Genomic DNA, 230686 nt, shown 5'->3' with positions numbered 1-230686 from the left:
AAGATAATTAATACTGCTAGTGGTTCCGATAAGATTGGGGCAACCAATGCGACTACTACAGGGTATTATTTGCGTAAGTTCCAGCAAGAGTCTTGGAATAAGTCGGGTAACTTCAGTATCAATGCGCCTGCTATCTGGCGTCTGCCTGAGTTTATCTATATTTATGCAGAGGCTTGCAATGAGTTGGGAGAAGATATAGATGAGGCTTATAAACAGGTGAATATAGTTCGTGAACGTTCATTCATGAAACCGATGCCGCCGGAAGTGAAGACTAATCAGCGTTTGATGCGTGAATATATTCAGCGTGAACGCCGTGTGGAACTCTTTTATGAGGGAAAACGGCCTTGGACCTGTCGTTTGTATTTGGAACCGACCAGTAAGGAGGAACTGGCAAAAGAAAGTCTTTGGAAGTCCAGCGCAAGTGATAATTCAAAACGCACACAGAAGTATTGGGCTGCCAATAACGGTGCATTGCCTCGTTGCCAGCGAATGATTAACGGTATGCGTCCGGTGCAAGATGAGAATGGTGCAATTTCTGTTGGCGGTGTGAAATACAGGATGGAACGTTTCTGTGTGGAAGAACGTGTTTTCTCTATTCAGCATTATTTATTCCCTATTCGTCAGAGTGAATTACAGAAGACACCGTCTATTGAGCAAAATCCCGGATGGTAAACGATAGGAATGTATAACTTAAAAAAGAAAATCAGATGAAACGAATCTATACATATATGTGTCTGTTGCTTTTGTCCGTATGCTCGTTTGCCGTTGCAGGATGTGACGACGATGATGATAACGGTGTTGCTAAAGACTTGATAGAGGTGATAGTAAATAAACCGGTGGTACGTATCGGTCAGAATGAAGAAGTCAAGGTGAATATAGTGGTGGGAAATGGAGACTATACAGTGAGAAGCTTTAACAGTGCGATTGCGACTGCTGCGGTTTCTGGCGAACAGATTATAATAAAAAGTGGTTCGCAGAACGGAGCAACTACTGTGGAGGTGATGGATGGTGAAGGAGTGACTACTGATATTTCTGTCAATGTAGGTGTATTTGAGTTGGAGGTGAATGAATCTCAAGTTACGTTGGAGGTTGGGGATAAAAAGCAATTGATTGTCAGTATGGGAAATTTTTCCAGTAATGATGAACTCTCCTGTCCTGTGGAAGATGAAACTATTGTTAGCATAGTGAATACCGATGTATTCCGTCCTTTCTATACCTTGACAGGGTTGAAGAGTGGGCATACAACGGTGACTTTCACAGATCATAAAGGGAAGCAGGCAATAGTTCAGGTGACTGTGAATCCTATTTCTATTGATGTTTCCAACCTGACCCCAAGAGTCGGAGTGAATAATAAAGTAATGATTACCGTAGAAAAAGGAAATGGTGGTTATACTCTGACTGCTGAGGATGAGACGATTGTAGATATACAGCAATTGGATGACACTCATTTCAATTTAGTAGGTAAGAAAGCAGGGGTTACTACAATACTAGTCAAAGATGCGGCAGAACAGGAGTTGAGCTTGACTGTAACGGTTGTACAGGCAGATAAAGTGGCATACTTGGGCAGTGGTAACTACTTTAAAGTACCATTTGAATATAATGGTGTGGTAGATGAATCATTAAAGAACTTGAATGCGATAACATTTGAAGCTCGTTTTAATATCGAGTCTTTGAATGGAGATGGGGATGCGCAAATTAATACAATAATGGGGATAGAGAAAATTTTCCTATTGCGTGTAGATATCCATAAAGGTGTTAAAAATGAAGAACGCTTCCTTCAGTTATCAGCAGATGATAAAGGCGGTATCCGTTATGAAGGTTCAACGAAGATAGAAACCAATCAATGGTATGATGTTGCTGTAGTATTGGACGGCAGCAAGAGTGGTAGCGAGCGAATTGCATTGTATGTGAACGGTGTCAAGGAAACTCTCCAACTTTCGAATGGTGAACCGAATAATTTGAAAGATATCAATCTTACTTCTAACTTCTTTATTGGTCAATCTGATGGTAAACGTCGGTTGAATGGTTCTATCAGCTATGCCCGCATTTGGACAGCAGCTTTGTCCGGTGAACAAGTTGCCGGGCAGAGTGGCAAAATCCTGAGTGAAAATAAAGAGGGATTGGTTGCCAACTGGTTGTTCAATAATGGAAACGGTAATACGAAAACGTTTGTTTCTCTTGCAGAAAAGAGTTTTGAAGCGGAAGCTGCCAAAGTTGTTTCGACTTGGAAACCGGATCCTATATTAGAAGAGACTTCTCCGACAGAATGATAGTGAAAAGATAGGATAATAAAAAAGCCATCCCCGGAATAGACGAAGTAGGGATGGCTTTTTTTTGTTGTAGTGTGCTTACTATTCTTCGGCAGACTATGTCCTGCTTGCTGTTGGAAAGGTTATTCCTTGACAGGCTCAGCCGGTTTGTCTTTGGTTGCAGTATCTGCGACTGCTACATCATTGACAAATGCGGTTGATGCACTCAGTTCTGCTTTGGCAGGTTCGTTTTTCTTGGTTACAGTATCTTTTGCTACTGTGTCATTAACGATAACTGCTGCATTAACTTCTGTCTGGGCTGTCACAGCTTTCTCAGAGTTCTGGGCCTTGATAAGGAATGAACCACCACAAACAAACATAAACATTGCTACTACTAATACTAATTTTTTCATAATCGTTTGTTTTAAGACTGTTAGATATATGTTTTCAATTCTCTCTCTTGTGTTAAGGAATTGGTTGTTGCTTTAAACACTGTCCTCTAATAAAGATCAAAGGGTGTGCCAAAAGAAAAGATATATTCGTAAATATTTGATAATTAGATGTGTAATAGCCGATTGATGACTGCTTCTGTGTGGAATTTACTGAGGATTGTGTGGAAAATGTGGCGGAGAGTGTAGAACTATTCCACACTCTCCGCTTTAAAATTTTCTTCTTGTGTGATTGACAAGAATTGTGGTTACTATAAATCTATATTATATAGCTTCAGCTTATTATATAAAGTCTTCCGGTCGATATCCAACAATTGCGCAGCTTTGCTTTTGTTGTTTCCTGTTTGACGCAATGCTTCCAGAATATGCTCTTTTTCAGTCTCCTCGTTGCGAAGGGCCATATTTGTAGTATTAAATGAGGGAGCCTCCAATAACTCTGTCCCGAGTTCTGCCAATGTGATAAAACTGCCTTGCGCCAATAACGTCGCTCTTTTAACGATGTTCTTCATCTGCCGCAGATTACCCGGCCAATGATAACTTTGTAAAGCCTGCGAAGCTTTCGGATCAAAACCGATCAGATGTTTATCCAGCTCTTTGTTTGCCTGATCGAGGAAGAAGTTGGCAAAAAGCAAAATATCCTCTTTCCGCTCTTTCAAGTCAGGCATTCGTAGGGTAAATTCGTTGATACGATGATAGAGGTCCTCACGGAATGTCCCCTTTTCGATGGCTTGCTCTAGATTCTCGTTCGTTGCGGATATCAAACGAATATCTACCGAAATTTCCTGTGTAGAGCCGACCGGACGTATCTTTCTCTCTTGCAAAGCACGGAGCAATTGTATCTGTACTTCATAACTGAGATTTCCGATTTCATCTAAAAAGATAGTACCGCCGTTGGCTGCGACGAAAGCGCCTGTCTTGTCCGTCAACGCTCCTGTAAAGGAACCTTTCACATGACCGAAAAATTCGGAAGCTGCCAATTCTTTGGGGATGGAACCGCAATCTACGGCAATGAACGGTTTATTGTTCCGCTTGCTGAGTTGGTGGATGCGGTGTGCTACATATTCCTTTCCCGTTCCGCTCGAACCATTGATAAGAACGGACATATTAGTCGGAGCTACCAGACCTACATAATTATAAAGTTGTTTGGCGGCGTCACTCTCTCCTTCCAGATAAGAGTGCTGCCCTTCGTCTGTAGCTTTTGAAGTAGCTTGCGATGAGGAAACTTGTGATGGAGAATCTTGTAAAGCTTCAGATATCTTCTTCAGTAATTCTTCCGGATTCACGGGTTTGGCAATATAATCCCGTGCCCCGAGTTTCATTGCCAGTACGGCGGACTGGATATCCGCATAACCAGTCATAATAATCAGAGGAATGGCTTTTCCCTGTTCATTCATCCATTTCAGTAAATCGATGCCTTCATGATCGGGCAACCGCAGATCTGATAATATCAAATCTACAGTTTGGCTTTCGATATGCTTCCGGGCACGTGCAATGGTACTTACTGATGATACTTCAAATCCTTTTTTGCCTAGCCAGGTTTTGAGCATCATTCCAAAAGTTATATCATCTTCAACGATCAATATGGATCTCATCATGTCAGGTTTTGATTCTTTTAAGTCACAAAGGTAAGAGGATTTAGGCGAAAGTGGTATATTTGCAAACTTAAATTAAATAAAAGCGTTATGAAAAAGATTGTATTGATATTATTAACCATATCGTTTTGCGGACTTACCGCCTGCAAGACCGGAACTAAAAAAGGAGAAGACATGGATAAAGAAACATTGGTAAAGATTGAGACAACTGCGGGAGACATCAAAGTGAAGTTGTATAATGAGACTCCCAAGCATCGTGATAATTTTATTAAATTGGTGAAAGACGGAATGTATGAAGGTACACTGTTTCACCGCGTTATCAAAGATTTTATGATTCAGGCGGGTGACCCGGATTCGAAGAATGCTCCGAAGGGCAAGATGTTGGGTGCCGGTGATGTAGGTTACACCATTCCGGCTGAATTTGTATATCCGAAATTCTTCCATAAGAAAGGCGCTCTCTCGGCAGCCCGTCAAGGAGATAATGTGAACCCGAAGAAAGAGTCTTCCGGCTGTCAGTTCTATATCGTGACAGGAAAAGTTTATAATGATTCTACGTTGTTAAGTATGGAGAGCCAGATGAATGAGAATAAGATTAATGTTATTTTCAATACATTGGCGCAGAAGCACATGAAAGAAATTTATAAGATGCGGAAAGCAAACGATGAAAACGGGCTTTATGACTTGCAGGAAAAACTGTTTGCAGAAGCACAGGAGATGGCTGCCAAGCAACCGGAATTTCATTTCACTCCGGAGCAGATTGAAGCATATACTACGGTAGGTGGTACCCCGCATCTGGATGGTGAGTATACCGTATTCGGCGAAGTAGTGGAAGGGATGGATGTAGTAGACAAAATCCAGCAGGTAAAAACCGACCGTAGCGACCGTCCCGAAGAAGATGTGAAGATAATAAAAGCGACCATACTTGACTAAATGATATGAAAATCAACAGGCATATTCTTGACAATGGGTTGCGTCTGGTGCATTCGCAGGATGAAAGTACGCAGATGGTAGCTCTTAATATATTATATAAGGTGGGAGCTCGTGATGAGCATCCCGAACATACCGGTTTCGCGCATTTGTTTGAACATTTGATGTTCGGCGGATCGGTCAACATCCCCGATTATGATATGCCGCTCCAATTGGCGGGTGGGGAGAATAATGCCTGGACGAATAATGATATTACCAACTATTACCTCACTGTTCCCCGCCAGAATGTGGAAACCGGCTTTTGGCTGGAATCAGACCGTATGTTGAGTCTTGATTTCAGCGAACGGAGTCTGGAAGTGCAGCGAGGGGTGGTAATGGAGGAATTTAAGCAACGTTGCCTGAATCAGCCTTATGGAGATGTAGGACATCTCCTGAGGCCATTGGCTTACCGGTCGCACCCTTACCAATGGCCTACCATCGGTAAGGAACTGTCACATATCGCCAATGCAACGTTGGAAGAGGTGAAAGCATTCTTTTTCCGATTTTATGCTCCGAATAATGCGATACTGGCTGTCACCGGCAACATCTCTTTCGAGGAGGCGGTGACACTGACGGAGAAATGGTTCGGTCCTATTCCCCGTCGGGAGGTTCCTCAACGGAACTTACCGCAGGAACCGGAACAGACGGAAGAACGACGATTAACGGTAGAGCGGAATGTTCCTCTTGATGCGTTGTTCATGGGGTATCATATGTGTGACCATCATCACCCTGATTACTATGCCTTTGATATCCTTTCGGATATATTAAGCAACGGGCGTTCCAGTCGCCTGAACCAGCGTCTCGTACAAGAAAGGCAGTTATTCTCAAGTATTGACGCTTATATATCCGGCAGTGTAGATGCGGGTTTGTTCCATATTGCCGGAAAGCCGTCGGCAGGCGTGGCACTGGAACAGGCGGAAGCTGCCGTTCGCGAAGAATTGGATCGCCTGCAACAGGAACTTGTCAGTGAACAGGAGTTGGAAAAAGTAAAGAACAAATTTGAGTCTACTCAAATATTCGGTAATATCAATTATTTGAATGTGGCGACTAACCTTGCCTGGTTCGAATTGCTCGGACGGGCGGAAGGCATGGAACGGGAGGTGGAACGTTATCGCTCTGTCACTGCGGAACAGTTGCAGGCTGTAGCCCAATCGGCTTTCCGGCGGGAGAACGGGGTTATACTCTATTATAAAAGTAAATGAGAAATATTTATAGAACATACAGAGAGCATTACAAGGCGTTATTCTATCTTGGACTTCCTATTGTCATCGGACAGATAGGAGTGATCATACTTGGATTCGCAGATACGTTGATGATTGGTCACCATAGCACGATAGAGTTGGGTGCGGCTTCTTTCGTGAATAATGTGTTTAATCTGGCTATTATTTTCAGTACGGGATTCTCGTACGGGTTGACACCTATCGTGGGAGGGCTGTATGGAACCCACCAATTTGCCCCTGCCGGACAGGCGTTGCGCAATAGTTTGCTGGCCAATCTGATGGTTGCGTTTCTGCTGACTATATGTATGACGCTGTTATTCCTGAATATAGAGCGTCTTGGTCAACCGGAGGAATTGATTCCTCTGATTAAACCTTATTATCTGGTTTTACTTGCTTCTTTGGTGTTTGTTATGCTTTTCAATGGCTTCAAGCAATTTACGGATGGAATTACAGATACTAAAACAGCCATGTGGATCTTGCTTGGCGGAAATGTATTGAACATCATCGGAAACTATATTCTGATTTATGGAAAGCTCGGCTTTCCTGAATTGGGATTGTTGGGAGCAGGTATCAGTACTCTGTTTTCACGTATAGTGATGGTCGTTGTCTTTGTAATCATTTTTATGCGTAGTCCGCGCTTCATTCGTTATAAGGTCGGCTTTTTCCGTTTGGGATGGTCGCGTGCTGTTTTTAGCCGTTTGAACGGATTAGGATGGCCGGTTGCCTTTCAGATGGGAATGGAGACGGCTTCCTTCAGTCTGAGTGCCATCATGATTGGCTGGTTGGGAACGATTGCGTTGGCTTCCCATCAAGTCATGTTGGCAATTTCACAATTTACTTTTATGATGTACTACGGGATGGGAGCTGCCGTTGCTGTCCGGGTCAGTAACTTCAATGGTCAGGATGATATGGTGAATGTGCGTCGTTCCGCCTATGCCGGTTTCCATCTGATGATGGCATTGGGTGTCGTGTTGTCTTTCATTGTTTTTCTTTGTCGGAATTATCTGGGAGGTTGGTTTACCGACAGTTCTGAAGTTGCCGCTATGGTTACTTCGTTAATATTTCCTTTCCTTGTCTACCAGTTTGGCGACGGCTTGCAGATCACTTTTGCCAACGCCTTGCGTGGAATTGCGGACGTCAAGCTGATGATGGTCATCGCTTTTATCGCTTATTTCATTATCTCGTTGCCCGTAGGCTATTTTTGCGGTTTCGTGATGGGATGGGGTGTTGTAGGCGTATGGATGGCGTTCCCTTTTGGACTGACAAGTGCAGGGTTGATGCTTTGGTGGCGTTTCCACTACATGACGAAACAGCCTGCCCTCCGGCAATAACTTGTAATTCGTTGTTCCTATGGCTTCCTACCGTTCTACAAAACTCAAAATAACCATTGGTTACACTTTGCTACTGGCTATTCTTCTTTTCTCGTTGGTGTTTGTGCATCGTGAGATGGAAGCATTATCGGCTGCGGACAACCAGCAGAATTTGCGTACGGATAGCTTGTTGGCCCTTCTCCATGAGAAAGACCGGAATACAATTCAAATGTTACGAGTGTTGAGCGAAGCGAACGATAGCCTTCTTTCTGCATCGGAGATTGAGGAAATTATTTCCGAACAGGATTCCGTCATTACCCACCAACGAGTACAACATCGTGTCATAACCAAACGCGATTCTCTGCTGACTGCTCCGAAGAAGAAAGGTTTCTTCAAGAGGTTAGCGGAAGTATTTGTCCCTTCTAAACAGGATAGTGCCGTACTTGTCAACACTTCTTTGGAAGTAGCTACGGATACGATTCTGGAACCTGCCACTTCTAAGGATTCCTTACAGCAAAAGATCCGTATGGCTACGGAGGAAAAACGTATGCAACGGAAAAAGACCATCCGGCGTACCAGTACGAAGTATCAGCGGATGAATACGCAGTTGACTGCAAGAATGGATAGCTTGATAAAGGGGTATGAGGAAGAAATGACCCAGCGTGCACTCCTGGATGCGGAGCAGCAACAAGCAGTAAGGATGCGTTCGGCACGCACTATTTCGGGAATCGCTATTGGTGCGGTGTTTCTGTCTGCCTTTTTCTTGATATTGATCATACGCGATATATCTCGGAGCAACCGCTATCGTCGACAACTGGAGGAAGCCAACAAGCGGGCGGAGGATTTGCTTGTCGCCCGTGAAAAGTTAATGCTTGCCATTACTCATGACTTTAAAGCACCGTTGGGCTCTATTATGGGGTATACCGAACTGCTATCCCGGTTGACTCGAGATGAACGGCAGCGTTTCTATCTTGAAAATATGAAGAGTTCTTCGGAACATCTCTTGAAGTTAGTCAGTGACCTGCTCGATTTTCATCGGCTCGACCTTAATAAAGCGGAGGTGAATCGCGTCACCTTTAATCCTTCGCAGCTATTTGATGAAATTTATATTAGTTTTGAGCCTTTGACTGCCGCTAAAGGATTGACTTTACAAAGTAATGTCGCTTCCGATTTGAATGGGAGATTTATTAGTGACCCTTTGCGTCTCCGTCAGATTGTGAACAACCTTTTATCCAATGCCGTTAAGTTCACTCAAAAAGGTAAGATAACATTGACGGCTACATACGACTCTTCAAAGTTGACAATAGCCATTGCAGATACCGGAAAAGGGATGGCTCCGTCAGACCGCGAACGCATCTTTCAGGAGTTTACCCGTTTGTCCGGTGCACAAGGTGAAGAGGGGTTCGGGCTCGGATTGTCCATCGTGAAGAAACTGGTAACTTTACTCGAAGGAGAAATTGATGTGCAAAGCACGCCGGGAGAAGGAAGTTGCTTTACGGTGACTCTTCCTCTTTATCCGGTGGGGAAATCGGTAGCGGAGGGTGAACTCTCGGAAAGTGATAAAGGGGAATCTATCCAAGAGCCAGCTACCATTCTTCCGATGAAGGTGATCCGTGTTCTTTTGATTGATGACGATAAAATCCAACTCAGCTTGACGGCAGCTATGCTGAAACAGCACGGCATTGATGCTGTTTGTTGCGAGCAATTGGAGGAACTTATAGAACAACTGCGCACTTCTGTTTTTGATGTATTACTGACCGATATACAAATGCCGGCCATCAATGGTTTTGATTTGGTGAAACTACTTCGCGCTTCCAATATTCCGCAGGCAAAAACGATCCCCGTGATTGCTGTTACTGCCCGTAGTGAGATGGATAAGGCTGCGTTGAACGAACATGGATTTGCCGGATGTCTGCATAAACCATTTACGGTAAAGGAATTGTTGCAGACGATCAATGAAGGACAATTGGCTGCGGATGAGGCGCATATCACAGAAGATATGGGAAGTGGATTGATGAATTTCTCCGCATTGACAGCCTATTCGGAGGACGACCCGGAGGCGGCGTGTTCCATTATTGAGACTTTCATCGAAGAGACTGGGAAAAATGTTGACCGGATGCAACAAGCCTTAGACAATGAAGATACGGACGGGATAGCTGCTATGGCTCATAAACTTCTTCCGCTTTTCACACTGATTGGCGCATCCGAAACAATTGCTCCTTTAAAATATTTGGAAAGTTGTCGTGGAGAGATGTTCGTTGACGAGATAAAGCAAACAACGCTTACAGTGCTGGCAATGGTTCCGCATATAATTAGTGAGGCAAAAGAGTATCTTTCTTATCGTTATCCAAACCTTTTCTCAAAATAAATTGTTTACTTTGTGTCTTCAATTTACACTGACACGCTTTGCATGAAACGAAAATGGATACGATGGGTAAGCTGGATATTGCTTACTCCAATAATACTCTTTGTAATACTGATGGTATTACTTTATATTCCTCCCGTACAAAATCTTTTACGCCGGGAAGTAACCGCATACGCTTCTGAAGCAACCGGTATGCAGATTCAGGTGGAACGGATTGACCTTCGTTTTCCGCTCAATCTGTTAGTTCGTGGTGTAGAAGTCATTCAACAGCCGGATACTTTGTTGTCTTTAGAGAGCTTGAATGTGCGGGTGCAGGCGTGGCCACTTATCAAAGGAAAAGTAGAAGTCGATGAAGTTACACTAAATCAGGTTGCAGTCAATTCCGCAGGTCTGATAGAGGGAATGAAGATAAAAGGTGTCTTGGGGCGTTTCTTTCTGCAGAGTCATGGGGTGGATTTATCCAATGAAATAGCGATTATTAATCAGGTCGATTTATCAGACACCCATGTCCAATTGGTAATGAACGACACCACGACCGCTCCTAAAGACACGACCGCTTCCGCTCCTGTTAATTGGAAAGTAGACCTTCATCAGTTGAATTTGGAAAATGTGTCATTCAGTATGCAGCTTCCGGCTGATTCCATGCGTATGGCAGCCCACATCGGCGAAGCGTCTGTAAATGATGCGCAAGCAGATCTGAAGAATCAGTTTTATAGCTTGAAACAATTCCTGTTGTCGGGAGGCTCTGCCAATTATGATACCGGAGCTGCTAAACCGGTCGAAGGCTTCGATGCTTCTCATATTGCGGTCCGTGATATCCGGATCGGTTTGGACTCCTTATTATATAAAGGTAGGGATATGAATGCCGTGCTCCGTGAATTTTCAATGAATGAACGTTCGGGACTGAGCATTACCTCGTTGGCGGGCAGGGCTTATTCTAATGATTCAATTATCAGTGTTCCGGGCTTAAAGCTGCAGACTCCTCATTCTGAAATCGATTTGTCTGCCCATACGTATTGGGAACTTGTCAACATCCCTACTACGGGACGTTTGTCCGCCAATCTCAACGCATACATCGGTAAAGAGGATGTTATGCTGTTTACGGGTGGGCTGCCGGATAGTTTCAAAGAAGCCTATCCTTTCCGTCCTCTTGTTATTCGTGCGGGTACGGACGGTAATCTGAAAGAGATGCAGATTTCGCGCTTTACGGTAGATTTGCCGGGAGCATTTTCTTTAGAGGGCGGTGGGCTTCTTGAAAATCTGGCGGACAGTATCACGCGCTCGGGAACGGTCGGGTTGAAGATGACCACCCAGAATCTGAACTTCCTGACTGCTTTGTCCGGTGAGGCTCCCAATGGGACTATTGTAATTCCCGATAGTATGGATCTGGTTACGAAGATTGATATAAACGGTCCTGCATATAAGGCCAATTTGAAACTGAGAGAAGGACAGGGTACTATGGATATGGACGCGGCATTGAATATGCTCACTGAGGTCTACAAGGCAGATTTGAAAATAAACAACCTTCAACTGCATAATTTCCTACCGAAAGATTCAATTTATGAACTTTCACTTTCGGCTGATGCTGAAGGGCGAGGACTGGATGTGATGTCCTATCGTTCTTTTGCCAAATTGAATCTGTCGTTAGATCAGCTTCATTATGCCCAATATCATCTCTCGAATGTTGATTTGACTGGAGCTTTGAAAGGGGCATTGGTAACAGCCCGTCTGACCAGTGACAATGCTTTGCTGAAGATGACGACTGAGGCCGAATATAACTTGGCACACAGTTATCCCGATGGAAAAGTGACAATGGATGTCACTCAATTGGATTTGCATGAGTTGGGATTAATGCCGCAGCCGATGAAGCATCCGCTTGCTTTTAACTTTTCTGCGGAAGCCCGCCAGAATCGGGTGTTTACCCATTTGGTGTCCGGAGATATGAAACTCAACTTGAGTGCACGCTCCGGAGTGGAACCGTTGATTCGGCAGTCTACTCATTTTGTGGATGTGCTGATGAGACAAATTGATGAAAAAGCATTGGATCATGCCGAATTGCGTGAAGCTTTGCCGACTGCTATACTCTCTTTCTCTGCAGGAAAAGAGAATCCGTTAGCCTATTTCCTGGCTACCCAGAACATATCCTATCAGGATGCATCCATGAAGTTCGGAACCGCTCCGGACTGGGGTATTAATGGTAAGGCAGCCATTCATACATTGAAGGTCGATACTTTGCAACTGGATACCATATTCTTTACTGTCAAGCAAGATACTACCTCCATGAAGCTGCGTGCCGGAGTGATTAACGGACCGAAGAATCCGCAGTTCTCTTTCTCGACTGCTATTACGGGAGAAATTCGTGACCGGGATGCGGAGTTGCTGGTCGATTATAAAAACGAAAAAGGAGAAACAGGCGTACTGTTGGGTGTCAATGCCCGTCCTTTATTTGAAGGACACGGAAAAGGCAACGGTATTGCTTTTACCTTAATCCCGGAAAACCCGATTATCGCTTTCCAGAAATTCCATTTCAATGAGAAGCATAACTGGATCTATCTGCATAAGAATATGCGTGTATATGCCAATGTGGATATGTGGGATGATGAAGGGATGGGTTTCCGTATTCATTCCGTTCCGGGAGATACCGTGTCTTTACAGAATATCGATGTTGAAATCCGGAGAATCCGTTTGGCGGAGCTTAGCAGTGTACTTCCCTATTTCCCGGAGATAACCGGACTGTTCTCTGCGGAAGCTCATTATGTACAGACGGAAAAGGACCTTCAACTGTCTGCGGAGTTGTCTATCGATGAGTTGACATACGAACGGCAACGTATTGGAGATGTTACGCTAGGGGCTACATGGCTACCGGGCGAGCAGGGAAAGCAGTATCTGAATGCGTACTTGAATCACGACCAAGTGGAAGTATTGCTGGCGGATGGTAAGTTGATACCTACCGGGACGGGGAAAGACAGCTTGGAGGTGAATACGGAACTGGAGCATTTCCCGCTTCGGGTAGCTAATGTGTTTGTTCCCGATCAGATGGTCACTTTATCGGGCGATTTGGATGGTAATCTGAAAATAACGGGCAGCACCGAACAACCTCTGATTAACGGAGAACTGTCATTGGATAGTGTAGCTGTTCTTTCCCGACAGTATGGTGCTCGTTTTATGTTCGATAATCGTCCGGTGCAGATAAATAATAACCGTCTGTTATTTGATAAATTTGCAATTTACACTACATCGAAAAATCCGTTTACGATTGATGGCTATGTAGATTTCCGCGATATGAGTCGTCCGATGGCAAATCTGAATATGCTTGCGCAGAATTATACGCTTCTGGATGCTAAGCGTACCCGTGAAAGTTTGGTTTATGGAAAGGTATTTGCCGATTTCCGTGCAACAGTAAAGGGACCTTTGGATGGATTGAATATGCGGGGAAACATCAGTCTGCTGGGTAATACCGATGTTTCGTATATACTGACAGACTCACCGTTGACAGTACAGGATCGTCTGGGTAGTTTGGTCACTTTTACTTCGTTTAGCGATACTACTACCGTTGTCCGTCAGGAAGTGCCGACAGTTTCTTTAGGTGGTCTGGACATGGTTATGATGGTACATATTGATCCTTCCGTCCGTTTGAAAGTAGATTTGGATGCGAGCAATGACAATCGTATCGAACTGGAAGGGGGAGGTGACCTTTCCATGAAATATACTCCGCAGGGTGACTTGACCCTGACAGGACGTTATACCTTGAGCGGTGGTTTGATGAAATATGCTTTGCCGGTGATTGCAGCCAAAGAGTTTGCCATAGATAACGGCAGTTACGTAGAATGGACAGGCAATCCGATGGACCCGATGTTGAACTTTAAGGCGACCGACCGTATACGCGCTTCCGTATCCGAAGGAGAGAATGGTGGAACACGTACGGTTAATTTCGATGTTTCCATTGTAATCAAGAACCGGTTGGATAATCTTTCGTTTGCATTTGATGTGTCGGCTCCCGAAGACGCGACCATACAAAATGAACTTACGGCTATGGGAGCGGAAGAACGCGGCAAACAGGCACTTTATATCATGGTGATGAAAACCTATCTCGGTACCGGACCGATTGGCGGTGGAGGTGGTGGAGTAGGCAAGCTGAATATGGGGTCTGCCTTGAACTCCGTATTGAGTAGTCAGATTAACTCGTTGATGGGCAATTTGAAGAATGCAAGTGTCTCGGTGGGTATCGAAGATCATGATCTTTCAGATACCGGTGGTAAGCGTACGGATTACAGCTTCCGTTACTCGCAACGTCTCTTCAATAACCGGTTCCAGATCGTTATTGGCGGTAAGGTCTCTACGGGTGAGAATGCGACGAATAATGCCGAGTCATTCATCGACAATATCTCTTTGGAATACCGTCTGGATAGGACAGGAACCCGCTATGTCCGTCTGTTCTACGATAAGAACTATGAGAGCGTGCTCGAAGGCGAGATTACGGAGACCGGAGTCGGTCTGGTACTTCGCAAGAAACTGGATAAACTCAGTGAACTGTTCATCTTTAAGAAAAAGAAGTAAGAATGAAAGGAATATATAGTAACATATTAGTAGGCTGTCTGATTGGTATCATGTTGTTTTCGGGGTGTTCGGTGACGAAGCATTTGCCCGAAGGCGAAATACTCTATACAGGGAATAAAACGGTTATTCAGAATAAATCGAACACTTCGGTAGGTCAGACGGCATTGACCGAGATAGAAGCGGCGCTTGACAAGGCTCCGAGTACGAAGATTCTGTTTCTGCCCATTCCTTTTAAAATGTGGATGTACAATGATTTTGTGAAGTACAAGAAAGGATTCGGGAAATGGATGTTCAACCGTTTTGCAGCCAATCCTCCTGTTTTTATTTCTACTGTCAATCCGGAGGTGCGCATCAAAGTCGCCACCAATCTGTTGCATGATTATGGCTATTTCAATGGAAAAGTAACTTACGAAACATTGGCGGATAAGAAGGATAGCTTGAAAGCCGGTATTCTTTACACGGTGGATATGAAGAATCCCTATTTCATAGATACGGTGTATTATGAGCGTTTCACTCCGCAGACATTGCGGATTATGGAGCGGGGACGCAGGTATTCCTATATAAGTCCCGGTGAACAATTCAATGTTGTGGACCTGGATGACGAGCGTACACGTATCAGTACGTTGTTGCGTAATCGGGGATACTTCTATTTCCGTCCCGACTATATGACTTATCAGGCGGATACCACCTTAGTGCCCGGTGGGCATATCAGCCTCCGGCTGATTCCCGTACCCGGTTTGCCTGCTGCCGCGCAACGTCCTTATTATGTAGGCAATGGTTCTGTTTACCTGTTTGGAAAGAATGGAGAAGCTCCGAATGACAGCATGATGTATAAGAACCTGAATATTCACTATTATAAGAAGTTGCAGGTTCGTCCTAATATGCTTTATCGTTGGTTGAATTATCAACAGTTTGTACGTAATGCACAGATGCGTGCTTCCAATCGTACTAGGCTTTACAGTCAATACAGGCAAGAGCAGGTTCAGGAAAAGTTAAGCCAGTTGGGTATATTCAGCTATTTGGATATACAATATGCTCCTAAGGACACGACAGCAGTTTGTGATACGCTGAATGTGAGTGTACAAGCCACTTTTGCCAAGCCACTGGATGCCGAGTTGGAGTTGAACGTAGTAACTAAGAGCAACGATCAGACCGGTCCTGGTGCTGCTTTTGGTGTTACCCGTAACAACGTTTTCGGTGGTGGAGAAAGCTGGAATGTAAAGCTTAAAGGCTCTTATGAGTGGCAGACTGGAGGTGGAGAGAAAAGTTCTTTGATGAACAGTTGGGAGATGGGACTTTCCACATCACTGACTTTTCCCAGAGTTGTGTTCCCACGTTGGGGCAAAATGGAATTTGACTTTCCGGCAACCACAACTTTCCGGTTGTATATCGATCAGTTGAACCGTGCGAGATATTATAAATTGTTGTCATTCGGTGGAAATGCGACATATGATTTCCAGCCGACACGTACAAGCCGTCATAGTATCACTCCTTTCAAATTGACATTCAACGTCCTGCAACATCAGTCGGAAGAGTTTAAGGAGATCGCTCAGGAGAATCCGGCATTGTATATCAGTTTGAAAGACCAGTTTATTCCTGCTATGGAATACACGTATACGTATGACAATGCTTCGACGCGGAGAATAAAGAATCCTATCTGGTGGCAATCTACAGTGACTTCTGCCGGAAATCTGACCTCAGTGATCTATCGTGCTTTCGGTCAGCCTTTTAATAAAGAAGATAAACGATTGCTGAATGTTCCTTTTGCACAATTCGTGAAGTTAAATACGGAATTCCGTCATTTATGGAATATTGATAAGAATAACAGAATTGCGTCCCGTGTGGCATTGGGAGCACTCTTCTCTTATGGAAATGCCACGATAGCTCCTTATAGCGAACAGTTTTATGTCGGAGGTGCTAACAGTATCCGTGCTTTTACGGTGCGTAGTATAGGCCCCGGTGGATATCATCCGGCGGAAAGTCGTTATTCTTACCTCGATCAGACAGGTACGTTCCGCTTTGAGGCAAATGTGGAATATCGTTTCCGTATTTATAAAAGTATTTGGGGAGCCACTTTCCTGGATGCGGGAAATGTCTGGCTGATGCGTAAAGATGAGGCTCGTCCGAATTCACAACTCGAACTGAAGACTTTCCCGAAACAGATTGCTTTGGGTACAGGTGTCGGTTTCCGTTATGATATGGATATTCTTGTGTTCCGTCTCGATTTCGGTGTACCTTTGCATCTGCCTTACGATACGGATAGAAGTGGGTATTACAATGTTACCGGAGCCTTTATGAAAAATTTGGGAATACATTTTGCTATCGGTTATCCCTTCTAATGAATGATTTTTGTACGATTTTGGTAAATAATGATTGATATTTGTCCTGTCGGATTCAACTATTTTTGTACTTTTGCAACGAAATCTGATGCCGTTGACATCACTAACCTTTTAATATTACACAATTTATGAAACCAACTTTATTCTTATTGGCAGCCGGTATGGGCAGCCGCTATGGAGGCTTGAAACAATTGGACGGTCTGGGTCCTAATGGCGAAACTATTATGGATTATTCAATCTATGACGCTATCAATGCCGGATTCGGCAAGCTTGTATTTGTAATCCGCAAAGACTTTGAACAGGATTTCCGTGAGAAAATTATTTCCAAATATGAAGGCCATATTCCTTGCGAACTTGTATTCCAAGCATTGGATGCTCTTCCCGAAGGTTTTACTTGTCCGGCAGACCGTACAAAACCCTGGGGTACTAACCATGCGGTAATGATGGGTGCCGATGTGATTAAAGAACCGTTTGCTGTAATTAACTGTGATGACTTCTATGGTCGCGATTCTTTCCAGGTGATGGGTAAATATTTGGCTGCTCTTCCCGAAGGTTCGAAGAATGTTTATTCAATGGTAGGCTTCCGCGTAGGAAATACCTTGAGTGAAAGCGGTACGGTATCTCGTGGAATCTGTAGCACAGATGCGAAAGGATTGCTGACTTCTGTTGTAGAACGTACGAAGATTCAACGCTTGGACGGTGAAGTGAAATATATCGATGATAATGGTGAATGGACTGCTACCCCCGACACAACTCCGGTAAGTATGAATTTCTGGGGCTTCACTCCAGATTACTTCGCTTACAGCGAGGAGTTCTTTAAAACTTTCCTGAGCGATCCGAAGAACATGGAAAATCTGAAGAGCGAATTCTTTATTCCATTAATGGTGGATAAATTGATTAATGACGGAACCGCTACTGTTGAAGTGTTGGATACTACCAGCAAATGGTTCGGTGTTACTTATCCGGAAGATCGCCAGAGCGTAGTAGACAAGATTCAGGCATTGGTAGATGCCGGTGAATATCCTGCTAAATTGTTCTAAAGAGGGACTTAGATTAAGATAGGAAGCAGTCATTCGTTCGGAATGGCTGCTTTTTTGTTTTTGATAACGGATGATACTGACATTTATACAATAATTATTCATTATCTTTGCAGTCCAAAATCTTATAAATCAGAGACAGAAGTGATTTCAGTAGAAAGATTATCAGTAGAATTTAATGCGACACCCCTTTTTGAGGATGTCAGTTATGTTATCAATAAGAAAGACCGCATTGCGTTAGTCGGCAAGAATGGTGCGGGCAAATCGACCATGTTGAAGATATTGGCAGGTTTACAATCGCCGACACATGGAGTTGTAGCTACTCCGAAAGATGTAACTATCGGATATTTGCCTCAGGTCATGATTCTTTCCGACAACCGGACGGTGATGGGAGAAGCGGAACAGGCATTCGAACATATTTTTGAACTTCAGGCGAAGTTGGAACGAATGAATCAGGAGCTGGCTGAACGGACAGACTATGATTCGGAAGAATACCATCAGTTGATAGACCGTTTCACGCATGAGAACGACCGCTTCCTGATGATGGGGGGCACGAACTATCAGGCGGAAATCGAACGGACACTTCTCGGACTGGGATTCAGCCGTGAGGATTTTGATCGTCCTACTTCAGAGTTTTCCGGTGGTTGGCGTATGCGTATCGAATTGGCAAAATTGTTGTTGCGCCGTCCGGATGTGCTGCTGCTCGACGAGCCGACCAATCATCTTGATATCGAAAGTATCCAATGGCTGGAAAATTTTCTGGCAACTCGTGCCAATGCTGTCGTACTAGTCAGCCACGACCGCGCTTTCTTGAACAACGTAACCACACGTACTATCGAAATTACCTGTGGGCAGATTTATGATTACAAAGTGAAGTATGACGAATTTGTTGTCTTGCGTAAGGAACGTCGCGAACAGCAGCTCCGCGCTTACGAGAATCAACAGAAACAGATACAGGATACGGAAGATTTCATTGAACGCTTCCGTTATAAAGCAACTAAAGCCGTGCAGGTACAAAGCCGCATCAAGCAATTGGAAAAGATAGAGCGTATCGAAGTGGATGAAGAAGACAACTCCTCGCTTCGCTTGAAATTTCCTCCTGCCAGCCGTAGCGGAAACTATCCGGTGATTTGCGAAGACGTGCGCAAAGCGTATGGTAATCATGTTGTTTTTCATGATGTAAACCTCACTATCAATCGGGGAGAGAAAGTAGCTTTTGTCGGTAAGAACGGTGAAGGTAAATCTACATTGGTGAAATGTATAATGGGTGAGATTGACTTTGACGGCAAACTGACCATCGGTCATAATGTTCAGATTGGTTATTTTGCACAGAATCAGGCACAGATGTTGGATGAGAATCTGACGGTGTTTGATACCATAGACCGGGTAGCAACGGGAGATATCCGTTTGAAGATACGGGATATTTTGGGTGCCTTCATGTTTGGCGGCGAAGCTTCGGACAAGAAAGTCAAAGTCCTTTCCGGTGGAGAACGTACCCGATTGGCAATGATCAAACTTCTTCTTGAACCTGTAAACTTCCTGATTCTTGACGAACCGACCAATCACTTGGATATGCGTTCAAAGGATGTGTTGAAAGAAGCGATCCGTGAATTTGACGGCACAGTCATTCTTGTCAGTCACGACCGTGATTTTTTGGACGGACTTGCGACTAAAGTATATGAGTTCGGTGGAGGAGTGGTGAAAGAGCATCTCGGAGGTATTTATGAATTTCTGCAAAAGAAAAAGATAGATAGCCTGAATGAACTTCAAAAAGGTGTCGGATTGTCTGTTTCTCCTACGGCAACAGCCAAAGGAAATGGGGAACAGGAAGCCGTGCAACCTTCGGAGAACAAACTTTCTTATGAGGCACAGAAAGAGTTGAATAAGAAGATTAAGAAACTCGAACGTCAGGTAGCGGACTGTGAAGCCTCGATAGAAGAGACGGAAGCCGCGATTGCCATTGTTGAAGAGAAGATGGCGACTCCGGAAGGGGCTTCGGATATGCAGCTATATGAACGCCATCAGAAACTGAAACAACAGTTGGACACAATCGTTGAAGAGTGGGAACGGGTGTCGATGGAACTGGAAGAAGTGAAAGGCTAGGGCCTTCCTTCGCATAACATGATAATTCTATAATATATTATATTAAGTATGAAAGTAACCAAGTATTTACCAATTCTTGCGGTATGCCTTATGACAACAGGATGTAACAGTAAGAAAGAGGCCGTACTGACGTCCGGTATCGACCTTGCTAATCTGGATACCACGGCTGTGCCGGGTACAAGTTTTTATCAATATGCGTGTGGCGGTTGGGTGAAAGATCACCCGTTGACTGACGAATATTCCCGTTTCGGAACATTCGATATGTTGCGTGAGAACAGCCGTGAACAATTGAAATCCCTGATTGCCGAACTGGCCGCAAAGACGGACAATGCTCCGGGAAGCGCCGCTCAGAAAGTTGGCGACCTTTACAATATCGCAATGGACAGTGTGAAGTTGAACCAGGAGGGAGTAGCTCCGATTAAAGACGAATTGGCCGCTATCGATGCGCTGAAAGACAAGAACGAAATCTACGCATACATTGCCGAAAGTCAGAAGAAAGGTATACGGCCTTACTTTACGATGTTTGTCGGTGCGGATGATATGAATAGTTCGATGAATATAGTACAGACCTATCAGGGTGGTATCGGAATGGGACAACGCGATTATTATCTGGAAGAAGACGAACAGACTACCAACATCCGTAACAAATATCAGGAACACATCGCCAAGATGTTCCGGTTGGCAGGTTATGATGAGGCTACTGCACAGAAAGCGGTAAAAGCTGTAATGAACATTGAAACCCGTCTGGCTAAAGCGGCCCGTTCACAAGTGGGATTGCGTGATCCTCATGCCAATTATAATAAGATGGACATGGCAACGTTGAAAAAGAACATCCCGACTTTCGACTGGGATACTTATTTCGCTGTTTCAGGTTTGAAAGACCTGAAGGAAGTGAACATAGGTCAGCCTGCCGCTATGAAAGAAGTTGCCGATGTGATTAACACTGTATCATTGGACGATCAGAAATTGTACTTGCAATGGAGCTTGATAGATGCTGCCGCTTCATATCTTAGCGATGACTTTGAAGCTCAGAACTTCGATTTTTATAGTAGGACGATGTCCGGTAAGAAAGAAATGCAGCCTCGTTGGAAGCGTTCGGTAAGTACGGTAGACGCTGTTCTCGGTGAAGTGGTAGGACAGATGTATGTAGAAAAATACTTTCCGGCTGCTGCAAAAGAGCGTATGGTTACCTTAGTGAAGAATCTGCAAACTTCTTTGGGCGAACGTATCAAGGCGCTGGAATGGATGAGCGAACCGACTAAGGTGAAAGCATTGGAGAAACTGGATGCTTTTCATGTAAAGATCGGTTATCCGGACAAGTGGAAAGATTATTCGGCTTTGGAGATTAAGAATGATTCTTATTGGGCGAATATCGAGCGTGCCAGTCAATGGGATTACAATGAAATGATTGCCAAAGCCGGTCAGCCGGTAGATAAGGATGAATGGTTGATGACACCGCAGACTGTTAATGCTTATTACAATCCTACTACCAATGAGATCTGCTTCCCTGCAGCTATCCTGCAGCCGCCATTTTTCGATATGAACGCCGATGATGCAATGAATTACGGTGCTATCGGAGTCGTTATCGGGCATGAGATGACACATGGATTCGACGATCAGGGACGTCAATATGACAAAGATGGAAACCTGAAAGAGTGGTGGACGGAAGAGGATGCTGAAAAGTTCAAGGAACGTGCCCAAGTAATGGTGAACTTCTTTGACAGTATTGAAGTAGCTCCCGGTGTGCATGCCAACGGTCAGTTGACTTTGGGTGAAAATATTGCCGATCATGGCGGTCTGCAAGTTTCTTTCCAGGCTTTCAAGAACGCGACAGCTAATGCACCGCTTGAAATAGTAGACGGATTTACTCCCGAACAACGTTTCTTCCTTGCTTATGCTAATGTATGGGCAGGAAATATCCGTCCGGAAGAAATTCTCCGATTGACAAAACTCGATCCTCACTCATTAGGCAAGTGGCGTGTAGACGGTGCACTTCCTCATATTGGAAACTGGTACGAAGCATTCAATATTACTGAGCAGGATCCTATGTTCGTGGCTAAAGACAAACGGGTATCCATTTGGTAATAGTTTTTGAACAAAAATATACTTTGCGAAGAAGCGTTGATTTTCTGTTTGGGAGAGTCAACGCTTTTTTTTATTAATTCACACCTTATTTATTACGTACGATAAACAATATTTCGTAACTTTGCACACCAAATACTTAATAAGCAATTCAATGTCAGAGTCTAAAAGAATAAAAACTGCATTGGTATCTGTATACCACAAAGAAGGTTTGGATGAAATTATTACCAAACTTCATGAAGAAGGAGTAGAGTTCTTGTCAACAGGAGGAACTCGTCAGTTTATTGAATCATTGGGATATCCTTGTAAGGCAGTGGAAGATTTGACCACTTACCCTTCTATTCTCGGTGGTCGGGTAAAGACGTTACATCCGAAAATATTCGGAGGTATTCTTTGTCGTCGCGGGCTGGAGCAAGATCTGCAACAGATTGAAAAGTATGAAATCCCTGAAATAGATTTAGTCATTGTTGACCTGTATCCGTTTGAAGCTACCGTAGCTTCCGGTGCATCCGAAGCAGATATTATTGAGAAAATCGATATAGGCGGAATCTCTCTGATTCGTGCCGCAGCCAAGAACTACAACGACGTAATTATCGTTGCTTCTCAGGCACAATACAAACCGTTGCTGGATATGTTGATGGAGCACGGCGCTACTTCCTCACTCGAAGAACGCCGTTGGATGGCAAAAGAAGCGTTTGCCGTTTCTTCTCACTACGATTCAGCGATCTTCAATTATTTTGATGCAGGCGAAGGTTCTGCTTTCCGTTGCTCTGTCAATAGCCAAAAACAACTTCGTTATGGTGAGAACCCGCATCAGAAGGGCTATTTCTACGGAAATCTGGAAGCGATGTTCGACCAGATTCACGGAAAGGAAATCTCTTATAATAATCTTCTCGATATCAACGCTGCCGTTGATTTGATTGATGAATTTGACGACCTCACTTTCGCTATTCTGAAACATAATAACGCTTGCGGTCTGGCTTCACGGTCTACTGTGCTGGAGGCATGGAAAGATGCATTGGCCGGTGATCCTGTTTCCGCTTTCGGAGGCGTGTTGATTACAAATGGGGTTGTTGACAAAGAAGCAGCCGAAGAAATCAACAAGATTTTCTTTGAAGTGATTATCGCACCGGATTATGATGTGGACGCACTTGAAATCCTTGGACAGAAAAAGAACCGCATCATCCTCGTTCGCAAGGAAGCCAAATTGCCGAAGAAGCAATTCCGCGCTTTGCTGAATGGCGTATTGGTGCAGGATAAAGATACTAATATTGAAACGGTAGCCGACCTCAAAACCGTAACAGACAAAGCTCCTACTCCGGAAGAGGTGGAAGATATGTTGTTTGCCAACAAGATTGTGAAGAACAGTAAGTCAAACGCCATTGTATTGGCAAAAGGCAAGCAGCTTCTCGCAAGCGGTGTCGGACAGACCTCGCGTGTAGATGCATTGAAACAAGCAATTGAAAAAGCTAAGTCATTCGGATTCGGCTTGAATGGCGCGGTGATGGCTTCGGATGCCTTCTTCCCTTTCCCCGATTGTGTGGAAATTGCGGATAAGGAAGGTGTTACGGCAGTAATCCAACCGGGCGGCTCGGTAAAAGATGATTTGTCTTTTGCTTATTGCAATGAGCATGGCATGGCGATGGTGACTACCGGTATCCGTCATTTTAAACACTAAAAATAATAATTAAGAATGGGATTGTTCTCTTTTACACAAGAAATAGCGATGGACTTGGGTACAGCCAATACCATCATCATCACGAACGGGAAAATCGTGGTGGATGAGCCTTCGGTTGTGGCTTTGGACCGTCGTACGGATAAGATGATTGCCGTGGGGGAAAAGGCGAAGTTGATGCACGAAAAGACCCACGAAAACATACGCACTATCCGTCCGTTGAGAGATGGTGTGATTGCCGACTTCTACGCTTGCGAGCAGATGATGCGCGGTTTGATTAAGCGGGTGAATACACGCAATCACTTATTCTCACCCTCTCTTCGTATGGTGATCGGTGTTCCTTCGGGAAGTACGGAAGTTGAACTCCGTGCCGTTCGTGACTCTGCCGAACATGCCGGCGGACGGGATGTCTATCTGATCTTCGAACCGATGGCTGCGGCTATTGGTATCGGCATTGACGTAGAGGCTCCGGAAGGGAATATGATTGTGGACATAGGTGGTGGTTCTACGGAAATTGCCGTTATCTCTTTGGGAGGTATTGTTTCCAACAACTCCATCCGTGTGGCGGGTGATGATTTGACGGAAGACATCCGTGAATACATGAGCCGTCAGCATAACGTGAAAGTCAGCGAACGTATGGCGGAACGTATCAAGATAAATGTGGGTGCTGCTTTAACCGAATTGGGTGAAGGAGCTCCGGAAGATTATATCGTTCACGGTCCTAACCGTATCACGGCTCTTCCGATGGAGGTACCTGTATGCTATCAGGAAGTGGCTCACTGTCTGGAAAAATCAATCTCGAAAATAGAAACAGCTATCTTGAGTGCGTTGGAAAGTACACCTCCTGAACTTTATGCTGATATTGTGCACAACGGTATCTATCTTTCCGGTGGTGGCGCATTGCTTCGTGGGTTGGATAAGCGACTGACTGATAAGATCAATATTCCTTTCCACATTGCGGAAGATCCTTTGCACGCTGTAGCTAAAGGCACGGGAGTTGCATTAAAGAATGTAGATCGTTTCTCTTTCTTAATGAGATAACTCAGGGATGCGGAATTTAATAAACTTCCTTCTGAAATACAATTACTGGTTCCTCTTTATCTTATTAGAGGTAGCCAGTTTTGTTTTGTTATTTCGGTTCAACCGTTATCAGCAGAGTGCTTTTTTCACTTCTGCCAATACGGTTGTGGGGGCGGTTTATGATGTGTCGGGAGGCATTTCCTCTTACTTTCATTTGAAATCGGTCAATGAGGATTTGCTGGACCGGAATATGTTGCTCGAACAGCAAATCTCCAATTTGGAGAAAGCGTTGAAAGAACGCCAGGTGGACTCTATTACCATTAACAGTGTCCGGAAGATGCCTCAAAGTGACTATCAGCTATTCAAGGCTCATGTGATAAAAAACAGTCTGACACTGCCCGATAACTATATCACGCTCGACAAAGGTTCTTCCTCCGGCATTCGCTCTGAGATGGGAGTGATAGACGGTAACGGAATTGTAGGTATCGTGTATGAAACTTCTCCATCTTATTCGGTGGTGATTTCTGTACTGAACAGCAAGTCCAATATAAGTTGCAAGATTATAGGCAGTGATTATTTCGGCTATCTGAAATGGGAACATGGAGATTCGCGTTACGCTTATCTGAAAGACCTGCCCCGTCATGCGGAATTCAATTTGGGCGATACCGTAGTGACCAGCGGATTCTCGACTGTATTCCCGGAAGGCATTATGGTAGGTACGGTGGATGATATGTCCGACTCTAATGACGGGTTGTCCTACCTGCTGAAAATCAAGCTGGCTACCGATTTCGGAAAGCTCGGCGATGTCCGTGTGATAGCCCGGAATGGGCAGGAAGAGCAGAAAAAACTTGAAAATAAGGTAACGAAAGAATGATTATCACCTATATACATAGAATCGGATGGTTTATCGGCTTGGTGCTTCTTCAAGTGCTTATCCTGAATAATGTCCATATAGCAGGTTATGCTACTCCTTTTCTTTATATTTATTTTATCCTAAAGTTTGACTCCGGCACTTCGCGGAATGAGTTGATGTTGTGGGCTTTCTTTTTCGGACTGACTATCGACGTATTTGCTGATACTCCGGGAATGAATGCGGCTGCGACGGTGCTGCTTGCTTTTCTCCGTCCTTCTTTACTGCGACTGTTCACACCTCGCGATAATCTGGATAGCTTCATCCCGTCTTTCAAGACGATAGGGATTACTCCTTTTCTTAAATATACGACTGCAAGTGTTTTTGTACATAGTCTGGCGTTACTCTCCATTGAGTTCTTCTCGTTTTCCAGCATTTGGCTGTTGCTGCTGCGGGTGTTACTTTGCACCATTCTGACTGTAACCTGTATTGTAGCTGTTGAAGGCATAAGGAAGTAAAAAATGGCAAAAGATTATAGATTAGAGAAACGTAAATTTGTTATCGGAGGCATTGCCCTGTCTATTGTCTTGATTTATCTGGTACGGCTTTTCGTATTGCAGATCACAACAGATGACTATAAGAAGAATGCTGACAGTAATGCTTTTCTGAATAAAATCCAATATCCTTCGCGTGGAGCGATTTACGACCGGACCGGGAAACTGTTGGTATTCAATCAGCCTGCATACGACATTTCGATTGTTCCGAAGGAAGTCGAGAATCTCGATACGCTCGACTTGTGCCAGTCGTTGAATATCACCCGTGCCCAATTCTTGAAGATTATGAGCGATATGAAAGACCGTCGCCGTAATCCGGGATATTCCCGTTACACGAATCAAGTGTTTATGTCGCAGTTGTCGGCGGAGGAATGCGGTGTCTTTCAGGAAAAGCTATTTAAGTTTCGTGGCTTTTATATCCAACGTCGTACGATCCGCCAATATTCTTACAATGCGGCTGCCCATGCGCTGGGCGACATCGGAGAGGTATCTGCCAAAGAGATGGAAGCGGATGAAGACGGATACTACATTCGTGGAGATTATGTCGGGAAGTTAGGCGTAGAGAAATCGTATGAGAAGTACCTGCGTGGAGAAAAAGGTATTGAGATTCTGCTTCGTGATGCGCATGGCCGTATCCAGGGGCACTATATGGATGGGGCCTACGACCGTCCCTCTGTTCCCGGCAAGAACCTGACATTGAGTCTGGATATTGATTTGCAGATTTTGGGCGAACGCTTGTTGAAGAACAAGATCGGAAGTATTGTAGCTATCGAGCCGGAGACCGGTGAGATCCTTTGCCTGGTATCTTCCCCGAATTATGATCCGCATTTGATGATCGGTCGTCAGCGTGGTAAGAATCATCTGATGTTGCAACGCGACAAGATGAAACCATTGTTGAACCGTGCTTTGATGGGAGTCTACCCTCCGGGCTCTACTTTCAAGACAGCACAAGGGTTGACTTTCTTACAAGAAGGTATTATAACAGAGCAAAGTCCGACTTTTCCCTGTTCGCGCGGATTCCATTACGGCAGGCTGACGGTAGGTTGCCATAGTCATGGAGCGCCGCTTCCGCTGATACCCGCCATTGCTACATCGTGCAACTCTTATTTCTGTTGGGGGTTGTTCCGTATGTTCGGTGACCGTAAGTATGGCTCACCGCAAAATGCTATTACCGTATGGAAAGATCACATGGTTTCGCAAGGGTTCGGTTACAAACTGGGGGTCGACTTGCCGGGAGAAAAACGGGGGTTGATTCCGAATGCACAGTTCTATGACAAGGCTTATCGCGGGCATTGGAACGGATTGACGGTGATCAGTATTTCTATCGGTCAGGGAGAAATCTTGTCTACCCCTCTTCAGATAGCCAATCTGGGAGCGACGATTGCCAATAGAGGATATTTTGTCACGCCTCATATCGTGAAAGAAATTCAGGATAACCGGATAGACAGTCTTTATCGCACTCCTCGTTATACCACGATTGAAAAAAGACATTATGAATCGGTGGTGGAAGGTATGCGTGCCGCCGCTACCGGAGGAACTTGCCGTATGCTGTCAATGATGGTCCCGGAATTGGAAGCCTGCGGAAAGACAGGTACGGCACAGAATCGCGGACATGACCATTCGGTGTTTATGGGCTTTGCGCCAATGAACAAGCCGAAAATAGCCATTGCCGTCTATGTGGAAAATGGAGGATGGGGAGCCACATACGGAGTGCCGGTCGGTGCTTTGATGATGGAACAATATATGAAAGGCAAGTTGTCGCCGGAAAATGAGATAAGAGCGGAAGAAATTAGTAACAGAGTGATATTGTATGGTAACGAGGAGCGATAGTTTATGGAAATCTTTGGACTGGGTGACGATTTGTATCTACCTGCTCCTGATTATTGGCGGATGGTTCAGCGTGTGCGGAGCCAGCTATGACTATGGCGAGCGTGATTTTCTCGACTTCTCGACTCGTGCCGGTAAGCAGTTCGTTTGGATTATCTGTTCTTTCGGGCTAGGATTTGTGTTGCTGATGTTGGAAGACCGGATGTACGATATGTTCGCGTACATTATATATATAGGGATGATTCTTCTGTTGATTGTCACGATTTTTATTGCTCCGGATACAAAAGGTTCCCGTTCCTGGTTGGTGATGGGGCCGGTCAGCCTGCAACCCGCCGAGTTCGCTAAGTTTGCTACAGCTTTGGCATTGGCCAAATATATGAATGCCTACTCATTCAGTATCAAGAAAGAAAAGTGTGCTTTAGCTTTGGGATTGATTATTCTTCTGCCGATGTTATTGATTATCGGGCAGAGGGAAACAGGGTCCGCATTGGTATATCTCGCCTTTTTCTTGGTGCTTTATCGGGAAGGAATGCCGGGAGTGGTACTTTTTGCAGGTGTCTGTGCGGTAATCTACTTTGTGGTCGGTATTCGTTTTGACGAGGTCTTTATTGCAGATACCCCTACACCGTTGGGAGAGTTTATTGTATTATTGCTGATTTTATTGTTTGCCGGTGGCATGGTGTGGGTATATCGTAAGAAGTGGGTGGCTGCCCGCAATATTATCGGTGGAAGTCTGGGGATATTGTTGATTGCCTATTTGATCTCGGAATATTGGGTACACTTTAGTCTGGTCTGGGTGCAGTGGGGACTGTGTGCTGTTGCAATAGGCTATTTGATTTATTTAGCATTAAGTGAGCGTCAGCGTGCTTACTTTCTAATTGCTTTATTTACCATCGGCTCTATCGGATTTTTATATTCCAGCAATTATGTATTCGATAGCGTATTGGAGCCTCATCAACAAGTCCGTATCAAAGTAGTATTGGGCTTGGAAGAAGATTTGACCGGTGCGGGATACAACGTCAACCAATCCAAGATTGCCATCGGTTCCGGTGGATTGACAGGGAAAGGTTTCCTGAATGGTACGCAGACCAAACTGAAATATGTTCCCGAACAGGATACTGATTTCATCTTCTGTACGGTGGGAGAGGAGCAAGGTTTTGTCGGTTCGGCAGCCGTCTTGATAGCTTTCCTGATCTTGATTTTCCGCTTGATTTTCTTGTCGGAGCGTCAACCCTCCACCTTCGGTCGGGTTTATGGCTATTCAGTCCTCAGCATTTTCCTGTTTCACCTATTTATTAATATAGGCATGGTGCTGGGACTTACTCCGGTCATCGGTATCCCATTACCTTTCTTTAGCTACGGAGGTTCTTCCTTATGGGGCTTTACGATACTGTTGTTCATTTTCCTACGCATTGATGCGGGACGGAGTAGAAGACTCTAACAAATTGTTTATCTTTCGAATAACACTTGTATCTTGATAAAAATGTATTTTAGCTACACTTTTATCAGTCAATGATTTCCTTTTTGGTATAATATTTTGGTATTTTGTTGCTTTCTATGCTAAAAAGTCTTATTTTTGAATCGAAATAAGGGAAATACTATGATAGCACAAGGAAATAGCAACAAAAATAATGTTAAAAACTTGCGTATGTGTAATGTTTGTATAACACACACACACACACACACACACACACACACACACAAGTGAACATCTATTAGCTAAATATTCTTTGAAAACATATAAAGGAGGCATTGTTTCTGACTCGTAAGAGTTGGGAATAATGCCTCTTGTTGTTTGCTGTATCTGTCTAGTATCAAAAGCTGTGTTTTTTTAATTGATCACTTAAACTTATTGAAATATGAAAACGGGAAATTTACTTGCAATGTTGCTTATCGGATGTCTGACTGTGAGCTGTATGAGTTACGAAAAGAGGGTGAAGGAATGCGACTTCGTAGGAGAATTTAAAGATGGGAATGCCTTGTGCCAACAAGACGACAAATACTTCTTTATTGATGAAAGCGGGAAACAGAAATCCAAGAAGTATGATAAAGCTGAAGAGTTTGTCAACGGTTACGCCATTGCTTATAACGAAAACGAGAATGGAAATTATCAATATTTCGTGCTTGACAAGAATTGCCGTGAAAATTGTCTTAATGTATATGGTTGCCTGTGCTCCGTAAACCGTTTGGGAAACTTATGGGTGAAGGCTGCAAACAGCAGAGACTCCTGGATGCTGGTGAATGTGAGTATGGGGATCGGCTATTCCGGTCTCACACTGATGATAGGTTATCCGGATTGCGTTACCGACAATGGAACTACCGTCATTAGCCGCCTCCACAAAGAGGGTGTAGGCTCGTCTTATTACGAGTATGCCATCTACGACGGGGAAGGAAAGGAGATAGTGCCTTTCGGCAAATATTCGTTCATTGGGAACTTCTCTTCGGGCATAGCCCAATATTCCACCACCGGGCGTTTCGGCTATGCCGGTTCGGAACATCTGTTTTCTCAAGGCTATGATGAGAGCAAAGGTAAATGCAGATCCTTGTACAGAAGTCTCATGGGCTATATTAATGAAAAGGGAGAAATACTCTGTTCCGAACGCTTCAATTCGGCAAGCCCCTTTAATGAGGCGGGATATGCAAGGGTAAGCATAGGAAATTATGACCACAACAGCCGCCACTATATCCTTAACCGAAACATGGAAGACTGTTCGGGGAATGTTGTGGCGAGAGCGTCTTTTCTCGATGACGGGGTATGGATATCCGGAAAGAGCCGGAATGGTGAATGTTTGCTGACGAACAATACCGGAAAAACCGTATCGCTTGGCTCAGGATTCGATGTGGCCAGTTTAGGGAAGTACATCATGACTCGCAAAGACCTGCAATACAAACTTTACAAGATGAACGAGTCGGCGGATAAACCGGAACTCATTGGAACGTTCAACAGGAGCAAGAAGGGTGACATTGTTGTATTCTCTCTCACAACCTCTACCATTCGCTTTTTCCAGCCGATAAGGCGAAGCGTCGGAATGAGGGAAAGTCCTTACGATGAATACGATTTGGATGGCGGATACGTTCAATCCGGATGGAATGTATTGTATAACGGTACTGTGCTTGGCGATCCCGAGATAAAATTACCTTACTTTAATTTCGAATAAGATGAGATCTGTATTCCATTATTCACGTTTACTTCTCCTTTTTGTTATTGGGGAAGTGTTTATTTTTAGTAGTTGCCATATAGACGAGAATTATCTAAAAGGGAAAGAGTCTTTTCATCAATGCAACTATGTAGATGCGTTCAAGTACCTGCAGAAAGGAGGGACAGAAGCCTATGAGATGTTGGGAGTACTCCATTATCTTGGACTTGGCGGTGCGGAACGGGATTTTGAAAAAGCTGCAATATATCTGGAATATGCCAAGAATGAGCCGGAAGCGTGGTATTACCGTGCGGAACTCACATTGGTCAATATGCTGCAAGAAAGAATGGAAGAGGTCATCGGATCGGTAAACTCGGGAGATATGTATATTACATCCTATTACAGGCAAGTGGCTTCCGCTTTGGAGTATTACCGGAAGGCGAAAGAGCTGGGATACGATGGGGACAATATTGAACAAAAAATTAAGATTTTAGGCAAAGTGACTTTGGCGGGAGAAAATATGCCTAAAAGACAGTCTTTGCAAGGATATCGATATCATAATGGACAAACTTTCTATGGAATGAAGGAATCTGTGACCGGTAAGGAAGGATGGGGAATCCTCGTTGATCTGAACAATGAAACGGTTACTGTGGGACGCTGGAAAGAAAATCATTTAGTAGGGAAGTATATTATCATTTCGAGTAATACCAAGCGTAACCCCAATTGGGGAAGCGTAATTTTGTATGAATAATCTTTATAATAACTAATTGAAATGAAACAGATTTTTATGATCAACCTCATTGCTATAGCAATGTGTTTATTCTCTTGTAGTAATAGTAAGAAACAGGCGAACGCTGATCCTTCTGTCGTGCAGGCGGAGGTGGAAGCCAATGCGGGAGTGAAACCGTTTATCCTCACAGAGGATGGTGTGGGAAGTTTGCGGATGAAGCACCCTTTCAAAAATATGTCTGATACTGATGAAGGACTATATAATAAGGTAGAGAAAGGGACTTTTTATTATGAACCTGCCGCTATGAAGCTTCAAACTTATACCTTATATTGTGATGATGTGGAAGTCGCTAATTTTATGTTGGAAAAGCAATTGTCTCCTATAGAAGAACTGACCGTCACTTCTCCATACGTCTCTTTGGAGAACGGTGTTAAGGTGGGAATGTCTTTACGGGAAGCGGTGACGAAAAAAGGAATGGAAGCGATGATAATGTATGATGAGATGTTCGACCAAGGAATAATATACATCGCTTATGGGAAAAATCTGCGCATCAATGTGGTGAACGAAGAACTGGATGACTTGACGGAGCAAACCAAAAGGAAAGCTCTTGACATGACCGCGAATGGCGATTTGGCAAAAACATCCGAATTGGAAAGCGAATCGATTCAGCTGACTCCGGAAGACTTTAAGCCGGAGGCAAAAGTCACTTGCTTTTATATCGATCGTCGGTTTGAAAAGTAAACAGTCGGTTATATTTTGTGATAAATAGATAACAAGAAAATAATTATGAGCATGAAAACACTGTTTTATCTGTCGCTTATTTGTGTGGTGACTTTATTTTCTGCGTGTGGAAGTAATACCCAACGACCTCAACGCAGCTTTTTCCCTATTCCTTGTATGAGTAAGACCGGTTTTTATTATGTAGATGAGAATGGGGAGAAAATGGATGCACTTTCCGGAGAACTTGCAGCTATAGGCTGGAAGCCAAATTTAAATTATAGTTTAGGTTCGGGGTTCTTTAAAGATGGTTTGCTGAAGGTACGTGATGTCTATTTTCTCGATCGGAATGGCACATTGGTGCTTAATGTTGAGGAAGTTTTCGCAAAGCTTTTTGGTGAAAAAGCAAAATATGCTAAATGTTCTGACTTTTCCGAAGGAATAGCTTTTGTTCAAGGAGGAAGTCTTGAAGACAGAACACGTGCCACGGCCATTAACAAGAAGGGTGAAGTCTTGTTTGAATTGGCTGGCAGACCATTGACTGCTTTTTATGAAGGAGTAGCCTATTTTATGGCGGCCGATGGCAATATTGGTGTATTTAATTCAAAAGGAGAAATTTTGGTAGAGCCCCGTGAGGATATAGCGAGAGCGGTTACGGAATACGTCAAGACTCCGCCACTTCGAGGAGAGGCAAGTGTGAAGAATGAAGAAGGACTTATTGGTGCTATTAACTTTAAAGGAGAGCTGGTGGTCGATTATATTTCCAAAGATCTTCCCCTCGAGTTTGACCAAAATGATTGTGCAGTATTTTATAAAGATAGTAGGTACGGTTTGGTGGATGGTAAGGGGAAAATTCTGATAGAGCCAATATATACTCGTTTGGAGAATGACGGCAATTGGTATTATTTTAAAACGGAAGATAAGAAAATAGGTTGGTGTGATAAGAATGGAAAAGAAAAAATAGCGGCGGTCAATCGTGATATAGAGTTTAAATATGGCAGAACGAAGGCTGGTCCTTATCCTTTTTATGGCTCTGATTATTCTATAGCTTTTTCCACTTTCGATTTAGATGGAGAGCGTGTTTATAAATCTCACGCATTGACAAAGGAAGGGCTGGAAGATGCGCTACATCTATATCTTAATGGGCAAATTTACGGATATTTGTTAGTAACTCCTTTTGTTAACGGTATAGCTGTGGGGCTTGATGTGAAGGAACGTACTTGCGCATTGATTGGTGAGAAAGGTATTGATGACATTCTTCATCCTGAATTAAACGATAATTACTTTGCTTGTGTTTGGGAACCGAATGATTTGGAAGCGATTGGTGATTACATCGTTCATCCGTGGGCATATTGGAAAGGTGCATATTAAAAATAGTAAACTGTTAAAAGTAGAATATATGAAACACTTGTTGTATTGTATGTTTAAGAGGAAGGCTATCTTATTTGTACTAATTGCGTTAGGTATGACAGCTTGTACCAAATACATTCCTGTTGCAGAACAGGATAATGGGATGGAGTTCGTAGTGAAAGGGAAGAAGTGGGGACTGTGTCGTCAGATGGAGGCGCGTTATGATATCATTCCCGCTATCTACGATACGATGTATTGGCATAAAGAGCTGTTTGGGTATATCGGTGAATTGAATGGCAAAAAAACTTTCTATCGTCGGGACATATATTATAAACCGGATGAGCCTGATAAAAAGTGTTCTTTTCTCTTTTATGAAAAGGACAACCGTTCCATTCTAAAGGAAAAATTGAAGCAAAATAAATTATACTGGGATAGGGAGGTAGACATTGTTGGCGCAGGAACAATTTATACCATTAGAGCTGGTAAGGACAGCCTTTATATTTATTGCGATGGTATGATTTATTCTACCTACGCATGGGGAATAGGTAATGGGTACACTGTAGAATCTCCTGAACTATACGGTCCCTTTGAAGATTATTATATCACCCATCGTGGCTTTCTATTTAAGCAGGACAGACTGTGGGGGATGAAAAGCAGTGAGAACGAAGAGATTTTGCCGGCCAATTATAAGAAGTTGTTTGAGTTCAGACTACGAGGAGTGGGTAATTACAGTGCTAATCAGCGGATAAGTTGGCTTTATCTCGCTCAAACCGTATCGGGTGAATGGAAAACTTTTGGGAAGGATGGCGCAGAGGTGAAAGACGGACAGTCTTTACTCTCGCCCAAATGGCTGGATATTCCTATTCGTGATTTTCAATATAGATGGCGGCAGTTTAATGGCTGGCGGAGGGGAGACACCAATGTGAGTTTACGTGTAGGAAACAAGGAAATAGGAGTGTTGGAGGGCGAATATTATATTGGCGGGTAAATAGGACACAGGGACACAATAATAATTAAGGAACTATGAAACAAAGTGCGCCTAAATGCTTGGATATTCCTGTTCGTAATTTGAGAGAGAAGTGGATGGTATAATAGTTGGCGAGTTGGTGATACTAATGTGAGTTTGCATATAGGGAGCAAGGAAGTGGGAGTTGTTGAGGCTGAGATTTGTATTTGTAGATAAACTGAATAAGGACACAATGTTTCCAAGAACTTGATACGTGCCAAAGAGTGGCATGAGAAAGCGCAAACTGCTACACAACAAGAAACGAGCAAATAATTATTAACTTATAAATTGAAATGATATGAGAACAATTAGGCAACGATTAAGAGAAAGGAAACTGTATAAAGGTTTAAACTTTACTCTTCTGATTCTTTTTCTCTTTGTGTTGTTACAGGCAGGGTGTAAGCCAAAGAAAAACACAGGAGATAAGCAAGAAACCGCTGTTCCGGTAATGCGTTACATTAAGGCTATCCAGTCTCCCGATCTGACCATTGATTTTACTTACGATGAACAACAGTGTATACTTTCAGCTACGGAGAAGCGGCAGACTGGAAATGCGGATGTCTATACCTATATTTATAAGGAGAATTCCATTCAAATAAATTGGAATGGGAAACAGAAAGCTATGATTACGTCTGAACCCGGAGCACCGGTAAATGTAGAGGTGCAGGAAGGAAATATGAAAGTCAAAGAAACATACGGGATTGATGGGAACTGGCGGATTTTGCAATCATCAACTGGCGTTGTCCGTGATATCTGTGACTTTACATGGAAAGATGGTAATTTGGATAAGGTAAAAGGTGGATACTCTGAATGTACTTATCAATATGGAGAAAAGGAAAATAAGCCTGTTAATATTGATATTGTAAATTGTCTTACTAATATTTATACTCCTTATCCATGGTATTATTGCGCCTTTGCATGGGGGCAGTCGAAGCAATTGCCTGTCTCAATATCTAATTATACCGGTGAGGCGAAATATAATTATGAGTTTGATGACGATGGATATATTGTGAAAGTAAAAGAAAAAATGGCTATTGAGATGGAGTATGGAACTGATGTAAGTGGGAGCGAGTATATTATTGTTTATTGTGATTGAAAAAGAAATAGAATATGAGAAAGTCTGAATTAAGTTGGTGGCTTCTATTATTTTTGCTTTGTTAGCTTTGTGGTTTGCGTTTTAATAAGGAAATATGAATTATGTGTAATAACAATCATAATTAAAGAACTATGAAAACAAAGATTTTGATTTATTGCGCAACGGTTTATGTTGCGGTTTTTTTCTCCGCTTGCGGAGGCAGTTCAAATAGCCCGTTGGCAGATATAGATTTGATACCTATGGGAAACGCCTATTATACATTGGACGGCGAGTTGGCTTTTGCGGGAGAATTCAGGGATGCCGATTTCTTCTCTGACGGACTAGCAAAAGTGTTGATGGGGATGCGCGAAGGGTATGCCTTTATCAACAAGAAAGGTGAAAAAGTTTTTGATGTCGGTGAATGTTTTAATATAACGGGCTTCTGGAACGGAGTGGCTTGGAAAATGACACAAAAAGGATATATAGCTATTGATACTTCGGGTAAGGAACTGTTTACTACTTTGGCGACACCTATCACTTTGTTCAATGCTGACGGAAAGGCGCTTGTCGAAGGGGGGACAGAGGATGGGAAAACCAGATACGGTGTGATTGACCGAAAGGGGAATATCTCTTTGTTTCAAGGGGACTTCTGTATTTATGGAGAGAAAAACTCACGCGTGATTCATTCCGATCGCATTGTTGTGAATTGTAATCCGGGAGGCCAGCCTGCGGTAATAGATATGCAGGGCAATATCATCGTTGAGCCTGAGACGTATTCGGAGATTGGACCTTTCGACTTGAATGGTTGCGCAATAGTGCGCAAAGACGGTATGTACGGTATTATAGACAGGGACGGCAAGGAATTGTTTATGGATACCGAAGGCAAGTATTCATGGATAACTTGCGATGGAGATTGGTATGCTTATTGTCTAAAAGGGCGTGATGGCGGTTTCGCTTGGGGTGATAAAAAAGGAAACGTCAAGCTGGGACCCTTGGAGGATAACTTGAGCTTTAGGTGGGGTAAATACGCTTTTTATGGTAGCAAACGGTATGATAGAAGCGGGGATAGTGAATCCACCGCCAAACAGATTGAAACACCGTTGATAGGAGGGAAGGTGGTTGTAGCCTATTCAAACGATGAGGGATATTTCCTGTGCGATGAAAAAGGGAATAGGCTGAATTATGATGTTTCAGTGGAAGGACTTATGAATAGTGGGGTAGACGATTTGATTCGCTCCGTTTCACGTGGTAATGGTGATGCGATAGCTTTGGGATTCCCTTATGTGAGCACATTTTGGTCGTTGGGAGAATAACGTTTACGGCGAAGGTGGGGTGAAGAAACAGGCGAATAGTCGTCCCTTCTATATGAATTTGGAATATTAATTATTGCATTGTTTTGGATAGTCAAAAGAAAAAGAGTATTTTTGTACTGACAAAATGGTCGTAATATGCGACCAAATTTTCATAACCATCCTAAGAGTGCGCTATTATGATAATAGATAGAAACGAATATGTTGAACAGTTACTCACAAAATGTTGGAACGGAAAGGTAAAGATTGTGACCGGTATAAGACGTTCGGGTAAGTCGTTCCTACTCTCAACTCTCTTTAAGAACCGATTAATAGAGAAAGGAGTTCAGGAGAGGGATTTCGTGGAGGTGGCTCTTGACAGAAAGACAGACATCAAGTATCGTAATCCGAACCTCCTGTACGACTATATCATAGAGTCTACAAGGGATACAGACAGAAAATTTTATGTATTGATTGATGAGATACAGTTGTCGTATAAGGTAAAAAATGAGAATGTGGACGAATCATTGGTACCTGAAGAGGACAGAGAGTTGCTTTACACCACTTTTTATGACATTTTGAATGATCTGATGGCGCGCCCGAACCTTGATGTGTATGTGACGGGATCGAACTCTAAGATGCTGTCGAAGGATATCGTGACAAATTTTCGTGACCGTGGTTCTGAAATAAAAGTTTACCCACTATCATTTGCAGAATACCTATCGGTAGCCCAGATGGAAAAAGCTGATGCACTGGAGGAATACCTGATGTACGGTGGTATGCCTTTGACGATTCTTGAACCAGACGAAAAGGAGAAGCGCAAGTACTTGCAAGGGCTTTTCTCAAATGTCTATATTAAGGACATTGTGGAACGATATAATCTGAAGGATGATAACATATTGAGTGCTTTGGTTGATGCTCTCTCATCGTCAGTAGGCTCACTGACGAATCCGAACAAACTGGCCAATACGGCTGGAACGCTGATGGGGAAATCACCTTCGCACAATACCGTCAAAAACTATCTGGACTATGTGGAGGATGCATTTCTCTTCCAGAGTGCGAAACGATGGGATGTGAAGGGACGCAAGTATTTTGACAAGATTCAGAAGTACTATGCCATGGACTTGGGACTGAGAAATGCCAGATTAAATTTCCGTCAGCAGGAGCGTTCGCATCTAATGGAGAACATGATTTATAATGATTTGATCCGTAGAGGATATTCTGTTGATGTGGGCATTGTAGAACTGACGCGCGTAATAGACGGCAAGCGTAAATTGTCTCAATATGAGATTGATTTTGTGGTCAATGTAGGTAATAGTAAAGTGTATATCCAGTCGGCATTGAATGTGGACACGCCTGAGAAGAAGGCACAGGAGACCTTTTCTTTGAGAAATACTGGCGACTTCTTTCGCAAGATTGTTGTGCTGGACGGTAGCCGCAAGCTTTGGACGGACGAGGACGGTGTAATGTATGTGGGGGTGATTCCGTTCTTGTTAGAGGATGTTTTGGCAGAGGTGATTGGGTAAATAAAGACCAATATTAATATTTAAGTTTTATTGTTTCATGATGGTGGTGTGGATAAGTTACTTCGTACTGCTTCACGAGGGTATCCCCTTCACCCGCAACGCCCAGCTTATGTATTTTATAGTCTTTGTTCTTTAATTATAAAAATCTTTCCTTTCTCGGTGAGTTGCCAATAACCTGCTTTGTTGGACCCTTGACGGGTTATGTATCCATAAGCTTTTAAATTCTGCAATGATCGTTTCGCTGTAGCACTTGATGATGACAAGGCTTCAGCAAGAGTATTGTAGGTTAATTTTGTATTCGTTGATAATATATGTAATACATTTATGTCAACTGATGATAATTTTATTGGGTCATTTATTGGGTCATTTATTGGGTCATTTATTGGGTCATTCGCTCTACTATGTGATTTCTCATTTCTCATTTGTCATTGTAGGGTAATTTCTTTTGAACGTAATTAGCATACCACCCTCTGATTGCTTAAAGACGGGTTCTTCTATTCCTATCGCTTTAAAAGCGTTACATATTTTGCTAATACCACGTCCCACGTTTCTATAAACCCGGCTTTGTAGAATACGGAAGCTAATAAAATGTTACGAGGATGTGAGGAGTGCTTTCCTTTAAGTGCATCTATTGTAAGTTCGTCGGGTAGTTTACCCTCGTTCCATAGCTCAATGTGGTCATTGAATATCCACATCTGTATGTGAACACCTGCATACCGTTTGTGTACAATGCTATTGTAGAGCATTTCTCGTAAAGCATCTTCTGGAATTTCCAATGGTTCAAGCCGTTGCATACCTTCATAGTGAATGGGGGATATGAGGTACTTGGAACGTAATAAAGTGACGACTTTATCAGCCATCTGAATAATATTTCCGTTTACTACGTCTTGGAAAATAAGATCTGATTCATCTATCCCGAAGCGTCCGATACGGAATTCCACACCGGGAAAGAAGCGAAGAGGGTCTTTTCCGAATAATAGTATCGCAGCATTGGTGAGCACTCCATTGTTATCAATCAGTTTTAGATTTTCCAATACAGTTCGGGTATCTTCATCTTTAAGCTCGGGGTTAATACGATGCGCTTCAATGGCTTTTCGAAGAAAATAATCTATAGCTTTTCGATCAATATCATTGAGTGTTGCCCTATCTTCTAATAGTTCATCCCAAGAACGTCCCATTTTCTTTAATATGAATTGTTGAAGTGCAACGCCTTTCAATTCTTGTTTCGTGGAACCACTACGGTAGTGATATGCCCCATGGTAAGCAATGGGCATATTACTTGGTTCCACTACAATCTCGATATATTCTTTACCTTCTTTTGATTGTAATAAGTTGACGTCGGCCACGATACCTAAATAGTTGACAATTTTGTTAGGTATGTCTTCCAACAATCTTTTGGAGTCGGGGAGGCCAATTACCTGTTGCTTATCATTTATACCTATATAAATACAGCCACCTTGTGCATTGGCAAAACCGCATATCCATTTCAGATACTCGTCATGCCAAGACTCTTTATATTCAATATTCTGACTTTCGCTCATAACGATATCTTTTATATTCTTAGATTTTGATAAATATTTAAGTTTTATTTTCTGCTTACCGTGATATCCGTATCCCCACATCATTTATCCCCTGCAATATGTCGTCTTTCATACCGGATACTACCTTAAAAGTATAGTTTCCTGGATGTAGCGGGCGAACCGAGCGTATGAAAGTCTCCGACTGATAGACACTGCCCCAGCCTTTGCCGAACCATCTTCCTGTAGAGTCGGTTAGGTGAATAGCGATGGTATCGGTGCGCCACACAGTGGAATCCTGTAGATTCTGACTGATAAATAAATGAAGGTCCTGATAAGGATAATCCGTACGGTTACGGACTTCCGCAAATAGTCTCAGAGTCGGAGGGAGGCTGTCTGTGATAGGAATAAAAAAGGAGAGTGTATCACTCTTTCCCCACCCGTTGTCGGGAAGGGATTGATAAGAGTGATACACGGTATTCTCGTTGCATGCCGCCGTTAGGCAAGCAGTGAAAAGGCAAAATAAACTATTCCTGAACAGGCTTTTCATTATTGGTTTGCGGTTTCGGTTTCTCTTTATTCGGCTCTTTGACCGGTCTTTCTGGCTTTTCCGGCCTTTCTTGAGCTTGTGGTCTTTCTTGATTCATCCCTCTTTCCGGTCGTCTGTTTTCATTATTCCGTCCCTGATTCTGTCCTCTGTTCCGATTATTATTATTTCTCGGTCGGTTCTCTCTTTCTCCCCTGTTAGCGTTTTCAGCCGATTGAGGGCGGTTGTCGTTATTAGCTCCTTTTTTCTTCTTCTTATTATTCCGGTTCGCATTATTGCCACCCTCTTTATTGCGGTTACGGTCAAAGCGGGTAACGCTTTCCTGCTCCAGCAAATCAATCGGTTTCTTCAGTTCCGGCTTTCTTTCTTCTTCGAACAGGCTGTCCGGTTTCATACCTTTTCTATTCATCGAAATCACTTCAAAAGCGCGCTTCCCGCTGATGGTAACCAGATTTGCCGGGAAATTCTTGTCTGTGGAATAAGAGATCTGATTGCTCAAGATATCCGCTTTGAAGAAATAGAAAGTACCATCCTTCGTTTCCAGTTCTATCTCTTTGGACGGAAGACGTTTTTGAGCTTCCACATAGCAATCTACTTCATAGTTCAGGCAACATTTCAGCTTGGCGCATTGTCCGGCAAGCTTTTGTGGGTTCAGGGAAATATCCTGATAACGTGCGGCACTCGTAGATACGGAAACAAAGCTGGTCATCCACGTCGCACAGCAAAGCTCACGTCCGCAAGGCCCGATGCCTCCGATACGTCCCGCTTCCTGACGGGCGCCGATCTGTTTCATCTCGATACGTACGCGGAATGCTTCAGCCAATACCTTGATCAATTGTCGGAAGTCCACGCGCTCATCGGCAATGTAATAGAAGATAGCCTTATTGCCATCCCCCTGGTACTCTACATCTCCGATTTTCATGTTCAGATTGAGACTTAACGCAATCTGGCGTGCACGGATCATAGTGCCATGTTCCTTGCTTTTCGCCTCGTTGAACTTCTCCATATCCACCGGTTTGGCTTTCCGGTAGATGCGTTTGATTTCCGTGTCCGCCTTGAAGTTCGCTTTCTTCATTTGCAGGGGAACCAGTCTGCCGGTCAGCGTCACCACACCTATATCATGTCCCGGAGCAGCTTCAACAGCCACCACATCGCCCTTTTCAAGTTTGATTTTGTTACTGTTGCGATAATATCCCTTCCGGGTGTTCTTAAATTGTACCTCAACCATGTCACTCTCTTCCGCATTGCCCGGTATATCCGCCAGCCAATCGTAGGTGTTCAGTTGTTTATCTTGTCGGGAGCATCCTTTGCAGCAAAGACCGCCGCTCCCATTATGAAGTTTATATTCCATAGTGTTTATATATTAATTATTGCTTCAACAGTACAATCATCTTCAGCGAGAAGTCGAAGAATACCATTTTAGCGTTTACATTCTGTTCAATATGTATTTGCGCTTCGCTTAGCTCGTCCATGATTCCCATTACATTACGTTCGTTGACAAACGGGGCGAAGCGGGTTGCAAAGTTCTGTTCACTGATCGTCATATAGGTAAGATCACGTTGGTGCAGGTTAAAGATGAAGTTTTCCCGAATCATGCGTTGGCAATATTCCAGAAAATTCTTTTGGCGTTCGCGTCCCATGCCTGCCACCTGTTCGCTCCACATTTTCATTTCCCTGATTTTCCGTTGATAGGACAACCGCATCAGGCTGACGAATAAATCGAAGAACAGTTGATTCTCTTCGTTCAGATGAATCGTTTCGAGTGCCTTGATAAAATTTCCATTTGCCAGATGGGCGATGGAAAGGCTGTCGGCAGGTTGAATGCTGTACTTCGTTTGTAGCACCCGGTCAATGCTTGCCTCGTCAATTTTCCGCACGTTCATGCGTTGCGTGCGGCTTTGGATGGTGGGCAGAATCATGTCCGGCATTTCCGATACCAGCAGGAAAATAGTTCTTTCGGGCGGCTCTTCAAGCAGTTTCAACAGTTTGTTGGCACACACCGGATGCAATTTTTCCGGTAGCCACACGATTGTAATCTTGAATCCTCCCTCACTGGATTTCAGACTGAGTTTTTTCAGAATTTCATCACTCTCGTTGGCGAATATCTGTGCTTGCTTATTCTCCGCTCCAATATTGTTCAACCAATGATTCAAGTTGAAGTAAGGGGAGGTGAGCAGTTGTTCTCTCCATTGCGGAAGAAAATCGGCACAGACTGATACTTTGGGACTTTTCGCCTTGTTCACGATCGGAAATACAAAATGCACATCCGGATGTACCAGCTTGTTAAACTTCACGCAGGACGGACATACACCGCAGGCATCCGTTTCACTCCGGTTGGAGCAACTGATATAGCGTGCGTATGCAATGGTCAATGGTATTTTTCCCACCCCTTCCGGACCGCAAATGAGCTGGGCGTGTGGGATGCGTCCTTCATTCACCTCCTGAATGAGCCGTTGCTTGACTTCTTCCTGTCCGATTACGTCTCTGAAAAACATATCAATAAATGATTTTGGCTACTTCCTTGATACTGTCCACCGCTCCGATGGAGTAGAAATGGATGCTTGGTACTCCGTGAGACATCAATTCCTTGCATTGGGTTACACACCATTCGATACCCACTTGTTCGGCTTCCGCATCCGTTTTGCATTTCAAAGCCTCTTTCACGAGTTCTTCCGGCAAATCCACCTTGAATGTCTTGGGAATCATGCTCAGTTGGGATAGTTTCTTGAACGGCTTGATTCCCGGAATGATTGGAACATTGATACCTGCCGCTTTGGCTTGTTCTACAAACTCAAAATATTTTTTGTTATCGTAGAATAATTGTGTTACGGCATATTCTGCGCCCGCTTCCACTTTTTTCTTTAGCCAATAAAGGTCGGATTCAATATTGGGAGCCTCTTCATGTTTCTCCGGATAGCATGCCACACCATAAGAAAAGGGGCTGTTGGTCACTTTCATTTCCGAACCGTCCACAAAGATACCCTTATTGAAATTGTTGATTTGTTCCTGCAACTCGATTGCGTGATGATATCCGTCGCCTTCGGGGGTGAAAACAGATTCGTGTTTTGCCTTGTCCCCACGTAGCACTAACAAATCAGTGATGTTCAAAAATTGCAGGTCGAGCAGTACATATTCTGTCTCTTCGCGTGTGAAGCCACTGCATAGGATATGCGGAACGACTGTGATATTATATTTATTTTGGATGGCGGCAGCCACAGCAACAGTGCCCGGACGTCTTCTCAAGCGGTTTCGTTGGAATAGCCCGTTGCCGAGATCTTTGTAAACGTATTCGCTGCGATGGGTCGTGATATTAATATACTTCGGATCGAATTCCCGAAGTGTATCGACTGTCTGATATAGCTTTTCTATTCCGGTTCCTTTCAGTGGCGGCAGGATTTCGAAAGAAAAAGCCGTTTTTTTGTTGTTATGTATTAAATCAATTACTTTCATTCTTTTCCCTAATGTTCGTTATCTACTTGGATGAAACGTGCATATTGGGACAAAAATACGAAAAAAGAAAGATTTCTTCTTGATTTACGCTAAAATAGTTTTGTTTTTATCGTACTAATATGCATAAAAGAGGGATTACCCCGTGTAGGATACGCCCTCTCTTACCTAATCATTGTTATTTTAGAATTTACTTATCAAGAAATGATTTCTTCATTCTGGCGATGTCAGTCAGATAATCTTGTAAATCTTGTTCATGTTCCTCCTCTTCGGCAAGAATATGTTTTGCGATGTCGCAGGTAGTGAAATCTTTCCCATTGGTAAAGTCGGCAATCTCCTGATAACGAAGGATTGCACAGCGTTCGGAAGCAACGTTGTCTTTTAGTAAACTAATGGAATCAAACTCTTGTGGAGCATCATATTTGCATCTCGCCAGTTCAAACCATTTCTTAGGATCGAGCACCGGAACACCTTCTAGTTCGATGATGCGGTTGGCAAGCAATTGTGCGTGTCTACGCTCTTCTTCAGCATGTTCCTCAAACTCGCTCTGCACATCGGCACGCATAGCTCCTTCTACTACTAATGCACCTACCCAATATTGGTAGTATGCCAACCATTCTTCAGCCAATGCTGCGTTCAACTGTGAAATCAAACTTTCCACATCTAATTTCCCTTGTAGGATTTTTACACTTTCTCTAGCCATAATTTAATGTTTAGGTTAATATGTTTAAGCTGACTATGTAACAGCCTGAACTTATTTTTGTTTTAGAGGTCTGCCGGTTTTAACAGAAAGAGTGTTTTTGTGGGAATTCTAATGTTCTACGCTAAACTAAATTTTTACTCAATGCACAAAATTCTCGTTTAGCGTATCGCATTTATAACCGGCAATTGGTTTTCGCCAGCTATTTTGGGGAGTATTCCTCGATAAATAATACATTGTATTCTCCTCCTTATGAATTTGAATAGACAAATCATCTGCCATCCTACACCAGTCGCACCTTATGTTGTTGAATACTAGTATATTAATAGTGTGTAGGATAGTGGTGTAGGATGGTTGCAGATGTGGTGTATCTTACACCTTTCCCTCGCTCATCCTTATGCCTTGCTTTACTTATCCTTACACACTTTCTTTGCCATCCTACTTTTCGCCAATTGTCTCCTGCGTATGAAACTTTAGTTTCCCCCGCTTGAAACTTTTGTTTCTCCTGCTTGAAACTTTGGTTTCATCTGCCTGAAACTTTAGTTTCCCCTGCTTGAACCTTTAGTTTCATTTGCTTGAACTTCTAGTTTCCTGTGGTGAAACAACATTTTCTGTTACTTGAAACTGTCTGTTCTACCGCTCTCTTTCGGCTCTTGATACTTGCTTTTCAGTCATTACTACCTGTCTTCTCAGTCATTAATAGCCTATGTGTTGAGTATTGACATCCTATACGTAGGTTGTTAATATCCCATATATGAGTTATTAATATCCTATATATTGCTTATTTATATCCTGTATTTAGGTCGTTAATGTATTGAGTATCTATTGTTTATGCTTTTTACCCATCATCTTCCGTCGGGTGATAGGCGGGTGATAGGTGACAGATGCGGTGATAGGTTGCGGACAACCTGTCACCATGCCTTAAACCCCGATGAACAGGGACGCTTATGATTAGAGGTGATAGGTGATAGAGGAAAGTGCGAAAAACTTCTGTGTGTATCCGTCCTGCCCGCTTCCTTCTTTTTCTCCTTGCGCGCACACATACGTACGCATGAATACAATAATGTATCCTTTCCCTCGCTTCCATTGTCCTTTTCTCCCGCTGTTGAAAAAATATGTTCTACAACATCGTTATGATTCAGCAAGTTAGCACATATCTTTAAAAAAACTTCAAAAAAACAGTGGAATATATTTGGAGTATATCCGAAAAGCGAGTACTTTTGCACCCGCTTTCCAGGAGAGGAGAGCCTTGCGGAATTGACATGATGACAAAGCGTAGGACCGCCTAACTATAAGAACAAAAAAACTCCTGAAAAGTTTGGATCATAATAAATAAAGTTCTTATCTTTGCAGTCCGATTCGCAAAGAGACGCGGTTTAGCGTTTTTCGTTTTCGTCCCTTCTTTCCCTTTCGCCAAGAGAGCCTGAGAAACGAACCGAAAAAGAAAAAACGAAAAAAACTTCCGAAAAGTTTGGCAGTTAAAATAAAACCCCTTACCTTTGCACCCGCTTTTGAAAACGAAGCGCAAGTTCTTTGAAATATTGATAAACAATACAAGTAGTACAAGTTAAAATAGAACCGTCAATGCTTATATAATATAGGTATAGGTAATAGAGTCAATAAATTGTACGGCATCCTGAACAGAGCAAAACGCTATCCTATGGGATAGATGAAAATACTTTTACAATGAAGAGTTTGATCCTGGCTCAGGATGAACGCTAGCTACAGGCTTAACACATGCAAGTCGAGGGGCAGCATTTCAGTTTGCTTGCAAACTGGAGATGGCGACCGGCGCACGGGTGAGTAACACGTATCCAACCTGCCGATAACTCCGGGATAGCCTTTCGAAAGAAAGATTAATACCGGATGGCATATGATTATCGCATGATAATCATATTAAAGAATTTCGGTTATCGATGGGGATGCGTTCCATTAGTTTGTTGGCGGGGTAACGGCCCACCAAGACTTCGATGGATAGGGGTTCTGAGAGGAAGGTCCCCCACATTGGAACTGAGACACGGTCCAAACTCCTACGGGAGGCAGCAGTGAGGAATATTGGTCAATGGACGGGAGTCTGAACCAGCCAAGTAGCGTGAAGGATGACTGCCCTATGGGTTGTAAACTTCTTTTATACGGGAATAAAGTTATCCACGTGTGGATTTTTGTATGTACCGTATGAATAAGGATCGGCTAACTCCGTGCCAGCAGCCGCGGTAATACGGAGGATCCGAGCGTTATCCGGATTTATTGGGTTTAAAGGGAGCGTAGGTGGACAGTTAAGTCAGTTGTGAAAGTTTGCGGCTCAACCGTAAAATTGCAGTTGATACTGGCTGTCTTGAGTACAGTAGAGGTGGGCGGAATTCGTGGTGTAGCGGTGAAATGCTTAGATATCACGAAGAACTCCGATTGCGAAGGCAGCTCACTGGACTGCAACTGACACTGATGCTCGAAAGTGTGGGTATCAAACAGGATTAGATACCCTGGTAGTCCACACAGTAAACGATGAATACTCGCTGTTTGCGATACACGGTAAGCGGCCAAGCGAAAGCGTTAAGTATTCCACCTGGGGAGTACGCCGGCAACGGTGAAACTCAAAGGAATTGACGGGGGCCCGCACAAGCGGAGGAACATGTGGTTTAATTCGATGATACGCGAGGAACCTTACCCGGGCTTAAATTGCATTTGAATAATCAAGAAATTGGTTAGTCGTAAGACAAATGTGAAGGTGCTGCATGGTTGTCGTCAGCTCGTGCCGTGAGGTGTCGGCTTAAGTGCCATAACGAGCGCAACCCTTATCTTCAGTTACTAACAGGTCATGCTGAGGACTCTGGAGAGACTGCCGTCGTAAGATGTGAGGAAGGTGGGGATGACGTCAAATCAGCACGGCCCTTACGTCCGGGGCTACACACGTGTTACAATGGGGGGTACAGAAGGCAGCTACACGGCGACGTGATGCCAATCCCAAAAACCTCTCTCAGTTCGGATCGAAGTCTGCAACCCGACTTCGTGAAGCTGGATTCGCTAGTAATCGCGCATCAGCCATGGCGCGGTGAATACGTTCCCGGGCCTTGTACACACCGCCCGTCAAGCCATGAAAGCCGGGGGTACCTGAAGTACGTAACCGCGAGGAGCGTCCTAGGGTAAAACTGGTAATTGGGGCTAAGTCGTAACAAGGTAGCCGTACCGGAAGGTGCGGCTGGAACACCTCCTTTCTGGAGCGATGCCGTAATAAGTTGAGAGTTGAGAGTTGAGAGCCAGGAGTTTACTCCCATTATCTGGACTTGCTTTCTCACTGAAAAAAATGATGACTTTAAAGGTTCTGTTTTTGTACTACTGGTACTTGTTTATTTATAGATATAGATCAACCATCTATAGCAATTATAGATAGAGATAAACAAGAGAAAAAAGAAGCCGAGTCTAACTCAACAGGTAGACAAGGTTGAACTAGTCCTATAGCTCAGTTGGTTAGAGCGCTACACTGATAATGTAGAGGTCGGCAGTTCAACTCTGCCTGGGACTACCAAGTTCAAGAACGACAGTAATTCTTGATAACCTCTTGGGGGATTAGCTCAGCTGGCTAGAGCATCTGCCTTGCACGCAGAGGGTCAACGGTTCGAATCCGTTATTCTCCACGATCTCTGAAAAAGAGAAACGATCTTTGACATGATGTACAAAAAGTAAAATTTTAGTAAGAGCTAAAAGTATATATCGAACCGTACGTTTCCGGTATGCGGACTAGCAATAGTTCAATATACCGGGAAGTCAGTTTGAAAGAAAGTAAGCAAGGGCGCATGGCGGATGCCTTGGCTCTCGGAGGCGATGAAGGACGTGATAAGCTGCGATAAGCTTCGGGTAGGTGCAAATAACCCTTGATCCGAAGATTTCCGAATGGGACAACCCGTCATTCTGAAGGAATGACATCTTGCATAGCAAGAGGCTAACACAGGGAACTGAAACATCTTAGTACCTGTAGGAAAAGAAAATAATAATGATTCCCCAAGTAGTGGCGAGCGAACGGGGATTAGCCCAAACCAATGTTGTTACGGCAATATTGGGGTTGTAGGACCACGACATCGCAAGAACTTTAGTGAGAAGAACCCTTTGGAAAATGGGACCATAGACGGTGATAGTCCGGTATTCGAAGCTAAACGAAGCGTAGTGGTATCCTGAGTAGCGCGGGACACGAGGAATCTTGCGTGAATCTGCCGGGACCATCCGGTAAGGCTAAATACTCCCGAGAGACCGATAGCGAACCAGTACTGTGAAGGAAAGGTGAAAAGCACTTCGAACAGAAGAGTGAAATAGTCCCTGAAACCATGCGCCTACAAGCGGTCGGAGCTGCGTAAGCAGTGACGGCGTGCCTTTTGCATAATGAACCTACGAGTTACTTTTTCCGGCAAGGTTAAGCATTTTAAAATGTGTAGCCGAAGCGAAAGCGAGTCTGAACAGGGCGCCCAGTCGGAAGGAGTAGACGCGAAACCAAGTGATCTACCCTTGGTCAGGTTGAAGGTTAGGTAACACTAACTGGAGGACCGAACCGATAAGCGTTGAAAAGCTTCCGGATGAACTGAGGGTGGGGGTGAAAGGCTAATCAAACTTGGAGATAGCTCGTACTCCCCGAAATGCATTTAGGTGCAGCCTTGGGAATTACTACTGTGAGGTAGAGCGACTGATAAGATGCGAGGGCTTCACCGCCTATCAAGTCTTGATAAACTCCGAATGCGCAGTAGTTCGATCCCAGGAGTGAGGGCATGGGTGCTAAGGTCCATGTCCTAAAGGAGAAGAATCCAGACCATCAGCTAAGGTCCCCAAATAATTGCTAAGTTGAACTAACGAAGTCAGATTGCTAAGACAGCTAGGATGTTGGCTTGGAAGCAGCCATTCATTTAAAGAGTGCGTAACAGCTCACTAGTCGAGGAGTTTGGCGTGGATAATAATCGGGCATCAAGCAATTTACCGAAGCTATGGGATCCGTACGGATCGGTAGGGGAGCATTCCACTCTGCGTCGAAGGTGAAGCGTGAGCTTTGCTGGAGCGTGTGGAAAAGCAAATGTAGGTATAAGTAACGATAAAGGGGGTGAGAAACCCCCTCGCCGAAAGACTAAGGTTTCCTGATCAACGCTAATCGGATCAGGGTTAGTCGGGTCCTAAGGCTCAGCCGAACGGTGAGGCCGATGGCAGAACAGGTTAATATTCCTGTACTACCTTAAAGAGTGACGTGGAGACGGAGGAGTGACAGCGCCGCGGACTGACGGAATAGTCCGTTGAAGGGTGTAGATGTTGATTATCCCAGGCAAATCCGGGATAAGAGTCGAACCTGATAGTATACCAAATTCCTCGGAATAAGGTAATAGTGCGTGTAAACATACTCCCAAGAAAATCCGCTAAACTTAATCTTTAAGGTACCCGTACCGTAAACGGACACACGTAGTCGGGTTGAATATACTAAGGCGCTTGAGTGATTCACGGTTAAGGAACTAGGCAAATTGACCCTGTAACTTCGGGATAAAGGGTCCCAACGAGAGTTGGGCGCAGAGAATAGGTCCAGGCAACTGTTTAACAAAAACACAGGGCTGTGCCAAATTGAAAGATTACGTATACAGCCTGACACCTGCCCGGTGCTGGAAGGTTAAGAGGAGATGTCATCGCAAGAGAAGCATTGAATTGAAGCCCCAGTAAACGGCGGCCGTAACTATAACGGTCCTAAGGTAGCGAAATTCCTTGTCGGGTAAGTTCCGACCTGCACGAATGGTGTAATGATCTGGACACTGTCTCAACCGTGAGCTCAGTGAAATTGTAGTATCGGTGAAGATGCCGATTACCCGCGATGGGACGAAAAGACCCCGTGAACCTTTACTATAGCTTAACATTGAATTTGGGTAATTGATGTGTAGGATAGGCCGGAGACTTTGAAGCAGGTACGCCAGTATTTGTGGAGTCGCTGTTGAAATACGGCCCTTTGATTATTTGAGTTCTAACTCGCTGATGCGAGGACACTGTTTGGTGGGTAGTTTGACTGGGGTGGTCGCCTCCAAAAGTGTAACGGAGGCTTCTAAAGGTGCCCTCAGGACGATTGGTAACCGTCCGTAGAGTGTAATGGCATAAGGGCGCTTGACTGGGAGACAGACAAGTCGATCAGGTAGGAAACTAGAGCATAGTGATCCGGTGTTTCCGTATGGAAGGGACATCGCTCAAAGGATAAAAGGTACTCCGGGGATAACAGGCTGATCCCTCCCAAGAGCTCATATCGACGGAGGGGTTTGGCACCTCGATGTCGGCTCGTCACATCCTGGGGCTGGAGAAGGTCCCAAGGGTTGGGCTGTTCGCCCATTAAAGTGGCACGCGAGCTGGGTTCAGAACGTCGTGAGACAGTTCGGTCTCTATCTATCGTGGGCGTATGAAATTTGCGTGGCTCTGACACTAGTACGAGAGGACCGTGTTGGACTGACCGCTGGTTTACCAGTTGTGCCGCCAGGTGCATTGCTGGGTATCTAAGTCGGGATTGGATAAGTGCTGAAAGCATCTAAGTACGAAGCCAGCCACAAGATTAGATTTCTTAGGGTCGTCAAAGACGATGACGTTGATAGGATGCAGGTGTAAAGGTGGTAACATCAAAGCCGAGCATTACTAATTGCCCGTTCACTTTCTTTCGAACATGTACCGGTTGGGTATATACGTTTAGCTTTCTAGACACTAGGATTTTACTTTTCATCATGTCATAACCTTATTCAGGTGGTTATAGCACGAGGGTTCCACCTCTTCCCATTCCGAACAGAGAAGTTAAGCCTCGTCACGCCGATGGTACTGCGTAACAGTGGGAGAGTAGGTAGCCGCCGTTTTTAAGAAGCCCCTTGATTCATTTTGAATCAAGGGGCTTCTGTGTTTTATCGCTTCTGAATCAGGGCGTTCTCTAAGGCCGGATAAAAGATAACCTCTTCTCTTCTTCTGCAAATAAGATAGCTGTATTTACTAATGCCAGATGTGAATATGCCTGCGGGAAGTTGCCCAACTGTTCTTTGGTTTCGAAATCAATATCTTCACTAAACAATCCGAGATGATTGGAGTATTTCAGAACTTCGTCAAACAGGCAGCGTGCTTCTTCTTTATGGCCGGTTACAAACAATGCCCGTATAAGCCAGAATGTACAAATCGTAAAAGCAGAAGTAGGCAACCCGAAATCGTCTTTGCTGTTATAGCGATACATAAGTCCTTTATGGAAAAGGGCTTTCTTGACAGCTTCCACTGTTTTATGATAGCGTATATCATCTGCTTCTATAAATCCATAGGGTTCCATCAATAGTAATGAAGAATCCATTGCTTGATTATTATATGTCTGTGTGAAGCTTTGAAGTTCCTTATTCCAGCCATATTTCATCACGTCTTTCTTTATTTTTTCGGCTTCCAGTTGCCAACGTTCGCTATAATTATATTTGTTAAGCATTTGAGCGATTTTAGCTCCGCGATCTAAAGCTACCCAACACATCACTTTGGAAGAAACAAAGTGTTGTCCTTCTCCCCGGATCTCCCAGATTCCCTTATCGGGCTTTCTCCAGTTTTCTACTACTTTTGCTAAAATGGTCTTTACCATTTCCCACATGTCTTCAATTTCATCCAGTGTGCCGGGCATGAGGCGATAATATTGGTAAATCAGGTCCATCAGGTAACCAAAAGAGTCGTTTTGTTTCTGATGGTATGCATCATTTCCTATTCGTACAGGTTTGGAGTTCTTATAACCGGATAGATGGTCGAGTATCACTTCGGTTAGTTGGTGCTCGCCCCGGATGCCATACATAATTTGATAGTCATGTTTGGAAACGAATGTGGATTGGATAAATTTCATAAAGCGTTTGGCTGCACCGGTATGTCCGATTTGAAACATGGTTTCGATGGACATGGAAGCATCCCGAAGCCAGCAAAAGCGGTAATCCCAGTTGCGCACTTCTCCCACAGCTTCCGGTAGGCTTGTAGTTAGTGCTGCCAGCACAGCTCCGTTGTGGTAGGACATTAGTTTCAGAACCAATAAACTCCGTTCGATTACGTCATTATATAGAGTGTATTTCTTGCTTCTGTCTGTCCAGTTCAGCCAATATACCAGCGTACGACAGTATTCTATTTTCTCCCTTTCTATGTCGATTGGGATCACTTTCTCGTTATAGGAGAGCAGGAGAAATTCGTCTTTCTCAAGAATGATTTCTTTTTTCTCTTTGATGTCCTGAAGAGACAGGGAAGCATATAAATATTGTCTGTCCTTGTTGTCGAAGGAGCAGTAGGATTCGATATACTGTGGAGTGATATTAAGGATCACTTGTCCCTGTGCATAGTTTGGAGCCGGGTGGTAGTTGATCTTGAAACGCGGTTTTCCTTTTATCCAATGTATGTAGCGGTATAATTCGGCAGGTAAATAATGCCCTGTTTCGTCTTGGGAACGATAGCAGGGCATATAGTCGAGCACTACAAATTCTCCTTCATCGGAGGAGAATTGAGTAGAAAGAATATTGGTGTGGGGGACATAACTTTGTGTGATGCAATAGTCTCCGGAAACTTCGAATCCGAAAGCTCCTCCTTTCTCCCGGTCGAGCAGACTGGCAAAAATAGAAGGAGAATCGAAATCGGGAAAACAGAGCCATTCGATATTTCCGTTCTGCGAAATGAGAGCTGCGGTTCGGCAGTTACCTATCACTCCATAATTTAAATTATTCATATTGATTGCTTTTTATTGAGTTTTTAATAGATCTTTGAGAAAGTCGAAAGCGAAAGTCAGGCGATTCTTAATACTTCCTTCTTTTGTGGCAGTTTTTTGTTTGCCTAGTAAAGACCGTAAGAAAGGAAGTACGTCAGATTGGGCAGACAGGTGATAGTTGGCGGCTTCGGATACGCTACCTATTTTAATGGTGATGGCGCTCATCGGTAATGCCTGAAACATATCTTCATCTGTAGTGTCGTCTCCCATCGCTATAACAAAATCATAACGTCTGTTGGCTAGCAGACGCCCCACCTCCGAACCTTTATTGCAATCCGGTGATTTGATTTCGATCACTTTATTTCCTTGCAGAATTTGTAGTTTCTGCCGGGTACAGAGCGAAATCAGCGTGTTGACGAGTTGTTGGGCTCTTAATGTGCCGAGCCATGCGTCGCTTTCACGATAATGCCAGGCCAGGGCAGTTTCCTTCACTTCCAGATGGGAACGGGGAGTACGGTCTACAAACATTTGAAGGATAGAGAGAATACCTGCTCCCCATTCTATCTTCTTTATGTTTTTATGCCAGACTCCGTTTTCTTTATAGAAAGCCCCATGTTCGGCAGCCATAGAAATAGGAAGGATACCAAGCCATTTTTCTAATGTAAAGTGATCCCGCCCGCTATTGATAACAATATGATTGGCGGGATCGCTAGCCAGTTGTTGTAGAATAGAAATGAGTTCCGGTGTAGGTTGTGCATCCTCGGGACGTGGTTTGAGAGCCGTCAGTGTACCATCATAGTCCAGCAGAATCAGGCGTTGTTTGGCATGGTTATACTTGAGTTTGATTTGTGCAATGCTAGCGGCTACGATACGTTTTTTTCGTAACATATCGTTTTTCATACATGTCGCGTTCAGTTCATTGACAAAGTCGGCTGCCCATTTGTTGACTGTCTGTACGGACAGAATGCTTTGCATACGTTTCAGGCGTTGTTTTTGTTCCTCTTCGGGCATTTCAAGTGCCTGGCAAATAGCATTTTCTATTTGTTCCGTATCGTTCGGGTTGATTTGGATAGCGTCCGTCAATTCTACGGCGGCACCTGCCATTTCGCTAAGGATAAGTACACCGGGATTGTCGCATTTGGTAGCTACGTATTCTTTGGCTACCAGATTCATTCCGTCCCGAAGTGGAGTGACGAGGGCTATGTCGGCCACATAGTACATGGCAGTCAGTTCTTCCAGTGAAAAGCCATGATAGAAATAACATACGGGAGTCCAGTTCATTGTGGAGTAACGTCCGTTGATAGAGCCGATTTCTTCGTCAATTTTTGTTTTTAGTTCCGCATAGCTGCCTACATGGTCGCGTGAAGGGACAATGACCATTGCCAATGTAACTTTACCGTGATATTCGGCATGATGTTCGAGGAAGGTGGCAAAGCCACGAAGACGGTGCAATATGCCTTTGCTGTAATCCAGTCTGTCTACTGACAGGATCAGTTTATGCTCGCCGAAAAGTTTCCGGGTTCGTTCAATGGCCTGATGTACTTCTTTATTTTCTGAAGCCTGATGATAGGATTCATAGTTGATTCCCATCGGCAATGCTTCTACTCTGACCATCCGGTTGTTGATCTGTACTTCATCCAGTTTGAAGTCGAGATGCAGCACACGCTCTACGGCACTGATGAAGTGACGCATATAGTCATGAGTATGGAAAGCAATGAAGTCTGCTCCCAGCAAACCCTTCAGAATCTCGGCACGCTCCGGAAGAATACGGAAGAGTTCGTAAGAAGGGAACGGGATATGATGGAAATAACCGATACTTAGTTCCGGATATATTTTCCTCAACATTCCGGGAAGTAGCATCAGTTGATAATCCTGTATCCATACCTTATCGCCGGGACGTATCAGCCGGCAAATCTCCTCACAGAAGAGTCGGTTGACTTGTTGATAGGATTGCCAGAAACAGTTCTTATATAAGGTATAAGCATAAAAGTAATGACACAAAGGCCAGATAGTACTGTTACTGTATCCTTCGTAATAGTTTTCAATTTGCTTTTCCGACAAGAAGACCGGATGAAAATTCATTTCCTGTAGTTTCTCGTTAATCTCTTGCTGGTCCTTCTCTTCATTTGTACATATTCCGGGCCAACCTATCCAGTGCTTCTCATAAGAAGTCTGGAGAGAATCCAAACCTGTTGCCAGTCCGCCTTCGCTACGCGAAAATACGAATGTGCCGTTTGTGTCGGCTACTTTGACAGGTAATCTGTTTGCAATAATATAAAGTTTCATATCTATTTCTTCGCAAAGCATGTACCAATTGACTTATGTTGATGCTTAACCGTTTATTATCAACAGATTATAAAGATGTAGTATCCTCCTTTTGTCTTTTCAAAATGGAATCCTTTTTTTCAAAATGGAAGGGTGTGTCGGATGGTAAGAAAGTAACTACCTGTCTGTATCTGTTTGAATGTTAGCTTATTATGTATTCTTTGTTTTTTGTGGCACGCATTTGGCATGAAGAATGGCAAGTAAAAATTTATAGTAATCATTTAAAAGGTAAAAACATGGGAATAACACTATCATTTATTTTCTGCCTGTTGAGCGGTTTCGCTTGTTTCTGGCTGTTCTGGAAATGTGTAGACTGGTTTGAGAATATTTAAAGAAAAAAGGAGAATTGATTATGTACACAGCATTATTCGTATTAGGTATTGCAATCTTCGGTTATTTGATGTATGTGCTCATCAAACCCGAGAAGTTTTAAAGTAACACACACAGTTTAAGGTAAAAAGTATATGAATACAGAAATTTTAGGCGTGGTTGTTCAGATAGCCTTGATGGTGATTCTGGCTTATCCACTGGGAAAATACATTGCCAAGGTCTACAGAGGAGAAAAGACCTGGTCTGATTTTATGGCTCCTATCGAAAGAGTCATTTATAAAGTTTGTGGAATCGACCCCAATGAAGAAATGAACTGGAAACAATTCCTGAAAGCATTGTTGATTTTAAATGCTTTCTGGTTTTTCTGGGGAATGGTACTCTTGGTTTCACAAGGATGGTTGCCTTTAAACCCGGACGGCAACGGACCGCAGACTCCGGATCAGGCATTCAATACTTGTATTAGTTTTATGGTGAACTGTAACTTACAGCACTATAGCGGTGAAAGCGGATTGACTTATTTTACTCAATTGTTCGTCATCATGCTTTTCCAGTTTATTACCGCAGCAACAGGTATGGCTGCTATGGCAGGTATTATGAAGAGTATTGCTGCAAAAACAACCAAAACGATTGGTAACTTCTGGCAATTTCTGGTAATAAGTTGTACGCGTATCTTATTACCTCTTTCTCTGATTGTAGGTTTTATCCTGATTCTTCAGGGAACTCCGATGGGATTTGACGGTAAGATGAAAGTCACTACTCTTGAAGGTCAGGAACAGATGGTTTCTCAAGGTCCTACGGCCGCAATTGTTCCTATTAAACAGTTGGGTACGAATGGCGGTGGATATTTTGGCGTGAACTCCTCTCATCCATTGGAAAATCCGACTTATCTTTCTAACATGGTAGAATGTTGGTCTATTTTGATTATCCCGATGGCGATGGTATTTGCACTGGGTTTCTATACCCGCAGAAAGAAGTTGGCTTACAGTATATTCGGAGTAATGCTTTTCGCTTTTCTGGTCGGTGTGTGCATTAATGTCAGTCAGGAAATGGGGGGTAATCCGCGCATCGATGAGCTGGGAATTGCACAGGACAATGGTGCGATGGAAGGTAAGGAAGTGCGTTTGGGAGCCGGAGCAACCGCATTGTGGAGTATTGTAACGACCGTAACTTCCAATGGTTCTGTGAATGGTATGCATGATTCTACCATGCCTCTGTCCGGTATGATGGAAATGCTGAATATGCAGATTAATACCTGGTTTGGCGGTGTAGGTGTAGGGTGGATGAACTACTATACATTCATTATCATTGCAGTGTTTATCAGCGGTTTGATGGTGGGACGTACTCCGGAATTCCTCGGTAAGAAAGTAGAAGCCCGCGAAATGAAAATCGCTACGATTGTAGCTCTGCTTCATCCATTTGTAATCTTGGTGTTTACGGCAATCTCAAGTTATATTTATGTACACCATCCAGATTTTGTGGAAAGTGAAGGTGGATGGTTGAACAACTTAGGATTCCACGGTTTGAGTGAACAGCTTTACGAGTACACCTCTTGTGCCGCCAATAACGGTTCCGGTTTCGAGGGTTTGGGTGATAATACTTATTTCTGGAACTGGACATGTGGTATCGTTCTGATTCTGAGTCGCTTCCTTCCTATTATCGGACAGGTTGCCATTGCCGGGCTACTGGCGCAGAAGAAATTCATACCGGAAAGTGCCGGTACGTTGAAGACGGATACATTGACTTTTGGAGTAATGACATTTGTAGTTATCTTCATTATTGCCGCTCTGTCATTCTTCCCGGTACATGCATTGAGCACGATTGCTGAACATTTAAGTTTGTAATACTGAATTAGAGAAGATATGAAAGATAATAAATCAGCTTCTTTGTTTCCAAAGGAGCAAGTTATAGAAAGTTTGAAACAATCATTCGTGAAACTGAACCCACGAATGATGATAAAGAATCCGATTATGTTTACGGTAGAGGTGGCTACGGTAGTCATGCTGCTTGTGACGCTCTACTCCATTGTTAATTCTTCACAGGGTTCGTTTGCTTACAACATTGCCGTGTTTATCATTCTGTTTATCACTTTGCTGTTTGCCAATTTTGCCGAAGCTATTGCAGAGGCACGTGGTAAAGCACAGGCCGACAGTTTGCGTAAGACTCGTGAAGAGACACCGGCAAAGAAAGTGGAAGGCAATAAAATCGTTACTGTCAGTTCTTCACAGTTGAAGAAAGGGGATGTGTTTGTCTGCGAGGCAGGAGATGTGATTCCTTCCGACGGTGAGATTATTGAAGGGTTGGCTTCTATTGATGAAAGTGCCATTACCGGTGAGTCTGCTCCGGTCATTCGTGAGGCAGGTGGCGACAAGAGTTCGGTAACAGGAGGTACGAAAGTACTGTCCGATCATATAAAGGTGATGGTGACTACCCAACCGGGAGAAAGTTTTCTTGATAAGATGATCGCATTGGTGGAAGGTGCTTCCCGCCAGAAAACCCCGAATGAGATTGCATTGACTATTTTGCTGGCAGGTTTTACGCTTGTTTTCGTCATTGTGTGTGTGACTTTGAAACCGTTTGCCGATTATAGTAATACGGTCATCACTATTGCTTCGCTTATTTCTTTGTTTGTGTGTCTGATCCCGACAACTATCGGTGGACTTCTCTCTGCCATCGGTATTGCCGGCATGGACCGTGCACTTCGTGCCAACGTGATTACTAAATCCGGTAAAGCGGTTGAAACTGCGGGCGATATTGATACATTACTGCTGGATAAAACGGGTACTATCACCATTGGTAATCGTAAAGCAACTCATTTCCATACAGCTCCGGGTGTCGATCTGCATGATTTTGTGGAAACTTGTCTGTTGTCTTCCTTATCCGATGAAACGCCGGAAGGTAAGTCTATCGTAGAATTGGGACGTGAGTCGGGCATTCGTATGCGTAATCTGAATACAACAGGAGCACGTATGATTAAGTTTACGGCTGAAACCAAATGTTCGGGAGTAGACCTGGCAGATGGAACGCAGATTCGTAAAGGTGCTTTTGATGCCATCCGTAAGATGGTGGAAGGTGACGGGAATGAATTTCCGAAAGAAGTGGAAGAGATTATTTCTTCTATCTCAAGCAATGGTGGTACACCGCTGGTAGTATGTGTAAACAGAAAGGTGACTGGTGTTATTGAACTGCAGGATATTATCAAACCGGGTATTCAGGAACGTTTCGAACGTCTGCGTAAGATGGGAGTGAAGACGGTAATGGTGACAGGTGATAACCCGTTAACTGCAAAATATATTGCTGAAAAAGCCGGTGTGGATGATTTTATCGCCGAAGCGAAACCGGAAGATAAGATGGAATATATCAAGAAGGAACAGCAGGCTGGTAAATTGGTTGCAATGATGGGAGACGGAACGAACGATGCTCCTGCTCTGGCACAGGCCAATGTGGGCGTAGCCATGAATAGCGGTACACAGGCAGCGAAAGAAGCTGGTAATATGGTCGATTTGGATAACGACCCGACGAAGTTGATCGAGATTGTGGAAATCGGTAAACAATTACTGATGACACGTGGTACGCTGACTACTTTCTCTATCGCCAATGACGTAGCGAAGTATTTTGCTATCGTTCCGGCCTTGTTTATGATCGCCATTCCCGAACTGGCTGCTCTGAATATCATGCATCTGCATAGTCCTGAAAGTGCTATTCTTTCGGCAGTCATTTTTAATGCGATTATTATTCCGATTCTGATTCCGTTGGCTTTGCGTGGTGTGCAATACAAGCCGATAGGTGCGAGTGCTTTGCTTCGCCGTAATCTGCTGATCTATGGTGTGGGTGGTGTGATTGCTCCTTTCGTGGGAATCAAATTGATAGATTTAGTAGTAGGTTTATTCTTTTAATTAAAAAACAATAGCAATGAAAACTTTATTGAAGTCATTAAAAATAACACTTGCTTTTTGTGTCTTTTTCTCCGTGTTCTATATCCTTATCCTGTGGGTGTTCGCACAGGTAGCGGGTCCTAATAAAGGAAATGCCGAAGTAGCTACGCTGGATGGGAAAGTAGTGGGAGCGGCTAATGTAGGTCAGATGTTTACAAAAGATATTTATTTCTGGGGACGTCCATCTTCTGCCGGAGACGGATATGATGCTACGAGTTCCGCAGGTAGTAATAAAGGGCCCACGAATCAAGAATATCTGGATGAAGTGAAAGCGCGTATTGATACTTTCCTTGTACATCATCCTTATTTGAATCGGGCGGATGTGCCTGCCGAAATGGTTACAGCCAGTGCTTCGGGACTGGATCCTAATATCACTCCTCAATGTGCGTATGTGCAAGTGAAAAGAGTGGCACAGGCACGTGGATTGAGAGAGGAACAGGTGAGAGCAATTGTTGATAAAAGCATAGAAAAACCTCTTTTGGGGTTGTTGGGAACAGAAAAGGTGAATGTATTGAAATTGAATATCGCTTTAGAGGAAAGCAATAAGTAGATGAAGATTGACAAAATAGAATAAGATAAGAAGTATGAAAAGTTTTTTTAGTAAAAAGAGTTTTTTAGGAACAATGGCTGTAGCAGCCGTTTGTATGTTGGGAACAGTTAATGCACAAGCACAAGAGTTTACTATACAAGGTGATTTGGTAAGTTCGTATGTATGGCGTGGTATTTATCAGGGGGGAGCTGCTTCCTTTCAGCCGACTTTGGGATTTAGCGTAGGTAATTTCTCGCTTACTGCATGGGGCTCAACCAGTTTGAGTGAGAGTAATAAAGAAATTGACCTGACCGCAGCTTATAAGTTCGGTGAAGCAGGACCGACGCTTTCTGTAGCCACTCTTTGGTGGGACGGACAAGCTGATGTGGCCAATGGAGAACTTACCAATAATTATTTTCATTTTAAAAGTGGAGACACCGGACATCATTTTGAAGCAGGGTTAGCTTATACGCTTCCTATTGAAAAGTTCCCGTTATCTATCGCATGGTATACCATGTTTGCCGGTGCTGACAGAAAAACGACTGATGAGGGGGAAGAAAAGCAGGCATACTCTTCTTACGTAGAACTGAATTATCCGTTCAGTGTGAAAGGAGTTGATCTGAATGCTACTTGTGGAGTGGTTCCTTATAAGACTCCGCAGTATAATGTGAATGGGTTTGCAGTGACGAACCTAGCTTTGAAAGCAACGAAAGCAATAAATTTTAATGATAAGTTTTCATTGCCTATATTTGTACAGGCTATATGGAATCCACGTTTGGAGGACGCCCATTTAGTATTTGGCGTAACTTTAAGGCCATAAAATAAACTCATGAATTTTTGTGAAACCCGTGGTGATCGTGATGATTACTACGGGTTAGGATGTTTAAAATAACAGATTGACGTAATGGATGATAGAGAACATAGTGTACAGTATTTTTTGGATCTGATAAAGAAGTCCCACCGGGGCAAATTCAAGGTCTATATCGGTATGATAGCCGGTGTGGGAAAGTCATATCGTATGCTTCAGGAGGCACATGAACTGCTGGAGAACGGTGTGAACGTGCAAATCGGCTATATCGAAACTCATGGACGCGCCGGGACGGAAGCATTGTTGCAAGGGCTCCCTGTCATTCCGCGTCGTAAAATCTTCTATAAGGGGAAAGAATTGGAGGAAATGGATCTGGATACGATTATCCGTGTCCATCCGGAAATTGTAATTGTGGATGAACTGGCTCATACCAATGTAGAAGGTAGCTTGAACGAGAAACGTTGGCAGGATGTGATAACTTTGCTGGATGAGGGAATCAATGTGATTTCGGCAATCAATATTCAGCACATTGAAAGCGTGAATGAAGAAGTGCAGGAGATTACGGGTATTGAAGTGAAAGAACGGGTGCCCGACAGTGTTCTTCAGGAAGCGGATGAGGTGGTGAATATTGACTTGACGGCAGAGGAGCTGATTGCACGTTTGAAAGCGGGTAAGATATATCGTCCGGAAAAGATTCAGACGGCATTGGATAATTTCTTTCGGACAGAGAATATTCTTCAGTTACGTGAGTTGGCTTTGAAGGAAGTAGCGTTGCGGGTAGAAAAAAAGGTGGAGAATGAGGTGGTGATGGGAGTAGCCGTCGGACTCCGGCATGAAAAGTTTATGGCTTGTATCAGTAGTCATGAGAAAACACCCCGGCGGATTATCAGAAAGGCGGCAAAGTTGGCAACCCGGTATAATACCACTTTTATAGCCCTGTATGTTCAGACTCCGAAAGAGAGTATGGATAGAATTGATCTAGCCAGTCAACGGTATCTGTTGAACCATTTTAAGCTCGTGGCGGAACTTGGGGGAGAGGTGGTGCAGGTGCAGTCGAAGGATATTTTGGGGAGCATCGTCAAGGTTTGTAAAGAGAAACAGATATCGACTGTTTGCATGGGAACTCCTAATTTAAGGTTGCCATACGCTATTTGTTCTATACTGGGATATAGAAAGTTTTTAAATAATTTGTCACAAGCTAATGTAGATTTGATTATACTTGCATAATATTAATCGTATGAACGTTATGAATATTAAAACGAAACTGATTCTCGGTATCGGAATGCTGGCCGGAATGATTATTTTGCTGGTAACACTTTCAGTTGTGAATCTTCAAATTCTGACAGCGACAGAACCTGATAGTCCTGCTGCTATGCCCGGATTGGAACGTGCTTTGTTATGGATTTCCGTAACGGGAGGAATCTGTATCTTGACCGGACTGATATTACTTTATTGGTTGCCCCGTACTATCAGCAAGCCTATTAAAGAGCTGAAAGAGGGAATTCTTGAAATAGCCAATCATAATTATGAGAAGCGTCTGGATATGAGTGGAAACGAGGAATTCAGGGAAGTGGCGGATAGTTTTAACCGGATGGCGGAACGGTTGACGGAATATCGTGCCAGTACTTTGTCGGATATTCTTTCTGCAAAAAAGTTCATAGAAGCGATTGTGAATAGTATAGATGATCCGGTGATCGGCTTGAATATGGAGCGTGAAATTCTGTTTATCAATGAGGAAGCGCTGAATATTCTGAACCTGAAACGTGAATCCGTGATTCGTAAATCGGCAGAAGAGCTTGCTTTGAAAAACGATCTTCTCCGCCGGTTGGTTCGCGAATTGGTGACACCGAGTGAGCAGAAGGAACCTCTGAAGATTTATGCTGATAATAAAGAGAGCTATTTTAAAGCGTCTTATGTTTCAATCATCAATACAGAAGCCGGGAAAGGAGAACCTCATAAATTGGGGGATGTGATATTGCTGAAAAATATTACGGAATTTAAAGAATTGGATTCTGCCAAGACTACATTTATCTCGACAATTTCTCATGAACTGAAGACTCCGATTGCGGCTATTATGATGAGCTTGCAACTGCTGGAAGATAAGCGGGTAGGTGAGTTGAACGATGAACAGGAGCAACTGTCGAAGAGCATCAAGGAGAATAGTGAGCGTTTGTTAAGTATTACGGGAGAGTTGCTTAACATGACACAAGTGGAAGCCGGAAAACTTCAGATGATGCCGAAAATAACGAAACCGATTGAATTGATAGAATATGCAATTAAGGCAAATCAGGTGCAGGCGGATAAATTCAATATTCAGATAGAAGTGGAATATCCGGAAGAGAAAATCGGCAAACTATTTGTAGATAGTGAGAAGATCGCTTGGGTACTGACTAATTTATTGAGCAATGCAATCCGTTATTCGAAAGAAAACGGTCATGTTGTGATCGGAGCCAGGCAAGAGGATAATATGATCGAACTATATGTTCAGGATTTTGGTAAAGGTATCGACCCGCGTTATCATAAAAGTATTTTCGACCGCTACTTCCGTGTTCCCGGAACGAAAGTGCAGGGTAGCGGACTCGGATTGTCTATTTCCCGTGATTTTGTGGAAGCGCACGGTGGTACGCTGACCGTAGAGAGTGAATTGGGAAAAGGTAGTCGGTTTGTGATACGGCTGAAAGCATAAAAATAAATGTCTTTTTGGCGAATCAATATATTGTAGCGTCTTTTAAAATATTTATATTTGCAGGTGAATTGAAACTAAGGTCAAACTATTGGCTATATAAAAACTTAAAAGAACCAGAATCAGATGAAACAGGACATGATTGTTATCCTTGACTTGGGTAGTCATGAGAATACGGTATTGGCTCGCGCCATCCGTGCATTAGGAGTTTATAGTGAGATTTATCCTCACGACATCACCGTAGAAGAACTGAAAGCATTGCCCAACGTAAAGGGTATTATTATCAATGGCGGACCGAATAATGTGATTGATGGCGTTGCCATTGACGTAAATCCGGCTATTTATACAATGGGACTTCCTGTTATGGCTGCCGGTCACGATAAAGCGACTTGCACTGTGAAATTGCCGGAATTTACAGATGATATTGAGGCTATTAAGGAGGCTGTAAAGTCTTTCGTATTTGATACCTGCAAAGCGGAAGCTAACTGGAACATGACAAATTTTGTGAACGACCAGATAGAGCTGATTAAGCGTCAGGTTGGTGATAAAAAGGTATTGTTGGCTTTGTCGGGTGGTGTTGACAGCTCTGTGGTTGCTGCTTTGCTTCTGAAAGCAATTGGTGATAACTTGGTGTGCGTGCATGTCAATCATGGTTTGATGCGTAAAGGGGAATCTGAGGATGTGGTTGAAGTTTTCAGCAATCAGTTAAAGGCAAATCTTATTTATGTGGATGCTACAGACCGTTTCCTGAATAAATTAGCAGGAGTGGCGGACCCTGAACAAAAACGCAAAATCATCGGTGGTGAATTTATTCGTGTGTTCGAGGAAGAAGCACGTAAGTTGGACGGTATCGATTTCTTGGGGCAGGGTACTATTTATCCGGATATTGTGGAAAGTGGAACGAAGACTGCCAAAATGGTGAAGTCGCACCATAATGTAGGTGGTTTGCCGGAGGACCTCAAGTTTGAATTGGTAGAACCGTTGCGTCAATTGTTCAAGGATGAAGTTCGTGCTTGTGGACTGGAGTTGGGCTTACCGTACGAAATGGTTTATCGCCAGCCTTTCCCGGGACCAGGTTTGGGAGTGCGTTGTTTGGGAGCTATTACACGTGACCGTCTGGAGGCTGTGCGTGAATCTGACGCTATCCTGCGTGAAGAATTCCGAATTGCAGGATTGGACAAGAAAGTATGGCAATACTTTACAGTAGTTCCTGATTTCAAATCCGTGGGTGTGCGTGATAATGCTCGCTCTTTTGATTGGCCGGTAATTATTCGTGCAGTCAATACGGTAGATGCTATGACAGCTACTATCGAACCGATAGATTGGCCTATTCTGATGAAAATTACAGACCGAATTCTGAAAGAAGTGAAGAATGTAAATCGTGTCTGCTATGATATGTCACCGAAACCCAATTCAACTATAGAATGGGAATAAGAAAATAGAGACTAAAATTCACTCAGCCCCGAATGTCGGTATATCCAATTTTCGGGGCTGATTTTGTAATACATATATAAAAGAAAAAGGCACCCAAGAGTGGAAGCCTCTCAAATGCCTTATTCTTATCAAGTAGCGGGACCCGGGATTGAACCGGGGACCTCATGATTATGAATCATGCGCTCTAACCAGCTGAGCTATCCCGCCATCATTTCTCGATTGCGGGTGCAAAGATAGATGTTTTTTTATAATCTCCAAAACAAATCGGTAATTTTTTTGTTCTTTCCTTCAAGAAAGGTTTTGCTTTCCCCTATAAACAGGGAGTTTCAGGACTGGAAATGAAAGAATAATTAAATAAAGTGCTTGATTTATGCCGCTTATTTAGAAAAAAGTATTTATCTTGGCACACGTAAAAACAATTCGAAATTGCTATGAAAAAGGAAAAGATTCATTTGGAGTATTTGTTGAATGCAACATCAAAAAATATTCTTTGGGGAGCTATTAGTACACCTACCGGTTTGGAGGACTGGTTCGCCGATAAAGTTGTTTCAGATGATAGAATAGTAGAATTCCATTGGGGAAAAACAGAACAGAGAGAAGCTGAGATTATAGCAATCCGCGCTTTCTCTTTCATTCGTTTTCGTTGGTTGGATGATGAAAACGAGCGTGATTACTTTGAAATCAAGATGACATATAATGAATTGACAAGTGACTATGTCTTAGAAATAACTGATTTCGCAGAGCCGGATGAAGTGGATGATATGAAAGAATTATGGGAGTCACAGGTTGCCAAATTAAGAAGAACTTGTGGTTTTTAGTTAACTTTCAACTAAAAATTTTCGGTGCTCCTTTTTTTGTGCTAATTTTGCATCCTAATTGCACGAACCTATTAAGATGCTACGCATAAAGAAATTAGATATATTCATTGTAAAGAGCTTTTTTATGCTCTTTATAGGTACATTCTTCATCTGTCTGTTCATTTTCATGATGCAGTTCTTGTGGAGATATGTAGACGAATTGGTTGGAAAGGGGTTAGAAATGAGTGTAATGGCTCAGTTCTTCTTCTATTCTGCATTAACATTAGTGCCAGTATCGTTGCCGTTGGCAGTGTTACTGGCTTCTTTGATTACTTTTGGTAATTTTGGCGAGCGTTACGAATTGCTTGCAATGAAAGCTGCCGGTATTTCTTTGCTCAAAATTATGCGTCCCCTTGTTTTCTTTGTTTGTGGACTTGTCGGCGTTTCATTCTATTTTCAAAATGTAGTAGGACCCATTGCCCAAGCTAAGTTGGGAACTCTGATTCTTTCTATGAAACAGAAATCTCCGGAATTGGATATTCCGGAAGGCGTTTTCTATTCCGAAATCCCTGATTATAATTTAAAGATAGCCAAGAAAGACCGTAAAACGGGTATGCTGTATGATGTCTTGATCTATAATTTGAAAGACGGATTTGAGAATGCCCATATTATTTATGCGGATTCCGGGCGTCTGGAGATGACAGCGGATAAACAACATCTTTGGTTACATTTGTATAGTGGAGACTTGTTTGAGAATCTGAAAGCGCAAAGCATGAAGTCTCAAAATGTGCCTTATCGTCGTGAATCATTCAGAGAGAAACATACGATTATTGAGTTTAACTCTGATTTCAATATGGTTGACGGCGATATTATGGGTAAGCAGTCGAGTGCTAAAGACATGGCGCAGTTGCAAAGCTCTATTGATTCGATGAAAGTAGTAGGTGACAGTATAGGAAGGCAATATTACCGGGAAATAGCTGAGGGAAATTTTCGCGCGTCTTATGGATTGACAAAAGAAGACACTGTCAAGATGGAGAAAGCGGATGTGTATGCATATAATGTGGACAGTCTTTATAATGTTGCTCCTTTGACGCAAAAGCAGAAAGTTATTTCCGCTGCTCTTAGCCGTGCGGAAAATATGGCAAGCGACCTTACTTTCAAGAGTTATACGATGGAGAGTAATGACTATAGCATTCGGAAACATAAGACGGAATGGCATAAGAAGATTACAATTTCCCTTTCCTGCTTGTTGTTTTTCTTTATCGGTGCTCCTTTAGGAGGTATTATTCGTAAAGGTGGTTTGGGAATGCCGGTAATTGTGTCGGTACTGGTGTTTATTATCTATTATATCATTGATAACACCGGATATAAAATGGCCCGTGACGGTAAGTGGATTGTATGGATGGGTATGTGGACGAGTAGTGCTGTCCTTGCTCCGTTGGGTATCTTCCTTACTTACAAATCGAATAAAGATTCTGTGGTGCTTAATGCCGATGCGTACATTAATTGGTTTAAGAAGGTGGCCGGAATACGTAGTGTACGGCATATATTCAAGAAAGAAGTTATTATAAATGATCCTGACTATGAACGTATCCCGGGCGATTTGGATCAGCTTACAGAGGATTGTAAAGCTTACATTGCTCAAAATCAGTTGACGAAAGCACCGAACTATTTCAAACTGTGGATGTCGGGTGAAAAGGACGATGAGGTGGTGGCTATCAATGATAAACTGGAAGCGTTGGTGGAGGAAATGTCAAATACGAAATCAGCTTCTTTGATAGGTTTGTTAAACAATTATCCGATGATTCCCGTTTCTGCTCATGTGCGCCCGTTCCATATATATTGGCTGAATCTGGCAGCCGGAGTGATTTTCCCCATCGGGCTGTTTTTCTATTTCCGTATCTGGGCATTCCGTATTCGTCTGGCTAAGGATATGGAACGGATTATAAAGAACAACGAACAAGTTCAATTCATCATACAGAAAATTAATAAATAATTGTTATGGAAGAGATTAAAATGGATAAAATAGAGGATGCAATTGCCGATTTTAAAGAAGGCAAGTTTGTCATAGTAGTGGATGATGAAGACCGCGAAAATGAGGGAGATTTGATTATTGCTGCTGAAAAAATAACTCCTGAGAAAGTTAATTTCATGTTGAAACACGCACGTGGGGTGCTTTGTGCACCTATTACGGTGTCTCGTTGCAAGGAATTGGATTTACCGCATCAAGTAAGTGATAACACTTCTGTGTTGGGAACTCCTTTTACAATTACGATAGATAAACTGGACGGTTGTTCGACCGGAGTCTCTGCCGCTGACCGTGCTGCCACTATTCAGGCGTTGGCTGATCCGTCTTCTACACCGGCTACGTTCGGGCGTCCCGGTCATATCAACCCGTTGTACGCACAAGAAAAAGGAGTGTTGCGCCGTGCCGGACATACAGAGGCGACTATCGATATGGCACGTCTGGCCGGTCTTTATCCGGCGGGTGCTTTGATGGAAATCATGAGTGAGGATGGTACGATGGCACGCTTGCCCGAACTCCGTAAAATGGCAGATGAATATGATCTGAAACTGATTTCTATTCATGACTTGATTGCTTATCGTTTGAAACAGGAATCCATTGTAGAGCGTGGGGTGGAAGTGAATATGCCTACTGAACATGGAATGTTTCGTCTGATTCCTTTCCGTCAAAAGTCAAATGGATTGGAGCATGTCGCTTTGTTTAAAGGTACGTGGAATGAAGACGAACCTATTTTGGTACGTGTACATTCTTCTTGTGCCACCGGTGATATTTTTGGTTCCAGGCGTTGTGATTGCGGAGAACAGTTGCATAAGGCTATGGAAATGATTGAAGCGGCAGGAAAAGGTGTAGTCGTTTATCTGAATCAGGAAGGACGTGGAATCGGCTTGATGGAAAAGATGAAAGCATATAAACTTCAGGAAGACGGTTTGGATACGGTAGATGCGAATGTATGTTTGGGACATCTTGCCGACGAGCGTGATTATGGGGTAGGAGCGCAGATTCTTCGTGAGTTGGGAGTACACAAAATGAAGCTTTTGACAAATAATCCGGTGAAACGTGTTGGCTTGGAAGCATACGGCTTGGAGATTGTAGAAAATGTACCTGTTGAAACTGTTCCCAATCCATATAATGAACGATATCTAAGAACGAAAAAGGAAAGAATGGGGCATACTTTACATTTTAATAAGTAAATTGCCTGTTTGTTTTCATATGTCGAATATTATCGCTTATTTTGCAACGATTTTCACTCAACAACAATAAAATAGATACAAAATGAATCAATTATCAGATCGTTTGAACAGCTTGTCGCCGTCGGCGACACTTGCTATGTCGCAGAAGAGCAACGAGCTCAAGGCACAAGGCGTTGATGTTATTAATTTAAGTGTAGGAGAACCGGACTTCAATACTCCCGACCACATCAAAGAAGCTGCGAAAAAAGCCATAGATGATAACTTTTCCCGTTATTCTCCGGTACCGGGTTATCCGGCTTTGCGCAATGCTATTGTTGAGAAGCTGAAAAAAGAAAATGGCCTTGAATATACAGCCGCTCAGATTTCTTGTGCAAATGGTGCGAAACAATCTGTTTGTAATACAATTCTTGTATTAGTAAATCCGGGTGATGAAGTAATTGTGCCTGCTCCTTACTGGGTGAGCTATCCGGAAATGGTGAAAATGGCGGAAGGTACTCCTGTCATCGTTTCGGCAGGTATCGAACAAGATTTCAAGATTACTCCAGAACAATTGGAAGCTGCTATCACTCCGAAAACAAAAGCATTGATTCTTTGTTCTCCGTCCAATCCGACAGGCTCTGTATATAGCAAGGAAGAATTGGCCGGTTTGGCAGCTGTATTGGCTAAACATCCGCAAGTCATTGTTATTGCTGACGAAATCTACGAACATATTAATTATATCGGTGCACATCAGAGTATTGCCCAGTTCCCGGAAATGAAGGAACGTACGGTGATTGTAAACGGTGTGTCTAAGGCATATGCTATGACCGGATGGAGAATCGGATTTATTGCCGGGCCGGAATGGATTGTAAAAGCCTGCAATAAGTTGCAAGGTCAGTACACTTCAGGTCCTTGCTCTGTTTCTCAAAAAGCTGCCGAAGCTGCATATACAGGAACACAAGAACCGGTGAAAGAAATGCAGAAAGCATTCGAGCGTCGCCGTGATTTGATTGTGAAGTTGGCGAAAGATGTTCCGGGATTTGAAGTGAATGTTCCGCAAGGCGCTTTCTACTTGTTCCCGAAATGTAGCTATTTCTTTGGAAAGAGCAAAGGGGACCGTAAGATTGAAAACTCGGATGATTTGGCAATGTATCTGCTTGAAGAAGCACACGTGGCTTGTGTAGGCGGTACTTCATTCGGCGCTCCCGAATGTATCCGCATGAGTTATGCGACAAGTGATGAAAATATTACGGAGGCTATCCGCCGAATCAAGGAAGCGTTGGCTAAATTGAAATAAGAGTTCACCACAGAGGACGCAGAGGACACAGAGTAAAATAGTTTGGGAGATGTGTTGCAACTCTCCTTTTAGTGGAATCCCCCTTGCTACAAATCATTTGTGGCAAGGGGGATTTTTAATTTATAAGGATGGCGGACACATCATTCCTTTCATTTTTTCTTCTCTGTGTCCTCTGCGTCCTCTGTGGTGAAAAAAAGGCTGCCTTCAAGAGAAAGCAGCCTATACTTTTTGTTGTAGATTGTATTATTCAGCTGGGTGGATAGCTTCAGACGGGCAAACATCTGCACAAGTTCCACAGTCAGTACATACATCCGGGTTGATAGAATAGATATCACCTTCAGAGATAGCTTCTACCGGACACTCGTCAATACAAGTTCCGCAAGCAATACAATCGTCACTAATTACGTAAGCCATTTTTCTAAGATTTAAATTATTAGTACTAATTTTATTCCGCAAAAGTAAAGCTTTTATTGATTAGTTGTTATGCTTCTATGATTAAATTGACTTAATTTGTACGTCTTCTAAATAAGCAACCTCCCTATAATCTGCTATATTTTTCGTATTTTTGCACTCAAATTACTAATATATAGCGATTATGCCTTTAAATTTACCCGATAAACTACCTGCGATAGAGCTATTGAAGGAAGAAAATATTTTTGTAATTGATACTTCCCGTGCTACGCAGCAGGACATTCGTCCGCTACGGATTGTCATTTTGAACCTGATGCCGTTGAAGATTACGACGGAGACGGACTTGGTGCGTTTACTTTCAAATACTCCGCTTCAGGTGGAGATCTCGTTTATGAAGATCAAATGTCATACCTCCAAGAATACACCGATAGAACACATGAAGGCGTTCTATACGGATTTCGACCAGATGCGTCATGAGAAGTATGATGGTATGATTATTACGGGAGCACCTGTGGAACAGATGGATTTCGAGGAAGTGACTTATTGGGATGAGATTACGGAAATTTTTGATTGGGCACGTACGCATGTGACTTCTACTTTGTATATATGTTGGGCGGCGCAGGCCGGGCTCTATCATCATTATGGAATTCCTAAATATCCGTTGGAAAAGAAGATGTTCGGTATCTTCGAACATCGGGTATTGGAACCTTACCATTCTATTTTTCGTGGCTTTGATGATTGTTTTTATGTACCGCACAGCCGTCATACAGAGGTACGTAGGGAGGATATCTTGAAGGTGCCGGAACTGACATTGCTTTCCGAGTCGAAAGATGCGGGAGTGTATATGGTAATGGCACGTGGCGGACGTGAATTCTTTGTAACCGGACATTCGGAATATTCTCCGTTGACATTGGATACGGAATATCGTCGTGACTTGGGTAAAGGCTTGCCGATAGAAATACCTCGTAATTATTATGTAGATGATGATCCTGATAAGGGACCGTTGGTGCGTTGGCGTGCTCATGCAAACCTTTTGTTCTCCAATTGGTTAAACTACTTTGTTTATCAGGAAACACCTTATAATGTTAATGACATCAAATGATAAAGCAGCGTAAAATAGAACTTCTCGCTCCGGCGAAGAACCTGGAATGTGGTATTGAGGCCATTAATCACGGTGCGGATGCGGTATATATCGGTGCTCCCAAGTTCGGTGCCCGTGCGGCGGCTGTAAATTCTTTGGAGGATATTGCGGCACTGGTACAATATGCCCATTTGTATAATGCGCGTATTTATGTCACGGTCAACACTATCCTGAAAGAAGAAGAGCTGAAAGAGACGGAGGAGATGATTCATGCCCTGTATCGGATTGGAGTGGACGCACTGATTGTTCAGGATATGGGAATCACGAAACTGAATCTCCCCCCGATACCTCTCCATGCCAGTACGCAGATGGACAACCGTACTCCGGAAAAGGTGCGATTTCTTTGGGAGGCAGGTTTCCGACAAGTCGTTTTGGCGCGCGAATTATCATTGCGTGAAATAAAAAATATTCATACCACTTGTCCGGAGACTCCTTTGGAGGTATTTGTACACGGAGCGCTTTGCGTTAGCTATAGCGGGCAATGCTATGTCAGTCAGTCCTGTTTCGGACGTAGCGCAAATAGGGGTGAATGTGCACAATTCTGTCGTTTACCTTTTAGCCTTGTAGATTCCGATGGGAAAGTCATTGTGAAGGACAAGCATTTGCTTTCTCTGAAAGATATGAATCAGAGCGACGAGCTGGAGCAGTTGTTGGATGCCGGAGCTTCTTCGTTGAAGATAGAAGGCCGGTTGAAAGATGTATCATACGTGAAGAACGTGACAGCGGCCTATCGTCAGAAATTGGATGCGATTTTTGCTCGTCGTCCGGAATATGTCCGGGCTTCTTCGGGAATGTGCAGATTCGAATTTAAGCCACAATTGGATAAGAGTTTCAGTCGTGGTTTTACACATTATTTCCTGCACGGTCGTGATAAGGAAATTTTTTCCTTTGATACCCCTAAGTCGCTGGGTGAGGAGATGGGAACAATGAAGGAGGCTCGCGGTAATTATCTGACAGTTGCCGGATTGAAGTCATTTAACAATGGCGATGGAGTTTGCTATCTCGACGAACAAGGACGTTTGCAGGGGTTCCGTATTAATCGTGTAGATGGTAATAAACTGTATCCACAGGAAATGCCCCGTATCAAGCCCCGTACTGTGTTGTACCGTAATTTTGACCAAGAGTTTGAGCGTGTACTTTCACGGAAGTCCGCTGAAAGGAAGATAAAAGTGAGTATCTTGCTTACTGATAACGAATTTGGCTTTTCGTTACGATTGACCGATGAAGATGATAACAGTGTCACACTGGCTTTTCCCCATGAAAAGGAATTGGCACGTACACCGCAGACGGAAAATCTGAAAACGCAACTTGCTAAATTAGGAAATACACCTTTCGAAGCAAAAGTGATAGAAGTTGAATTTGCTGATAATTGGTTTCTCCCGGTTTCGGTCTTAGCCGATTACCGTCGTCAGGCAGTTGAAAAATTAATAGCTGCCCGCCGGATAAACTACCGCCAGGAATTGTCAGTATGGAAACAAACGAATCATGCTTTTCCGCAAACAACATTGACGTATTTGGGAAATGTTATGAACACTCATGCAGTTTCTTTCTATGAGGAACATGGGGTACAGCGTATTGCTATGGCGTACGAAAAAGAAGCGGTGGAGAATGCGGTACTGATGTTCTGCAAACACTGTCTACGTTACAGTATAGGATGGTGTCCTATTCACCAACGGGTTCGTTCACCTTTCAAAGAACCCTATTATCTGATGTCCAATGATGGTAAACGTTTCCGTTTGGAGTTCGACTGCAAAAATTGTCAAATGAAAGTAAAGGCGGCGCAATGAAGACTATTTTTTACCACAGAGGACGCGGAGGACACAGAGGATATAGTGAAGGTAATATCTTCACTCATGCTTCTGACGCCGATCGTTTGAATGTTAGGCAGAAAAAGTGTAGAAAGTTTTTCTCTTTCCTCTTTTTATCCTCTGCGTCCTCTGTGGTAAAAAATGTGATGAACCTGCTATTATGTTTATTTTTGCTATCTTCCTGTTATTATAAGGCTCCGCTACTGGATTCGGAGGAGTTGTCAGAGAAAACAAAAGATTCATTGACCTATCTTTATGAACGTCACTACACGTGGGATACGAATCTGGAAGTAGTGGATGATTCCATAGCTCTGGAACGTCTTCCGATAAAGGACACTTTTATTCAATTGAATAAAGGAGATAAGGTAGTCGTCGCAGAGTTTGCGATTCATCCGGCCGATAGTGTGGATAGCGTTTGGGTTAAATTGGCGCATACGCAGGATGAACAGGGTTGGATACGTGAGGTGGATTTGAAGAGGTCGTTTGTTCCGACCGACAGTATTTCACAGGCCATTCATCTTTTCAGTGACACGCACGCTTCTTATTTTGTTGTTATTTTTGCCCTGTTTGTAGGCGTTTATTTGCTTCGTGCTTTCCGGAAGAAGCAGTTGCAGATGGTTTATTTTAATGATATAGACAGCATTTATCCATTATTTCTCTGCCTGCTGATGGCGTTCAGTGCAACGATTTATGAGTCTATGCAGGTCTTTGTGCCGGAAACGTGGGAACATTTTTATTTCAATCCGACTTTATCTCCATTCAAAGTACCTTTCATACTCTCTGTTTTCCTGTTTAGTATCTGGTTGTTTCTGATAGTCGCTTTGGCGGTGTTGGATGATTTGTTTCGACAATTGACTCCCGCTGCAGCTATCTTTTATCTGCTGGGACTGATGTCCTGCTGTATTTTCTGTTATTTCTTTTTTATCTTGATGACACATATCTATATCGGTTATTTATTCCTGATCTTTTTTATACTGGTCTTTACGAAGAAGGTTTATCGGAACATCGGGTATAAGTATCGCTGCGGACATTGCGGGGAGAAACTGAAAGAGAAAGGTATATGTCCTTATTGCGGGGCAATTAACGAGTGATGATTGGCGGTTATCATTAAGCAGTAGGTAAACTAATGTCAAAGCATTGATAAAGTTCCGTTAAAGTGCTGGTATAGTTGCGGGAAGGTACCGATACCTTTACCTTTCCACGGTCGTGGTAACTTCTTCCCACAGCCGTGGTGAGATCTCTCCACGGCCATGAAGAGAAGCTACCACGGCTGTGGAGAGTTAAGAATAACGTAAGTCTAATAGAACAATACTGATTGGGTAAATAAAGTATAACGGCTTTATAATGCAAACTTTATAGGGACATACGTCCTTTTATCCCGTATTCCATGCTGTTGATCTACAAAGAGACAGGCTGACAATAAAAGTCCGGAACTTTTATTGTCAGCCTGTTTGGGGTTATTGTCAGCGTTTATTGTCAGCCGTTAATCAGTTGAAAATCATTGTTCTATGTGGGTAAAAACTTTAGCTGACAATAAAAAGACTAAATAATATCCTAATGAGTAAAAATGATTAGAAGCGGCAGCGAAGATCTATCCCAAATTGCATTGGACGTCCTTTCTGCATGAAACCTTTGTTCATTGTTTCGAAATAGAAGGCGGCATAGTCTTTATTCAAGAAGTTGCGTGCCCAAAAACTAATCATTGCATCACCGATTTCAAGATTCGTTCTCCAGTTGAGCGTGCCGTAGAAGGATTGGCTGACGTCGTTCAGTTCAGTCCAGTAGATACGTCCGGCAGCGTTATAGTTCGCCTGGAATACAACCCGGTCGAAGATAGAACGTGGGCGGCAGGTGATGGCATATTCTCCACCGATATTTAATGTATGCTTGGGGACAAAAGGAACATACTTGCCATTGTAATCGGCTCTAACTTTGAGTGTTTCTTCATCTTCTCTCTCATATTCGATATAGTCTGTAAAGGTAGCGTAGGTATATCCGTAGCTTGCGTTCAGACTTAATTCATTAGTCAGACTTGCACGAAGAGACATTTCGGCACCATAGCTGCGGCTTTTCCCTGCATTGACGGTGGTACGTCCCAAGCCGCTTCCGGTGAATTGGGAGATTTGTTGGTCGCGCATATCCATATAGAAAGCGGAAAGATCTGCCCAAAGCTTACCCTCCCAAAGGGTAAGATGGCTTCCTACTTCGTAGTTCCATGAATATTCGGGTTTGTAGCGTGTCGCCTCTTTTACTTCGGGTACATCCGCTTTCTTGGCATATTTGTCAATCATTGCAGCGAATTTGGCGAACTGCTCGCTCTCTTTTATAGCATTTATCATGGAGTTCTGTAAGTCTCCACTAATAAGATCGGAGAACATTTGTACGTTGTAGCCGCCCGACCGATACCCCTTCGACACGGTTGCGTATACATTATTGCCCTTTTTCCATTCATATTGCAGAGCAAACTTAGGTAACAGTTGAACATAATCATCTGATATCTTACCGTCATAACCGGCATTGGCAATCAGGTTCTTAGCTTCTACTGATACAGACGGCATTGGTGGCCGTGACGCCATCTTCATACTGAAGTTGAAGTCTGTAGGGTCACTGATCGATTTATACTTCATGCTCATCTTCTCATAATCCAGACGTACTCCGACAGTAAGAGACAAGCCTTTCACAAAAAGGTCATTCAATGTAGACTGATGGAAAACAGCCGCATTCCAAACAGGAGTATCAAAGTCTCCTCCTACCAACAGAGTAGGATTGTTGATTGCTAAATGTAATTTCGGGGCGTTTGCAGGCATACCGGCAAAGGCTGTATTTGCACTTCCTTCGATAACATCTTTCACCCCGTCTTCCCAAAAAGTCACCGGACCTTTGGTGTTCAAGGACTGATACAGTCCGAAAGCTCCTGTTGCCCATTGCCATCTTTTGTTGGATTTTGATTTAAACACGATCTCTTCGGAAATTGTATTCGACTTTTGCTTTTGTTCCAGTGTATAAACCGCTCGTTCTGTAAAGTCCTGGTCGAGGAACATACGGTCATTCAGATTCTGATAGCCGGTAACTGCACTGAGGATGAAATTTCTTGCTTGATATTCCAGATTGACGCCGGCATTCATTAATCCCCGACGATAACTGCTGCGCTCGTTATATGAAATCTTACCAATGTAGTCTGCACGGTCTTCTGCGAGAGGTTCTTCCCTTTCTTTAGCGCTGGGAGCGATTCCGGTATAGTAATAGGGGTATCCGCCCTGATCGCTATATTCATAGTTCAGGTTTATATCTACTTTCAGATTGGAGGTCGGTATGTAAACTCCACGAAATCGTCCACCTCCGGCATTGCTTCGGTCAACCTTCTCATTATTTCGTGCTGCGTTCTCAAAGAATCCTCCGGTATGTTCGTAAAATCCTCCGGTAGAAAAGGCGAACCGTTCGGATATACGGTGATAATGGGTAAGCGAAACATTATAATTATTGTACGTCGCCGCTCCCATGCGGATGTCGGTCCCTTGATAGGTGAAAGGAGATTTTGTGTGTACCTTGATAAGTCCGCCCATCGTGTTACGCCCGTAAAGTGTTCCTTGAGGGCCACGAAGTACGTCGATACGTTCGATGTCGCAGTAATTGAAATCGAAGGCGGATTTGTCTATATAAGGGATATTATCTACATAAAGTCCTACGGACGGTGTGTTGATACGTGAACCGATTCCACGAATATAGATGGAAGTCGTTAATTTCGAGCCATAATCAGGGATGAACAGGTTGGGAACAATACCTGTAAGGTTCTTCACGGAATGAACCTGATTGGCACGCATATTCTCCTGTGATAATACGGTGGCGGCTATAGGCAATTCACGTAGTTTGCGATTCTCTTTCGGAGTGGCTATTACTACCACCTCTTCCATATCCACTACTTTCAGTGAGTCTTTTGGGAAATCTTCGGCCCATACGGTTCCTGTCGTCAGGAGGGTGAGGGCAAGCATCATAATCTTTGTCTTCATTTGCAGTTTATTTGTCCGGTGCAAAGTAACGGCAAATATCGTTGGCAGGCAATCCTCATTTATTAGGATTTGATTCTTAGATGCGGTCGGCTTCGATATATCCGTTCATTACAGCATAAATAGTCAGTCCTGAAACGGACTTGATTCCTAATTTCTCCGTAATGTTCTTTCGGTGTGTAATGACGGTAGTTAGGCTGATATTCAGTTTGTCTGCAATTTCTTTATTGATCAGTCCTTTGGTAATCAGTACGAGTACTTCGATTTCGCGGGCAGATAAAAGTTCCTGATGATGCGCTGGTGGAATCATTGGCGGCATATCCTTTACCGGGTATCCTTTGTGATGGGCATGTTGGTGGAGTTTCAGGATATTTTTCACCAGTTCCTCTTCCGGCTCATAAATATTGAGAACCGGTACACCGGAAAGTTGAAACTGCGGACTGTCACTGGCCAGAACAATTGTTTTTCGTTTTCGGGGAAGAAAGAAAGCATTGTGTTCCACATAGATTTGTGCCGATATGAAATAATGGGCATACATATCCGGTGTGTCATCCATTAATTCATTGAAACGGTGGAAAGTACGAATGGTAGCCATCGGGATGATTTCTTCCAATATGGATTTGAGTCCTAAACTACTGAGTGTATTGGGTTCAATGATTGCTATTTCGGGTTGGGTAGTCATCAGTTTGCAGGGTTTTGATTAATGATGTAAATAATTAGCAGCGGCTTCCGCACACCGTTCTCCGTCTATTCCGGCAGAAACAATACCTCCGGCATAACCCGCTCCTTCTCCGCAAGGAAATAGACCACGGACGGTTATATGCTGTAATGTTTCCTTGTCGCGTACAATGCGTACAGGCGAAGAAGTCCGTGTCTCGACACCAACCATTACCGCTTCACTAGTCAGAAATCCGTGACTGCTACGTCCGAATTGCTGGAAACCGAGAGATAACCTTTTACTGATGAATGGCGGCAACCAAAAATGAAGCGGAGAAGAAATAATTCCCGGACTATAAGAAGATTCGGGTAAATCGTAGCTCAATTTCTTACGGGTAAAATCCATCATACGTTGTGCCGGAGCAGTCTGTCGTCTTCCTCCTTGCAACCAGCATTGACGTTCCAGCTCCTCTTGAAAGTGAAGGGGGAGAAGTTGAGAGTTGAGAGTTGAAAGTTGAGAATGATTGAGAGATGGATTGATAGCGAGCAGCCGCTCATTCTGTTGCGCAGCCAACTCTCCACTCTCAATTCTCCACTCTCCACTTCTTAAATCTTCCGGTTGAATTTCCACCACCATTCCAGAGTTGCTCCAACGTGAGCCACGATTGGATGGAGACATGCCGTTTACTACCACCTGCTCCGGTCCGCTGGCGGCAGGAACGATGAAGCCACCGGGACACATACAGAAACTGTATACTCCTCTGCCTTCTACCTGTGTCACAAAACTGTATTCGGCGGCAGGCAGGTATTTGCCCCGTCCGTTTTTATTATGATATTGTATTTGGTCAATCAACATTGCAGGATGTTCCAGGCGGACACCGACAGCAATCCCTTTCGCTTCAACCGTTACGTTATTGGCGGCCAGCCAACGATACACATCTCTTGCCGAATGTCCGGTGGCCAAGATGACCGGTCCGAGAAACGTTTTTCCTGTATTCGTCTCGATACCTTTCACTTCATTGTTGTCGATAATCAGTGCATCCATACGAGTTTGAAAATGCACCTCTCCACCACATTCGATGATGGTATTCCGCATATTCTCAATGACGCGTGGCAACTTGTCTGTTCCAATATGCGGATGCGCATCTACTAATATCGAGGTCGAAGCTCCATGTTGGCAAAATACATTCAGAATCTTATCTACATTTCCTCTTTTTTTGCTCCGGGTATAGAGCTTTCCATCCGAATAAGCTCCTGCACCTCCTTCTCCGAAACTGTAATTTGATTCCGGATCAACAGTGTGTTCCCTGCTGATTTGTGCCAGATCTTTTTTACGCTCACGCACATCTTTTCCGCGTTCGATAACGATGGGACGTAATCCGAGTTCTATGAGGCGTAAGGCTGCAAACAGTCCGCCGGGACCGGCACCGACAACCACCACTTGCGGTTTTCCCTCTACATTATTATATATAGTATGTTCGTACTCATCTTCCTGAGGCATCTCATTGATGTATGCCCTCACCTTCAAATTGACGAAGATTGTCCGTTGGCGTGCATCAATACTCCGCTTCAAGATTCGGGTAGCAGTGATGTCACGCAGATTCAAACCTTTTTCTTTAGAAAGGTATTCCTTTAATTTCTGTTCGTTTACAGCAATTTCGGGGAGGATGCGGAGTTGGTATTCTTGTATCATAGTTCACCACAGATTACACGGATTAACACGGATTTTATCAGATGATATATCTATGAATTCCGTTTTGTAAGTTTGTTACATTGAAATTGATTAATAGTCCTATTCTTTTCTTTGATAGTTTTATATAAGTCATAATTTGTGCTGTATGCACAGGCAATAAGGCTTCAACAGATTTTAATTCAATAACGATATTATTTTCAACTAGAATATCTATTCGATATCCATTATCAAGTCTTACTCCTTTATAATTGATAATTAATTCCTTTTGTTTCTCATATTTAATTCCTGCTTTTTCTAACTCGTAACATAGACAAGTCTCATAAGTACTTTCCAGTAACCCTGGTCCCAAAATATGATGTACCTCATAAGCGCACCCTATAATCTGATATGTCAACTGATTAATATCTTCCATTAAATTCATTTTAATAATCTGTGTTAATCCGTGTAATCTGTGGTGAGCTAACCGAATAAAGCCCTGAACGCCTCTTCCACTTTCCTCACCGGTACTAGTTCTATCTTCAGTTTTTGGGTGTCGATCCCTTGCAAGTTATATTTAGGCAGCAAGAAACGTTTGAAACCTAACTTTTCAGCTTCACCGATACGTTGTTCAATTCGATTCACGGGGCGTATCTCCCCCGACAGGCCGATTTCTCCTGCCATGCAAACTTCCGGTTCGATAGCCGTATCCATATTCGAAGAAAGGATGGCGCTGATAACAGACAAATCAATGGCCGGATCATTAACTTTCAATCCTCCGGCGATATTCAGGAACACATCTTTCTGGGCCAACTTAAATCCTACGCGCTTTTCGAGAACAGCCAGCAGCATATTCATCCTTCTTAAATCAAAACCGGTTGCCGAGCGTTGCGGATTTCCATAGACAGCAGAACTCACCAAAGCCTGCGTCTCAATCAAGAACGGGCGGATTCCTTCAATGGCGGAAGCAATGGCTACCCCGCTCATCCCCTCATGATCCTGACTTAGCAAAAGCTCGGAAGGATTGCTGACTTGGCGCAACCCATCCTGACGCATCTCATAAATACCTAACTCTGCCGTACTACCGAAACGATTCTTGATACTGCGTAGAATACGGTACATATAATGTTGGTCACCTTCAAATTGAAGAACTGTATCTACGATGTGCTCCAGCACTTTAGGTCCTGCAATGCTTCCTTCTTTATTAATATGCCCGATCAGCAACACAGGTGTATGCGTTTCTTTCGCAAAACGAAGAATAGACGCCGAACACTCTCTGACCTGTACGATACTTCCGGGAGACGATTCGATACTCTCGGTAGAAATAGTCTGTATGGAGTCGATGATCACCAGATCGGGATTCGTATTCTTGATATGTACATAAATCTGTTCGAGGGAAGTCTCGCAAACAATGAGACAGTCACTGGAAATAGAAGAGAGACGGTCGGCACGGAGCTTTAGTTGACGTGCACTCTCTTCGCCCGATACATAAAGAATCTTCTTTTCCGGCATGTGCAATACAGTCTGCATGACGAGCGTAGATTTGCCGATTCCCGGTTCACCGCCTATCAGGACCAGAGAACCCGGTACCAGTCCCCCGCCCAATACACGATTCAATTCGTCATCATGCATATTGATACGCGGTTCGTCATCCGCCACTATATCGGCAAGCGCAAGCGGTTTGGGCTTTTGCGTTTCAATCCCCGACACCGGACGGCGGTTGACAGGCTCTTTTCTCACAATTTCTTCTACATACGTATTCCACTCCCCACAGGACGGACATTTACCCACCCACTTCGGTGAATCCTGTCCACAATTACTGCATACATATATGGTTTTCTCTTTTGCCATCGAACTTCCTTTCTTCGTTGTAGGGTACAAAAATAGGGATAATTTATTAGAAATAAGTTATCCCTGGCTAATAGAAATAGATGTATGCCTATATAGTTATCTCTCCGGCTATCGAACGGTTCATCCGGTCACGCACTTCATCCGGGGTATATCCGTGTCCTAATAAGAACATTAATTTGGTGACGGCGGACTCCATCGTGCTGTCGTAACCGGAGACAACACCTGCCTGCAATAGTTGATATCCCGTTTCATAGCGTTCCATCTCCACCATTCCCGCACTACATTGTGTCACATTGACGATTACAATCCCTTGTGCGCTGGCCTGGCAAAGTCTTCGGATAAACCACTCTTTACGGGGAGCATTGCCGGAACCGTATGTTTCGAGTACAATCGCTTTCAGCCCTTCGATTCCTAGAACAGTAGCAATTACATTTTCCTGAATTCCCGGGAATAGTTTCAGTACAGCCACGTTCGTATCCAGCAGATAGTGTGGTTTCAACTTATGTTCCTCTCCGTTCGCATGAATCTGTACATTATTATATTTGATATGAATTCCCGCCTCCGCCAGTACCGGATAATTGAATGACCGGAACGCGTTGAAATTCTCCGCATTGATTTTCATTGTGCGGTTACCTCGCATCAAGTGGTTTTCAAAGAAAATGCAGACTTCCGGTACGAGCGCCTTTCCCTCCTTGTTCCGTGCGATGGCAATCTCGATACTTGTCATCAGATTCTCTTTCCCATCCGTGCGAAGTACCCCTATCGGAAGTTGAGAACCCGTCAGGATGACAGGCTTGTCCAACCCTTCCAGCATAAAACTGAGTGCGGAAGCGGTATATGCCATCGTATCCGTGCCGTGCAAGATTACAAACCCTTGATAGCGTTCATAGTTGTCATGAATAACGTGAACCAGCTTTTGCCACATATCCGGTTCCATATCCGAAGAATCCATCGGCGGATCAAACTGATAGGTGTCTATCGGAAAGTTGAATTTCTGCAATTCGGGGATGTGCTTTTGGAGTTGTTCAAAATTGAAATTCTCCAATGCACCTGTTGCGGCGTTCTCAATCATTCCAATTGTTCCGCCGGTATATATTAGCAATACGGAAGTATTTATAGGGTTCATAAGCTGATTTTGCGTATTTATATTCGCAAATATACTAATATAAATGATATATTTATAGCAAAATGATATAAAAGTGAATCTCTGCTGCAATAAGGGATTACTATGAAATATTCTTTTTATCAGAAAAAAACCGAAAAAAGTGATAGATTGAACGTTTTTATTATTACTTTTGCGACACTTATCAAAAACAAGAGTAGAAACAAGGACTATGATGAAGTACTATCCACATACAGTCACATCCATGTGTACCATGACCCTTAGGGGTTGATGGATAGTTTTTGTGTATCTACGTGATTCACGCCTGTATAAGCAGGCAAAATTCAAATTCAATTTTATTCGTAAACAACCAATCGTTCTGTTATAACATATACGCACAGGACATTGCATTTAAATAAGTATCTTCATGAAAGTAATGAAATTCGGCGGAACATCCGTAGGTTCCGTGAACAGCATTTTAAGCGTAAAGAGAATTGTAGAGTCGGCTGCTGAGCCGGTAATTGTAGTTGTTTCCGCATTGGGAGGCATCACTGACAAATTGATAAACACGTCGAAGATGGCGGCAATGGGAGATTCGGCATACGAAGGCGAGTTCCGTGAAATCGTTTATCGTCATGTGGAAATGATTAAAGAAGTGATTCCTGCCGGTGAAAAGCAGACATCATTGCAACGTCAGATCGGAGAACTGCTGAATGAGTTGAAAGACATCTTTCAGGGAATCTATCTGATTAAAGACCTTTCTCCGAAGACATCGGATACCATTGTAAGTTATGGAGAACGTCTTTCCTCTATCATAGTTACCGAACTGATTGAGGGGGCGCAATGGTTCGATTCGCGCACTTTTATCAAGACTGAAAAGAAACATAATAAACATATTCTGGATGCGGAGCTGACTAATGAACTGGTGAAAAAGGCTTTCAGCTCAGTGCCGAAGGTTGCATTGGTGCCCGGATTTATCTCTTCTGATAAGACGACAGGAGATGTGACAAACTTGGGACGTGGCGGTTCGGACTATACGGCTGCCATTATCGCTGCCGCGCTGGATGCGAATAGTCTGGAAATCTGGACGGATGTAGACGGTTTCATGACGGCTGATCCGCGTGTCATTTCAACTGCTTACACAATTACCGAGCTGAGCTATGTAGAAGCGACAGAACTTTGTAACTTCGGTGCGAAAGTAGTTTATCCGCCTACGATTTATCCGGTATGCCATAAGAATATACCTATTATAATAAAGAATACGTTTAATCCCGATGGCGTGGGAACGGTTATCAAACAAGAGGTTTCCAATCCGCAAAGCAAAGCCATTAAGGGTATTTCCTCCATCAATGATACAAGCCTCATTACTGTTCAAGGACTTGGTATGGTAGGGGTGATCGGTGTTAACTACCGTATCTTTAAGGCATTGGCAAAGAACGGAATCAGCGTGTTCCTTGTATCGCAGGCTTCTTCCGAGAACAGTACTTCTATCGGTGTGCGTAATGCCGATGCGGACTTGGCTTGCGAAGTGCTGAATGAGGAGTTTGCAAAAGAGATCGAGATGGGAGAGATTTCCCCGATTCTTGCAGAAAGAGACTTGGCTACGGTGGCTATCGTAGGTGAAAACATGAAACATACACCGGGTATCGCCGGCAAGCTGTTCGGCACATTGGGACGTAACGGTATCAATGTGATAGCCTGTGCACAGGGTGCTTCGGAAACAAATATCTCTTTTGTGGTGGATGCAAAATCTTTGCGTAAGTCCCTCAACGTTATTCACGACTCTTTCTTCTTGTCCGAATACCAGGTACTGAATCTCTTTATCTGCGGTATCGGTACGGTAGGCGGCAGTCTGGTAGAGCAGATTCGTTGTCAGCAACAGAAGTTGATGATGGAAAACGGACTGAAGCTTCATGTGGTAGGTATCATTGATGCGGCTAAAGCGATGTTCAGCCGTGACGGTTTCGACCTCTCCAATTTCCGCGAGGAACTGAAGCAGAAAGGAAAAGACAGCAACTTGCAAACGATTCGTGAAGAGATAGTAGGCATGAATATTTTCAATTCCGTATTTGTTGACTGTACGGCAAGTGCGGATATTGCATCGTTGTACAAGGATTTGTTGCAGCATAACGTCTCTGTCGTTGCTGCCAATAAGATTGCCGCTTCGTCGGCTTACGAGAATTACCGTGAATTGAAGACAATCGCCCGTCAGCGTGGAGTGAAGTATCTGTTTGAAACCAATGTAGGTGCGGGACTTCCGATTATCAACACAATCAACGACTTGATTCACAGTGGTGACAAGATATTGAAGATTGAGGCGGTGCTTTCGGGTACATTGAATTATATCTTTAATAAGATCAGTGCTGATATACCTTTCAGCCGTACCATCAAGATGGCGCAAGAAGAGCGTTATTCCGAACCGGATCCGCGTATCGACCTCAGTGGAAAAGATGTAATCCGTAAATTGGTGATTCTGGCGCGTGAAGCGGGCTATCGTATCGAACAGGAAGATGTGGAAAAGAATCTTTTTGTGCCGAACGATTTCTTTGAAGGTTCTTTGGATGACTTCTGGAAGAAAGTGCCGAGTCTGGATGCGGACTTTGAAGCCCGTCGTCAAGTCTTGGAGAAGGAGAACAAACATTGGCGTTTTGTGGCAAAACTGGAGAATGGAAAAGCCTCTGTCGGCCTGCAGGAAGTCGGAGCCAACCATCCGTTCTATGGTCTGGAGGGCAGCAACAATATCATTCTGCTGACTACGGAACGTTATAAAGAATATCCGATGATGATTCAGGGATACGGTGCCGGTGCCGGTGTGACTGCCGCCGGAGTTTTTGCCGACATCATGAGTATCGCAAACGTTTAATTCAGTTGAGAGTTGAGGCTTGAGAATGGAGAGTGTCCATGTCCATCCGGTTTCTTTTCATTCTCAACTCTCAACTCTCAACTCTCAACTTATTAAAATGAAACATATTATCATATTGGGAGACGGAATGGCCGATTGGCCGGCGAAGTCATTAGGGAACAAGACGCTCCTGCAATATGCAAAGACGCCTTATATGGATAAGTTAGCCCGCATGGGACGTAACGGACGGTTGATAACCGTGGCCGAAGGTTTCCATCCGGGTAGTGAGGTTGCCAATATGTCCGTATTGGGATATGATCTTCCGAAAGTGTACGAGGGTCGCGGACCGCTGGAAGCTGCCAGTATCGGTGTGGACTTGCAACCGGGGGAGATAGCAATGCGTTGCAACTTAATTTGTGTAGAGGGAGAAATCTTGAAGAATCACTCTTCAGGGCATATCTCTACTGAGGAAGCCGACGTGTTGATAAAATACCTGCAAGAAAATTTGGGGGATGACCGCGTACGTTTCCATACGGGAGTTCAGTACCGCCACTTGCTCGTTATTAAAGGCGGTAATAAGGAATTGGACTGCACGCCTCCTCATGATGTGCCTTTGAAGCCTTTCCGTCCGTTGATGGTGAAACCGTTGGTGCCGGAAGCACAGGAAACGGCGGATCTGATTAATGACTTGATTCTGAAATCGCAGGAACTGCTCAAGAATCATCCTTTGAACTTGAAACGTATAGCCGAAGGCAAAGATCCGGCAAACAGTATCTGGCCTTGGAGTCCCGGTTACCGTCCTCAGATGCCTACCTTCTCCGAGACTTTCCCGCAAGTCAAGAAAGGGGCTGTGATTTCAGCAGTCGATTTGATTAACGGAATCGGTTACTATGCCGGTTTGCGCCGTATTGCCGTAGAAGGAGCTACCGGACTTTATAATACGAATTATGAAAATAAAGTAGCCGCTGCCCTCGAAGCTCTGAAAACTGACGATTTTGTTTATCTGCATATCGAAGCCAGCGATGAGGCCGGACATGAAGGAGACATCGACTTGAAACTCCTGACGATCGAGAATCTTGATAAGCGTGCCGTAGGTCCTATTTACGAAGCTGTGAAAGATTGGGACGAACCCGTAGCAATCGCTGTGTTGCCCGATCATCCTACTCCTTGCGAGCTTCGTACGCATACCTCCGAGCCTGTTCCGTTCTTTATCTGGTATCCGGGCATTGAGCCGGATGAGGTGCAGACGTTCGATGAGGTGGCTGCTTGTAACGGTAGTTACGGTTTGCTGAAAGAAGACGAGTTTATAAAAGCATTCATGAATTTCACACTCACCACAGATTACACGGATTAACACAGATTATTTTCTCGTAATTTCTAATCTGTGTGAATCCGTGTAATCCGTGGTGAACTTAAAATAATAACAATGAAATATTATAGTACCAATAAACAGGCTCCGATCGCTTCTTTGCAAGAAGCAGTCGTTAAAGGCCTTGCCGCAGACAAAGGTTTGTTCATGCCGATGTCCATCAAACCTCTTTCGCAAGAGTTTTACGATACGATTGATACGTTGTCTTTTCAAGAGATAGCGTATCGTGTAGCCGATGCTTTCTTTGGAGAAGACATTCCGGCAGAAACGTTGAAGCAGATTGTATATGATACTTTGAGTTTTGATGTACCGTTGGTAAAGGTATCGGAGAATATTTATTCCCTCGAACTTTTCCATGGTCCCACTTTGGCGTTCAAAGATGTAGGCGGTCGTTTCATGGCACGTCTGCTGGGATATTTTATAAAGAAAGAAGGACAGAAGAACGTAAATGTGCTGGTGGCGACTTCCGGTGATACGGGAAGTGCGGTGGCTAATGGATTCTTAGGAGTGGAAGGTATCCATGTATATGTGCTTTACCCGAAAGGGAAGGTCAGTGAGATTCAGGAAAAGCAATTTACTACGTTGGGACAGAATATTACCGCGCTCGAAGTGGACGGAACATTCGACGACTGTCAGGCATTGGTAAAGTCGGCTTTCATGGATAAGGAGTTGAATGAACATCTTTCTTTGACTTCCGCTAATTCCATTAACGTAGCCCGTTTTCTTCCGCAGGCGTTTTATTATTTCTATGCATACGCCCAGTTGAAACGTGCCGGAAAGGCGGACAATGCAGTGATCTGTGTACCTAGCGGAAACTTTGGAAATATCACAGCTGGATTGTTTGGCAAAAAGATGGGCTTGCCTGTGAAGCGTTTTATTGCCGCCAACAACCGTAATGATATTTTCTATCAATATCTGCAAACCGGTAAATACAGTCCCCGTCCTTCCATTGCTACCATTGCCAACGCCATGGACGTGGGCGATCCGAGTAACTTTGCCCGTGTGCTCGATTTGTACGGAGGTTCTCATGCGGCTATCTCAGCCGAGATTTCGGGAACTACTTATACCGACGAACAAATTCGCGAGACAGTGAAAGAGACTTGGAAAGATCATCATTACCTGCTTGACCCTCACGGTGCTTGCGGTTATCGTGCGTTGATGGACGGCTTGCAACCGGGTGAAACCGGAGTATTCTTGGAAACAGCTCATCCTGCCAAGTTCCTCGAAACAGTAGAAGGTATTATTGGCGAGGCTGTGGAAATCCCTGGCAAATTGCAGGAGTTTATGAAAGGTGAGAAGAAGAGCCTGCCTATGTCTAAAGACTTTGCGGACTTTAAAAAGTATCTACTAGCGCTTTAATCGTATGGAAGTTTTGTCTTACGAGGAAATTTAAAATACGGCTTTTATTGTCACTTGTTACTTTTGAAAGATAGCATGCTCATAATCAGAATTGATTCAGTGACGATAAATGGTGACAATAGAATAGTTTTATACTTCTATTGTCACTTTTAAGTTATAAAATATAGGCTTTCTAGCTGCAAAGTGTAGGAAAAGGTAAGTTGTCTTTTTCGGTATCAGAGTTGAATTTTAATAGAAATTTACAGTACGTTTGTCTATGTCTGAGATGAACAATAACCTTGGTAAATAGCTTCGATAGCATGGATTATGTGTGATAATATGCTCAATGATTTAAGAATTGATAATAAAATAAGGGCAAGTGTATGGTAAATCATTAAAAGATATGTATATTTGCCGACATAGCTAAAGAAGGCGTTCTAAAGCTTTTTTGTAAATAAGATAAAAAGAAGCGTTGTGCTTCATTCTTGTCAACGAAAACCTGAGAAATTTTCAACAGAGTACAAGAATGGCATGAGCGGTTCTCACGTGTATAGCGTGGGACTGCTGTCCATTTTGTACTCTTGGTTTTCTCAGGACCTTCGTTGACGGAATGGCACGCAGTTCCACGTTTCCGTTTTTATAAATTCTGCCTTGGGGACTGCGGACAGAGCAAACATATATTAATTATGAAAGTTAAGCTTTTATGTACTATGTTATTACTAGGATGGTTCATGACTTCATGTAGTAATAATGAAGATGAATCGAATGATGAAAGAGTATTAGATGAAAATGATGTACCTGGTGGGGATGAGTCACCAGATGACCAAAAAAATGAGTATGTTTGGGATGGTAGCTATCCAACTGATATTGTTATGGCAAAGAAATGGTTGGGCAATCCTTCTATTTTTGATACAGATGGTTCTAAGTGTGTATTTGTTATCAATAGTGTTAAACAATTAACGGCTTTACATATATTAGTCTGCAATAAAGCTAAAATAGATAATACGCATGATTACATGTTTCCATATTATGTGAATGCAACTTATAAGTTATCTACAGATTTAGATTTGAATGGTAAAGAATGGACTCCAATTGGTTGGAATTCGGCGGTAGGTGATGAATGGACTTCTTTCTTTTCAGGACGTTTTGATGGACAAGGGCATCGTATAACAGGGCTGAATATCTCAATGGATATGGGTGATTGTTCATTATCAAAGGCTTATCTTGGCTTTCTGTCTAGCTGGAGTAATGTGAATAACTTAAGAGTTGAAGGTGATATTAGTATTTCGAATTATAAAGGTTTATATTTGAATGTAGGAGGAGTTGTGGGTATGAGCAGTAATTGCTCATTTTGTAGTTTTGAAGGACATATACAGTTAAAAAATTGTATGTATGACAAGGCTGTGCCGGAGAAGAGTCAACAGAGAAATGTTGGTGGTATTTTAGGGGAAAATAGGGGTGGTGATCACATAAGAGCATGTTTTGCAGATGTGACAATACAGGGAGAGAATATCGATAAGAATAATCGGTGGGGAGGAATTCTGGGTGAGGATCATTATAGCATAGTGGATAAACTCGAACCACACGTTTATGGATGTACTTGGTATTATGATGAGATAAATCAAAAAGGATATAAACAATGCTATTCTGGTTGGAACCAAACTGCATTTTTTCAGAAATATGAAAATGCTTCTTTTTGTAATGTTTCAGAATTGGACGAACGAGTGGGTATAATGAATAATCATGCAAAAGGAGAAGATGAATACCGTTGGAGTATGGATGGAACTTTATTAAAACTTGTGAAATTATGATTGATCTGTTTATTTACCCTTTAAATTGGCCGTTGATATGAAAACTTATAATATTGTATTATTCTTTCTTATTATTTTATGTAGTAATTTTTGTGATTTGGCTATGGCGCAATCAGATGATAAGTCTGATAGGATAAGGTTCGGTGTAAAAGGGGGAGTACATCTCTCTACTATGCATTATTCAAATCTTGATTCTTACAGTCCCGAATGGCTTTCCAATGGAGTCGGAGGACTATTCGCTGAATTTGATTTAGGCGAGAAACGAAAGTTCACTATTCGTCCGGAGATACTTTTTCTTTCTCGAAGTGCTGAAATAAAAGATGATAATATCTTTTATAAATTAAAAGCGAAATATACTGATTTTCGTATACCTCTTATTTACAATTTCTCTAATCCATCTAAAGTAAGTCCTTACATTTATGTAACTCCTATATTGGGGATAGCCAGGGGAGGTAAAATTAACTATACTGAATATTATGATGGTGAAGCGTATGAATGGGACCCTTTGGAGGTTAGTGATGCAAATCTTTCCAAAATGAATTTCAGTGTTGCAGCCGGGCTTGGTGTTCGAATACCTGTTAAGATAGCTACTGAAAAAAAAAATTATCTGGCGTTGGAGGCTAATTATCAATATGGCATTACAAATACTTATGGCGGTAAAGAGAAAGATGGAGAAGCTATTGCCGTTAATCAAGCGATATATGATATTACCGGTATGCGTAGACATCAAGGAATAGAGCTAACTGCCGCTTTATCCGTTCCTTTGAGTGTTTTTAAAAAGACACCCAAGAAAGAAAAACCGATTTCGATTATTAAGACTGAGACATCTGTCATCGTGGAACAAGCACCGATAGTCGTTGAAAAGGAAAAACCGTGTTATACATTGGAAGAAATTCTTGATTTAATTGTTGCTCAGAAACCCATTACAGGAAAAACTATTTGTGCGGTAGACGTCATCAATTTTGAGTTTGGGAAAAGTTCTATAAATAAGAACTCGTATGCTTATCTTGATAAAATAGTAATGTTGATGAAAAGGACGAATCTTTGCATCGAAATCAAAGGACATACGGATAATGTTGGGAAAGAGGATTTTAATCTGGAACTTTCTAGAAAAAGAGCAAAGGCTGTTTATGATTACTTGATTAAAAAAGGTGTCAGCCCTTCCAAACTTTCTTATACTTATTATGGAATGACTAAGCCGATTGCTTCCAATGATACGGAAGAAGGCAGATTAATTAACCGTAGAGTGGAATTTGAGATTAAATAAATAGGAGGATAAAATATGAAAACTACATATTTACTATTGGAACGGATAAAAATGTCTTTAGCGATATTATTTTGTCTTTTTGTGATATCAAGTTGTATTTCTGATGGATACGAAACCGTTGTGTTGGAAAAAGGGAATACGCAAGCGCGCAAAATGCTTTTAGGAGGATGGAAACTATCGTCTAAAACTGTGGTGGACGAGAATGGAAAAGAAATATCCCGAGAAGATATTTCAGAGGATTCTATGTTGGAATTCTTTGATGATGGAAGCTGTATAGAGACATTTCCCGATGGCAATACAATGAAACAGGATTGGAGCTTGTCCGATGACTTTTATTCTGTTTCAATTTCGGATGCGCATTATGAAATATATACATTGGGAAAAAATATTCTGGTCTTGATTATAGAGTACGAAGAGCATTATCTGAAGTTGATTTATTATAAAGTATCGTCTCCTGAACCGGAAGAAGAAGGCGAAGGAGAGATTGGAGGAATAGATGATAATAATCCTTATAGACCGTATGCAGCAGATAAAAAAGTTACAAAGATTGTTGTTGACGGATCGAATACTTATACTTTCGAATATGATAGTAAGGGACGTATCATGAGATATAAAACTCCAAGTAAGACTTATACGTTCACCTATGATGATACAAAGGTTTATTTGTGGTTTAATGGGAAAATCGTTAATACAGGCTTGGTTGGTTCTAACGGTTATTTGACAACAATATGGGAAGGTTATGACGCTAGCAGAGGAGTAAGTACGTTTACTTATAACTCGAACAAGAATATAAGTAAGTTGGAATATGAGGGAAATGTTACGCAGATTTGGACACCAATTTATTCCGGTGGTAATATGGAGAGGTTGTATAGTGACGGTTCTCATAATTTCACTTATCATTCTTCTTTGGATAATTATTTGAACATAGACCTAAACGGATTCATATCTGCCATGTATCAATGGGAATGGTTTATGCATGATGCAGAAGTTATTTGGGGGTTGTTTGATTTTTATGGAAAACGATCTGTAGATTTTCTTAGCAAAGAGAAAACTAATCAATGGACTAATTCCTTTGATTATTATTGGGCGGAGAGGGATGACCTCTTTGCTTTACGCATTACTCAAATGAGAACAGGGCTTAATGCAAACTTTAATAGAAAGTATGAAATATATACTACTGATTAATAATTAGTGTTGTTACTAAAAATGGCTGAAATGAAGTAGGGTTTTTCTATTTCATTTCGGTCTTTTGTCTTAATGAGCAAGATAAACAAGATACTCTCCTATGCAATGGATTGTGAATTGATTGGCTGTAGCCTCATTGAGTGTACCTTGCCACCAATTGCTAAAGTCACTGAGAGGATAAACCAATTCTTTTCCTTTCAATCCTTTTGCTCCGAAATTGATAATGGAAACTTGCTGACCGGGATGCGACTCGAATGTCTGTGTACCACTGGCGGGCATAAATACACCGTAATCGGTAATAGTTCTGACTTCCAGATTCTCTTTCATATAGTCTATGAGCAGACTGATATTTCCTAATGTATGATCTTCCCGTTTGCCGGTGGCTCCTACGATGGCAATCTTCCGATAGCCTTTCTTTTGCAGAAACAGGACAGCTTTGGTCTGGTCGTTCGTCTCTTGGTCGGCTATCCGGTGGATGATAGGAGCAAACAATTCCTTATATTCCGGTGAAAGGGAGTCACCGTCGCCGATAATCACATCCGGAGTATGTCCGCGTGAAATATATTCATTGGCTGCCCCGTCACAGCAAACTACGAATTTTGCCTCTTCCAACATTCGTAAAGGAAGAGGATGGGTAGGATATTCGCCATTGGCAAGTATCACAGCCTCAGGAGTATAGTGCTCGTTTATCATGGTACGCTCATTAATCTTTTCCATTTAAAGTAGCCAAAGATAGCGATAATGGAATAAAGTCCGTATAAAGCAGAGGTGAAATAAAGGTCTTTATAAATATAAAGTCCGCAACAGACTATATCGACAAGAATCCAGGCAAACCACTGTTCGATATACTTGCGTGCCAACATCCACATACCCACAATACTTAGTGCCGTAGTGAAACTATCCAACCATGGCACGTTACTGTCGGTGTACTCGATAAGTATCCAGGCAATGCCGAGAAATGAAATGATAAATACAAAGAAAAGAGGGAGATAATATCTACACGGAGTATGGACGATAGAAAGTTGTTGCAATTTATCATTTTTTTCCATGTCGGCAGATTCCCGGCTTTTTCCTTTTCTTCGTCCCCACATCCAGAAAAACCATCCATAGACCGCCGCTATCAGATAATAGATATTGATACCGAAGTCTGCATACAGCCCCGCTTTGTAATAGACGAAGATGTAGATAGCAGGCATGATGATACCCGCTATCCAAAGATAGATGCTTGCCCGGTATTCCAACCAAAGGTAGACCAAACCGACTACTGTACCGAATATTTCAAGGAAATTCATATCCATCATTCAAGCCTGTATTTTATTTAGAAACGGAGGGTGAGGTGTGCCAGAATATTGGTACCTGCCATCGGGTAGAAGCGTGGATCATGCTTTATCGCATACGCTTTTGTCTTATCCCCATTCTCATAAAGTGCCACACTTTGGGAGTATCCGTTTGTCTCATATTTCGTATTGAACAAGTTATAGACGGTAGCTCCTATCGTGATTCGCTTTGTGTGGCGGGTTTTAAAGGAGTAAGAGGCACTCAGGTGATTGACGAAATAAGCATCGAGTGAATTCTCTTTTGTACCGAAATTGTCGAGATACTGGCGGCTGACATATTGTGACTGGAGAGCAATTTCCAGTCCGTTGCTTCCGAGAGTAATCAGGCTGTTTCCGATGAAAGAAGGAGAGAAGGCGATCGGAGTGTTTCCACCCTCGATAGCTGTCTGCGTATATAAGTCATCGACAATCTCACCATTCACCAGGCTTTCATCATACACATAACCTACGTAGTTCTTGATACGGTTTTTGCTCCATGTGCCGTTAAGATCCCAACGCAGCCAATCATTGAATTTTGCGCCTAATGACAACTCGATCCCCATGCGATAGCTGTCTTTTACGTTCTCTGCCATCGCTTCGCCTATATCATTGGTCTTTCCGTTCAATACCAACTGGTCTGTGTAGTCCATATAATACAGGTTTACACCGGCCGTAAACCATTCACTACGGTAGGTATATCCCAACTCATAGTCCAATAACTTTTCCGCTGTGGGATGTTCGTCAAACATTCCATCCGTATAATTGTTGCGGGTAGGTTCTTTCTGAGCTACCGAGAAAGAGGCGTATGTGCTATGGTTCGGATTGATTTGCCAGAAAAGTCCGGCTTTCGGATTGAAGAAGCTGAAGTGTTCTCTCACATCCAGTCGCTGCAAACGCTCGGGAGTAGCGGTGAAGTCCCATTTATCATTATCCCCATCAATCGTATAACGGATATAACGGTATTGCAGATCTGCGTAGGCACTCAGGCTGCCGGTCAGTTGGTAATTGGCTTTCAAATAGATATTCCCGTCCGTCTTTCCGCCGTTATTACGGTAATACTCATGTTCCGGGTCGAGTTGTTCGGTATAATTCTTTACCCACAAAACTTTTCCATAATGGTCGTTACTGTATCGGTTGAGTCCGCCGCCTAGCGAAGCGTTCAGTCTTTCATTCTGGTAATTCAGAGAGAAGATACCGCCGCCGAAATCACTGTCCACCAACTTCTGGCGTACGAGATTTGTTTTCTTCTGCGGTTCGCTGTTATCCGGCAGGTAGAAAGGCTTCAAACCATATTCCTCCAATGTACGTCCGTTCTTGTATTCCTGATAATAACCGAAGCCATTGGTATAATGGAAAGCGATATTCAGATTCCATGCCGGAGAGAAGATATGATTGAACAGAAGTTGATAATGTGTCTGTCGGTAATTATCCGTTTGATCATCATAAAAGCCGATCGGATTACCTTTTCCTTTATTATCATCCAGAATGACTCCGTTCGGATTATATGTCCGGTCGTTCTCCAGTTGTTCTTTGCTGATACCGTCCCAAGCATGATAAGTCTTCTCCTTTCCACCGAAAGTGATAAACTTGATCGTTGTGCTCTCACCGAAGTAACCGCCTTGCACGAAATATGATTTCAGGTCTGATGAGGCGCGGTCGCGGTATCCGTCACTCTGGATATTAGAGAGCCGCGCATCGAATGCCCAATATTTGTTAATCAGCCCGGTCCCGACTTTGATCGTTTCTTTGTGCGTGTTGAATGAACCGTAAGAGCCGGAAACTTCGGCGTATGGTTGGGATGAAATGCTTTGCGTACGCATATTGATACTGGCGCCGAATGCTCCCGAACCGTTGGTCGATGTGCCTGCTCCCCGTTGAATCTGCATATCTTCCAGAGAAGAGGCGAAGTCGGGAGTATTTACCCAGAAGATAGCGTGGCTCTCCGCATCGTTCATCGGAATACCGTTGGCGGTGACGTTAATACGGGTAGCGTCCGTTCCGCGAACGCGAATCGTAGTATATCCTACTCCCGCTCCGGCATCTGAGGTTGTCAGTACGGAAGGAGTGGCAGATAATAGGAATGGGATATCCTGTCCGAAATTCTGTTTACTGATCTGTTCTTTTCTTACATTGGTGAATGCTACCGGAGTTTTCGCCGTAGCACGCGTGGATACTACCTGCACTTCTTGCAGGTTTACAACTTTCAGACTGTCCGCTTTAGCACTCGTCTGTGCATGGACAGCAAAGCCTGCGCCCGATAAGGCGATGGCCATCATAACAATTCTTTTCATCTTGCTTATTTGTTAGTTCTCTACGCCGGCATTACCCGGTTCAGATTCTATGGGTATGTTCTCAGCCCGTCATGTTAAGGCACCCCTACCAGTGAATCGGATGCAAAAATACAGCATTTACAGGAGGAAAGCAAAAAAAACTTTTAGATTTGCTAAAAACAATATAACTTTGCAATTCGTTAAAAAGGACAAACAACCATTTATTCATTTAATACATTTAGATTATGTTACTATTATTTCAAGCAACACAAGCTGCGGATTCCGTGCAAGTGGCCGCAGATGAGCTGATGAAAGAGGCGATTGCCAACGCTGAAGGTTTGGACAAGCTTTCATTGATAACCCAACAACTGATTGATTTTGGTATTCGTGCCGGAGAACGTATCCTGATAGCGGTCATTGTCTTTATCGTAGGGCGTTTCCTTATTTCGATGCTCAATAAATTTGTAGGGCGTTTGATGGATAAGAGAAAGGTTGATATAAGTATCAAAACTTTCGTCCGGAGTTTGGTGAATATCCTATTGACTATTCTGTTGATTATTTCGGTTGTCGGTGCTTTGGGAGTAGAAACAACTTCGTTTGCGGCTTTGCTGGCATCTGCCGGTGTGGCTGTCGGTATGGCGTTATCCGGTAACTTGCAGAACTTTGCCGGAGGACTGATCGTGTTGCTGTTCAAACCTTATAAAGTAGGCGATTGGATTGAAAGTCAGGGCGTTTCGGGCACAGTAAAAGAAATACAGATTTTCCACACTATTCTGACTACTGCGGATAACAAAGTGATTTATGTACCGAACGGAGCGATGAGTAGCGGTGTGGTTACCAATTATAGTAATCAGGTGACTCGTCGTGTAGAGTGGATTGTAGGAATCGATTATGGAGAAGATTATGACAAGGTACAGGAAGTCGTTTATGAGATTCTTGCTGCCGATAAGCGTATCCTGAATGAACCCGCCCCATTTGTAGCTCTTCATGCATTGGACGCAAGCAGTGTGAATGTAGTAGCGCGTGTTTGGGTGAACAGCTCGGATTATTGGGGAGTTTATTTCGACATCAACAAGGCTATTTACGAAACCTTCAATGAAAAGGGTATCAATTTCCCGTTCCCGCAGCTTACAGTGCATCAAGGCTGATTATCATACCGTATATAATAGAAAACGAGAGAGTCTCACTTTTGTGGAACTCTCTCGTTTTATTTAGAACAATAGTCTGGTGTGATTGAATGAATTTACTTTTATTTAATACCGAAATCTTCGGCTAGCTCGTATCTGTCTTCTTTAATCCCCAGTACGTGATTGATTTTCCTTCTTTTTTCAAGATCCTTGAAATAATTTTCTACGACCTGATAGAGATTAAAGTTTGTAGTAGATCCGGCGGCTAAATCGAGTGACTCCACCAGCTTTTCTACGGCTTGATGGATTTTCTCTGCGTCTATCAGATGCAGTTCGTTACTGTGTATTAAATATTTTTCCATAACTGCAATGTTTTAATGTTATATTGGTATAACATCTTGTAGTCATGGAAAGTTCAATGATTGAGTGTTAGATTTTGGCAAGCGCCTGATCCAAATCCGCAATCAGGTCATCAATATGTTCCGTTCCAATTGATAAACGTACGGTGCCCGGATAAATCTCCTGTTCGGCGAGTTCCTGTGCATTGAGCTGTGAATGGGTAGTGCTTGCCGGGTGGATCACCAATGATTTCACATCGGCAACATTGGCAAGCAGGGAGAAAATCTCCAGGCTGTCGATGAAGCGGTGTGCTTCTTCTTGTCCGCCTTTTACCTCGAAAGTAAAAATGGAACCGGCACCATTCGGGAAGTAACGTTGATACAGTGCATGGTCAGGATGATTGGATAATGACGGATGGTTCACTTTCTTCACTTTCGGGTGATTGTTTAAGAAATTCACTACCTTCAATGCATTTTCTACATGGCGTTCTACGCGCAAGGAAAGAGTTTCCAAGCCTTGCAACAGGATAAAAGCGTTGAATGGACTGATGGTGGCACCTGTGTCGCGCAGCAGAATAGCCCGGATACGGATGGCATAGGCAGCCGGACCGGCTGCATCAACGAAGCGTACGCCATGATAGCACGGATCAGGTTCGGTTAGTTGTGGAAATTTGCCGGAAGCTACCCAGTCGAATTTGCCCGAATCTACAATGACTCCTCCTAATGAAGAACCGTGTCCGCCAATGAATTTTGTTGCAGAATGTACTACGATATCTGCTCCGTGTTCGATGGGGCGGATTAAATACGGAGTACCGAACGTGTTATCAATAATCAAAGGAATTTTGTGGTGGTGAGCTATTTCAGCTACTGCCTCTATATCAATGATATTTGAGTTCGGATTTCCCAGCGTCTCGATAAATACGGCTTTCGTATTTTCCTGAATGGCTTTTTCAAAGTTCGATAAATCACTTGGATCAACGAATGTTGTTGTGATGCCATAGCTGGGTAAGGTATGAGCCAGTAAGTTATAACTTCCTCCATAAATAGTTTTGGCTGCTACAATATGGTCGCCTGCGCGAGTGATGTTCTCGAAAGCATAAGTGATAGCAGCGGCACCCGAAGCAACTGCCAGCCCTGCTACTCCTCCTTCAAGAGCGGCTACGCGTTGTTCAAAAACTCCTTGAGTGGAGTTGGTCAGGCGGCCGTAGATGTTTCCCGGGTCCTGCAGGCCGAAACGTGCGGCTGCGTGAGCAGAGTTGTGAAATACATAAGAGGTAGTCTGATAAATGGGTACTGCACGGGCATCTGTTGACGGATCTGCTTGTTCTTGTCCTACATGAACTTGTAAAGTCTCGAAATGTAAATTCTTTGTTGCCATAATCGTATGTTTTTTAAGTTTTATATTCTTTCTTTATTTTCTTGCAAAGTTATGGGATGTAGATATATCGAACAATATTTGGCTTAAGTATAGAAAATAATGCTATTTTTGTGCCGTTATATGGAATAATGTATCTGCATTATTCCTAAAAGTCACCTTTTAGAAGAATATTTTTCTTATGGATACTTTTGATAAACTGGATAGAGTCGATTTGCAAATACTCCGTACTTTGCAAGAAAACGCCCGATTGACAACTAAAGAGCTGGCTGCACGGGTGAGCCTTTCTTCAACTCCTGTTTTTGAACGTCTTAAACGGTTGGAGAGTGGAGGATATATAAAGAAGTATATTGCCGTGTTGGATGCGGAAAAGCTGAATCAGGGATTTGTCGTGTTCTGCCGTGTGAAGCTTAGACGTCTGAACAGGGATATAGCAGCCGAGTTTACACGGATCATACAGGATATTCCTGAAGTAACCGAATGTTATAACATATCAGGAAGTTATGATTACCTGTTGAAGATTCATGCTCCCAATATGAAATATTATCAGGAGTTTATTCTGAATGTGTTGGGGACGATTGATAGCTTGGGATCACTGGAAAGCACGTTTGTGATGGCTGAAGTGAAGCATCAATATGGGATACATATTTAGTTCGTTGTGTGATAGTCTGAAATTTATCTTGTATATTTGCTACCCGATATCCGCAGTTGATAAGTAAAGCTATATTTATGGATCATCGCAGAATGATAATGCCCGGAATACAGAATCCTTGACTCTGTACACTAAGAGGATGCGATTATGATGCAGGCTCTGGAGTGTTACCTACTGAAAAGGAGCAGGAACAATGCCGGATGAAGGTTGTAAAAGTTTTATTTTATTCAATGGTTTTAAATCGGAAGCCTGTTTTTCTTATAACTTTGCAGCTGATTTTAGAAAAAGAAGTTTGGGATGATAAATAAATATGAAGAACGACTGGGGACAGAGCGCATGTTACCGCTTGTTTTTAAGATGGCACTTCCGGCTGTGGCAGCGCAGTTTGTTAATTTGCTTTATAGCATGGTCGACCGTATTTATATTGGTCATATTCCTGGGATTGGTACGGATGCATTGGCGGGTGTAGGAGTAACGACTTCTCTTGTTATACTGATTTCTTCTTTTTCAGCGATAGTAGGAGGTGGCGGTGCGCCGTTAGCGGCTATCGCACTTGGACAGGGGAATCGTTCACGTGCCGGAAAAATTCTGGGTAATGGTTTTATCCTGCTGATACTATTCACCTTGTTTACTTCTTTCATCGCATATACCTTTATGGAGCCGATTCTACTTTTTACAGGTGCTTCAGAAAATACATTGGAGTATGCGGTCGACTATCTTTCTATCTATTTATTAGGAACTATCTTCGTAGAAATATCCACAGGATTAAATTCTTTTATCAATGCACAAGGGCGTCCTGCTATCGCCATGTATTCGGTATTAATAGGAGCACTGTTGAATATCGTCCTCGACCCGATTTTCATATTTGGACTCGATATGGGAGTAAAAGGCGCGGCTCTGGCTACAGTGCTTTCACAGGCATGTAGTGCAGTGTGGGTTTTAACTTTCCTTTTCTCCCGACACGCCTCTCTCCCTTTGGAAAAACGTTATATGGCGTTGAACCGGAAGATAATACTTTCTATATTTGCTTTGGGCGTATCACCGTTTATTATGGCAAGTACCGAAAGCCTGGTTGGCTTTGTTCTGAACAGCAGCCTGAAAGATTTTGGAGATATTTATGTCAGCGCATTGACCATTCTGCAAAGTGCGATGCAATTCGCAAGTGTCCCATTAACCGGATTTGCGCAAGGGTTTGTTCCTATTGTGAGTTATAATTATGGGCACGGCGATAAACAACGTGTCAAAGACTGTTTCCGTGTCGCATTGATGACCATGTTCTCATTCAACTTACTGCTGATGTTGTTTATGATTCTTTTCCCCTCAACAGTAGCTTCCGCCTTTACGAGTGATGAAAGACTGATAGAAACAGTCCGCTGGACAATGCCTGTTTTCTTGGGTGGTATGACTATTTTCGGATTGCAACGAGCCTGCCAAAATATGTTTGTAGCCTTGGGACAAGCAAAAATTTCTATTTTCATAGCCTTGCTGCGCAAAGCAATTCTGCTGATCCCATTGGCATTGATATTGCCACACTTTATGGGGGTAGCCGGTGTATATGCGGCTGAAGCAATATCCGATGCGACAGCGGCAATTTGTTGTACTTTGTTGTTCTTTTGGCAGTTCCCCAAAATATTGGGAAAAATCCAAAGGAGCACTTTGCGCATAAGCTAAATTTCCTGATGTTTATCCATAAATAGAACTAGTTATGTAACTGCTTACGTATTTTTGCGAAAAATGTTTGTTCATATTATAAAAAGCTAATGTATTTCCAAAGTAACTCTCATGGAAAGTGGTCGTCTCATCATTATTTAACAAGAGAAACACTATGATATATCAGTCTTTCTTAAACCACCTGTAAAACCATTTGCCCACCTTCTCATAATGCCGGGTTTCGGTATCAGTGTATAGTTTAGAAAAGAATGACGTATCTAATGGTTCTCCCGATTGGTTAGGATATAATACGATTAAGCTATTGTTGGAGAAGTATTTGCTAAGTTGTCTCGGTAGTTTCTCAAAAGAACTGTCGTAAGAAAGAGTTCCCGGTCGTGCGCTGATAATGACTAATAAATGGTCGTAGCTTACTTGTCCTGTTAATACCAGCAAGTCATTCCAATCTTCCAATAGAGAGAAATCGGTCAGCACCTGTTTATGCTTTTTCTTTATCAATGTTTGCAGGCGGGCGGTTGTCTTCTCATTTGCAAAGAAATGTACCCGGCAACCGAGGGTACTTCCCATCCGGCAGAAATGTTCCATCCAACGGGGAAAGCCGGATTCATATTCTGCTTTCGGTGGGACGGCTACGACAATCCGTTTAAGCGTGTGAACCGGTATCAGGAATTTGGAAATAATAAGCTCACAGTTCAATCCTTTCAGCAGGTGTTCGGCAAGTACACCGAAAAATGAATCCGTGATGTTTGCCTTGTGGTGCAACCCGGTGATAATGCTTGTTATCTCATTCTCTTTGGCGGAATGGATAATGCCGGAAGCGATATTCAAGTCATAACGGGTAATTTGTCTCAACGGGACGTTGACCGCTGTCGTCATCATAGCCGCTTTTTCCAGATAACGTTTGCTCCGCATTCTCAGATTGTCGGAAGTGTTATCATCATTGATTACATTGATTGCCAGTAGATTATCTTTCAATTTCGGGTCACGTATAACTAAAGAAAGATTTACCATATCTTCGATGGTGTTCGGATTGTTAAGAGCCACTAAGATCTTTTCCGTTTCTGTTGCCGAAGAGGTTTTCTCCGGTTCAGAGTCGTCTATGGCAACCTTCTTGGCTGCCCGTTCCGTTATCAGCGAACTTACCACACAGGTTACCAGAATCAGTAGTACCGTTCCGTTCAGTACATCGTCATTCAGCAGGCGTTCTCCTCCGGGCAGGATAATGTTATATCCCACCAGCACGGCCGCCAATGTAGCCGCCGCTTGTGCGGTACTCAGCCCGTACATTAGCTTTCGCTCAAGAGCAGACATCTTGTAGATCTTCTGCGTCAGCCAACAAGCGATCCATTTGCCGGTCAGAGCCATTATAATCATTACGGCAGCCACTTTCAGCGCATCTCCGTGCCCGAAGATGACGCGCAGGTTAATCAACATTCCCACTCCGATAAGAAAATAAGGAATGAAAAGCGCATTGCCGACAAATTCCAGATGATTCATTAAGGGGGAGACGTGCGGAATGAGCCGGTTTAATACCAAGCCTGCCAGGAAAGCCCCTAGAATCCCTTCCATACCTACGAACTCCATCAGTCCTGCTCCCAAAAAGACCATAGCCAGGACGAAAATGAATTGCATTACATTATCATTGTACCGATGGAAAAACCAGCGGCCGACACGTGGAAAAACGTAGATAATAAACGCACCTAGAAAGATGACTTTTATTACCAGCCAAATCCAGAACAGACCACCTGTCTCCCCTTTGAATAGTCCGCCTACAACGGCGAGAACCAACAGTGTGAGTGTGTCCGTCACTGCAGTTCCTCCTACCGCGATACTTACGCTGCGATGGCGTGATACGCCAAAGCGTGTGACAATGGGATAGGCTACAAGGGTATGTGATGCGTACATACTGGCCAGCAGTACGGAAGTGATTACACTGTATTTCAGGTACGATACATTTGCCACAAATCCTATTCCTATGGGTACGATAAAAGCCAGTAATCCCAATACTAACGCTTTGTTTCGTGTCTCCTTGAAATCTCCCATATTCATTTCAAGGCCTGCCAGAAACATGATGTAATAGAGGCCGACTTTCCCGAATAGCTCGAAACTGCTGTCGCGTGCCAGAATATTGAAGCCGTGCTCGCCAATTGCCAGTCCTGCCAGGATCATTCCTATAATATGCGGGATACGCAGTTTGTTCAATAGGATAGGGGCAAACAATATAATAAGGAGTACAAGGAGAAATATCCATGTAGGGTCGGTGATAGGGAATGTTAAATCAAGGCCAATCCAATCCATAAGTTGATAAGTTCGTAATATTCTTCGCGCAAAATAACTTAAAAAAAGTCTTTTAAAAAAGCATTCGTTGATAAAATACTCCTTTGTACCATATAATCTGTATCTTTGCTTCCGATTTAAACCAACTAACAATTTAGAAAAATGAAAACAGCGTTATTGGCATTAGGAGTTTTGTGTATTATGGGCAGTTGCTCGTCGGAGATGAAAAGCTCCAAAGGGATTGTTTGCGATGCGTCAATGAATACGGTATCCATTGTTACGGATAAGAATGATACGCTTTCGTTTAGTACGATGGATGCGAACAAGGAACAAGTCGACGGTTTGCTTCTGAATGATACATTGGAAGTATTTTATGCAGGGAAATATACACCGGGAATGCAGGCTTCCAAATTGGTTCAATATCCGCAGGCTCCCCGATTGGGCGGTGACCGTGATGAGCACGCTTGTATCGGTTCTGCTGGATACGTATGGTGTGAAGTACAAAAAGACTGCATCCGTTTATTTGAAAAAGGTATTCGTACAGAGGCAGTTAACGGAGGCGAGACTTCTGCTTTTATCGTTTTCAGCCCCGATTCCACACGTGCTGAACTCTTCTTCTCGGATAAGCAACCCAATGAAATACTGGAAAGACGTAGTTTGCCGTCGGGTGGCTATGCGTGGAATGTAGAAGACGATGATACAAAGAATGTGCGACTGGTGGACGGCTTATGGACAATCAGTCAAAGGGGTGATTTGATTTATACTCAGAAAGCTGAGAACAAATAATCGCTAATAAGTTAGATATTGAGAGTTCTCAATGTAATTGCATTATAAATGTATTAGCATTGAGAGTTTTTCATATGATATTTTAAGCATCTTGTTTCTTGATTACGGTTGTAATGCAATCGTACTATTTAATTCTCTTTTAAGAAAAATATTATTGTATTGAGTATATTATTTCATCATCCGTATTGTATTTAAAAGGACGAATGATGAAATATATTATTGGAAGTTTATGCTTTGTTTGGGTAACGATCAATGCCATGGCGCAAGTATCGGAAACCAGTTTTGTGAATCCGCCCCGTGATGCACGCCCCAATACCTATTGGGAATGGATGAATGGAAATATTAATGAGGAAGGGTTAACAAAAGACCTCGAATATATGAAGCGTGCCAACTATGGCGCTGCTATGATTTTTGAAGCCGGAGTAGGTATTCCACGTGGTTCGGTGGATTATAACTCTCCTCAATGGAAACAGGCTGTTTTGCATGCGGTAAAAGAGGCCGAACGATTGGGGCTTGGTCTGTCTATGCATAATTCGCCGGGATATAGCGGAACGGGCGGGCCATGGATTCCCGTAGAATGCTCTATGAAGCAACTCGTATGGACAGAAACTTTTGTTGATACTAACCGAAAGGAAATGGTGGAGGTGGATCTTCCACAACCTCTTTCAAAAATGGAATTTTATAAGGATGCGGCTATTTTGGCATACCCTTCTTTATCTTTTGAAGGTACATCATTTCATTCGTTAGTACATAGGGTTACTTTGAACGGGAAAACAATCAATAAGGAGATACTATCGGATAATAATCTGAATACTCAATTTCGAATGGAGAATAAACAGAGTATTCTTATTGAGTTGAGGGAACCGTTTACGGCACAGGCTGCCACCGTTTATCGGGGAGAGCGTGAAGAACCATTGGATCCTCATGACGGACCACGTGACTATTCTCCCCAATTGAATCTGGAAGTATCCGATGATGGAATAAACTTTACTAATATCGGACATTTCAATTGTCCGCCTCTGCGTGCTATGGACCCGCCCGGTACACTCTCTTTTGCTCCTGTAAAAGCCCGCTATTTCCGTATAACCACTAATAGAGGAACTAATTTAGCAGAAGTAGATTTTCATTCTTCTCCTCGTTTGGAGAATTATGCGGCAAAGATTAATTATGTGAATGCACCGGTCTCATTGAAAGATAATCGGCAGAAGGTGACTGAATTCATAAGGCCTGGACAAGTTATTAATTTGACAGATAAGATAGATGCTGGCGGACATCTGAAATGGAAAGCTCCCAAAGGTAAATGGACAATTGTACGTATTGGTTATACTACGACAGGGGAAGTCGTAGCTGCTGCTCCTGAAAGTGGTGTCGGACTGGATTGTGATAAATTCAGTAAAGAGGCCTTGGATAAACATTTTGATTTATTTGTAGATCCCTTGTTAGACATACTGAAACCATGGTGCGGCACTACGTTAGAGGCTCTGGTGGTAGACAGTTGGGAAGCGGGAAAGCAGAACTGGACAGAAGACTTGCCTGCATATTTTAAGAAAAAACGCGGTTATGATATTATGCCTTATCTGTTGGCTGTGACAGGACGTATTGTGGGGAGTGTAAACGATACAGAACGATTTCTTTGGGACTTCCGGCGTACACATACAGATATGTTTTTGGAGAATTACGTAGAACACTTCAAAGAACGGGCAGGGCGTTATGGCTTGAAATATGCCGGAGAGGCTTACGGAGATGGTAATTTTGAGAGTCTTGAAATGGCTGCCCGGCAGGATTATCCCATGAGTGAGTTTTGGACTCACTATGTATATGGGAATATTTCGACAACGATGCTGGCTTCTTCGACCGGGCATATATGGGACCGGCAATTGATTGCTTGTGAATGTTATACGGGAACACCATTTAATAGTAAGTTTACTGAACATCCTTATGGTATGAAAGCCCTGGGAGATTATATCATGACAGCAGGGGTAAACCGCTTTGTTTATCATGCTACTACGCATCAACCTTATACAGGTAATCAACCCGGTAATCTGATGACTATGGGACCTTTCGGTACTCATTTAGACCGCACTTCTACTTGGGCTGAACAATTCGCGGCATTAAATCTCTATAACGCACGTTGTGCTTATATGCTGCAACAAGGAAAATATGTTGCGGATGTGCTTTACCTAAAAGATGAAGCCATTTCTGCTGGAGTAAACAATTATAATATGACTTATCCTGTCACTCCCTACGGTTACCGTTGGGACATAACAGGGGTGGAAGCGCTGCAACAACGTTTGTCCGTGAAAAATGGAAGAATAGTCTTACCGGATGGCATGAACTATAGTTTATTAGTAGTAACTCCGATGGAACGTACTTCTCCTGAAACATTGAAACGTATTATTGAATTGGTGAAACAGGGAATGAAAGTAATGTTAGTGGGAAATAAACCAATAGGCTACTTGGGACTGAATGCACAGAAAGATAAAGAAGTCCGTAATTTGGCCAATGAATTATGGAATGCCACTGTTTTAGGAGAAGGATATGTTTATCATCAAGGTGAATTAGAGGATATTCTTCTGAAACATGAAAAGATACAACCGGATTTCTCATTTATCGCAAAAAATAAGGATGCGCAGATTCATTTTATTCATAGGAGAGTAAATGGAGATGAGGTTTATTTTATAACAAATCATCGCCGTCGTCCCGAACATTTAACAGTAACTTGTCGTGTGTCCGGGAAAGTTCCGCAGTTATGGAATCCTGAAACAGGAAGTACCGGGCTTCCGGTTATGTATGAAGAGAAAGATGGAATGACAAAGTTTAATCTTTGTCTGCAAGAAAGCGGTTCTGTTTTTGTCGTATTTCGTAGTGGTACAGGAAAGTCAACAGAGATTGTCGACATAATTCCGGAGCCGACTACAATTCATACAAAGAATGGTGACAGAACTTATGGACAGGGATATGATTTTCATTCTACCTTTACTATTTCTCTATGGGCGAAGCCGGAAACTTTTGCTATGGCGGGACGAGGATTTCTTGTTTATCCGGATTATGGGGAGGATAATCAGGCGCAAGTTGGAATATCGATGGGACAAAATGGTGTCAGTGTATATGAATGTAATAAGAACAGGCAGTTGGTGTTAGAGTGCAAAGAGCCTGTCCAGGGATGGACACATGTTGGGTTGATCTATAAAGAAGGAGTTCCTAGTCTGTATTTGAATGGGAAGTGTGTAGCTACCGGTAAGAAGTCTATCTATAATTGTCGCCCATCATTAGATGTGCCAATGGGAGAAGAACAGTATATTGCCAGCTTCGAAGGAGATCAGACTAAGACGGAAGTATATGATTATGTACTCTCCGAACAGGATTTTGAGAATATGGTAATTGCGGGACTACCTTTACCACGACATAAGGGGACAATGTGGAGACTTTTAGATGGAGAGTGGATTGTGCAATTTCCGGAATGGAGTAAAGCTCCTGCTGAAGTTGCATTGTCAAGTTTACAGTCTTTGCATAAGCATCCGGATTTTAATGTAAGGCATTTCTCTGGTACTGCCACTTATGTGAAGAAATTCATGTTAACATCCAAAGAGTTGAAGATGGTAAAAGGAAAGCGATTGAACTTGAATTTGGGGCGACTGGAAAATATAGCTGAAGTAAGCGTAAATGATTCTGATTTTGCATTATTATGGAAAGCTCCCTATTGGACGGATATTACAGAAAAACTAAAAGTCGGCGAGAATAAAGTGGTAGTAAGAGTAACCAATCTTTATCCGAATCGGATGATTGGTGATGAATATCTTCCTGAAAAATATGAATATGACAAGTATGGAAGTTTGCAAAAGTTCCCCGAATGGTACTTAAAAGGAGAATACAATCAGCGGGAACGAGTATTATTTGTGCCATGGAAACATTATCATAAAGATGATCCCCTGTTGGAATCAGGTTTATTGGGGCCGGTTCGTTTATACATAGAATAATAACTGCATAATAATGGATTTTAGCTGTACTTGGTTCTTTCCAGGCAGCTAAAATCTTTTTTGTATGCCCTGAATAAAGGCTTTTACGGTTTTTTGGTTATATTTGCTCCATATAATCTACAGATTTAAGAAAATGCATGCCCAAATGAAAAACATATTAAAATATATTTTAACGTGTATCCTTTTGTCTGTTTGCATAACTGTTGCTTCACAATCCTATACATTTCGTGGACTATCCATTACAGAGGGATTGTCAGAACTCATCGTAAATGTCATTTATAAAGATTCTCTGGGATTTGTATGGTTGGGCACAGAAAATTCGTTGGAACGTTTTGACGGTATTCATATTAAACATTATCCGATTATTGATGCTGGCGGAAAATCTAAACGTGTGAATGCTATTGTCGAAATGCCGGGTAATGATGTGTGGATGGGGAATAATATGGGACTCTGGCGGTTAAACAAAGATAAGGATACATTTGAACCTGTTGCCCGTGAGATGCTGATTGCACCTGCTTATTCACTACTGCACGATGGAAAAGGAACTTTATATATTGGTTCCGGTGAAGGCCTATACATCTATAAAGATGGGGGATTTCAGCAGATTCTGTTGGATACTAATTTGTTGTCGGAAGCCAATGTGATAACTGGATTGACGCAGGGGAAAGATGGTACCGTGTGGATGGCAACCAAAAAAGGACTCTACTCATTGCGATTTGTCAATGGGAAGGAAGTAATATCCCGTTATCTCTTGGAAGGTGAACATTCCTGTGCTTTTCATAATATAGTTTACATGGATTCTATGATTTATTTGGGAACGATGGGGCAGGGGATTATCAGTTTTGATATTCGTACAGAAAAATCAGAGAATTTTGTTGATGTAGGATGCAATGTTATTTCTTCTTTATCCGGTGATGAAGGTAAAAAGTTACTTTATGTGGGAACGGATGGAAATGGAGTACATTTTATCTCCACAGAGGATAAGAAAATAGTTCGTTCCATACGTCATGAAGTGGGGAATGAAGAATCAATACGTTCTAATTCAGTCTATTCTGTACTGGTGGATCGGGAAGGAGTCATTTGGGTTGGCTTTTTTCAGTTAGGTTTGGATTATACTCTTTATCAGAATGGTCTCTTTGCTACGTATGCTTATCCTCCCTTTTTTACTTCCCGTGACATGTCCGTTCGTACGATTGCTATTCATGGGAGTGAGAAATTGATCGGTTCTCGGGATGGGCTTTTTTATATCAATGAACGAAAAGGCATTTACAAAAGTTTTAATGTGCCTCAGTTACGTTCCAATATGATATTTTGTACTTTATATTATCAGGGAGAATATTATGTGGGTACTTATGGCGGGGGGATGTATATACTTAATCCGGAAACACTGACTATACGCGATTTCGAACCGGGTGAGTCATTTCCTTTTGTAAAAGGACATATTTTTTGTATCAAGCAAGATGGTGAAGACAATCTTTGGATAGGTACTTCAGCAGGAGTTTATTGTTATAAAGATGGTAAACAGATTGCCCATTTTACAAAGGCAAACTCAAAACTGCCGGATGATAATGTATATACCATCTTTTTTGATTCTACTCATAAGGGCTGGATGGGAACGGAGAATGGTTTGTGTATTTGGGATTCTTCTTCCAAGACATTGCGGACAGATATTTTTCCTGAAGAGTTTATTCATAAAGCGAAAATCAGAAATATATATGAAGATTCAGATCATAATCTTTATTTCTCTCCCGATAAAGGACCTTTATTCATATCAGATTTATCTATGAAGAAACTCCGGCATCTGCCTCCCACCAATCCTTTAGAAGGGAAAGATTGTATGTTCGTGATAGAAGATAATGATAAGTGGATATGGATTGGGACAAGCAATGGTCTGTTCCGTCATGATAAAAAAGGGACTTTTATACCTTATGCATTCGTTGATGGTATTCCGAGTCCCATATTTATTAATTGTCCGCCAGTGAAAGAAAATGATAGACTTTGGTTTGGTAATTCGAAAGGATTGCTTTATTGGGATATGACAAGGAAATCTAAAGTTAAGAAATTACCTTATCCTGTTCGGATCACTGATATATTAGTGAATGGAAAGTCTATTGAGAGTTCTGCTGTGCATCAAAATAGTGGGGTGTTTGAAGTAAAGCTGGATGCTTCTCAAAAGAATGTGACTTTTTGTTTATCTGACTTCAGTTATACGTCTCCTACTTTTATCTCTTATGAATATAAGTTGGAAGGGATAGACCAAGATTGGAAAACTTTGACCGGACAATCTGAAATAACCTATTATAATCTGCATTCGGGTAAGTTTAATTTTAAAGTGCGCCGCATGAATGATTATGAATCTGAAATAACCATGCAGGTTCGTGTAGCTTCATCTGTAGGGGTGTGGAGTATTGCAGGATTAGTGGTTATTGTATTATTAGGTGGCTTTGTTTATTATAGACAAAGAAATAAGAAAAGAGGAATTGTACAGGAGCTGCCAGTTATTGATATTCCGGAAGAAAGGAAACAGCATAATGACAAGCCTGTTTATGAGGAAAAATATAAAACGAATAAATTAAGCGATGAAGAATGTAGTCTTCTAAAAGAAAAATTAGAAAGGCTGATGTCTAAAGAAAAGTTGTACAAGAATCCGGATTTGAAAATTGGTGATCTGGCAGAAGTAATGGGTATGTCTCTTCATAATCTGTCCTATTTATTTAATTATTATATGAATTGTAAATACAATGATTATATTAATAACTGTCGTGTAGAAGAATTTAAGTCATTAGTAGGACAGGATGAGTATTCGAAATACACATTGGAGGCTCTATCAGAATTGTGTGGCTTTAATTCAAAAACATCTTTCTTCCGTAACTTCAAGAGGGTAGAAGGTGTTACTCCTAATGAATACGTTCGGAGTATCGGAAAGACTAATGAATAATCGGTAGTCAATGCTTTGAAAAAGAGTAATGAGGGTACCAAATTATAATTTGGTACCCCTTATGGGCTTTGCGTAATATGCTGATTTATAAGTAACTATTCTGATTGTTGGTGCATTTTTATAGGATGGTCTTTATCGCTTCAATTTTCTTATGGTTTTCTTTTTTGTGGTGTCTATATTTGCAGTCATCAAACTCAAAAGAAAGTTAGATATGAAGGACACTACCATGAAAAATAATCAGTTGATAATCGACTCTTATATGAGTTATCGTCAATCGGTATATTTGTATATTTATTGTAAAATAAATAGCAAAGAAGACGCAGAGGATATATCTCAAGATGTCTTCCTTCGTTTGATAGATTACAAGCAAATTCTTCGTGAAGACACAGTCCGCTTTTTTATTTTCACGATTGCCCGTAATCTGTTGACCGATTATTTACGTCATTATTATAAGAAGCAGGAAGTTACTTCTTATATTTATGACTTTGCGGTTACGTCAGTTAATGATACTGATAGCCGTCTTATTACGAACGACATCGCGATGCATGAACAACATTGTCTGACTTTACTTCCTCCTCAGCGGTGTATCATTTATAAAATGAGTCGTTTCGAGAATAAATCTTTGGACGATATTTCAAAAGAATTACAACTTTCTCGTCGTACAATCGAAAATCATTTGTTTATCGGTCGCAAAGAAATGCGGGCATATTTAAAGGATTGCGTTTAATCATATTACTTAATATTTAATGCTTATGGAAATAGGAACGAAAAAGAAAGAAGGCCTTTTAAAGCCTGAGTTTATTTTGGAGAATAGTGCAAAAATGCTTTTTTAGAACTATCATATTCAAACTTATGAAAAACCGAAAAGGATTAATGAATGATTTAAGGCCTAACAAGAAAGTGATTCTTGCGTTAGGATTGGTGTTGGGATTATTCCCACTACCGGATTTATGGGTAAATGCATCTGTGAATGACAGTCAGATTGTAGTTCAGGTGCAGAAAAAAGTGAAAGGTAAAGTTACTGACGGAGCAGGCGAACCTTTAATTGGTGTAAATGTAGCTGTAATAGGACAAACGGGAGGTACGATAACGGATATTGATGGTAATTATAGTATTGATGTTCCGAGTGCTGCTAAGTTGAAATTCAGCTATATCGGGTATGCCGATCAAGAAGTAACGGTAGGTAGTCAGAATGTATTGAATATCGTTTTGAAAGAAAGCACAGAAGTGCTGGATGAAGTAGTTGTTGTAGGTTTTGGTACACAAAAGAAAGAATCGTTAACGGGAGCGGTAACAGTCGTGAATTCAAAGGCTTTCATTGAAAAAGGTAATATGTCCAGCCCTTTGCAAGCCTTGCAGGGACAGGTTCCTGGTGTTATGATTACTCGTTCGTCTTCAGCACCAGGTGATGAAAGTTGGGGAATGAGTCTTCGAGGCTCTGTATCAGTGAATTCTACTGACCCTTTGATTATAATTGATGGTGTAGCATATACCAGTACGAATGATCTTCGTTTGTTGAATTCGAATGATATTGAATCTATTAATTTTTTGAAAGATGGTGCTGCAGCTATTTATGGTTCTCGTGCGGCTGGAGGAGTTGTTCTGGTAACTACTAAAAAAGGTAAGGAAGGAAAAACGAAAGTAGATTATAATGCCACTGCTACTTTGAAAGCTGTAGGATTAATGCCTGAAATGATGAGTCTGGAACAGTGGGCGGACGGACTTATGGCAACCTATCATAATGATAATCTTAATCATGATGCTTTTTATGCCTATGCCCAATTTGCAAAGGCCTTCAAAGGTCATTACCTTCAGAATAATAGCTCTAATTTTTTGGGATTTACAGATGTTGCCGACTATGTATTTGATGATAATGTCGATTGGCTTGGTTCTTTGTTTGGCAATACTTGGTCTACGGAACATAACTTGAGCATTACAGGGGGGACAGAACGTTCGTCATTTCGTATTTCGCTAGGTTATTTGTATGATGGATCAACGTTGAAGTATGGAGAGAATAATAATCAACGTTACAATTTCCGCATGAATAATACTTTTAAATTGACAAAGAAATTAACTTTGGACTCTTCTATTTCATATAATCGGCAGGAACAAGTTGCGCCAACCCGGATTGATGCAGCATTGTCGGCAAGTCTTATTCAGCCAGGAGTTCCGTTAGCAGCTATAAATGGCAAACCTTATCAATGGGGTAGTGGCGAAAGCAATGCTTCCCCTTTGGCTAAGGTGACTGATGGTGGTGAAAATAAACTTTCGGTTTCGGCAATAGGCATAAGCGAAACTTTAAATTATACGATTAATAGTTGGTTGACAGCAAATGCAAATCTAGGATATAATTCCAGTCAGGCTACCCGTGATGTAGTACAGAAGGCAATAACGTATTATAATTACTTGGAAACCGAAGAACAGCAGACGTGGCCTGCCCAAGAAAATTCTTTTTATAGACAAACTACCTCCAAGACCGATTTTTATTCATTCTCTGCTTACTTGAACGGACATAAGGCATTTGGGAAACATGACTTGAGTTTGACATTGGGTACACAATATGAATTTAATGAATATAAAACATGGGGAGTGAAAGTTAAGGATATTCAAGAGGGGCTTGAAATAGTTAATGGTTCTGGTGAAGTTACATTAAGTGGTGCTGGAAATAATGAGTCTTTAGACAAATATCAATACGCTATTCTTTCCTATTTTGGTCGTTTTAATTATGATTATGATGGACGTTATTTACTTGAACTACAGGGACGTTATGATGGATCATCTAAGTTCTTAAAAGAAAATCGTTGGAATTTCTTTTGGGGTGGTTCTCTTGGATGGCGTTTGAAGCAAGAAACGTTTTTACAGGATGCTGATTGGTTGAGTGATTTGAAACTCCGTCTTTCTTATGCAGAGGTGGGTAATCAAAGTGGTATCGGTAACTATGATGGAGTACAATTATATTCTCTACAGACTAATACAGGAGCATATCTTGCTGCTGATAAAGTTTCATTTATGAAGACTTCAGGTACCATGGCATCTACCACACGTACTTGGGAACGCATAAAAAACTATAATGTGGGGTTGGACTTTGGTTTTCTGAATGGGAAGTTGACTGGTAGTATGGATGTCTTTTTGAAACGCAATAATAATATGTTAATTCAAATTACTTATCCGGGTATACTTGGTGATAAAGCTCCTAGTTCAAATAGTGGGAAGTTTAAGAATTATGGATTTGACGGGCAACTCAACTATAATGATAAAATAGGTGAAGTTGATTATCATGTTGGTGGAACAATCTCTTTTGCACGCAATAAATTGGTAGATAATGGGGGAGTTACTGTGTTGAATTCCGGATATACATCTAAACAACAAGGTTATCCATTGAATTCGATATTTGGCCTTCGTTATGGTGGAAAGATACAGAATGAAGAACAATTGGCAGCTTATTTGGAGAAATATAATAATAACAATGGTATTAATATGCCAAGCAATTTGCGTGTAGGTGATAATATGTATTGTGATGAGAATGGTGATGGAATATTGGATGAGAAAGATTATATTTATTTGGGAAGTGATACACCGGAAATTTCATATTCATTCAATTTTGGAGCTTCATACAAGGGGGTTGATATAAATTTTATTTTTCAAGGTGTAGCCAATCGTTTTGTTTATCGTGATGATGGTAATTGGACAAAACCTTTTAATGCTAGATATCAGAACTCTACTACTGCTTCGATTGGGAATACGTGGAGTCCGGATAATGCTAGCGCATATTATGCACCTTATTCGGCAGATGGAAATATAAATAAGTATAATTATCAAGCATCTTCTTTGACTGCACAAGATGGACGTTATCTGCGATTGAAGAATGTAACTATAGGTTATACTTTTCCAACTAATCTGTTGAATAAAGTCAAATTCCTTTCAGGAGTGCGCTTTTATGTAACGGGAGCTGACTTATGGGAAAAAGTCAAAATAACTGATGGATGGGACCCGGAAGCTAAACGTGATGCTTCGGGTACGGCACGTTATCCTTTTACCCGTAATATAACTTTTGGTGCAAACTTAACTTTCTAAAATAACGGATATGAAAAAGAAACATTATATAACAACAGCTTTTTTGTCGGTTGCAAGCTTGTTTATGAGTTCATGTTTGGATTTGAATCCACTGGCTAGTGTAGGTGATAATTTGGCATGGGAAAAAGCTGATAATTTTCAGTTGTTTGCCAATCAGTTCTATTCATGGACACGTGATTTTCAATTATCAACAGACGACACGTATGGTAATGGAGTCAATGATGGACCTCATAGTGATTTTCGCTCGGATTTGATAGCTACTTCTACGCTTAATGTGTATAGTCAGGGAACAAATACTATTCCTGGTGAAGATAAAAATTATACAGCTTTATATCAGCGTATCTATTATACTAATTTATTATTGGAAAAAGCTCAATCTTTTGCTGATCAGGCTGCAATTGCAGTATCGGTAGCAGAAGCTAAGTTCTTTCGTGCTTATTTATATTTTGAATTGGTACAGATATATGGTGATGTCATTTTGGTTACGAAACCTTTAGATTTAAATTCGGGGGAATTATATAAAGCACGTGATAATCGTAGTGTTGTAATTGATCAGATTATCAAGGATCTGCAGGATGCGGCCATGAATGGATTACCTGAAACTGTTACAGAAAAAGGACGGTTAACAAAATATGCGGCTTATGCTATGTTATCTCGTGTTGCATTATATGAAGGAACTTGGCAAAAGTTCCATACCGGTGGCACATCGGCTACGGTTAATACTGAACGTAGTAGCGCTCTGCTTACTATTGCGAAAGAAGCAGCTTGGAAAGTTATTGAAAGCAGACAGTATCGGCTGTTCTACAATTCGACTCTAGGAACGGAAAGCTATCGTTATATGTTTATTTTGGAAGATGTGAAATGTAATCCTGCGGGTCTTACTAAATCGGATAATACAGAATATATTCTCTCTCGTCGTCATCGTGACGGTGACCAGTTAAGTGTGAATATAACTCATGCTATGTTTGGAAATGCAGTGCATCTGACACGTAAGCTGGCTAATATGTATTTATGTACTAATGGTTTACCTATTGATAATGTAGCTTCGACTGAATTGTTCAAAGGATATGCGAGCCCGGTTGATGAGTTTAAGAACCGTGATAATCGAATGGAAAATACATTTATGGTTTATGGAGAAAAGTATTGGGATAATAAGACAGCTCCTCGAAACTCTTGGGATGACAATGATTTGGCTAAGTGTATAATAGCCAACAACAATTGGATTTGCAAAGGTAGTGGTTATCAAAATCATAAATGGGCTGTTGAACGTAGTGTCAGTGATTACTATGAGACTATGGATTATCCTGTTATTCGCTATGCGGAAGTTTTGTTGAATTATGCTGAAGCGGTATATGAATTGGGTATCACAGGTACTGATTTAGATGAGGCTTTGAATAATTCGTTAAATTTGGTGCGTTGGCGTTCCAATCCAGATATGCCGGGATTAAGTACCAATTTGGTAGCTACTAACGGCTTGAGTATGAGAGAGGAAATACGTCGTGAACGTGCGATTGAGTTAATTTTGGAGGGATTCCGTATTGATGATTTAAAACGTTGGTATGTAGCTTCTACAGAAATGCCTCAAGTACAGCTCGGTGTGAAGTACATAGATACTTGGTTTGAGACAAACTGGTCTAAAATTACTAATACTTTAAGCGAGGGATGCTTGGTTTTGTATTCAGGTCGCACTTGGCAGGATAAGAATTATTTATATCCATTACCTTCCGATCAGTTACAGTTGAATCCTCAATTGGAGCAAAATCCGGGATGGGGAAATTAAATGTTTAATTAAAAAGAAAACTGTTATGAAAAAGATATTAAGATATGGACTTGTTTACCTGTTAGTAGTAACCATTTTGCCAATAATAAGTTCTTGTGGTGATGATGATATTTCATCAGATGTGACTGAGATTGTCTATCCTACTTATGTTTCCTTAGAGGTTCCTGATGATTTGCAAGAGTACATTTATACAGATGCCACAGGGGCGAAAACATTGCCAATGTTGAAAGGAAATACTGCTACATTAGAATATTCCATGTCCGATGATGCTACTTATCGGGATATAGTTTGGGAATCGAGTAATGCAGATGTGGCTACAGTAGATGAGAATGGTTTTGTTACGGCTGTAAGTGGAGCAGGAACTGGTTATTCTATTATTACTGTACATCCGGCAGTTTTTTTTAGTGGTAGTGGAATAGCTGGAACTCTGAAAGTATTGGTCTCGGATGAATTGGTTCCGGTTTCATCTGTTACTATTAATTATGAAGAACGTGATGAATATTATGAGGGAGATGTATTACAGCTTAATTTTGCATTATTGCCCGCAACGTCTACTTATAAAACGGTGAAATGGTCGACTTCTGACAGCGAAACAGCTACTGTTGATTTAAATGGAAAGGTTTCTTTCTTAAAATATGGAGATGTAACTATAACTGCTACTTCTATGGATGGAAGTGTCTCTGATTCAAAGACCTTCAATGTGTTGAGTGGTACTGCTCCTTCTTCAGTTTCGTTTATAAATACGGAAGATTTGCAACATCTTGCCTATGGACAGAAGATAAATCTGAAAAAGTATGTGAAAATGGAACCTGAATATGCTACTTTCTCTATGATTGAGTGGAGTGACACCGATGGCTTGATTAGTGTAGATGGTAATGGTGTAATGACTGTGAAATATACAGGTACAACAGCGGTAATGAAAATGACTGGACATACAATTGAACTAGTAGCTTCTGATCGTAATGGCAATAAACTTGGAACAGCTGAAGTTACAACAGACGGCGGACGTTTACTCTATAATTTTGGTGATGGACTAGCTCCATTTGTAATGCAATGGCAAAATGGTACTACTTATCATCAATATGATAAATATATACATTTTGATTTATCGGCTAGTGGTAGGCAGGATATAGCTTTGGCTTCTACGAATGGTGTAGGAGGGTATTATCTAAGCACCGCCAAGTATAAGTATTTTGCAATGAAAATGCGACGTCCCTATTATTACGATGAAGAGAATGGCTACAGTAGCTGTAAACCGGGTACTCCGGATGGTTGGAGATACAATAAGTTGGCTCTTAATATAACTCCGACAACTGTGGCCAATTTAGGGCATCAGAACTTCTCCAAAGAACTGGACATGAGCGGCAGTACTCCATCACTTGTTGATGTGAAATGGGATGGTCAGCCTAAAGTATATGTTTATGAACTTAATCATGCAACTTTACTTGAGGGCACGGATGCTGCTACCGGTTTGGTGGATCTAAAGAATTTGGATATAGTAGTAGCGGATTTGACGGGTGTATCTGAACAAACTTATGATATATATTGGATGGGTACATTTGATAGTCTGGAAGCTATTAAAGAATATTATGATGCTAATGAAGAATAAAAAGGAAATATTATGAAGCGGAATATATTAAAGAACTTACTATCTGCGGCACTACTTCTGGTAATGCTCGCATCCTGCCACGAGAATAAATTCGGAGTAGTTGATTTGACTCCGGATACTGCAGGTGGTGATGATACTGATTATGTCGGTGATGGTTTACAACATCCTTGTATGCTATTGACAAATGCAGACTTTGATTATATCAAAGGACAACGGGCGAAAGGGGAAAGCAATATCCAAAAAACAACATTCAATTGGATGACTCGCAGTGGCAATGAATTTGTGAAAACAACTTATTCACCCAGTCCCGTGAAGTACTTGGCGCGTCTGGATGCTACAAACTGGGGGAAATGGAATGAACGTTGGGTTGAAACAGGTTTCAATAAAGATGATTTTTATGAAGGTATACATGCTAATTATATGAACTTCTCACGTGACTGTGCAGCTGCCTTGGCACAAGCTATATTATGGAAAATCACTGGTGAAACGGCTTATGCTGCAACATCTATCAAAATACTGAATGCATGGGTCAGTACTTGTAAAGGCTATGTGACAAATAAGGCTGGGGAATTCATCGATCCCAATGAGAATCTAATAGCTTTGGAAATCTATCAAATTGCAAATGCTGCAGAACTGATGCGTGACTATGACGGGTGGTCAAGTGCTGACTTTGACAAGTTTAAGACATGGATGGTTGAGGTCTTTTATCCTCATAATACTTCTTTTATTGCACATAAAGGAGAAGCATGTCCAGTACATTCATGGTTTAACTGGGATTTAGCTAATATGACGGCAATACTTGCTATAGGTATCTTGACTGATGATAATGCTAAAATTAACGAAGCTCTGAATTATTACAAGTATTTAGGTTCCGGAAGTGGTTTCTATTTAAATGGTATTCCTTTCGTTCATTCTGATCCTGACAGTTCTGAAATGCTTGGACAGTGCCAGGAGTCCGGACGCGACCAGGGACATACAGCTCTTTGTGTAGGTATGTTGGCCATTTTTTGTAAAATGGCAGCCAATGTTGGTGAGGATTTACTAGCTTATGATAATTATCGGGCACTCTCTATGTTCGAATATTATGCCAAGTACAATGTTGGAGAGTCGGAAGCACCGGGTACAGATAATAAAGGCTGGGTGATGCAAGGTTTCAAATATGCGGCAAGTCAGGTTCCTTATGAAACACTTGAAAAGTGTACCAATACGAATACCAATGCAAAATGGCCGGAACTTTCGTATGAAGAAAAGCAGAATGGCAATGATACTCGTGGAGCTGTGAATCCTTCATGGGAGTTAGTTTGCCGTATGGCCGAGGATGCTGGTCAATCAGCTATTTACAGTACGTTGTTTCGTGATGCAATGAGGCAGAATGCTTCCCGTGGTAATTGTGATGGTGGTGCAGGTGATTACGGCCCTGATTCTGGTGGCTTTGATATCTTTGGTTGGGGCTCATTGCTTTATGCTAAATAATTCTTTATTTCTTCCTTATTAAGGATGATTTTTGAGAATTTATTGATTAAAATTCATTGTTTTAAGAGAAGGGCAAAGAACTAAGTCGTAAAAAACTTTATTTTTGCCCTTTGTAAGTTTCAAATATATTGGAATATACATAATATTATGAAGAAATTGCTGTTTATACTCTTTTGTTTTTGTCAGTTGGGTGTTTATGCTAAAGATGTTTTAATCTTTGGTAATAAACAGAGTGAGAAGAAACACGAACTAAGAGATTCTTTATCGGAAGCATATATCGGTGGTATGGGGGAATCTGCCCGGCGTATGTTGCCTGGTGAGAATCCCGATTGGCGGGGAGGTTCCATTAACTTTAAGATGAAAGTAAGCCCTGATAAGCAAAACTATTTTACAGTACGTTGTTGGGGATCGGAAAGTGATGAAACACTCATTCTTCTGTTTATTGAAGGGAAACAAATTGGTTATCGTCATTTGGGGGATATAGACTTATTGCATCGTGGCAATGGTCAAAAGCCTTTTTATGAACGTTTTTATTATTATACACTTCCCTTACCCCGTAAATATACGGATGGAAAGAAGGAAGTATTATTGGAAATGCGTTCGTATGGTCCAATCTGGGACTATGGCAATACGTTTGAATCTTATCAAAAGAATATGACTATGCCGACTATCGGTTTTTATAAGGCATATACTCATGAAGAGACGTGCTTTGTTCCGGATAAGAATGAAAAACAGGGAGCTTGTGATATAGCTTCTGCACCTGTACGCCCTCAACCGGGTATACTACTAATGGATACGGTGAAACAAATTGTTATTGATGAAATGAACCGTATCATGAAAAAGAAACAACCTCTGAATCAACAGGAGATTTGGTTTATTGCAGATGCATATTCTGTAAAATGGACTCCTGCTTTTCAGAATGCAGAAGTAATAAAGAAAGTCACTGAAGGCATTGATGCTCACTATCAGAAGTTTCTGGAAAATCCGGCTATCATTTACTCTGATCCGGGAGTGTATAATGGAGATTGGATGACTACGGCTATGTTGGCGCGTAGCATCCGTAAATTATGGAATGAGCTGAAAACGAATTTGGATGTTTCCTTGTCGGGTACAACAAGAAGAGCGGCTTGGTCCGAGTTAATGGATAAGTCCTGTAATTATGGCATCACTCACCGTCGCCATTATACGAATCAATCGATGATTATTGATCTGGCGGTTTATGAATGTAATAGAGCGCAAATGCTACTTGATGCAGATAAGGCTTTGCCTGAATACCAAACATTGAAATACCTGTATGAGTCTTTGGCCCTGGCACCTTGGATGGGGCGTGAGACTGCGAATGGACCGGAAAAAATGTTAGGAGATAACTATTGGCAGCTGACGGAGAAAGGACTGACTAAAGAACTGGGCTTTACAGGATATTATGGTGAGGTGCTGGATTGGATTATTGCTATATACGATGCAACCTGCATACCAGGAACCCAGGGAACGGGTGATGCCAAAATATATAATCAACTGATAAAGATGATGGATGCCCGCAATTTTTTCCGTTATCAGGCTTTGGATGAAGATGGATATAGATGTATGCGTGCAGAAGCTGTGGTAGGATGGCGTGATGGTTATCATTATCCAGGTGATATTACTTATATTGACCGTACACAAGGTTGGGGAGTCAGCCCATTTATGACGGCAGCGGCCACTTTACACCCTCGGGCAATTGGTATTTCTCAACAAATGTTAGATGATAACCAGTATTTTAATCAATTAAGAACTAAAATAAAAAGTTTTAGTGGTATTCGTGTTATTCAGAGTTATCTCCATGTGCCTGATGAGTATGAGTTGATTGCAGGACAATCTCCTGTTTCTTATAGATTGCCGACTTCACAAGGAATGCCTGATTTCGTTTTCAGTGATGAGGAGGACGGAGTTATAGCATTGAAGCATGGTGATGAAGTTTTATTTACTTCGCTCTATTGGCGGGCACGTATGGGAATCAATAACTTGGCAAAAGTACATTACATAACTCCTGTCATAGACCGCATTTCTACTATTTGTATAGAATCGGAATATACTCCCAGCGGGATGACATATACACGCTCCAATCGTACAAATTTGGAATGGTTGCCAACTCGCGAATGGTATCCGGGGATTCAGTCAGCACATGAGGGCGAAGTATTGCCTATTGCAAAGATTCCCGATGGAATCTCTTTCAAGCCTGGAGATGAGAACCCTTATGCCGGGAAAGCTGATTTTTATAAAATGCAGTATGGTAACTATGTGATCGGCATGAATACTACTACCGATAAAATATTCGAACTGGAAGTGCCGGAAGGTAAAAAAGTCATCGAATTGACCAATGATAAAAGAATTGTGAAAGAAAAGGTTTTGGAAGTAAAACCCAGAAGTTCGATTGTACTATATAAATTATAATATGATGGGGAAACATGTATTTCTGATAAGCATTTTATTGTCTTGCTCTTTGGCAATAAGAGCGAATGATCTGAAACTTTGGTACAAACAACCGGCAAAAACGTGGGTGGAAGCTCTGCCATTGGGTAACTCCCGGATGGGAGTGATGGTTTACGGAGGAACGGCCCGTGAAGAATTACAGTTAAATGAAGAAACTGTATGGGGAGGTAGTCCTTATCGGAATGATAACCCCGAGGCTTTGGATCATTTGGAAGAAGTACGTGCCCTGATATTTGAAAATAGAAATGCAGATGCACAGCAACTTATTCAAAAGACATTCTATAGTGGAAAAAACGGGATGCCATATCAGACCATAGGAAGTCTGATTATCAGTAGTCCGGGGCATGAACGGGTGACAAACTATTATCGTGATTTGGATATTGAGCGTGCTGTGGCAACTACCCGATATGAAGTGGATGGGGTTACCTTTCAACGTGAGGTGTTTACTTCTTTTGTTGATAATGTGGTTATTGTTCGTTTGACAACAGACCAACCTGGAAAATTGAGTTTTACAGCAAGCTATGAATCCCCCTTGGATCACAAGGTAATGCGGAAAGGAAAAAAGCTGATACTAACAGGAAATGGACAGTCCCATGAGGGTGTTGAGGGAGCTATTCGTATGGAGACGCAGACACAGGCAGATGTGGAAGGAGGAAAAATGACAGTGGAAAATCTGCAGATTATGGTGGAAGGCGCAACAACTGCCACTCTATATATTTCAGTCGCTACCAACTTTGTAAATTATCAGAGTGTAAAGGCTGATGAAAGTAAGAGAGCTGCAAATTATCTGAAAGCTGCAATGGAACATCCCTATGAAAAAGCTTTGGCTGAACATACTGCATTCTATAAAAAACAGTTCGACCGTGTGAAATTGGATTTGGGAACAAGTAAGGCAACGGGGTGGGAGACTACAGAACGCATTGCCCACTTTAATGAGGGCAAGGATGTTTCTTTAGCGGCATTGATGTTTCAATTTGGCCGTTACCTGTTGATCTCTTCCTCACAACCGGGTGGACAACCTGCCAATTTACAAGGGATATGGAATAATAAATTACTAGCTCCCTGGGATGGAAAATACACGATCAATATTAATACAGAAATGAACTACTGGCCTGCTGAAGTCACAAATTTGAGTGAAACACACCAACCTTTATTTGAAATGGTGAAGGAGCTGGCTGTGACCGGACAGGAAACAGCGCGTACCATGTATGGTGCAAAAGGTTGGGTAGCTCATCATAATACAGACCTTTGGCGTGTTACAGGTCCGGTAGATAGTGCTTTTTATGGTACATGGCCGAATGGTGGAGCTTGGTTGACAACTCATTTATGGCAACATTATTTATACACAGGTAATCAGGCGTTTTTAGCTGAAGTATATTCTGTTTTGAAGGGTGCTGCAGATTTTTATCTTACATTTTTAGTAAAACATCCGCAGTATGGCTGGATGGTAAGCACGCCTTCGATGTCACCGGAACACGGACCGGGCGGAGAGGATACACAAAAGGTTTCTACTATTGTTGCCGGTTGTACGATGGATAATCAGATTATATTTGATGTATTGAGCAATGCGTTGGAAGCTTCTAAAATACTGAAAACTTCAGTCGCTTATCAGGATTCCTTAAAATCAATGCTTGATCGTCTGGCTCCTATGCAAATAGGTAAGTACAATCAATTACAGGAATGGCTTGAAGATGTGGATAATCCGAAAGATCATCATCGACATATATCCCATGTGTATGGATTGTTTCCAAGTAATCAAATTTCTCCCTATTCGCATCCTCTTCTTTTTCAGGCCGCTAAGAATACATTACTGCAACGGGGAGATGAAGCAACGGGGTGGTCTATTGGTTGGAAAATCAATCTTTGGGCGAGGTTGCTGGATGGAAATCATGCTTTCCGCATGATTAGCAATCTGTTGAAGTTGTTGCCTGATGATAATTCAACGAAAGAATATCCGCAGGGTCGTACTTATCCTAATCTATTCGATGCTCATCCGCCTTTTCAGATTGATGGTAATTTTGGATATACTGCCGGAGTTGCAGAGATGCTACTCCAAAGTCATGATGGGGCAGTACATTTGCTACCCGCTTTACCAGATGTTTGGGCAAAAGGAAAGGTACAGGGATTGGTTGCTCGTGGAGGTTTTGTGGTAGATATGGAGTGGGATGGCATACAACTGAATAAAGCTACGATTCATTCCCGTTTAGGAGGAAATTTACGTTTACGTTCGTATGTCCCATTACGTGGTGCTGGCTTGAAAGAAGCAGAAGGTCAAAATCCGAATCCTCTTTATAAAGAAGCAACGATCAAAACTCCATTGGTTTCGAAAGACATAAATCCGCAATATCCTACTTTGTACAAGGTTTATGAATATGATGTAATGACCGAACCCGGACAAAAATATAGAGTAGAACGAGATGGAAATGCTGTAGGTTTATAAAATAATACAGCGGATAAGTATTTCATAGAACAGTTGATTTATAAAATAATGAAACAGATAAAATTATTGATAATATTTTTATTTGCTTGCTCGTTTCATGTCCAGGCTCAAAAGTCTGTGGAATTGCAGGTAGATATAAACAAAGTAGAAAATCGTATTGATGATAAAGTTTACGGTTTCCTTTTGGAGCACCTATATCATTCAGTTAGTAATGGTTTGTGGGGAGAAAATGTATGGAACCGTAGTTTTGAAGAATTATTGGCTTACGGCGACTGGCAGGTGAATACTAAAGGCGAAATCACGTTGAATGCATTAGGGAAACCAATGGCTGATTTCCGAATCTGCCGGGGAAAGGATTATGAAGTAACATTAGAAGTGAAGAGACTGGAAGGAGATGGCGCTGTGCTGATAGGTGTGCGCGATCAAAACAGGGAACGAATGTTGACTAACCGTATTTACTGCTACTTGGGAACGGAACATAATACTTCTCATAAGCTTGAACTAAATACAGGATGGATATGGCATACTCCTATAACAAGAACAACTGAATCAGATAGAACGCCGGGCACACTGGAAATTGGTGTGTGGAACAAAATTCGGATACGTTGTGAGGGAAACCACATAACGGGTTGGGTAAATGATAAAAATATATTCGACCGTGTAGTGGAACAATGCCCGATGGAGGGTGCAGTGACATTGGGAGGTGAAAATAGCAGGATTGCATTTCGTAACATACAAGTTGCATCACTGGATGATACGAAGTCCCCTGTCAATTTGAATCCGGTACGTCACTGGTATTTGGTCGGGAGAGGAATAGTTGAGGCTTCCCGCTCCAATGTACTAAACCATGATATCGCTTTACATATCCATTCATCGAAAAACTTTGCAGGAATAGAGCAACCGGAAAATTATAGCATCCGCAAAAATGATTTATTGAAAGGCTCTCTCTTTTTGAGAGGTACGGTAGATAAAGCATATATCCAGTTGTTGGATAAGAAGAAGATCTTGGAAGAACAACAGATAAGAGGTATTGGAAACGAATGGAAAGAATTTCCAGTAGAGTTGTCTTCCAAACGAGATGTTCCTTGGACTACTCTTCGAATTGTGACGAAAGAGCAGGGCGATTTGTATATTGATCAGGTCAGTCTGATGCATCAGTCTTCCATTGATAACCAAGGTTTCAGAGTAGAATTGACAGATGCGGCAGCAGCTTTGAAACCTACTATCCTGCGTTGGCCGGGCGGTAGCTTTTCAGAACAATATCGTTTTGAAAACGGTATAGGTAAGCAGTCGGAGCGCAAAGGAATATTACGGTGGGATGATTTTGACCCATTAAGTTTTGGAACGGATGAATTTATAGCTTTCTGTCACAAAGTGGGGGCCGAGCCGCAGATTGTAGTTCCGATAGGTTATCATAATTATGAAGGATATGTACCGGATAAAGATGGCAAAGAAGATTGGCTGCAAAGGGCCTTAAACTGGATGGATTACTGCAATGGCGATGCCGCCACTACAGAGTGGGGAAAGAAACGTGCAGAGAATGGACATCCTGAACCTTATCATGTGAAGTACTGGGAGATAGATAATGAAGTTTGGAAAATGAATCCTAAACTGTATGCCGAAATTACCCGTATTTTTTCAATGGCGATGAAGAAGCGTTATCCGGATGTGAAGATTATAGGTTGTGGCTGTGGCAGGCTGGGACGTGAAGGTGCAGGACTGGATTCTATTATGATACATGATGTAGCAGAACATATTGATTATATCAGTCCGCATTATTATCAAACATTAAATAAATATGGTAAGGATGGCGTAGAAGAATATGGCCTTTATTTGGATAAACTGGCCGCTTGGATTGATAAATCCAAGAATCCCGATATGAAGATTTATCTTTCGGAATGGAATTTGGAAGGAATAGATATGCGTACCGGATTATTTGCCGGTGGATTCCTAAACCGTTTGGAGCGTACTCCCAAACTGGAAATGGCTGCACCGGCTCTTTTCCTTCGTCATACTTCTGCTACTGGGTGGAATAACGCTTTTATAAACTTCGATCAGAACGGATGGTTTCCTGCTCCTAACTATGTGATACTGAAGCTGTGGCGTGAGCATTTTCTACCTAATCGTGTAGCACTAAAAGGAGATACAGGAACACTTAATGTCATAGCGACAACTTCGGATAACAGGGAACAAGTTTGTTTGAAAATGGTGAATCCTACGGATCAACCAATCTCTGTAGAAGTGAAAGGAGGAATGAATTTGGGCGCTCCTGTATGGGAGGTTGTAAGTTCGTCTTCTTTGCTGGACGGTAATTCTATGAACTGTCCTGATAGAATAAAAGTTGAGAAGAAAGCTGTTGATATTGCTGGTGAAGATATTCGGATGGTATTGCCGCCCTATTCTGCTTCGGTTTTGTCAATGACACAATCTTCTATCTGATGGAGTGCTATTTTTTGAATTCTTTTGAGTATGGCCTATATATGATCCGTATTGAATAGAAAATGTGGTAAAAAGATAAATGTGAAAAAGAATAGATTAATATGATGAAGAAAGGATTATTAACTGGAATTGTGTTTGCTTTCATAGCTTGCCAGCTAATGGCACAAACGATAGATGTGAAATCTAAAACAGAACCGTTCACTCATTATTGGAGTGTCGGGGTAGGTGCAGGGCGTGCCAATGAGGGATTGCGTGCAGGTTGGTTGGAACATTTGGATTTGGTGAAAAAGCATTGTGGCTTTCAATATGTACGTATGCACGGGTTGTTCCACGATGATATGTTTGTCTACTTTCAGAAGCCGGATGGAAAGGTGATTTACAACTGGCAATATATAGATGAATTGTACGATCGGATGTTGGCTTTAGGAGTGAAACCATTTATTGAATTGGGGTTCTTTCCCAAAGATATGGCAGCACCTGATAGTAAGACGCAAATGTGGTGGAAAGGGTATGTGTCAGTAGACCGTAATAATTTTGGTAAATGGCATGATTTGATAAATGCTTTTACACAACATCTTGTCGATCGTTATGGCATAAATGAAGTCCTGACTTGGTATTTTGAAGTTTGGAATGAGCCTAACTTGACGGGGATGGGCGGTTTCTTTCATGGTACGAAAAGTGACTATTTTCGTTTGTACAAGGAAGCTGCCAATGCTATAAAATCAGTAGATAAGAGATTGAAAGTGGGCGGTCCTGCTACAAGTAATTTTATTGCCGACCATCGACATGATGGTGAGATTATGAATCATAGTAAATCGGTTTTCTATGCTCAGGATGAAATAAACAAGCAACAGTGGAAAGGAGTGTGGATAGAAGAATTTCTGGCTTACTGTGAAAAGGCACAGTTACCGGTTGATTTTCTGTCTACCCATCCATATCCGACAGATTATGCGTTAGATCCGGAAAGCGGACGCAGTAAAGACGCCATCCGCTATGTACATTCATTGAAAGACGATATAAATTGGCTGCGTCATCAACTTGCAAAGAGTAAATATCCGAATGCTGAAATCCATTTGACGGAGTGGAGTACCAGTCCCAACAGCCGCGACCGTATGCATGATATTCTTCCCCCGGCAGCTTATATCATAAAAGCCAACCTGGATTGTATCGGACTTGCTAATTCTTTAATGTACTGGACCTTTACAGACGTATTTGAAGAAAAGGGCGGAGGAGAAGAGATATTTCATGGCGGATTTGGTATGATTAATTTTCAGGGATTGGTAAAACCCTCCTTCCATGCTTATCGCATGTTACATCAACTGGGGAACGAGAAATTATATTATGCCGACCCGTTATTTGTCAGCCGTTCTTCCCATACCGGAAAGATAGTAGCCTTGGCCTTTAATTATCCGGCAGAATATGAAGAGAAAGTCCCTTCGTCACGTGATTTTAGCAGCTATATGAATGCTTCCCCCCGAAAGTTGGATTTGACTTTTACCAATCTGAAAGCAGGTACTGTGTTTGAGATCGAAACTTTGGACAAAGAGCACGGTAATGTATATGATGATTATTGTATTATGGGAATGCCTCATTCGCCTTCACGTGAAGAAATTGGTGCCTTAAAACTGAAAGCGTGGGGAACAACAAAGGAAATAGTGAGAGTAAATTCTAATGGAACACTGACCATTAAACGTGCATTAACTCCGTGGAGCTGCATGCTGATTCGTGAATTGTAAGAAAACTTATAGTATGAAAAGGGAAACTATATGGATGGCTTGCCTGTTATGTATGCTTTCTGCATGTACAAGTTTCGAGCCCGACGAGCTGGATGTAGATAAGGCATTGGACTATTGTAATCATCAGATACATCGTACTTTGGAACAGATGAGGGGAATTGATGGTAAGATAGATTATACATTGATGCCGCGTAATATTTCAAACGGAGATACAAACTGGGATTGTCGTAAAGTAAGTAGAGAAGAATGGTGTAGTGGCTTTTGGCCGGGAATTTTATGGTATGATTATGAATATACACAAGATCCGGCGATAAGAGTGGAGGCTGAAAAGTTTACTTCCTCTTTACGCTTTCTTTCCGAAACGAAAGTCTTCGACCATGATTTAGGATTTCTAATCTTCTGTAGCTATGGCAATGGTTATCGTCTGACGAAGAATCCGGAATATAAACGTATTATTTTGAATGCGGCGGATTCATTATCTACTTTGTTTAGCGCCCGTGTCGGTACTATGCTTTCATGGCCTAGGGAAGTGCAGAGATTTGGTGGACATAACACCAATATAGATAACATCATGAATTTGGAAATGCTATTTTGGACTGCTAAGAATGACGGTAATCCTTTTCTATTTGATACTGCCGTAGACCATGCAGATAAAACAATGAAGTATCATTTTCGTGATGATTACTCTTCTTACCATGTAGCTGTTTATGATACGCTGACGGGGGATTTTATTAAAGGTGTCACTCATCAGGGATATGCTGATAATAGTATGTGGGCGCGAGGGCAAGCGTGGGCTATTTATGGTTTCACAATGCTCTATCGTGAAACAAGAGATCCCAGATATTTGGAATTTGTTCAAAAGATTGTAGACGTATATCTCCGGAAATTGCCAGTAGATTATATCCCTTATTGGGATTTCGATGATCCGTCCATTCCTAATACCCCACGTGATGCTTCTGCCGCTTGTATCACTGCCTCCGCTTTGTTAGAATTATCTGTTTATTTACCAGTAGGGAAAGGACCTAAATATAAGGCGGCGGCTGTGAAAATGTTGACAAGTCTAGGTTCCGGTTATTATTTGTGTGGTAAGGATAAACCTGCTTTTCTGCTTCATTCCACAGGACATCGCCCGGAACAAAAGGAAGTGGATACTTCTATTATATATGCCGATTATTATTATCTTGAGGCGTTATTACGGTTAAAGAAAATCAATGAAAATAGGCCTCTTTTTGATTAATTAATATAGGAGGTCTAGAAAATATATTTTATAGTTCTCTCTCAACAAAAGTTTTATTGATTTTGCTGTCATACTCTCATAAATCACTTCAAACCCTTTATTCATAGTACTTCCAACTATGATGGCAGCTAGCCCGGAAGTATGAGGGTAAACGTTTGCCCTCATACTTCCGGGCTGGTCGTTTCTTATGTAATCTATTCATTATTACCATAATATCCGTCTCCGGGTACATAAATCGGTTGCATCACACTGCCTTCATTTTTCAGCTTTCCTTCATCGCGTAAGCGCCGGATATGTCGCATGGCTGTACTTCTCGCCATCCCGCAGAGATTCTGGAAGTCGTATCTTCTCATAAATTGATGTGTTTTGAAGTATCCCGTCAATAATCGGTCAATCTGTTCATTGGTCAACTGCTTGAAATTCAGCTCTCCTTTGAGGCTTTTTACTTTCAGTATACCGAATTCGTTTTTTAGCGCTTGGTCGGCACGAAACTGGATAGCTTTCAGTTTTACTTTGGTTGCTTTTCGCTTTGTGGCTATCGTTACCGGTTCCGTGCTGGTCAGGCAAGGATGGAAATAGCCGATTCCATCCAGATGCACTTGTTTCCCGTCTGCCAGTTCCTCTCCCAGAATATGTGAAAGGGCGTCGAGTACGGCAGTGACATCCGTTTCGGTCAGCGAGCAACGCTCTTGGATACGATGGCGTACCAAGTCGGTTCCTATCGTGCCGTTATATCTTATGCGCGGATGCAGCGTTCTTTTTCCCTGTTGCTTGTCCGAAGGTCTCGGATCTTCATACCAATCAAATAATATTGCCATAGTTTTTGTTTTTAAATACCTGCTGTTGTTATGTTATCTCTTATACTGTCTTATGTTAATACCTTATCGTTCTTTTATTATCTATTAATGAAACGTAAAGGCTCACTACTGTGGACATTTTTGTTCACGTCTGTAAACACTTTTGTTCACAGATGATAGCTTTATTGTCCACAGTAGTGAGCCTTTACTAACTAGTAAGCAAAGATACATAAACTATAAGAAGAATGCAAATAAAAGCCTGACATAAATCATAATAAAAGCTTGTATCCAAGCGATATATACCGTATCTTTACGGGAATTTGACGGCAAGCCGTATTTAAAGGACAAACAACATGAAAATAACATTGATCAGGAAGGACAACGGGAGCGGAAAGGAAACTCTAAGCGTTTGCGATACCGCCATATTGTTCGAAAAAATGAAGACTGAAACAAAATCGGGACATATCACGGCTTTGCGAAATCTTATACCGGAATTGGAGGGTACTTACGGTCAGTATGAGCATATTGACAAACTGCCGTGTATCTACTCCGCTGTAGAGTATACCCGAACCAAAGAGGGGGAACGGAAGATGAAACGGTATAACGGGCTGGTACAGTTGGAAGTGAAACATCTTGCCGGCCTGTCCGAAATGGAATATGTGAAACGGCAGGCGTCACTGTTGCCCCAGACTTTTGCCGCCTTTTGCGGCTCCAGCGGTCGTAGCGTGAAGGTATGGGTACGTTTTGCCTTGCCGGACGATCGGGGACTTCCCGTGAAGGAATCGGAAGCGGAACTGTTCCACGTTCATGCCTATTGGCTGGCGGTGAAGTGCTATCAGCCGATGTTTCCTTTTTCTATCGAATTGAAAGAGCCGGTACTGATGCAAAAGTGCCGTATGACGTTGGATGATTCTCCTTATTATAACCCCGACGCTGTCCCTTTCTGTCTGGAACAGCCGCTTGTCATGCCGGGTGAGGAGACCTTCCGGGAACGGAAACAGGGGGAGAAGAATCCTTTGCTGAGGCTGGAGCCTTGCTACGAGTCTTCACGGACTTTTAAGAAAGTGTTTGAGGCTGCCCTGAACCGTGCGTTCCAAGAGATGGAGGACTGGAGACGTGGCGACGACCTGCAACCCTTGCTTGTGCATCTTGCCGAACATTGCTTCAAGGCGGGTATTCCCGAGGAAGAGGCTGTGCGGCAGACGCTTATCCACTATTATCGGGAGGAGGATGAGCAGACCATCCGTATGGAACTGCATAATCTTTATCAGGAATGTAAGGGGTTTGGTAAGAAAAGCAGTCTGACCCGGGAGCAGGAGGTGGCTTTTTTACTCGAAGAGTTTATGAACCGTCGTTATGAATTCCGTTATAACACAGTTCTGGATGATCTGGAATACCGACAGCGTGATTCCATCCATTTCTGTTTCAGACCTTTGGACAGACGTGTCCGCAACAGTGTGTCCATCAGTGCCTTGAAAGAGGGTATCAGTGTGTGGGACCGTGATGTGGACCGTTTCCTGAATTCGGAATACGTTCCTTTGTATAATCCCGTTGAGGAGTATCTTTATGATACAGGCCGCTGGGACGGGAAGGACCGTATCCGTTCATTGGCCGGTCTTGTTCCTTGTGACAATCCGCACTGGCGGGAACTGTTTTACCGCTGGTTTCTCAGTATGGTGGCTCATTGGCGCGGACTTGACCGCCAGCATGGTAATAATACTTCCCCTTTGCTTGTTGGTCCGCAAGGTTTCCGTAAGTCAACGTTCTGCCGTATTCTCCTGCCTCCGGAACTTCGCTTCGGCTATACGGACAGTCTCGACTTCAAAAGCAAACAGGAGGCCGAACGCTATCTGGGACGTTTTTTCTTAATCAATATTGATGAGTTCGACCAGATCAGTGTCACACAACAGGGGTTCCTGAAACATTTATTGCAGAAGCCTGTCGCCAACTTGCGGAAACCTTATGGTAATACTATCCGCGAGATGCGTCGTTATGCTTCCTTTATCGGCACGAGCAATCAGAAGGATTTGTTGACGGATCCCAGTGGCAGTCGCCGTTTCATCTGTATTGAGGTGACTGCTCCCATCAATACGAATGTCACTATCAATTACCGGCAGCTTTATGCTCAGGCTATGGAGGCTATTTATAAAGGTGAGCGTTATTGGCTGAACGATGAGGACGAGCAGATTCTGAAACAGACGAACCGTGAATTTGAGCAGACGAGTCCTTTGGAACAGTTGTTTCATTGTTATCTCCGTCCTGCAGAGGAAGGGGAAGAGGGGAGCGAATGGATGACGGCTATGCAAATCCTGAATTATTTGCAGACGAAAACACGTGATAAGCTGGCTATCAATAAAGTGGCGCAATTCGGTCGTATGCTTCAACAATTAAATATTCCTTCTTATCGTTCTTATCGGGGAACACTTTATCATCTGGTGAAAATAGGGTGATGGGAAATAATACCCTGAGAGCAACTTTTGCTCTCAGGGGGATGTATGTGGCTGCTGTCATGACGGAAAGGCTGATGGATAGGGAGGTGTGGGGGAGTTATGAGAGTATGAGGGTAAAATGTGAATAAACTTCCATAGTGTCATTATTAATTATAAGGAACAATATTATCTTGGTGCTTGTAAGTATAATGTACAAGTGTTATGGAATTAATCCCATAGCACCTGTACATATTGAAACATATCATTCTAGCAATAGGCTTTAGTTACTAAGTCTTCGAGAGCTTGTGCTAGAATAATTTTATGTTTTTAGAAGTTCTTGAACCTTCTCTATATATTCCGATAGATGTGATTTTGTTATAGGTAATGGCGCAATTTCCTGTTTAACAGACTCATTAATTCTCTTTCTACGAATAGCTTTTTTTCTTCATTTATTATAAAGGATTTTCCAGACTCTACAATTTCAGCAATTTCTGATTGAATGTTTTTAATATTATAGTTAGTACCTTGTTTTACATAGTAATTGTTTACTTTTATCTCTCTATTTTGTTTTCAATAATAATTTGAGAACAATCCAAATCTTTCAATATCGATTTTAGTAATCATGGTGCTTTAGATAAAATTTACATCTACATATCTTCCATTGAAAAAAGCTTGCTCTCTATTTCATATTTAAACAAGACTTTTTTCCGTAATTCCTCTACTTTTAGTGCAAACAAATCCGGTTTGAAATTTTTGGATTGTCTTTTCACTTCTGCTACCAGAGCTTTTTTCTCTTCTACATATAGTCCGACAATATCTATTTCATCCTGATCTTTATTATTCTTGCCTTGCCACCAAGAACCTATATCTGCGAATTCCTTGCTTTCCATCATCTGTTGGCGGAAATACATTTCCAAAGCTAAGCCGGAAAAAGTCGGATAATCCTTTTTAATAATATCAGCCAAGCGTTCAAAATTTTGTATCTCTATGTAATTTTGATACTTGATAAAATACCGGAACCAGAAACGTAAAAACATATCTGATACTTCATAACGGACTGTCTGGGAACCCTCTTTTGAGAGTATAGGCCTTTTTTTCTTTATCAAATTATAGTCTTCTTCCAATCTCTTTAATTGTCCGCCCAAGCTCATTCCACCCATAACCGTTTCCATTTCCGGTAAGGTATTCTTACCGTTGGAGATTGCTGATAAGATTGAAAAGTAATTGCCGTATTTTTTTCCGAACTCCTGTACCAGCAAAGCCTGTCCTTCGGTCAGAAAGGACGAATCGGGTTGCAACATGAAATCAACCATGCTTTCCATACTCGTACATCCATTGTCCATAAACTGCTCAATATACTTTGGAATACCACCGGTAAAAGTATAGAGTGCCAATAAATTATCTTTGGTATAGTCTGCCTTATGATCCGATATGATTTCTTTTAATATGGAAGTTGTGAAAGAGGACAATTTCATTATGCTGTCAGCACGGCCGTACAGCGGTTCTTTGGAATCTCTGAAGATTCTATTCATAAGTGTATAAATCGAACCGCTCACGATAAGATTGACATGGCTCTGCTTCCTCAGCCGATCCCAAGTATCCTGTATCAAACTGTAAATCTCTTGATTTATGTAATAGAATTCCTGAAATTCGTCTATAACCAGATTGTATTCCATCCGTGTTCCCAAATCCATTAAGAAACGAAATATTTCTGCAAAATTGGTAAGTTCCGGTACATAAATATTAAGTGCCTGCCGGATCTCAGAAGTAAATCGTAAACAAAGATCTGTTTCATTGCTTCGGCTGACAAATAGGTATACAGTAGGAACATTCTCACAACTTTTGAATATAAGACTGGTCTTACCGATACGTCGCCGACCGGTAAGTACCGTCATTTGTGAATGTACGGAAAAAGACACTCGGCGGATCTTTTCCAATAATGCTAACTCTTTTTCTCTATTGTAGAATTTCATATCCTATCTTTTATGTTTGAATTCACCGTTATAAACTTTACGACGGTAAACTTTACGATGGTGAATTTTAAAGTCAATAACAAAGTTACTAATAATTTCGAAACTGTAATATGATTAAGGTTCTGAAAATCAAAAAAAAGTGGATACTTAACATTTTAGTTCATGCAGCATGTCTTGTTACACTAAATTAGTGTTTCGATACGTATTCTAGTGGGGGAGTGGAATGGTAGTAAAGCCGTAGGGTAATAAAAAAGCCCCTGAAATCCAGAGGCTTAATTTTATTTTGGTGATCCGCCTGGGATTCTCCTTGCGGAGTTACCATGCTGATATTTAAAACTTTATATTTTTAGCTTCAAGCATATCCCATGAATTATCCCACTAATTTGCTACGTGTTTTTGCGGTAGTTTGCTCATGGAGAATACTGTGAGCAAAGATAACTATATTTGTTGATTTATCAAATTTCGAGAGCATATAAGCATTATAATCATTGTAAGGTAGTAATAGCTTCTTTTACTGCATCATTTAACCAATTGTGCTTAATTGCAAAATTCCGAAAAGCCAAAAATTCATTATCATTATCATTGGCTTCATTTACAAAACGTCTGACCAATATATTTATAGCTTGCTTTTGTTCTTCTGGAGTTGAATTATAAACAAGCTCTGAAACTATTTCTCTCTTAAATTTATCAATAATGTTTTTTCTACCATCATTTAGATATTTACGATCTATTCTACATATATCTATTGTATATTTATAATCATCGTTGTCAGAAGTTATTTTCCCATCTTTTTCAAATATCAAATAAGGACTTGGATCTGATTGCTCTGGATTTATTAACTTTGGTTGTTCTTGAAGATTATATTTGCTGGATGATATAGTATTGATGTTTTTTAAATCTTTTGTATTAGGACATTTAGCTCGCTTTCCTTTTATTGCGAAGTTTATGCCTTTATAATTATTGCAGTAGTGGCACGCTAATAAAAGATTATCCCAACTATATGCTAACCAGTAGTAAATTTGCTTAGGTCTAAAATGTTCAATATGATATTGTTCAACCTTTTGTTCGCAAAAAGCACACTTGTTGTTATATATACGCACTAATCTATCTCTAATATCATCAGTTTTATATCGATCATTGTAAGGTGCTTCATTAATATAATGCTTCTTTGCTATTAATTCTAATCTCCTTTGATGTGTTAACTTATCATCACCAATAACTAGTGATGGTGGTATTACTGCTAAGTCTTTATCGATCTTCTTCATTTTGATATTCTTCTAAAATGCTATCTATTAAAGAGTCAATTTCGTTCTCACTAACAAAATTCTTACCTTTTTCTTTTTGTTCCTGTAACTTTGAAATAAGTTTCTTATTTATTTTATACAATAAATAAGTATCGTTAGTATCGGAATTATTATCATCTGTGTCTAATCTGGAATCTTCCAACCCAAATAGAGAAGAAGTTACCAAAGTATTCATCATGAGATGATCTAAGTCCTTTCTATAATACGGTTCACTCACTTTTGTTATGCCGTTCACTCTATACGTTCTAAATATAATAGAATCGTCTGATGCGCCTTGAATAATTGTAGGGCTGTGCGTCGTAAATATGAACTGCATATTTGGAAATATATTTCGTAACTTACTAACAATTATTCTTTGCCATTTCAAATGCAAATGTTGATCTATTTCGTCGACTAAAACAACACCTTTCGTTTTGAATATATCATCGCTATTGTTTTTATATAAACGATACAATAAATCACAGACAAAAATAATGATACTCCTATATCCTTCTGATAATTGATCTATACTCAGAAAACACCCTTTTTCCTCAAAAAAAACCTTACTCCCTTCAATGTGAGTTTTAACGTTTCTTTCGAGTAGATTGAACAGAATGTCTTCTAATTGTTTAGTTGCAACTTTTATTTTTAGCTTATTTTCTTCAGCTTGTTCTTCTTCCAGTTTCAGATTTTTTAGCCATTGTTCTGGGCTATTTAGTGTAAGATCATTATTGAATAATGACATGAAACCATATTTTTCAGAAGGATCAGCATTATATCTTCCGCGATGTGTACCATAAGCATAAAGATTATCAAGATATATTGCATTAGAAATATTATATTGATGCCCCCACTCATCAATACCATATATATCGCTATTATTATCCAATATATCGGATGCAATTCCAGTATCTCGTTTTTCAGTTTTATATTTGATATAATTGCCATTAAAAGCAAGACATATTGCCATTATTATAAGTGACTTTCCGTCACCATTCTCTCCAAGAAAATATATTTCTTTTGATTTTTCAAAGTCAATATCTACTGGCTCTTTTATTGATAGAAAATTACTGATATGTAATTCCTTAACGTAACACGCATTAAAGCTATGACCTTCAAGCCATGTTTTGAATTGGTCAAAAGTTAAACTTAAAGCCTTATGAAATTCATTTTCAATACAAATACTATAAAACTCATCATTCGAGAGTTCTTTATTTGTAAATCTGGAAATCCTTTCTAATAATACTTTTTTAAATAATTTTCCAACTTTGGGATTGTAATATACGACGGAGAAGTCATAAGGAACTTCATTTTTTCTCCTATTTGTTGGGTCTGTTGCTTCTGCAACTACTAAAGCACTGCGAATATTAGTAAGCTGTTTATCTTTAGAATCAATATAAAAGACACCTTTCATGTTATCTTTTGAATATTTAGTTGCAAAGTCTTTTACAACTCCTCCATGAGTAAAGATTAGAGCTAGTAATGAAAATATTTTCTTTTCTATTGGATATTTTTGAATCTCAATCCAATAATCAGGAATTGGATCATCTAGGGAGTTGATACCAAGAAATGAACGCAAAATTCTTTCATTGATTTTTGCTTCTTTTTTCTTATATTTCTGTATAGTATCAACACTATATATAACATCCAATGCTTGGACTATATCATATTTAGTCCATGATGTCCTTAGTTCTGTAAAATCTATATGAATAGAATCCATGATTATACTTTTTTATAAGACATAATAAGCTCATTCACATCTAATTGATATTCATCAGAACGTCCCATTTTGCTGTGAATATATTCCCTCGATTGTAAATCGCATTTATATCCTTTCCCTAAGATAGAATTACCAATGTTTAATATTTCTTCTTGACTAATCATTCCATTATTGCTGTAGCTTAAGACTAAATGAGATTCTCTATTTTTAACCCCTTCAAATAATAATTTGAAAGCATTTCTCACCTCTTTCTTCTTATCAAAAGGGGATTGATGCCGATCATCTCTATACCGACCTTTATACTTTATAATGGGGTGATCATATCGGACTAAAGTTTCTATAGCATGATAAAACCTTGAGTAATGAACTGTGCTATATGGTGGGTCTGCATAAACAATAGAATTTTTTTCTATTACTCGAAGACAATCCATATAGTCTAGTGATGTTACTTTATATTCAAAATTAGTTTCTATATTTAATGTGGAAATCAACTCTTCAAATTTTTTAGAAAACAAATTCCATATATTTTTATGACGATATATTAAAATATCATTCATATTAGATTCAGTTACATCTCGAAATTGTGCAAAATGACCTGTACTTTGTGATGCATAAGACATTGAAAAGATTAGGGCTGACAATATTGCATAATACGAAGGTGTACCAATATAATCTTCTGCTATTGCTCTAATAGAATCTATCCATACACATTGTTCAAATGACCAATATGTACCAGAATAATATTTTGTGAATAGGTTAAAACCTATTCCAAAATCAAAACTAATCAGTTCTTGTTGGGCTTTCTCAAGTTGCTGTAACTCTTTATAGTTGGTGATTTGAGTATAATCAAATTCTAATTGAGGATATCGTTTTTTGAACTCTGAGACTAAAAAACAAACACGTTCCTCAATCTCCTGTATTTGTAGAGGCGGAATTAAACGATTTAGATTTAGCAAATACGTATTACTAAATATAGCTGAGTATTGCTGAATATCGTTTGCATGTATATTATATTCGTCTTTTAAAGATGCGGAAATTATAGATGTTCCTGAAAATAAGTCACATAGCCATTCAGAATCCACATTTAGATTTTGAATTGATCCTGTTACATATTCCAATATTTCTCTTTTGGCTCCCATATATTTGATTAAATGGGGTATATTTTGACTACTAATCATAAACGTAAGTTGATTCTATTTCAATTATATGCAAATATAGAGAAAGTTTTCCGCTTTCTCGCTGGATTTGAAATTTTATGTATGCAAAATATAGTATCTCTTCTCATGATACTTTTAAAATTTGAACAGATACTTTTACAGTTTGGGCTTTCTCTGTTTTTTCTTTTTGGGTTTAGGCTTTTGCCCTTCTAATAATGTAGAACTCAATGTAGAGTCTACTTCCAATGAAAAGATAGATAACAAGGAATCACCGCCATTGTTGTTTTGCTGATTGTTAGAATGTTTGTTTTCCATCTTGCTATCAAGATTGCAACAAATATTGTTTTCTTTTTCACTGGATTGGAATATTTCTTTTTTCTTTTCACCAATAAAAGTTTGCGTCTGTAATTCAAGTTGTTCAAAGATAGAACCGTTTTTCATTGTGTTGTGGTAGTCAAACGATTCGTAATGTTGGCGGTCGTAACCAAAGAGTTTATCAAAGCCCTGTTCCGCCTCTTGGAACAGATTTACACGGTCGAAGCCACCTTTTATTACTCCATTCTTGGTATTCTTGTGATTGGTAAGAGGAGATAGTTTTTTCTTATTGGATTGATCTTTCCGGCTCACTATCAAATGACAGTGCATATTCAATTTGTTATCTGAACGGTTGCGATCAAAATGAATCTTCCCATAAAACTTTATATCTGTTTCGGATAGCCCTTTGTTGAAATTCTTGGCATATTCAGGAATAAATACTTCACGGATATAGCGCTTCATTGCTTTGGCTTGTTCCTGTTCTGTATTCCCCATCGCCCTAAGCTCCTTTTCCGATGGACTGACATGGATAGCGTAAAACTTAGCATCCGTTTTCATGAGTTGCCCGATATTACTATCAATATCTTTTATAACTTTTGATTTGTATATATTATCATCTGTCAGATTGAAGAAGCCTTCGGTATGGATGCCTTTTTCCATTCGTTCGAAATCCTCATGTTCCATATAATTTGCTAGTTGTCGACTACTACCAGCATTATTATATATACCATTAGATGGTGGGGCAAAGTCTATGTGCATAATCTTATGTATTTATCAGATTACTGATTTTAACTTTCAGGTTCTCTTTTCTTTTGCTATCCATCACACCACAAGCGGATAACTCCGAATAGAGTTGTATCAGGTGAAGTAACTTTTTACAATCCCGTTGGTGTATCTGATAAAGTGCATTAATCTGTTTGGACTGATTGTTTATAACATCTGCATGATTACCGAACTGCTCACTTAACTTTTTGAGTACGGCTGTTTGTCTCTCCTGACTGGCTTCCAATTGGGAGAGAACAAGAGTTTCCAAAGTTTTACCGATAGCATCGAAACGCAAAGCGATAGAATTTGTAGCTCGTATCATGGGATTTAGTTGTTCTTCCTCATAGTGACGGATGAAGCGAATAATATCATCCTGTCTCTTATTTATTTTCGCCAGTTCCGATTTTACGGATTCAGGGGCTTCGGATGGGTTGATATGTGCCTTATCTATATACCTGAACGCTAACTTTACAACTTCACTCTTTTTCAGTGAATAGCGTTTGCATATCTTTTCTACCAAAGCTGCTGTTTCCTTATCTATGGAAATGGTAGTGAATATTGTTTTCCGACTGCTGTTTGGCATGGCAATTACTTTTTTATAGAAATATGAATAGATAAATACCTGATAATAAGCATTACAAAGAAAATACTTATTACAGGTGTCATTACAGCGTGTTCTTGTAACACGCTAAAGCCGGAGGCTTTGCCCCGCAGGGCAAGAGGGAAGAACAGGACTTGTCCAGTTCCCTCTTGCTCGATTTAGTGAAATGGGCTGAACCGATAGGTGAAGCGGTTTCTACTAAATCGGGGTGGTTACACAAAGTGATAGCTTAAACACAAGCTTCTTTCCTCTGCTGCATTTTGCTGTCAGAGTTTGTTTTCTAATTGATTGGCTTTTTCAAACTGTTTATAAGTTTGATAATCGGCTCGTTCACGTACAAAAGCTCTAATATCGCTAGCCCGATAGTAGGTTTTATGCCCAATAGTAAAGTAGGGGAGCTTACCTTTTAGTCGATAGCGTTGTAAAGTTCTGAAAGACACTTTTAACAGAAATGCTAAATCCTGATTATCAAGTAATCGTTCATTTTCTTCTAATACCTGATCGGTATTGATAAGGGATTTTAAGTCTTGTCCTATCTCAGTGAGTTTCTTAGATAGCTTCTCCATCCATTTATCGAAGTTTTCGTTGTCTATATACATTTTGCTTCATTTTTTAGTTTAACATTATTGTTCTCAATCGATTGATGAAGCAAAATTCAGTAAAACAATGTAGCAGAAAAAGAGGAGTAGTTACCTACTCCCCGAAAAGAGAATTGCAAATATCTGAGAATAAACAGTTTGCACAAATATCTTTTTTGATCTTTATCGGTTCTTACGTTTTCGATCCTCTTTGATGATAGCATTTCGTAAGGCATCCAATGTTTTGGTAAGGTTGTACGACTTGCGGGTAAATACTTCACCTACCTTATCGTAAATACTTCCGAATTTTAGATTGAAAAGCTGCTCAAAGCCACGAGCTAAACGAACTTCTGGGACAGGTTTTCCATCTTCGCCAACGATTTGCCCCTGTAAAAACAGAGCTAATACGATTTCTGCAATGCCAATAATCCCCAAGTCTTTTGACTTAGGGATTACATATAGGTCGGACTTGAACGCTGTAGGAATAGATAACTTAAATTGTTCTGGATGGTTAATTTTCAAGTTGATTAATTGTAACTCAGCATCAATTGTCGATAACGCTTTATGGACATAGAGAATTTTAAGCGCATTTTTCCCCCTGCCCACATTGATATAACTCTTTTAAGGGTGCTATCTCAATACGGGTGAGATTTAGCATCCGAAAGATATAGGAATAATCTTCTGAATTGCTAATTGTGACTATGTGCTTGACAAATTCTCCATAAGCATCTTGCATCTCTGTGTTAGTAACTTCTTGTGAAGTTTTAGACAATAACTCAAAAAACTTCATTTTCAATAACTCATTCATAAGCATAATTTTTAGATAGTGAATAATATTAATTCGTATAATCGTAAATTCAATATGCTTATTTAGGGGGCTATATTTTTATATATTCGGTATTAATAGTATCGAATTTAGAAGAAACTATATTTTTGTGCTGTATCTATTATATAATATGTAAATCAGTCCGCCAGAAAGAAAGATCGTTGGTAGAATAAACCAATAGTTATTACTTATTAGAAACTTGGCTATCCAAAAAGAAGGGAGAAATGAAAATATATATTGGGTACTATCTGTAATAACAAAAGGTATAATTAGCCCAACCATAACTAAAGCAGATACTTTTGCAAGTGCCATACCTTCCACTTTATTTCCCGCATATGCTAAAATAATCATAGCAGCCACAACGCTTAGTATTGTAGCCAATATTGATATTATAAATGTAGTCCATAATGACATACCTGATACAGAACAAAAAGAAAGCAGCACGAAAGAAACAATAGCTGCAAATAAAACAGGAATAAGCAATCTTGATATAAGATAACCCTTCTTCCTAAGTGGGGTGATTGTGATATACCTATTGATTTTCATATCTGTTTCATCTAATACCACTAAGACCGAAGCGAAGCAAATCATGTAAGGACACATAATTGCAAGGAATAAATCCAATATCGGATAATATAGATTGAAATCCTTTAGCATCGGATAATGCTGTACAATTAAGGGGAAAACAAACCTATATATTGCCGCTAATAGTAACGGGATACATATTATTGCAGATAACATACCATCTGAGAATATGTTTCTGACAAACATTTTGAAGGAAATAATATTCTGATTCATAATTATATCGTCATCATTTTTTTTACTGACAGACAAGAAAAAATATACATCGCAATGCACCAAATGCTTATTACCATTAGAGACATGACGCTGATATTTCCAGACATAAGTTCTATAAAACTTATACTTGGATGTAATAGCATAGCTCCCGATTTATAGCCCATTGTATAAACAGATATGGGAGCTACAGATATTATTAAAGTGGAAACCATAATCAGCATAAAATTATTCATGGTTGAAATAAAAGCAGAAAGTGATATTCCAACCAGTGTGAATAATGCTGAACCTAACATAATTCCAACAACAAGATGTATGTAAGAATGTTCCATGCCTGAGAACAATGCGATGAGAACTCCACTTAGCAAAGAAATTAGTCCAATGGAAATTACCTTTGACAAAATGTATGTGTGTATCGATATGGGCGAAACAGCTAATGCCTGCATTACTTTTTCGCTTTTCTCAAATAATATTATTGCTCCCATAAACATTAATCCGATCAGTACGGGATCTGAAAATATAAGGGTAATTGTACATAGTTCTTTCCACGGCATAGGAAGAATGCGCAATACTGTAATATACACTAGTGTAAATAACGTATATAGGGCATAAAAACCATATTTGTATTGTTGCCGAATATCGCCTAGTATTAAACTTTTAAGCTTCATAGTAATTTCCTCCCTGTTATTTCTGAGAATATATTGTCTAATGTTGGCTCATTGCTATGTATTGATAATAAGGCATTAGCTTGAATCAGAGATTGTAGCTTTTTATCTGTACTTATTTTGTCAAGTGCGATTGTAGTATTTAATTCTTTTTGATTCTCCAAATATGAATATGTTACTTCATTATAACGCCTTGACATGATAAGATTATAAGGAGTGTCCATAGCTTTAATGTTGCCATCAACAATAAATGCTACACGATCACAAAGTTCGGTTGCATCGTGCATATTGTGAGTAGTCAGAATGATTGTTACTCCTTTATTTTTAAGATCAAGAATAATGTTTTTCATCACTTGGGAGTTTGAAGGATCTAAACCAGATGTTGGCTCATCCAAAAATAACACTTTGGGCTGATGAATAATTGATCGGGCAAAGTTTAATCTGGATTTCATACCTTTAGAAAAACCTGCCACTTTCTTATTGGCATGTTGTGATAGTCCAACCATTTCTAATAATTGTTCGACAGGAATCAGCTTACAGTCATATAAAGAACCAAAGAATTTTAAGTTCTCCAATGCGGTGAATTTCTCATAAAAACTAGGGAATTCAAAATCGACACCAATACTCTCATAGAACTGGTCAGACTTATTTCTAATTTCATTATTATTAATAGAAACACTCCCCTTATATTTAGGGAGCATACCTATTAATATCTTTTGAAGAGTGCTTTTTCCTGCTCCAGAAGGTCCTAAGAAGCCAAATATTTCTCCGCTTCTTACTTGAAAATTCATATTCTCAATAAATGGTAGTTGAGAATAACTAAACGATAAGTTTTTTACTGTAATCATAATTTTTAAATTTTATATCGTATGACTAAAATTATTTATATGGTCATATTGTAAATTCAAAGTATCGCTATGTAACATATTTGCACATAGTCAGTTGATATTATATAATCTTGTTGTATTGGATTAGTCTTTAAATAGTTGCTGTACTATTCCCCTAACTATAAACTTGAAAACTTCATTGTAAATATCTGTTCCAATTGTTTTCTCGTTTAGAATAGTCAAGAATGCAGCTCTTAAAGCCCCTGCAAATACTTTTGTATCAATTGATTTACTTTCTGGAATAAATTTCAGTAGTTCGTTTGCTAGCATGACATCATCATCTACGTGTTTTGAAAGTACTTCTTGAGGGAGCTTTCTATTTAGATATTCCACATCACTATTAACGAAGATAGATACAAAGTATGGTTTGTTGTTGATTAGCAAGTCAGATATAATATTTGTCAATGTATCAACCGTAATATTATTGGTATGCTTATTTATGGCATTAAGAAATTCTTTTTCCAATTTCTTATGATAGTCTATTATTGTATCGAAAAAAAGAAGTTCTTTTGATGTATAGAATAGATAAAATGCTCCTTTAGAAATATTGGCATATTTAACAAGCTCATCTACAGAAGTTTTACGTACCCCTTGTTGCTGGATAAATAGCAAAGCTCCTTCTTTGAGTTTATCCTTTATAAGCTTTCTTTCGTTGTCATCAAATGCTTTTGCCATACTGTGTGACTATTTTGTTGTTATTGGTCACTGCAAACATAAGCGTTATTTTTGAATTGACAAAGAAATATCGGTTTATTTTTCTTTGTTTCTATATGATCTGCCTAAATCAATGAGTATTTGGTCTATAAATCATTGTATTATGTTGCCACGATAAGTACATATTAAGTCATTAAGAACTTTACTTCGCCACTTTCGGACAGTTTTGAAAACGGCTCATGATTCTTCTTTTATTTGCCGATGAAAATAAAATCGACACGTTTTATAAACCTTTTAAAATTGAAAGTATGGAAGTAGTAACTATTGAAAAGAAAACCTTTTCGTATGTCTGCGAGAGGTTCACGGAGTTTGCCAAACGGATAGAAAGTTTGTGCAGCACTCATACCCAGAAAGTCGAAAACTGGCTGGATAGTCAGGAAGTGTGCCTGTTGTTAGGCGTTAGTAAGCGAACTTTGCAGTATTACAGAAGTAGCGGAAGATTGGCTTATTCTCAAATTGGTAGTAAGATTTATTATAAGCCTTCCGATATTGAAAGAATTATTGCAGACAGTGAAACGCAAAATCAATCACCCAAACACCCCACGTCTTATGAAAAGAATTAAAAAAGATTATCTGTTTTTCAACCTGTTTTCCATTGTTGGCACATGGGAAAGCATTAATCTGAATCCTACGGTTATCATCTATCGGAATGATAAAGAGTACCTTCTTTCTATTATATATGTATCGGAAACTACCAAACAGGCTTCACCCGCTACTTATGAGATACAACAAGATGGTAGCCAGTATTTTATTGCCACTGCATCCAAACGGCTCTATGTAGATTATGATTCGGCAAAAGATGTACTTAGCATTTCATCGCTGGGTGACTATCTGCGTAACTAGCCAGCTATCTAGCCATCTTGAAATCAATATTTCAATAAAACAATCTTTCAATCATGGAACTAATAAATAAAGATACCCCGCAAGTTAAAGAGTTTATTTCTTCGCTTGATTCGATGCTGAACGGTATTGAATCTATAGTCAAGCATTATAAACCCACCTGAACGGGGAGCGTTTTCTTTCTAACAATGAAGTTTCCAAGAAACTGAATGTCAGTTTGCGAACCCTGCAAGAATGGCGAGATACAGGGCTAATCCCCTTTATCCAGATAAAAGGTAAAATCATCTACCGTCAGAGTGATATTGATAAACTGCTTCAAAAGCACTACTTTGAAAGTTGGAAAGAGTAACCTGCCAAGCCCAAAACATTGTTTTTCGGAATTTAATTTGAATCATTGATTTTTCCAGTGAAGTATTTAGTCTGTGCAAGTCTTTGGATAAAAATACGCTCGGAATGAAATGGAGAGGAAGATTTTTATTCAAACCGAAGGCTCGGACTTGAACAGACTGAATACGGAACTTACCTTTGTCAATACTTCATATTAAGTTTTGAAAAACTTACCTTAAAAAAGGATTGAGAAAATGAAATTCATTCTTCCCAATCCTTTTTCTATATTGGCTACTACCTTTATTATATAGCTAATTCCGACAGACAGCTATTTACTTTTTGCATATCCTTGAAAATATTCTGATCCAATACTCGTGCATAATGTTTTGTTACGTTTGTATCTGCGTGTCCCAACATCTTTGCTACATTCTCCATACTCACGCCATTTGCAAGGCAAATGCTTGTGGCATAGCTATGACGGGCGGTATGTGTGCTAAGATTTTTATGAATTCCGCACACATCGGCAATCTCCTTCAAATAACTGTTCATGCGTTGATTACACAATACAGGTAAAAGTTTTCCGGTACACTCTGCCACATCCTTATATTTATCAAGTATGGAAGCTGCCACAGGTAACACAGGAATGTTACACATGATTTTGGTCTTTTGGCGGTTCTTCCTTATCCAAAGTTCCCCTTTGTTGTCTTTTACCAAGTGTTCAGGTGATAAATCTTTCACATCGCTGAACGCCAAGCCAGTAAAAATGCAAAAGACAAAAACGTCACGTACCTGTTCTACTCGTTTAATTGTGAACTCTTTAGCGAGAATGATTTTAATCTCGTCCATTGTCAGAAATTCAGGATCGGTTTCTTCCAGTTTGAAGCGGTAATAAGCAAACGGCTCTTTCTTTATCCAGTCGTTTTCTAAAGCAATGCGGATAATCTTCTTCAAATTCTTCAATCGGGTGATAGCAGAGTTCTGCGCACAACCTTTTTCAATCTTCAAAAAAGCATCGAACTTAGAAATAAAATTAGCTTCCAAGTTGTTTAGAGCAATATCCGATAGCTGATATTCTTTCTTAATGAATTCCTCCAAATATCGGGTAGTGGTTTCATACCGTTGAACGGTTTTACTAACAAAGTCTTTGCCGATCAGCTTACGACTTTGTTCGTTGTGTTCTCTGAATACTTGCAAAAGGGTTTTGCTTTCTTCATCCACACCATAATACAGTTTTCTCACAAGATCAACGGTGATAACCTTGTCGGAAGTTTCCAGTTCCCTATAAATTTGGTGTATGCGTGAGCGTGTGATTTCTAAGTAGTGGTTCAGTTCCACCGACATACGGTCTTTTCCTTTTGAATTCTCTTTTGCTTGATTCCATAGGTTTACGGGACAACTTCTTTTGATAGAAATATCTACCATACAGCCGTTTACAGTGATTCTCATGCACACAGGTGCTTCTCCGTTCTTTAATAACTTGGCTTTTTTGATAAAGAACAAAACAGAAAATGATTTTCGAGCCATTTTTACATCGTTTTTTAAGTTACAAAACTATGTATTCTCTTCCAAAGTAAGTCTATGCAAAATGCTATGAATCAGTGAGAAAGATGCAAATTCGTGGGACTTTTTAGAACTAAATTTTAGTCCCACGATTTATCCACCGATAATATGCTTGAAACGGCTATTTTCTGCTACCTGCCAGAAAAAAGAAATCCCTGATAATATCTGATTATCAGGGATTTGCTTGATTTTTCTTTTGTTTTCTGTGATCCGCCTGGGTCATGAACCAAGCGTTATTTCTTCCTCAATATCAGTGCTTTCAGAAATTTCGGCTTTGCATCCGTCACGCTTTAGTCCTTAAAAACTGTCTGCTGTTGTCCGGTGTCTGTCTGCCAACATCTTGGGTTCAAATGTACGCATTATTTTTGGATTATGCAAACCGTTGAAAATAAACATTCTAAGGTTAGTGCAAGGTGCAAGCTATATATATAGATATATACTTGCACCTTGCACTAAAAAAATAGCCTTATTAACTCCGATACTTCTTCCTAAAATCTGTTGGATTGCAATCTTTGTATTTCTTGAATAGCTTGTTCAAATGGCTTTCATCTGTAAATCCAAGTTCTTCTACTATTTCACTAATTCTCATTTCGCTGTGCAGAAGACGGCTTTCCACCATTTGCATTTTATAGTTGAAGATATATTGCTGCATAGTTTCATTGGTCTGTTTTTTGAAATATCTTCCAAGATAATTGGGGGAAATGCCGAAATGTTGGCTTATCGTTTTGGCTTTTATCTTCTCAGGATAGCAAATATTCGACTGGATGTATTGCAATATGTTCAGTGACTTTTCTTCTGAATTTTCGTCTATCTGTTCAGGCAAGAACAAAGCAATGTTACGGGCGACAACAATCACGATTGTATTGATTAGCTGCGTAATAATTTCACTGCTATATATCTTTTTGTTCAAGTATTCACGAATAATCGCTTCTATCATAGGTTTTACCAGCAATTTGTCGGTTTGGTTGCGTAAGATGCAGCCGGGGCGATGGTTGGCGTGTTGTAGTATAAACTCTAACCGCTGGATATTCTCCACACCGAAGACTGCCGAATGAATATAGATGTCATTGAATTTTATATAAACAAACTTTGTGGTAGTATGAATGTCGAAAGAATGTATATCACCGGGAGTAATCATAAAAAGATGCCCGTCATGATAAGGAAACCTATTATTATTTATCCATTGAACACCTGTTCCTGATAGTATATAGACCAATTCAAAGAACGTATGGTCATGCTCCTTTAATTGCGACTCGTCCAGTTCACTGAAACTGATTTCAAACGGTTGGTGTAGATTTTCCCTTTTCATTTTATGTAATCTGCTATTCAGGTGTAAAGATACAAATAAAGAGAAAAAGAATACAGATTTTATTTCATGAATATGTATAACTTTGCCACAAATAGAAAAATAGTAGTAACTTTTATCATGAGTAGGTATGAAAACAGAATTGGAAAAATGCTTGTCGGGCGAATGGTACGATTGTCATGCTCCCGTATTTATGGAGTTTAAAAGAAAGACGCATGAATTGTTGCTGAAATACAATTCATTGCCGTATGATTGCAAAGAGGAAAAGTATGCGTTATTGAAAGAAATGTTTGAAAGCGTTGGCGAAAAGGTTTCGGTAGGGCATTCTTTTATATGTGATTATGGCTGTAATATCCGTATAGGAAGCAATGTCAGCATAAACACCGGATGTACCTTTGTGGATTGCAACAAAATCATAATCGGAAACAATGTATTGATAGCTCCAAATGTACAAATCTATACGGCTACTCATCCGGTGGAACTGAACGAACGCTTAGAACCTGTAGAAAAACAAAATGGTATAGAATATATTCGCCACACGTATGCTTTGCCCGTAACCATTGAGGATGGCTGCTGGATTGGTGGCGGTGTTATCATCCTGCCGGGTGTTTCCATTGGTCGGGGAAGTGTCATCGGGGCGGGAAGTGTTGTCACTAAATCCATTCCGTCAAATAGTCTTGCCATAGGAAATCCATGTAGGGTAATTCGGGAAATCAATACTTCGTATAGCCATGATTAAATTAGTCGCTTTTGATTTGGACGGTACAATAGGTGATACCTTGCCGATGTGCATACAGGCTTTTAAGGAAGCCACACAACCCTATGCCGGACGTGAATTGTCGGATGAGGAAGTAGTACAGACATTTGGACTGAATGAAGAAGGCATGATAAGATGTGTGGTTGATGAAGCATACCAGCAACAAGCGTTGCACGATTTTTATGTAATCTATGAAACATTACATAAAACAATGTGTCCGAAACCTTTTGAGGGAATACGTGAACTGATAACCTTATTGAAGCAAAAGGGCATTATAGTAGTGCTTATTACCGGTAAGGGAGCGAAAAGTTGCGATATAACACTGCGGCAATTCAGTATGGAAAGCTGCTTTGCAAAGGTCGTTATCGGAAATGCGGAAAGAAACGTCAAGTCGGAAGCGTTGGAAGAATTGCTGCATACTTATCATTTGTCAGCAGATGAAATCGTGTATATCGGAGATACGGTTTCGGATATAAAAGAATGTCAGAAAGCGAATGTGAAATGTTTGTCTGCCGCATGGAGTATTTCACAAAGCGAAACATTAGAAAGTCATAATGCTAAGAATGTGTTCTATTCTATATCGTCCATATCCGGCTTTCTCTTATCTCGAATAAGAGAAATATTTGATTGATAATTATAGATTTTGAAAAGATGAAAGAGCTTTTAGAAAACATTTTATCAGAAATAGATGTAGAGATTGACGAGATAGACCTCTATGGTTATGATATTGTCGAAAATTCTCTTTCAATGGTACATCGTTTGCAGGCGGTTCTCAATGATTTAAAAGCAAAACTGCAAACTTATTCTTTTCCAGCCAAAGAGGATGAAATTACATTCTTCAAAACACAGAAACCGGAAATTCTTGGCAGGCTGCTATTCTTCTATAAGATTTATCGGATAGAAACACAATGCCCCAATGGTAGTAATGATGTAATCAGAAACTATATCAATAAAGAATTGGATAACCTGACCTACTTCTTTAACCGTAACTTGGACTTTTACCAATATTATCGCTCTCATTCGACATTGTATGATGAATATTATTTTGTTCGTGGAAAGTCTGATTTACGCCTATGTACCGATAGCGCACAATTCGATAAAGACCCGAATTTCTCCACCGGATATGATTATAAGGTGGCTAAAATCATAGCCAATGAAATGCTGCGTATCTATCTGAACAAAAGACTGGTAAAATTGGAAACCAACGCCCAAGTAGAAGACAACCTGCAAAAGTGTCTGAAATATCCTTTTCGTTTCACGGGTAAAAAGGTCTTTCTAATAGAACTGGGGTATTCTCTTGTTTCTTCGGGTGACATTAACAATGGCAACGTGGAAATAAAAGAGATGATGAACTTTCTCGGTACGGTATTCCAAGTGGAGTTAGGCGATTATTATGCCGCTTATATTGCCATGAAAGAACGGAAGAAAGACCGGACGGCATATCTTAGTCGTTTACAAGACTGCTTAGTCAAACGAATGGACGAAGATGATAGTAAATGACAGGTTTCTATTTTTCTTTTCGCCAGTGTTATATTGTTTTCATTCAATCCTGCCATATTGAAATCTTGCTTTCAATCAATCAAGCTATCAATATTTCAATAAAACAAGATTGCAGAATTGCAAAATAAACTCATCGGTCGGGGAACGCCCAGCGGCAAGGGGCGGGACCACCCGTCCCGACGAGCGAAAATCTTTAGTTAGGGAATGCCTTTCTTTCATTGGCAACACGACTTTGGAGTGAATTTGCCCAAGGTGTTTTTGCGGCACGGAAAACAGATTTGTGTGCCACAAATCACACCTTGCTGTTATCTGACGATAACATGATTTCAACGATATTTCTTAAGTATTTTGTGTAATAGCAAATAAGTGTGTATATTTGCTATTATCACCTTAAAGAAAAATATTGTTTTATGAAAGTTTTTATAAGTTGGTCCGGGAATAAGAGTCATCATGTAGCATTAGTCTTTCGTGATTGGTTGCCTTCTGTTATTCAATCAATAAAGCCATATGTCTCATCAGAAGACATAGACAAAGGTGCAAGATGGAGTACAGATATTGCAACAGAGTTAGAAAACTCCACATTTGGAATTTTATGTGTAACTAAAGATAATATAAATGCTCCGTGGTTGTCTTTTGAGGCTGGTGCTTTATCCAAAACAATGGATAAGTCATTTGTTAGTCCTTTCTTGTTTGATATTAAGAGGTCAGAAGTTGACGGGCCTATTTTGCAATTTCAATCAACTATATTTCAAAAAGAAGATATTCATAAATTATTGAAAAGCCTTAATAAAGCTTGTGGGGAAGCTAGTATTCCTGAAGCCATGCTTAATAAGGCTTTTGAAGTTTGGTATCCAACATTAGAAGAAGAATTAAATAAGATAAAAGGTATTCAAGATGAAACAGAGGCAACAGATTCCCCAAAAGATTTATCACCTGCTTATTCTGAAATATTAGAAGAAATTTTGGATTTATCTCGTAATAACCAAAAACTTTTGAGGACTACAGACCCTAAATTATATGAAAGTTTGGAACAATTAAAACTTTTGGCACAAGAACAAATAGAAAGAACAGAAAGAAATTCTGAGCTGGAGTTGAAACGAACAGCAAGAAGATTTCAACCCATGTTTTTAGAAGAATTAATCCATGTAAGCAATAGGGGAAGAAAAAATCCATTTGGATTTTTAATAATTTTAAGTCAATTAAAAAGGGATTTTCCATGGATATACGACAGCGGAAAAGAACTTTTGGCAATACTGAAGTCGCGAAGTAATAAAGATACGAAATTAGAAGCGATTGAAAATTTTCAAGAAATGATTGATTTTACATTCCAACATCCTTTAATGAGGGATATGCTTGGGAAAAAGGATTATTGGGGTTATATGAAAGAATTCCCTTATGTGCTTCGTAAATACGTTGATGAGTTAGGGCTTATTTTTCTTGAACATTAAGGTTTGTTGTCAAAAATGGGGTGCAAAAAACACACCCCATTTTTTTAGTTCTTATTTAATCTTTGAATCAACATTTCCATATCGTTACTTATTTTCAAATCGGTAATCCTCGCATAGATTTGAGTAGTCCTGATGTTGGTATGACCTAAAATCTTAGATACCGTTTCAATAGGAACACCGTTTGCGAGCAACACCGAAGTGGCGCACGAATGGCGTGCAACATGGTAGGTCAAGGTCTTTTCAATTCCACAAATGGCTGCAATTTCTTTCAAGTAATCATTCATTTTCTGATTGCTGATAATGGGCAAAATCTTACCGTTCGGTAACTGGTCTTTGTACTTTTCCAATATGGCTTTGGGTATATCCAGCAATCGGACGGTAGATGTAACATTCGTTTTGTGCCTTTTGCGCATAATCCACAAATTGCCGTCAAATCCGGTACGAATGTCCTCCTGCCTTAACTCGCATACATCAATGTAGGAAAGTGCCGTATAACAACTGAAAATGAACAAATCACGTACTTGTTCCAGTCGTTTAGAGCTAAACTCATGGTTGTAAATAGTGGTAATTTCTTCCATAGTCAGATAATCCCTATCGGTACGCTCAAACCTTACCCGATAACTACCGAAAGGGTCGGCAGTCACTAAACCCGTATTCTTGGCAAAGTTTACCACCGTGCGAAAGCGTTGCACGAACTTCATCGCCGTATTGTGGCTGCACCCGTAGTTGTTTTTGATATACAGCAAAAAGTCCTCAATGAACACCACATTAATGTCTTTAATCAGTATATCGGAAACCGAATACTTGAACTTCATGAATTCAACAAGCCGTTTCTTTGTCAGTTCGTAACGTGAATAGGTCTTGTCTGCGGTATTCATCTTCACTTTCTCCAAGTATTGTTCATTGTGCTGTTTAAAGAACTCTATCAAAGTCCGTTCCCTTGCAATCTTACCTAAAAAGGCGTTCTTTACCAGTTCTGCCGTCACATATCCGTCCTGCGCCATTAACGCATGGTAATGTTGGTGTACCGTGCTGCGAATACTCTCCAACATGGAATTGATATGTACGGCTTCTGCGGTTCTGCCGGAAACCTTGCCTAACTTCACGCTCCAGTGAGCCGGATTTATTTCCAGCTTGGTATTGAACTGGGCTACAACTTGGTCAATGGTGATACGTGCGATAATCGGTACGTTGCCGTTCTTCTTTACTGCATTTCGTTTGACGAAATAGAGTAGCTTGAAAGTACTTCTCATAATCTCTTTTTTTAGTTACAAAATTAAATTGATAAACTGAAAATGAGATATTTGCAGTACGGACAAATCAAGACAACAAACCGCCAATTTCAGACATTCCGTGACCTAAAATCCGAAAGGTCGGACAGGTCACGAATTGGTCACGAAAGTATGTCTTTTTGTGACCTTTTCGTGTCTTCGGTCACGGACTTTATACAAAGAAAAAACTCCTACAATACCTTGATATTGTAGGAGTTGTCTTTTTTTTGTCTGGTTTTGTCCAGCTTCTTGGTGATCCGCCTGGGGCTCGAACACTTTATATTATGCTTCTGTAACCATTTGATTATCAACCTTTCTAAGATATCGGGTTTGTGAAGTCCTCCGATTTCACCCTGTATTACCTGCTGCATTTTACAGTGGTATTCATCCTTCTATCATGTTACAAAGTTACGAAATTTCTATTTGATATGCTAATTTATGAGCCATTAATTGAATGTAATACTCTTATAATCAGATGAATATTATACGGAACGCCTTTGATAATATTTCAGACCAGATAGAGAATCTACTCTTGAAAAGCCTTACGATAATTATCTTCCAATAACTTTTCCACATCTGATTCTTTATACAAGATCTTCCCTCCTAACTGATAATAAGGAAGGATTCCATTGTTACGATACCCCTGCAAAGTTCTTCTGCTAATTTTTAATCATTGGGCTAACTCCTTATCTGTAATATATCGCTCTCCATTCAATGGAGGACGGCTATTATCTACGATCTTGTTCATTTTCACAAGCATACTGTCCAATGCTTTGAAAAAAGCAACAACCTGTTTGTTGTCTTTCATTATAATACCTTCCATGACCTATTTATATTTTTGATTTTAAAATTTTCTCTTTCCGTTGAAGCCCTACAAAAGTCAATAATGCCTCTACATCCTCCGGTTTATAGAAAATCTTGTGCTGAATTTGTGAATAAGGTAATTTACCGTTATCTCTTAGGGTTTGTAATGTCCGGGGAGAAATATTCAATCTCAAACATACATCTTGGCTATCCATTCATGCACTAAGATTTTTGACATTGACTTTTTGACAAAGCGAATCTACTTGTTTTGTAAAAGCGTTGAATTGATTCATCATTTTTTCAAACAGTTTGGTTTCAATGTAAATGACTTCCATAATAATGATATTTTTTTAGTTGCACCATAATTTTGATGCAAGATAGGGCGTATTTGCATGATTTAGGTTATAGTGTCACTTATTGTCATAGAAAGTCAGCTCTTTTCATAAAGAATGGAATTAATCAACCGGTGATGATACGAAATTATCCCAAAAGATAAAAAAGTGAAATAATAGCAAGAAAAGTATTTTTTATGCAGATGATTTGTTATTTTTGTAGGAAAGTTACGAAATAAAAGGGTGAATGTATGATTAGAGAACTCAGTATAGAAAATTTCATGTCAATACGAAAAGAGCAGGTGTTATCTTTCGAGGCTACCAAAGACAAGACCTCTCATGAGTTATTGACTGTCGAAATCAAACCGGGGATGCGGTTAAATCGTATGCTTATACTTTATGGGGCTAATGCTTCTGGGAAGAGTAATATTCTCTATGCCTATGAAACAATATGGAGAATGTTGGTTTCTCCCTATACCAATAAGCTGCAGGCTATACCTTTTTATCCGTTTGCTTTGGATAAGTATAAAAATACCCGATTGTCCGTGTCCTTTTATATAGGGCAAGTACGATACGACTATTCAGTGGAGTATAATAACCGCTATATCATTTCTGAGAAAATGGAATATGCTCCTAATGGAGTATTATCTTTATTTTATAGTCGGAAGTTTGTCCATGAAGATGTGGTACCGGATATTGAATTTGGTCGTACAGTTGGTTTACATTTGAAAAGTAAAAAAACAATAGTGGACAATACTTTGAATAACCATACTGTACTGTCTACTTTCGCAAAAGTATCTCTAAATGAAGATGCAAAGATATTCCGTGATACCTATAACTGGATTGTACGGTATGTGCATGGTATGAAGGGAAATACTCTTTTGGATATTGCCCAACAGTTGATTGATAATAAAGAGAAGAAAGATTATTTTATATCGGCTATGCGAAAGGCTGATTTTAATATTTCTAATATAAGTATTGACAATGAAGCAAGAATACAAAGTGGCAAAGATGTGTTTTTTACACATCACACCATAGACGGATCTGATTTTACTTTATCTTCTATTGACCAATCATTGGGGACATTACGCTATTTTCAGCTACAGGAATGCATGTTCAATATGTTGCGTGAAGATCATATATATAGTTTTGATGAAATAGAAAGTAATTTGCATTATGATCTTTTACTACATTTTCTGACGACATTTATGATGAATACAGCCAATTCTCAAATATTGTTCACTACGCAAGACCAGCAGTTATTGGACGAAGAATTTATACGTCGGGATATGGTTTGGTTTACCGAGAAATCCAAGGAGGATGCATCTACTGAACTTTATTGTGCTTCTGAATTTGGATTGCACAAGAATTTATCTCTTTATAAAGCATACAAGACTGGGAAACTTGGTGCTAAACCGGAATTAGGTTCCATTTTTTAAGGAAGTGATATGAAAACGCGGAAAACAAAAACTACAATAGCTGTTATTGGTGAAGGACCGACTGAAAAGTATTATTTGAAGTCATTAGAAGGTGTTATTCATGCACAAGTGAAACCTGTTGTTCCAAACCATGCCACTAGCATGGCTGAATTGGAACGTCGCATAGAACAATGCATTAATGATGGATATAATATGATATTCTGTCTAATTGATATGGATAATAAGAAAGAAGGGCGTAATCGAGAGAACTATTTAAGACTAAAAACAAAATATCATCAAAAAACGATCATCAAAAAGCGGCAGGGAACAGAAAGTCTAATACGTTTTTTTGAGAACGAGCGCTGTTTGGAAATATGGTTCTTATATCATTTCAAATATACGACTCAACAATTCAATAACTCAAATGAATTGGCAAAGGAATTGGAGCGAATTTGTAGTTATGAAAAGACCGAGGATTTTTTGAGCAGAAAATGCAGAGGATTACATAATTTCTTGCTTGCTAATGGAGGGGATCTTGATAAAGCAATTGAAAATTCAGAAAAATCTATATTATCTAAATTAAAGGAAGGACGTGAACATACTTATAGTGAAATGGCAGATTTCTTTTATGAGGTAATGAAGAAATAGTCAGATTTACACCTTTAAAAGATGGGTTTTAAATTTTAATAGGACACTAGTGATATTTACACATATATTAATATTATATACACCAATGTGGGCAGAATTGATAACTGTTCATTTACGACATTAGGTTTTCCTTGTCAATACCAATTAGTCTGGTATTTAAATAAAAAGTGTTCATCTTCAAATCATAAAATTTTAGAACGATATCAAACCTTAGAGTGTTTTCACTGCTATTGACTGAATTCCACACAAATAGCTTGTATATGTCGATAAATATTGCGAATATTGCATGAAAATTGTGTATAGAACATATTTTCATCAGTGAATACTATGAAACAAGAAGAATCATATATAATAAAAGAAATAGATATGGCTCAACCCAAACCACAGTGGGTACGAGCAATGGTATGCCAGATGAAGTTTCAAGATTTTTCTTTTGATCAAGATGGACGTTTGTTAATAATAAGGAATAGTCTTGAAATTAGGCATATTGTATTAAATCTCATGAATGTAGCCCTAAATAATAATGTAAATATTATTGTGTTTCCAGAGTTGTCTATTCCCCAGTTGTTAATAGGAGAAATTACAAAGATTGCTCGTCAAGGTAATATGTTTGTGTTTGCAGGTACTCGTTATAAGAAAGAAAACGAAGGGATCTATTCTATAGGTACCATGATTTGCCCAGAGAATGTGGTGGATATATACAAGATGACACCATCTCCTCATGAAGAATCTCCTTTACCAGGTAAGAGTGTAATTCCCGGTAAAAATGCCATTGTATTTACTAATACTAGCATAGGTAATTTTGCTGTCACTATCTGCGCAGACTTCATGAACACCAAGCTTAAGTCCCAACTTAAGTCGTATGATTTAGACTTTCTGTTGGTACCTTCTTTCCATGGACATTCTAATGATTATCATCAACTTATGCATTCTGATATAATTGAGTCACAGCATGGTCTTTATATATTGTACTCTAATTTTGCTGGTCATGGATTTGCAGATGGGAAAAGTGCCTTAATCGGATTGACTGAACGTGAATATCAGGATGATTTAAAATCTGAAAGATTGACTGATTCTAAACCTGAAACAAAACTTTTTGAATTAAAAGATTCTCAAAGCTATGCTATCTTTGACTTTGATATTACAAGCAAGAAACCTGTAAAAGGTAGAGGTCTGCATAATGGCATTAATCTTAAACTGCATAAATTTGATACGGATGAAAACCGTAAACAGGATAAGTTTATTAATAAATTGGGACATAGTTCAGATGTCTTTCGTGATATTGATAGCATTTTTGTTGCTCCCAAAGAATATGATGAAATCAAGAATTCACTTAAAGACCGGAATGTAGTTATGATCATTGGTGATCCTGGTATAGGAAAAACTTATACTGCAGTTCGTATACTGTATGAATATTTTCAAGAAGGATACGAAATTCGATGGATTTCAAGCCTTAAAAAGGAGGAGCGAGAGGATCAGATAGCAAAGCTCTCAGAATATGTTCCTAGCGAACGTGAGATACTATATCTCGAAGACCCTTTTGGTAGAACACTTTTTGAAAAAAGCAGTGAAATAAAGTCCTTGTTTCTACCATTGCTCAATCGTATAATGCAGAGCCATTCGAAGCTTATAGTGACATCAAGGCGTGAGATTTTCGAACAATTTACCAAAGAAACATTAAATAAAGATGAATACAATGAATATACATCAGATCTAAACATAAGAAAACCTTCCTATTCAGAGGAAGATTTGGTGAAAATAATCGAAGTATATCATAAAAGATACAATTCGTGGCGCTTGTCGCGAAATTTAAAGAATATTTTCATCAAAAATATACATGCTAGAAAATTGTTGACTCCATATTCTATCTTCAATATATTAAAGGATACACGTACTCTTCCTACAGCCTATGAATTGGAACGCCGTATTGATTCCTATACAAATAATGATTTGTCGGTTCCATATTCAGAAGGTATAAAACAACTTTCTGTACCAGAATTAATATGGCTGTACACAGTATATTTTCTCTCTGGCTATTCTTCAAATGTATGCCGTCAATGCTATGAAGAGGTCCAGAAACAACTTCAACATAATAAAATGGCTTTTCAATATGCTAACTTGTCTAGTGTAATAGAGATGCAAGATGGTTATAGGGTTATGCGTATGGGCACGTTGAACAGTTCATTCCGTTTTGTTCACCCTATTATTGAAGAAGTTCTATCAAAAATTTACCTTAATGATGCGGCCATACAACTGATAGCTCAAGAGGTATTTAACTATGTTGCACATAACTATATACTTGATGGCATAAAGATTTTAACAGGATTAGTATATCGACACTCAAATGTAGCACTTTCTATCTACAAACATTTGATTTCTACTACAGATATTAGTAGTATAGATTATGACGCAAAGGTATCACTATATAAGAAGATACTAAACACTCGATCTTACGACTTTATTGCTGAAGCAAGTACCCTTTTGCCTTTAAAAGATATGGTAGAAAGTTTGTATAAACCAATTTCTAGCAGCAATGCTTTTATTGATAGATTGCGTATTCTATACAAGAAAGTAGATGAATTGCAGAGTACTCGTATTATGCTGAAATGGGAAAATATTTTTAGTAAAGAAACTATTAAAGTCTTTCCTCCAGAGGATTTGGCGAAAGCTCTCAATATAGCTCAGATGATAGATTCTACCGTTGGATCCCAAATAGAGTGCAACTTGACAATGTTTGAGGTGCAGAGGCTTTTTATTAGATTTAAAACCTCCAATGCGCGACAAGTGTTTAATAAGGTACTAAAGGATACTAAGTTTGAAAATGTTTATGCAAAAATGAATTCCGAACTTGGGTTTGACAAAAATGAAGCAAGGGGGCGCTCTGCAAATAAAATCTTATGGAATTACTATTTAGACTATAACAAACCTAAAGGTTTTATATATCTTGATGATGGAGCCATTCGTAAGGCTCAAAAGGCGGCCAATATTTTTCTTGTTGGTGTTATTGGTATTAAAGGTTTTTTTGAAGCTGGCGATGTTGTGAATATATGTGATCGTTATGGGAAAGTGAAATATCATACGGTTGCTGAACTCTCTTCCCGTTTCATGTATACCTATCGAGGATTGCATTCTTGCGAGGTTTGTGAGATGACAGGTAACGATATGCAGTCCTGTATTGTATCGCGAGGTAAACTAAGATCAATATATATTAAAAAAGACTATTCAATATGACCTATAGGCTCCAAGAAATATTACGTATGGTGATACCAGGGCTATATTTAATAATCTTGCTATTTGTCACGCTAACATTCAATGGTGTGATAGGACTGGATAAGGTGCAAACGTTTATCAAGGACTGTGCTGCTGTAATAGTGTTATTGCTCCCATTTGTGGGGTTTGTGGTAGGATACATAATTGAATGTTTATTAGCTAGTTTGGAACACGGATGGTATTTTTTTGGTGGCAGGAGGCCTTCGAAGACGATTCTTACAGGATGTAAGCTCTATCCATTAGCAGATATTGATACAATCAAGATTGATAAAAAACTTGCAAATGATGTGACAAATAAAGCCTGTGGTAAAGTGTTGCAAACTGCTAAACAGAAGATTGATCGCTCTGAAGTAGAAAGTTTCCAATATACTTCGATTCTAACTCGCAACTTGTTCGGGAGTCAGTTGTTGTTTACAATCTTCATTACGTTTGTACTTGACAAGATTGGCAGAGCGTGGCTCATAACCTCATTATTCCTAGATTTACTATTCCTGATTTATTGGATTCACCACAATCATATATATGTAAAATATGTTCTTGCTGAATACATAAAGATACTTACCAGTGAATCAACAAAAGAAGTATAACTGCTTTTGCAAATTATAATAATTACATTAAAGAAAATTCAGAATAGTCGGATCAAGCTCTCCGACTATTTTTTACGGTCAATGTCATTTTTTGCGGTTGCTCAACGGTCGATTAACCAATAGCTTCATAAAGAACGCTGTAATATCGCACGATGAAAACAATAAATACAAGTCATCATGAATAACAGAAGAACCAAAGGAGACGGACAGATTCCCCATTTACTTAGCAGCATTCTCTCAAAAGTAAATTCCATCGAGAAGCTGCTTTCGCCCGCCATTCCCAGTATGCTCCATAGTGAGATACTGGATTCGAAAGGCGTGCTGACCTGTTTCCCTTATCGCTCAACGCACCGTACATGATACTATGATACTCCTTGCCATTCACATTTCCCCGTACCTCGTAGGCGGTTACATTGTAGAGGTTCAAAAGCGTATTGTACTCCGAAAGCAAATGGACGTTATAACACTCCAATAAGGTACAGGCGGCGTGCTTCACCTGCTCTTTCACCTTGCCTTTGGGATAATCCACCTTTTGCAAATGGAGTAATTCTTTTTCTCCTTTTCCGCTTATAGTCGGATGTAGACCATGGTGGACTTCCATTTCACAACAGATTTTCTGCGCACGAATAGCCTCCTTGTTATGATCTATCTTGATACCTTTCTCGTTGATGCGTACCGACACGATGTGCAGGTGTTTGCGGTTGATGTCTTCGTGCAACCAGACGATATAGGATTGATTCCCGTAATCGAACTTCTCCATGAACTCACAGGCTAATGCCATAAGCTGTTCTTCGGAAAGAATGTCTTTCGGGGATGGGTTCAGCGAGATATGGATAACAGACTTCCTAACGTGCGTATTGAGTACCGTGTAAGGCTCAAACGCCTGTACGCAGTTTTTCGGTACGTTTCCATACTTGTCCGCAGCGATCCGGGGATGTTAGAGAACCTTTTCTGTTCCGTCGTCTGTCTTAATTGTATTGTAGGCAGTCACTCCGTAGAAGGAGCTGCCGGAACTGATGTTCGGGACCATCGGATTACTCTTTTTTCGTGAGATAATTCTTTTCGTACTCCGTTGTCAGGGTGATAATCTGCTTGCAGAGGTCTTCCAACTTACGAGTTTCCTCGGCCAACTTGTGAAAGAAGGCGAGGGCTTTCTTCTCACCATAGATAGTGTGGATGCTCTTCACACATTGGTTATAGTTATTCCCGATGCGTCGGAATTGTTGATAGAAAGCGGTCAACTGAGCGTAATACTCCTGCGCTTCCTTGTCAATCCTCACCACCCACCCTGAACTCCCGTCCAAATATGCTTTTTATTGCTTCCTTTTCCGGCTTCGCTTAAAAAAGATGTTTTATAACCATTTGATTTTTAGCATGGTTACGTTGTCTTTGCGCATCTTATTGAAATATTGTGTTTTTCTACGGAAAAGCGTGTAGTTCGTTTTAATCTTTTATAAATCAGCGATTAAAAGTGTTTTTATAAAGATGCAGGTAACGATATAGTAGTGGAAGTTCAGCTACACATTGCATTGCTCTGCATAATTTCAAATATCTCTGTAACACAAAGGTAAGCAATGTTTTTGATGCTTCCAAGTTAATCATAACATATTTATAGAAGGGTTGACAATTAATTGTCAGCCCTTTTTTATCCGATATTCTCTGTTATTCTATCAGTTTCTTTTTTAAGAAGGAGAATTGCGTGTATTCCCCTTTCTACCTTGATGAAGAAAAAATATTCTGAAAATCCACATTGATACTAAGCGAGTTACAAGGAAAATATGGGGCTGGCGGTTACCGTCAGCCCTATTTTTTCATGCCCAATTTTGAAAACTTTGCAACCGAAGAAAGAAAAATAACCCATTGGAACAAAGGAATATTTTATGGAAGAGAACAGAAATGATATTGAGATACTCAAAGCAATGATAAAGGACAACTTTGAGGAACAACGAAAACTGATTGCCAAGCTGGAAACGGCTCTGGAAGCAGTAACCAGTTTCAACGGCAAGCAAATGCTGGACAGCCGGGATATGCGCCTGATGCTGAAAGTATGCGACCGGACACTGATCCGCTGGCGTAATTCCGGGAAACTCCCATTTTTCAAACTCAGCGGCAAGATTTACTTCTGGGCTTCTGACGTATATAAATTCCTGAGAGAAGAATGTCTAAACGAAGATTTCATATCTGATTCTATTAACTCATAAATAAAAATTCACATGGAAAATCAAGCTAAAGTAATCGTCATAGAACGAAACAAATTCGCGTCACTTGTCAAATCACACCGCAAATGTCTCCAGATGCTGAACATCCTGACCTACATCTACACAGTTAAGGAAGTAAGCCTGACCCTGACCTTGCAGGAAATCTGTGAGGTCCTGCACATGACTCCCGAGGAAGTGGAGATACAGCGACAGAAAGGATATATCCGCTTCACGACACAGAAAGGGATGACCGTCTATGAAATCACGGACCTGCTCCGATTGGAGAATATGCTGGAGATGGGGAGTGTCTATCGTAAGATCGACAAAAAAGTAATGAATCTCGAACCTCTAAATAATGAATAAACAATGAAAGAAGAAGAGCAAGACAAGAAACAGCGGAAGCGTCTGGTACACGCTTCTCTGTTTAGTGGATTCGGCGCCCCAGACCTGGCTGCCGAATGAATGGGATGGCAGAATGCCTTCCATTGTGAGATAGACGATTTTTGTAATACCATTTTAAATTACTGGTTTAAAGATGCAAAAAGTTATACAGATGTCACAACGACAGATTTCAGAGAATGGAGAGGAAAAATCAATGTCCTTACAGGAGGTTTTCCTTGTCAACCATTCTCTGTCGCAGGCCAAAGAAAAGGAGCGGATGATAACCGTTACCTCTGGCCTCATATGCTCAGGGCCATACATGAGATCAGGCCCGATTGGGTCATTGGTGAGAACGTTGCTGGCATCCTCACGATGGTACAGCCCGGCCAGGAGACTGAAGTGGGAAGTCAGTCCACTCTATTCGGAGAGAGTGAGCCTGTATTTAAAAGACGGCAGCAATATGTTGTTGAAACCATTTGCCATGATCTTGAACGTGAAGGATATTCCATCCAGCCGGTACTTATACCGGCTTGTGCCGTCGGAGCTCCCCACCGCCGGGACCGGATATGGTTTATTGCCCACCGTGACAGCCCAGGATTACAAGCGCAGGGGACCGAACAGCCGCCAGCAGGGATTGCCGGAGATGATCCATGAAATACTCCTTCCCACTCCATTGGCTACGGAGATACACCATCCGGAAAGGGTTCACAAATGGAAACAGGCCCATGCTCCATCCCTGTACAGCCAGCTCAATGGGGAGAAGAAACCCAACGGATTGAGCGACTTTCTGGACTTTTACGGGATGCTGCTGCCCACCCCGGTAGCCAGCGATGCCGGTGTGGGTGCGGTAATGGGGAAAAACGACAAGATCATAGTGACACCGAAAGGAAAGGTGAGAAAGATCAATCAGAAAGGCCATGTCTGGAGTGTAGGGCTTGGGAGGATGGCGGAGCTTCTGCCCACTCCGACAGCGAGGGACTGGAAGGGCGCGGCAAGCCTGGAGAGTCTGGAGAAGAGATGTCGGATACCGGAAAAGAACAGCCTGCCCGATTTCTTCGCCCGGACTGGAAAGAGTTTCCAGCTGAATCCCCTGTTTGTAGCCGAGATGATGGGCTTCCCCCCCGACTGGACGGTATCTCCTTTTCTCGGTGAAGACAGGCATCCATTAAAGGATACGGGAACGCTATCGTCCCCCAGGTAGTCTACGAGATATTTAAAGCAATAGAAGAAACCTATAAATTAAACAGTCATGAATAAAGTATCAATATTTGAACATCCTGAGTTCGGACGCATCCGGACACTGGAAATTGACGGGAAAATATGGTTCTGCGCCTCGGATGTTGCCGCCGCACTTGGCTACTCTAATCCGCGAGATGCCGTCGTAAGACACTGTAAACCAATGGACGTCGTGGTTTACGACACCCCCACACGCAGTGCCGTCCAGAAAATCAAGTACATCAGTGAAGGGAACGTATACCGGCTGATTGCCGGTAGCAAGCTGCCTTCCGCCGAGAAATTCGAAAGCTGGATATTTGATGAACTGGTTCCCGAAACACTAAAGAACGGTGGCTATCTTCTTAAGAAGAACGGCGAAACGGATAATGAACTGCTTGCGCGTGCCGTATTGCTCGCACAGAACCGTATAAAAGAGCGTGACAGCCGTATTTCAGCATTGGAGAAGGAGAACAACTATGCTATCCTGAAACTCAAGCTACAGGCCCCAAAAGTTCAGTATTATGACAAAGTCCTCCAATCCCAAAGCACCTACACGACCACACAGATAGCGAAAGAATTGGGAATGACTGCCGGTATGCTGAACAAACGGCTTCGATGGGCAGGCATCCAGTTCCGTCAATCCGGTCAATGGCTGCTCAAAGCTCCTTATCAGAATCAAGGCTATACGGCAACCCGGACCCATGTATGGGAAAGCCGCACAGGAGAAACCGGCACGGCCATGTTGACCGTTTGGACGGAAAAGGGTCGGTTATTCATACATTATCTTTTTGAGGCTTATCTGGTATAGCCAGAATATAAGACCGGGATAAATAAAAAAGCTACTGAAACAAAAGTTCAGTAGCTTTTTTATTGCTTTCAATTGATACTATCTCAACCGTGGTCCCGTTTTCTTCTTTTCTTTCACAGGCACAATTTCTTGTCGGGGTGCTTCTTGCGGCCTTATTCTTTCACTTACAGTCTCACTCTGAAGAAGCCTGTTTAAATACCGGAGGTTCTTCAGTAACTCCTGTTTACATTCCATCTCCAGGGAATGGGCCATATTCGACATCGGGCTGGTACTTTTCCTGACAAGCGGACCGTTCAGGAGATCTTCTTCTACATACAGGGTACAACGCTTCAAATAGCCTTCAATGTCCTTCGGCGTTTCAGCGGTATCAATCGCCTCTTGAATAGCCTTATAATGTTTATCCATATAACAGGCCTTATACAAGTCATCGGCATGCCAGTCAAAGAAATGAAGATAGTTGCTTGCCAGTTGCGCGCTATACTTTTTTATATTGCTTTCTACAACACCTTTCTTCTTGTCAAGATATTGCTGCAACTGTTCGATTCTTAAATCACTTTTATCCATCGTTGTCTGATTTATAGTTCCGTATCCGTTTCAGTTTCACTCTGAAAGGAGATATCCAATTCCCTTTCCTGATGGAAATTATCCGTTACCACGAGTTTAATCTCCGCATTCTTACTGCTTCGATTATGATAGAAGAGTGTGAATACCTGGCGGCAGGGGTCGCTGCTGTCCAACTCCGCTATCGAATCCAACGGTTGCATCTCCCGGTTCACCAGATAGACCTTCTTCTTGTCGTACACCTCGCCGCTACCCTCCATCTGTATATAACCGATTTGATAACCGGTTCCCTCATAGTTTCCGCTACGATTAAGTGTCAGACGAATCTCCACGGTCTCATCCGGGGAAATGGTTTTCTGGAGATACCAGGACGTTAACGAGAAATCGTAAGCCTGCTGCACTTCCAATTTATCATCACAACTACTCAACAGGCAAAGCATTGTGAGCATGATGCTACTAATTATTAATTTTATCTTCATGATTTTACGTATTACTAAATGAATAATCTACTTGAATCCGGTAACGGCTAACGCCTGATGCCCGTTTTTACCTTTCTTTCAGGCGGTTCTTCTTTCTTCGCTGTTTTAGTTGCCGTCTGTTGCAGGTTCTCTTTGGGAGGCGTTTGCGCAAGGATATTCGCGAATTCCCGGTAATCCCTTACCAACTGTTGCATACATTCCAACTTCAGGAAATGGGCCACACTTGTTGTCCGGCTGGAACTCCTATAATCCACCTGGCCGTTCAACAGTTTGCTTTCACAGTAAGCGGCGTTGTCCTTAACAATCTTCCGAACTGTATCCATGTCCCTTGCCTCGTCCACCGTCTGTCGGAGTTTCTTATAACACCCGGACATATAGTGGGATTTATACAGACTCTCCGCATCCCATTCGAAAAAGTGCAGAAAATTCTCATTCATCTTCTTGCTTTGTTCACGTATGTCCCGTTCTTCCCGGTCTATTTTGATATCCAGCCAGTGAAGCATCTGGTCCACGTTCCAATTACCTTGTTCCATACTATTACTGTTAATTGAAAATGTACTTGACGCCGACAGCTACCACTGTGTGGAAATTCCCCACGGATGATCCGAAGAATATCCTCTCTCGGACATTGAAAAGAAAAACCAGCCTGTCGGAAAGGAAGGCCTCCATCTCGAAAGCCGGGGCAACACCATAAATGAAGCATCCGTCATTCTTTAAAGTCGCCCCGTCATAGAGCAGCCTACGGTTCCAGTTGGTCGCCTCATAACCCGCCAGAGCGGAAAGACCGGCAGAGAAGAACACGTTCCTGCCACGGTCCGAGAAGAACGGCACGAAATAACCAACCTCCCCGGTAAACTGCGCTTTGGGGATTGCAATGTTCTTATAGGAATAGTGCTTTTTCACAAAATCTGCCCCGAACAGCCAGCGGGAATGGTTCCGGTTGTACCGGCTCAGAGCCAGTCCGATCTGGAAGTTACCATGCAGGTGCTTCACATTCGAACCGAAGTCGTCTACACCGCCTAACGTAAGCTGAATACCTTTCTGCCCCGGCAGGTAACGCTGGGCAAAGCATTTGCCTGCCGCAAAGGGCAGACAAATGCATAACAAAATAAATAAAACTCTTTTCATGATTACTCACCGATTAATTCATTCACAATACGCGCATCCACCAGGTCACTGTTCTCAATATAGAACCGCTGGTGACGGCCTCCCCCTTTCTCGTAAATTTCCACTTCCAGTAACTTGTCGTCAGGAATGACAATCTTTGGAAAGGCATACACAATCCGTCCCGTGCTCTTTCCCTCAATGCGCGTCAAGGCATTGAGCGTGCGTACCGGTTCAATATAAGTTTCCTGCCGGGCCGTCCTTTTGGCAATCTTCTTATCTACCACTTTAAACCGCACGAAATCCACATCGAAAGGCACATTGGAGTTGTTCGTCAGGGAAACATGGAAGAAGATCAGGTCCTTATGCACATAAATGCCCTTTAAAAGAGCCTGCATACCGAACTGCCTGCACCCGATATGCTTCACGTCCCTGCGGTCCAGCCGGTGGATGGTGTACATCACGCTGGCAATGACCGTCGGATCTTCCTCGCCCAGTTCCGTGACACGGATGGAACTGCCTCCTTTCTTTTCTACCCTGTCCGGGTTCATCCACTGGTCCATATTGATATTCAGCGTGGAAGGCTCCTCCTTATAAACCACATTGAAAGAAAAGAAAGAACCGTCTCCCGTAATCACGGAGAAGTTCGTCTCGCCTGTAAACTCCTTTACCGCCGCTTTGACACGCACCACATTCTCAACTCCGTCAGCCTTGCCTGCGATGATATTATTGCTTCCCAGATCCACGTAGCGAACTTCAGTGGGAAAGAGGATATGCACCGTCTTCCCGAAAGTGACCTCTATCTTATAAGGAGTGATATGCTGGCCCGCCGTCAGAATCCTGACGGGATTTGCCAGTGTTTCTTCCTGTGCGAAACCGGATACCGAGGCCAGTACAGCCATCAATAATGCTATTACTATTTTCATGGTCTTATCTTTTTTATTAAAGTGAATAATCCGTTATTGTTTCTTTGTGACCAGCAGCACCTTATATCCGGCTTTCAGCGTCACCTTGACCGCACGGACCCGCCCGGCAATCAACCGCGTGCCGCCCTGCATGACTCCGCGCGTCAGGTCCATGACCACCTGCTGTCCGGCAGAACGTGCGAATGATACGCTGTTTCCCATGCTCTCGCTGACCGTCCCAGCCGCATCCTTTGCCGCATTACGGGTTTCCGATCCGGGAACGAAAATACCTTTCTGCCCGTCTATATCGTAAGCCGCCAACTGCACGGGGATGATATTCCCGGCATACTCGATGCTGCTGATCAGGATATCCAGACGCTCTCCCTGTATGACCGCCGCACCCGTTACCAGACTGTTCTCCGGAACAGTAATACTTCCGGCTTGTAGAGGTTGCAGCAACCGGAGTCTTACCCTGCCTCCCTGCTGGGTGGTCTGGTTCTCCGAAATGCAGGCGGCGATGGTATTCGTCCCCATTTGGTAGCTGCTCCCGACAGCAGTATTAAAACCGTAATTCCTCTCGACGGCGAGCGAAGCAATATAAGCGGAATCCGTAACAGGTTGTGAAAGGCCGGAGGTCGTCTGATATTCCGCCCGCTGAACCGGAACAACTTCCGTGGGTTCTTCTCCGACAGCTTTCTCCTGAACCGTATCCTTGTCAGGGTTCAGATACTTTGCCGCCATCCTGTAGGAACGCTCCATCAGTTCTTCACGGGTAGCCGCCTTGCTCTTTTCCTTTTCCGCCTCTTCCAGTTTTTTATTCAGTTCGTCCACTTTTCTTTCCAGATCGCCGCTTGCCGTCTCTTTGGGAGTTTCATAGAAATCATCCAACTGCCCGGAGATTTGCTCGTAGGTATTAACGGACTGTTGCAACCGGTCTCCGTCCTTTTCTTTTTCACCGGTATCGGATGATTTTCCATTATTCATCAATGTCCCGGCAAGCTGCTCCAGCGACTTCATCCGGCTTTCTTCCTCCACTTCCGCCTGCTGCTTCTCATAGGCGGCGGTTTTCTTATCCACCAGTTTGGCCGTGGTAGGCTCCGGCACGTTCACATTGAATCCTGAATTTCCGGGAGTTTCCGTCCCGTTTTCCTTGCCGGTGGGGGCAAATATTCAGTACATGACTCCCAGGAAGACCAGCACAAAGGCCGGAATCACAATGAACTTCCTTCTTTTTTCCATCTCTTCCGGTGTGAGCACCTTCTTCTCTTTTTCCGGTTCTTCCTTCAAGGCCCTGCCGTTTTCCGGCTGTACCGCCGTTTCTTCTGCCGCTTCGGGCTTTTCCAAATCTTTATCTTCCATTACTCGTTGGTTTTAGGGTGATACATTATACTGTCTTTATCCGCCCGGTGGATGGAGTCCGCCGGATGGACAAACGGCAACTCCTTTTGTGTGCCGTGGGAGAGAAAACGCCCGAAAGTGCGTGTTACGGTGATAGCACATAGAACGGTACTGATAACCAGCATGCCCACAAGCACTCCCTTACGCTCTTTTTCGGACAGCTCCTCGCAAACGTTCTTCAGCTTTTCGCTGATCTCTGTCTTTATCTTCCTGCTTTTCATTACCTTATTATATTAGCGTTCAATGGTCCTTATATCCCTGTTTTCCAGGATCTCAAAGCGTTCCGCCATGAAGCCTTGCGGATTGTTATCCGACCTGACCGTACTCTGCAGGAAGCAACGGGTGACCAGGGAACGCTCGGTGATATTGCTGTTTCGGATAATCATCTGCCGGGCAAAGGTGGTGATCCGGTACGGATAGTTATCGAAGTCACACTGTATGCTGTCCACCAGAACAGTCTGGTTAATATTACCGCTGATCAGACGATTATAATAGCCTTTCTCGTTCCAATCCCGGTAATAACTATAAAGACTCTTGTCCGCCAGATACATGGCCCGGTTGATATTGGATTCGATAGCGGCCTTATCGGGAGCCAGCGTGAAAAACAGTTCATGCATGCGGCGCACATGCTCGCGGGCCTCCACCGGACGGTTCAATGCCGCATCCTGGGATAACGCCACTATGAGTGACTTGCCCTGATCCAATACATATACCTTCTCCCGTTGCTGGTTGGCAAAGAGATAGGACCTTCAAATGGCATACGTAGTCAGCGAGGCGCAAATGCCCAGAAAGACCAACGTGAACAGACGGATCTGCCTGAACGAGGATTCGATGTTTTTTAAACTTTTAAATTCCATACTACTATGATTTTTTCAATTTCTACTTTTTCAATAATACGGCACCGACATTTCCCGTTGAAGCACCCGCCGCAGCACCGGCTACATTGGTCACCTTGGATGCCGTATTGTTGACATTCCGGTTATAGGAACTCATACCTCCCGCCTGGACAATCCAGTTCGAAACAGTCGGCACACAAAAATATCCGATAATACCGATAACCATGAATATCAGATAGATGGCCGAGGAACCGTCTACGTCGATGATACTCATCGGATCGGCCATCAGGTTCATCTCTTCCTGCAGGATGAGCGTCTGTATCTTGGCAAGCATCGCCCCGAACAGGTCTGATACCGGCAGCCAGAGATAGACACTGATATAGCGTGCCAGCCATTGGATGAGCGTGTTCTGCAGCCCGTCAAAAACACTCAGGGCAAAGGCTATCGGCCCCAAAAGGCTCAAGACTATCAAAAAGAAGGTACGGATCGTGTCGATGACCAGCGAGGCGGATTGGAAGAGAATCTCCAGCAATTTGCGCATGACCATCTGGACAATACCTTGCAGGGAGAAGGCATACGAAACCTCATACATGGTCTGCAAGGCCGTATGTTCCTCCTCACTCCAGCCCATATTATCCAGTTCCGCATCCAGCTCCTCATTGGAAGCAAAGACACGTCCGGTCATCATCGTCTTAGCCATCATGTCCGCACGGAGCTTGTCCTTCTCCTGCTGGTACTTCTGCAAGTCGAAGGTCTGGTCACGGAGCAGCATTCCGGTTCCCTGAACGATGGGGCTAAAGATACCGTTGAGAGTTCCCAGCACCATCACGTCAAAGAAAAGGATACACATGCCCAGGACAAAAGGCCGTAACATCGAAAAGACATCGATGGGCTCCGCACGGGAGAGAGACTGCCAGACACGGTAAGCGATATAGAACAAAGCCCCTAATGCAGCGAGTGCCATCGCCATGTCCATCATCGGGTGGCAGAGTTTGGTCATCGTATCATAGAGATTCCGAAGAATCTGGTGCATATTTTCAAATGAAATGGATAATAATACCATAATTGATTCTTTTAAAATTGTAGACTACCAATAACGCTCATCCTTGCCGTACAGGTCGAATACCTGTTGCTGCTCGTTCTTCTCCTTGGCACGCAGGTAGGATACATGCAGGTTCTTGCGGGTGTAGTAGTTGGCCAATTCCTTGTAATGTGTCATTTCCCTGTATACCCGGTTCACCAGGTCGATGCGTTCCTTGTCGTTCATGGACATGCCGGTGGGGTTGATGATATTCTTCAGCTCTGCAATGCTGCGGCTGCTCTTCTTCATGATGGTGTTATAACCGGCAGCTATCGCATTCAGTTCCCGCTGGCTGAAATTCTTGTCGGGCAGCATCTTGCCGAAATTGTTTACATAAATTTCAGAAATGTCACTGAGCATCAGGACGGACTCTTTTACTTTCTCACTGCCGCTGATCAAGTCATTCACCTTACGCAGTTTATCATAATACTCACGCCCCTGTTCGAAAATCTTTGAGGTCTCTTTCCATGTGGAAAGTGCATTTTGAGCCGTTTCAGATGTTTCCACCATTTCATTGACACTGTTCACGATACCCTGGACGAGGTTGCCCGGATCGCTGACCACCCATTGTGCCTGCACGCTTGCCGGTACCATAAAGGGCGACAGGACAAACAACATGCTTAAAATTCTCTTTTTCATTGCTTCTTGATTTTAATCGTTTATTTTTTCTTTTTCTTCTCTTTAGCCAGCACGCGGATCGCCTGCTCCATATTACCGCCCAGCTTCTCGGTCATTTGTGTGACTTCCAACTTTTCGGTTTCTTCTGTGGTATAGGTGAGATACTCCTCGACAGAGGTCTCTGTTGCATAGACAGCAGACTGGACACCACCCAGACCAATCCAAACTTCCTTATACTTCCTTGCCGGATCGTTAGCCTGATTGATAGACAGGATTTGTCCTTTTTCTTTGTCGGTCAGTCCGAGCAGGGACTGTACGGAGTCAAACTTGTTGATATACTTCCGTTGATCCAATAGAATCTTGCAATCGGCATTGTTGATGATGGTGTCCTTGATAATGGGACTTGACACGATATCATCCAACTCTTGAGTGACAACCACAGCCTCACCGAAGTACTTTCTAACCGTTTTGTACAAAAACTTTATATAATCGGCCATGCCTTCCCGTGCGATAGCCTTCCAAGCTTCTTCCACAACTATCATCTTCCGAACCCCATGCAAACGTCTCATTTTGTTAATAAACGCCTCCATGATGATGACGGTCACGACCGGGAAAAGGATTTTGTGCTCCTTAATTTCGTCAATTTCAAATACCACAAAACGCTTGTTCAACAGGTCGAGCTGCTCATCGGAGTTCAGCAGATAATCGTACTCTCCACCACGATAATAAGGAGCCAATACATTCAGAAAGTTAGTGAGATCGAAATCCTTCTCGCGGTAATGCTTCTCCTCCAGTATTCCACGGAACTCTCCCTGTACGAACTCGTAGAAAGTATTAAAAGAAGGAACCAGTTCATTGTCCTCCTTTATCTTTTCAAGGAACAGGTTAACTGCCATTGAAAGGGCCACTTCCTCGGCACGGGTAATCACTTCCGTATCCCTTTTCCAGAGCGACATGATCAGCGTTTTAATGGACTCTTTCTTTTCCAAGTCAAAGACCTTGTCTTCGGTGAAAAATGGATTAAAAGCTATCGGATGTTTTTCACTATACGTATAATATATGCCGTCCTCACCGTTTGTGCGCTGGTGAATCAGGTCACATAATCCTTTGTAACTGTTACCGATGTCAATCAATATAATGTGGGTATTCTGTTCCCAATACTGTCTCACAAGATGGTTCATGAAAAATGACTTGCCTGAACCGGATGGCCCGATGACCAGCTTGTTACGGTTCGTGATAATACCACGGCGCATCGGCTCGTCCGAAATATCCAGGTGCAGGGGCTTCCCATTTGTCCGGTCTGCCATTTTGATACCGAAAGGCGACAGGGAATCCGCATAGTTCGTCTCTTCCGTAAAGAAGCAGACTCCCTGTTCGATGAAAGTAAAAAAGGACTCCTCGGAAGGAAAATCCCCCTCACCACCGGGAATACCTGCCCAATACAAGGCAGGCGCGTCAATGGTATTGTAACGGGGCTTGCATCCCATCAGGGCCAGGGCGGAACCGGTATCGTTCTTTATCACCTTGAGCTTTTCCCGGCTATCCGACCAAGCCATGACATTGCAATGGCAACGAATGGCGGTCAGCCCGAAAGAATGCGCCTCGTCCAGATACGCGTCAATCCACTGCTTGTTGAGCTGATTGGCACGGCTGTACTTGGAAAGCGAGTGCATGTTACGTGCCGTCTTCTCAAAGCGTTGCAGGATTTCTGCCGAATCATCAATGAACAGGAACTGGTTATAGATATGGTCACAGGAGAGCATCAGCCCCACAGGAGCGGCAAAACTCAAACGGCAGTCGCTGCGGTCGGTGGAGTATTTCTCATAACGGGTATCCGTCTGGACGGAATCGGGAAGATCATCCACATCTGAAAGCGTATGCACACAGAGGATATCATCCCCGATGCGCATCTCAGATGCGCTCATTTGTATATCCTTCAGTGTGGTCGTGTCCTGTTGTGAAAGAGAAAAATATTTCTCGATCAATCCGGCCTGCTGTGGTGTACCGACAATCTCATCGGTGCTCAACCGTTCCAGACGGATAAAGGCCGAGTCATTCAGGATGCGCTCGAACTGGTCGACACTCTCCAGAAAGCGGCTGACCGCATCCTTGTCCCGGACTTCCTTCGGAATGATATTCCCCCGGCAGAGGATGGAGAAGTTGCTCTCTTTGCGACTCCGTTCTTTGGTTGTCTTGGTGATGAACAGGTAAGAGAAATGATTTAAATAAGGCCGTTCATTGAAATGCAGCTCGAAAGAACGATCCAGAAAGCTCATCCCGTCTTTATGCGTGTCGGCTCTGTAATTCTCTTTCAGGAACCAGTCTTGGCGGTGTACTATCGTATAGTTCGGCAGTACCTTGACTGCCTTTGTTCATGTGCCGTGCATGGATACATAATCTGCGGAAGTGACCGTGAACAGCTCCGGCAGAAAGACCTTGAAGCCGATGGTCACGTCCGCGTCCTTGGAGAGGATGCACCCTTCCTCCACGGACAGGATCGGAAACTTACTTTCCAGCGTTGCGGCTTTTAATATATTTCTCATGAATGCGTTTTTTAAATAAGGAAGATATACGTTTGCGATTGATGATATAGGACGGGTGGTACTTGACTGCGGCCAGCTTCATCAGGCCGTTGGGACCATACTTCTTGTTCAGGTGGAACACCCCGAAGATCAGAGAGAAAGCGGAGAGGACACCGAAACCGATACAGAACCACCGGTCAATACCTATCATATAGAAGATGACGAACAGCAGGAAAATGGCCAGCAAGCCCCCGACAAAGAAGTACAGGTATTGTGCCTGCAAGCCGTTGAATTCCACGTTGCGTCCGATTCCCTTGTTGATATTGTATTCCATAGCCTGCTATATTACAGGAAGAAGGAACGAAGGACTGTCGCCGCGACGATGAGGAAGACGCAGGCTCCAAACCAGCTCCCGGCAGTTTTACCTGTGTCGGGGTCGCCGCTGCTGAACTTCGAATATACCTTAATGGCACCTATCAGCCCTACAATAGCCCCTGCCGCATATATCAACTTGGTGGCGGGGTCAAAATAACCGGTAAGCATGGATGTAGCCTTTGTTATACCGGCACTTCCGTCCCCTTCGGCATAGGCACCTAGGGTGGAAACAGCTATTCATGCGATAAGCGCAACCGTCTTTTTAAAATGTCTTTTCATATGCAATCTAATTTTTTAGTGTGAATAAAATCTTGTTTCAAACAATCCGCAGGAAGTTGCCCTCCTGCGGATTTGTCTCTTGCAACCACGATGTCTTTTTAGAATCAACCTGAGTCATAGTAACCAATCATAGGTACTTCCGTTTTTAAGGGGTTAATCACTCTTTTAATGTTCGCTCCGGTAAAGGGAAAGGATCAACCGGAATCATAGAAGCCTCTCATATCTCTGTATCTTCTTTTCTAACAGGTTATACACTACGTTTCAAGAACTTGTCCTGCCCGGATCAACCGGAATCATAATACTGTCTCATATTCCTTACTTGTTCTATTTATTCGGGCACATGCTCCCTAATATCAAATTCCCGGAGAATGTCGTCCCTATTCTTTCCTGTCAATAAATGGGGCTCGCCCCGGTCCACATACAAGCGCATATAGCGTTTCAGTCTATCGCTGCTTCCCAGGACGCTCGCCTGCAGTACCCTTTCCATGTTCGTGCCTTCCAGCTTTTGGAAAGTCTGCCGGGCCTGTTCCTGTTCCGCTTCCGTAAGTTCGTCCGATGCCATTGCTTTCTCAATCATATCCATATCGTCAAAGGTGACACCGGTTGCCCGGTGGGGATTGCTCCGCTGTACGTATCCTGTAATCTCATAGCGTTCGGGAATCTCCTCTTTTTCTTCACCGGAAGAAGGAGAGGCCTCCCGCATATAATCAATTTCAGGATAATTCAGTTTTTGAAAAGGAACCGGGACTTCCGGGAATTTCGTATTCTTATCAAGGGGGTCGCGCACTCGGAGAACCGGCTCTGTTTTCTTTTCGGGAGTAAAGGTATCACTCTTTTCCATGCCTGATTCAGGCTGTCCGCTATTGTCATCTATTGTCAGTGATTGTCGTATTTGGTATCGGCTTTTGCCTATTATTTCCGTCTCGGATGAGGAAGCTGCCGGATGGATGGCGACAGGCGTAGCCCGACGTTCCTTCCTGTCCTTTCTGCCTCTCCATGTGAAAATGCTGCCTGTATGCACATACTTTTCAATACTCAGGTAAGAGGCATAGATGAACAGGATAATAAAAAGGTATTCCATGTCCTTATGATTTTAGTGATTGGTAATACTTCTCCAGCACGGCATTTATCAATCCGCCGTTCTCTTCGAAATGATGTGCCAGCACCTGGTTTACAAAACCGGCTACGGTCACTTCGCCACGTCCTACCGCCCATACCAGGGACGAGATGCGGCGATGCAGGCCGGCATCGATATGCAATGATTTACGGGATTTGGTTCTGACCGTATTCAGGAAGGACGCCCTGTAAGCGTCGATTTCCCCGGTGGTAAAGACCGGAGCTTCGCTACTCCCGGCAATCTCCTCTACCGTATCCTCCGGCTTCGGGGATGCACTCGTTGCAGGGGAGTCCGGTCGTATCGTCCCTTTCCTGGCGACAATATCCAATATGGCCTTCTCGTCAATGCTCCGGGGGTCAAATCTCTTTTTTCCGCTGTCCATAATTCCCCTTATTATAAGGTATGGGTGGTATCCAGATGTGTTACGGCACATAACTCATCTATCAGTTCACAGAGGCCCGAACCTTTTATCTGGCGGTTGTCGGGAGGGAACAGTGTGGAACGGAAGATACTGTTCTTCAGGGAGCTCAGCTCCTTGTTATAGCGTTTGGTATCCGGTATTCGTGACTCCAGCAGGCGTAACTCCGCTTTTTGTATGACGCGGTTCCAGGACTCGTAGCTTTCTGTCCGTTCACGCTTGTCGACCATGTTCCAGAAAAGATAGATGCCTTTCAGGTTACAGTTGTGCCTGGCAATCAGTTCTTCCTCCACCACCTCGGCAAACTGGAGGGAACTCTGCATGACGACATTATCTGCCTTTAGGGGGATGAAAATGTAATCTATTGCGGAAATGGTATGGACAACCCCTTCGCTGCGGAGGGTTCCCGGAAGGTCGAACAGTACGACATCAAAGACGGCATCCAGCTCTTCGATGTAGCGGTACAGGTCTTCTATAGCTTTCTCCGGATTGCTTTTGATTACCGGATAGGAACGTTTCCGGATTTGTTCATGCTGCCGGTAGAGGGCCACTTTGAGAAAATCACTTTCCTGCACGCTTTCTATGTCCCGGTCACGCATCCGGGAGATGCTGTGCTGGGGGGAGTCGCAATCCACGACACCCACCTTCAGACCTTTCTGGTAGTGAAGGATACTGGCCACCAGAACTGTGAAGGCAGACTTTCCGACTCCTCCTTTCTGGCTGGCAAAGGCAATTAATAACGGTTCTTTTTTCATACGCTTTCTTTATATAATCAGATAAAAATATAATGCTGTAAAACTGTAATGCTTATAATTGTATATCGTTCTACATTGCAAAAGAAAGGAATGCCGGGAAAAGATGAAATACCCTGTCACGGATAGTCATGGATAGTCAGGAATTGACAGGAGGAAATGCCGTCAGGCAGACAGGAAAGGTTGCAATGAAAAAAGAAAAATCCCTGCCTCATCTTTGAAGCAGGGACTAATAATAAAGGAGCGATACCGGTTACCGGACGTAACCGGCGGCTTGCAAGTCCGTCAGGAAATGTTCAGGGGTATCGGTGGCAACTGACACACCATGCAGCTCCCCGTAACGCCGGGCAAAGTTCTCCATATACTCCTGATCCGTGCAATCATAGTCGAACCGGCTCCCCTCACGGAGCAGCCGGACGAACTCTTCCGGGCTGGCGGCGGTTATCTGACCGCCATCCAGCAAATGATAAGTCTGTATCATACCGCTAACTTTTTAGTTCTAAGTTTAAAAAATAATTTCTGTTTCCCGTCCAAGAAGGGTAACCCCTCCAGTGTCATCCGGCTGGGAAGGCTGGAGCTTTTCGCAAAGGTAATCAATCCGTTCAAGAACCGGATCCAATTCTCCATCTTTGTGAAATTAGTCGTACCGGAATGCTGGCGGAACTCAACGGTCCGGTGCCTGGAATAAGCCTCAAAATTGACCTTGTGGTACCGGTCATTATTAAAGACCTCCCGCAGGCCGTCTATCGTCCTTACCGATTTGATTCTCTCGTCGGAAACACCGGAGAGGGTTTTGCAGTAGGTATTGTTCCGGCGTGTCCTTGGCATAAAGGCATCAATCAGGTGTTCGAGATGCTTGTAGGTCAAAGCCAGATTCTTCCAGGTGTCCAGATTGAAACCAGCCGCATCCATATGGACATGGAACCCGCAACTGTCATTCACTTTTGCATTACAGATGTCAAGCACCCAGCATACCGTTTCCAGCTCTTTCAGGCCATTCTCACCCACCAGTATCGGGCTGACCAGCTCGAAAGTATTATTTCCCTGCAGGCTGCTGTCCGTCACCAGCTTCCAATGATCCCTGGTCGTGTGGTTATAACCCTCAACGGCAACATGGATACCGGCCTCCCTCAATTCGCGTGCCAGTCTTTCCATATTACAGTTATAGGCTTCAATCTCAATACCGAACTTGTGGGTGAAGGTGTAATCCATCAGGGTGGTTGCTGCCCTGTTCAGCAAGACTCCACCTTCTCTTTCAAGCATTTTCTTCTCAACATTATATACAAAACCATAGTTGCCGCGTGTCACCAAATCGGCAATTTCCCTGCGCGTCAGGCCCAGACGGAGCAGCTGCTCAATCTTGCTCGTCTTGGTGGTACTCTGTTCTAAGATATTTCTAACTTGTTCGTTCATAGCTTTTTATCCTTTATTATTATACCACTAAGGTAGCATAATAAACCCACATATCATAGTATTAGAAGCCTTATTGTCAGACTGTTAGCTTAGTTTAGCTAAGGCTAAATACCCTTATTTTATGTATCCGATTATAACATTGCAGCAATCTACAAGGACAGCAATACAGCAATCTACAGTTCAGGGAACCTGTCTTTTTTTCTCATCGTTTCCCCGGTTAGGGAGATTAGATAATTATGCTTATTTTTGTGTTGCGAAAACTTAACCTATAACGAATAGATTATGATGAAATACCTGATTGTGTCCGACATACATGGCTCGTTACCGGCACTGGAACAAGTGCTGGCATTTTATCGGGAGCAACAATGCGGAATGCTTTGTATTTTGGGAGATATCCTGAATTATGGTCCCCGGAACGGGATACCTCAAGGACTTGACCCGAAAGGGATCGCAGAACGTCTCAATGCGATGGCCGGTGAGATTGTTGCCATCCGTGGAAACTGTGATTCGGAGGTGGACCAGATGCTGCTGGACTTTCCCATCCTGTCCGATTACACCCTGTTGGTGGATAATGGAAAACGTTTCTTTCTCACCCACGGACATATCTACAATGAGGACAGACTGCCGAAGGGAAGGTTCGATTGTCTTTTTTATGGTCACACCCACCGGTGGAAACTTGAACGGACTGAGCATACAGTGGTCTGCAATACCGGCTCCATCACTTTCCCGAAGGACGGGAACATGCCAACATTCGCTATTTACTGTGACGGTACGGTATCCGTTCACCGGCTGGACGGCAGCAGGCTCAAGGAACTTTCTCTCTGATGGGGAATGTATAATAACAGCCTTTTATAATTGTAGCCTTTTATAATTGCTTATCCATTATACAAATATAGCAATATCCAAAACGCCAATTATTCAGTTGTCACTGTGTAACATTCCAAAAGACTACAGATATAATAGTATTCGGATTATCCGATTATCAAAATATTCAGTTCTCTGAATATTCAATTATCACGAAAAAGAAGCCATCTGATGTGTCGGATAATTGTAGAATGCTCTACTATTACAGGAAGCTACAGCCTATTCCGCCTCCGGAATATTGGTAAAAAACGCCAACTTTCCTGAAGAAGCAGACCGAAATCGGAAGAGGTTGCCATCGGGAGGGAGGCACCAGTCGGGGCAATCTACAGTTCTACTTAAAAACGTTGTCCCCGTGGAGGGGACAGCAAGTTGTGTTTTCGTTTAACGAAAACGAAATGGTTTAACGGCGGTAATCCGCCGTTAAACTGATATCTATTTAATGCTCCGAAGTCGCATATCATTAAAAGCTGATATTTGTTATTTCTCAAGTTGAATCTACGATATTTGAAAACAGAATTTTCTTACATAAATTTTCTCTTAATCGTATTTATAACATAAATTTTGCCAACCGTTGTTTCAATATCATATTCATACACTTTTTGTAATTGAGGAGACTGAGGCTTTAGCTCTTTAACTATTAAAGGCTTTTTTATTGGAGTGCTAGCGAATAATGGATTCGAACATTCTCTGTTTACTTGCTTTAAGTCTTTCCCTTTCAGTGGAACATAAGACCGGATACGGAGTGTACCACCTATATTGGAGCGAATGATCGCTTTATTTAACATATTGTTTTTCCAGTCCATATCAACAGTAAAGTTTCCACGTGCCACCAGCCCTTTCACGCTTCCTTCTTTCCATGCATCAGGTAATGCGGGCAATAGATGTACAGCACCATCGTGACTTTGAAGCAACATCTCCGCTACTCCGGCTGTATAACCGAAATTTCCGTCAATCTGGAAAGGCGGATGGGCATCCAGCATATTGGGATAGGTACGCCCGTTCGGATATTCTTTAGCCAGGTTATCGTTGGGCAATAGTTGAATCATATTTTTGATGATTTGGAAGGCATGGTTTCCATCCAGCATACGTGCCCAGAAATTGACTTTCCAGCCGATACTCCAACCGGTAGCCTTATCACCGCGTTGAAGCAATGTGTTTCTTGCTGCCTGGAATAACTCGGGATTCGAGTATGGAGAAATTTGATTACTCGGATATAGCCCGTACAAATGTGAAATATGACGGTGCTCGTCTTTGGGATTGTCAATATCTTCAAGCCATTCTTGTAGTTGGTTATGTTTTCCTATTTGCATAGGTGGCAACTTCTCTAGTGTTTGTTTGAGGGAGTCTTGGAAAGAGGGGGCTTCACCTGCGATGTATGAAGCCAATAAGGTATTATGCAGTGCATCAAAGGCAATCTGATTGTCCATGGTGCAACCGGCCGTGATGGGACCGTGTTCTGGCGACACAGAAGGCGACACTACCAACCATTTATACACTGGATGTTCTACCAAGAAATCCATGTAGAACTGCGCTGTTCCTTTCAGGATGGGATAATACTCTTTCAGGAACTCTTTATTTCCTGTAAAGAGGTAATGTTGCCAGATATGTTGTGCTAACCATGCACCGCCGCTAGGCCACATTCCGGCTGCAGCAAAGTCTACAACTCCGCAAATTCGCCATAAATCAGTATTATGATGCGCCATCCATCCCCTACAATCATACATAGTTCGGGCTGTTTCTGCTCCTGTGACGGATAAATCTTTCAACATAGAGAATAGCGGACTATGTGTTTCACTTAAATTAGTGACTTCTGCCGGCCAATAGTTCATTTCTGTATTAATGTTGATGGTGTATTTACTATCCCAAGGTGCATGAGTACTGTTGTTCCATATACCTTGCAGATTAGCCGGTTGTCCACCCGGTTGCGAAGAAGAAATCAGTAAATAACGTCCATAATGGAAAAGTAGAGCTGCCATTGCCATATCTTCCCCATTTCCGAAGTTTTCAATTCGTTTGGGAGTCTCCAGTTGGGAAGTTTTGCCTGTCGGTAATGTAAGGCGTACACGGTCAAATTGTTTTTTATAATAAGCGATATGGCTTTTGAGAGCTTTTTCGTAAGGTATTTGCATTGCTCTTTTCAGATATTCGCTGGTCCGGTGGGATTCATCGGCGCTGACATCCTGGTAGTTTACGTAGTTGGTTGCTGCCGATATATAAAGGGTGGCTTCTGTTCCTTCATTAATTTGGAGAGTATTTCCTGCCGGGCGGAGAGTGCCATTCGTTTTTACCTGGATTTGACATTCTGCCCGTAGCGCGGCTTTCAAACCTTCCTGTTCTTTCCCTTGACAGGTGACCGTCAGCTTATTATTTTGAACATTCACCTTATGTACTAAAGGGCAGTTATATGTAATAGTAAAGTTCAGCGCGTTTGCTTTACTTGCTTTGATATGCATAATAATGACATTGTCAGTAAATGAGGCAAAAGTGGTGCGGGTATAAGTGACGTCATCCGCTTGATAACGGGTAGTTGTCGTTGCATTCTCCAGATTCAGATCGCGGTAAAAGCCGGATGCGTTTTGGTGTTCCGGAAATTCCAGGTAAAGACTACCTAATGTCAGATAGCTCATTCCGTGTTGCCGGGTTAGAAAATTGGCATCAATGAGCCTTTGTGCTTCCTTGTTTTTTCCTTCAAATATCAGTTTGCGCACAATAGGGAGGACATGTACTGCATTCGGGTTATTATTGTTATAAGGAGAGCCTGCCCAAAATGTTTCTTCATTGAGTTGTAATTCTTCGCGTTCGATTCCGCCATATATCATGGCTCCAAGACGGGAGTTACCAATAGGGAGAGCTTCCGACCAATTTTGTGCAGGTTGACTATACCACAGTTTCAGGTCCTGTCCTGAAACAAGGTTGCTAATTAATAAGAGTAATACCAAAAAAGTGTTCCTGTTCATAATTACTGTAATTTTTTAGAGCAAAGATAACTAGTTTTCTTTGCCAGATAATTAATATATGTTTCTTATTGCTTATTTGAAAGTTGTCTATTGGGAATGTATGTTACAATTTATATTGTTAATGTTACATGTTGATACATTTATGAATGTAAATGAAATATATAATATCGTTTCACAAGATATCCGCTGGTATATTTGCAGCAGTTTATATGATATACAATTAAAAAGAATTATATTATGAGAAACAAAATTTGGTTGTTAGTCGTGTCAGAGATAATATCAGGGTTGTTATTTTTAACTTGTTCATCATCTGATGAACTTTTGTCGGATAATTTGCCTATAACAGATGAGATTGGAAATGATAATGGAGAGGTATCTGATGATGATTTTCCACCTTTGGGCATAGCGGAATTTGGTAAATTTATGTATCAAGCAGGAAATGATTGGAACGGTCAATATAATGCAGAAAGCCAATACTTGAATCCTATATTACCAGGTAGCTATCCAGATCCGAGTATTTGTAGGGCGGGTAGAGATTATTATATTGTTAATTCTTCATTTGCTTATTTCCCGGGAATTCCTATATGGCATAGTACAGATTTGGTACATTGGAATCAGTTGGGACATGTTCTGAATCGTCCCACTCAATTGCTTTTACAAAATACTCCAATATCTGGTGGAATATATGCTCCAGATATTAAATACAATCCTTTTAATCGACAGTTTTATGTGATAACTTGTGGTGTGGGATGTGGAGGAACTTTTTATGTGAAAACAGATGATCCGAAAAAAAACAACTGGAGTGAACCGATAAAACTGCCTGAGGTTGGTGGCATTGATCCTGCTTTTCTGTTTGATACAGATGGTAAGGCGTATATTGTAAATAATGATAACCCTGAATATGCGCCTTTATATGGAGCACACAAAGCCATTTGGATTCGTGAATTTGATTGGAAGAATGATAAAGTAATCGGAGAGGCTCGGGTTATAGTGGACGGAGGAGTAGATATCAACCAGCAACCAAGCTGGATTGAAGGTCCACATTTGTATCATATTGGTGACAAGTACTACCTTATGGCAGCAGAGGGTGGTACAGGTCCACATCATCGGGAAGTCATTTTTTCTTCTAACTCTCCATGGGGACCATTCGTTCCTTGTCCGATAAATCCGATTCTTACTCAAAAAGATCTACCATCTGATCGTAAAAACCAAGTGACTTGCGCTGGACATGCAGATTTAGTACAAACAGAATCTGGGGATTGGATGGCGGTCTTTTTGGCTGTGCGTCCTCAACGGGAGGGGTATGAGAATACTGGGCGGGAAACTTTTATGCTTCCGGTAGATTGGAATGAAGAACAACCAATCATTTTATCTACAGGGAAAGAAGTTCCTTTTGTTGTGGATATGACACTAGAACAAAAAAAAATGCAAGAACAAGAAGTTGTCGAATATTATGACCCATATAAACACAGTGTATTATGGAAAGATAATTCTTTGACGCATGATGCACTGTTTATTCGTACTCCACTTAAGGATTTTTATACAGTGGAAAACGGTAGATTAAGGTTGCCTTTACGTAAAGTCAAATTAAACGAAATGAAACAGCCATCTTTTATTGGGAGGCGTGTGAATAGTGCGAATTTTACTATTGAAACAGATGTAAAATTTATACCACGAGGTGAGGAAGATTTTGCAGGGGTAGTTTGCTTTCTAAATGATGATTGTTATATTTTGTTTGGAAAAACAGTAGAACGGGATTCAGGTGAATCGATACTGTTATTAGAATCCTATTGTCGGAAAAGTAATGAAACGGAGTCAAAACTTGTAAATAGAGTGGAATATTATTTGCTTAAAGATGAAGTTGATAGGCGGCTTTGTTTACAAGTGAAAACGGTTGATCAAACAGCATATGCTTTCAGTTATACATTTGGCAACAGTAAAGAATGGCGGCAATTGGGGGCACCTATATCTTCGAACCTAGTGAGTACTTCAGTTGCAGGTGGATATATGGGAACGATGATAGGTGTTTATGCAACAGGAGTCCCTGTCCCTTCTGTGGAAACGACGAAAGATATCCCCCTTTTCCCGCGTACCTACGGTTGGGGAACTTCTGGTAATAGCTATACGCAAACGATAACCTTCAATTATAATTATTCACAATATGGCTGGAAGAATGCAAATGATGAGGAATTATCCATTTACCAGTATCTTGTATTGGAAATAGAACCAGTGAATTCGAAGATAGAAATACATGTTTTATATTCTGGTGAGAAGGAGAGTGTTTGTTTAGGAACTATAGGCGAGGGTGGTACAAATGCAGTGGTCTCAATAGATGGAAAACGCCCTATTACAGCCATATATCTTTTAAGTTATCAACCTATTGAACTGAGAGTAAAGACTTTTAGGTTGCAACAGAGCAAAGAATAATTTTTTTATTAATATAATCCTTTTATATATTATGAGAAGTTTGAGTAAAGTATTATTGTTCGCATTGATATCGCATTTTGGGGTATTACCTGCCCAAAACACTCCGGTTTTTGATGAGTTTCTTTATCACGGTAAAAATTCGGTAAACCCAGGAATGTTTCAGTATTCAAATCCTATACTTCCTGGTTGTTATCCGGATCCGAGCATTTGTCGCGTGGGGAAAGATTACTATCTGGTCAATTCTACTTTTGGCTATTATCCGGGAGTGCCTATTTGGCACAGTACCGATTTGGTTCATTGGAAGCAACTGGGATATGTTCTCAACAGACCTTCACAATTGATGTTGAAAGATTGTAAGATGTCAGGAGGTGTATATGCACCAGATATAAAATACAATCCTCATAATCGGACATTTTATATGATTACTACAGGAACAGGTTATGGAAGTACTACTTATGTAAAAACGGATGATCCTAAGAAATGTAATTGGAGTGCTCCGGTAGCTCTCCCATCCGTAGGAGGTATCGATCCAAGTTTATTTTTCGATGAAGACGGTAAAGCGTATATTCTGAATAATGATGCTCCGGCTTATGAACCGCTGTATAGCGGGCATCGTGCCATTTGGATTCGTGAATTTGACTGGAGGAATGACCGCGTTGTCGGAGAAGCAAAAGTTTTGATTGACGGCGGATTGGATATCAGTAAACAACCATCATGGATCGAAGGGCCTCATCTTTATAAAGTAAAAGGAAAATATTACCTGATGGCTGCGGAGGGTGGCACAGGTCCTAATCACCGGGAGGTGATACTTTCTTCTGATTCTCCCATGGGACCTTTTAAACCTTGTGCGATTAATCCGATTTTGACTCAAATGGGGCTTTCTTCCGATAGGATAGATCCGATAACTTGTGCCGGACATGCAGATCTTGTAGAAACAGAAAACGGTGAATGGTTTGCTGTTTTCTTGGCTGTTCGTCCTGCTCGGTATGGACATGAGAATACGGGACGTGAAACCTTCCTGCTTCCGGTAAAATGGAATGATGACCAACCTGTGATTTTGGAGAAAGGAACAACAGTTCCCTATGTGGTGGATATGACACCGGAGATGAGAAGATTATCAAAAGATAACACTATAAAAGGGTATGAACCTTATGCGCCGGCCTTATTGTGGACTTCGGAAGGGTTGTCGAAAGATGCTGTTTTTATTCGTACCCCTGTAGGGGATTTTTTTACAATAGAGAAAAACGGGCAGTTGAGGTTGAAGCCTAAAAATGTATGTATCGATCAGTTCGGTAATCCGTCTTTTATCGGAAGACGGATTAACAGTAAAAACTTTTATGCACAGACAACATTGGCTTATACTCCGAAGAGCAAACAGGAATTTGCAGGTGTGGTTTGTTTTCAGAATGATTATTGTTATATCCAGTTTGGAAAAACGATGAATGAGAAAGGAGAAGAAGTACTTCAGCTAAAGTCATTTAGCGGCAAGGAAAAAAAAGAGTTGAAAGACGAATATGAATGTTTGTTATCCCGTAAAGAAAAAAAGCAGAAAGTTTATTTGAAAGTAGAAGTTCAGACACCAGAAGAATATACTTTCAGCTATGCATTTGGTAGGCCAGACTCTTGGATGGTGCTTGGAAAAGTAAAATCCAGTCTTTTGAGTACGGTCACTGCCGGTGGATTTACAGGGACTACCATAGGCATTTATGCAACTACAAATTCTCGAAATTTTGGAAGATGAATCATTTTTGAACCAATTTGAAATAAAAACTAATCAGAAGTAACTAATGAATATGCATTTGATATATGTTATAAAAGCGGTTGTTGACGCATTGGTTACTTTTGCATAGTTCATCATTTCTAAATGCAGTAAATATTTTTAGTATCTATATTTGTTAACTTTATTCGTGTAGTGCTAAATGAACTAATTGGCATTATACAGATAATCATTTAATTAAGAAAATTGATTTATTATGAAAAAGAGAAATCTATTTTTAAGCATGGCATTAATGTGCTCTTTGTCTTCAGTGTTTGTTTCATGTACAAAAGATGACGTACTAGACAAACAAAATACAAATGGACGTACACCGATTACTTTTATCAGTGGCATAAATACACGTAGCATAAACGTGGATTTGCAGAAAACGCAAATAGCTAATGGCGTGAAAGTGGGAGTTTTTGTGAACGGAACTAGTGAATTAGTTGCTGATAATCAGCAACTCCTAGCCGATGGGGCGGGTAATTTTACCGGTGAAGCAATATTTTATCCAGAAGATAATTCCGCTATTAGTGTATATGCGTATGCTCCGTTTAGTAGTGATTGGGTAGGCAATTTGAATGTCGCTCACTCGTTTACCGTTGCAACAGATCAGAGTACGGATGAAGCTTACTTGGCAAGTGACTTATTATGGGGTATACCTATGGGGGAGAATTCGTTTATTTCATCAAAGTCTCCAATCACTCTCAACTTCAAACATAAGCTGAGCAAACTGAATCTCAATTTCAATACCGGAGAAACGGGCGTCAATTTGAAAGGAGCAATAGTAAGTATCTTAAACACAAAGCCCACAACCACTCTCAATGTACAGGATGGTACATTAGAAGCAGCCTCAGGTGCAGCCACGGAAATTACAGCCGTGAAATTTGCAGATGATGCTAGCATTTTCTCTGCAAGCGTCATCCTCGTTCCACAAAAAATAGCTGCCGCTAACTTTATTAAAATTATTACAGCAGAAAAGGAATACATCGCTGCTTTAAACACTGATGTTACATTCGGTGAAGGGAAGGTCTACACTTATACAGTGAAGTTCGGCGTAAGTGGTGGAGAAGAGACTGTAGAACTTGTACTAGGTAGTGTAATTGATGATTGGGAGAACGGTAATGAAGATTTGGAAGGCGATGCCAAAGGTCCACAGCCGGTGGTTGACCGCGTATCACACACAATGGCGAAGGTCGGAGAACGTATCCGTATCTATGGGGCAAACTTTAAGGGTGTGAAGAAAATAGTATTCCCAGGTGATGTAGAAGCTATGACTTTAGTAGAAAGTGAGAGTGAACTGGATGCTGCAGGTGAGTTTTGGATTCATAGTGCTGAAGATAACAGCTATCAAATGATTGATGTGATTATTCCCGAAGGGGGTGACCAAGTAGCTGGTGCACTTTATGTGGAAGCGGAAACTGGCAATCGTGGATATTCTTATTCTTACATGAATTGCAAAGATAATATATTTATCTCAAAATTCACTGGGGATGCATATCAAATGGGAGGTAGCAATATTTACGCTACAAACCAAATCATGCCTGAATCAAATTGGGAGATGTGGCCTGGCAATCCAGAAAATATCCGTACTTTTGGAGATTCTCAGGATGCTGACAATAACCCTGATACAAAAGGTATTTCTTATGCTGCAACAGCAGAATCTGATCAGACCCTGGATGGTTATAAGTTGAAAACTTCACAATTTAGTTTTAGTTTGTCAAAGATGTGTGAGAAAATACCAAATGGAATTACGGATTGTGACGATCTTGCCATCCAGTTTGATTGTTATATGTCGAGTGAGGAAGATAACGGATGGACAACTGGGGCTTTACGTTGGGCATTAGGATATGGGGGAGATGAAATAACATATACTCCGTGGTGGACACAACAACCAGCTTTGTACGATCCGATAACGGTAGACTTTTCATCTGGATGGAAAACTTTAACCTTTCCGATGAAGGACTTTAAAAATACAAGTGGAAAAAAAGTAGAAGAGATACCTGACGGTAATGGACAATTGAAATTAATATTCGGTAGTTTTGCTCCTTATGGTGAGGGCTCCAGAGGAACAGCTGTTACAAATTTCTTAATGTATATGGCTAACTTTCGTATCGTTCCCTATACAAAACCTTAAACAAAGAAGATAAATATGTCGACAGGTAAAATAATAATTCCACAGTGGATTCTGGTAGTTATCTTGCTTGGAATCACGGCATGTAATTCCAATGACGATGTCTCTGTGATAGATGAAGATAACGGTATCCTTGGACTAAACATGAAAGTTGAGGAGAACGGTGAACTTACAAATCTTCCAACAGGCACATCCTTAGGTTTGTTCGTCATGAGAAGCAGTTCTACTATCCTCTCTGCGAATACAAGATTAACAATGGATAAAGAAGGAGTTCCACAAACGGATACCCAACTTTTTCTCCCACTGTCGAAAGCTATGAGTGTCTGTGCTTATTGTCCATATAGAGAATCGTGGAATGTGGCAAATTTGGATAATAATTTAACGTTTTATATATCAACTAATCAAAGTGAAAAGGAGGCCTATTATTCAAGTAGTCTGAAGATAGCTTCGACGGCATATCTAGATAACGGAAAAGCCACACTGGTTTTCCGTCATGCCATGGCCAAAATAAATATCCGTATAACTGATGAAACAGGTATTTACAATCTGAGTAATTCCACGTTAACTTTGCCGGGACGTAACGTTAGCGTATTAGCAAATCTGACAACAGGTCGTGTTGGTATCATATCAGGAATTACTGCTGATATTAATACTTTCATGATAAACAATACTACTGCTGAGGCTATTGCCTCGGCGGTAGTAACACCTGAAACTGTGGAAGCTGGTAGCATGATGCTTACAGTTTCGGTAAATGCCCAGACGTTCAGTTATCATATTTCTGAAACTCAAAAATGGGAAAGTGGTAAAGAATATATGTATGAAATGAAACTTACTGATAGAGGTCTTGTTTTTGTCAAAGCTCAGATGACAGATTGGGAGAATGGAAATGACGAAACAGAGCTTGAAATAATTTCTTAATTATAGTTTATGACCAATCCATGGTTATCCGTATGGTGTCCGTTCGTAAATTCTCAACTAAAAACGGTGTTAAATAAGTAAATATGCATTATACGGATAATCATAATATTATAATTTTGTATCAGATGAAAAAAAGAATTTTATGGGTCTTGTCCTTTTTCTTAGTTGGTATGGCTTTTGCTAGGGAGGTGAACCGTAATGTTACTTATCATGCCGAAACGAAGACATTGGTATTTACAGGTGGGCGATTCTGTAACTGCTTCTATCTTCCGTTAACAGGAGATCTTTCAGGTTTCAAGTCTTTGGTAATAGATTGTGTGAGATGTGAAAGTGCTTTTCGCGTGAAGATAGAATACTTGGATGAAGAAGGAGAAATACAGAAAAAGGAGTATTACCAGAATGCGAAAATTGATAGTGGTGCTGTGGTGAAGAAAATAAACTTGACGGAATTGAATCAAAGTACCGCTCTTGATAATGTTGAATCAGTGAGTATCACCTCTTGTGAGGGAGCTCAGACAATAGTGCTTAATTCAGTTTATCTGTTGGGAAAGGACGATAAACAAAAAATAATTGAAATTAGTGAATAAACCTTGAAATGATAAAGGATGATATGAAAAACAAATTTTTAGTAAAGCGTTTGCTATTGGGAATCCTGTTTTTGGGGTTTGCCTTGCAGGATTCTTCGGCAACAGGGGACCTGCACTCTTTTACTGTGAGTGAGACACTCGATAAGAGTGTTGTTGTCAGTGGAGTTGTGGTAGACAGCGATACGGGTGAACCTTTGATAGGAGCAAGTGTGCGTTTGAAAGGTTCCGGACAAGGGACCAGTACTGACTTGAATGGAAAGTTTACAATAAAGGTTCCAGAAGACGGCATCTTATCAGTATCCTATATCGGCATGAAAACAGCGGAATTTAAAGTACCTAAGAACGGGAAACTGAATATAGCGCTGAAAAATGACGCTAAAATGTTGGATGAAGTGGTAGCGATAGGCTACGGTTCGATGAAGCGTTCGGACTTGACCGGTTCTGTAGTGTCCGTCAATTCGGAAGCTATCACGCAAGCTGCAGCCACTACTATTGACCAGGTATTGCAAGGGCGTGCTGCCGGCTTGCAGATGAGCCAGAATTCCGGTATCCCCGGAGGTAGTACCTCTATTCAGATACGCGGTGTGAATTCTATCAACAGTACGAATGAGCCTATTTATGTAGTGGATGGGGTTATTATTTCCGGACGCACTGGAGATAATACCAGTAATGCCATTGCAGGTATTAATCCGTCAGATATCGAAAGCATAGAAATATTGAAAGATGCTTCCGCCACCGCTATTTATGGTGCGCAAGGCGCCAATGGGGTTATCTTGATAACAATGAAGAAAGGTATTTCCGGAAAACCGCAGATTAATGTCAGCGGTTCTTATGGGATACAGCAGTTGCCAAATAAAATTGAGATGATGAACTTGCGTGAATATGCACGTCATTATAACGAACGCTATAAAGTGATTGGCAGTGAGAGAGATATGAAAGAGGAATATAGCAATCCAAATGCTTTGGGAGATGGTTCCGATTGGCAAGATGGTATTTTTCGTCTTGCTGCCATGCAGAACTATAACCTTTCTGTGCGGGGAGGGAATAAGACTGTTTCATATTCTCTTTCCGGTGGATATACCGGACAGGAAGGGATAGCTATAGGTTCTTCGTTTGATCGTTTCACTCTTCGGATGAGTACGGAAGTACAGGCAAGCAAGTTGTTCCGCATGGGAGGAACAGTGAACATGACTTACACTGATCAGGAAACAAGTATGGCGAACTGGGCTATTATTCCGAATGCATTGTATCAAGCTCCTCATGTGCCGATTTATAATCCGGACGGGACATTCGGTGGTCCGGACGAAGAGGATACCTCTTTGTATGGGTATAGTAACCCTATTGCCGTGGCGGAACTGACAGAGCGTACCAATAAGAAGTTGGGGGTCAGAGGCAACTTCTTTTTGCAGCTTCAACCGGTAGAATGGCTGACATATCGTACCGAACTTGTAGGGGATGGTAGTATCGATAATTTTCAGTACTTCCTTCCTGCCTATCAAATCGGTTGGTCAAATAATCCCTACGCCATGTCCGAGCACTCAAAAAATTATTCCATGTACTGGGGATGGAAGAATGTGGTTACAGCTAATAAGAAGTTTGGCGAATCTCATCGTCTTACAGTGATGCTGGGGCATGAGATGAATGGCAGGGACGGAGACAGACTATGGGGACGACGTACACATGGCTCTAATGAATTGACTGATTTGGATGCGGGGGATGCCAACTATTCTACTAATGGTGGTAGTGGGAGTCAGACGCGTTTCCTGTCTTTTTTCGGTCGTGTATTCTATAGTTATAAAGGACGGTATCAGTTCACTGGAACTGTACGTCAGGATGGTACAAGCCGTTTTGGTAAGGGCAACAAGTGGGGGACGTTCCCGTCGGCTGCTATCGCATGGCGCGTATCGGACGAGAAATTTATGAAACCGTTGCGGAGTGTGATGAACAATCTGAAGTTCCGGTTAAGTTATGGTATTGTGGGAAACTCTAATGTCAGCAACTTTGCTTATCAGCCTATGTTGGCGAACGTACAGTCGGTATGGGGAAACAGTGTGCAGATGGCTCAGATTCCTAATCCCGATTTGAAATGGGAGAGTACAAAATCATGGAACTTCGGCGTAGACTTGAACTTCTTTAATAACCGTATCGAACTGATCTTTGATACATACATCAAGAAAACAAATGATTTATTATTCCAGTTGACGTTGCCCGGATATTTGGGAACAAGCGGTCAGGGCGCAACTTCCACTCAATGGGCGAATGTGGGTTCTTTGCAAAATAAAGGATTTGAATTCACTCTGAATACCGTGAATATCTCCAAACGGGATTTCTCGTGGCGATCTAATTTGACATTCAGCCGGAATGTAAATAAGATTCTGGCCATGAACATGGAGAATGCCTTTATAGATAAGACTTATCAGCTGGGCGGAGCCACAAGTGTAGTGACCCGTACAACAACAGGACGTGCTGTGAGTGAATTCTATGGTTACAACATGATTGGAAGGATTAACTCGGCAAGTGACTATTTGATAGATAACGGTGATGGGACAAGTACGGTGAAAATAGCTACGCCACGATTGAAGAAAGGAGACGTGGTTAAAAATAAGGAATTGATGAACAGCATCTTTGTAGGTGACCTGATTTTCGAAGACCGGAATAATGACGGTATTATTGATGAAAAAGACCGTGATTTTATGGGAAGTCCGTTACCGAAGTTCACATTCGGATTTAACAATACATTCAAATACAAAGATTTTGATTTATCCCTTTTCTTGTATGGTTCGTATGGAAATAAAGCGTTAAACTGGCTGCGTCGTCGTTTGGACGACCCCAATTCTACCGGAAACAAGGCGAAAAATACAGCGAATTACGCCCGTATCGGATATTATGATGGAAATTCGGAGAACAAGGATGTATGGAATGCTTACGTATTGCCTGGAGCCGACAGCGGGCTTCCCCGTATATCTGTGGGTTCTGATTATAATGACAATATACGTGTCAGCAACCGTTTCGTGGAGGATGCTTCTTTTTTGCGTATTCAAAACATCGTATTGGGTTATAATTTTCCTAAGAAATGGATACGTAAGATTGGAGTGGAACGTTTACGTATATATGCTAATGTAAAGAACGTATATACATTTACGAAATATTCCGGCTATGATCCGGAAATCGGTTCCACGCAGGGACAATATTCCTATTCCGGTCAGAGTATGCTGATGTATGGGGTAGATACAGGGCGTTGTCCTTCGCCTCGTGTTTATACATTTGGTCTTGATTTAACCTTCTAAAAAATACATATGATGAAAGTAAAAAATATCGTGAACCTTATATGGACTGTCGGTTTGATGATGACCGCTACAGGTTGTGAAGACTTCCTGACAGTCTCTTCCGAATCCCAGAAGCAGGTAGAGCAGTCTTTCCGGACACATTCGGATTTGCGTGAGGCTACTGCCTTCCTCTATCTGAAACCTTGGCAGGGATTTCATTCGTACATGCGTCTTTTGGGAGATACAAAAGGAAATAATATTTATACAACTACTTACAGTTCCACAGATTATAAGTATGCTTCGTTCGGCATCACCAATGTGACGGAAGGCCTGGAAGATACATGGAATTCATTATATAATGTGATTACGAATGCCGACTATGTAATTAATAAATATGTGCCTGTTGCTCGTAACTATGTAGATGAAGCTTTGGTAAACGCATGTGAGGGAGAAGCTCGTTTTATGCGTGCTACTGCATACTGGTATTTGGGCATGCATTGGCATGATGTTCCTATTATTGATAATCCGATGAATCATCTCCAAGCTACAAATGTAGCACCTAACCGTTTTGAAGATGTGCTTCAGTACGCTATTAATGATTTGGAGTTTGCAGTGGCACATCTTCCCGAACAGGATGAAAAAGGACGGGTGACAAAGTATGCGGCAGAGGGTATGCTGGCACGTGTTTATGTGACTGCTGCCGCCTTTGCCCGTGGAGAGAACTGTTCACAAGATATGATTGGACGTTATGCGGATAAGGGAGTCGGTTCTAATACCGAACTCGCCGGATTGTTTTACCGTAAAGCCAAAGAAATGGCGGGAGACGTAATAGAAAACGGGATACAGTATGGTTTGATGGAAGATTACGAAGAGATATTCAGGGTGCAGAATAATAATTGTAAAGAAGTCTTGTTTGCAATTCAATTTGTTCCTTTGGTAGATACGTATGGATTTGGAAATAATGCTTCTTTGGCGTATGACAGAGAACTGACGAACGGGCTGGATGCTAACGGTCAGTGGACATTTGCATCGTATGATATTGGTCGTTTGATGCTTGATCAGGCAGGAAGAAGCAGGAGGCGTGGAAATATATTCGTGGATAATGAGACGTATGATTATATCGGAACGCATACAACCTCTCATACTTGGACAGTGGGATACGCTGGTGGGCAAAAAGATGGTAACCGGTCAAAACAAACAAAGTTTCCGATTAAAAAATATGTAGTTGGCAGCCCGGAAGATACAGGTGGTATAGCTGTAAAACAAAATACGGGATTCAGAACTCCACTGTTGCGTATGGGAGAAGTGTATTTGCTTTACGTGGAAGCTTGTATGGGTATGAATGATGTAATTGTGAATGACGAAGAGAAGGCTATCTCACGTTTCAACGAAGTACGCCGCCGTGCCTATGCTATGGAGATTGCCGAAGATGCCGCCCATGCGGATGACCCTCAATACATTATAAAATACGTAGACAAACCAGCTGTGAGTCGTGATGAATTGTTGAAAGAATATCGCATGGAACTTTTTATGGAAGGAATCTGGTGGCCGACTGTGGTACGTCGTTCGTTCTATCAGAGCGACTGGGTGGTAAAATATGCCAATAATGAATTGATGGACGAGGACTCCGAAACGGATATGACTAATTATCGTTGGTGGGCGTACGATTATAATAGCGATAACGGAAGCCTTTCTTTACGCAGTACGAATCAGCCTTTTCATCGTATCGAGCATATGAAACTGGCATCTGGCGATTATATCCATTCCGCTACTGCAAAAGATAATATATGGGCTTCTCCCTATCCAGAAAATGAAATGGTGCAGGATAAATATTTGTCTGAGACTCCGGTAGCTTATAAGTTTAACGATTAAATCTATGAAATAGAATGAAAATACAAAAACATATCTTTACGAAAAGCGTCTACTATCTGTGGGCAATCCTTCTGCTTTGGAATTTCTCGGCTTGTTCTGATGACGACGGAATATCTATCTATCGTGTATACACCAATATGATAGGAGTTCCGGTGGAGGAAATCACTTCTGCATATACCGGACAATGGATTCATGTGGAAGGCAAGGGATTTTCCGGTCTGCAGGCTATTTATTGCAATGGCTATCGGGCCGAATTTAAGGACATTCTGATAGATGACGAACATGTCGTATTCCAGATACCGGGAAAGACTCCGATGGCTTATGAAGTAGAGGACGAGTCATTGCGGAATACCTTAACGTTTGTGTCTGCCAACGGCACGGCAACTTGTCAATTTATATTTAAGGACCGAAACCGGATGCCGGGTATTACAGGAGTTTCACATACGCTACCCGTGCCCGGAGAAACGATATACCTCATTGGTAACAACTTAAATAATATCACTGAAGTTTATTTTCCGGCAGCCGGCGGAGAAATACAGGCTGTTGATTTTAGCCAGATAGATACTAAAAAAATCAGTGTAGTGGTACCTGAAGGTGTGGGCGATGTGAGTGGCTCTATTCGAGTCGTTTCGTCGGAAGGGGATTCTTTCTATTCGCCTGATTATGTATTTTATAAAAAAGGTATCTTCTTGTCCACGTTCTCCGAAGAAGAACGTAAAGACGAACGAGTGACTGGAGATGCGCTTTCACAATCGAATATGAAGATGTTCACTAAAGAGTCACCTTCAACTTCGGCTGCCGACAACTCTGATAATCCGGCAAATTTTGTAGCTTTTCCTGCAGAACCGGCGAATGTTCCTGCTGCCGACAGTAAGGACACATCTGTGGGTTTCTGTAAGTTCAGTTTGCGGAAAGGACTGGAAACGGCTATAGCAAATAGTGAAGGTGATTTCACACAAGAAACGAAACTCAGCCGGTTGGCTTTGCAGGTAGATGTATATATGGCTATACCTTGGACTTCCGGATTAGTATCGTTGCGTCTGGACAAGAACAAGAGCGGTGCCGATAGTGCAGAAAGCAGAAGTCTGGCTTTATGGTCGACAGGCGTTCCTTACGATTTTGCAGGAAATTGGAGTACGGTAACTATTTCTTTTGCAGATTTCAATGGGATGAAAGCGCAGACTTTGGGCGAACTGATCGCTTCATTGAACAAGACTAATTACTCCTTATTGGGTTTCTTTAATTTTGACTTGAATGGCGACCATCCGGCTTCTGCTATGACCGATTTCCAAATCAATATGGCTAATATGCGTTTGGTACCATGTGTGGTTCCTGGCGAATAAACAACTGAAAAACATAAAATAGTAGATTATGAAAGAACTGAATATAGTAAGGACAGTACTTTGTCACTGTTTATGGGCGGTGATTACAATAGTATGCTTTATGGCCTGTAGTGATGACGAACCGGTTGTAAAGAAGAAGGGGGGACCAGTAGTCGATAGGGTACTTGTGAAGTCGAATGGAGATGAGTGGACGGAACCGGACGAGAATAGGCTCATCAGGATCGGAGAACAAATCAGAATAGAAGGATCGGGACTGGCTGAAGTTTTGGCGGTATATTGCAACGGCACGCATACTAGTACATTCGAGGAGGTCAGTGAAAATTATTTGCTCATGACTGTTCCTGATGGTGTAAAACTGGAAGGGGGACCCGAAGATGCGGTAAACGGGAATACACTGCGTGTGGTAACTATGAATGGAAAAGTGGACTATACACTTTATTATACCGGAAAGAAAATCACTGTCACTGAAACAGATGCCAAACGCGAGGGACACTGGGTATTCGGTGAAACTACAGCACTAATCGGTGAAGCAGTCCGGCTGAAGGGAACCGGATTCACCACTGATGCGGAACATATCACGGTATGGCTGAACGGTGTACAGATTGGTGCATTGGAAAATCCTTTGGATGACCGTCTTACAATCAATATTCCCGGTTATATCCCCTTTGGTGATGCCGTAGCTGACGAATCTCTCAAAAATACGATTCGTATCCAAACGAAATACGATGATTATACTTACACGGGGTTCACTATTGCAGGTCGTAAGGGAGAAGTGACCCGTATTGTGCTCGAAGGTCAAGATGTGGCTATTCCGGCGGCATCTTATAATGATCGTATTTGTATCGAGGGGAAATATATTGCCACTGCAAGCGAAGTATATTGCAACGGAGTAAAGATAGAAAATTTTGAAAAGGAACAGGATAAGATAACGCTGACAGTGCCCGAAGGACTTCCGGTGGGCGACAATGTCACCAATCCGGAAGACATGGACAAGATTCGTATTGTGACGGCTTATAACGAGCCTTGTACGTATGATTTTATTTTCCGTTCCTATACGCCTACCGTATCCGCAATTTCCAATAAGATGCCGGTGCCCGGAGGATATTTCTATGTGGAAGGGCAATACTTGAATGAGGAATACATTACCGCTATCCGGCTGGGTAACGCGGACTTGACTTTCGAAGAAGTGGCTGACAAAGAGGGAAGCGTGTTGAAAGTAACCGTACCGGATGATGTACCATGCGACCGTAGTTGTTCGCTTACCATTGTTTCGGAAGACCTGGAAATAGTAGTAGAGAAGTATATGTGCTATACGGAAGGAGTTTTCTTGAAGACATTCTCGAAAGAAGAACAAGGAAATGTCGGCAATAACCAGTTGGCGACTATATATCATACGATGGAGAGCAGACCGGGTTCCATAGATGAAAGTCTGCCTTGTCCCGAATATGTATTGAGCCTGGGCGACGGACAAAAGACATTGCCTGCCAGCGGAAGTGCCACAAGTGAATCGAATTTCTCATTCTTCAGGTTTAGTGGTGCGGATTGTTTCAAGCGTGTGATAGATAAAAATAGTAGTTTGGCCGCTACTCCATTGGAAAATCTGGCTATTCAGCTTGAGGTATATATGAACAAGCCATGGACTTCCGGATTCCTTGCATGGCGTTTTGATAAGAATGGTAACTCATCTACAAAGAAGAACAGTTCCAGAACATATAATATCATGCCATGGACAAATGATACGCCCTTTACTTTTGATTATGGCTGGCGTACTATTACCATTCCGTTTACTAGCTTTACTGGTATGATCACAAGTAAGGTGGTAACATTGGAGGACTTGTATGGGGAGTTATACACGATAGGTACTAAGGGAAGCCATGCAATGCTGAATATGTTTAATTATGATATACAGGAAGACGGACGCATATATTCTCCGGTGGATAACTTCCAGTTGAATATTGCCAATGTTCGTATTGTACCGATTAGATAAAATAGATGTTTATAATGAAAAAACTTATTTATATATTACTTATCTGTGTGCCGGTTTTCGTCAGTGCTTGTACAAAGTCTGATGCTAGTTGGATAGACGATGAACTGTTTGATGCAGTTTTGCAAGAAACGGTTTTGACTGTAACTCCTTCCATAAGATATCAACCAATAGTGGGCTTCGGTGGAATGTATAATCCTAAGATCTGGTGGGGAAGTAATATGTTGACAGATGCTGATATAAATAAATTATATGGGGCATCCGGACTGGGATATTCCATTCTTCGTCTGATGATTTATCCGAAAGAGTCTGATTGGACAGCTGATGTGTCAGGTGCTAGAATTGCACAACAGAACGGAGCATTGGTTGTTGCCTGTCCGTGGGATTGTACGGATGCGCTTGATGATAAGACACATCCGAAAGGAAAACACCTCAACCCCGAAAAATATCAGGAGTATACTGACCATTTAGTGAAATATGTCAACTACATGAAAGACAATGGTGTGAACCTCTATGCCATTTCTATGCAAAACGAACCGGATATGAACTATACGTATTGGAAGCCTGCCGAAGTGGTAAACTATATAAGAGATTATGGTGCACAGATCCGTGCTACCGGTGTTAAGCTCATGGCACCTGAAGCTTGCGGTATGCAGCCTGCTTACACCGATCCTGTGTTGAATGACCCTGTTACCTTTGCCAATACTGACATTGTTGCAGGACATTTGTATCAGGGGTTTACGGATCTTTCAAGCAGTTATGTAAAGAACCGTCACGATTATATCACTGGATTATACGACACTCGTCTTGCTCCTGCAGGTAAAACTTGGTGGATGACAGAGCATTTGTTTAATGACGGTGCCGACGAAACCGATTCTTTCAAATGGAAATTCTGGACATGGGATTATTGTATGTCGCATCTTGCTAAAGAAATCCATATGACAATGGAAGGCTATTGCAGTGCATATATTTATTGGTATCTGAAGAGGTTTTATGGCATGATGGGCGATAATGACCCCAGAAGCATTGTACCGGAAGGGGAAATTACTAAAAACGGATATATCTTGTCACATTATGCCAAGTATGCTACCAGTACAACACGTATTAAAGTAGATAGTGATGATTCTAGTATTTTAGCAACCGCTTACGTGAATGCTGACGGGAAAGAAATAACTTTAGTAGTGTTGAATACAACTAAAAAAGACACTAAACTGGCGATTGTGTTACCTGTTACCGTTAAAGGTGTATCAGCTGTTCAGACCACGAAAGAGGTTAATATGAAAGAGACCGTCTCACAGTTGTCACAGGATGGGAAGTCTGCTTTTGTTTTAGCTTCGGCAAATGGCATAACGTCTGTCAGGCTTAGTCTTTTTTAAGGGATATGGAATGAACCAACGATAGGTTTTCAGACAATAATATTAGCCGGATTTTCTTTGAACAAAGGAAAATCCGGCTAAATTGCATAGTAAAGTCTGTTTTATTAGACTTTTTCTTGCGATAATCAATTATTTGATGTATTTTTGAAGAAAAGTTTATTTAAATAGACTATGAGATTAATGGAAATCATGAAATTACGACGCGAGACATTAAGTCTGTCGCAACAGGATCTTGCTGAAATGGCCGGGGTCAGTTTGGCTACGATCAAGGATATTGAACGTGGTAAGGGAAACCCTTCATTAGCTACGGTCAGCAAAATTCTCGCAGTTCTAGGAATGGAGATAGATTACAGGATACGTCAAACTATATAATCATGTGAGTAAATATGAAACAGTTGAATGTTTACATGAATGACTGTAAAGCAGGGGTATTGACAGAGAAGCATCCTGGCAAAGATTACACATTCTGTTATGATAATGAGTATCTCTCTTCGGAATATCCCGCTATATCAGTTACCTTGCCCAAGCAGAAAGAAGTATATGAATCAGAACATCTTTTCCCTCTATTCACAAATATGTTACCCGAGGGAGCTAACCGCAAGGTGATATGCAGATTCTTGCGAATAGACGAGAAAGACTTCTTCGGTATGCTCACTGCTATGGCCGACAAGGATTTTATTGGTGCTGTACAAATAAGGAGGATTAGTGATGATAGAGATTAAATATTGTCCTTCCACCCTTATGGAAGGTTTTACTACATATAGTCCTAAAGGTGCAAAAATGCTTTTTGACAGTAAAAATATTAATCCCGTTTTGGATTTCGACATAGATAAATTTCGAAACACTGTTGATATCATGGATGCTATGTATCGTATATCAGTTTCTGGCGTACAAGAGAAGTTTCCGGCTGTCGTAGAGAAAGGCAAGATAAGAATCGCTCAAGATGGAGAGCGTTCTGCCTATATCCTGAAGCCTGCTCCATGGGATGAAACTTTACAGAACCGCAAGCAGATACCTGCCAATGAACACCTTACGATGCAAATAGCTTCGCAGGTGTATGGTATACGGACGGCAGATAACGGATTATGTTTTACACAAAGTGGTCAACTCGTGTATATTACTAAGCGGTTTGATATACAGTCTGATGGAGCGAAAGCTCCCATGGAGGATTTTGCAACGGTAATTGGGCGCAATGAGCAAACTGACGGACTCCACTTCAAGTATAGAGGCTGCTACGAGGATATTGCCAACGCCATTCGCAAGAACGTTGCAGCATGGATGGTGGATATGGAGCGTTTTTTTGAATTGGTACTTTTCAACTACATTTATGCTAATGGAGATGATCACCTGAAAAATTTCTCGCTTATCCTTGAAGGACAGGATTATCGTCTGGCACCAGCCTATGATCTGATAAACACAAACTTACACGTAAATAGTGACGATCTTGGACTTGATGGTGGTTTATCATCTAATATTGAGAAGAGTGACGTAATGGACAAGACTGGTCATTTATGTCGTCTTGACTTTGAGAGATTTGGAGAACGGATAGGCATCGTGAAACCTCGTCTTAGAAAAATTTTAGACAAATACATGCAGTTGCCTGATGATACTGTAAGATTGGTTGACCACAGTTTCTTGAATAACAAGATGAAGCGTGCTTATCTCAGAATCGTTAGAGAAAGAATCAGTCGTTTTGTCAGAATCTCTGAATAACATATATTTTATTGTGGGCTTAGTCTACTTAATTTTTCTTGAAATGAATCTTCACTCTCTTCACACAAAGCATAGTGGCTCATTCATAGATATTTCCTGTGATTTGAATGCAATATTTTGTCTTTCACGTTCTCTTCACACCTTCACCGTATGTATTTAAAAGAGGTGACATTCCTTAATATCCTATCTCCAATGTTCCTGTATTAACAGAAATTTGGAACAGAATCTTAAATAGCCGACTATAGTCGGCTGGTCGGTCAACTATAGTCGGCTGTTTGGTCGACTGTGGCTGTCTAATCAGCCTACTCCAGTCGGCGGATGATAAACTATTGTTATGCTCCTGCTGACAGTGTGTCAATCTCGCTTTCGTTCTAAGTTGTTTATGTGTTATTTCATTAATGTTTCTACCAGGCTGTTGATATAAACCTCTAAGTTTGTATATTCTTTGCTTATATTATATTTTGAACCATCAGAACTATCATTGGGGTTTAGATTGTTTGATTTTTCCCACTCATCTGGTATGCCATCACCGTCAGAATCAATCACTTTTTTTCCAGAGAAGTAATTTGGCCATCCGCCAACATCATTTGCGTCATCTATAATTCCCCAATTACTGCCATTGCTTCCTTTTGCAGTGTAGCTGCCATTCTTTACATTTTCTACAATTCGCTTATCTACATTATCCCAACGTAATGATGCTCCAGCTTTAGCCAATACCGATTCATAAGCTTCTTTTGCTGATTCTGTAAATAAACTTACATCTTTAGTGATTGCAAATTCAAAATTTGAGGTTAATGAGCTTATACCGCCTCGCGGCATTGGTATTTCCGTGGTTTCTTTAGGATGTAATCCTGCCTTATTATCACGATTAACCTCCGCTAGTAGTGGTTTGTACTTTGGTGGTAACAAAATGCAAGAATCATCAAAATAATTACCATTTAAATAGAATACTCCCCATATACCTTTCTCATTCTTGTTTTTTCCATCATCTCCGTTGGGAGAAAATATGCGATTCACGATATTTTTATTTTGAATTGTAGCAGGTCCTGGTTTGTAGTAATTGTTTATAAAATTATAAAAACCACCTTCGCCTGCATATCCACCATTACTGGGTCCCCAGTTATAAAATACATTATTGCGTATATCAACTTTCTGTTTATTAGGCTCTCCAGTATAGCGACTCCCACATAATCGTGGGGTACGGCTACTGTGGTGCGCTATTAGGTTATGGTGGAATGTAGCGGTAAGCCCTCCCCAAATACCACCAAAACCATGAGCTCCTTTACCATGAATCGAATATGCAAGACTTTCAGCAATAATACACCACTGCATAGTAAAATTTTCATTATCATAGAAAGAAGCACATTCGTCTGTACTCCAACTCATAGAACAATGATCGATAATAATATTTTTTTGGTTTTTTCCCCACATCGTATCTGCTCCATCCGCTTCTGTTTCTGTCAACATATCGCTTCCCATTCTACAACGGATGAATCGGATAATCACATTGTCTGCTTTTATATTTAGCGTGTTTCCTTTTAGACAGATGCCATCTCCTGGTGCAGTTTGTCCGGCAACAGTTACATCACCGTTTTTGATTATAAGTTTACTTTGTAATTCTATAAGCCCACCAATGGCAAAGACAATGGTTCTCGGTCCCTTTTGATTTAGAGCCCAACGCAATGTACCTATGGAGTTGTCATCTTTTAAGGAACTGACTGTATACACAGTTCCTTCTGCACCTCCCTTTGTATAGCGTCCTCCACCAAAAGCACCTGGGAAGGCAGGAATGTTTGAACGATCGGGAGCAGGATATTCTGTTAGATGTTTCGTATCGGGGGGGCGCATATATTGCTGAACGGATAAAGGCTCTTTTGAACATGCACATAACGTTGATACCAGAATCAAACTTTTCAATAAAATATTATTCATAATTGCTTATATTTAAAATGTGCCAAAAGTAAATTATTAGTTATAGACTTTTGACACATTTATAATATTATATATATGGCTGGAGATATTACTCTTGCGGATCTCTAGGTACTAACTCAATTTGTGCATCCAATTGTTTGTCGGCTCCCATCCCAATTCCGATTCTAGTGATAGTGGCAGGATTGATTTCAATCGTTTCGTTTCCGTTTCTGAAAGAATCGAATTTAATTTTCTTTTTTCCTTTTCCCCAGAATCCCATGGAAGCTTTTTGTTCCTTTCCGTCTTCATTGGTGAAATAGACATTAAGGGAACACAAGGCATCACTTGCTTTTTCATCTAATTTTTTAAAATTAGACAATACAATCTGAATGCCTTTATACATTCCGTATTCTTCCTGTGTTGGCAAAAAATAATCTCCGGCACGTTCGGATATCAGCGTGGATGTACCGCTGAGAGTAATGCCACGTCCTGTACCTTTGGTTAAATCTATTACTACGTTTTGTGCCATTGCACCCATTGTTCCTAGAAGTGCTACTACTGCTAATAATGTAATCTTTTTCATAATGGATAAGTTTTTAATAATTTATTATTTGATAGTTATGTCCGTATAATAAGGTTGTGGAATTCCTTGAATATCGATTTTCACCTTTAGAGTTCCTGCTTTCCGATTGGATTGTACGATGGCAAGCGCTTTTCCGAAATAGGTCTTTAGTTTGTTCCCCTGAAATGATTTTTCCCGTCTCAGGTCTCCATTATCGATGCCGAGGAATTTGCCTTCTCCTTCTATGCTGACAGTGACGAGACGGTCGTCGGTTTGGACGGGGATTCCATCCTTGTCGAACAGTTCGACGGTGAGATGGGACAAGTCTTGTCCGTCAGCTTTCAGTTCGTTGCGGTCTGCTGTGACAATAGCATGGTGGGCATTGCCGGAAGTGACGATACTATCCCGACAAACCTCTTTCCCGTTTTTATATCCGATGGCAAGTACTTTCCCTTTGCGGTAAGGTATATTCCATTTGATGGTGTTGTTCTCGTAGTCTGCTGCCTTACGGGGTAGGAAATCAGCTTTGGCCCATCCGGACGGGGCGATGAGTTTTACTTCGTCACAGTTGGTCATGGTACGTATTTCCAGCGTGCGGATGTCTGGATAAGGCATATTCCAATGATGAACCATTGTCGGGAATTGCCAGTGGTCTTTACCGGGAGTAATGTCTTGTGAGGGATCGACTACCGCCAATCGTACCATTGGTTTGTCATTCCATACCGAGCGATGATATCCGGCAGCCGTACGTTCAAACATACAAAGATTGAACAAGCAGGAAGGCCATCCCTTACTCGGCCAGCCGCTGGCTTCGCCGATATAATCTACTCCCGCCCAAATAAAAGAGCCGAAAAGAAAATCATTCTCCAATACGAAGTTCCATGGGTTCCTATCTAAATAGCAGCGAACGTTTTTGGGGTTGTCTCCGCTGTAATAAGGGAAGGCTTCGCTAACAAAACATATTCGGTTGGGATTTTTCTTACGGTCTTCAAGCATGCGAGGTTCCATGTAGTTGTATCCCAAAATGTCGGGGACATCCCCAAAAGCAGGATTAAAGCCGCTTTGACAGGCAATAGTTACAGGACGTGTCGGTTCCAGTTGGTGTACGAAATCCTGTAGCATCTTGGCTCTTTTTATTCCGATACTGCCCGACCAAGCTTCCTGTACTTCATTGCCTACGCTCCACATTACGATGCAGGGGTGGTTACGGTCGCGAATGACCATATCGCCAATATCCTGCTTCCAACAACTGTCGAAAAATTTCTCATAATAACCGGATTTCCACTTGTCAAATGCTTCGTCAATGACAAGAAATCCCATGCGGTCGCACATATCCAGAAACTCGGGTGAAGGAGGATTATGGCTGCAACGAATGGCGTTGCAACCAAATTCTTTCAATATTTCCAGACGGCGTTCGTAAGAACGGTCGGGGACAGCAACCCCTAGGCAGCCGGCATCTGCATGAAGACAGACGCCTTTCATCTTCATATTCTTGTCGTTGAGGAAAAAACCTTTTTGAGCGTCAAAACGGATGGTACGTATGCCGAATGGGGTTCGGTAGATGTCAACTACCTTGTTGCCAATTTTAAGGGTTGTTTCTATAAAATAACGGTAAGGGTCTTCCAATGACCACAGACGTGGCTGGGCAATGCTGAATGCTTGCTCCACGTCAGTGGTGTCATTGGCTTCAATCCTGATTTTTGTCTCTTCCTGAATCTTTTTACCTTTTATTTTTATCGGATGATTGTCTTCGTCAACAATCATTTGAGTGATTTCCAAATTTTGAGGAGTGGAAGTACTGTTTACTACACTTGTCACCATTCTTATACGGGCAGATTCTTTCGTAACTTCCGGTGTGGTGACATATGTTCCCCAAGTGGCGACACGTACGGGGTCGGTAACTTGAAGCCATGTGTGGCGGTAAATTCCGGAACCTGTATACCAACGAGACTCTTCTGTCCTGTCTACATGAACCAATAGTGTATTCATCCCACCATAGTTCAAGTGATCGGTCAAGTCTATTTCAAAACTAGTATATCCATATCGATGGTTTCCTATTTTTTTCTCATTCAGATAGATCGTAGCGTTATGGTATACCCCGTCAAACAGGATACTTACATTTTTACCTTTGTAAGAAGAGGGTATTGTGAATTCTTTCCGGTAAAGTCCGATACCACCGGGAAGATAACCGGAGGCACCGCCTATTTCTCGTTTAAAATCCTGAATGATGCTATAATCATGTGGCAATTGGATATTATTCCATTTCCAGTTTTTCGGGGTGAAGTTTATCTTCATGGCGTCACTGTCTTCTCCGAGATGGAACAGCCAGTCAAAGTCGAACGTCTCTTTTATTCGCACATCTTTTTGTGCAAGAATAGGAGTTGCGAAAGACAAAGTCATTAAAATAAATAAAATTTGTTTTTTCATGCTATTATTATAATTAATTAATTGGGTCGAACTCTCTGATGCAAAAATACATCTGATTTAGGAAAAAAGGATTTAAATCTATTTCAGATGTATTCGTTATTGATACAACTACTGTTTTTTATTCCTTTTTTGTTTCAGTTCAAATTTGTGGGAGGATGAAATGGATTATATTTTGTTTCATTTATATCTTTCATTGTTTCATTTTAGTAAAATATGTATTTGAGATGATGAAAAAGCCCATCATTTACTTGCTTTATTAGGAGAAACTTTACTATTTTGCAGCGATTAATTATCATTACTATGAAAAAGTACTTTATTGTTTGCATCTTATTCTCTTTGTTTTTTAAGTGTGTGGCTGCAGAAAACAGTCGTTTTTATAAGGCAGGGCAGTTAACATCACATTTGATTACCAGTATTTGTCAGGATGGGCAGGGGTATATCTGGATTGCCACAGAATATGGTTTGAATAAGTTTGACGGCGTGCAGTTTACTCAGTATTTTAGTCGTGAGAATAATCCTGCTTCCTTATCGAATAATACGGTACGTACTATGATGAATGACAAAGAAAACCGATTGTGGATAGGTTGTTCAAACGGTTTGCAATATTACGTTCCCAGTGAGGATGCTTTTCATACTATACCATTTCAGGACAATTTGTTTCCCAGTGTCACGAGGATAGTTCAGTTGCATACGGGGAAAATTTGGTTGATAGGTGCGTTACGGGGAATTTTCGAATTGGACGAAGAACAGCATATTGTTCGTCCGCTGACATCTGTCAATACATTGTGTGAAACTGCTGTAGTGGATGATATCTATGAAGACCATAAACATCGAATGTGGATTGCCACTGCTGGGAAGGGATTGCTTTGTTTGGATGCGTCGGGAAAAATTCTAAAAAGATATACTTTTCAAGATTTGTGGGGGCGAAACGTTAGAAAAATTCGTGAAGATGCGCAAGGGAACATTGTAGTGGTAGTAAATGGGAAACTTGCAGTGCTGGATGAGAATCAGGGAAAGTTTGTTCCGTTTCATACAGATTATAATTGGTTGGATATACGTGATGTCATTAGGAGTAAAGAAGGTATACTTTATGTAGCAACCTATGGACAGGGACTTTTTTATGTAGATAAAAAGGAAGGGAAGTTGATGCCGACGAACAAAGTATATACTCCTTTCTTTAACGTCGGGCTGGCAAATATGGTATCTGTATTGGAAGATCGGGAACAAAATTTGTGGTTAGGCTGCTTTCAGAAAGGCGTTGTGATGGTACCTACTCGTCCCACTTCTTTCCATTATTGGGATTTTACTGAAAAAGAATATAATTCGGGAGATAATCTTGGATTCTACCGTGAGAATCATGGAGTTGTAACTTTTGTCTACCGTGATAGCCAGGGGAATATTTGGGGAGGTCTGGAGAAAGGCGGACTGTTTAAATTTGACCAGAATGGACAGGTGACAGAACATATTAAAACGTCAGGAGCTGTGATTTCTGCTTTTGAGGATAGCGAGCATACATTTTGGGTAGGAACATACGCCCAAGGATTGGGAGTCCTGAATACCCGTACGGGGCAGTGTGACTTCATACCGCAATTGAGTGGGAAAAGGGTGAAATGTATAACGGAAGATTCGGAAAAAAATCTTTTTTGTTGTTTATTGGGAGAAGGCTTGTGGCGTTATAACCTTCGCACGAAAGAGGAATATGAAATATGCCGGAAAAATCCAGAAACGAGAAAACTGCTGAAAAACACCTATATGAATGTGATACTCTGTGATAAGGAAGATTTGATCTGGATAGGGCATTATGCCGGAATCAGTTGTTATGATGTGCAGAATGATTGTTTCATGCGCATAAAAGGTGATTCGGTTTTGAACTCGTGTGTTTGTTACTCTTTACTTGAGTCCCGAGACGGAAATATTTGGATAGGTACCAATAACGGGCTATATGTATGGAATAAAAGTGAGCAGCTTTTTAAGCGGTATACAACAGAGAACGGGCTTTCCAGTAATATGATTTGCGGTCTTGCCGAAGATAACGAGGGAAATATATGGTGTAGTACTTTTCGAGGCATTAATCAATTGAAACTGAAAGAAAAACGGATTATAAATTATTATACAGGTAGCGGACTAGTCGATAAGGAATATACCCGGGGCGCCTATTTCCAAGATAAAGATGGAATTGTTTACTTCGGTGGCAGTTATGGAGTCACTTGTTTTTCTCCGAGTGAAATAACCAATTCTGAGTTCCGCCGGGAAGTGATGCTTACCAATATGTATATCGGCAATGTTCCGGTGAATACCAAGACTGTATCAGGAAGGAAGGCAGTAATCGAATGTCCTTTGACTGATGCAACGGATTTTTACCTGACTCATGAAGATAATACATTTACGTTCGAGTTTTCGACAATGGATTATCGGGAACCGGAGAATATCAATTATGAATACCGCTTGCTCGGATTGGATGCAGACTGGAATTCCACCTTGTTGGGAGTTCATCGGCTTACTTACAATCATCTGCCGCCCGGCAATTATACATTGGAAGTACGTGCATGTGAGAATGGTTTTTATACTCCCGTGAAACAGTTACAGATTCATATTGCTTTTCCATGGTACAGGACTATATATGCCTATATCTGCTATTTCCTCTTGTTGTCGGCTTTGGTTGCTCAATCCTTGTTTATATTGAAGCGAAGACGTCAAGAAGAAATCAATGAGGCAAAACTAAAGTTCTTTATAAATATCTCACATGAGATACGTTCTCCGATGACGTTGATCATCAGTCCGCTGGAGTCTCTGTTGAAACGTGATTTTGATGAGTCTGCCATGAAAGCTTTGCGTTCCATGTATAAAAACGCCAACCGGATTTTGGAATTGATAAACCAGTTGTTGGATATCCGGAAAATTGATAAGGGGCAGATGCGGATTATATGTGCTGAAACAGATTTGGTCGGATTTATAGAAGATTTGTACAAGACTTTTGATTATCAGGCGGAAAAAAGAAGGATTCGTTTTGTCTTTGAGCATGAAATGGAAAAGCTGCCGGTATGGATTGATCGGAACAATTTTGATAAAGTATTGGTGAACTTGTTGTCCAATGCATTTAAGTATACACCCGAGGATGGCGAGATTCGGATTTGTCTGTCTGCCGGAACGGACAGGAAGAGTCCCGGCCCACTTTTAGAATATGCCGAGATAATGATTTTGGATTCCGGGCCGGGTATTGATGAAACTAAACTGGAGAAGATTTTTGAACGTTTTTATCAGGCTTCGGCAGATATGTCTGCTGCACCACTAGGTTTTGGTATAGGTTTGAATTTATGTCGCCTGTTAGTGAATTTGCATCATGGAACGGTGGTTGCCTCCAATCGGAAAGATAGGCAGGGAAGTTGTTTTACTATACGTATACCGCTTGGAAACGCCTTTTTAAAGAAAGAAGAAATGACAACTGAAGTGGCGGCTTTTAATCACCATAGTGCACATCAGCCAAGTTTTATAGACGAGCATGGCGATAAGAAAACGGTGAAGTCTAGGAGTAGTTATAAGGTACTGGTAGTGGATGACAATGAGGATGTACGGGACTTTTTGAAAACGGAACTTGGTGAGATATACAAAGTATTTGTTTGTACGAATGGGGATGAAGGGCTGCAAACAGCATTGTTGCAACTGCCGGATGTCATTGTCTCCGATGTAAAGATGCCTGTTATGGATGGTTTTACTATGTTGAAAAAGTTAAAAAACAATAGTAATACGAATCATATTCCAATCATCCTACTCACTTCTAAAACAGAACATGCCGACCGTATTCAGGGGTTGGGCAAGGGGGCGGATGCTTATATGGCCAAACCTTTTAATATAGAGGAATTGCAAATTCTTATTGCCAATTTGATTGAAAACCGTATACGCTTGAAAGGTAAATTTTCCGGGGCGCTTCAGGAAGATAAAATCAAATCAATAGAAGTGAAGTCTAATGATAATATATTGCTGGAGCGTGTAATGAAAATTGTTAATGATAACATGGACAATCCGGAACTGAATGTTGAGATGCTTGCCGAACAAGTGGGCTTGAGCCGTGTACAGCTACATCGTAAGTTAAAGGAACTGACGGGGGTGCCGACCGGTGAGTTTATTCGGAATATTCGGTTGAAACAGGCGGCAGTTTTGCTGAAGGAGAGGAAAGTGAATATTTCTCAAGTGGCATATATGGTTGGATTCAGTAGTCAGACACATTTTTCTACTGCCTTCAAGAAATTTTATGGTGTATCACCTACAGAGTTTATTGCTATGGAAGAAAAGAAAGATGCCTGACTTACCAGAAAGAGTATTTTGGGTAAGTCAGACATGGCAAACTATTTTTTAGAGGTGGCACCTTTGGGCTGTTGTATTATTTCAGTGTCTCTGGTGCCCCCAAATAGCTCGGCTTCAATCCGCCTGCATGAATCATAATCTTTTCAATCACGATTCCTGGGGCTAATGGGCGGATACGTAAAGTGTGTTTCCCTTTCTTCTTCAGTTCATGAATGGATCGGGACTCGATAATCGGATTAGCCTGCCATTTTCCTAGCTCACCGTTATAGTGCCCGTTGAAATTAATGACCTGTTCTTTGCCGCCATCGAAACTGATAGCATAACTTAAGCCTTTGTTATTATTGAAGTTAAGGGTAGGCGCAAGTAATAGTTCCACTCTTACGTTTCCTGTTTTTTCCATCTCTATGTCGTATTCAAGGTACATTTTTTCTGGTGTCTTTGTTACAGGAAGAGTGGTGACACCCGATAGTGTTTTTCCAAAATCGGGAATAATGCTCCACTTTGTTTCACCTTCTGCTATGGCACGGGAATAATGCTCCGCTTCCATGGCTACATATCCGTTTGTTTCCTTGAACTCATATTTCACGGGACTTTCAGGGATACGGGTTACTTTGGGTATGATTTGTTTTGTCGGATTATTCCAGGAAGTATATCCGATATGTGTCTGGCTCATGAGATGATTCCATTTACCGTTTGCTATTACTTTGTGATAATAGTCTGTCAGGACAGAGTCCCGTTGGAAGCAGGCTGCTACTTTGTCCGCCCACTCGTTTGCTTCCGGATTCTTTTGTGCAGCTAACTTTTGATTCTTGGCTTGCGCATAATACATATTGTATAAGTTGGAACAAGCCTGCACGGGGAAAGATATGAGCTGGTCGTATGCATCCCGGTATTCCGTGGGTAATATGAATCTCAGATTATGCGCATCCAGTGCCAAAGAATTATATTCATTTACTACACGTTCCCATTCTCCGTAGTTGAAGCTATAAGTTTTGGCGGTCAGCATTTCGGGAGTAACCCGGCGGTTGTATTTTGTATAAAGAGAAAGAATACGTGCCGCTTCTTTGGCATATTTTTGTCCGAACTGTTGTGCGCAGAAGTCTTCTGCATGTTGCTGTAAATTTTCAGCATTGAATTTCTCAGGATTCCATGCCATGTCCAGGAAAAAGGTAATGGGGTATTCCATCGGTTTTAAGTCACCAACGTTTACAATCCAAAGTTTGCGTACGCCATATTCATAAGTCAGGTTCATTTGCTCCCATACGCGGGGGATAGGACTGATATTAATCCATTTGGAATTACGGGGGCCGCCTACATAGTCGAAGTGGTAATACATGCCATAACCGCCGGAACGGGGCTTTTCGTTCAGTTCCGGAAGTTTGCGGACATTTCCCCAGTTTTCGTCACACAATAATAACGTCACGTCGTCAGGAACGCGCATTCCTTTATCATAATAATCCTGTACCTCTTTGTAAAGAGCCCATACCTGCGGGGTTTCCTTAGCCCTCTTACCCGTTACTTTTTCAATAATTTTCCGTTGGTCTTTTACTATATTCTCTAATAAGGCAATGTTGGAGTCTTCGCTCATCGGTTCGTCACCGTCGCCACGCATACCGATCGTGACAACTGTTTCCCAGTTTTTGGCACGCTCCATTCCATATGTCCAGAAGTCGTGGAGACCTTTGGCATTATGGCTATAATCCCATGCCCCTTCTCCCCGGCGTTTCCAGTCCTGCTGTGCCAGTGCCATCGGCTCGTGATGGGAAGTTCCCATCACGATACCCATGGTGTCGGCCAATGCCCCATTTTGCGGATCGTCATCATAAAATGCACTTCCCCACATAGCAGGCCACATAAAGTTACCCTTCAGACGTAATACCAATTCGAAAACATGTTTATAAAATTTGCTGTTGAATCCACCGAATTTCTCTTTAGACCAATTGCCTAGACAAGGCCATTCGTCATTGAGGAAAATACCCCGGTATTCCACTTTGGGTTCACCGTCGGTATATATGCCGGGTTTTACATATACATTCTTCTGTTTGGCGACAGGCACGTCCGCCCACCAGTACCAGGGAGATACTCCCATTTGTCTAGACAGTTCGTAGATTCCATAGATAGTTCCCCGCTTGTCGCTCCCTACGATGACAAGAGCTTCGTCCACCCCTTCGCAGGGAGCGGAGACTACTTGCAGAATATATTTTTCTCTTTTGCCTTCCAACTCTTTTTTTTCCAGTTTGCCGGAAGATAATAATAGTTGCCGGATGAGAGGTGTTTGATAAGTTCCTATCAGAATTTGTCGTTTACTGTTTATGTCTGTTGTCATTTCAGGTTTTATGCCACATACGTTGGATATGTCTTGTATAAGGTTCTCCACGGCCATTTTTACTCCCTTGTCTTCGCCAGCGTCTATTCTTATCGGACAAGGTTTTCCTTCCGTTATTAACGGAAAGTGGTTGGTTGCCGGTTTAAAAACGATAAATTGGTCTGCGGAAACAGCGGCAAGGCTGATGACTGATAGATACAATGACAAAAATATCTTCTTCATGGTTTACTAATTAAATGGTTAATCACGATTTGTTTTTTTCTGGTAGCAAAGGTAAGTTGTCCATCCTATAAATAGTGAAATATTTGATTCAATTTCATACTTCTGTGTAACTATTGGATTTTGGCATGTTACATATCATTTTTGATTTGTTACATTGATACAACAAGTACTTGCTAAACAAACTCACAGGGGAGTTGAGCGTTTGCTTCGGCCCTACAGCTTTTATTGTCTAGTATGTTTAGGGGGGGGGCTTTATAGCTTTTTTGCATGCATCTCTGAAAAAAAGAATCCGCATGCATTAATGATAGAAAAACGAGGTAAAATCTAATGAAGTGTGAGTATTGTATCATTAAGATATTTAAATGAAACAATTAAAAAAACAATGGAAATATCTGTTAGTGTTTCTGTAACGTAGATGGAGTATACCTATATGAATGATTTCGTAAATTTGCATCATTCAGAAGAGAATTTCTATAAACATAGTTTTTATGTCATTGTAAATAAAAGTAAAATGAAGGATTTTCATAAACTCTCTTGGCTTCAGCGTATAGGTTTCGGCTCTGGTGACTTGGCACAAAACCTGATTTATCAGACGGTATGCATGTATCTGCTATTGTTCTATACCAACGTCTACGGCCTCAAGCCCGAAACGGTAGCTGTAATGTTTCTCATTGTCCGGATAGTAGACGTAATCTGGGATCCGCTGGTTGGTACTTTTGTTGATAAACATAATCCACGCCTGGGTAAATATCGTGCTTATTTGGTGCTTGCAGGTATTCCTCTTACCGGATTTGCCATTCTTTGCTTCTGGAACGGATTTTCAGGTAGTTTGGTTTATGCCTATATTACTTACGTGGGGTTGTCGATGCTCTATACTTTAATAAATGTGCCTTATGGAGCCTTAAATGCTTCACTGACCCGTGATACGAACGAGATCACGACACTGACCAGTGTGCGTATGTTTTTGGCTAACACCGGAGGATTAGCAGTGGCTTACGGTATTCCTAAACTGGTGGCCTGTTTGTCACCTGACGGACTGACGAATACAGTGACCAGTGCCGATGCATGGTTTGCCACAATGACTATTTACGGTATTGTAGGATTGTTGCTGTTGATTTTCTGTTTCACACAATGTAAAGAGCGGGTGGTAATGGATGCAAAAGAAACAGAAAATGTGCAGGTGTCCGATCTTTGGACAGAGTTTCGTCGTAACCACCCGCTACGTATTCTGGCCTTCTTCTTTATCACGGCTTTCGCCATGATGGCTGTGGGAAATTCGGCGGGCTCCTATTATATGTTATATAATGTACACGGAACGAGCGACCAGATGGCCAATTTCATGGCTCTTGGTTCCATTCCTGCTTTCATATTCATGCCTTTGGTACCGTGGATCAAACGCAGGATAGGAAAACGTGCCATGTTTTCTGTTTTTTTGTCGGTAGCTATTATTGGGATGGCATTACTCTACGTCATTTCGATGATACCGTCATTGAAAAATCAGATATGGCTGGTTTACGTGGCCCAGTTTGTCAAATCTACAGGTGTCATCGTAGCTACAGGTTATATGTGGGCATTGGTTCCTGAAGTCATTTCATACGGTGAATATACCACTGGTAAACGCATTTCGGGTATTGTGAACGCATTGACGGGTATTTTCTATAAGGCGGGTATGGCCCTTGGCGGCGTAGTGCCTGGCCTGGTGTTGGCCTATGTAGGTTTCGACCAGAAGAATACTGTCAGCCAGTCTACTTTTGCCGAACAGGGTATTTTATGGCTGGTAGCCGTAATCCCCGCTTTGCTGCTTTTGCTGGCCATGTTCATCATTTCGAAATATGAACTGGATGATATGACTGTCGAACGTATCAATAAAGAAATAGAGACAAGAACGAAAATTAAAAAATAGAATAGTAACTGATATGAAACAAAAAATGATTTTGGCATTGCTGATGTTCACCATGCTAACTTCCTGTAGTACAGCAGGAGGAAAAGCTCCTCAGGAAGCTACACTGAAGGCTCTTTTGGGTGACCGCTTTCTGATTGGAACAGCCCTGAATACCGCCCAGATTATCGGGAGGGATACAGCCGCCTTACAGATTGTTCGTACTCACTTCAATTCGGTGGTAGCGGAGAACTGTATGAAGTGTGAAGTGATTCACCCCGAAGAGGACCAATATGATTTTACTCAAGCTGACAGGTTTGTGGAATTCGGTGAAAAAAACGGAATGGCTGTTATCGGGCATTGCCTCATCTGGCACTCCCAGCTTGCACCCTGGTTTTGTGTGGACCATGCGGGCAATAATGTCACTCCTGAAATATTGAAGCAGCGTATGAAAGCCCATATTACGACAATTGTAAGCCGTTATAAAGGACGGATTAAAGGGTGGGATGTCGTGAATGAGGCTATTGTGGAAGACGGTTCTTACCGCAAGAGCAAGTTTTATGAGATACTGGGTGAGGAATTTATCCCGTTGGCATTCCGTTATGCTCATGAGGCTGATCCGGATGCCGAACTCTATTATAATGATTATAATATGCATGTAGCGGGTCGCAGAAATACAGTGGTAGAACTGGTACATTCCTTGAAAACAAAAGGACTGCGTATTGATGCCATAGGTATGCAGGGGCATATCGGCATGGATTATCCCGATATAAAAGAGTTTGAAAAAAGTATGCAGGCTTTCGCCGAAGCCGGTGTGAAGGTGATGGTTACGGAATGGGACATGAGCGCTCTGCCCACTATCAGCATGACGGCCAATGTATCGGATACGGCTGCATATCGGAAAGAACTGAATCCTTATCCTGTGGAGTTACCCGATTCGGTATTGCAGACATGGAATTTCCGTATGAAAATGTTTCTTGATCTTTTTGTGAAACATTCGAATATCGTATCCAGGGTGACAGTATGGGGAGTGACAGACGAAGACTCATGGAAAAACAACTTTCCGGTACATGGTCGGCATGATTATCCGCTTCTTTTTGATCGTAATTATGAACCGAAACCGTTTGTGAAAGAACTGCTCTCTGATAAAAAATAAAATGACCTGTTTAATCTTCAATATAGACTGAATATGAAAAAAGAAATGAGATATCTGGTGCCGGATGATTATATGGCAGATCCGGCCGTACATGTCTTTAATGGCAGGGTTTACATTTATCCCAGTCACGATTGGGAAAGCGGCGTGGAGGAGAACGATAATGGCGACCACTTTAATATGAAAGATTACCATGTTTTCTCTACTGACAATATAATGCATGGAGAAGTCACTGATCACGGCATTGTCCTGCAGGTAGAGGATATTCCTTGGGCAGGCCGCCAGTTATGGGATTGTGATGTGGCTGAGAAGGATGGAAAGTATTACATGTATTTTCCACTGAAGGATAAAAACGACATATTCCATATTGGTGTGGCAGTCAGTGACAAACCGGAAGGTCCATTTATTCCGCAGTCTGATCCTATCAGAGGGAGTTACAGTATTGATCCCGCTATACTGAATGATGGCGATGGAAATTACTATATGTATTTTGGTGGTCTTTGGGGCGGACAACTACAACGTTATCATAATAACAAGGCCATGGAGAGTGCCGCGTTTCCGGCTGACAACGAACCAGCCATTCCCGCACGGGTGGCCAGGCTAAGCCAGGACATGCTGGAATTTGCAGAGGAGCCCCGTCCGGTTGTGATTCTGGATGAAGAAGGTCGTCCGTTGACTCAGGGGGATAACGGACGGCGTTTCTTTGAAGCGTCCTGGATGCACAAATATAAAGGAAAATATTATTTTTCCTATTCTACGGGAGATACACATCGTTTGTGCTATGCCGTAGGTGACAATCCCTACGGACCGTTCACTTACAGAGGTGTGATCCTTACACCGGTGGTAGGCTGGACCACTCATCATGCCATTATTGAATATCAGAACAAATGGTATTTATTTCATCATGATTGTGTGCCTTCGGGTGGGAGAACCTGGCTTCGTAGCCTGAAAGTAACGGAATTGGAATATGATATGGATGGTAATATAATTACAATAGACGGAAGAGGGTAGAGCTGGAAGACTCCTGTTTAGAATCGGGAAGTTCCTTGTTGACTGTAGGGATATTTGTCAGGATAACTAGACTACAGCTTGGTTGTCCGTCGATAATTATGTTTTGTAAAAAGACATGATATGGATTTTTATGTCGGTGGATAAGCTAACGTGACCATGGTCATTCCACTGTCATGGGATATGTTTTATTGTATCCTGTAAACAAACGGAAGTTTAGGACATTCTATGAAAAGAAGCAGGCTGTAGTGGCCTTTTGTGTACGCCATTAATAAATTATTAGAAGTAGAATGACTATAATGGTGTAATTGACGGGCGGGTAATGAGTGCCTAGTATGTTCAGGGCTATTATCTGCCTGTTATTTTCCAGAGTTGTTAGAACAAGAAAAGGATAAAGAAAAACAAAACGAATCATGTGGCTGAGATTTAAAATATTTTTAGGGTATACCATTTTAATGGTCCTGCTCGTCTGCACCATCGTGCTTTTCCGCCGTGAACAGATAAAACGGGGTAGCCTGCATCAGGATGAACGGGAGCTGGTCCATATCCGCAACCTGTCGCAACAGGCTTACGCCGGACTATTGGAACTGGCTACTTATGGGGAGACAGTCAGTGTCTGGAACGAGGATGATCTCAAGACGTATCAGGCAAATCGGTACAATGTCCGTGGAACCTTGCAGGAACTGAAACGGTATGTGAACACTCACAGGCAGCAGGCGTGCATAGACTCTTTGTGTCTGTTACTGGAAAGAAAGGAGCAGTTACTGGATACAATAATGGGCACGTTCAAGCATTTCTGGGAAGTAAACGAGATCGTGAGACGAAAGATTCCGCTGATTGCATCCCGCGTCCATCGTGATACGGAATCCTTGTCTGATGAAAAAGAAGAAGGGAAAAATGCCCAAAAGAGTTTCTGGACCTTCCTCAGGCGCAAGAAGAAATCCGCCTATCGGGAACAGAAAGAAAGTATGGGACGTCGACAGGACATCCCGGCAGCCACCCGTATGCTCCATTCCTTGAACAGGGAGGTTACAGACAAGCAGACTGCCGAGCAGAAAAAGCTGTTGGTACAGATGGACAGCCTGTATGCCGGTAATGTGGCGCTGAACCGGAGGCTGCATGGTGTCGTCAAGGATTTCGAGATGGAAGCCTCCCGGCGTCTTGAAGAACGCTACAAACATTTCCTATCCGCGCGTGACCGGTCGTTCCGTACAGCCTCCATCCTGGGTATCATCGTCTCATTGCTGACCATTATCCTGTACATTGTTGTGCATCGTGATATCAATCGTCGGAACCGCTACCAACGACAACTGGAAGTCTCAAACAAGGAGAACAAGGAACTGATACAATCCAGAAAACGCATGATGCTGACTATTGCCCATGACCTGCGTTCGCCCCTTGCCATTATCAGGGGGACGGCGGAGCTGCTGCCCGGCGAACAGGAAAGGGTTATGCAGGAGGAATACGCTGGAAATATCCGACATGCGTCAGACTATATGCTTTCGCTGGTGGACACGCTGATGAACTTCTACCTGCTGGATACCGGACAGGCCTGGGAGAACGTCTCCATCTTTCACTTGGAATCCCTGTTTCGGGAGATTGCAGACAGCTACATGCCATCAGCTAAAAAAAAAGAATTGCAGCTGTTGACCAGATTTTCCGGCATGAACGCGGTTGTCAGTTGTGACAAGGGGCATCTGCAGCAGATCGTAAACAATCTGCTCTCCAATGCCTTGAAGTTTACCGGAAAGGGACATGTCCTACTGGAAGCAATGTTCCATAAGGGAGAACTTTGTATCAAGGTGCAGGATACAGGAACGGGAATGGACAATAATGAGCAGAAACGAATATTTGACGCATTCGAACGGCTGGACAACGCCCGCAATATTCCCGGGTTCGGGCTCGGCCTTGCTATTACTTCCCGGTTGGTTTCGCAAATGGGAGGCTCCATCCGTGTGGAGAGCAGACCGGGTGAAGGCAGCTGCTTCATTGTGTCGCTGCCCCTTCCCCTTGCCGACAGCAAGTCTCTGGCAAAGGAACAGCGACTAACGGCTGACTACGAGATTGAGGGGACCAGGATTCTTCTGCTGGATGACGACCCGAGGCTGCTTTCCATTCTTTGCGAGATGTTCAGGCGTAACCGAGCCGAATGTGACTGCTGCACCGATTGCCGGGAGGTGGTGAAAAGACTGAGAGAACATGATTATGACGTGTTGTTGACGGATATCCGGATGCCTGACATGGACGGGTTCGAACTGTTGGCATTGCTGCGTTCATCCAACATGGAAAAGGCAAGGACAATCCCTGTCATAGCCATGACCGCTGACGTGGATCCGGAAGATATGTATCTATCCGGGGGCTTTGCCGGATGCATTCGCAAACCTTTCCGAATGGATGACCTGATGGAAACTGTCGCCCAGATAGCCGGGAAGAGTGTACAACTGACATGGCAGCCAGACTTCTCCTTAATCTTTTCGGACGAGGATGACAGGGAGGGGATGCTCGGTGTCTTTATCTTGGAAAGCCGCAAGGATCTTGACCGTCTGCATGAAGCGTTGAGAAAAGATGACCGGCAGGCAATCCGTGAAATCCTGCACAAGAACCTTCCACTGTGGATAAGTGTCCGCCTTGACTATCCGGTAGAGGAAGTACAAGGCATCATACTTTCCGAACCGGAATTTTGGACGGAAAAACAAATGAGCAGTATCCATACGATAGAAATAGCTGCCGGGAAATTGATAACTTATGCAGAACATATGAAAAAGAAAATAAGTCAAGAAGATGAAAAGCATATTAATTATAGAGGATGATGTTGTTTTTGCCCGCAGCATCGGTAACTGGCTGAAGAGGCAGGAAATGGGGAGCGAGCGTGTAACGACCCTTTCCGCTGCTCGTAAGGCTCTTTCGGCTGGGGAGTATGACCTTGTGCTGGCTGACCTGCGCTTGCCAGACGGCAACAGCACGGACCTGCTCCAATGGATGCACGACCGCTATATCACCACTCCGTTTCTGATCATGACCAACTACGGGCAGGTGGAGAATGCTGTGGAAGCCATGCAGCTCGGTGCGGTGAACTACCTTTGCAAGCCCGTCCAACCGGATCGGTTGCTGGAAGCCATTCGTAAGGAATTCCGTCGTCCCAGGCACGACAGTACGGAATTCTACCGGGGAGATAGTGGCAAGGCAAGAGAAATGTACCACCGGATTGGGCTGGTCGCACCATCCGACATCTCTGTCCTGATCCGTGGTGCGTCCGGCACGGGCAAGGAACATATCGCCCTCGAATTGCACAAACAGAGCCGTCGAAAGAACAGACCGTACATCACTTTGGACTGCGGTTCCCTTCCTGAAGATTTGGCAGCCTCCGAACTGTTCGGACACCGTAAGGGGGCGTTCACTGGCGCGGAGAATGACAAGACCGGCCTGTTCCAGGAGGCTGACGGAGGCACGTTGTTTCTAGATGAGATCGGCAACCTCGCCTATAGGAGTCAGATGCTCCTTCTGCGTGCCTTGCAGGAGAAATGCTACCGACCGGTAGGGGCTACTCGGGAGCGCAGCTTCGATATTCGCTTGATTGCTGCTACCAACGAGAATTTGGAAGAAGCCATTGCCGGAGGACGTTTCCGTGAGGACTTGTTCCATCGGCTGAACGAGTTCACCATCCGTGTCCCCCTTCTTTCGGAATGTTCGGAGGATATCCTCCCGCTAGCCCGTTTCCTTCTAGAACATCTCTCAAAAGAACACCGGAAACGGGTGCAGGGTTTCGATCGGCTGGCGGAGGCGGCCTTGAAGCGGTATCCTTGGCCAGGCAACATCCGCGAACTGAGGAACACTGTCCGCAGCGCCCTGCTGCTGACAGACGGGGATTGGATTACCGCGACCTCCCTGAACCTGGACCTGACGTTAAAGCAAGAAGAGGTATCCGGTCTCACGGAGGAGGAAAAAGAGAGAAGGCTCTTGCTCCAAACGCTCGAACAGGCCCGAAACAACCGGGCAAAGGCTGCCAAGATGCTGAACATCAGCCGGACTACCCTGTATGAGAAGCTCCGTAAATACGGGGTGATCTGATGGAAAAGGTATTGGAACAATGAGGATGATTTCCTGTCCTCCCCATAAAATCCTGCGCCCTGTATCTTGTATGTCCAGTTATTTATGCTTATATAGGTAATGAATTGATAATCTGTTGTTAAATTTGTAAATATGGATATTAGACCCTTATGTGGCAGGCTCGGTCTCAAAGTCTGCGAGGCAGAGCGAGAAAAGCGGATGTGGCAGACAGGATTTGCCCTGGTCATGCGTAAGCCTCCCCCTACCGACAGTATCTCCCAAATCATCCAGACGGTATTGATTGAGCCTGTGACAAAGGAACTTCGGTTGAAGACCGGAAAGGACATCAGTTATCAGCCTTACATTCCCGAGGGGTATTTCCGCCTAGTGTCAGGCGGAAAGCCGTTCGCCGTTATCTGTCTTCCCAATCCTGGCAACGGACGGGTGTTCGTCAGATTCCTGAATGCGAGCGGCAGGTCATGCGCTCGGATGAAAGAATTTCATAACACAGATACCCTCGTCTCATTCTTATTAGAGATATCCGAATAATCCTCCTACTATCCTACCTTTAAGGGACATGAGGGTTTACAGGAATTGTACACTTTCCTAACATGCAGTGTAAGGTAAGTATACACTTTTGGTTTACACCTGTTTTTCTACAGAATTTGTTTATTGTTGATTTCCAGAATATTAAAACAATCCAAGGCTTAATGCTATGGCAGAGGCATTACATTTGGCCTACTCCGGTATAAACAAATAAAACGTATGCCGTATGAAACCATTTACAGAATGCCGTATATTCAACTATTTTTCTCTGGCTTCTAATCAGAAACATGCAGTTTCCGATGAAGAATTCGCTTCCTCTTATACAGAATATGAACAATACCTGTGCGATCTTGCCGTAGAACCGGTTTCTTCATCGGAAAGGCTGCGCCATCTGCTTCATAGTAAAGTGGAACTGGTTTCTATAAAAAAGTTGTCCTTCCATGCACCAGTAGTTGAATTCTATCTGAACAAGTGCCTCCTGCTGGTGGAAGCGGAAATAGAGCTGGTTAATTTTAGCGTACAGTATCCCGGATCCGGTGAGGCACCTTCTTCCTTTTTCTCATCACTTCATTGGAAAGGCACGCTTGTCAACCTCATGGAACTTATTTCCTCGCTGGACTATAGCGAACTTATTACGGATGGGGACGGCAAGCGGATCTCCTTTGCCGGTATCGTTTCCGCTTTCGAGAAACTCTTCAATGTCTCCATCCCCAAACCATACGACCTACGTGCCGATCTCTCCCGACGCAAAAAGAGTTGTTCCATTCTGCTTCCCAAACTAAAAGAAACCTACGAAAAGAATATCGTGAACTGCGGAATCGGGAAGTGAGCAGAGAGTAAAAATCCCCCTGTCACAAATAGTCATCTCCTGTCAGTTGTAGTCACTTCCCAATTTTAGGTTCATATGAATATTATCACTTATTTTGCTGCCGAATAAATGAAACACTTAAAAGAATGGCAAAGATCAGTAATACACGCAAGCCTGTACAGGCTGACAAATCAGACAAATGAAGAGGGGGACGAACTCCCAAGGAGGAATCCCAGCTTCATTCTTATTATTACGGTTTCCGCCTGGACGAGTTCCAGAACATCGAGTTCGAAAGGCTCTTTGAGAATTCGGGAGCTAAAAATAAATCCCAATTCATTCTTGCCGCCCTTTTCGACAAACCGATGAAAGTCGTAAAGATCGACAAGGCGGCAACGGACTACTACATCAAGCTGACCAACCTGCAGAGTGAATACCGCCGCATAGGTGTGAACTATAACCAGGCGGTCAAGGCTCTGCATACCGGACTCTCCGAGAAGAAAGCCCTCGCCATGCTCTATAAATTGGAGCAACTGACTATTGAACTAATCTCCCTGAACCGGGAGATTATCCGTCTCACCCAAGAATTCGAACAATGGTTGCAAAAATAACATCAGGAGCCTCTGTCTACGGGGCATTATACTATAATCACGAAAAAGTGGACAAGCAGCAGGCACGGCCACTGACATGAAACCGGATCATGGAACCGGCAGACGGCCATCCGACCATCCAGCATTGCATGCGTTCCTTCGAACCGTACCTGGCTGCTAACCGTCGCACAGAGAAACCGGTTATCCACATCTCACTTAATCCGCACCCGGACGATGTACTGACCGATGAACAGCTGGCAGCCATCGGACAGGAGTATATGGAAAAGATGGGATACGGCAACCAACCCTACATCATCTACCGGCATGAGGATATCGGCAGGTCCCATATCCATATCGTATCCCTGCGCATCGACGAACAGGGAAAGAAGATCAATGATTATAAGGAATGGCAACGCTCCTCCACAATCTGCCGGGAGTTGGAAAGAAAATACCATCTGCTACCTGCCGAGAAGATGGAACAACGGGAATCCCTGCCACTCACTGTCGTCGATTATCAGAAAGGCGATATCAAGCATCAGATAGCGAATGTGGTGAAGCCCATCATGCAGGGGTACAAATTCCAGTCCATCAAGGAGTTTAAAGCCCTGCTCGGCCTTTTCCATGTGACGGTGGAAGAAACACACAAAACGATAGACGGGAAGACCTATCACGGACTGGTCTATGCGGCTACCGATGAAAAGGGTGACCGGGTGGGCGTAGCCATCAAATCCAGCAAGATCGGCAAGAGTGTAGGTTATGCGGCACTTCAAAAGAAATTTTTCAAAAGCAAGCTATGGATGGCAAAACATCCGATACCCGGGGGGACGAAAGAAGCGATTGCCACGGCTCTGAAACAAGACACCCTTCAGGGATTCCTGCAGGAACTCACCGGGAAAGGCATTGCCGCCATACTCTACCGGAACGATGCGGGAGTGATTTACGGAGTCACCTACATTGACCATACCTCCCGGACCGTATTCAAAGGCTCAGCATTGGGAAAGGAATACTCGGCATCGGTTATCAACCGGCAGTATGGCGTGGTTCTACCGGGAAAAGAGGAAGAAGTACCATTCTTGCACCTGGCCGAACCGGAGAAAGAGGAACCGGGACTGGTAGAAGGATTGCTGGATATCTTCTCTCCGGAATCCTATCCGTATCCGGCTGACGACCTGCCCCAAAGCCCTTACGGGAAAAAGAAGAAGAGAAAGCGCAGTGGTCCGCATCTCGGCTAATACAATGTATCACTATTAATCCATTAAGATAATATGTCACAGGACGAAACCAGAGGACTCAATAAGAACCTCGACTTTATGAGGGCTATCAGCATCATCTTCTTAGTGATGAATGTCTATTATTTCTGTTATTCCTACTTTCTTTCTATGAACCTGACCATCGGCGTGGTGGACAAGATACTGCTCAATTTCCAACGGGATACGGGTTTATTCTCCCATTCGTTGGTCAGTAAATCCTTCTCCTTGATGTTTCTCTTCTTCTCCTGTATGGGAGCCAAAGGACGGAAGGACGTGGAGATGACATGAAGGAATATCGGTTGTTATCTCATTGCAGGATTGCTGCTCTTTTTCGGTAGTGAGTTCTTGTTGACAACCCGTTTCTCCGTTACGCTTCTTACCTTATTGTATGTAGCTGCCGTAGCCGCCGGATATCTCTGTCTGCTCACTACCGGAGTATGGATCAGCCGCCTCTTGAAGAACCAGTTTATGGATGACGTTTTCAACGATGAGAACGAGAGCTTCATGCAGGAAACCCGCTTGCTCGCCAATGAATACTCGGTGAATCTGCCTACCCGTTTCCGGTATCAGCGAAAGACATACTCAGGCTGGATAAATGTAATTAATCCTTTCAGGGCCTCGCTTATTCTCGGAACTCCGGGATCTGGAAAGAGCTATGCCATTATCAATAATTATATCCGCCAGCAGATAGAGAAAGGATTTGCCGCTTATATCTATGACTTCAAGTATCCGGATTTAAGTATAATCGCTTATAACCAGCTGCTTAAAAACAAGGATAAATATGCCAGACCCGTCGGTTTCTATGTGATTAATTTTGATGATCCCAGATACAGTCACCGGTGTAATCCCCTGAATCCCTCGTTCTTGTCCGACATTGCAGATGCTTACGAGTCAGCGTATGTCATCATGCTAAACCTGAACAAGAGCTGGATTCAGAAACAGGGAGACTTCTTTGTGGAAAGTCCGATTGTATTGTTGGCTGCCATCATATGATATCTCAAAATTTACGAGAACGGGAAATATTGTACATTCCCCCATGCCATTGAACTGTTGAATAAACCATACTCGGACGTGTTCACCATACTGACCTCTTACCGGGAGCTGGAAAACTACCTGTCGCCTTTTATGGATGCCTGGAAAGGTGGCGCGATGGAGCAGCTCCAGGGCCAGATAGCATCCGCCAAGATTCCGCTGTCACGTATGATCAGCCCGGCCTTGTACTGGATCATGACCGGGGATGATTTCACGTTGGATATTAATAACCCCGATGCTCCAAAGGTGTTGTGTGTGGGCAATAATCCGGACAGACAAAACATATACTCATGTGCCTTGGGACTTTACAATGCTCGTATTGTCAAACTCGTGAACCGGAAAGGAAAGTTGAAAAGTTCCATTCTCGTGGACGAGGTGCCGACGATTTACTTTCGGGGACTCGACACATTGATTGCCACGGCCCGAAGCAATAAGGTTGCGGTTTGTCTGGGAGCGCAGGATTTTAGCCAGTTGATACGGGATTACGGTGACAAGGAGGCGCGTGTGATTCAAAATACAATCGGCAATATTTTTGCCGGGCAAGTAGTGGGTGAAACAGCGAAGAATCTCTCGGAAAGGTTCGGGAAAGTGCTTCAGCAGCGCAAGTCCATCAATATGACACGGGAGGATACCTCCACTAACATCAGTACCCAGCTTGATTCGCTTATCCCTGCCTCCAAGATTTCCAACCTCTCCCAGGGAGAGTTCGTCGGTGCGGTCTGTGACAATTTCGGAGAGCGGATCAATCAAAAGATATTCCATGCCGAGATTGTCGTGGATAACGACCGGGTGGCCGCCGAAACAAAAGCCTACAAGCCCATCCCCATCATCACAGACTTTACTGGTCCGGATGGCAAGGACCACATGAAAGAGGAAATCGAAAGGAACTACTATCAAATCAAGGAAGACGTGACGCAGATTATTGAGAAAGAGCTGCTCCGCATTGAGAATGATCCCAATCTGAAACACTTGCTGGAAACAGCAGACGATGAATAATCCCTATTTAATTTATTAATCATTTAAAGTTATTGTAAACATGGAAAAAGTAAAGAAAGGCTCTCCGGCCAACCTGCCGGGAAAACCCAGCTTCCCCTGGGTGGGAGGCAAAAGAAGACTGCTCCCCGTACTGATCGAATCGCTTCCGAAAGGCTTCGGGCAGATGGATACATACGTAGAACCGTTTGTCGGCGGCGGTGCCCTGTTCTTCTGAATAAGACAAACCTACCCGGAAATCCGCTGCGTCATCAATGATTCCAACGAGAGCCTGGTCAATGTCTACCGCGTCATCAAGGAATCCCCGGAAGAGTTGATCGGGGTGCTTGCCCGGATACAGGAGGAATACATCGCATTGGAAGAACATGCCCGAAGAAAAGCCTACTTCATGGAGAAACGTACCTATTACAATGAAGGTACCCCGGATAACATCACCCGTGCCGCCCTGTTTATCTTCTTTATGCGCACTTGCTATAACGGCATCTACTCCGTGAACCGCAAGGGAAAGCTGTCCGTCACCTTCGGTTTCGGTGGAAGGGTGAAACTGCTGGAAGAGGAACTGATCCGCTTTAACCATAAGCTGTTGCAGGATGTCATTATTCTGGACGGTGACTACCGGCAGACCGGAAAGTACATCGGAACCAAATCCCTCTTTTATTTTGACCCGCCTTACAAGCCGGTCAATGAGAGTAATGCCTGTACCTCGTATATGCCGCAGGAC

At 41.9% G+C, this 230686-nt stretch carries 169 protein-coding genes, 3 tRNA genes, 3 rRNA genes, 9 pseudogenes and 1 riboswitch (2 of these 185 only partly in view); of the genes and pseudogenes, 114 read left to right on the top strand and 70 right to left on the bottom strand.

The window, feature by feature from the left end:
- Together ACNOGP_RS01420 and ACNOGP_RS01415 are read left to right on the top strand one after the other, a co-directional pair.
- Positions 1 to 672, top strand: partial view of a RagB/SusD family nutrient uptake outer membrane protein gene (locus ACNOGP_RS01420; protein ID WP_143867580.1) — the final stretch only. 1257 nt of this gene lie to the left of the window's left edge; the window shows 672 of its 1929 coding nt (coding positions 1258–1929); its start codon lies beyond the left edge, outside the window; its stop codon occupies positions 670 to 672.
- Between the two features lie 35 nt (positions 673 to 707).
- Positions 708 to 2270, top strand: a complete 1563-nt coding sequence (locus tag ACNOGP_RS01415) for a LamG-like jellyroll fold domain-containing protein (RefSeq protein ID WP_418213897.1) — start codon at positions 708 to 710, stop codon at positions 2268 to 2270.
- A 122-nt stretch (positions 2271 to 2392) separates the two neighbouring features.
- Here ACNOGP_RS01415 and ACNOGP_RS01410 read toward each other — a convergent pair whose 3' ends face one another.
- Together ACNOGP_RS01410 and ACNOGP_RS01405 are read right to left on the bottom strand one after the other, a co-directional pair.
- Positions 2393 to 2662, bottom strand: a complete 270-nt coding sequence (locus ACNOGP_RS01410; RefSeq protein WP_418213896.1) for a hypothetical protein — start codon at positions 2660 to 2662, stop codon at positions 2393 to 2395.
- A gap of 287 nt (positions 2663 to 2949) precedes the next feature.
- A complete protein-coding gene (locus tag ACNOGP_RS01405) occupies positions 2950 to 4293 on the bottom strand; it encodes a sigma-54-dependent transcriptional regulator (protein ID WP_195533148.1) in 1344 nt (447 codons plus the stop codon).
- A gap of 87 nt (positions 4294 to 4380) precedes the next feature.
- Between ACNOGP_RS01405 and ACNOGP_RS01400 the strand changes: the two genes are divergently transcribed.
- From ACNOGP_RS01400 to ACNOGP_RS01290, 23 genes are all read left to right on the top strand, one after another.
- Positions 4381 to 5220, top strand: coding sequence for a peptidylprolyl isomerase (locus tag ACNOGP_RS01400; RefSeq protein WP_007764021.1), 840 nt, complete (start codon positions 4381 to 4383; stop codon positions 5218 to 5220).
- 5 nt (positions 5221 to 5225) lie between these two features.
- A complete protein-coding gene (locus tag ACNOGP_RS01395; protein ID WP_186966569.1) occupies positions 5226 to 6458 on the top strand; it encodes a M16 family metallopeptidase in 1233 nt (410 codons plus the stop codon).
- On the top strand, positions 6455 to 7807 hold the full coding sequence (locus tag ACNOGP_RS01390; RefSeq protein ID WP_418213895.1) for an MATE family efflux transporter: 1353 nt from the start codon (positions 6455 to 6457) through the stop codon (positions 7805 to 7807). Before ACNOGP_RS01395 ends, ACNOGP_RS01390 begins: the two co-directional genes overlap by 4 nt.
- Before the next feature lie 19 nt (positions 7808 to 7826).
- Positions 7827 to 10154: an ATP-binding protein gene (locus ACNOGP_RS01385; RefSeq protein ID WP_418213894.1), complete on the top strand. Its 2328-nt coding sequence runs from the start codon at positions 7827 to 7829 to the stop codon at positions 10152 to 10154.
- Positions 10155 to 10196: 42 nt separating this feature from the next.
- Positions 10197 to 14708 carry a translocation/assembly module TamB domain-containing protein gene (locus ACNOGP_RS01380; protein WP_195475848.1) on the top strand — a complete coding sequence of 1504 codons (4512 nt, stop codon included), beginning with the start codon at positions 10197 to 10199 and terminating at the stop codon, positions 14706 to 14708.
- A 2-nt stretch (positions 14709 to 14710) separates the two neighbouring features.
- A complete protein-coding gene (locus ACNOGP_RS01375) occupies positions 14711 to 17047 on the top strand; it encodes a BamA/TamA family outer membrane protein (RefSeq protein ID WP_186966571.1) in 2337 nt (778 codons plus the stop codon).
- Between the two features lie 128 nt (positions 17048 to 17175).
- Positions 17176 to 18087: a nucleotidyltransferase family protein gene (locus ACNOGP_RS01370; protein ID WP_007755846.1), complete on the top strand. Its 912-nt coding sequence runs from the start codon at positions 17176 to 17178 to the stop codon at positions 18085 to 18087.
- A 141-nt stretch (positions 18088 to 18228) separates the two neighbouring features.
- Entirely contained in the window at positions 18229 to 20187 is a 1959-nt protein-coding gene (gene abc-f / locus ACNOGP_RS01365) for a ribosomal protection-like ABC-F family protein (RefSeq protein ID WP_418213893.1), read from the top strand.
- Between the two features lie 48 nt (positions 20188 to 20235).
- Positions 20236 to 22272, top strand: a complete 2037-nt coding sequence (locus tag ACNOGP_RS01360; protein ID WP_418213892.1) for a M13 family metallopeptidase — start codon at positions 20236 to 20238, stop codon at positions 22270 to 22272.
- 151 nt (positions 22273 to 22423) lie between these two features.
- Positions 22424 to 23947 (top strand): bifunctional phosphoribosylaminoimidazolecarboxamide formyltransferase/IMP cyclohydrolase, encoded by a 1524-nt coding sequence (gene purH / locus ACNOGP_RS01355; protein WP_418213891.1) that lies wholly within the window; start codon positions 22424 to 22426, stop codon positions 23945 to 23947.
- A gap of 15 nt (positions 23948 to 23962) precedes the next feature.
- Positions 23963 to 24985 carry a rod shape-determining protein gene (locus ACNOGP_RS01350; protein WP_007755856.1) on the top strand — a complete coding sequence of 341 codons (1023 nt, stop codon included), beginning with the start codon at positions 23963 to 23965 and terminating at the stop codon, positions 24983 to 24985.
- A 7-nt stretch (positions 24986 to 24992) separates the two neighbouring features.
- Positions 24993 to 25838 (top strand): rod shape-determining protein MreC, encoded by an 846-nt coding sequence (gene mreC / locus ACNOGP_RS01345; RefSeq protein ID WP_007764055.1) that lies wholly within the window; start codon positions 24993 to 24995, stop codon positions 25836 to 25838.
- Entirely contained in the window at positions 25835 to 26332 is a 498-nt protein-coding gene (gene mreD, locus ACNOGP_RS01340; RefSeq protein ID WP_007755858.1) for a rod shape-determining protein MreD, read from the top strand. Before mreC ends, mreD begins: the two co-directional genes overlap by 4 nt.
- Before the next feature lie 3 nt (positions 26333 to 26335).
- Positions 26336 to 28198 (top strand): penicillin-binding protein 2, encoded by a 1863-nt coding sequence (gene mrdA / locus ACNOGP_RS01335; protein ID WP_418213890.1) that lies wholly within the window; start codon positions 26336 to 26338, stop codon positions 28196 to 28198.
- Positions 28179 to 29636, top strand: coding sequence for a rod shape-determining protein RodA (rodA, locus tag ACNOGP_RS01330; protein ID WP_287666509.1), 1458 nt, complete (start codon positions 28179 to 28181; stop codon positions 29634 to 29636). Before mrdA ends, rodA begins: the two co-directional genes overlap by 20 nt.
- A gap of 418 nt (positions 29637 to 30054) precedes the next feature.
- A complete protein-coding gene (locus tag ACNOGP_RS01325; protein ID WP_418213889.1) occupies positions 30055 to 31353 on the top strand; it encodes a WG repeat-containing protein in 1299 nt (432 codons plus the stop codon).
- Between the two features lies 1 nt (position 31354).
- On the top strand, positions 31355 to 32083 hold the full coding sequence (locus tag ACNOGP_RS01320; RefSeq protein ID WP_418213888.1) for a hypothetical protein: 729 nt from the start codon (positions 31355 to 31357) through the stop codon (positions 32081 to 32083).
- A gap of 21 nt (positions 32084 to 32104) precedes the next feature.
- The gene (locus ACNOGP_RS01315) at positions 32105 to 32803 is read left to right on the top strand and encodes a hypothetical protein (protein WP_418213887.1); all 699 of its coding nucleotides are present in this window, start codon (positions 32105 to 32107) and stop codon (positions 32801 to 32803) included.
- 51 nt (positions 32804 to 32854) lie between these two features.
- Entirely contained in the window at positions 32855 to 34150 is a 1296-nt protein-coding gene (locus ACNOGP_RS01310; RefSeq protein ID WP_418213886.1) for a WG repeat-containing protein, read from the top strand.
- A 28-nt stretch (positions 34151 to 34178) separates the two neighbouring features.
- Complete coding sequence (locus tag ACNOGP_RS01305; RefSeq protein ID WP_418213885.1) at positions 34179 to 35117, top strand: hypothetical protein; 939 nt, start codon at positions 34179 to 34181, stop codon at positions 35115 to 35117.
- A gap of 316 nt (positions 35118 to 35433) precedes the next feature.
- Positions 35434 to 36231 (top strand): hypothetical protein, encoded by a 798-nt coding sequence (locus tag ACNOGP_RS01300; RefSeq protein ID WP_418213884.1) that lies wholly within the window; start codon positions 35434 to 35436, stop codon positions 36229 to 36231.
- 131 nt (positions 36232 to 36362) lie between these two features.
- Positions 36363 to 37523, top strand: coding sequence for a WG repeat-containing protein (locus ACNOGP_RS01295; protein WP_418213883.1), 1161 nt, complete (start codon positions 36363 to 36365; stop codon positions 37521 to 37523).
- A gap of 176 nt (positions 37524 to 37699) precedes the next feature.
- Positions 37700 to 39025, top strand: coding sequence for an ATP-binding protein (locus ACNOGP_RS01290; RefSeq protein ID WP_195630930.1), 1326 nt, complete (start codon positions 37700 to 37702; stop codon positions 39023 to 39025).
- Positions 39026 to 39141: 116 nt separating this feature from the next.
- On the opposite strand, the gene ACNOGP_RS01285 is transcribed toward ACNOGP_RS01290, so the two are convergent.
- The 7 genes from ACNOGP_RS01285 to ACNOGP_RS01255 all read right to left on the bottom strand — a co-directional run bounded on the left by ACNOGP_RS01285 (position 39142) and on the right by ACNOGP_RS01255 (position 45239).
- Complete coding sequence (locus ACNOGP_RS01285) at positions 39142 to 39447, bottom strand: winged helix-turn-helix transcriptional regulator (RefSeq protein WP_418213882.1); 306 nt, start codon at positions 39445 to 39447, stop codon at positions 39142 to 39144.
- Positions 39448 to 39525: 78 nt separating this feature from the next.
- Positions 39526 to 40566, bottom strand: a complete 1041-nt coding sequence (locus tag ACNOGP_RS01280; RefSeq protein WP_418213881.1) for an RNA-binding domain-containing protein — start codon at positions 40564 to 40566, stop codon at positions 39526 to 39528.
- A 55-nt stretch (positions 40567 to 40621) separates the two neighbouring features.
- Positions 40622 to 41092, bottom strand: coding sequence for a gliding motility lipoprotein GldH (gene gldH / locus ACNOGP_RS01275; RefSeq protein WP_287666526.1), 471 nt, complete (start codon positions 41090 to 41092; stop codon positions 40622 to 40624).
- On the bottom strand, positions 41070 to 42440 hold the full coding sequence (locus ACNOGP_RS01270) for a PSP1 domain-containing protein (RefSeq protein WP_007755872.1): 1371 nt from the start codon (positions 42438 to 42440) through the stop codon (positions 41070 to 41072). The genes gldH and ACNOGP_RS01270 overlap by 23 nt, the downstream gene beginning before the upstream one ends.
- Positions 42441 to 42456: 16 nt before the next feature.
- Positions 42457 to 43584: an ATP-binding protein gene (locus ACNOGP_RS01265; RefSeq protein WP_143867558.1), complete on the bottom strand. Its 1128-nt coding sequence runs from the start codon at positions 43582 to 43584 to the stop codon at positions 42457 to 42459.
- 1 nt (position 43585) lies between these two features.
- Positions 43586 to 44539, bottom strand: coding sequence for a methylenetetrahydrofolate reductase [NAD(P)H] (gene metF, locus ACNOGP_RS01260; protein WP_270564081.1), 954 nt, complete (start codon positions 44537 to 44539; stop codon positions 43586 to 43588).
- A gap of 187 nt (positions 44540 to 44726) precedes the next feature.
- Positions 44727 to 45239 (bottom strand): ferritin-like domain-containing protein, encoded by a 513-nt coding sequence (locus ACNOGP_RS01255; protein WP_007764121.1) that lies wholly within the window; start codon positions 45237 to 45239, stop codon positions 44727 to 44729.
- 1680 nt (positions 45240 to 46919) lie between these two features.
- Between ACNOGP_RS01255 and ACNOGP_RS01250 the strand changes: the two genes are divergently transcribed.
- The 5 genes from ACNOGP_RS01250 (at position 46920) to rrf (ending at position 52075) form a co-directional block, all read left to right on the top strand.
- A 16S ribosomal RNA gene (locus ACNOGP_RS01250) occupies positions 46920 to 48448 on the top strand.
- Between the two features lie 234 nt (positions 48449 to 48682).
- A tRNA-Ile gene (locus ACNOGP_RS01245) sits at positions 48683 to 48759 on the top strand.
- Between the two features lie 35 nt (positions 48760 to 48794).
- Positions 48795 to 48868 (top strand) — tRNA-Ala (locus ACNOGP_RS01240).
- Positions 48869 to 49007: 139 nt separating this feature from the next.
- Positions 49008 to 51887: ribosomal RNA gene (locus ACNOGP_RS01235) — 23S ribosomal RNA — on the top strand.
- Positions 51888 to 51964: 77 nt separating this feature from the next.
- A 5S ribosomal RNA gene (gene rrf, locus ACNOGP_RS01230) occupies positions 51965 to 52075 on the top strand.
- Together the 16S, 23S and 5S rRNA genes with 2 tRNA genes alongside form the textbook arrangement of a ribosomal RNA operon.
- A gap of 71 nt (positions 52076 to 52146) precedes the next feature.
- Here the strand turns inward: rrf and ACNOGP_RS01225 are convergent.
- Both ACNOGP_RS01225 and ACNOGP_RS01220 read right to left on the bottom strand, forming a co-directional pair.
- A complete protein-coding gene (locus tag ACNOGP_RS01225) occupies positions 52147 to 53937 on the bottom strand; it encodes a glycoside hydrolase family 15 protein (RefSeq protein WP_259021582.1) in 1791 nt (596 codons plus the stop codon).
- 12 nt (positions 53938 to 53949) lie between these two features.
- Positions 53950 to 56223, bottom strand: a complete 2274-nt coding sequence (locus ACNOGP_RS01220) for a bifunctional alpha,alpha-trehalose-phosphate synthase (UDP-forming)/trehalose-phosphatase (protein WP_418213880.1) — start codon at positions 56221 to 56223, stop codon at positions 53950 to 53952.
- A 370-nt stretch (positions 56224 to 56593) separates the two neighbouring features.
- Between ACNOGP_RS01220 and kdpF the strand changes: the two genes are divergently transcribed.
- The 8 genes from kdpF to guaA all read left to right on the top strand — a co-directional run bounded on the left by kdpF (position 56594) and on the right by guaA (position 65957).
- Positions 56594 to 56674: a K(+)-transporting ATPase subunit F gene (gene kdpF / locus ACNOGP_RS01215; protein WP_032849815.1), complete on the top strand. Its 81-nt coding sequence runs from the start codon at positions 56594 to 56596 to the stop codon at positions 56672 to 56674.
- Positions 56675 to 56705: 31 nt separating this feature from the next.
- On the top strand, positions 56706 to 58412 hold the full coding sequence (gene kdpA / locus ACNOGP_RS01210) for a potassium-transporting ATPase subunit KdpA (RefSeq protein ID WP_008777345.1): 1707 nt from the start codon (positions 56706 to 56708) through the stop codon (positions 58410 to 58412).
- Between the two features lie 18 nt (positions 58413 to 58430).
- Positions 58431 to 60464, top strand: coding sequence for a potassium-transporting ATPase subunit KdpB (gene kdpB, locus ACNOGP_RS01205; RefSeq protein ID WP_074638340.1), 2034 nt, complete (start codon positions 58431 to 58433; stop codon positions 60462 to 60464).
- Positions 60465 to 60480: 16 nt separating this feature from the next.
- Positions 60481 to 61053 carry a K(+)-transporting ATPase subunit C gene (locus tag ACNOGP_RS01200; RefSeq protein WP_418213879.1) on the top strand — a complete coding sequence of 191 codons (573 nt, stop codon included), beginning with the start codon at positions 60481 to 60483 and terminating at the stop codon, positions 61051 to 61053.
- 34 nt (positions 61054 to 61087) lie between these two features.
- A complete protein-coding gene (locus ACNOGP_RS01195; protein ID WP_007767477.1) occupies positions 61088 to 61852 on the top strand; it encodes a hypothetical protein in 765 nt (254 codons plus the stop codon).
- Between the two features lie 84 nt (positions 61853 to 61936).
- Positions 61937 to 63067, top strand: coding sequence for a sensor protein KdpD (locus tag ACNOGP_RS01190; protein ID WP_004309023.1), 1131 nt, complete (start codon positions 61937 to 61939; stop codon positions 63065 to 63067).
- A gap of 19 nt (positions 63068 to 63086) precedes the next feature.
- Positions 63087 to 64526, top strand: a complete 1440-nt coding sequence (locus tag ACNOGP_RS01185; protein WP_418213878.1) for a sensor histidine kinase — start codon at positions 63087 to 63089, stop codon at positions 64524 to 64526.
- Between the two features lie 123 nt (positions 64527 to 64649).
- The gene (gene guaA / locus ACNOGP_RS01180; protein WP_007767472.1) at positions 64650 to 65957 is read left to right on the top strand and encodes a glutamine-hydrolyzing GMP synthase; all 1308 of its coding nucleotides are present in this window, start codon (positions 64650 to 64652) and stop codon (positions 65955 to 65957) included.
- Between the two features lie 133 nt (positions 65958 to 66090).
- On the opposite strand, the gene ACNOGP_RS01175 is transcribed toward guaA, so the two are convergent.
- Positions 66091 to 66164 (bottom strand) — tRNA-Met (locus ACNOGP_RS01175).
- A 224-nt stretch (positions 66165 to 66388) separates the two neighbouring features.
- Between ACNOGP_RS01175 and ACNOGP_RS01170 the strand changes: the two genes are divergently transcribed.
- The 4 genes from ACNOGP_RS01170 to ACNOGP_RS01155 all read left to right on the top strand — a co-directional run bounded on the left by ACNOGP_RS01170 (position 66389) and on the right by ACNOGP_RS01155 (position 71246).
- Positions 66389 to 66775, top strand: coding sequence for an START-like domain-containing protein (locus ACNOGP_RS01170; RefSeq protein ID WP_143869108.1), 387 nt, complete (start codon positions 66389 to 66391; stop codon positions 66773 to 66775).
- Between the two features lie 76 nt (positions 66776 to 66851).
- Positions 66852 to 68750: an LptF/LptG family permease gene (locus tag ACNOGP_RS01165; protein ID WP_418213877.1), complete on the top strand. Its 1899-nt coding sequence runs from the start codon at positions 66852 to 66854 to the stop codon at positions 68748 to 68750.
- Between the two features lie 5 nt (positions 68751 to 68755).
- Positions 68756 to 69970 (top strand): bifunctional 3,4-dihydroxy-2-butanone-4-phosphate synthase/GTP cyclohydrolase II, encoded by a 1215-nt coding sequence (locus ACNOGP_RS01160; RefSeq protein WP_007756988.1) that lies wholly within the window; start codon positions 68756 to 68758, stop codon positions 69968 to 69970.
- A gap of 82 nt (positions 69971 to 70052) precedes the next feature.
- Positions 70053 to 71246 (top strand): pyridoxal phosphate-dependent aminotransferase, encoded by a 1194-nt coding sequence (locus tag ACNOGP_RS01155; protein ID WP_007767423.1) that lies wholly within the window; start codon positions 70053 to 70055, stop codon positions 71244 to 71246.
- Between the two features lie 243 nt (positions 71247 to 71489).
- On the opposite strand, the gene ACNOGP_RS01150 is transcribed toward ACNOGP_RS01155, so the two are convergent.
- Positions 71490 to 71660: a DUF362 domain-containing protein gene (locus tag ACNOGP_RS01150; protein ID WP_002559159.1), complete on the bottom strand. Its 171-nt coding sequence runs from the start codon at positions 71658 to 71660 to the stop codon at positions 71490 to 71492.
- 181 nt (positions 71661 to 71841) lie between these two features.
- On the opposite strand from ACNOGP_RS01150, the gene metA reads away from it, so the two are divergent.
- Genes metA through ACNOGP_RS01135 form a run of 3 tightly spaced genes read left to right on the top strand, consistent with a single transcriptional unit; the run spans position 71842 to position 75697 of the window.
- Positions 71842 to 72759 (top strand): homoserine O-acetyltransferase MetA, encoded by a 918-nt coding sequence (gene metA, locus ACNOGP_RS01145; protein WP_143869106.1) that lies wholly within the window; start codon positions 71842 to 71844, stop codon positions 72757 to 72759.
- Positions 72756 to 74585 carry a peptidase U32 family protein gene (locus ACNOGP_RS01140; RefSeq protein ID WP_418213876.1) on the top strand — a complete coding sequence of 610 codons (1830 nt, stop codon included), beginning with the start codon at positions 72756 to 72758 and terminating at the stop codon, positions 74583 to 74585. Before metA ends, ACNOGP_RS01140 begins: the two co-directional genes overlap by 4 nt.
- Positions 74582 to 75697 carry a zinc ribbon domain-containing protein gene (locus tag ACNOGP_RS01135; RefSeq protein WP_418213875.1) on the top strand — a complete coding sequence of 372 codons (1116 nt, stop codon included), beginning with the start codon at positions 74582 to 74584 and terminating at the stop codon, positions 75695 to 75697. Before ACNOGP_RS01140 ends, ACNOGP_RS01135 begins: the two co-directional genes overlap by 4 nt.
- Before the next feature lie 480 nt (positions 75698 to 76177).
- On the opposite strand, the gene ACNOGP_RS01130 is transcribed toward ACNOGP_RS01135, so the two are convergent.
- The 6 genes from ACNOGP_RS01130 to ACNOGP_RS01105 form a co-directional block, all read right to left on the bottom strand.
- Positions 76178 to 78613, bottom strand: coding sequence for a TonB-dependent receptor (locus ACNOGP_RS01130; RefSeq protein WP_418213874.1), 2436 nt, complete (start codon positions 78611 to 78613; stop codon positions 76178 to 76180).
- Positions 78614 to 78689: 76 nt separating this feature from the next.
- Complete coding sequence (locus ACNOGP_RS01125) at positions 78690 to 79292, bottom strand: helix-turn-helix transcriptional regulator (protein WP_007756979.1); 603 nt, start codon at positions 79290 to 79292, stop codon at positions 78690 to 78692.
- Between the two features lie 18 nt (positions 79293 to 79310).
- Positions 79311 to 80960, bottom strand: a complete 1650-nt coding sequence (locus ACNOGP_RS01120; protein WP_418213873.1) for an NAD(P)/FAD-dependent oxidoreductase — start codon at positions 80958 to 80960, stop codon at positions 79311 to 79313.
- Positions 80961 to 80997: 37 nt separating this feature from the next.
- Complete coding sequence (locus ACNOGP_RS01115; RefSeq protein ID WP_186968428.1) at positions 80998 to 81372, bottom strand: GxxExxY protein; 375 nt, start codon at positions 81370 to 81372, stop codon at positions 80998 to 81000.
- A gap of 47 nt (positions 81373 to 81419) precedes the next feature.
- Positions 81420 to 82787, bottom strand: coding sequence for a DNA repair protein RadA (gene radA / locus ACNOGP_RS01110; protein ID WP_418213872.1), 1368 nt, complete (start codon positions 82785 to 82787; stop codon positions 81420 to 81422).
- Positions 82788 to 82875: 88 nt separating this feature from the next.
- Positions 82876 to 83913: an asparaginase gene (locus ACNOGP_RS01105; RefSeq protein WP_418213871.1), complete on the bottom strand. Its 1038-nt coding sequence runs from the start codon at positions 83911 to 83913 to the stop codon at positions 82876 to 82878.
- A 403-nt stretch (positions 83914 to 84316) separates the two neighbouring features.
- Here ACNOGP_RS01105 and thrA point away from each other — a divergent pair, with 403 nt between their 5' ends.
- The 6 genes from thrA (at position 84317) to ACNOGP_RS01075 (ending at position 93701) form a co-directional block, all read left to right on the top strand.
- The gene (thrA, locus tag ACNOGP_RS01100) at positions 84317 to 86752 is read left to right on the top strand and encodes a bifunctional aspartate kinase/homoserine dehydrogenase I (protein WP_007756967.1); all 2436 of its coding nucleotides are present in this window, start codon (positions 84317 to 84319) and stop codon (positions 86750 to 86752) included.
- A 97-nt stretch (positions 86753 to 86849) separates the two neighbouring features.
- A complete protein-coding gene (locus tag ACNOGP_RS01095) occupies positions 86850 to 88085 on the top strand; it encodes a cofactor-independent phosphoglycerate mutase (protein ID WP_418213870.1) in 1236 nt (411 codons plus the stop codon).
- 72 nt (positions 88086 to 88157) lie between these two features.
- On the top strand, positions 88158 to 89459 hold the full coding sequence (gene thrC / locus ACNOGP_RS01090; protein WP_418213869.1) for a threonine synthase: 1302 nt from the start codon (positions 88158 to 88160) through the stop codon (positions 89457 to 89459).
- Between the two features lie 665 nt (positions 89460 to 90124).
- Positions 90125 to 91249 carry a hypothetical protein gene (locus tag ACNOGP_RS01085; RefSeq protein ID WP_418213868.1) on the top strand — a complete coding sequence of 375 codons (1125 nt, stop codon included), beginning with the start codon at positions 90125 to 90127 and terminating at the stop codon, positions 91247 to 91249.
- Between the two features lie 37 nt (positions 91250 to 91286).
- Positions 91287 to 92516, top strand: coding sequence for an OmpA family protein (locus ACNOGP_RS01080; RefSeq protein ID WP_418213867.1), 1230 nt, complete (start codon positions 91287 to 91289; stop codon positions 92514 to 92516).
- A 15-nt stretch (positions 92517 to 92531) separates the two neighbouring features.
- Positions 92532 to 93701, top strand: coding sequence for a hypothetical protein (locus ACNOGP_RS01075; RefSeq protein ID WP_418214795.1), 1170 nt, complete (start codon positions 92532 to 92534; stop codon positions 93699 to 93701).
- A 69-nt stretch (positions 93702 to 93770) separates the two neighbouring features.
- Here the strand turns inward: ACNOGP_RS01075 and ACNOGP_RS01070 are convergent, their stop codons facing one another.
- The 3 genes from ACNOGP_RS01070 to ACNOGP_RS01060 are packed head-to-tail and all read right to left on the bottom strand — an operon-like array spanning position 93771 to position 97308.
- Entirely contained in the window at positions 93771 to 94394 is a 624-nt protein-coding gene (locus ACNOGP_RS01070) for a thiamine diphosphokinase (RefSeq protein WP_418214722.1), read from the bottom strand.
- Complete coding sequence (pnuC, locus tag ACNOGP_RS01065) at positions 94391 to 94999, bottom strand: nicotinamide riboside transporter PnuC (protein WP_029425893.1); 609 nt, start codon at positions 94997 to 94999, stop codon at positions 94391 to 94393. Before pnuC ends, ACNOGP_RS01070 begins: the two co-directional genes overlap by 4 nt.
- A 20-nt stretch (positions 95000 to 95019) precedes the next feature.
- On the bottom strand, positions 95020 to 97308 hold the full coding sequence (locus tag ACNOGP_RS01060; protein WP_418213866.1) for a TonB-dependent receptor: 2289 nt from the start codon (positions 97306 to 97308) through the stop codon (positions 95020 to 95022).
- A riboswitch (TPP riboswitch) is annotated at positions 97309 to 97405 on the bottom strand. It lies immediately after the preceding gene.
- 127 nt (positions 97406 to 97532) lie between these two features.
- Here ACNOGP_RS01060 and ACNOGP_RS01055 point away from each other — a divergent pair.
- Positions 97533 to 98435 (top strand): mechanosensitive ion channel family protein, encoded by a 903-nt coding sequence (locus tag ACNOGP_RS01055; RefSeq protein ID WP_143869089.1) that lies wholly within the window; start codon positions 97533 to 97535, stop codon positions 98433 to 98435.
- Between the two features lie 101 nt (positions 98436 to 98536).
- Here the strand turns inward: ACNOGP_RS01055 and ACNOGP_RS01050 are convergent, their stop codons facing one another.
- Both ACNOGP_RS01050 and ACNOGP_RS01045 read right to left on the bottom strand, forming a co-directional pair.
- Positions 98537 to 98776 (bottom strand): hypothetical protein, encoded by a 240-nt coding sequence (locus tag ACNOGP_RS01050; protein WP_032839875.1) that lies wholly within the window; start codon positions 98774 to 98776, stop codon positions 98537 to 98539.
- 67 nt (positions 98777 to 98843) lie between these two features.
- A complete protein-coding gene (locus ACNOGP_RS01045) occupies positions 98844 to 100130 on the bottom strand; it encodes an O-acetylhomoserine aminocarboxypropyltransferase/cysteine synthase family protein (RefSeq protein ID WP_418213865.1) in 1287 nt (428 codons plus the stop codon).
- 178 nt (positions 100131 to 100308) lie between these two features.
- On the opposite strand from ACNOGP_RS01045, the gene ACNOGP_RS01040 reads away from it, so the two are divergent.
- The 3 genes and pseudogenes from ACNOGP_RS01040 to ACNOGP_RS01030 all read left to right on the top strand — a co-directional run bounded on the left by ACNOGP_RS01040 (position 100309) and on the right by ACNOGP_RS01030 (position 102450).
- Complete coding sequence (locus ACNOGP_RS01040) at positions 100309 to 100779, top strand: Lrp/AsnC family transcriptional regulator (RefSeq protein WP_195532588.1); 471 nt, start codon at positions 100309 to 100311, stop codon at positions 100777 to 100779.
- Positions 100780 to 100811: 32 nt separating this feature from the next.
- A pseudogene (locus tag ACNOGP_RS01035) lies at positions 100812 to 100997 on the top strand (alpha/beta hydrolase); the annotation flags it as partial.
- Positions 100998 to 101076: 79 nt separating this feature from the next.
- Positions 101077 to 102450: an MATE family efflux transporter gene (locus ACNOGP_RS01030; protein WP_418213864.1), complete on the top strand. Its 1374-nt coding sequence runs from the start codon at positions 101077 to 101079 to the stop codon at positions 102448 to 102450.
- Positions 102451 to 102612: 162 nt separating this feature from the next.
- On the opposite strand, the gene ACNOGP_RS01025 is transcribed toward ACNOGP_RS01030, so the two are convergent.
- Complete coding sequence (locus ACNOGP_RS01025) at positions 102613 to 104745, bottom strand: cation:proton antiporter (protein WP_418213863.1); 2133 nt, start codon at positions 104743 to 104745, stop codon at positions 102613 to 102615.
- Between the two features lie 141 nt (positions 104746 to 104886).
- Between ACNOGP_RS01025 and ACNOGP_RS01020 the strand changes: the two genes are divergently transcribed.
- The 13 genes from ACNOGP_RS01020 (at position 104887) to ACNOGP_RS00960 (ending at position 131682) form a co-directional block, all read left to right on the top strand.
- The gene (locus ACNOGP_RS01020) at positions 104887 to 105510 is read left to right on the top strand and encodes a hypothetical protein (protein WP_418213862.1); all 624 of its coding nucleotides are present in this window, start codon (positions 104887 to 104889) and stop codon (positions 105508 to 105510) included.
- Between the two features lie 203 nt (positions 105511 to 105713).
- Complete coding sequence (locus ACNOGP_RS01015; protein ID WP_418213861.1) at positions 105714 to 109487, top strand: glycosyl hydrolase; 3774 nt, start codon at positions 105714 to 105716, stop codon at positions 109485 to 109487.
- Positions 109488 to 109620: 133 nt separating this feature from the next.
- A complete protein-coding gene (locus ACNOGP_RS01010; protein WP_418213860.1) occupies positions 109621 to 112425 on the top strand; it encodes a two-component regulator propeller domain-containing protein in 2805 nt (934 codons plus the stop codon).
- 211 nt (positions 112426 to 112636) lie between these two features.
- Complete coding sequence (locus ACNOGP_RS01005; protein ID WP_418213859.1) at positions 112637 to 113152, top strand: sigma-70 family RNA polymerase sigma factor; 516 nt, start codon at positions 112637 to 112639, stop codon at positions 113150 to 113152.
- A 125-nt stretch (positions 113153 to 113277) separates the two neighbouring features.
- Positions 113278 to 116499 (top strand): SusC/RagA family TonB-linked outer membrane protein, encoded by a 3222-nt coding sequence (locus ACNOGP_RS01000; RefSeq protein ID WP_418213858.1) that lies wholly within the window; start codon positions 113278 to 113280, stop codon positions 116497 to 116499.
- A gap of 10 nt (positions 116500 to 116509) precedes the next feature.
- Entirely contained in the window at positions 116510 to 118279 is a 1770-nt protein-coding gene (locus ACNOGP_RS00995; protein ID WP_418213857.1) for a RagB/SusD family nutrient uptake outer membrane protein, read from the top strand.
- Between the two features lie 25 nt (positions 118280 to 118304).
- Positions 118305 to 119888, top strand: a complete 1584-nt coding sequence (locus ACNOGP_RS00990; protein WP_418213856.1) for an Ig-like domain-containing protein — start codon at positions 118305 to 118307, stop codon at positions 119886 to 119888.
- Positions 119889 to 119900: 12 nt separating this feature from the next.
- The gene (locus ACNOGP_RS00985; protein WP_418213855.1) at positions 119901 to 121361 is read left to right on the top strand and encodes an alginate lyase family protein; all 1461 of its coding nucleotides are present in this window, start codon (positions 119901 to 119903) and stop codon (positions 121359 to 121361) included.
- A gap of 147 nt (positions 121362 to 121508) precedes the next feature.
- A complete protein-coding gene (locus ACNOGP_RS00980; protein ID WP_418213854.1) occupies positions 121509 to 123791 on the top strand; it encodes a hypothetical protein in 2283 nt (760 codons plus the stop codon).
- Between the two features lie 4 nt (positions 123792 to 123795).
- Positions 123796 to 126270: a glycosyl hydrolase family 95 catalytic domain-containing protein gene (locus ACNOGP_RS00975; RefSeq protein WP_418214794.1), complete on the top strand. Its 2475-nt coding sequence runs from the start codon at positions 123796 to 123798 to the stop codon at positions 126268 to 126270.
- 48 nt (positions 126271 to 126318) lie between these two features.
- Complete coding sequence (locus ACNOGP_RS00970; protein ID WP_418213853.1) at positions 126319 to 128709, top strand: family 16 glycoside hydrolase; 2391 nt, start codon at positions 126319 to 126321, stop codon at positions 128707 to 128709.
- Positions 128710 to 128810: 101 nt separating this feature from the next.
- Positions 128811 to 130445, top strand: a complete 1635-nt coding sequence (locus tag ACNOGP_RS00965) for a GH39 family glycosyl hydrolase (RefSeq protein ID WP_418213852.1) — start codon at positions 128811 to 128813, stop codon at positions 130443 to 130445.
- Positions 130446 to 130458: 13 nt separating this feature from the next.
- Positions 130459 to 131682, top strand: a complete 1224-nt coding sequence (locus ACNOGP_RS00960) for a glycoside hydrolase family 88 protein (protein ID WP_418213851.1) — start codon at positions 130459 to 130461, stop codon at positions 131680 to 131682.
- A 194-nt stretch (positions 131683 to 131876) separates the two neighbouring features.
- Here the strand turns inward: ACNOGP_RS00960 and ACNOGP_RS00955 are convergent, their stop codons facing one another.
- Positions 131877 to 132500, bottom strand: a complete 624-nt coding sequence (locus tag ACNOGP_RS00955) for an HU family DNA-binding protein (protein ID WP_418213850.1) — start codon at positions 132498 to 132500, stop codon at positions 131877 to 131879.
- A gap of 332 nt (positions 132501 to 132832) precedes the next feature.
- Here ACNOGP_RS00955 and ACNOGP_RS00950 point away from each other — a divergent pair, with 332 nt between their 5' ends.
- Together ACNOGP_RS00950 and ACNOGP_RS00945 are read left to right on the top strand one after the other, a co-directional pair.
- Complete coding sequence (locus tag ACNOGP_RS00950; protein ID WP_418213849.1) at positions 132833 to 134929, top strand: BT4734/BF3469 family protein; 2097 nt, start codon at positions 132833 to 132835, stop codon at positions 134927 to 134929.
- Positions 134929 to 135057 carry a hypothetical protein gene (locus ACNOGP_RS00945; protein WP_418213848.1) on the top strand — a complete coding sequence of 43 codons (129 nt, stop codon included), beginning with the start codon at positions 134929 to 134931 and terminating at the stop codon, positions 135055 to 135057. Before ACNOGP_RS00950 ends, ACNOGP_RS00945 begins: the two co-directional genes overlap by 1 nt.
- Before the next feature lie 498 nt (positions 135058 to 135555).
- Here ACNOGP_RS00945 and ACNOGP_RS00940 read toward each other — a convergent pair whose 3' ends face one another.
- The 9 genes from ACNOGP_RS00940 to ACNOGP_RS00900 all read right to left on the bottom strand — a co-directional run bounded on the left by ACNOGP_RS00940 (position 135556) and on the right by ACNOGP_RS00900 (position 144114).
- Positions 135556 to 136881, bottom strand: coding sequence for an ATP-binding protein (locus ACNOGP_RS00940; protein ID WP_418213847.1), 1326 nt, complete (start codon positions 136879 to 136881; stop codon positions 135556 to 135558).
- Positions 136882 to 137366: 485 nt separating this feature from the next.
- Positions 137367 to 138146, bottom strand: coding sequence for a retron system putative HNH endonuclease (locus tag ACNOGP_RS00935; RefSeq protein ID WP_418213846.1), 780 nt, complete (start codon positions 138144 to 138146; stop codon positions 137367 to 137369).
- Complete coding sequence (locus tag ACNOGP_RS00930; RefSeq protein WP_418213845.1) at positions 138130 to 139884, bottom strand: AAA family ATPase; 1755 nt, start codon at positions 139882 to 139884, stop codon at positions 138130 to 138132. Before ACNOGP_RS00930 ends, ACNOGP_RS00935 begins: the two co-directional genes overlap by 17 nt.
- A gap of 2 nt (positions 139885 to 139886) precedes the next feature.
- Positions 139887 to 141023, bottom strand: coding sequence for a DNA adenine methylase (locus ACNOGP_RS00925; protein WP_173023659.1), 1137 nt, complete (start codon positions 141021 to 141023; stop codon positions 139887 to 139889).
- A 174-nt stretch (positions 141024 to 141197) separates the two neighbouring features.
- A complete protein-coding gene (locus ACNOGP_RS00920) occupies positions 141198 to 142115 on the bottom strand; it encodes a DUF5712 family protein (protein WP_270540310.1) in 918 nt (305 codons plus the stop codon).
- A 4-nt stretch (positions 142116 to 142119) separates the two neighbouring features.
- The gene (locus ACNOGP_RS00915) at positions 142120 to 142704 is read right to left on the bottom strand and encodes a BfmA/BtgA family mobilization protein (RefSeq protein WP_195400697.1); all 585 of its coding nucleotides are present in this window, start codon (positions 142702 to 142704) and stop codon (positions 142120 to 142122) included.
- Between the two features lie 284 nt (positions 142705 to 142988).
- Entirely contained in the window at positions 142989 to 143321 is a 333-nt protein-coding gene (locus ACNOGP_RS00910; RefSeq protein WP_022011056.1) for a helix-turn-helix domain-containing protein, read from the bottom strand.
- Positions 143322 to 143483: 162 nt separating this feature from the next.
- A complete protein-coding gene (locus ACNOGP_RS00905; protein WP_008763847.1) occupies positions 143484 to 143906 on the bottom strand; it encodes a hypothetical protein in 423 nt (140 codons plus the stop codon).
- Complete coding sequence (locus tag ACNOGP_RS00900; RefSeq protein WP_008763846.1) at positions 143881 to 144114, bottom strand: hypothetical protein; 234 nt, start codon at positions 144112 to 144114, stop codon at positions 143881 to 143883. Before ACNOGP_RS00900 ends, ACNOGP_RS00905 begins: the two co-directional genes overlap by 26 nt.
- Positions 144115 to 144325: 211 nt before the next feature.
- On the opposite strand from ACNOGP_RS00900, the gene ACNOGP_RS00895 reads away from it, so the two are divergent.
- On the top strand, positions 144326 to 144625 hold the full coding sequence (locus tag ACNOGP_RS00895) for a hypothetical protein (protein ID WP_165000549.1): 300 nt from the start codon (positions 144326 to 144328) through the stop codon (positions 144623 to 144625).
- A gap of 301 nt (positions 144626 to 144926) precedes the next feature.
- Here ACNOGP_RS00895 and ACNOGP_RS00890 read toward each other — a convergent pair whose 3' ends face one another.
- From ACNOGP_RS00890 to ACNOGP_RS00880, 3 genes are all read right to left on the bottom strand, one after another.
- Complete coding sequence (locus ACNOGP_RS00890) at positions 144927 to 145589, bottom strand: ABC transporter (RefSeq protein ID WP_418213844.1); 663 nt, start codon at positions 145587 to 145589, stop codon at positions 144927 to 144929.
- Positions 145586 to 146434, bottom strand: coding sequence for an ABC transporter ATP-binding protein (locus ACNOGP_RS00885; RefSeq protein WP_418213843.1), 849 nt, complete (start codon positions 146432 to 146434; stop codon positions 145586 to 145588). Before ACNOGP_RS00885 ends, ACNOGP_RS00890 begins: the two co-directional genes overlap by 4 nt.
- Before the next feature lie 123 nt (positions 146435 to 146557).
- Positions 146558 to 147148 (bottom strand): TetR/AcrR family transcriptional regulator, encoded by a 591-nt coding sequence (locus ACNOGP_RS00880; RefSeq protein ID WP_008763842.1) that lies wholly within the window; start codon positions 147146 to 147148, stop codon positions 146558 to 146560.
- 287 nt (positions 147149 to 147435) lie between these two features.
- Between ACNOGP_RS00880 and ACNOGP_RS00875 the strand changes: the two genes are divergently transcribed.
- The 3 genes and pseudogenes from ACNOGP_RS00875 (at position 147436) to ACNOGP_RS00865 (ending at position 148376) form a co-directional block, all read left to right on the top strand.
- On the top strand, positions 147436 to 147750 hold the full coding sequence (locus tag ACNOGP_RS00875) for a helix-turn-helix domain-containing protein (RefSeq protein ID WP_032850825.1): 315 nt from the start codon (positions 147436 to 147438) through the stop codon (positions 147748 to 147750).
- Positions 147737 to 148030: a DUF3876 domain-containing protein gene (locus tag ACNOGP_RS00870; RefSeq protein WP_032850824.1), complete on the top strand. Its 294-nt coding sequence runs from the start codon at positions 147737 to 147739 to the stop codon at positions 148028 to 148030. The genes ACNOGP_RS00875 and ACNOGP_RS00870 overlap by 14 nt, the downstream gene beginning before the upstream one ends.
- A gap of 53 nt (positions 148031 to 148083) precedes the next feature.
- Positions 148084 to 148376: pseudogene (locus tag ACNOGP_RS00865) on the top strand (helix-turn-helix domain-containing protein).
- A 281-nt stretch (positions 148377 to 148657) separates the two neighbouring features.
- Here the strand turns inward: ACNOGP_RS00865 and ACNOGP_RS00860 are convergent.
- Both ACNOGP_RS00860 and ACNOGP_RS00855 read right to left on the bottom strand, forming a co-directional pair.
- Positions 148658 to 149878 (bottom strand): site-specific integrase, encoded by a 1221-nt coding sequence (locus ACNOGP_RS00860; protein ID WP_418213842.1) that lies wholly within the window; start codon positions 149876 to 149878, stop codon positions 148658 to 148660.
- Positions 149879 to 150383: 505 nt separating this feature from the next.
- On the bottom strand, positions 150384 to 151223 hold the full coding sequence (locus ACNOGP_RS00855; protein WP_418213841.1) for an AraC family transcriptional regulator: 840 nt from the start codon (positions 151221 to 151223) through the stop codon (positions 150384 to 150386).
- A gap of 127 nt (positions 151224 to 151350) precedes the next feature.
- On the opposite strand from ACNOGP_RS00855, the gene ACNOGP_RS00850 reads away from it, so the two are divergent.
- From ACNOGP_RS00850 to ACNOGP_RS00835, 4 genes are all read left to right on the top strand, one after another.
- A complete protein-coding gene (locus ACNOGP_RS00850; protein ID WP_117463047.1) occupies positions 151351 to 151959 on the top strand; it encodes a sugar O-acetyltransferase in 609 nt (202 codons plus the stop codon).
- Positions 151952 to 152608, top strand: coding sequence for an HAD family hydrolase (locus ACNOGP_RS00845; protein WP_117463046.1), 657 nt, complete (start codon positions 151952 to 151954; stop codon positions 152606 to 152608). Before ACNOGP_RS00850 ends, ACNOGP_RS00845 begins: the two co-directional genes overlap by 8 nt.
- Positions 152609 to 152628: 20 nt before the next feature.
- Positions 152629 to 153477, top strand: a complete 849-nt coding sequence (locus ACNOGP_RS00840) for an RteC domain-containing protein (RefSeq protein ID WP_418213840.1) — start codon at positions 152629 to 152631, stop codon at positions 153475 to 153477.
- A gap of 410 nt (positions 153478 to 153887) precedes the next feature.
- Complete coding sequence (locus ACNOGP_RS00835) at positions 153888 to 154925, top strand: TIR domain-containing protein (protein WP_117463044.1); 1038 nt, start codon at positions 153888 to 153890, stop codon at positions 154923 to 154925.
- Positions 154926 to 154969: 44 nt separating this feature from the next.
- Here ACNOGP_RS00835 and ACNOGP_RS00830 read toward each other — a convergent pair whose 3' ends face one another.
- The 3 genes and pseudogenes from ACNOGP_RS00830 to ACNOGP_RS00820 form a co-directional block, all read right to left on the bottom strand.
- Positions 154970 to 156178, bottom strand: a complete 1209-nt coding sequence (locus tag ACNOGP_RS00830) for a site-specific integrase (protein WP_270535583.1) — start codon at positions 156176 to 156178, stop codon at positions 154970 to 154972.
- Between the two features lie 544 nt (positions 156179 to 156722).
- A pseudogene (locus ACNOGP_RS00825) lies at positions 156723 to 157019 on the bottom strand (helix-turn-helix domain-containing protein).
- A gap of 7 nt (positions 157020 to 157026) precedes the next feature.
- Positions 157027 to 157215 carry a helix-turn-helix domain-containing protein gene (locus ACNOGP_RS00820; protein ID WP_154029881.1) on the bottom strand — a complete coding sequence of 63 codons (189 nt, stop codon included), beginning with the start codon at positions 157213 to 157215 and terminating at the stop codon, positions 157027 to 157029.
- 368 nt (positions 157216 to 157583) lie between these two features.
- Here ACNOGP_RS00820 and ACNOGP_RS00815 point away from each other — a divergent pair, with 368 nt between their 5' ends.
- The 5 genes and pseudogenes from ACNOGP_RS00815 to ACNOGP_RS00795 form a co-directional block, all read left to right on the top strand.
- Positions 157584 to 158771, top strand: a complete 1188-nt coding sequence (locus ACNOGP_RS00815; RefSeq protein ID WP_418213839.1) for an AAA family ATPase — start codon at positions 157584 to 157586, stop codon at positions 158769 to 158771.
- Positions 158772 to 158780: 9 nt separating this feature from the next.
- Positions 158781 to 159398, top strand: coding sequence for an RloB family protein (locus ACNOGP_RS00810; RefSeq protein WP_418213838.1), 618 nt, complete (start codon positions 158781 to 158783; stop codon positions 159396 to 159398).
- Between the two features lie 327 nt (positions 159399 to 159725).
- Positions 159726 to 162629, top strand: a complete 2904-nt coding sequence (locus ACNOGP_RS00805; RefSeq protein WP_418213837.1) for a PUA domain-containing protein — start codon at positions 159726 to 159728, stop codon at positions 162627 to 162629.
- Positions 162626 to 163255, top strand: a complete 630-nt coding sequence (locus ACNOGP_RS00800; protein ID WP_418213836.1) for a hypothetical protein — start codon at positions 162626 to 162628, stop codon at positions 163253 to 163255. The genes ACNOGP_RS00805 and ACNOGP_RS00800 overlap by 4 nt, the downstream gene beginning before the upstream one ends.
- A 177-nt stretch (positions 163256 to 163432) precedes the next feature.
- A pseudogene (locus ACNOGP_RS00795) lies at positions 163433 to 163576 on the top strand (DNA-binding protein); the annotation flags it as partial.
- Here the strand turns inward: ACNOGP_RS00795 and ACNOGP_RS00790 are convergent.
- Both ACNOGP_RS00790 and ACNOGP_RS00785 read right to left on the bottom strand, forming a co-directional pair.
- Positions 163558 to 164183: pseudogene (locus ACNOGP_RS00790) on the bottom strand (relaxase/mobilization nuclease domain-containing protein); the annotation flags it as partial. The pseudogenes ACNOGP_RS00795 and ACNOGP_RS00790 overlap by 19 nt on opposite strands.
- A gap of 106 nt (positions 164184 to 164289) precedes the next feature.
- On the bottom strand, positions 164290 to 164559 hold the full coding sequence (locus ACNOGP_RS00785) for a hypothetical protein (protein ID WP_418213835.1): 270 nt from the start codon (positions 164557 to 164559) through the stop codon (positions 164290 to 164292).
- Between the two features lie 576 nt (positions 164560 to 165135).
- On the opposite strand from ACNOGP_RS00785, the gene ACNOGP_RS00780 reads away from it, so the two are divergent.
- The 5 genes from ACNOGP_RS00780 to ACNOGP_RS00760 all read left to right on the top strand — a co-directional run bounded on the left by ACNOGP_RS00780 (position 165136) and on the right by ACNOGP_RS00760 (position 167857).
- Positions 165136 to 165456, top strand: a complete 321-nt coding sequence (locus tag ACNOGP_RS00780) for a helix-turn-helix domain-containing protein (protein ID WP_004308054.1) — start codon at positions 165136 to 165138, stop codon at positions 165454 to 165456.
- A 12-nt stretch (positions 165457 to 165468) separates the two neighbouring features.
- The gene (locus ACNOGP_RS00775) at positions 165469 to 165816 is read left to right on the top strand and encodes a hypothetical protein (RefSeq protein ID WP_005680084.1); all 348 of its coding nucleotides are present in this window, start codon (positions 165469 to 165471) and stop codon (positions 165814 to 165816) included.
- A gap of 99 nt (positions 165817 to 165915) precedes the next feature.
- On the top strand, positions 165916 to 166488 hold the full coding sequence (locus tag ACNOGP_RS00770) for a DNA cytosine methyltransferase (RefSeq protein WP_418213834.1): 573 nt from the start codon (positions 165916 to 165918) through the stop codon (positions 166486 to 166488).
- Positions 166489 to 166545: 57 nt separating this feature from the next.
- Positions 166546 to 166986 (top strand): hypothetical protein, encoded by a 441-nt coding sequence (locus ACNOGP_RS00765; RefSeq protein ID WP_418213833.1) that lies wholly within the window; start codon positions 166546 to 166548, stop codon positions 166984 to 166986.
- Positions 166987 to 167083: 97 nt separating this feature from the next.
- Positions 167084 to 167857: a phage antirepressor KilAC domain-containing protein gene (locus ACNOGP_RS00760; RefSeq protein WP_418213832.1), complete on the top strand. Its 774-nt coding sequence runs from the start codon at positions 167084 to 167086 to the stop codon at positions 167855 to 167857.
- Positions 167858 to 167935: 78 nt separating this feature from the next.
- Here the strand turns inward: ACNOGP_RS00760 and ACNOGP_RS00755 are convergent, their stop codons facing one another.
- The 20 genes and pseudogenes from ACNOGP_RS00755 to ACNOGP_RS00660 all read right to left on the bottom strand — a co-directional run bounded on the left by ACNOGP_RS00755 (position 167936) and on the right by ACNOGP_RS00660 (position 181715).
- Entirely contained in the window at positions 167936 to 168421 is a 486-nt protein-coding gene (locus ACNOGP_RS00755; protein ID WP_418213831.1) for a hypothetical protein, read from the bottom strand.
- Positions 168422 to 168432: 11 nt separating this feature from the next.
- The gene (locus ACNOGP_RS00750; RefSeq protein WP_195643115.1) at positions 168433 to 168897 is read right to left on the bottom strand and encodes a TraQ conjugal transfer family protein; all 465 of its coding nucleotides are present in this window, start codon (positions 168895 to 168897) and stop codon (positions 168433 to 168435) included.
- Between the two features lie 47 nt (positions 168898 to 168944).
- Positions 168945 to 169430 (bottom strand): hypothetical protein, encoded by a 486-nt coding sequence (locus ACNOGP_RS00745; RefSeq protein ID WP_418213830.1) that lies wholly within the window; start codon positions 169428 to 169430, stop codon positions 168945 to 168947.
- Between the two features lie 10 nt (positions 169431 to 169440).
- Positions 169441 to 170025, bottom strand: coding sequence for a conjugal transfer protein TraO (locus ACNOGP_RS00740; protein WP_418213829.1), 585 nt, complete (start codon positions 170023 to 170025; stop codon positions 169441 to 169443).
- A gap of 2 nt (positions 170026 to 170027) precedes the next feature.
- Positions 170028 to 170927 carry a conjugative transposon protein TraN gene (gene traN, locus ACNOGP_RS00735; protein WP_418213828.1) on the bottom strand — a complete coding sequence of 300 codons (900 nt, stop codon included), beginning with the start codon at positions 170925 to 170927 and terminating at the stop codon, positions 170028 to 170030.
- Between the two features lie 33 nt (positions 170928 to 170960).
- Positions 170961 to 172076: a conjugative transposon protein TraM gene (gene traM, locus ACNOGP_RS00730; RefSeq protein ID WP_195643127.1), complete on the bottom strand. Its 1116-nt coding sequence runs from the start codon at positions 172074 to 172076 to the stop codon at positions 170961 to 170963.
- Entirely contained in the window at positions 172077 to 172265 is a 189-nt protein-coding gene (locus ACNOGP_RS00725; RefSeq protein WP_004308045.1) for a hypothetical protein, read from the bottom strand.
- Positions 172265 to 172525, bottom strand: a complete 261-nt coding sequence (locus ACNOGP_RS00720; protein ID WP_195643111.1) for a hypothetical protein — start codon at positions 172523 to 172525, stop codon at positions 172265 to 172267. Before ACNOGP_RS00720 ends, ACNOGP_RS00725 begins: the two co-directional genes overlap by 1 nt.
- A 12-nt stretch (positions 172526 to 172537) precedes the next feature.
- Positions 172538 to 173161: pseudogene (traK, locus tag ACNOGP_RS00715) on the bottom strand (conjugative transposon protein TraK).
- Positions 173162 to 173183: 22 nt separating this feature from the next.
- Positions 173184 to 174203, bottom strand: coding sequence for a conjugative transposon protein TraJ (gene traJ / locus ACNOGP_RS00710; RefSeq protein WP_418213827.1), 1020 nt, complete (start codon positions 174201 to 174203; stop codon positions 173184 to 173186).
- 24 nt (positions 174204 to 174227) lie between these two features.
- A complete protein-coding gene (locus ACNOGP_RS00705) occupies positions 174228 to 174860 on the bottom strand; it encodes a DUF4141 domain-containing protein (RefSeq protein ID WP_418213826.1) in 633 nt (210 codons plus the stop codon).
- Between the two features lie 20 nt (positions 174861 to 174880).
- Positions 174881 to 177196: pseudogene (locus tag ACNOGP_RS00700) on the bottom strand (TraG family conjugative transposon ATPase); the annotation flags it as partial.
- A 15-nt stretch (positions 177197 to 177211) separates the two neighbouring features.
- Complete coding sequence (locus ACNOGP_RS00695; protein ID WP_005680104.1) at positions 177212 to 177382, bottom strand: DUF3875 domain-containing protein; 171 nt, start codon at positions 177380 to 177382, stop codon at positions 177212 to 177214.
- On the bottom strand, positions 177345 to 177695 hold the full coding sequence (locus tag ACNOGP_RS00690; RefSeq protein WP_004309896.1) for a DUF4133 domain-containing protein: 351 nt from the start codon (positions 177693 to 177695) through the stop codon (positions 177345 to 177347). The genes ACNOGP_RS00695 and ACNOGP_RS00690 overlap by 38 nt, the downstream gene beginning before the upstream one ends.
- 11 nt (positions 177696 to 177706) lie before the next feature.
- Positions 177707 to 177973 carry a DUF4134 domain-containing protein gene (locus ACNOGP_RS00685; protein WP_085931613.1) on the bottom strand — a complete coding sequence of 89 codons (267 nt, stop codon included), beginning with the start codon at positions 177971 to 177973 and terminating at the stop codon, positions 177707 to 177709.
- A 370-nt stretch (positions 177974 to 178343) separates the two neighbouring features.
- The gene (locus tag ACNOGP_RS00680; RefSeq protein ID WP_418213825.1) at positions 178344 to 179096 is read right to left on the bottom strand and encodes a hypothetical protein; all 753 of its coding nucleotides are present in this window, start codon (positions 179094 to 179096) and stop codon (positions 178344 to 178346) included.
- Positions 179097 to 179100: 4 nt separating this feature from the next.
- Entirely contained in the window at positions 179101 to 179514 is a 414-nt protein-coding gene (locus tag ACNOGP_RS00675) for a DUF3408 domain-containing protein (protein ID WP_008643638.1), read from the bottom strand.
- A gap of 11 nt (positions 179515 to 179525) precedes the next feature.
- A complete protein-coding gene (locus tag ACNOGP_RS00670) occupies positions 179526 to 180305 on the bottom strand; it encodes a ParA family protein (RefSeq protein WP_418213824.1) in 780 nt (259 codons plus the stop codon).
- 250 nt (positions 180306 to 180555) lie between these two features.
- Positions 180556 to 180783, bottom strand: a complete 228-nt coding sequence (locus ACNOGP_RS00665; protein ID WP_004309901.1) for a hypothetical protein — start codon at positions 180781 to 180783, stop codon at positions 180556 to 180558.
- Positions 180780 to 181715, bottom strand: coding sequence for an amidoligase family protein (locus ACNOGP_RS00660; protein ID WP_154031136.1), 936 nt, complete (start codon positions 181713 to 181715; stop codon positions 180780 to 180782). The genes ACNOGP_RS00665 and ACNOGP_RS00660 overlap by 4 nt, the downstream gene beginning before the upstream one ends.
- Positions 181716 to 182000: 285 nt before the next feature.
- Between ACNOGP_RS00660 and yfcE the strand changes: the two genes are divergently transcribed.
- The gene (gene yfcE / locus ACNOGP_RS00655) at positions 182001 to 182540 is read left to right on the top strand and encodes a phosphodiesterase (RefSeq protein WP_418214793.1); all 540 of its coding nucleotides are present in this window, start codon (positions 182001 to 182003) and stop codon (positions 182538 to 182540) included.
- Between the two features lie 560 nt (positions 182541 to 183100).
- Here the strand turns inward: yfcE and ACNOGP_RS00650 are convergent.
- Positions 183101 to 185536 (bottom strand): glycosyl hydrolase family 95 catalytic domain-containing protein, encoded by a 2436-nt coding sequence (locus ACNOGP_RS00650; RefSeq protein ID WP_418213823.1) that lies wholly within the window; start codon positions 185534 to 185536, stop codon positions 183101 to 183103.
- Positions 185537 to 185773: 237 nt separating this feature from the next.
- On the opposite strand from ACNOGP_RS00650, the gene ACNOGP_RS00645 reads away from it, so the two are divergent.
- From ACNOGP_RS00645 to ACNOGP_RS00585, 13 genes are all read left to right on the top strand, one after another.
- On the top strand, positions 185774 to 187963 hold the full coding sequence (locus ACNOGP_RS00645; RefSeq protein ID WP_418213822.1) for a glycoside hydrolase family 43 protein: 2190 nt from the start codon (positions 185774 to 185776) through the stop codon (positions 187961 to 187963).
- 31 nt (positions 187964 to 187994) lie between these two features.
- Positions 187995 to 189704 carry a glycoside hydrolase family 43 protein gene (locus ACNOGP_RS00640; RefSeq protein ID WP_418213821.1) on the top strand — a complete coding sequence of 570 codons (1710 nt, stop codon included), beginning with the start codon at positions 187995 to 187997 and terminating at the stop codon, positions 189702 to 189704.
- Positions 189705 to 189936: 232 nt separating this feature from the next.
- Positions 189937 to 191856 (top strand): glycan-binding surface protein, encoded by a 1920-nt coding sequence (locus ACNOGP_RS00635; RefSeq protein WP_418213820.1) that lies wholly within the window; start codon positions 189937 to 189939, stop codon positions 191854 to 191856.
- Between the two features lie 15 nt (positions 191857 to 191871).
- A complete protein-coding gene (locus tag ACNOGP_RS00630) occupies positions 191872 to 192771 on the top strand; it encodes a fimbrillin family protein (protein WP_279179975.1) in 900 nt (299 codons plus the stop codon).
- 125 nt (positions 192772 to 192896) lie between these two features.
- A complete protein-coding gene (locus ACNOGP_RS00625; RefSeq protein WP_418213819.1) occupies positions 192897 to 193358 on the top strand; it encodes a hypothetical protein in 462 nt (153 codons plus the stop codon).
- Positions 193359 to 193381: 23 nt separating this feature from the next.
- The gene (locus ACNOGP_RS00620) at positions 193382 to 196645 is read left to right on the top strand and encodes a SusC/RagA family TonB-linked outer membrane protein (RefSeq protein ID WP_418213818.1); all 3264 of its coding nucleotides are present in this window, start codon (positions 193382 to 193384) and stop codon (positions 196643 to 196645) included.
- A gap of 9 nt (positions 196646 to 196654) precedes the next feature.
- Entirely contained in the window at positions 196655 to 198496 is a 1842-nt protein-coding gene (locus ACNOGP_RS00615; RefSeq protein ID WP_418213817.1) for a RagB/SusD family nutrient uptake outer membrane protein, read from the top strand.
- Between the two features lie 14 nt (positions 198497 to 198510).
- A complete protein-coding gene (locus tag ACNOGP_RS00610) occupies positions 198511 to 199839 on the top strand; it encodes a glycan-binding surface protein (protein ID WP_418213816.1) in 1329 nt (442 codons plus the stop codon).
- A gap of 28 nt (positions 199840 to 199867) precedes the next feature.
- Positions 199868 to 201826, top strand: coding sequence for a glycan-binding surface protein (locus ACNOGP_RS00605; RefSeq protein WP_418213815.1), 1959 nt, complete (start codon positions 199868 to 199870; stop codon positions 201824 to 201826).
- Between the two features lie 14 nt (positions 201827 to 201840).
- On the top strand, positions 201841 to 203199 hold the full coding sequence (locus ACNOGP_RS00600) for a glycoside hydrolase family 30 beta sandwich domain-containing protein (protein ID WP_418213814.1): 1359 nt from the start codon (positions 201841 to 201843) through the stop codon (positions 203197 to 203199).
- Between the two features lie 189 nt (positions 203200 to 203388).
- Positions 203389 to 203571 (top strand): helix-turn-helix transcriptional regulator, encoded by a 183-nt coding sequence (locus ACNOGP_RS00595; RefSeq protein WP_418213813.1) that lies wholly within the window; start codon positions 203389 to 203391, stop codon positions 203569 to 203571.
- A gap of 14 nt (positions 203572 to 203585) precedes the next feature.
- Positions 203586 to 203921, top strand: coding sequence for a HipA N-terminal domain-containing protein (locus tag ACNOGP_RS00590; RefSeq protein WP_418213812.1), 336 nt, complete (start codon positions 203586 to 203588; stop codon positions 203919 to 203921).
- Positions 203908 to 204912 carry a HipA domain-containing protein gene (locus ACNOGP_RS00585; protein WP_418213811.1) on the top strand — a complete coding sequence of 335 codons (1005 nt, stop codon included), beginning with the start codon at positions 203908 to 203910 and terminating at the stop codon, positions 204910 to 204912. The genes ACNOGP_RS00590 and ACNOGP_RS00585 overlap by 14 nt, the downstream gene beginning before the upstream one ends.
- 387 nt (positions 204913 to 205299) lie before the next feature.
- Here the strand turns inward: ACNOGP_RS00585 and ACNOGP_RS00580 are convergent, their stop codons facing one another.
- The 3 genes from ACNOGP_RS00580 to ACNOGP_RS00570 all read right to left on the bottom strand — a co-directional run bounded on the left by ACNOGP_RS00580 (position 205300) and on the right by ACNOGP_RS00570 (position 209812).
- Positions 205300 to 206844, bottom strand: coding sequence for a pectate lyase (locus tag ACNOGP_RS00580; RefSeq protein ID WP_418213810.1), 1545 nt, complete (start codon positions 206842 to 206844; stop codon positions 205300 to 205302).
- 88 nt (positions 206845 to 206932) lie between these two features.
- On the bottom strand, positions 206933 to 207406 hold the full coding sequence (locus tag ACNOGP_RS00575; protein ID WP_418213809.1) for a hypothetical protein: 474 nt from the start codon (positions 207404 to 207406) through the stop codon (positions 206933 to 206935).
- 24 nt (positions 207407 to 207430) lie between these two features.
- Complete coding sequence (locus ACNOGP_RS00570; protein ID WP_418213808.1) at positions 207431 to 209812, bottom strand: glycoside hydrolase family 2 TIM barrel-domain containing protein; 2382 nt, start codon at positions 209810 to 209812, stop codon at positions 207431 to 207433.
- 300 nt (positions 209813 to 210112) lie between these two features.
- Here ACNOGP_RS00570 and ACNOGP_RS00565 point away from each other — a divergent pair, with 300 nt between their 5' ends.
- Positions 210113 to 214114 carry a two-component regulator propeller domain-containing protein gene (locus ACNOGP_RS00565; protein ID WP_418213807.1) on the top strand — a complete coding sequence of 1334 codons (4002 nt, stop codon included), beginning with the start codon at positions 210113 to 210115 and terminating at the stop codon, positions 214112 to 214114.
- A 76-nt stretch (positions 214115 to 214190) separates the two neighbouring features.
- On the opposite strand, the gene ACNOGP_RS00560 is transcribed toward ACNOGP_RS00565, so the two are convergent.
- Complete coding sequence (locus ACNOGP_RS00560; protein WP_418213806.1) at positions 214191 to 216662, bottom strand: glycosyl hydrolase 115 family protein; 2472 nt, start codon at positions 216660 to 216662, stop codon at positions 214191 to 214193.
- Positions 216663 to 217173: 511 nt separating this feature from the next.
- On the opposite strand from ACNOGP_RS00560, the gene ACNOGP_RS00555 reads away from it, so the two are divergent.
- The 11 genes and pseudogenes from ACNOGP_RS00555 to ACNOGP_RS00505 form a co-directional block, all read left to right on the top strand.
- Positions 217174 to 218565, top strand: a complete 1392-nt coding sequence (locus ACNOGP_RS00555; RefSeq protein ID WP_418213805.1) for an MFS transporter — start codon at positions 217174 to 217176, stop codon at positions 218563 to 218565.
- Positions 218566 to 218578: 13 nt separating this feature from the next.
- Complete coding sequence (locus tag ACNOGP_RS00550) at positions 218579 to 219697, top strand: endo-1,4-beta-xylanase (RefSeq protein WP_418213804.1); 1119 nt, start codon at positions 218579 to 218581, stop codon at positions 219695 to 219697.
- A gap of 33 nt (positions 219698 to 219730) precedes the next feature.
- The gene (locus ACNOGP_RS00545) at positions 219731 to 220705 is read left to right on the top strand and encodes a glycoside hydrolase family 43 protein (RefSeq protein WP_418213803.1); all 975 of its coding nucleotides are present in this window, start codon (positions 219731 to 219733) and stop codon (positions 220703 to 220705) included.
- Between the two features lie 410 nt (positions 220706 to 221115).
- Positions 221116 to 223512: an ATP-binding protein gene (locus ACNOGP_RS00540; RefSeq protein WP_418213802.1), complete on the top strand. Its 2397-nt coding sequence runs from the start codon at positions 221116 to 221118 to the stop codon at positions 223510 to 223512.
- Positions 223484 to 224770, top strand: coding sequence for a sigma-54-dependent transcriptional regulator (locus ACNOGP_RS00535; protein WP_418213801.1), 1287 nt, complete (start codon positions 223484 to 223486; stop codon positions 224768 to 224770). Before ACNOGP_RS00540 ends, ACNOGP_RS00535 begins: the two co-directional genes overlap by 29 nt.
- 132 nt (positions 224771 to 224902) lie before the next feature.
- Positions 224903 to 225298 carry a hypothetical protein gene (locus ACNOGP_RS00530; RefSeq protein ID WP_418213800.1) on the top strand — a complete coding sequence of 132 codons (396 nt, stop codon included), beginning with the start codon at positions 224903 to 224905 and terminating at the stop codon, positions 225296 to 225298.
- Positions 225299 to 225521: 223 nt separating this feature from the next.
- Entirely contained in the window at positions 225522 to 226124 is a 603-nt protein-coding gene (locus ACNOGP_RS00525; RefSeq protein ID WP_418213799.1) for an RteC domain-containing protein, read from the top strand.
- Between the two features lie 242 nt (positions 226125 to 226366).
- Positions 226367 to 226711, top strand: coding sequence for a conjugal transfer protein MobA (mobA, locus tag ACNOGP_RS00520; RefSeq protein WP_418214792.1), 345 nt, complete (start codon positions 226367 to 226369; stop codon positions 226709 to 226711).
- Positions 226712 to 226800: 89 nt separating this feature from the next.
- On the top strand, positions 226801 to 227922 hold the full coding sequence (gene mobB / locus ACNOGP_RS00515) for a conjugal transfer protein MobB (protein ID WP_418213798.1): 1122 nt from the start codon (positions 226801 to 226803) through the stop codon (positions 227920 to 227922).
- A 33-nt stretch (positions 227923 to 227955) separates the two neighbouring features.
- Positions 227956 to 229968 (top strand): annotated as a pseudogene (gene mobC, locus ACNOGP_RS00510) (conjugal transfer protein MobC).
- 40 nt (positions 229969 to 230008) lie between these two features.
- Positions 230009 to 230686, top strand: a pseudogene (locus ACNOGP_RS00505) (DNA adenine methylase) (it continues 69 nt past the right edge of the window).

Source organism: Bacteroides difficilis (assembly GCF_048319815.1).
GTDB lineage: Bacteria > Bacteroidota > Bacteroidia > Bacteroidales > Bacteroidaceae > Bacteroides > Bacteroides zhangwenhongii.
Note: the sequence above shows the minus strand (reverse complement) of the source record. Positions and strands in the feature narration are given on the sequence as shown.

Bases quoted from the DNA above. Each gene is read 5' to 3' on its own strand.
- ACNOGP_RS01415 (WP_418213897.1), top strand. From the start codon at position 708: ATGAAACGAATCTATACATATATGTGTCTGTTGCTTTTGTCCGTATGC.
- ACNOGP_RS01410 (WP_418213896.1), bottom strand. From the start codon at position 2,662: ATGAAAAAATTAGTATTAGTAGTAGCAATGTTTATGTTTGTTTGTGGT.
- ACNOGP_RS01405 (WP_195533148.1), bottom strand. From the start codon at position 4,293: ATGATGAGATCCATATTGATCGTTGAAGATGATATAACTTTTGGAATG.
- ACNOGP_RS01400 (WP_007764021.1), top strand. From the start codon at position 4,381: ATGAAAAAGATTGTATTGATATTATTAACCATATCGTTTTGCGGACTT.
- ACNOGP_RS01395 (WP_186966569.1), top strand. From the start codon at position 5,226: ATGAAAATCAACAGGCATATTCTTGACAATGGGTTGCGTCTGGTGCAT.
- ACNOGP_RS01390 (WP_418213895.1), top strand. From the start codon at position 6,455: ATGAGAAATATTTATAGAACATACAGAGAGCATTACAAGGCGTTATTC.
- ACNOGP_RS01385 (WP_418213894.1), top strand. From the start codon at position 7,827: ATGGCTTCCTACCGTTCTACAAAACTCAAAATAACCATTGGTTACACT.
- ACNOGP_RS01380 (WP_195475848.1), top strand. From the start codon at position 10,197: ATGAAACGAAAATGGATACGATGGGTAAGCTGGATATTGCTTACTCCA.
- ACNOGP_RS01375 (WP_186966571.1), top strand. From the start codon at position 14,711: ATGAAAGGAATATATAGTAACATATTAGTAGGCTGTCTGATTGGTATC.
- ACNOGP_RS01370 (WP_007755846.1), top strand. From the start codon at position 17,176: ATGAAACCAACTTTATTCTTATTGGCAGCCGGTATGGGCAGCCGCTAT.
- ACNOGP_RS01360 (WP_418213892.1), top strand. From the start codon at position 20,236: ATGAAAGTAACCAAGTATTTACCAATTCTTGCGGTATGCCTTATGACA.
- purH (WP_418213891.1), top strand. From the start codon at position 22,424: ATGTCAGAGTCTAAAAGAATAAAAACTGCATTGGTATCTGTATACCAC.
- ACNOGP_RS01350 (WP_007755856.1), top strand. From the start codon at position 23,963: ATGGGATTGTTCTCTTTTACACAAGAAATAGCGATGGACTTGGGTACA.
- mreC (WP_007764055.1), top strand. From the start codon at position 24,993: ATGCGGAATTTAATAAACTTCCTTCTGAAATACAATTACTGGTTCCTC.
- mreD (WP_007755858.1), top strand. From the start codon at position 25,835: ATGATTATCACCTATATACATAGAATCGGATGGTTTATCGGCTTGGTG.
- mrdA (WP_418213890.1), top strand. From the start codon at position 26,336: ATGGCAAAAGATTATAGATTAGAGAAACGTAAATTTGTTATCGGAGGC.
- rodA (WP_287666509.1), top strand. From the start codon at position 28,179: ATGGTAACGAGGAGCGATAGTTTATGGAAATCTTTGGACTGGGTGACG.
- ACNOGP_RS01325 (WP_418213889.1), top strand. From the start codon at position 30,055: ATGAAAACGGGAAATTTACTTGCAATGTTGCTTATCGGATGTCTGACT.
- ACNOGP_RS01320 (WP_418213888.1), top strand. From the start codon at position 31,355: ATGAGATCTGTATTCCATTATTCACGTTTACTTCTCCTTTTTGTTATT.
- ACNOGP_RS01315 (WP_418213887.1), top strand. From the start codon at position 32,105: ATGAAACAGATTTTTATGATCAACCTCATTGCTATAGCAATGTGTTTA.
- ACNOGP_RS01310 (WP_418213886.1), top strand. From the start codon at position 32,855: ATGAAAACACTGTTTTATCTGTCGCTTATTTGTGTGGTGACTTTATTT.
- ACNOGP_RS01305 (WP_418213885.1), top strand. From the start codon at position 34,179: ATGAAACACTTGTTGTATTGTATGTTTAAGAGGAAGGCTATCTTATTT.
- ACNOGP_RS01300 (WP_418213884.1), top strand. From the start codon at position 35,434: ATGAGAACAATTAGGCAACGATTAAGAGAAAGGAAACTGTATAAAGGT.
- ACNOGP_RS01295 (WP_418213883.1), top strand. From the start codon at position 36,363: ATGAAAACAAAGATTTTGATTTATTGCGCAACGGTTTATGTTGCGGTT.
- ACNOGP_RS01290 (WP_195630930.1), top strand. From the start codon at position 37,700: ATGATAATAGATAGAAACGAATATGTTGAACAGTTACTCACAAAATGT.
- ACNOGP_RS01285 (WP_418213882.1), bottom strand. From the start codon at position 39,447: ATGAGAAATGAGAAATCACATAGTAGAGCGAATGACCCAATAAATGAC.
- ACNOGP_RS01280 (WP_418213881.1), bottom strand. From the start codon at position 40,566: ATGAGCGAAAGTCAGAATATTGAATATAAAGAGTCTTGGCATGACGAG.
- gldH (WP_287666526.1), bottom strand. From the start codon at position 41,092: ATGAAAAGCCTGTTCAGGAATAGTTTATTTTGCCTTTTCACTGCTTGC.
- ACNOGP_RS01270 (WP_007755872.1), bottom strand. From the start codon at position 42,440: ATGGAATATAAACTTCATAATGGGAGCGGCGGTCTTTGCTGCAAAGGA.
- ACNOGP_RS01265 (WP_143867558.1), bottom strand. From the start codon at position 43,584: ATGTTTTTCAGAGACGTAATCGGACAGGAAGAAGTCAAGCAACGGCTC.
- metF (WP_270564081.1), bottom strand. From the start codon at position 44,539: ATGAAAGTAATTGATTTAATACATAACAACAAAAAAACGGCTTTTTCT.
- ACNOGP_RS01255 (WP_007764121.1), bottom strand. From the start codon at position 45,239: ATGGCTAGAGAAAGTGTAAAAATCCTACAAGGGAAATTAGATGTGGAA.
- ACNOGP_RS01225 (WP_259021582.1), bottom strand. From the start codon at position 53,937: ATGAATAATTTAAATTATGGAGTGATAGGTAACTGCCGAACCGCAGCT.
- ACNOGP_RS01220 (WP_418213880.1), bottom strand. From the start codon at position 56,223: ATGCTTTGCGAAGAAATAGATATGAAACTTTATATTATTGCAAACAGA.
- kdpF (WP_032849815.1), top strand. From the start codon at position 56,594: ATGTACACAGCATTATTCGTATTAGGTATTGCAATCTTCGGTTATTTG.
- kdpA (WP_008777345.1), top strand. From the start codon at position 56,706: ATGAATACAGAAATTTTAGGCGTGGTTGTTCAGATAGCCTTGATGGTG.
- kdpB (WP_074638340.1), top strand. From the start codon at position 58,431: ATGAAAGATAATAAATCAGCTTCTTTGTTTCCAAAGGAGCAAGTTATA.
- ACNOGP_RS01200 (WP_418213879.1), top strand. From the start codon at position 60,481: ATGAAAACTTTATTGAAGTCATTAAAAATAACACTTGCTTTTTGTGTC.
- ACNOGP_RS01195 (WP_007767477.1), top strand. From the start codon at position 61,088: ATGAAAAGTTTTTTTAGTAAAAAGAGTTTTTTAGGAACAATGGCTGTA.
- ACNOGP_RS01190 (WP_004309023.1), top strand. From the start codon at position 61,937: ATGGATGATAGAGAACATAGTGTACAGTATTTTTTGGATCTGATAAAG.
- ACNOGP_RS01185 (WP_418213878.1), top strand. From the start codon at position 63,087: ATGAATATTAAAACGAAACTGATTCTCGGTATCGGAATGCTGGCCGGA.
- guaA (WP_007767472.1), top strand. From the start codon at position 64,650: ATGAAACAGGACATGATTGTTATCCTTGACTTGGGTAGTCATGAGAAT.
- ACNOGP_RS01170 (WP_143869108.1), top strand. From the start codon at position 66,389: ATGAAAAAGGAAAAGATTCATTTGGAGTATTTGTTGAATGCAACATCA.
- ACNOGP_RS01165 (WP_418213877.1), top strand. From the start codon at position 66,852: ATGCTACGCATAAAGAAATTAGATATATTCATTGTAAAGAGCTTTTTT.
- ACNOGP_RS01160 (WP_007756988.1), top strand. From the start codon at position 68,756: ATGGAAGAGATTAAAATGGATAAAATAGAGGATGCAATTGCCGATTTT.
- ACNOGP_RS01155 (WP_007767423.1), top strand. From the start codon at position 70,053: ATGAATCAATTATCAGATCGTTTGAACAGCTTGTCGCCGTCGGCGACA.
- ACNOGP_RS01150 (WP_002559159.1), bottom strand. From the start codon at position 71,660: ATGGCTTACGTAATTAGTGACGATTGTATTGCTTGCGGAACTTGTATT.
- metA (WP_143869106.1), top strand. From the start codon at position 71,842: ATGCCTTTAAATTTACCCGATAAACTACCTGCGATAGAGCTATTGAAG.
- ACNOGP_RS01140 (WP_418213876.1), top strand. From the start codon at position 72,756: ATGATAAAGCAGCGTAAAATAGAACTTCTCGCTCCGGCGAAGAACCTG.
- ACNOGP_RS01135 (WP_418213875.1), top strand. From the start codon at position 74,582: ATGAAGACTATTTTTTACCACAGAGGACGCGGAGGACACAGAGGATAT.
- ACNOGP_RS01130 (WP_418213874.1), bottom strand. From the start codon at position 78,613: ATGAAGACAAAGATTATGATGCTTGCCCTCACCCTCCTGACGACAGGA.
- ACNOGP_RS01125 (WP_007756979.1), bottom strand. From the start codon at position 79,292: ATGACTACCCAACCCGAAATAGCAATCATTGAACCCAATACACTCAGT.
- ACNOGP_RS01120 (WP_418213873.1), bottom strand. From the start codon at position 80,960: ATGATACAAGAATACCAACTCCGCATCCTCCCCGAAATTGCTGTAAAC.
- ACNOGP_RS01115 (WP_186968428.1), bottom strand. From the start codon at position 81,372: ATGGAAGATATTAATCAGTTGACATATCAGATTATAGGGTGCGCTTAT.
- radA (WP_418213872.1), bottom strand. From the start codon at position 82,787: ATGGCAAAAGAGAAAACCATATATGTATGCAGTAATTGTGGACAGGAT.
- ACNOGP_RS01105 (WP_418213871.1), bottom strand. From the start codon at position 83,913: ATGAACCCTATAAATACTTCCGTATTGCTAATATATACCGGCGGAACA.
- thrA (WP_007756967.1), top strand. From the start codon at position 84,317: ATGAAAGTAATGAAATTCGGCGGAACATCCGTAGGTTCCGTGAACAGC.
- ACNOGP_RS01095 (WP_418213870.1), top strand. From the start codon at position 86,850: ATGAAACATATTATCATATTGGGAGACGGAATGGCCGATTGGCCGGCG.
- thrC (WP_418213869.1), top strand. From the start codon at position 88,158: ATGAAATATTATAGTACCAATAAACAGGCTCCGATCGCTTCTTTGCAA.
- ACNOGP_RS01085 (WP_418213868.1), top strand. From the start codon at position 90,125: ATGAAAGTTAAGCTTTTATGTACTATGTTATTACTAGGATGGTTCATG.
- ACNOGP_RS01080 (WP_418213867.1), top strand. From the start codon at position 91,287: ATGAAAACTTATAATATTGTATTATTCTTTCTTATTATTTTATGTAGT.
- ACNOGP_RS01075 (WP_418214795.1), top strand. From the start codon at position 92,532: ATGAAAACTACATATTTACTATTGGAACGGATAAAAATGTCTTTAGCG.
- ACNOGP_RS01070 (WP_418214722.1), bottom strand. From the start codon at position 94,394: ATGATAAACGAGCACTATACTCCTGAGGCTGTGATACTTGCCAATGGC.
- pnuC (WP_029425893.1), bottom strand. From the start codon at position 94,999: ATGGATATGAATTTCCTTGAAATATTCGGTACAGTAGTCGGTTTGGTC.
- ACNOGP_RS01060 (WP_418213866.1), bottom strand. From the start codon at position 97,308: ATGAAAAGAATTGTTATGATGGCCATCGCCTTATCGGGCGCAGGCTTT.
- ACNOGP_RS01055 (WP_143869089.1), top strand. From the start codon at position 97,533: ATGTTACTATTATTTCAAGCAACACAAGCTGCGGATTCCGTGCAAGTG.
- ACNOGP_RS01050 (WP_032839875.1), bottom strand. From the start codon at position 98,776: ATGGAAAAATATTTAATACACAGTAACGAACTGCATCTGATAGACGCA.
- ACNOGP_RS01045 (WP_418213865.1), bottom strand. From the start codon at position 100,130: ATGGCAACAAAGAATTTACATTTCGAGACTTTACAAGTTCATGTAGGA.
- ACNOGP_RS01040 (WP_195532588.1), top strand. From the start codon at position 100,309: ATGGATACTTTTGATAAACTGGATAGAGTCGATTTGCAAATACTCCGT.
- ACNOGP_RS01030 (WP_418213864.1), top strand. From the start codon at position 101,077: ATGATAAATAAATATGAAGAACGACTGGGGACAGAGCGCATGTTACCG.
- ACNOGP_RS01025 (WP_418213863.1), bottom strand. From the start codon at position 104,745: ATGGATTGGATTGGCCTTGATTTAACATTCCCTATCACCGACCCTACA.
- ACNOGP_RS01020 (WP_418213862.1), top strand. From the start codon at position 104,887: ATGAAAACAGCGTTATTGGCATTAGGAGTTTTGTGTATTATGGGCAGT.
- ACNOGP_RS01015 (WP_418213861.1), top strand. From the start codon at position 105,714: ATGATGAAATATATTATTGGAAGTTTATGCTTTGTTTGGGTAACGATC.
- ACNOGP_RS01010 (WP_418213860.1), top strand. From the start codon at position 109,621: ATGCATGCCCAAATGAAAAACATATTAAAATATATTTTAACGTGTATC.
- ACNOGP_RS01005 (WP_418213859.1), top strand. From the start codon at position 112,637: ATGAAGGACACTACCATGAAAAATAATCAGTTGATAATCGACTCTTAT.
- ACNOGP_RS01000 (WP_418213858.1), top strand. From the start codon at position 113,278: ATGAAAAACCGAAAAGGATTAATGAATGATTTAAGGCCTAACAAGAAA.
- ACNOGP_RS00995 (WP_418213857.1), top strand. From the start codon at position 116,510: ATGAAAAAGAAACATTATATAACAACAGCTTTTTTGTCGGTTGCAAGC.
- ACNOGP_RS00990 (WP_418213856.1), top strand. From the start codon at position 118,305: ATGAAAAAGATATTAAGATATGGACTTGTTTACCTGTTAGTAGTAACC.
- ACNOGP_RS00985 (WP_418213855.1), top strand. From the start codon at position 119,901: ATGAAGCGGAATATATTAAAGAACTTACTATCTGCGGCACTACTTCTG.
- ACNOGP_RS00980 (WP_418213854.1), top strand. From the start codon at position 121,509: ATGAAGAAATTGCTGTTTATACTCTTTTGTTTTTGTCAGTTGGGTGTT.
- ACNOGP_RS00975 (WP_418214794.1), top strand. From the start codon at position 123,796: ATGGGGAAACATGTATTTCTGATAAGCATTTTATTGTCTTGCTCTTTG.
- ACNOGP_RS00970 (WP_418213853.1), top strand. From the start codon at position 126,319: ATGAAACAGATAAAATTATTGATAATATTTTTATTTGCTTGCTCGTTT.
- ACNOGP_RS00965 (WP_418213852.1), top strand. From the start codon at position 128,811: ATGATGAAGAAAGGATTATTAACTGGAATTGTGTTTGCTTTCATAGCT.
- ACNOGP_RS00960 (WP_418213851.1), top strand. From the start codon at position 130,459: ATGAAAAGGGAAACTATATGGATGGCTTGCCTGTTATGTATGCTTTCT.
- ACNOGP_RS00955 (WP_418213850.1), bottom strand. From the start codon at position 132,500: ATGGCAATATTATTTGATTGGTATGAAGATCCGAGACCTTCGGACAAG.
- ACNOGP_RS00950 (WP_418213849.1), top strand. From the start codon at position 132,833: ATGAAAATAACATTGATCAGGAAGGACAACGGGAGCGGAAAGGAAACT.
- ACNOGP_RS00945 (WP_418213848.1), top strand. From the start codon at position 134,929: ATGGGAAATAATACCCTGAGAGCAACTTTTGCTCTCAGGGGGATGTAT.
- ACNOGP_RS00940 (WP_418213847.1), bottom strand. From the start codon at position 136,881: ATGAAATTCTACAATAGAGAAAAAGAGTTAGCATTATTGGAAAAGATC.
- ACNOGP_RS00935 (WP_418213846.1), bottom strand. From the start codon at position 138,146: ATGAAGAAGATCGATAAAGACTTAGCAGTAATACCACCATCACTAGTT.
- ACNOGP_RS00930 (WP_418213845.1), bottom strand. From the start codon at position 139,884: ATGGATTCTATTCATATAGATTTTACAGAACTAAGGACATCATGGACT.
- ACNOGP_RS00925 (WP_173023659.1), bottom strand. From the start codon at position 141,023: ATGGGAGCCAAAAGAGAAATATTGGAATATGTAACAGGATCAATTCAA.
- ACNOGP_RS00920 (WP_270540310.1), bottom strand. From the start codon at position 142,115: ATGCACATAGACTTTGCCCCACCATCTAATGGTATATATAATAATGCT.
- ACNOGP_RS00915 (WP_195400697.1), bottom strand. From the start codon at position 142,704: ATGCCAAACAGCAGTCGGAAAACAATATTCACTACCATTTCCATAGAT.
- ACNOGP_RS00910 (WP_022011056.1), bottom strand. From the start codon at position 143,321: ATGTATATAGACAACGAAAACTTCGATAAATGGATGGAGAAGCTATCT.
- ACNOGP_RS00900 (WP_008763846.1), bottom strand. From the start codon at position 144,114: ATGCTTATGAATGAGTTATTGAAAATGAAGTTTTTTGAGTTATTGTCT.
- ACNOGP_RS00890 (WP_418213844.1), bottom strand. From the start codon at position 145,589: ATGAAGCTTAAAAGTTTAATACTAGGCGATATTCGGCAACAATACAAA.
- ACNOGP_RS00885 (WP_418213843.1), bottom strand. From the start codon at position 146,434: ATGATTACAGTAAAAAACTTATCGTTTAGTTATTCTCAACTACCATTT.
- ACNOGP_RS00880 (WP_008763842.1), bottom strand. From the start codon at position 147,148: ATGGCAAAAGCATTTGATGACAACGAAAGAAAGCTTATAAAGGATAAA.
- ACNOGP_RS00875 (WP_032850825.1), top strand. From the start codon at position 147,436: ATGGAAGTAGTAACTATTGAAAAGAAAACCTTTTCGTATGTCTGCGAG.
- ACNOGP_RS00870 (WP_032850824.1), top strand. From the start codon at position 147,737: ATGAAAAGAATTAAAAAAGATTATCTGTTTTTCAACCTGTTTTCCATT.
- ACNOGP_RS00860 (WP_418213842.1), bottom strand. From the start codon at position 149,878: ATGGCTCGAAAATCATTTTCTGTTTTGTTCTTTATCAAAAAAGCCAAG.
- ACNOGP_RS00855 (WP_418213841.1), bottom strand. From the start codon at position 151,223: ATGAAAAGGGAAAATCTACACCAACCGTTTGAAATCAGTTTCAGTGAA.
- ACNOGP_RS00850 (WP_117463047.1), top strand. From the start codon at position 151,351: ATGAAAACAGAATTGGAAAAATGCTTGTCGGGCGAATGGTACGATTGT.
- ACNOGP_RS00845 (WP_117463046.1), top strand. From the start codon at position 151,952: ATGATTAAATTAGTCGCTTTTGATTTGGACGGTACAATAGGTGATACC.
- ACNOGP_RS00840 (WP_418213840.1), top strand. From the start codon at position 152,629: ATGAAAGAGCTTTTAGAAAACATTTTATCAGAAATAGATGTAGAGATT.
- ACNOGP_RS00835 (WP_117463044.1), top strand. From the start codon at position 153,888: ATGAAAGTTTTTATAAGTTGGTCCGGGAATAAGAGTCATCATGTAGCA.
- ACNOGP_RS00830 (WP_270535583.1), bottom strand. From the start codon at position 156,178: ATGAGAAGTACTTTCAAGCTACTCTATTTCGTCAAACGAAATGCAGTA.
- ACNOGP_RS00820 (WP_154029881.1), bottom strand. From the start codon at position 157,215: ATGGATAGCCAAGATGTATGTTTGAGATTGAATATTTCTCCCCGGACA.
- ACNOGP_RS00815 (WP_418213839.1), top strand. From the start codon at position 157,584: ATGATTAGAGAACTCAGTATAGAAAATTTCATGTCAATACGAAAAGAG.
- ACNOGP_RS00810 (WP_418213838.1), top strand. From the start codon at position 158,781: ATGAAAACGCGGAAAACAAAAACTACAATAGCTGTTATTGGTGAAGGA.
- ACNOGP_RS00805 (WP_418213837.1), top strand. From the start codon at position 159,726: ATGAAACAAGAAGAATCATATATAATAAAAGAAATAGATATGGCTCAA.
- ACNOGP_RS00800 (WP_418213836.1), top strand. From the start codon at position 162,626: ATGACCTATAGGCTCCAAGAAATATTACGTATGGTGATACCAGGGCTA.
- ACNOGP_RS00780 (WP_004308054.1), top strand. From the start codon at position 165,136: ATGGAAGAGAACAGAAATGATATTGAGATACTCAAAGCAATGATAAAG.
- ACNOGP_RS00775 (WP_005680084.1), top strand. From the start codon at position 165,469: ATGGAAAATCAAGCTAAAGTAATCGTCATAGAACGAAACAAATTCGCG.
- ACNOGP_RS00770 (WP_418213834.1), top strand. From the start codon at position 165,916: ATGGGATGGCAGAATGCCTTCCATTGTGAGATAGACGATTTTTGTAAT.
- ACNOGP_RS00765 (WP_418213833.1), top strand. From the start codon at position 166,546: ATGGAAACAGGCCCATGCTCCATCCCTGTACAGCCAGCTCAATGGGGA.
- ACNOGP_RS00760 (WP_418213832.1), top strand. From the start codon at position 167,084: ATGAATAAAGTATCAATATTTGAACATCCTGAGTTCGGACGCATCCGG.
- ACNOGP_RS00755 (WP_418213831.1), bottom strand. From the start codon at position 168,421: ATGGATAAAAGTGATTTAAGAATCGAACAGTTGCAGCAATATCTTGAC.
- ACNOGP_RS00750 (WP_195643115.1), bottom strand. From the start codon at position 168,897: ATGAAGATAAAATTAATAATTAGTAGCATCATGCTCACAATGCTTTGC.
- ACNOGP_RS00745 (WP_418213830.1), bottom strand. From the start codon at position 169,430: ATGGAACAAGGTAATTGGAACGTGGACCAGATGCTTCACTGGCTGGAT.
- ACNOGP_RS00740 (WP_418213829.1), bottom strand. From the start codon at position 170,025: ATGAAAAGAGTTTTATTTATTTTGTTATGCATTTGTCTGCCCTTTGCG.
- traN (WP_418213828.1), bottom strand. From the start codon at position 170,927: ATGAAAATAGTAATAGCATTATTGATGGCTGTACTGGCCTCGGTATCC.
- ACNOGP_RS00725 (WP_004308045.1), bottom strand. From the start codon at position 172,265: ATGGAAGATAAAGATTTGGAAAAGCCCGAAGCGGCAGAAGAAACGGCG.
- ACNOGP_RS00720 (WP_195643111.1), bottom strand. From the start codon at position 172,525: ATGAAAAGCAGGAAGATAAAGACAGAGATCAGCGAAAAGCTGAAGAAC.
- traJ (WP_418213827.1), bottom strand. From the start codon at position 174,203: ATGGTATTATTATCCATTTCATTTGAAAATATGCACCAGATTCTTCGG.
- ACNOGP_RS00705 (WP_418213826.1), bottom strand. From the start codon at position 174,860: ATGAAAAAGAGAATTTTAAGCATGTTGTTTGTCCTGTCGCCCTTTATG.
- ACNOGP_RS00695 (WP_005680104.1), bottom strand. From the start codon at position 177,382: ATGAGAAATATATTAAAAGCCGCAACGCTGGAAAGTAAGTTTCCGATC.
- ACNOGP_RS00690 (WP_004309896.1), bottom strand. From the start codon at position 177,695: ATGGAATACAATATCAACAAGGGAATCGGACGCAACGTGGAATTCAAC.
- ACNOGP_RS00680 (WP_418213825.1), bottom strand. From the start codon at position 179,096: ATGGAATACCTTTTTATTATCCTGTTCATCTATGCCTCTTACCTGAGT.
- ACNOGP_RS00675 (WP_008643638.1), bottom strand. From the start codon at position 179,514: ATGGACAGCGGAAAAAAGAGATTTGACCCCCGGAGCATTGACGAGAAG.
- ACNOGP_RS00670 (WP_418213824.1), bottom strand. From the start codon at position 180,305: ATGAAAAAAGAACCGTTATTAATTGCCTTTGCCAGCCAGAAAGGAGGA.
- ACNOGP_RS00665 (WP_004309901.1), bottom strand. From the start codon at position 180,783: ATGATACAGACTTATCATTTGCTGGATGGCGGTCAGATAACCGCCGCC.
- ACNOGP_RS00660 (WP_154031136.1), bottom strand. From the start codon at position 181,715: ATGAACGAACAAGTTAGAAATATCTTAGAACAGAGTACCACCAAGACG.
- yfcE (WP_418214793.1), top strand. From the start codon at position 182,001: ATGAAATACCTGATTGTGTCCGACATACATGGCTCGTTACCGGCACTG.
- ACNOGP_RS00650 (WP_418213823.1), bottom strand. From the start codon at position 185,536: ATGAACAGGAACACTTTTTTGGTATTACTCTTATTAATTAGCAACCTT.
- ACNOGP_RS00645 (WP_418213822.1), top strand. From the start codon at position 185,774: ATGAGAAACAAAATTTGGTTGTTAGTCGTGTCAGAGATAATATCAGGG.
- ACNOGP_RS00640 (WP_418213821.1), top strand. From the start codon at position 187,995: ATGAGAAGTTTGAGTAAAGTATTATTGTTCGCATTGATATCGCATTTT.
- ACNOGP_RS00635 (WP_418213820.1), top strand. From the start codon at position 189,937: ATGAAAAAGAGAAATCTATTTTTAAGCATGGCATTAATGTGCTCTTTG.
- ACNOGP_RS00630 (WP_279179975.1), top strand. From the start codon at position 191,872: ATGTCGACAGGTAAAATAATAATTCCACAGTGGATTCTGGTAGTTATC.
- ACNOGP_RS00625 (WP_418213819.1), top strand. From the start codon at position 192,897: ATGAAAAAAAGAATTTTATGGGTCTTGTCCTTTTTCTTAGTTGGTATG.
- ACNOGP_RS00620 (WP_418213818.1), top strand. From the start codon at position 193,382: ATGAAAAACAAATTTTTAGTAAAGCGTTTGCTATTGGGAATCCTGTTT.
- ACNOGP_RS00615 (WP_418213817.1), top strand. From the start codon at position 196,655: ATGATGAAAGTAAAAAATATCGTGAACCTTATATGGACTGTCGGTTTG.
- ACNOGP_RS00610 (WP_418213816.1), top strand. From the start codon at position 198,511: ATGAAAATACAAAAACATATCTTTACGAAAAGCGTCTACTATCTGTGG.
- ACNOGP_RS00605 (WP_418213815.1), top strand. From the start codon at position 199,868: ATGAAAGAACTGAATATAGTAAGGACAGTACTTTGTCACTGTTTATGG.
- ACNOGP_RS00600 (WP_418213814.1), top strand. From the start codon at position 201,841: ATGAAAAAACTTATTTATATATTACTTATCTGTGTGCCGGTTTTCGTC.
- ACNOGP_RS00595 (WP_418213813.1), top strand. From the start codon at position 203,389: ATGAAATTACGACGCGAGACATTAAGTCTGTCGCAACAGGATCTTGCT.
- ACNOGP_RS00590 (WP_418213812.1), top strand. From the start codon at position 203,586: ATGAAACAGTTGAATGTTTACATGAATGACTGTAAAGCAGGGGTATTG.
- ACNOGP_RS00585 (WP_418213811.1), top strand. From the start codon at position 203,908: ATGATAGAGATTAAATATTGTCCTTCCACCCTTATGGAAGGTTTTACT.
- ACNOGP_RS00580 (WP_418213810.1), bottom strand. From the start codon at position 206,844: ATGAATAATATTTTATTGAAAAGTTTGATTCTGGTATCAACGTTATGT.
- ACNOGP_RS00575 (WP_418213809.1), bottom strand. From the start codon at position 207,406: ATGAAAAAGATTACATTATTAGCAGTAGTAGCACTTCTAGGAACAATG.
- ACNOGP_RS00570 (WP_418213808.1), bottom strand. From the start codon at position 209,812: ATGAAAAAACAAATTTTATTTATTTTAATGACTTTGTCTTTCGCAACT.
- ACNOGP_RS00565 (WP_418213807.1), top strand. From the start codon at position 210,113: ATGAAAAAGTACTTTATTGTTTGCATCTTATTCTCTTTGTTTTTTAAG.
- ACNOGP_RS00560 (WP_418213806.1), bottom strand. From the start codon at position 216,662: ATGAAGAAGATATTTTTGTCATTGTATCTATCAGTCATCAGCCTTGCC.
- ACNOGP_RS00555 (WP_418213805.1), top strand. From the start codon at position 217,174: ATGAAGGATTTTCATAAACTCTCTTGGCTTCAGCGTATAGGTTTCGGC.
- ACNOGP_RS00550 (WP_418213804.1), top strand. From the start codon at position 218,579: ATGAAACAAAAAATGATTTTGGCATTGCTGATGTTCACCATGCTAACT.
- ACNOGP_RS00545 (WP_418213803.1), top strand. From the start codon at position 219,731: ATGAAAAAAGAAATGAGATATCTGGTGCCGGATGATTATATGGCAGAT.
- ACNOGP_RS00540 (WP_418213802.1), top strand. From the start codon at position 221,116: ATGTGGCTGAGATTTAAAATATTTTTAGGGTATACCATTTTAATGGTC.
- ACNOGP_RS00535 (WP_418213801.1), top strand. From the start codon at position 223,484: ATGAAAAGCATATTAATTATAGAGGATGATGTTGTTTTTGCCCGCAGC.
- ACNOGP_RS00530 (WP_418213800.1), top strand. From the start codon at position 224,903: ATGGATATTAGACCCTTATGTGGCAGGCTCGGTCTCAAAGTCTGCGAG.
- ACNOGP_RS00525 (WP_418213799.1), top strand. From the start codon at position 225,522: ATGAAACCATTTACAGAATGCCGTATATTCAACTATTTTTCTCTGGCT.
- mobB (WP_418213798.1), top strand. From the start codon at position 226,801: ATGGAACCGGCAGACGGCCATCCGACCATCCAGCATTGCATGCGTTCC.